The 230,686-nt window shown below is 72.3% G+C and carries 184 protein-coding genes, 7 tRNA genes, 1 other RNA gene, 22 pseudogenes and 1 riboswitch (2 of these 215 only partly in view); of the genes and pseudogenes, 66 read left to right on the plus strand and 148 right to left on the minus strand.

Features of this window, described 5'->3' with window-relative positions:
- Positions 1–1,164, minus strand: the 5' portion of a protein-coding gene (locus tag QUE38_RS00300) for an alpha/beta hydrolase (RefSeq protein WP_286309582.1). The gene continues 93 nt to the left of window position 1, outside the view; 1,164 of the gene's 1,257 nt are visible here — the first part of the coding sequence; it begins with the start codon at positions 1,162–1,164; its stop codon lies beyond the left edge, outside the window.
- A 79-nt stretch (positions 1,165–1,243) separates the two neighbouring features.
- Between QUE38_RS00300 and QUE38_RS00305 the strand changes: the two genes are divergently transcribed.
- From QUE38_RS00305 to QUE38_RS00320, 4 genes are all read left to right on the plus strand, one after another.
- Positions 1,244–1,834, plus strand: coding sequence for a DUF3000 domain-containing protein (locus tag QUE38_RS00305; RefSeq protein ID WP_286309583.1), 591 nt, complete (start codon positions 1,244–1,246; stop codon positions 1,832–1,834).
- Positions 1,827–3,023, plus strand: coding sequence for a ribonuclease D (locus QUE38_RS00310; protein ID WP_286309585.1), 1,197 nt, complete (start codon positions 1,827–1,829; stop codon positions 3,021–3,023). Before QUE38_RS00305 ends, QUE38_RS00310 begins: the two co-directional genes overlap by 8 nt.
- A gap of 75 nt (positions 3,024–3,098) precedes the next feature.
- On the plus strand, positions 3,099–4,316 hold the full coding sequence (locus QUE38_RS00315; RefSeq protein ID WP_286309586.1) for a thiolase family protein: 1,218 nt from the start codon (positions 3,099–3,101) through the stop codon (positions 4,314–4,316).
- Between the two features lie 8 nt (positions 4,317–4,324).
- Positions 4,325–6,463: a 3-hydroxyacyl-CoA dehydrogenase NAD-binding domain-containing protein gene (locus QUE38_RS00320; RefSeq protein WP_286309587.1), complete on the plus strand. Its 2,139-nt coding sequence runs from the start codon at positions 4,325–4,327 to the stop codon at positions 6,461–6,463.
- A 75-nt stretch (positions 6,464–6,538) separates the two neighbouring features.
- On the opposite strand, the pseudogene dxs reads toward QUE38_RS00320, so the two are convergent.
- The 5 genes and pseudogenes from dxs to dut form a co-directional block, all read right to left on the minus strand.
- Positions 6,539–8,466 (minus strand): annotated as a pseudogene (gene dxs / locus QUE38_RS00325) (1-deoxy-D-xylulose-5-phosphate synthase).
- Positions 8,467–8,598: 132 nt separating this feature from the next.
- A complete protein-coding gene (gene acnA, locus QUE38_RS00330) occupies positions 8,599–11,409 on the minus strand; it encodes an aconitate hydratase AcnA (protein WP_286309589.1) in 2,811 nt (936 codons plus the stop codon).
- A gap of 159 nt (positions 11,410–11,568) precedes the next feature.
- Positions 11,569–12,336, minus strand: a complete 768-nt coding sequence (locus QUE38_RS00335; protein ID WP_286309590.1) for a DUF3159 domain-containing protein — start codon at positions 12,334–12,336, stop codon at positions 11,569–11,571.
- 5 nt (positions 12,337–12,341) lie between these two features.
- Positions 12,342–12,974, minus strand: coding sequence for a DUF3710 domain-containing protein (locus tag QUE38_RS00340; RefSeq protein ID WP_286309591.1), 633 nt, complete (start codon positions 12,972–12,974; stop codon positions 12,342–12,344).
- Positions 12,971–13,446, minus strand: a pseudogene (gene dut / locus QUE38_RS00345) (dUTP diphosphatase). Before dut ends, QUE38_RS00340 begins: the two are co-directional and overlap by 4 nt.
- A 78-nt stretch (positions 13,447–13,524) precedes the next feature.
- Between dut and QUE38_RS00350 the strand changes: the two are divergent.
- Positions 13,525–13,941 carry a DUF3093 domain-containing protein gene (locus tag QUE38_RS00350; protein WP_286311891.1) on the plus strand — a complete coding sequence of 139 codons (417 nt, stop codon included), beginning with the start codon at positions 13,525–13,527 and terminating at the stop codon, positions 13,939–13,941.
- Between the two features lie 9 nt (positions 13,942–13,950).
- Here the strand turns inward: QUE38_RS00350 and QUE38_RS00355 are convergent, their stop codons facing one another.
- Positions 13,951–14,244, minus strand: a complete 294-nt coding sequence (locus tag QUE38_RS00355) for a DUF4193 domain-containing protein (protein WP_281886402.1) — start codon at positions 14,242–14,244, stop codon at positions 13,951–13,953.
- Between the two features lie 195 nt (positions 14,245–14,439).
- Here QUE38_RS00355 and sepH point away from each other — a divergent pair, with 195 nt between their 5' ends.
- The 3 genes from sepH (at position 14,440) to QUE38_RS00370 (ending at position 16,998) form a co-directional block, all read left to right on the plus strand.
- The gene (gene sepH, locus QUE38_RS00360; protein WP_286309593.1) at positions 14,440–15,630 is read left to right on the plus strand and encodes a septation protein SepH; all 1,191 of its coding nucleotides are present in this window, start codon (positions 14,440–14,442) and stop codon (positions 15,628–15,630) included.
- 73 nt (positions 15,631–15,703) lie between these two features.
- Positions 15,704–16,009 carry a hypothetical protein gene (locus QUE38_RS00365; RefSeq protein WP_286309594.1) on the plus strand — a complete coding sequence of 102 codons (306 nt, stop codon included), beginning with the start codon at positions 15,704–15,706 and terminating at the stop codon, positions 16,007–16,009.
- Between the two features lie 20 nt (positions 16,010–16,029).
- Complete coding sequence (locus QUE38_RS00370) at positions 16,030–16,998, plus strand: hypothetical protein (protein ID WP_286309595.1); 969 nt, start codon at positions 16,030–16,032, stop codon at positions 16,996–16,998.
- On the opposite strand, the gene clpX is transcribed toward QUE38_RS00370, so the two are convergent.
- From clpX to QUE38_RS17290, 5 genes and pseudogenes are all read right to left on the minus strand, one after another.
- The gene (gene clpX, locus QUE38_RS00375; protein ID WP_286309597.1) at positions 16,995–18,272 is read right to left on the minus strand and encodes an ATP-dependent Clp protease ATP-binding subunit ClpX; all 1,278 of its coding nucleotides are present in this window, start codon (positions 18,270–18,272) and stop codon (positions 16,995–16,997) included. The two genes, QUE38_RS00370 and clpX, sit on opposite strands and share 4 nt — an antisense overlap.
- Before the next feature lie 140 nt (positions 18,273–18,412).
- Positions 18,413–19,084 carry an ATP-dependent Clp protease proteolytic subunit gene (locus tag QUE38_RS00380; protein WP_286309599.1) on the minus strand — a complete coding sequence of 224 codons (672 nt, stop codon included), beginning with the start codon at positions 19,082–19,084 and terminating at the stop codon, positions 18,413–18,415.
- A gap of 30 nt (positions 19,085–19,114) precedes the next feature.
- Entirely contained in the window at positions 19,115–19,711 is a 597-nt protein-coding gene (locus tag QUE38_RS00385; protein WP_281886396.1) for an ATP-dependent Clp protease proteolytic subunit, read from the minus strand.
- A gap of 90 nt (positions 19,712–19,801) precedes the next feature.
- Positions 19,802–20,479, minus strand: a complete 678-nt coding sequence (locus tag QUE38_RS00390) for a response regulator (RefSeq protein WP_286309601.1) — start codon at positions 20,477–20,479, stop codon at positions 19,802–19,804.
- A gap of 88 nt (positions 20,480–20,567) precedes the next feature.
- Positions 20,568–21,629: pseudogene (locus QUE38_RS17290) on the minus strand (sensor histidine kinase); the annotation flags it as partial.
- A gap of 171 nt (positions 21,630–21,800) precedes the next feature.
- On the opposite strand from QUE38_RS17290, the gene QUE38_RS00395 reads away from it, so the two are divergent.
- Positions 21,801–22,526, plus strand: a complete 726-nt coding sequence (locus QUE38_RS00395) for a hypothetical protein (RefSeq protein ID WP_286309603.1) — start codon at positions 21,801–21,803, stop codon at positions 22,524–22,526.
- A 70-nt stretch (positions 22,527–22,596) separates the two neighbouring features.
- Here QUE38_RS00395 and tig read toward each other — a convergent pair whose 3' ends face one another.
- Positions 22,597–24,027 (minus strand): trigger factor, encoded by a 1,431-nt coding sequence (gene tig / locus QUE38_RS00400; protein ID WP_286309604.1) that lies wholly within the window; start codon positions 24,025–24,027, stop codon positions 22,597–22,599.
- Positions 24,028–24,076: 49 nt separating this feature from the next.
- Positions 24,077–24,151 (minus strand) — tRNA-Pro (locus tag QUE38_RS00405).
- A gap of 205 nt (positions 24,152–24,356) precedes the next feature.
- On the opposite strand from QUE38_RS00405, the gene QUE38_RS00410 reads away from it, so the two are divergent.
- The 3 genes and pseudogenes from QUE38_RS00410 to QUE38_RS00420 all read left to right on the plus strand — a co-directional run.
- Entirely contained in the window at positions 24,357–28,004 is a 3,648-nt protein-coding gene (locus QUE38_RS00410) for an SCO7613 C-terminal domain-containing membrane protein (RefSeq protein ID WP_286309605.1), read from the plus strand.
- An 80-nt stretch (positions 28,005–28,084) separates the two neighbouring features.
- Positions 28,085–28,158: transfer RNA gene (locus tag QUE38_RS00415), tRNA-Gly, on the plus strand.
- Positions 28,159–28,273: 115 nt separating this feature from the next.
- Positions 28,274–28,612, plus strand: a pseudogene (locus QUE38_RS00420) (DUF2637 domain-containing protein); the annotation flags it as partial.
- Positions 28,613–28,935: 323 nt separating this feature from the next.
- On the opposite strand, the gene QUE38_RS00425 reads toward QUE38_RS00420, so the two are convergent.
- On the minus strand, positions 28,936–29,331 hold the full coding sequence (locus QUE38_RS00425) for a rhodanese-like domain-containing protein (protein ID WP_286309606.1): 396 nt from the start codon (positions 29,329–29,331) through the stop codon (positions 28,936–28,938).
- A 263-nt stretch (positions 29,332–29,594) separates the two neighbouring features.
- Between QUE38_RS00425 and QUE38_RS00430 the strand changes: the two genes are divergently transcribed.
- From QUE38_RS00430 to pflA, 3 genes are all read left to right on the plus strand, one after another.
- The gene (locus QUE38_RS00430) at positions 29,595–30,353 is read left to right on the plus strand and encodes an alpha/beta fold hydrolase (protein ID WP_286309608.1); all 759 of its coding nucleotides are present in this window, start codon (positions 29,595–29,597) and stop codon (positions 30,351–30,353) included.
- Positions 30,354–30,514: 161 nt separating this feature from the next.
- On the plus strand, positions 30,515–32,800 hold the full coding sequence (gene pflB / locus QUE38_RS00435; RefSeq protein WP_286309609.1) for a formate C-acetyltransferase: 2,286 nt from the start codon (positions 30,515–30,517) through the stop codon (positions 32,798–32,800).
- 11 nt (positions 32,801–32,811) lie between these two features.
- Complete coding sequence (gene pflA / locus QUE38_RS00440) at positions 32,812–33,618, plus strand: pyruvate formate-lyase-activating protein (protein ID WP_286309610.1); 807 nt, start codon at positions 32,812–32,814, stop codon at positions 33,616–33,618.
- Between the two features lie 47 nt (positions 33,619–33,665).
- Here pflA and QUE38_RS00445 read toward each other — a convergent pair whose 3' ends face one another.
- Entirely contained in the window at positions 33,666–34,622 is a 957-nt protein-coding gene (locus tag QUE38_RS00445) for an L-lactate dehydrogenase (RefSeq protein ID WP_286309611.1), read from the minus strand.
- Positions 34,623–34,760: 138 nt separating this feature from the next.
- Here QUE38_RS00445 and QUE38_RS00450 point away from each other — a divergent pair, with 138 nt between their 5' ends.
- Positions 34,761–35,249 (plus strand): Dps family protein, encoded by a 489-nt coding sequence (locus tag QUE38_RS00450; protein WP_286309613.1) that lies wholly within the window; start codon positions 34,761–34,763, stop codon positions 35,247–35,249.
- 103 nt (positions 35,250–35,352) lie between these two features.
- Here the strand turns inward: QUE38_RS00450 and QUE38_RS00455 are convergent, their stop codons facing one another.
- From QUE38_RS00455 to QUE38_RS00480, 6 genes are all read right to left on the minus strand, one after another.
- Entirely contained in the window at positions 35,353–36,006 is a 654-nt protein-coding gene (locus tag QUE38_RS00455; protein ID WP_286309614.1) for a response regulator transcription factor, read from the minus strand.
- Between the two features lie 4 nt (positions 36,007–36,010).
- Positions 36,011–37,405 (minus strand): sensor histidine kinase, encoded by a 1,395-nt coding sequence (locus QUE38_RS00460; RefSeq protein ID WP_286309616.1) that lies wholly within the window; start codon positions 37,403–37,405, stop codon positions 36,011–36,013.
- Between the two features lie 139 nt (positions 37,406–37,544).
- Positions 37,545–39,020 carry an amidohydrolase gene (locus tag QUE38_RS00465; RefSeq protein WP_286309617.1) on the minus strand — a complete coding sequence of 492 codons (1,476 nt, stop codon included), beginning with the start codon at positions 39,018–39,020 and terminating at the stop codon, positions 37,545–37,547.
- Positions 39,017–39,667, minus strand: a complete 651-nt coding sequence (locus QUE38_RS00470; protein ID WP_286309618.1) for an FMN-binding negative transcriptional regulator — start codon at positions 39,665–39,667, stop codon at positions 39,017–39,019. Before QUE38_RS00470 ends, QUE38_RS00465 begins: the two co-directional genes overlap by 4 nt.
- Before the next feature lie 53 nt (positions 39,668–39,720).
- Positions 39,721–40,725, minus strand: coding sequence for an Fpg/Nei family DNA glycosylase (locus tag QUE38_RS00475; RefSeq protein WP_286309620.1), 1,005 nt, complete (start codon positions 40,723–40,725; stop codon positions 39,721–39,723).
- 3 nt (positions 40,726–40,728) lie between these two features.
- On the minus strand, positions 40,729–41,226 hold the full coding sequence (locus tag QUE38_RS00480) for a ribose-5-phosphate isomerase (RefSeq protein ID WP_286309621.1): 498 nt from the start codon (positions 41,224–41,226) through the stop codon (positions 40,729–40,731).
- A gap of 142 nt (positions 41,227–41,368) precedes the next feature.
- Here QUE38_RS00480 and pepN (QUE38_RS00485) point away from each other — a divergent pair, with 142 nt between their 5' ends.
- From pepN (QUE38_RS00485) to QUE38_RS00500, 4 genes and pseudogenes are all read left to right on the plus strand, one after another.
- On the plus strand, positions 41,369–43,912 hold the full coding sequence (gene pepN / locus QUE38_RS00485; protein ID WP_286309622.1) for an aminopeptidase N: 2,544 nt from the start codon (positions 41,369–41,371) through the stop codon (positions 43,910–43,912).
- A 12-nt stretch (positions 43,913–43,924) separates the two neighbouring features.
- Positions 43,925–46,492, plus strand: coding sequence for an aminopeptidase N (pepN, locus tag QUE38_RS00490; RefSeq protein WP_286309624.1), 2,568 nt, complete (start codon positions 43,925–43,927; stop codon positions 46,490–46,492).
- The gene (locus QUE38_RS00495) at positions 46,489–46,893 is read left to right on the plus strand and encodes a globin (protein ID WP_286309625.1); all 405 of its coding nucleotides are present in this window, start codon (positions 46,489–46,491) and stop codon (positions 46,891–46,893) included. Before pepN (QUE38_RS00490) ends, QUE38_RS00495 begins: the two co-directional genes overlap by 4 nt.
- A 26-nt stretch (positions 46,894–46,919) precedes the next feature.
- A pseudogene (locus QUE38_RS00500) lies at positions 46,920–48,582 on the plus strand (FAD-binding dehydrogenase).
- A gap of 53 nt (positions 48,583–48,635) precedes the next feature.
- Here the strand turns inward: QUE38_RS00500 and QUE38_RS00505 are convergent.
- Positions 48,636–49,313, minus strand: coding sequence for a hypothetical protein (locus QUE38_RS00505; protein ID WP_286309626.1), 678 nt, complete (start codon positions 49,311–49,313; stop codon positions 48,636–48,638).
- A gap of 99 nt (positions 49,314–49,412) precedes the next feature.
- Between QUE38_RS00505 and QUE38_RS00510 the strand changes: the two are divergent.
- The 3 genes and pseudogenes from QUE38_RS00510 (at position 49,413) to QUE38_RS00520 (ending at position 51,369) form a co-directional block, all read left to right on the plus strand.
- A pseudogene (locus QUE38_RS00510) lies at positions 49,413–50,278 on the plus strand (acyl-CoA thioesterase).
- A gap of 114 nt (positions 50,279–50,392) precedes the next feature.
- Positions 50,393–50,860, plus strand: a complete 468-nt coding sequence (locus QUE38_RS00515) for a QcrA and Rieske domain-containing protein (protein WP_286309627.1) — start codon at positions 50,393–50,395, stop codon at positions 50,858–50,860.
- A 2-nt stretch (positions 50,861–50,862) separates the two neighbouring features.
- Positions 50,863–51,369 (plus strand): hypothetical protein, encoded by a 507-nt coding sequence (locus tag QUE38_RS00520; protein ID WP_286309628.1) that lies wholly within the window; start codon positions 50,863–50,865, stop codon positions 51,367–51,369.
- A gap of 87 nt (positions 51,370–51,456) precedes the next feature.
- Here QUE38_RS00520 and QUE38_RS00525 read toward each other — a convergent pair whose 3' ends face one another.
- From QUE38_RS00525 to QUE38_RS00535, 3 genes are all read right to left on the minus strand, one after another.
- Positions 51,457–51,936 (minus strand): acyl-CoA thioesterase, encoded by a 480-nt coding sequence (locus tag QUE38_RS00525; RefSeq protein ID WP_286309629.1) that lies wholly within the window; start codon positions 51,934–51,936, stop codon positions 51,457–51,459.
- Positions 51,937–51,939: 3 nt separating this feature from the next.
- Complete coding sequence (gene ettA, locus QUE38_RS00530) at positions 51,940–53,622, minus strand: energy-dependent translational throttle protein EttA (RefSeq protein WP_286309630.1); 1,683 nt, start codon at positions 53,620–53,622, stop codon at positions 51,940–51,942.
- A gap of 172 nt (positions 53,623–53,794) precedes the next feature.
- Positions 53,795–54,307: a single-stranded DNA-binding protein gene (locus tag QUE38_RS00535; RefSeq protein ID WP_286309631.1), complete on the minus strand. Its 513-nt coding sequence runs from the start codon at positions 54,305–54,307 to the stop codon at positions 53,795–53,797.
- Between the two features lie 224 nt (positions 54,308–54,531).
- Here QUE38_RS00535 and QUE38_RS00540 point away from each other — a divergent pair, with 224 nt between their 5' ends.
- Positions 54,532–55,536 (plus strand): aldo/keto reductase, encoded by a 1,005-nt coding sequence (locus QUE38_RS00540; RefSeq protein ID WP_286309633.1) that lies wholly within the window; start codon positions 54,532–54,534, stop codon positions 55,534–55,536.
- Positions 55,537–55,651: 115 nt separating this feature from the next.
- Positions 55,652–56,365: a hypothetical protein gene (locus tag QUE38_RS00545; protein WP_286309634.1), complete on the plus strand. Its 714-nt coding sequence runs from the start codon at positions 55,652–55,654 to the stop codon at positions 56,363–56,365.
- 21 nt (positions 56,366–56,386) lie between these two features.
- Here QUE38_RS00545 and nadE read toward each other — a convergent pair whose 3' ends face one another.
- Positions 56,387–57,208, minus strand: coding sequence for an ammonia-dependent NAD(+) synthetase (gene nadE / locus QUE38_RS00550; protein WP_286309635.1), 822 nt, complete (start codon positions 57,206–57,208; stop codon positions 56,387–56,389).
- A 121-nt stretch (positions 57,209–57,329) separates the two neighbouring features.
- On the opposite strand from nadE, the gene QUE38_RS00555 reads away from it, so the two are divergent.
- The 6 genes from QUE38_RS00555 (at position 57,330) to QUE38_RS00580 (ending at position 62,077) form a co-directional block, all read left to right on the plus strand.
- Positions 57,330–58,547, plus strand: coding sequence for a cation:proton antiporter (locus tag QUE38_RS00555; protein WP_286309636.1), 1,218 nt, complete (start codon positions 57,330–57,332; stop codon positions 58,545–58,547).
- Positions 58,548–58,610: 63 nt separating this feature from the next.
- A tRNA-Arg gene (locus QUE38_RS00560) sits at positions 58,611–58,683 on the plus strand.
- Positions 58,684–58,793: 110 nt separating this feature from the next.
- Complete coding sequence (gene orn, locus QUE38_RS00565; protein ID WP_286309637.1) at positions 58,794–60,296, plus strand: oligoribonuclease; 1,503 nt, start codon at positions 58,794–58,796, stop codon at positions 60,294–60,296.
- A gap of 49 nt (positions 60,297–60,345) precedes the next feature.
- Positions 60,346–60,421: transfer RNA gene (locus tag QUE38_RS00570), tRNA-His, on the plus strand.
- Positions 60,422–60,449: 28 nt separating this feature from the next.
- On the plus strand, positions 60,450–60,803 hold the full coding sequence (locus QUE38_RS00575; RefSeq protein ID WP_286309638.1) for a metallopeptidase family protein: 354 nt from the start codon (positions 60,450–60,452) through the stop codon (positions 60,801–60,803).
- A gap of 23 nt (positions 60,804–60,826) precedes the next feature.
- Entirely contained in the window at positions 60,827–62,077 is a 1,251-nt protein-coding gene (locus QUE38_RS00580) for a D-alanyl-D-alanine carboxypeptidase family protein (RefSeq protein WP_286311893.1), read from the plus strand.
- A 60-nt stretch (positions 62,078–62,137) separates the two neighbouring features.
- On the opposite strand, the gene QUE38_RS00585 is transcribed toward QUE38_RS00580, so the two are convergent.
- From QUE38_RS00585 to QUE38_RS00655, 15 genes and pseudogenes are all read right to left on the minus strand, one after another.
- Positions 62,138–62,395, minus strand: coding sequence for a hypothetical protein (locus QUE38_RS00585; protein ID WP_286309639.1), 258 nt, complete (start codon positions 62,393–62,395; stop codon positions 62,138–62,140).
- Positions 62,396–62,418: 23 nt separating this feature from the next.
- Positions 62,419–63,051: a nucleoside/nucleotide kinase family protein gene (locus QUE38_RS00590; protein ID WP_286309640.1), complete on the minus strand. Its 633-nt coding sequence runs from the start codon at positions 63,049–63,051 to the stop codon at positions 62,419–62,421.
- A complete protein-coding gene (locus tag QUE38_RS00595; RefSeq protein ID WP_286309641.1) occupies positions 63,044–63,826 on the minus strand; it encodes an energy-coupling factor transporter transmembrane component T family protein in 783 nt (260 codons plus the stop codon). Before QUE38_RS00595 ends, QUE38_RS00590 begins: the two co-directional genes overlap by 8 nt.
- Positions 63,823–65,279, minus strand: a pseudogene (locus QUE38_RS00600) (ABC transporter ATP-binding protein). Before QUE38_RS00600 ends, QUE38_RS00595 begins: the two are co-directional and overlap by 4 nt.
- A 13-nt stretch (positions 65,280–65,292) precedes the next feature.
- Positions 65,293–65,928, minus strand: coding sequence for an ECF transporter S component (locus QUE38_RS00605; protein ID WP_286309642.1), 636 nt, complete (start codon positions 65,926–65,928; stop codon positions 65,293–65,295).
- A 38-nt stretch (positions 65,929–65,966) separates the two neighbouring features.
- Positions 65,967–66,077: riboswitch (TPP riboswitch) on the minus strand.
- 35 nt (positions 66,078–66,112) lie between these two features.
- The gene (locus tag QUE38_RS00610; protein ID WP_286309643.1) at positions 66,113–66,460 is read right to left on the minus strand and encodes a GerW family sporulation protein; all 348 of its coding nucleotides are present in this window, start codon (positions 66,458–66,460) and stop codon (positions 66,113–66,115) included.
- Positions 66,461–66,534: 74 nt separating this feature from the next.
- The gene (locus tag QUE38_RS00615; RefSeq protein WP_286309644.1) at positions 66,535–67,797 is read right to left on the minus strand and encodes a DNA polymerase IV; all 1,263 of its coding nucleotides are present in this window, start codon (positions 67,795–67,797) and stop codon (positions 66,535–66,537) included.
- 55 nt (positions 67,798–67,852) lie between these two features.
- On the minus strand, positions 67,853–68,440 hold the full coding sequence (locus QUE38_RS00620; protein ID WP_286309646.1) for a hypothetical protein: 588 nt from the start codon (positions 68,438–68,440) through the stop codon (positions 67,853–67,855).
- Positions 68,441–68,537: 97 nt separating this feature from the next.
- The gene (gatB, locus tag QUE38_RS00625) at positions 68,538–70,055 is read right to left on the minus strand and encodes an Asp-tRNA(Asn)/Glu-tRNA(Gln) amidotransferase subunit GatB (protein ID WP_286309647.1); all 1,518 of its coding nucleotides are present in this window, start codon (positions 70,053–70,055) and stop codon (positions 68,538–68,540) included.
- Positions 70,055–71,590, minus strand: coding sequence for an Asp-tRNA(Asn)/Glu-tRNA(Gln) amidotransferase subunit GatA (gene gatA / locus QUE38_RS00630; protein ID WP_286309648.1), 1,536 nt, complete (start codon positions 71,588–71,590; stop codon positions 70,055–70,057). Before gatA ends, gatB begins: the two co-directional genes overlap by 1 nt.
- The gene (gatC, locus tag QUE38_RS00635; protein ID WP_286309650.1) at positions 71,587–71,886 is read right to left on the minus strand and encodes an Asp-tRNA(Asn)/Glu-tRNA(Gln) amidotransferase subunit GatC; all 300 of its coding nucleotides are present in this window, start codon (positions 71,884–71,886) and stop codon (positions 71,587–71,589) included. The genes gatA and gatC overlap by 4 nt, the downstream gene beginning before the upstream one ends.
- 55 nt (positions 71,887–71,941) lie before the next feature.
- Entirely contained in the window at positions 71,942–74,284 is a 2,343-nt protein-coding gene (gene ligA, locus QUE38_RS00640) for an NAD-dependent DNA ligase LigA (RefSeq protein WP_286311585.1), read from the minus strand.
- Between the two features lie 140 nt (positions 74,285–74,424).
- Entirely contained in the window at positions 74,425–75,597 is a 1,173-nt protein-coding gene (gene mnmA, locus QUE38_RS00645) for a tRNA 2-thiouridine(34) synthase MnmA (RefSeq protein ID WP_286309652.1), read from the minus strand.
- 58 nt (positions 75,598–75,655) lie between these two features.
- On the minus strand, positions 75,656–75,850 hold the full coding sequence (locus tag QUE38_RS00650; protein WP_286309653.1) for a hypothetical protein: 195 nt from the start codon (positions 75,848–75,850) through the stop codon (positions 75,656–75,658).
- A gap of 68 nt (positions 75,851–75,918) precedes the next feature.
- Positions 75,919–77,157 carry a cysteine desulfurase family protein gene (locus QUE38_RS00655; RefSeq protein ID WP_286309654.1) on the minus strand — a complete coding sequence of 413 codons (1,239 nt, stop codon included), beginning with the start codon at positions 77,155–77,157 and terminating at the stop codon, positions 75,919–75,921.
- Positions 77,158–77,223: 66 nt separating this feature from the next.
- Here QUE38_RS00655 and QUE38_RS00660 point away from each other — a divergent pair, with 66 nt between their 5' ends.
- Genes QUE38_RS00660 through ybaK form a run of 3 tightly spaced genes read left to right on the plus strand, consistent with a single transcriptional unit; the run spans position 77,224 to position 79,779 of the window.
- Complete coding sequence (locus tag QUE38_RS00660) at positions 77,224–78,273, plus strand: alpha-amylase family glycosyl hydrolase (protein ID WP_286309655.1); 1,050 nt, start codon at positions 77,224–77,226, stop codon at positions 78,271–78,273.
- Positions 78,255–79,265, plus strand: coding sequence for an alpha-amylase family protein (locus tag QUE38_RS00665; RefSeq protein ID WP_286309656.1), 1,011 nt, complete (start codon positions 78,255–78,257; stop codon positions 79,263–79,265). The genes QUE38_RS00660 and QUE38_RS00665 overlap by 19 nt, the downstream gene beginning before the upstream one ends.
- A gap of 13 nt (positions 79,266–79,278) precedes the next feature.
- The gene (gene ybaK, locus QUE38_RS00670) at positions 79,279–79,779 is read left to right on the plus strand and encodes a Cys-tRNA(Pro) deacylase (RefSeq protein ID WP_286309658.1); all 501 of its coding nucleotides are present in this window, start codon (positions 79,279–79,281) and stop codon (positions 79,777–79,779) included.
- Here ybaK and glgP read toward each other — a convergent pair.
- A complete protein-coding gene (glgP, locus tag QUE38_RS00675; RefSeq protein WP_350227498.1) occupies positions 79,755–82,307 on the minus strand; it encodes an alpha-glucan family phosphorylase in 2,553 nt (850 codons plus the stop codon). The genes ybaK and glgP overlap by 25 nt on opposite strands.
- An 85-nt stretch (positions 82,308–82,392) precedes the next feature.
- Between glgP and QUE38_RS00680 the strand changes: the two are divergent.
- Positions 82,393–84,431: pseudogene (locus QUE38_RS00680) on the plus strand (alpha-1,4-glucan--maltose-1-phosphate maltosyltransferase).
- Positions 84,424–86,628: a 1,4-alpha-glucan branching protein GlgB gene (gene glgB, locus QUE38_RS00685; RefSeq protein ID WP_286309659.1), complete on the plus strand. Its 2,205-nt coding sequence runs from the start codon at positions 84,424–84,426 to the stop codon at positions 86,626–86,628. The pseudogene QUE38_RS00680 and the gene glgB overlap by 8 nt, the downstream one beginning before the upstream one ends.
- A 59-nt stretch (positions 86,629–86,687) precedes the next feature.
- On the opposite strand, the gene QUE38_RS00690 is transcribed toward glgB, so the two are convergent.
- Together QUE38_RS00690 and QUE38_RS00695 are read right to left on the minus strand one after the other, a co-directional pair.
- Entirely contained in the window at positions 86,688–87,638 is a 951-nt protein-coding gene (locus QUE38_RS00690) for a tetratricopeptide repeat protein (RefSeq protein ID WP_286311586.1), read from the minus strand.
- A gap of 11 nt (positions 87,639–87,649) precedes the next feature.
- Positions 87,650–89,518, minus strand: coding sequence for a hypothetical protein (locus QUE38_RS00695; protein ID WP_286309660.1), 1,869 nt, complete (start codon positions 89,516–89,518; stop codon positions 87,650–87,652).
- Between the two features lie 233 nt (positions 89,519–89,751).
- On the opposite strand from QUE38_RS00695, the gene QUE38_RS00700 reads away from it, so the two are divergent.
- Both QUE38_RS00700 and QUE38_RS00705 read left to right on the plus strand, forming a co-directional pair.
- The gene (locus QUE38_RS00700) at positions 89,752–91,365 is read left to right on the plus strand and encodes a DivIVA domain-containing protein (RefSeq protein WP_286309661.1); all 1,614 of its coding nucleotides are present in this window, start codon (positions 89,752–89,754) and stop codon (positions 91,363–91,365) included.
- Positions 91,366–91,390: 25 nt separating this feature from the next.
- Positions 91,391–92,455 carry an AI-2E family transporter gene (locus QUE38_RS00705; RefSeq protein WP_286309662.1) on the plus strand — a complete coding sequence of 355 codons (1,065 nt, stop codon included), beginning with the start codon at positions 91,391–91,393 and terminating at the stop codon, positions 92,453–92,455.
- A gap of 45 nt (positions 92,456–92,500) precedes the next feature.
- On the opposite strand, the gene QUE38_RS00710 is transcribed toward QUE38_RS00705, so the two are convergent.
- The 10 genes from QUE38_RS00710 to rpsB all read right to left on the minus strand — a co-directional run bounded on the left by QUE38_RS00710 (position 92,501) and on the right by rpsB (position 99,075).
- Positions 92,501–93,235, minus strand: coding sequence for an alpha/beta hydrolase (locus tag QUE38_RS00710; RefSeq protein ID WP_286309663.1), 735 nt, complete (start codon positions 93,233–93,235; stop codon positions 92,501–92,503).
- The gene (locus QUE38_RS00715) at positions 93,232–93,537 is read right to left on the minus strand and encodes a hypothetical protein (protein WP_286309664.1); all 306 of its coding nucleotides are present in this window, start codon (positions 93,535–93,537) and stop codon (positions 93,232–93,234) included. The genes QUE38_RS00710 and QUE38_RS00715 overlap by 4 nt, the downstream gene beginning before the upstream one ends.
- A gap of 8 nt (positions 93,538–93,545) precedes the next feature.
- On the minus strand, positions 93,546–94,142 hold the full coding sequence (locus QUE38_RS00720) for an aggregation-promoting factor C-terminal-like domain-containing protein (protein WP_286309665.1): 597 nt from the start codon (positions 94,140–94,142) through the stop codon (positions 93,546–93,548).
- Between the two features lie 152 nt (positions 94,143–94,294).
- On the minus strand, positions 94,295–94,543 hold the full coding sequence (locus QUE38_RS00725; RefSeq protein WP_286309667.1) for a DivIVA domain-containing protein: 249 nt from the start codon (positions 94,541–94,543) through the stop codon (positions 94,295–94,297).
- Positions 94,540–94,845: a DivIVA domain-containing protein gene (locus tag QUE38_RS00730; protein ID WP_286309668.1), complete on the minus strand. Its 306-nt coding sequence runs from the start codon at positions 94,843–94,845 to the stop codon at positions 94,540–94,542. Before QUE38_RS00730 ends, QUE38_RS00725 begins: the two co-directional genes overlap by 4 nt.
- Positions 94,846–94,859: 14 nt before the next feature.
- Positions 94,860–95,840, minus strand: a complete 981-nt coding sequence (locus QUE38_RS00735; protein WP_286309669.1) for a phosphatidate cytidylyltransferase — start codon at positions 95,838–95,840, stop codon at positions 94,860–94,862.
- An 8-nt stretch (positions 95,841–95,848) separates the two neighbouring features.
- Positions 95,849–96,403 (minus strand): ribosome recycling factor, encoded by a 555-nt coding sequence (gene frr / locus QUE38_RS00740; protein ID WP_286309670.1) that lies wholly within the window; start codon positions 96,401–96,403, stop codon positions 95,849–95,851.
- A 52-nt stretch (positions 96,404–96,455) separates the two neighbouring features.
- On the minus strand, positions 96,456–97,190 hold the full coding sequence (gene pyrH, locus QUE38_RS00745; RefSeq protein ID WP_286309671.1) for a UMP kinase: 735 nt from the start codon (positions 97,188–97,190) through the stop codon (positions 96,456–96,458).
- Between the two features lie 116 nt (positions 97,191–97,306).
- Positions 97,307–98,137, minus strand: coding sequence for a translation elongation factor Ts (gene tsf / locus QUE38_RS00750; RefSeq protein WP_286309672.1), 831 nt, complete (start codon positions 98,135–98,137; stop codon positions 97,307–97,309).
- Positions 98,138–98,175: 38 nt separating this feature from the next.
- Positions 98,176–99,075, minus strand: a complete 900-nt coding sequence (gene rpsB / locus QUE38_RS00755; protein WP_286309674.1) for a 30S ribosomal protein S2 — start codon at positions 99,073–99,075, stop codon at positions 98,176–98,178.
- Between the two features lie 258 nt (positions 99,076–99,333).
- On the opposite strand from rpsB, the gene QUE38_RS00760 reads away from it, so the two are divergent.
- Positions 99,334–99,927, plus strand: coding sequence for a murein hydrolase activator EnvC family protein (locus tag QUE38_RS00760; RefSeq protein WP_286309675.1), 594 nt, complete (start codon positions 99,334–99,336; stop codon positions 99,925–99,927).
- Between the two features lie 21 nt (positions 99,928–99,948).
- Here the strand turns inward: QUE38_RS00760 and QUE38_RS17790 are convergent.
- The 11 genes and pseudogenes from QUE38_RS17790 to QUE38_RS00815 form a co-directional block, all read right to left on the minus strand.
- A pseudogene (locus tag QUE38_RS17790) lies at positions 99,949–100,867 on the minus strand (tyrosine recombinase).
- Between the two features lie 41 nt (positions 100,868–100,908).
- The gene (locus QUE38_RS00770; protein WP_286309676.1) at positions 100,909–101,826 is read right to left on the minus strand and encodes a phosphodiesterase; all 918 of its coding nucleotides are present in this window, start codon (positions 101,824–101,826) and stop codon (positions 100,909–100,911) included.
- A 149-nt stretch (positions 101,827–101,975) separates the two neighbouring features.
- Positions 101,976–102,590, minus strand: coding sequence for a hypothetical protein (locus QUE38_RS00775; protein WP_286309677.1), 615 nt, complete (start codon positions 102,588–102,590; stop codon positions 101,976–101,978).
- Between the two features lie 177 nt (positions 102,591–102,767).
- On the minus strand, positions 102,768–103,982 hold the full coding sequence (gene dprA / locus QUE38_RS00780) for a DNA-processing protein DprA (RefSeq protein ID WP_286309678.1): 1,215 nt from the start codon (positions 103,980–103,982) through the stop codon (positions 102,768–102,770).
- Positions 103,979–105,516, minus strand: a pseudogene (locus QUE38_RS00785) (YifB family Mg chelatase-like AAA ATPase). Before QUE38_RS00785 ends, dprA begins: the two are co-directional and overlap by 4 nt.
- A complete protein-coding gene (locus QUE38_RS00790) occupies positions 105,516–105,875 on the minus strand; it encodes a YraN family protein (RefSeq protein WP_286309679.1) in 360 nt (119 codons plus the stop codon). Before QUE38_RS00790 ends, QUE38_RS00785 begins: the two are co-directional and overlap by 1 nt.
- Positions 105,876–105,987: 112 nt before the next feature.
- Positions 105,988–106,311: a DUF2469 family protein gene (locus tag QUE38_RS00795; RefSeq protein WP_281886232.1), complete on the minus strand. Its 324-nt coding sequence runs from the start codon at positions 106,309–106,311 to the stop codon at positions 105,988–105,990.
- A 6-nt stretch (positions 106,312–106,317) separates the two neighbouring features.
- Positions 106,318–106,980 (minus strand): ribonuclease HII, encoded by a 663-nt coding sequence (locus QUE38_RS00800; RefSeq protein WP_350227501.1) that lies wholly within the window; start codon positions 106,978–106,980, stop codon positions 106,318–106,320.
- Positions 106,981–107,008: 28 nt separating this feature from the next.
- Positions 107,009–107,746 (minus strand): signal peptidase I, encoded by a 738-nt coding sequence (lepB, locus tag QUE38_RS00805; protein ID WP_286309681.1) that lies wholly within the window; start codon positions 107,744–107,746, stop codon positions 107,009–107,011.
- Between the two features lie 73 nt (positions 107,747–107,819).
- The gene (gene rplS, locus QUE38_RS00810) at positions 107,820–108,167 is read right to left on the minus strand and encodes a 50S ribosomal protein L19 (protein ID WP_286309682.1); all 348 of its coding nucleotides are present in this window, start codon (positions 108,165–108,167) and stop codon (positions 107,820–107,822) included.
- A gap of 187 nt (positions 108,168–108,354) precedes the next feature.
- Complete coding sequence (locus QUE38_RS00815) at positions 108,355–108,870, minus strand: MFS transporter (RefSeq protein ID WP_286309683.1); 516 nt, start codon at positions 108,868–108,870, stop codon at positions 108,355–108,357.
- Between the two features lie 86 nt (positions 108,871–108,956).
- Between QUE38_RS00815 and map the strand changes: the two genes are divergently transcribed.
- On the plus strand, positions 108,957–109,724 hold the full coding sequence (map, locus tag QUE38_RS00820; protein ID WP_286309684.1) for a type I methionyl aminopeptidase: 768 nt from the start codon (positions 108,957–108,959) through the stop codon (positions 109,722–109,724).
- Between the two features lie 13 nt (positions 109,725–109,737).
- On the opposite strand, the gene QUE38_RS00825 is transcribed toward map, so the two are convergent.
- The 5 genes from QUE38_RS00825 to rpsP form a co-directional block, all read right to left on the minus strand.
- Entirely contained in the window at positions 109,738–110,595 is an 858-nt protein-coding gene (locus QUE38_RS00825) for a sirohydrochlorin chelatase (protein WP_286309685.1), read from the minus strand.
- A gap of 102 nt (positions 110,596–110,697) precedes the next feature.
- Entirely contained in the window at positions 110,698–111,408 is a 711-nt protein-coding gene (trmD, locus tag QUE38_RS00830) for a tRNA (guanosine(37)-N1)-methyltransferase TrmD (RefSeq protein ID WP_286309686.1), read from the minus strand.
- A gap of 9 nt (positions 111,409–111,417) precedes the next feature.
- A complete protein-coding gene (gene rimM / locus QUE38_RS00835; protein WP_286309687.1) occupies positions 111,418–112,044 on the minus strand; it encodes a ribosome maturation factor RimM in 627 nt (208 codons plus the stop codon).
- 1 nt (position 112,045) lies between these two features.
- Positions 112,046–112,282 carry an RNA-binding protein gene (locus QUE38_RS00840; RefSeq protein WP_281886214.1) on the minus strand — a complete coding sequence of 79 codons (237 nt, stop codon included), beginning with the start codon at positions 112,280–112,282 and terminating at the stop codon, positions 112,046–112,048.
- A gap of 4 nt (positions 112,283–112,286) precedes the next feature.
- The gene (gene rpsP, locus QUE38_RS00845; protein WP_286309688.1) at positions 112,287–112,700 is read right to left on the minus strand and encodes a 30S ribosomal protein S16; all 414 of its coding nucleotides are present in this window, start codon (positions 112,698–112,700) and stop codon (positions 112,287–112,289) included.
- Positions 112,701–112,958: 258 nt separating this feature from the next.
- On the opposite strand from rpsP, the gene QUE38_RS00850 reads away from it, so the two are divergent.
- A complete protein-coding gene (locus QUE38_RS00850) occupies positions 112,959–114,131 on the plus strand; it encodes a glutamate--cysteine ligase (protein WP_286309689.1) in 1,173 nt (390 codons plus the stop codon).
- 13 nt (positions 114,132–114,144) lie between these two features.
- Here QUE38_RS00850 and QUE38_RS00855 read toward each other — a convergent pair.
- From QUE38_RS00855 to smc, 5 genes and pseudogenes are all read right to left on the minus strand, one after another.
- A pseudogene (locus tag QUE38_RS00855) lies at positions 114,145–115,571 on the minus strand (GH1 family beta-glucosidase).
- Positions 115,572–115,661: 90 nt separating this feature from the next.
- Positions 115,662–117,242: a signal recognition particle protein gene (gene ffh, locus QUE38_RS00860; RefSeq protein ID WP_286309690.1), complete on the minus strand. Its 1,581-nt coding sequence runs from the start codon at positions 117,240–117,242 to the stop codon at positions 115,662–115,664.
- A gap of 47 nt (positions 117,243–117,289) precedes the next feature.
- Positions 117,290–117,784, minus strand: a complete 495-nt coding sequence (locus QUE38_RS00865; protein ID WP_286309691.1) for a DUF2004 domain-containing protein — start codon at positions 117,782–117,784, stop codon at positions 117,290–117,292.
- Between the two features lie 20 nt (positions 117,785–117,804).
- Complete coding sequence (ftsY, locus tag QUE38_RS00870) at positions 117,805–118,683, minus strand: signal recognition particle-docking protein FtsY (protein WP_286309692.1); 879 nt, start codon at positions 118,681–118,683, stop codon at positions 117,805–117,807.
- Between the two features lie 55 nt (positions 118,684–118,738).
- Positions 118,739–122,242 carry a chromosome segregation protein SMC gene (gene smc / locus QUE38_RS00875; RefSeq protein ID WP_286309694.1) on the minus strand — a complete coding sequence of 1,168 codons (3,504 nt, stop codon included), beginning with the start codon at positions 122,240–122,242 and terminating at the stop codon, positions 118,739–118,741.
- Between the two features lie 140 nt (positions 122,243–122,382).
- Between smc and QUE38_RS00880 the strand changes: the two genes are divergently transcribed.
- Positions 122,383–123,519, plus strand: a complete 1,137-nt coding sequence (locus QUE38_RS00880) for a GNAT family N-acetyltransferase (RefSeq protein ID WP_286309695.1) — start codon at positions 122,383–122,385, stop codon at positions 123,517–123,519.
- On the opposite strand, the gene mutM is transcribed toward QUE38_RS00880, so the two are convergent.
- The 9 genes from mutM to QUE38_RS00925 form a co-directional block, all read right to left on the minus strand.
- Positions 123,458–124,384 (minus strand): bifunctional DNA-formamidopyrimidine glycosylase/DNA-(apurinic or apyrimidinic site) lyase, encoded by a 927-nt coding sequence (mutM, locus tag QUE38_RS00885; protein ID WP_286309696.1) that lies wholly within the window; start codon positions 124,382–124,384, stop codon positions 123,458–123,460. The two genes, QUE38_RS00880 and mutM, sit on opposite strands and share 62 nt — an antisense overlap.
- A 2-nt stretch (positions 124,385–124,386) precedes the next feature.
- Positions 124,387–125,049, minus strand: a complete 663-nt coding sequence (rnc, locus tag QUE38_RS00890; protein WP_286311588.1) for a ribonuclease III — start codon at positions 125,047–125,049, stop codon at positions 124,387–124,389.
- Positions 125,050–125,125: 76 nt separating this feature from the next.
- Positions 125,126–125,329, minus strand: coding sequence for a 50S ribosomal protein L32 (gene rpmF / locus QUE38_RS00895; RefSeq protein WP_281886190.1), 204 nt, complete (start codon positions 125,327–125,329; stop codon positions 125,126–125,128).
- Between the two features lie 9 nt (positions 125,330–125,338).
- Positions 125,339–125,902: a YceD family protein gene (locus QUE38_RS00900; protein ID WP_286309697.1), complete on the minus strand. Its 564-nt coding sequence runs from the start codon at positions 125,900–125,902 to the stop codon at positions 125,339–125,341.
- An 11-nt stretch (positions 125,903–125,913) separates the two neighbouring features.
- Complete coding sequence (locus QUE38_RS00905) at positions 125,914–128,247, minus strand: DUF3488 and transglutaminase-like domain-containing protein (protein ID WP_286309698.1); 2,334 nt, start codon at positions 128,245–128,247, stop codon at positions 125,914–125,916.
- Positions 128,237–129,589, minus strand: coding sequence for a DUF58 domain-containing protein (locus QUE38_RS00910; RefSeq protein WP_286309699.1), 1,353 nt, complete (start codon positions 129,587–129,589; stop codon positions 128,237–128,239). The genes QUE38_RS00905 and QUE38_RS00910 overlap by 11 nt, the downstream gene beginning before the upstream one ends.
- Positions 129,590–129,593: 4 nt before the next feature.
- Positions 129,594–130,595 carry an AAA family ATPase gene (locus tag QUE38_RS00915; protein ID WP_433996929.1) on the minus strand — a complete coding sequence of 334 codons (1,002 nt, stop codon included), beginning with the start codon at positions 130,593–130,595 and terminating at the stop codon, positions 129,594–129,596.
- An 11-nt stretch (positions 130,596–130,606) separates the two neighbouring features.
- A complete protein-coding gene (coaD, locus tag QUE38_RS00920) occupies positions 130,607–131,098 on the minus strand; it encodes a pantetheine-phosphate adenylyltransferase (RefSeq protein ID WP_286309700.1) in 492 nt (163 codons plus the stop codon).
- 51 nt (positions 131,099–131,149) lie between these two features.
- Positions 131,150–134,257, minus strand: coding sequence for an ATP-dependent DNA helicase RecG (locus tag QUE38_RS00925; RefSeq protein ID WP_286309701.1), 3,108 nt, complete (start codon positions 134,255–134,257; stop codon positions 131,150–131,152).
- A 66-nt stretch (positions 134,258–134,323) separates the two neighbouring features.
- Between QUE38_RS00925 and QUE38_RS00930 the strand changes: the two genes are divergently transcribed.
- Positions 134,324–134,953 (plus strand): RsmD family RNA methyltransferase, encoded by a 630-nt coding sequence (locus QUE38_RS00930; protein WP_286309702.1) that lies wholly within the window; start codon positions 134,324–134,326, stop codon positions 134,951–134,953.
- On the opposite strand, the gene thiL is transcribed toward QUE38_RS00930, so the two are convergent.
- On the minus strand, positions 134,923–135,936 hold the full coding sequence (gene thiL, locus QUE38_RS00935; protein WP_286309703.1) for a thiamine-phosphate kinase: 1,014 nt from the start codon (positions 135,934–135,936) through the stop codon (positions 134,923–134,925). The two genes, QUE38_RS00930 and thiL, sit on opposite strands and share 31 nt — an antisense overlap.
- 24 nt (positions 135,937–135,960) lie before the next feature.
- Here thiL and QUE38_RS00940 point away from each other — a divergent pair, with 24 nt between their 5' ends.
- On the plus strand, positions 135,961–136,455 hold the full coding sequence (locus QUE38_RS00940) for a DUF3515 family protein (protein ID WP_286309705.1): 495 nt from the start codon (positions 135,961–135,963) through the stop codon (positions 136,453–136,455).
- 10 nt (positions 136,456–136,465) lie between these two features.
- Here QUE38_RS00940 and QUE38_RS00945 read toward each other — a convergent pair whose 3' ends face one another.
- The 13 genes and pseudogenes from QUE38_RS00945 to QUE38_RS01010 all read right to left on the minus strand — a co-directional run bounded on the left by QUE38_RS00945 (position 136,466) and on the right by QUE38_RS01010 (position 154,319).
- Positions 136,466–136,897 (minus strand): pyridoxamine 5'-phosphate oxidase family protein, encoded by a 432-nt coding sequence (locus QUE38_RS00945; protein WP_286309706.1) that lies wholly within the window; start codon positions 136,895–136,897, stop codon positions 136,466–136,468.
- 59 nt (positions 136,898–136,956) lie between these two features.
- A complete protein-coding gene (locus QUE38_RS00950; RefSeq protein WP_286309708.1) occupies positions 136,957–138,048 on the minus strand; it encodes a D-alanine--D-alanine ligase family protein in 1,092 nt (363 codons plus the stop codon).
- Positions 137,948–139,089 (minus strand): annotated as a pseudogene (locus QUE38_RS00955) (NAD(P)H-dependent glycerol-3-phosphate dehydrogenase). Before QUE38_RS00955 ends, QUE38_RS00950 begins: the two are co-directional and overlap by 101 nt.
- Positions 139,082–139,855 carry a lysophospholipid acyltransferase family protein gene (locus QUE38_RS00960; RefSeq protein ID WP_286309709.1) on the minus strand — a complete coding sequence of 258 codons (774 nt, stop codon included), beginning with the start codon at positions 139,853–139,855 and terminating at the stop codon, positions 139,082–139,084. The pseudogene QUE38_RS00955 and the gene QUE38_RS00960 overlap by 8 nt, the downstream one beginning before the upstream one ends.
- A gap of 74 nt (positions 139,856–139,929) precedes the next feature.
- Positions 139,930–141,299: pseudogene (gene murA / locus QUE38_RS00965) on the minus strand (UDP-N-acetylglucosamine 1-carboxyvinyltransferase).
- On the minus strand, positions 141,296–141,916 hold the full coding sequence (leuD, locus tag QUE38_RS00970) for a 3-isopropylmalate dehydratase small subunit (RefSeq protein WP_286309711.1): 621 nt from the start codon (positions 141,914–141,916) through the stop codon (positions 141,296–141,298). The pseudogene murA and the gene leuD overlap by 4 nt, the downstream one beginning before the upstream one ends.
- Before the next feature lie 3 nt (positions 141,917–141,919).
- Positions 141,920–143,389 (minus strand): 3-isopropylmalate dehydratase large subunit, encoded by a 1,470-nt coding sequence (leuC, locus tag QUE38_RS00975; protein WP_286311592.1) that lies wholly within the window; start codon positions 143,387–143,389, stop codon positions 141,920–141,922.
- An 83-nt stretch (positions 143,390–143,472) separates the two neighbouring features.
- Positions 143,473–144,141, minus strand: coding sequence for a hypothetical protein (locus tag QUE38_RS00980; protein ID WP_286309713.1), 669 nt, complete (start codon positions 144,139–144,141; stop codon positions 143,473–143,475).
- Positions 144,096–145,886 (minus strand): transglutaminase-like domain-containing protein, encoded by a 1,791-nt coding sequence (locus tag QUE38_RS00985; RefSeq protein ID WP_286309714.1) that lies wholly within the window; start codon positions 145,884–145,886, stop codon positions 144,096–144,098. The genes QUE38_RS00980 and QUE38_RS00985 overlap by 46 nt, the downstream gene beginning before the upstream one ends.
- Positions 145,883–147,172: a DUF58 domain-containing protein gene (locus tag QUE38_RS00990; protein WP_286309716.1), complete on the minus strand. Its 1,290-nt coding sequence runs from the start codon at positions 147,170–147,172 to the stop codon at positions 145,883–145,885. The genes QUE38_RS00985 and QUE38_RS00990 overlap by 4 nt, the downstream gene beginning before the upstream one ends.
- On the minus strand, positions 147,169–151,995 hold the full coding sequence (locus QUE38_RS17310) for an Ig-like domain-containing protein (protein WP_350227502.1): 4,827 nt from the start codon (positions 151,993–151,995) through the stop codon (positions 147,169–147,171). The genes QUE38_RS00990 and QUE38_RS17310 overlap by 4 nt, the downstream gene beginning before the upstream one ends.
- On the minus strand, positions 151,971–153,470 hold the full coding sequence (locus tag QUE38_RS01005; RefSeq protein WP_286309717.1) for an Ig-like domain-containing protein: 1,500 nt from the start codon (positions 153,468–153,470) through the stop codon (positions 151,971–151,973). Before QUE38_RS01005 ends, QUE38_RS17310 begins: the two co-directional genes overlap by 25 nt.
- A gap of 124 nt (positions 153,471–153,594) precedes the next feature.
- Positions 153,595–154,319: pseudogene (locus tag QUE38_RS01010) on the minus strand (hypothetical protein).
- Positions 154,320–154,366: 47 nt separating this feature from the next.
- Between QUE38_RS01010 and QUE38_RS01015 the strand changes: the two are divergent.
- On the plus strand, positions 154,367–154,918 hold the full coding sequence (locus QUE38_RS01015) for a hypothetical protein (protein WP_286309719.1): 552 nt from the start codon (positions 154,367–154,369) through the stop codon (positions 154,916–154,918).
- A 293-nt stretch (positions 154,919–155,211) separates the two neighbouring features.
- On the opposite strand, the pseudogene QUE38_RS01020 reads toward QUE38_RS01015, so the two are convergent.
- From QUE38_RS01020 to QUE38_RS01055, 8 genes and pseudogenes are all read right to left on the minus strand, one after another.
- A pseudogene (locus QUE38_RS01020) lies at positions 155,212–155,901 on the minus strand (serine/threonine-protein kinase); the annotation flags it as partial.
- 76 nt (positions 155,902–155,977) lie between these two features.
- Positions 155,978–157,129: an FHA domain-containing protein gene (locus QUE38_RS01025; protein ID WP_286309720.1), complete on the minus strand. Its 1,152-nt coding sequence runs from the start codon at positions 157,127–157,129 to the stop codon at positions 155,978–155,980.
- Complete coding sequence (locus tag QUE38_RS01030) at positions 157,126–157,353, minus strand: hypothetical protein (RefSeq protein WP_286309721.1); 228 nt, start codon at positions 157,351–157,353, stop codon at positions 157,126–157,128. The genes QUE38_RS01025 and QUE38_RS01030 overlap by 4 nt, the downstream gene beginning before the upstream one ends.
- Positions 157,334–157,939 carry a PP2C family protein-serine/threonine phosphatase gene (locus QUE38_RS01035; protein WP_286309722.1) on the minus strand — a complete coding sequence of 202 codons (606 nt, stop codon included), beginning with the start codon at positions 157,937–157,939 and terminating at the stop codon, positions 157,334–157,336. Before QUE38_RS01035 ends, QUE38_RS01030 begins: the two co-directional genes overlap by 20 nt.
- A 350-nt stretch (positions 157,940–158,289) precedes the next feature.
- Positions 158,290–159,326, minus strand: a pseudogene (locus tag QUE38_RS01040) (TerC family protein).
- Positions 159,327–159,569: 243 nt separating this feature from the next.
- Positions 159,570–159,642 (minus strand) — tRNA-Glu (locus QUE38_RS01045).
- A gap of 71 nt (positions 159,643–159,713) precedes the next feature.
- Positions 159,714–160,616, minus strand: coding sequence for a diacylglycerol/lipid kinase family protein (locus QUE38_RS01050; RefSeq protein ID WP_286309723.1), 903 nt, complete (start codon positions 160,614–160,616; stop codon positions 159,714–159,716).
- A gap of 63 nt (positions 160,617–160,679) precedes the next feature.
- Positions 160,680–162,866 (minus strand): transglycosylase domain-containing protein, encoded by a 2,187-nt coding sequence (locus QUE38_RS01055; protein WP_286309724.1) that lies wholly within the window; start codon positions 162,864–162,866, stop codon positions 160,680–160,682.
- Between the two features lie 323 nt (positions 162,867–163,189).
- On the opposite strand from QUE38_RS01055, the gene QUE38_RS01060 reads away from it, so the two are divergent.
- The 4 genes from QUE38_RS01060 (at position 163,190) to QUE38_RS01075 (ending at position 167,604) form a co-directional block, all read left to right on the plus strand.
- Positions 163,190–163,828, plus strand: a complete 639-nt coding sequence (locus QUE38_RS01060) for an MBL fold metallo-hydrolase (RefSeq protein ID WP_286309725.1) — start codon at positions 163,190–163,192, stop codon at positions 163,826–163,828.
- Positions 163,829–163,947: 119 nt separating this feature from the next.
- A complete protein-coding gene (locus QUE38_RS01065) occupies positions 163,948–164,979 on the plus strand; it encodes an iron ABC transporter substrate-binding protein (RefSeq protein ID WP_286309726.1) in 1,032 nt (343 codons plus the stop codon).
- A gap of 67 nt (positions 164,980–165,046) precedes the next feature.
- Complete coding sequence (locus QUE38_RS01070; protein WP_286309728.1) at positions 165,047–166,534, plus strand: ABC transporter permease; 1,488 nt, start codon at positions 165,047–165,049, stop codon at positions 166,532–166,534.
- A complete protein-coding gene (locus tag QUE38_RS01075; protein WP_286309729.1) occupies positions 166,531–167,604 on the plus strand; it encodes an ABC transporter ATP-binding protein in 1,074 nt (357 codons plus the stop codon). Before QUE38_RS01070 ends, QUE38_RS01075 begins: the two co-directional genes overlap by 4 nt.
- Here the strand turns inward: QUE38_RS01075 and QUE38_RS01080 are convergent.
- From QUE38_RS01080 to QUE38_RS01110, 8 genes and pseudogenes are all read right to left on the minus strand, one after another.
- The gene (locus QUE38_RS01080; RefSeq protein ID WP_286309730.1) at positions 167,559–168,437 is read right to left on the minus strand and encodes an acyltransferase family protein; all 879 of its coding nucleotides are present in this window, start codon (positions 168,435–168,437) and stop codon (positions 167,559–167,561) included. The genes QUE38_RS01075 and QUE38_RS01080 overlap by 46 nt on opposite strands.
- A gap of 282 nt (positions 168,438–168,719) precedes the next feature.
- A pseudogene (locus tag QUE38_RS17315) lies at positions 168,720–169,013 on the minus strand (hypothetical protein); the annotation flags it as partial.
- Between the two features lie 254 nt (positions 169,014–169,267).
- A pseudogene (locus QUE38_RS17320) lies at positions 169,268–170,251 on the minus strand (AMP-binding protein); the annotation flags it as partial.
- 80 nt (positions 170,252–170,331) lie between these two features.
- Positions 170,332–172,473: an alpha-galactosidase gene (locus tag QUE38_RS01090; RefSeq protein ID WP_286309732.1), complete on the minus strand. Its 2,142-nt coding sequence runs from the start codon at positions 172,471–172,473 to the stop codon at positions 170,332–170,334.
- A 10-nt stretch (positions 172,474–172,483) separates the two neighbouring features.
- Entirely contained in the window at positions 172,484–173,818 is a 1,335-nt protein-coding gene (locus QUE38_RS01095) for an ABC transporter substrate-binding protein (RefSeq protein WP_286309733.1), read from the minus strand.
- Positions 173,819–173,867: 49 nt separating this feature from the next.
- Positions 173,868–174,806 (minus strand): carbohydrate ABC transporter permease, encoded by a 939-nt coding sequence (locus QUE38_RS01100; RefSeq protein WP_286309734.1) that lies wholly within the window; start codon positions 174,804–174,806, stop codon positions 173,868–173,870.
- A complete protein-coding gene (locus QUE38_RS01105; protein WP_286309735.1) occupies positions 174,803–175,750 on the minus strand; it encodes a carbohydrate ABC transporter permease in 948 nt (315 codons plus the stop codon). Before QUE38_RS01105 ends, QUE38_RS01100 begins: the two co-directional genes overlap by 4 nt.
- Positions 175,747–177,804: a beta-galactosidase gene (locus QUE38_RS01110; RefSeq protein ID WP_286311595.1), complete on the minus strand. Its 2,058-nt coding sequence runs from the start codon at positions 177,802–177,804 to the stop codon at positions 175,747–175,749. The genes QUE38_RS01105 and QUE38_RS01110 overlap by 4 nt, the downstream gene beginning before the upstream one ends.
- Before the next feature lie 160 nt (positions 177,805–177,964).
- Between QUE38_RS01110 and QUE38_RS01115 the strand changes: the two genes are divergently transcribed.
- Positions 177,965–178,987, plus strand: a complete 1,023-nt coding sequence (locus QUE38_RS01115; protein ID WP_286309736.1) for a LacI family DNA-binding transcriptional regulator — start codon at positions 177,965–177,967, stop codon at positions 178,985–178,987.
- Positions 178,988–178,990: 3 nt separating this feature from the next.
- On the opposite strand, the gene QUE38_RS01120 is transcribed toward QUE38_RS01115, so the two are convergent.
- Together QUE38_RS01120 and QUE38_RS01125 are read right to left on the minus strand one after the other, a co-directional pair.
- The gene (locus tag QUE38_RS01120) at positions 178,991–179,497 is read right to left on the minus strand and encodes a GNAT family N-acetyltransferase (RefSeq protein WP_286309737.1); all 507 of its coding nucleotides are present in this window, start codon (positions 179,495–179,497) and stop codon (positions 178,991–178,993) included.
- A 2-nt stretch (positions 179,498–179,499) separates the two neighbouring features.
- Complete coding sequence (locus tag QUE38_RS01125) at positions 179,500–179,775, minus strand: type II toxin-antitoxin system TacA family antitoxin (protein WP_286309738.1); 276 nt, start codon at positions 179,773–179,775, stop codon at positions 179,500–179,502.
- Between QUE38_RS01125 and QUE38_RS01130 the strand changes: the two genes are divergently transcribed.
- Entirely contained in the window at positions 179,774–180,961 is a 1,188-nt protein-coding gene (locus QUE38_RS01130) for a hypothetical protein (protein WP_286309740.1), read from the plus strand. The genes QUE38_RS01125 and QUE38_RS01130 overlap by 2 nt on opposite strands.
- A gap of 16 nt (positions 180,962–180,977) precedes the next feature.
- On the opposite strand, the gene QUE38_RS01135 is transcribed toward QUE38_RS01130, so the two are convergent.
- The 6 genes and pseudogenes from QUE38_RS01135 to QUE38_RS01160 form a co-directional block, all read right to left on the minus strand.
- Positions 180,978–181,283 carry an antibiotic biosynthesis monooxygenase family protein gene (locus tag QUE38_RS01135; RefSeq protein WP_286309741.1) on the minus strand — a complete coding sequence of 102 codons (306 nt, stop codon included), beginning with the start codon at positions 181,281–181,283 and terminating at the stop codon, positions 180,978–180,980.
- 82 nt (positions 181,284–181,365) lie between these two features.
- Positions 181,366–181,437, minus strand: a tRNA-Gln gene (locus QUE38_RS01140).
- 120 nt (positions 181,438–181,557) lie between these two features.
- The gene (gene gltX, locus QUE38_RS01145) at positions 181,558–183,075 is read right to left on the minus strand and encodes a glutamate--tRNA ligase (protein WP_286309742.1); all 1,518 of its coding nucleotides are present in this window, start codon (positions 183,073–183,075) and stop codon (positions 181,558–181,560) included.
- A 65-nt stretch (positions 183,076–183,140) separates the two neighbouring features.
- Positions 183,141–183,914 carry a fumarylacetoacetate hydrolase family protein gene (locus QUE38_RS01150; protein ID WP_286309743.1) on the minus strand — a complete coding sequence of 258 codons (774 nt, stop codon included), beginning with the start codon at positions 183,912–183,914 and terminating at the stop codon, positions 183,141–183,143.
- A 74-nt stretch (positions 183,915–183,988) separates the two neighbouring features.
- Positions 183,989–185,095, minus strand: a complete 1,107-nt coding sequence (locus tag QUE38_RS01155; RefSeq protein WP_286309745.1) for a branched-chain amino acid aminotransferase — start codon at positions 185,093–185,095, stop codon at positions 183,989–183,991.
- Positions 185,096–185,123: 28 nt separating this feature from the next.
- Positions 185,124–186,373 (minus strand): annotated as a pseudogene (locus QUE38_RS01160) (3-isopropylmalate dehydrogenase).
- On the opposite strand from QUE38_RS01160, the gene QUE38_RS01165 reads away from it, so the two are divergent.
- A complete protein-coding gene (locus QUE38_RS01165; RefSeq protein ID WP_286309746.1) occupies positions 186,330–186,590 on the plus strand; it encodes a DUF6458 family protein in 261 nt (86 codons plus the stop codon). The pseudogene QUE38_RS01160 and the gene QUE38_RS01165 sit on opposite strands and share 44 nt — an antisense overlap.
- 67 nt (positions 186,591–186,657) lie before the next feature.
- Here QUE38_RS01165 and QUE38_RS01170 read toward each other — a convergent pair whose 3' ends face one another.
- Entirely contained in the window at positions 186,658–188,256 is a 1,599-nt protein-coding gene (locus QUE38_RS01170) for an MFS transporter (RefSeq protein WP_286309747.1), read from the minus strand.
- An 81-nt stretch (positions 188,257–188,337) separates the two neighbouring features.
- Between QUE38_RS01170 and QUE38_RS01175 the strand changes: the two genes are divergently transcribed.
- Complete coding sequence (locus QUE38_RS01175) at positions 188,338–188,880, plus strand: TetR/AcrR family transcriptional regulator (RefSeq protein WP_286309748.1); 543 nt, start codon at positions 188,338–188,340, stop codon at positions 188,878–188,880.
- Here QUE38_RS01175 and serA read toward each other — a convergent pair.
- From serA to QUE38_RS01195, 4 genes and pseudogenes are all read right to left on the minus strand, one after another.
- Positions 188,870–190,458, minus strand: a pseudogene (gene serA, locus QUE38_RS01180) (phosphoglycerate dehydrogenase). The gene QUE38_RS01175 and the pseudogene serA overlap by 11 nt on opposite strands.
- A 143-nt stretch (positions 190,459–190,601) precedes the next feature.
- Entirely contained in the window at positions 190,602–191,072 is a 471-nt protein-coding gene (locus tag QUE38_RS01185; RefSeq protein WP_286309749.1) for a hypothetical protein, read from the minus strand.
- Positions 191,069–191,479, minus strand: a complete 411-nt coding sequence (locus QUE38_RS01190; protein ID WP_286309750.1) for a hypothetical protein — start codon at positions 191,477–191,479, stop codon at positions 191,069–191,071. The genes QUE38_RS01185 and QUE38_RS01190 overlap by 4 nt, the downstream gene beginning before the upstream one ends.
- A gap of 126 nt (positions 191,480–191,605) precedes the next feature.
- A complete protein-coding gene (locus tag QUE38_RS01195; protein ID WP_286309751.1) occupies positions 191,606–192,004 on the minus strand; it encodes a hypothetical protein in 399 nt (132 codons plus the stop codon).
- A gap of 171 nt (positions 192,005–192,175) precedes the next feature.
- Between QUE38_RS01195 and QUE38_RS01200 the strand changes: the two are divergent.
- Positions 192,176–192,316, plus strand: a pseudogene (locus QUE38_RS01200) (hypothetical protein); the annotation flags it as partial.
- Positions 192,307–196,395: an nSTAND1 domain-containing NTPase gene (locus QUE38_RS01205; protein ID WP_286309752.1), complete on the plus strand. Its 4,089-nt coding sequence runs from the start codon at positions 192,307–192,309 to the stop codon at positions 196,393–196,395. The pseudogene QUE38_RS01200 and the gene QUE38_RS01205, both read left to right, overlap by 10 nt.
- On the opposite strand, the gene QUE38_RS01210 is transcribed toward QUE38_RS01205, so the two are convergent.
- From QUE38_RS01210 to QUE38_RS01240, 7 genes and pseudogenes are all read right to left on the minus strand, one after another.
- Entirely contained in the window at positions 196,326–199,727 is a 3,402-nt protein-coding gene (locus QUE38_RS01210) for a lamin tail domain-containing protein (protein ID WP_286309754.1), read from the minus strand. The genes QUE38_RS01205 and QUE38_RS01210 overlap by 70 nt on opposite strands.
- Before the next feature lie 82 nt (positions 199,728–199,809).
- Positions 199,810–200,184: a hypothetical protein gene (locus QUE38_RS01215; RefSeq protein ID WP_286309755.1), complete on the minus strand. Its 375-nt coding sequence runs from the start codon at positions 200,182–200,184 to the stop codon at positions 199,810–199,812.
- Positions 200,185–200,337: 153 nt separating this feature from the next.
- Positions 200,338–201,366 carry a ketol-acid reductoisomerase gene (gene ilvC, locus QUE38_RS01220; protein ID WP_286309756.1) on the minus strand — a complete coding sequence of 343 codons (1,029 nt, stop codon included), beginning with the start codon at positions 201,364–201,366 and terminating at the stop codon, positions 200,338–200,340.
- A gap of 55 nt (positions 201,367–201,421) precedes the next feature.
- A pseudogene (ilvN, locus tag QUE38_RS01225) lies at positions 201,422–201,927 on the minus strand (acetolactate synthase small subunit).
- Positions 201,928–201,930: 3 nt separating this feature from the next.
- Positions 201,931–203,727 (minus strand): acetolactate synthase large subunit, encoded by a 1,797-nt coding sequence (locus tag QUE38_RS01230; RefSeq protein WP_286309757.1) that lies wholly within the window; start codon positions 203,725–203,727, stop codon positions 201,931–201,933.
- 45 nt (positions 203,728–203,772) lie between these two features.
- A complete protein-coding gene (gene ilvD, locus QUE38_RS01235; RefSeq protein ID WP_286309758.1) occupies positions 203,773–205,464 on the minus strand; it encodes a dihydroxy-acid dehydratase in 1,692 nt (563 codons plus the stop codon).
- A gap of 51 nt (positions 205,465–205,515) precedes the next feature.
- Positions 205,516–207,681: a bifunctional alpha,alpha-trehalose-phosphate synthase (UDP-forming)/trehalose-phosphatase gene (locus tag QUE38_RS01240; protein ID WP_286311599.1), complete on the minus strand. Its 2,166-nt coding sequence runs from the start codon at positions 207,679–207,681 to the stop codon at positions 205,516–205,518.
- 186 nt (positions 207,682–207,867) lie between these two features.
- Here QUE38_RS01240 and QUE38_RS01245 point away from each other — a divergent pair, with 186 nt between their 5' ends.
- Positions 207,868–208,686, plus strand: coding sequence for a sugar phosphate isomerase/epimerase family protein (locus QUE38_RS01245; protein WP_286309759.1), 819 nt, complete (start codon positions 207,868–207,870; stop codon positions 208,684–208,686).
- Positions 208,687–208,696: 10 nt separating this feature from the next.
- Here the strand turns inward: QUE38_RS01245 and QUE38_RS01250 are convergent, their stop codons facing one another.
- Both QUE38_RS01250 and QUE38_RS01255 read right to left on the minus strand, forming a co-directional pair.
- Positions 208,697–213,817, minus strand: coding sequence for a YhgE/Pip family protein (locus QUE38_RS01250; RefSeq protein ID WP_286309760.1), 5,121 nt, complete (start codon positions 213,815–213,817; stop codon positions 208,697–208,699).
- Between the two features lie 10 nt (positions 213,818–213,827).
- Positions 213,828–214,418 carry a TetR/AcrR family transcriptional regulator gene (locus QUE38_RS01255; RefSeq protein WP_286309761.1) on the minus strand — a complete coding sequence of 197 codons (591 nt, stop codon included), beginning with the start codon at positions 214,416–214,418 and terminating at the stop codon, positions 213,828–213,830.
- 98 nt (positions 214,419–214,516) lie between these two features.
- Here QUE38_RS01255 and QUE38_RS01260 point away from each other — a divergent pair, with 98 nt between their 5' ends.
- From QUE38_RS01260 to QUE38_RS01280, 5 genes are all read left to right on the plus strand, one after another.
- A complete protein-coding gene (locus QUE38_RS01260; RefSeq protein ID WP_286309762.1) occupies positions 214,517–214,705 on the plus strand; it encodes a hypothetical protein in 189 nt (62 codons plus the stop codon).
- Between the two features lie 98 nt (positions 214,706–214,803).
- Complete coding sequence (locus tag QUE38_RS01265) at positions 214,804–215,223, plus strand: hypothetical protein (RefSeq protein WP_286309763.1); 420 nt, start codon at positions 214,804–214,806, stop codon at positions 215,221–215,223.
- A 125-nt stretch (positions 215,224–215,348) separates the two neighbouring features.
- Entirely contained in the window at positions 215,349–216,026 is a 678-nt protein-coding gene (locus tag QUE38_RS01270; RefSeq protein WP_286309764.1) for a biotin transporter BioY, read from the plus strand.
- A gap of 2 nt (positions 216,027–216,028) precedes the next feature.
- A complete protein-coding gene (locus tag QUE38_RS01275) occupies positions 216,029–216,709 on the plus strand; it encodes an energy-coupling factor ABC transporter ATP-binding protein (RefSeq protein ID WP_286309765.1) in 681 nt (226 codons plus the stop codon).
- Positions 216,706–217,296: an energy-coupling factor transporter transmembrane component T family protein gene (locus QUE38_RS01280; RefSeq protein WP_286309766.1), complete on the plus strand. Its 591-nt coding sequence runs from the start codon at positions 216,706–216,708 to the stop codon at positions 217,294–217,296. The genes QUE38_RS01275 and QUE38_RS01280 overlap by 4 nt, the downstream gene beginning before the upstream one ends.
- 31 nt (positions 217,297–217,327) lie before the next feature.
- Here the strand turns inward: QUE38_RS01280 and QUE38_RS01285 are convergent, their stop codons facing one another.
- From QUE38_RS01285 to QUE38_RS01305, 5 genes are all read right to left on the minus strand, one after another.
- On the minus strand, positions 217,328–217,864 hold the full coding sequence (locus QUE38_RS01285) for a hypothetical protein (protein ID WP_286309768.1): 537 nt from the start codon (positions 217,862–217,864) through the stop codon (positions 217,328–217,330).
- Between the two features lie 263 nt (positions 217,865–218,127).
- On the minus strand, positions 218,128–219,939 hold the full coding sequence (locus QUE38_RS01290; RefSeq protein ID WP_286309769.1) for a DEAD/DEAH box helicase: 1,812 nt from the start codon (positions 219,937–219,939) through the stop codon (positions 218,128–218,130).
- A gap of 58 nt (positions 219,940–219,997) precedes the next feature.
- Complete coding sequence (locus QUE38_RS01295; protein WP_286309770.1) at positions 219,998–220,201, minus strand: antitoxin HicB; 204 nt, start codon at positions 220,199–220,201, stop codon at positions 219,998–220,000.
- Between the two features lie 10 nt (positions 220,202–220,211).
- Positions 220,212–220,463: a toxin HicA gene (locus QUE38_RS01300; RefSeq protein WP_286309771.1), complete on the minus strand. Its 252-nt coding sequence runs from the start codon at positions 220,461–220,463 to the stop codon at positions 220,212–220,214.
- Positions 220,464–220,610: 147 nt separating this feature from the next.
- Positions 220,611–220,683, minus strand: a tRNA-Lys gene (locus QUE38_RS01305).
- 139 nt (positions 220,684–220,822) lie between these two features.
- Between QUE38_RS01305 and QUE38_RS01310 the strand changes: the two genes are divergently transcribed.
- Together QUE38_RS01310 and QUE38_RS01315 are read left to right on the plus strand one after the other, a co-directional pair.
- Positions 220,823–221,665: an inositol monophosphatase family protein gene (locus tag QUE38_RS01310; protein WP_286309772.1), complete on the plus strand. Its 843-nt coding sequence runs from the start codon at positions 220,823–220,825 to the stop codon at positions 221,663–221,665.
- A gap of 46 nt (positions 221,666–221,711) precedes the next feature.
- On the plus strand, positions 221,712–222,635 hold the full coding sequence (locus QUE38_RS01315; RefSeq protein ID WP_286309773.1) for an LLM class F420-dependent oxidoreductase: 924 nt from the start codon (positions 221,712–221,714) through the stop codon (positions 222,633–222,635).
- A gap of 51 nt (positions 222,636–222,686) precedes the next feature.
- On the opposite strand, the gene QUE38_RS01320 is transcribed toward QUE38_RS01315, so the two are convergent.
- Positions 222,687–223,364 carry a Type 1 glutamine amidotransferase-like domain-containing protein gene (locus QUE38_RS01320; RefSeq protein ID WP_286309774.1) on the minus strand — a complete coding sequence of 226 codons (678 nt, stop codon included), beginning with the start codon at positions 223,362–223,364 and terminating at the stop codon, positions 222,687–222,689.
- A 131-nt stretch (positions 223,365–223,495) separates the two neighbouring features.
- Here QUE38_RS01320 and QUE38_RS01325 point away from each other — a divergent pair, with 131 nt between their 5' ends.
- On the plus strand, positions 223,496–224,038 hold the full coding sequence (locus QUE38_RS01325) for a hypothetical protein (RefSeq protein ID WP_286309775.1): 543 nt from the start codon (positions 223,496–223,498) through the stop codon (positions 224,036–224,038).
- Positions 224,039–224,089: 51 nt separating this feature from the next.
- Here QUE38_RS01325 and ssrA read toward each other — a convergent pair.
- Positions 224,090–224,458, minus strand: a transfer-messenger RNA (tmRNA) gene (gene ssrA / locus QUE38_RS01330).
- A gap of 269 nt (positions 224,459–224,727) precedes the next feature.
- On the opposite strand from ssrA, the gene QUE38_RS01335 reads away from it, so the two are divergent.
- Together QUE38_RS01335 and QUE38_RS01340 are read left to right on the plus strand one after the other, a co-directional pair.
- Positions 224,728–226,926 carry a glycoside hydrolase domain-containing protein gene (locus tag QUE38_RS01335; protein ID WP_286309776.1) on the plus strand — a complete coding sequence of 733 codons (2,199 nt, stop codon included), beginning with the start codon at positions 224,728–224,730 and terminating at the stop codon, positions 226,924–226,926.
- Positions 226,927–227,026: 100 nt separating this feature from the next.
- Complete coding sequence (locus tag QUE38_RS01340; protein ID WP_286309777.1) at positions 227,027–228,319, plus strand: glycosyltransferase family 4 protein; 1,293 nt, start codon at positions 227,027–227,029, stop codon at positions 228,317–228,319.
- A gap of 55 nt (positions 228,320–228,374) precedes the next feature.
- On the opposite strand, the gene QUE38_RS01345 is transcribed toward QUE38_RS01340, so the two are convergent.
- The 4 genes in view from QUE38_RS01345 to ftsE are tightly spaced (at most 60 nt apart) and all read right to left on the minus strand, a layout consistent with a single transcriptional unit that may run on beyond the window.
- Complete coding sequence (locus QUE38_RS01345; protein ID WP_286309778.1) at positions 228,375–229,112, minus strand: tyrosine-protein phosphatase; 738 nt, start codon at positions 229,110–229,112, stop codon at positions 228,375–228,377.
- Positions 229,113–229,132: 20 nt separating this feature from the next.
- Positions 229,133–229,609 carry an SsrA-binding protein SmpB gene (gene smpB / locus QUE38_RS01350; protein WP_286309779.1) on the minus strand — a complete coding sequence of 159 codons (477 nt, stop codon included), beginning with the start codon at positions 229,607–229,609 and terminating at the stop codon, positions 229,133–229,135.
- Positions 229,610–229,669: 60 nt separating this feature from the next.
- Positions 229,670–230,584, minus strand: coding sequence for a permease-like cell division protein FtsX (gene ftsX, locus QUE38_RS01355; protein WP_286309780.1), 915 nt, complete (start codon positions 230,582–230,584; stop codon positions 229,670–229,672).
- On the minus strand, positions 230,581–230,686 hold the 3' end of the coding sequence (gene ftsE / locus QUE38_RS01360; RefSeq protein ID WP_286309781.1) for a cell division ATP-binding protein FtsE. 947 nt of this gene lie beyond the right edge of the window; 106 of the gene's 1,053 nt are visible here — the last part of the coding sequence; the start codon falls outside the window, past its right edge; it ends in the stop codon at positions 230,581–230,583. The genes ftsX and ftsE overlap by 4 nt, the downstream gene beginning before the upstream one ends.

Consider the following 230,686-nt stretch of genomic DNA (forward strand, 5'->3'; position numbering starts at 1 on the left):
GGGGTCGTCGTTCCACAGCTTCGTGTGGCGGGCGCGCGTGAAGCGCTCGTACGTGATGAGGTCGGGCCGTGCTGCGGCGAGCCGGTCCGACCCGGCGACCGGCACGAACCCGTCGTCCTCGCTGTGGAACAGCAGCATCGGCAGGTCGAACTCGGCGGCCCGTGCGACCACGTCGAGGCGATCGAAGCCGATCGGCGCGCCGAGGCCCGTGAAGAGCCTGCCCCAACGGCTCGAGAGCATGGAGATGACCAGGCGCGTCAGGGGCTGGGGCAGCCGGTACGACGCGCCCTGGTACGACAGGATGTCGTGCCAGTCGATCGCGGGCGACTCCAGCACCACGCCGACGACCGCCTCGCGTGCACGCCGTGAGCGCAGCACGGTCTGCAGCACGATCGCGCCGCCCATCGACCACCCCATGAGCACGATCTCGCGGGCGCCGTTCGCGAGGGCGAACTCGATCGCCGCATCGAGGTCGAGCCACTCGGTGTCGCCCAGCCGGTAGCGTCCGTCGGGACTCTCCGGCGCCTCGCCGTCATTGCGGTAGCTCACCACGAGCGACGTGAAGCCGGCCGCGTGCGCCGCGGGGAGTCCGCGCAGGCACTCCTGGCGACGCACCGCGCGTCCGTGCACGTGGATGATCCAGCGACCCGAGTCCTCCGCGGCGGGCACGAGCCACGCGGGCGCCGGACCCACCGGGGTGTCGATCATGACGTCGCGGTACGGGTGCCCGAGCTCCCACGGTCCGAGGTGGAACCAGCCGCTGAACCGGCCGCGATGCGCCGTGGCGAGCACGCCGAAGTCGACCCCGAGGAGCCGTCGACGCACGACCGTGGGCGTCTCCTCGAGCACGTCGCCGAGGCGCGCGTGGCCCGTGTCCTGGTGGAACCAGAACGAGTACTCGCCGCGCATGCGCGCATCGGGGGTCGCCCCGAGGGTGACCTCGTGGCGGGCGGCGTCGACGGCGACGACGCGCGTGTCCTCGATCTTGTAGCGCGACGGGGTGACCACGGCCCGCGCGACGAACGAGGCGAGCAGGGTGGACGCGGCGCCGACCGCACCCAGCACGGCGGAGAGCGCGATGGCCCCGCCGGCCGCGATGCCGAGCACCGCGCGGGCGCCCTCCGTGGCCGCATCCGTCCTCGCCGACCGCACCCCGTTGCCCACGTGCTCCCCCTCACGTCCGTGACCGCCGGCGACGGCGTGCCGCTGCCGCGCTCCCCTCCCGAGACTCTAGTCTGCACACGTGCCCGAGCAAGCGTCACCTCCGCCCCCGGAGTTCGCGGCCGCACTCGACGCGCTCCGCCGCTCGTCGACGAGACCCGAGCTCGCCGTCACGGAGATCCCCGCGCCGTCTTCGCTCGCGCCCTACGCCGTCGCACTCGCCGCCGACGTGACGCCCGCGCCGCACGGATCGGACTCCGATCTCGGCACCGGCCGGTTCGTGCTGCTCTACGATCCGGAGGAGCCCGAGGAGTGGGGCGGGCGGTTCCGCGTGATCTGCTTCGCGCAGGCCCCGCTCGAGACCGAGATCGGACTCGACCCGTTCCTCGCCGACGTCGCCTGGTCGTGGCTGGTCGACGCCCTCGACGCACGGGGCGCGCACTACGTGGCCGCTTCAGGCACCGCCACCAAGGTGCTCTCCACCGGCTACGGCGAGCTCGCCGAGCAGGGCGACGGCGCGCAGATCGAGTTGCGCGCATCCTGGACCCCGCTCGACCACGAGGTCGCGGCGCATGTGGAAGGCTGGGGAGAACTGCTCTGCATGCTCGCGGGGCTTCCGCCATCGACGGAGGGAGTGACCCTCCTCGCACGAAAGAGGGCCCGGCGTGGCTGACTACCAGGTGATCGACTCCCGCGACGGCCTCGCCGACGCCGTGGACGCGATCGCCTCGGGCACCGGTCCGGTCGCCGTCGACGCCGAGCGCGCGAGCGGGTTCCGCTACTCCCAGCGCGCCTATCTCATCCAGGTCTTCCGCCGGGGCGCTGGCACGTTCCTCTTCGACCCGCCGCCCATCGGCGACTTCGACCCGCTGCAGCGGGCGATCGGCGAGGAGGAGTGGATCCTCCACGCGGCGAGCCAGGACCTGGCGTGCCTGCGCGAGGTCGGCCTCGACCCGGCGCGCATCTTCGACACGGAGCTCGGCGCCCGGCTGCTCGGGCGCCCGAAGGTCGGGCTCGCCGCCGTGGTCGAGGACCTGCTCGGCATCACGCTGGCGAAGGAGCACTCGGCGGCCGACTGGTCGACCCGGCCGATCCCCCAGTCGTGGCTGCGCTATGCCGCGCTCGACGTCGAGCACCTCGTCGACGTCCGCGAGCGAATGGGCGACGCGCTCGACGCGGCAGGCAAGCAGGGCATCGCCGCCGAGGAGTTCCAGGCGGTGCTCGAGCGCGAGGCGAAGCCTGCGCCCGCCGAACCGTGGCGGCGGCTCTCTGGCATCCACGGGGTGCGCGGCCAGCGCGCCCTGGCGGTGGCGCGTGCGCTGTGGACCGCGCGCGACGAGTACGCCCGCGAGACCGACATCGCGCCGGGCCGCCTGGTGCCCGATGCCGCGATCGTCGCCGTCGCGAAGTCGATGCCCGACAGCAAGCGCGCGCTCGCCGAGCTGCGCACCTTCACCGGCCGCGCGAGTCGCACCGAGATCGACCGCTGGTGGGCCGCGATCGAGTCGGGCCGCTCGACGACCGACCTCCCCGCGGTGCGGGTGCCGGCCGACACGCTCCCGCCCGCCCGGGCCTGGTCGACCAGGAATCCCGAGGCGGATGCCCGGCTGAAGCCGGCGCGTCGCGCGCTGCTGGAGGTCGCCGAGGCCATGGAGATGCCGGTGGAGAACCTGCTCACGCCGGAGTACCTGCGGCGCGTCGCGTGGGATCCGCCCGAGCCCGCGACGACGCACGCGATCGCCTCCGCGCTCGTGGATCTGGGAGCGCGCGAGTGGCAGGTTGCCGCAACCGCACAGAGAATCGCCGATGCCTTTGTAGAGGCAGCCCAAGCCGACGACGCGGCCGTCACGGCCGGTTCGTAGGAACCGGCAAACGATTCCGCGGCGTACACCCCCTCCCTAGGATCGGACCGTTCCGAAGCGAAAGGTGGAGGCAGAGTGGCCGAAAGAGCTGATGTCGTATTCGTCGACGGGGTGCGAACCCCGTTCGGCCGCGCCGGTGAGAAGGGGATGTACTGGAACACCCGCGCCGATGACCTCGTGATCAAGGCGATGATCGGGCTGCTGGAGCGCAACCCGAACGTGCCGAAGGACCGCATCGACGACGTCGCCATCGCCGCGACGACGCAGACCGGCGATCAGGGGCTCACCCTCGGCCGCAGCGCGGCGATCCTCGCCGGTCTCCCCAAGTCGGTCCCCGGCTTCTCGATCGACCGCATGTGCGCCGGCGCGATGACCGCCGCCTCCATGATGGGCGCGTCGATCGGCTACGGCGCGTACGACCTCGCCATCGCCGGCGGCGTCGAGCACATGGGTCGCCACCCGATGGGCTCGGGCGTCGACCCGAATCCGCGGTTCGTCGCGGAGAAGCTCGTGTCGGAGGACGCCCTCGTCATGGGCGCGACCGCCGAGCGCATCCACGACCGCTTCCCGCACCTCACGAAGGAGCGCGCCGACCGCTTCGCGCTGGGCAGCCAGCAGAAGGTCGCCGCCGCCTACGAGGCGGGCAAGATCCAGCAGGACCTCGTCCCGGTCGCGATCCGCACCGAGGAGGGCTGGGGACTCGCCACGAAGGACGAGGCGCCCCGCCCCGAGACCACCCTGGAGGGCCTCGCAGGCCTGAAGACCCCGTTCCGGCCGCACGGCCGCGTCACCGCCGGCAACGCGTCGGGCCTGAACGACGGCGCCACGGTCGCGCTGCTCGCCTCGGCCGACGCCGCCGCGGAGCTCGACCTCACCCCGAAGATGAAGCTCGTGAGCTTCGGCTTCGCGGGCGTCGACCCCGAGATCATGGGCATCGGCCCGGTTCCCTCGACCGAGAAGGCGCTGCGCAAGGCGGGCCTGTCGATCGACGACATCGGCCTGTTCGAGCTGAACGAGGCGTTCGCCATCCAGGTGCTGTCGTTCCTCGACCACTTCGGCATCGACGACGACGACCCGCGCGTCAACCAGTGGGGCGGCGCGATCGCCCTGGGGCATCCGCTCGCCTCTTCGGGTGTGCGCCTCATGAACCAGCTCGCGCGTCAGTTCGAGGAGCAGCCGGGCGTGCGCTACGGCGTCACCGCCATGTGCGTGGGCCTCGGACAGGGCGGCACGATGATCTGGGAGAACCCGAACTGGTCGAAGAAGGCCGAGCGCAAGAGCAGGAAGGGCTGAGCACCGCGATGACCGATTACACGAAGATCGACTTCACGGAGCTCGAGGGCCTGTCGGACGACGAGGTCGTCACGCACTCGTACGTGCGCGACGTGGCGCTCTCCGACGGGCGCGTGCTCGCGCTCGTGACGCTCGACAACGGGCGCGACCACACCCGTCCGAACACGCTCGGGCCGAAGTCGCTGCTCGAGTACGCCGACACCCTCGACCGACTGGCCGAGCGGGCGAAGGCCGGCGACATCCATGCGGTCGCGGTGACGGGCAAGCCCTTCATCCTCGCCGCGGGCGCCGACCTGTCGAAGATCGCAGAGATCCCCAACCGCGAGATCGCCCTGCGGATGGCCCAGCTCGGCCACCACGCGCTCGGCAAGCTGCACACCGTCGGCGTACCGTCGTTCGCGTTCATCAACGGCCTCGCGCTCGGCGGCGGCCTCGAGATCGGGCTGCACGCCGACTACCGCACCGTGGACGCGTCCACGCCGGCCGTCGCGCTGCCCGAGGTGTTCCTCGGCATCGTGCCCGCGTGGGGCGGTGCGACGCTGCTGCCCAACCTGATCGGCATCGAGAACGCCCTCAAGGTCGTCATCGAGAACCCGCTCAAGCAGAACCGCACCCTCAAGGGCAAGGACGTGCTCGAGCTCGGCATCGCGGACCGCATCTTCGCGTCGGCCGCGTTCCTCGAGGACTCGATCCGCTGGGCCGACGACGTGGTCGCCGGTCGCGCGAAGGTCAAGCGTCCCAACGAGCCGGGCAAGGTCGAGCGCATGGTGAAGTGGGATGCCGCGATCGGCATCGCCACCAAGATGCTGAAGCGCCGCATCGGCGAGGTGCAGCAGTCGCCGTACGCCGCCCTCGAGCTGCTCAAGGGCGCGAAGGCGAACGACCGCGAGGCCGGATTCGCCGCCGAGGACGACGCGCTCGCCGACCTCATCGTCGGCGACCAGCTCCAGGCCAGCATCTACGCGTTCAACCTCGTGCAGAAGCGCGCGAAGAAGCCGGCCGGCGCGCCCGACAAGGCGCTCGCGAAGCCGGTCACGAAGGTGGGCGTCATCGGCGCGGGGCTCATGGCGAGCCAGTTCGCGCTGCTGTTCGTGCGCCGCCTGCAGGTGCCGGTGGTCATCACCGACCTCGACCAGGCACGCGTCGACAAGGGCCTCGCGTACATCCGCGACGAGATCGGCACGCTCGAGCAGAAGGGCCGCATCTCCCCCGACGAGGCCAACCGCCTGCGTGCGCTCGTCACGGGGACGACCGACAAGGCCGACTTCGCCGACTGCGACTGGGTCATCGAGGCCGTCTTCGAGGAGCTCGGCATCAAGCAGGACGTCTTCGCCGAGATCGAGCAGCACGTCTCCCCCGAGGCCGTGCTCGCCACGAACACGTCGTCGCTGTCGGTCGAGCAGATCGGCGCGAAGCTCGCCAACCCCGAGCGGCTCGTGGGCTTCCACTTCTTCAACCCGGTGGCCGTCATGCCGCTGATCGAGGTCGTGAACGCCCCGAAGACCGACGACGCCACCCTGTCGACCGCCATGGTGATCGCCGCCAAGCTCCGCAAGAACGCCGTCATCACGCGCGACACCCCCGGGTTCGTCGTGAACCGGGTGCTCGCGAAGGTGCTCGGCGAGACGATGCACGCGGTCGACGAGGGCACGCCGTTCGAGGTCGTCGACGAGTCCGTGACGCCCTTCGGGCTCCCCATGGGCCCGTTCGAGCTGCTGGAGCTCGTCGGCCTGAAGGTCGGCGCGCACGTGCTCGACACGCACCACGGCGCCTTCCCGGAGCGCTTCTTCGCGAGCGACAACCTGCACCGCCTCGCGGAGCACGGGAAGCTGCTCGAGCGCGACGGCAAGGGCAACGTCACGGGGTACGACAAGGGCGCGGTGAAGATCGTCGCCGGCGGCACGAACCCGATGACCGCCGAGGAGATCCGCACCCGGCTCGAGGACGGCCTGGCCGACGAGATCCACCGGATGCTCGAGGACGACGTCGTGCACGCGCCCGAGGACATCGACCTGTGCATGATCCTCGGTGCGGGCTGGCCGTTCCAGATGGGCGGCGCGACGCCGTACCTCGACCGGGTGGGCGCCAGCGAGCGCGCATTCGGCGACACGTTCCACCACCCGCCGGTCGCGGGCGTCGGCGCCTGACGCCGACGGCGGACACGGGAGAACGCCCCGGAGCTTCGGCTCCGGGGCGTTCGTCGTTCGTGCGGGAGGCCCGCGTCAGCGGGTCGATGCCTCCTCGTCGGCGGGCACGGCGCGCGCGTGCGGCAGCTTGCTGCCGAGCACCATCGCGGTCACGTCGCGCGCGATGTGCTGCGGCGTGAGGCCGACGCGCTCGAGGATGTCGCCGCGCGAGCCGTGGTCGAGGAACTCGTCGGGGAGCCCGATCTCGGTGACCGCGGTGTCGACGTCGGCCTCGCGGAGGTCCTGGCGGATGCGCGTGCCGATGCCGCCCACGCGCATGCCGTCCTCGATGCTCACGACGATGCGGTAGTCGCGCGCGAGCTCGACCACGCTGCGCGGCACGGGCACGACCCAGCGCGGGTCGACGACGGTCGCGCCGATGCCCTGGTCGGCGAGGCGCTCGGCGACCTCCAGCCCGATGCCCGCCATCGGGCCGACGGTCACGATCAGCACGTCTCGGCGGTCGGTCTCGCGCAGCACGTCGACGCCGTCGGGCGTGCGCCGCTCGGCCGGGTACTCGGTGCCCACGGACCCCTTCGGGAAGCGCAGCACCGTCGGGGCATCCTGCACCTGCACGGCCTCGTGCAGCTCTTCCGCGAGCCGCTCCGCGTCGCGGGGGCGGCGAGCCGGATGCCGGGCACGACCTGCAGGATCGCGAGGTCCCACACGCCGTGGTGGCTGGGGCCGTCGGGGCCGGTCACGCCGGCCCGGTCGAGCACGAACGTGACGCCCGCGCGGTGCAGCGCGACGTCCATCAGCACCTGGTCGAAGGCGCGGTTCATGAACGTCGCGTAGACGGCGACCACCGGGTGCATGCCGCCGAACGAGAGACCCGCGGCACTCGCCACGGCGTGCTGCTCGGCGATGCCGACGTCGAGCACGCGGTCGGGGTAGCGCTCGGCCATGCGGTGCAGGCCGGTCGGCCGCAGCATCGCGGCCGTGATGCCCACGATGCGGTCGTCGGCATCGGCGACGCGGACGAGCTCCTCGGAGAACACGCCGGTCCACGAGGGGGCGGATGCGGCGACGAGCGACTCCCCCGTCTCCGGGTCGATCTGCCCGACGGCGTGGAACTGGTCGGCGACGTCGCGCAGCGCGGGCTCGTACCCGCGGCCCTTCTCGGTGATCACGTGCACGATGACCGGCGTGCCGTAGTCGCGCGCCTGCACGAGTGCGCGCTCGACCGCCGCCTCGTCGTGCCCGTCGACCGGGCCGATGTACTTGATGTCGAGGTTCGAGTAGAGCGCCTCGTTGTTCGAGAAGCGGCTGAGGAACCCGTGCAGGCCGCCGCGCACCCCGCGGTACACCGCGCGAGCGGGGCCGCCGAGGCGGTCGAACGCGCGACGGCTCGACTGGTGCAGCTCGCGGTAGCCGCGCTTGGTGCGCACCGAGTTCAGGAACCGCGCCATGCCGCCGATCGTGGGCGCGTACGAGCGGCCGTTGTCGTTGACGACGACCACCAGGCGGCGGTTGTTGTCGTCGGTGATGTTGTTGAGCGCCTCCCATGTCATGCCGCCGGTGAGGGCGCCGTCGCCCACCACGGCCACCACGTGGCGGTCCTGCTGGCCGGTCATCTCGAAGGCGCGCGAGATGCCGTCCGCCCACGACAGCGAGCTCGACGCGTGCGAGCTCTCGACGATGTCGTGCACCGACTCGGAGCGCTGCGGGTAGCCGGCGAGGCCGCCGGTCGTGCGGATGCTCGAGAGGTCGCGACGACCCGTCAGCATCTTGTGCACGTACGACTGGTGGCCCGTGTCGAACACGATGGCATCCTTCGGCGACTCGAACACGCGGTGGATCGCGAGCGTGAGCTCCACGACGCCGAGGTTCGGGCCGAGGTGGCCGCCGGTCTGCGAGACGCTCGCGACCAGGTACTCCCGGATCTCTCGTGCCAGTCGTTCGAGTTCTTCGGCCGAGAGCCCGTCGAGGTCCCGGGGTCCGTTGATGGTCTCGAGCAGGGTCATGCAGGGTGCCTTTCCGGTGCGCCAGTGAGTGTCCGGTCGCCGTTGCCCGAGTCTACGCCGGGAGTCTGGGGAAGCGACGAGCGACCCGGCAGGACGTCGCCTGCCGGGTCGCTCGGGTGGTGTCGGACAGCGTCAGACGAGGCTGCGCAGCACGTACTGGAGGATGCCGCCGTTGCGGTAGTAGTCGGCCTCACCGGGCGTGTCGATGCGCACGACCGCGTCGAACTCGACCGTCTCCTTGCCCGCCGGCGAGTGCTCGCTCGGCGCGGCGACGACGTGCACCGTCTTCGGCGTGCTGCCCGCGTTCAGCTCCTCGAGGCCCGTGATCGACACGACCTCGGTGCCGTCGAGCCCGAGCGAGTCGGCCGACTCGCCGACCGGGAACTGCAGCGGCACGACGCCCATGCCGATCAGGTTCGAGCGGTGGATGCGCTCGAAGCTCTCGGTGATGACCGCCTTCACGCCGAGCAGGTTCGTGCCCTTGGCCGCCCAGTCGCGGCTCGAGCCCGAGCCGTACTCCTTGCCGCCGAAGATGACGAGCGGGATGCCCTGCGACTGGTAGTTCATCGACGCGTCGTAGATGAACGACTGCGGGCCGTCGGCCTGCGTGAAGTCGCGCGTGTACCCGCCCTCGACGTTGTCGAGGAGCTGGTTGCGGAGGCGGATGTTCGCGAACGTGCCGCGGATCATGACCTCGTGGTTGCCGCGACGCGAGCCGTAGGAGTTGAAGTCCTTGCGCTCGACGCCGTGCTCCACCAGGTACTTGCCGGCCGGGCTGTCGCCCTTGATGGCGCCCGCGGGGCTGATGTGGTCGGTGGTGACCGAGTCGCCGAGCTTCGCGAGCACGCGAGCACCCGCGATGTCGGCGACCGGGGTCGTGTCCATGGTCATGCCGTCGAAGTACGGAGGCTTGCGCACGTACGTCGACTCGGGGTTCCACTCGAAGGTCGCACCGGTCGGCGTCGGCAGCGTGCGCCAGCGCTCGTCGCCCTCGAACACGCTCGCGTACTGCGTCGTGAACATGTCCTTGTTGATCGATGCGTCGATGGTGTCCTGCACCTCCGAGGCATCCGGCCAGATGTCCTTGAGGTAGACCTCGTTGCCCTCGGTGTCGGTACCGAGCGGGTCGGACTCGAAGTCGAAGTTCATCGACCCTGCGAGCGAGTACGCGATCACGAGCGGCGGGCTCGCGAGGTAGTTCATCTTCACGTCGGGGTTGATGCGGCCCTCGAAGTTGCGGTTGCCCGAGAGCACCGCGGTCACGGCGAGGTCGTTCTGCTGCACCGCGGCCGACACCTCCTCGATGAGGGGGCCCGAGTTGCCGATGCAGGTGGTGCAGCCGTAGCCGACGGTGTAGAAGCCGAGGTCCTCGAGGTCCTGCGTGAGGCCGGCCTTCTCGTAGTAGTCGGTGACGACCTTCGAGCCCGGCGCCAGCGTGGTCTTCACCCACGGCTTGGCCTTCAGGCCCTTCTTCACGGCGTTGCGCGCGAGCAGGCCCGCGGCGAGCATGACCGACGGGTTCGACGTGTTCGTGCACGAGGTGATCGCGGCGATCGTGACCGAGCCGTGGTCGAGCGTGTACGAGGTGCCGTCCGCGGCATCCACCTGCGTCGGCTTCGACACCGTCTTCGGCGCGTGGCTCCGGTGGTGGTGCTCGTGGTGGTTGAACTCGTCCTCCGGCGTGTTGCCGGGCGGGTCGGATGCCGGGAAGGACTCGGAGATCTCGAGGTCGACCAGGTCGTGGTCGACGTCGGCGTAGTTGGTGAGGTCGGACTCGAACTGCGTCTTCGCCTCGGAGAGCACGATGCGGTCCTGCGGGCGCTTCGGGCCGGCGATCGACGGCACCACGGTGCCGAGGTCGAGCTCCATGTACTCCGAGAACGACGGCTCGTTCGCCGCGTCGTGCCACAGCGTCTGCGTCTTCGCGTAGTCCTCGACGAGTGCCACCTCGGCCTCGCTGCGGCCGGTGAGGCGCAGGTACTCGAGGGTGACGTCGTCGATCGGGAAGATGGCGGCGGTCGAGCCGAACTCCGGGCTCATGTTGCCGATGGTGGCGCGGTTGGCGAGGGGCACGGATGCCACGCCGGGGCCGTAGAACTCGACGAACTTGCCGACCACGCCGTGCTGGCGCAGCATGTCGGTGATGGTGAGCACGACGTCGGTCGCGGTGACGCCGGCGGGGATCTCGCCGGAGAGCTTGAACCCGACGACCTTGGGGATGAGCATCGACACGGGCTGGCCCAGCATGGCCGCCTCCGCCTCGATGCCGCCGACGCCCCAGCCGAGCACGCCGAGGCCGTTGACCATGGTGGTGTGCGAGTCGGTGCCGACGCAGGTGTCGGGGTAGGCGCGCGTCACGCCGTCGACGCCGCGCGAGTAGATGACCTTGGCCAGGTGCTCGATGTTCACCTGGTGCACGATGCCGGTGCCGGGCGGGACGACCTTGAAGTCGTCGAACGCGGTCTGGCCCCAGCGGAGGAACTGGTACCGCTCGCCGTTGCGCTCGTACTCGATCTCGACGTTGCGCTCGAGGGCGTTCTCGGTGCCGAACAGGTCGGCGATGACCGAGTGGTCGATGACCATCTCGGCCGGCGAGAGCGGGTTGATCTTGTTCGGGTCGCCGCCGAGGGCGACCACGGCCTCGCGCATGGTGGCGAGGTCGACGATGCAGGGCACGCCGGTGAAGTCCTGCATGACCACGCGGGCGGGCGTGAACTGGATCTCGGTGTCGGGGTCGGCCGTCGGCACCCACGAGCCGAGCGCCTCGATCTGCGCCTTGGTGACGTTCGCGCCGTCCTCGGTGCGGAGCAGGTTCTCGAGCAGCACCTTGAGGCTGAAGGGCAGCTTCTCGTACCCCGGAACCGTGTCGATGCGGTAGATCTCGTACGAGTCGTCTCCGACCCGGAGCGTGTCCTTCGCCCCGAAACTGTTCACTGCAGACACGTTGGCCTCTCCTTCGCTCGATGCGACCGGCGCGGACCGGCCCGCCTGACGATTCTCGCGGCCGGACAGGGCCGTCTGCCAGCAAGGGTAACCTAATCGCCGCGCCGCGGACCGGGCCTCTCGACCCGGCTCATTTATCTCGATGTCGAGATAACTGTATCACTCGCTCCGGTCGGCGCCGGACGGATACACGGCGCGCACCACGAGCCACGAGAGCACGAGCAGCACGGCGTACAGCGGCACGCCCATCAGCAATCGCGTGAGCGCGAGGCCCTCGACGTTCGCGGCGAGGTACAGCGGGAGCTGCACGGCCAGCCGGGCGACGAACAGCCCGAGCCAGAGCACGGTGAGCAGCTGCATCGCGCGGTAGCGGCGACGGTCGTGCTTCCAGGCCAGGCCGTCGCCCATCAGGAACCCGACGGCGAGCCCGAGCAGGGGCCAGCCCACGAGCAGCGAGATGAGGATCGCGGTCGCGTACGCGCCGTTGGTCCAGAGGCCGATGACGAAGTTGTCCTCGCCGCGACCGGTCCAGAGGGCGAGGGCGGCGGATGCCCCTGCTGCGACGAGGCCCGCGACGGCCTGCGTCACGGGCGTGCGTGCGATCAGGCGGGCGATCGTGAACACGACGGCGAGGCCGACCGAGCCGGCCAGCGCCGGGACGAGCTCGCCCCAGATCGCGTAGACGGTGAGGAAGACGAGCCCGGGAAGGATCGCCTCGCACAGCCCGCGGATGCCGCCCAGCGCACCGAGCAGCTCGCGTGCGGTGAGCGCCTCGTCGCGCGCCAGGCCGCCGAGGCCCGATCGTTCGGCCGCCTGCGCGAGCCCCGCGCCGATGCCCGCCGCGGCCTCGTGGGCTGCGAGGTCGTCCGCCTGCTCCCCCGGCTCGCGGTCGGGCTCGTCGCGGTCGCCGCGCGCGGGATCGGACACCGTGGTCACGGGGCGGTCGGCGGCTTCGCGCCGCCGCCCGAGCCCTGGGGCATGCGGAGCGGGATGAGGTCGCGCGGCGGCATCGGCGTGTTGCCGCGCACCACGACGATGCTGCGGAACAGGTCCTCCACCAGCGCGGCGGCCGCCGGGTCGACGGCGGCGTCGCCCGCGATCACGCCGCGCAGGAACCAGCGCGGCCCGTCGACGCCCACGAAGCGCGCGAGGCGGGTCTGCGCCGCCTGCTGCTCGGTGGCGGGCACCGGGATCTGCGCGAGCAGCTCGGGACCGAACGTGCCCTCACGGGGAGTGATCGTGCCGCCCTGGCCGGTGATCTGCGTGGAGATCTGCTCGCGGATCTCGTGCCACAGCCCGCTCGAGCGGGGCGCCGCGAACGGCTGCACCTGCAGCGTGGAGTTCGCGTAGTCGAGGCTGATCGCCACCACGCGCTTGGTCGACTCCTCGACCTCGAGGCGCAGGTGCAGCCCCTCGCGAGGCAGCACCTTCACGCCGCCGAGGTCGACGTACGGACGAACCGGGTTGGCCTCCGACTCGTCGAGCGGCCCCGCGGTCTCGCGGTCCTCCGGCGCCGACTTGGGGTGGTCGACCGGACGGTCGTCGACGTTCTCGATGTCGCTCACGCTGATGCTGCTCCTGACTGGGGTGTGGGGTGTGTGTCTGCGGCGAACCCGGTCGAGCCGAATCCGCCCTCCCCCGATGGCTGCCCGGCAGCCGGTCGACCGGCACGAAGCGCGCCCGCGAGACCGGCATGACAACGAGCTGTGCGATGCGGTCGCCGTCGCGGATCTCGTACGGCTCCGAGGCATCCGTGTTCAGCATCGACACCTTGATCTCGCCGCGGTACCCGGCGTCGATCGTGCCGGGGGCGTTGACGATGGTGATGCCGTGCTTGAACGCGAGGCCGCTGCGCGGGACGACGAACCCGACGTACCCGTCGGGCAGCGCCACCGCCACGCCCGTGCCGACCGTGGCGCGCTCCCCCGGCGCGAGCACGAGCGACTCGGCCGCGTGCAGGTCGGCCCCGGCATCGCCCGGATGGGCGTACGCGGGCACGCGGTCAGCGGTGATGAGCACCTCGACGGAATCGGTCACGTGTCGAGGGTAGTCGAAGAAATCTGGTCGAATGGAAGCATGCCCGTGTACCGAGAACGGCTCCTGCCGACCCCGTGGATGGTCCTCGTCAGCCTGCTGCTGATCCCGGCGAGCATCCTGATCCTCGCGCCCGTGTCGCTGCCCGCCGGCATCGCGACGGGCATCGTGCTCTATCTCGGCGTGCAGGCCGCGTTCCTCGTCGCCTCACCGCTGATCGAGGTGACCGAGACGGAACTGCACGCCGGGAAGGCGAGCATCCCGCTCGCGCTCACCGGCGAGGCGACGGCGCATGAGGGGGCGGATGCCACCGCCGAGCGGGGCGTGCGACTGGACGCCCGCGCCTGGCTGCTCATCCGCGGCTGGGTGCCGCACGTGGTGAAGGTGCCGATCGTCGACGACGCCGACCCGACGCCCTACTGGATCGTCTCGACGCGCCGACCGACGGAGATGGCCGCCGCGATCAACGGATCGCGACGGCCATCGGAGACTGCGTAGCGGCGCCGGTCAGGCCGCGCACTCCAGGCAGATCGGCCCGAGCTTCGTCTCGTGGTCGATCTGGGAGCGGTGCTTCACGAGGAAGCAGCTCACGCACGTGAACTCGTCGGCCTGCGGGGGCAGGACCACCACGTCGAGTTCCACGTCGGAGAGATCGGCTCCCGGCAGGTCGAACCCACCGGGGTTGTCGGCGTCATCCGCGTCGACCATTCCCGAGTTCTTGTCGGGTACGCGCTCCTTGAGAGCCTCGATCGACTCCGAGTCGTCGTCGCTCTTCCGCGGTGCGTCGTAATCAGTTGCCATTCCGGTCCATTCTTGGTGAGTCGCCGAAGAAAATCGGCGGCCATAGTCTGCATCAACCGTCGTGGAAGTGCAAACGCCTCGCACGGCAGGTCGATCAGCCGCTGCAACTTCCGGCACGCCCGTGGTATTCCCCAGCGGTCGGCGACCCCCGTGGCATCCTTGCCAGCAACAGTGAGCAGGGAAGGGCCCGGCGACATGCAGGAACTGAAGGTGATCGGCGTCGAGAACGGCGCGCTGCTCGCCGCCTCCGACGAGGGGGCGAGGTTCAGGATCCCGATCGACGACGTGGTGCAGTCCAAGATCCGTCAATCGCACCCGGAGTCGCCCAACGCGCCGAGACTGGCGCCGAGGGAGGTGCAGGCGCACATCCGCGCCGGCCTGTCGGCCGAGGAGGTCGCGACCCTGACGGGCGCGTCGCTCGAGGCGATCCGCCGGTTCGAGGGCCCCGTGCTCGCCGAGCGCGAGCACATCGTGAACTCCGCGCTGGCCGTGCCGGTGCACATCGAGGGCGACTTCGACCCCGACACTCCCCCGACGTTCGGCAACGTGATCCGCGACCGGCTCGACAAGCTCGGCGCCGACCGCGGCCGCTGGGCGAGCTGGAAGGAGGAGGACCGCGGGTGGATGGTCAAGCTCGAATTCCGCGCCGACGACATCGACCACGACGCCCGCTGGGGCTTCGAGCCGCGCAAGCGCGCCCTCCAGCCGCTGAACTCCGAGGCCGTGACGCTCTCGCAGCCCGGTGAGCCGAAGGAGGGGCTGATCCCCAAGCTGCGCGCGGTCGGCGCCCAGGACCCGGACGCCTCGCGGTTCGACAGCGGCGCGTTCGCGTTCGACGACGACCCGGTGGCCCCTGTGGCATCCGACCCGGCGCCGCAGCCCGAGGCGCTCTCGTACTCGCGCACCGTGAAGACCTCGAGCCCCGCGGCCGCGAACGCGGCGATCAAGCGCGCCGCCGAGCCGGAGCAGGCGATCAGCGACACGGCCGACCTGCTCGAGGCGCTGCGCAAGCGCCGCGGCGAGCGGGAGTCGGCCGCCGTCCCCGCGGAGGACGACTCCGAGCCCGCACTCGACATCCCCCTGTCGACCTTCGACGAGGAGTTCGAGGACGCGCAGGAGGAGGAGCCGTCGGCCGCGCCCGCCCGCGCCCCGCGCAGGTCGCCCGCCAAGCGCCAGTCCGCCGCCAAGCGCCCGCCGCAGAAGCAGTCGCAGCCGAAGGAGCCCGCGGGCGACTCCCTGTGGGGCCGCGTGGCCGCATCGGGCGAGACCGACTCGGGTGCACCCGCTCGTTCGTCGGCCGCCGCCGGCGCGAAGAAGGGCCGGGCGTCGATGCCGAGCTGGGACGAGATCGTCTTCGGCGCGCGCAGCGACGACGACCCGGCCTGAGCCGACCCGCCCCGTTGACGCCCGTCCACCGGGCGTTGGCGTGTCGAGCCTCGGGGACGTAGCATTCGAACACATGTTCGAATGGAGGTCCGCGATGCGCACGATGGAGTCGGAGACCGTCGTATGGACGGGCGACGACGGCGAACCGCTGCGCCTCGTCTGGCGGCAGGTGCGCTACCGCGTGACCGATCGCCCGACCGCGCTCGTCGCACCCTGCCCGTGGTGGCGCCCGCTCGCCGGCACGGGCGTGTGCGGGCCGCTCGATGTCACCGGCTGGCGGTTCCAGGGCACGGCCGACGACGGTTCGGGCTCGCTGGTCTTCGACGTGGTGCTCGATCGCAGGACGCTCCGGTGGGAGGTCGTGGACACGTACGAGTGACCACTCCCTAGGCTGTGCGCATGGCGACCCCGTTCAGCGAGCGCGTGAGCTCCCCTGAGTGGCTCGCCGCGACGGAGGGCCGGGTGCTGCGGATGCTGCGCGAGGTCGGCGTGCGCGCCACGGGACCGCTCGAGCGGCGCCGGGTTCGCCCGTGGTCGACCCAGCTCACGATCACCACCGACGCGGGCCTGGTGTGGTGCAAGCAGAACCATCTGCCGATGGCGTTCGAGGCCCACATGCAGGAGGTGCTCGCGCAACACGCGCCGGGGTCCGTGCAGGCTCCGCTGGCCGTCGACGCCGCGCACGGCCTCCTGCTCACGATCGACCACGGACCGTCCGTCGCCGAACGCGGTACGGTCACGACCGACGTCTGGATCGGGCTCGTCAGCGAGGCGGCGCACGTGCAGCATTCGCTCGTGCAACAGCGCGGCGAATTGCTCGGTACGGGCATGCCGGATCGCAGCATCCGTGTGGATGAACGGTTCGACGAACTCGTCGACCTACTAGCGGGGCTTCCGAAGTCGCACGCAGCGCGACTCGATGAGGTCGAGGCATCTCGGCTGCGGGCCGCGCGTCGGGCGGTCGCAGACGCCGTGGACGTGCTCGCCGACTCGCCGTACCCGGCCGCGTGGAACCACGGGGACCTCCACCCCGGCAACGCATACCCTGACGGCGACGGCTACCGGCTGTTCGATCTCGCCGACGGCCAGTGGGCGAATGCCCTCGAAGTGCTGGCAGTGCCCCACGACTGGATCGATCGACGACCGGACCTCTCGTGGGAGCCCGTGCTCGACGCATGGGCTGCGGCGTGGGGACTCCGAAGACCCACCGCCGAGGAGTGGCGGGCGATGCGCATCGTGCACGCCGTGAACCGCACGTGCACCTGGGCCGACGTACTTGGCACGATGACCGACGCGGAGTTGCACCGTTGGGCGCACCACGCGCCCGACGAGCTGCTCGGCGTGCTGCGGCACACCGAGAGGGCCTAGGCCGACTTCTCCTGGCGGCGCGGCTTGTGCGGCACGATCGTGGGAGCGGCGTTGTCCATGACGGCCTCGCGCGTGACGACCACGCGGGCGACCTCCTCGCTCGACGGCACCTCGAACATGATCGGCCCGAGCACCTCCTCGAGGATGGCGCGCAGGCCGCGCGCACCCGTCTGGCGCAGCACCGCCAGGTCGGCGATCGCCTCGATGGCGCCCTGGTCGAACTCGAGCTCGACGCCGTCGAGCTCGAACATGCGCTCGTACTGCTTGACGAGCGCGTTCTTCGGCTCGGTGAGGATCTGCATGAGCGCCGGCCGGTCGAGCTGCGAGACGGTCGTGACGACCGGCAGGCGACCGATGAACTCGGGGATGAGGCCGAACTTGTGGAGGTCTTCGGGGAGCACCTCGCTGAAGATGTCGACCTCGTCGTCCTTGCTGTGCAGTGGGGCGCCGAAGCCGATGCCGCGCTTGCCTGCGCGCGACGAGATGATGTCCTCCAGCCCGGCGAACGCACCGGCCACGATGAACAGCACGTTCGTCGTGTCGATCTGGATGAACTCCTGGTGCGGGTGCTTGCGGCCGCCCTGCGGCGGCACCGAGGCGGTCGTGCCCTCGAGGATCTTCAGCAGCGCCTGCTGCACGCCCTCGCCGGACACGTCGCGGGTGATCGACGGGTTCTCAGCCTTGCGGGCGATCTTGTCGACCTCGTCGATGTAGATGATGCCCGTCTCGGCGCGCTTCACGTCGAAGTCGGCGGCCTGGATGAGCTTCAGCAGGATGTTCTCGACGTCCTCGCCGACGTAGCCCGCCTCGGTGAGGGCGGTGGCGTCGGCCACGGCGAACGGCACGTTCAGCCGGCGTGCGAGGGTCTGCGCGAGGTAGGTCTTGCCGCAACCGGTGGGCCCGATCAGGAGGATGTTCGACTTCGCGATCTCGACCTCGTCGCGCGCGTGGTCGGCCGACGTGAGCGTCGTGCGCGCTCGCACGCGCTTGTAGTGGTTGTAGACGGCGACGGCCAGCGCCCGCTTAGCGGGCTCCTGGCCGATGACGTACTCCTCGAGGAAGGAGAAGATCTCCTTCGGCTTGGGGAGGTCGAACTCGCCCTGCGTCTCCTCGCCCGACTCGGCGAGGCGCTCCTCGATGATCTCGTTGCACAGCTCGACGCACTCGTCGCAGATGTACACGCCGGGACCGGCGATGAGCTGCTGCACCTGCTTCTGGCTCTTTCCGCAGAAGGAGCACTTCAGCAGATCGGCGCTTTCGCCAATGCGGGCCATGTGCGTGCCTCCTTCGATGTGCGACGGTTCGAGCCTAACCCGCCGCACCGACTCTGCGACGGAACTCGCGCGATCATGTCGTGAAACGTCCGAAGGCGGGAGGGGCATGTGCCCTCCCGCCTCCGTGAATCGAGCGGATGCTACGGGGTGATCGACGCCGGGGTCGTCTTGCGGCTCGTGAGCACCTGGTCGATGAGGCCGTACTCGAGCGACTCCTCCGCCGAGAGGATCTTGTCGCGGTCGATGTCCTCGTGCACCTGCTGCTGGTCGCGGTTCGAGTGGCGCGCGAGCGTCTCCTCGAGCCACGTGCGCATGCGCATGATCTCGGCCGCCTGGATCTCGATGTCGGACGCCTGCCCCTGGCCGGCCTGGCCGACCGCCGGCTGGTGGATGAGCACGCGCGCGTTCGGCAGCGCGAGGCGCTTGCCGGGCGTACCGGCCGCCGCGATGACCGCCGCCGCCGACGCGGCCTGGCCGAGCACGACGGTCTGGATCTGCGGGCGGATGTACTGCATCGTGTCGTAGATCGCCGTCATGGCCGTGAACGAGCCGCCGGGCGAGTTGATGTACAGGATGATGTCGCGGTCGGGGTCCATCGACTCGAGCACGAGGAGCTGGGCCATGATGTCGTCGGCCGACGCGTCGTCGACCTGCACGCCGAGGAAGATGATGCGGTCCTCGAAGAGCTTGGCGTACGGGTCCTGGCGCTTGTAGCCGTAGGCCGTGCGCTCCTCGAAGCTCGGGAGGATGTAGCGCGAACCGGGGGCGGCGAGGGCGCCGTGCGCGGTGCCGCCGAAGTCGGGAGTCTTCATGTGGGTGTCGTTCTCTCTTCTCTCGCTGCCCTATGCCGCCGTGCCGCCGCCGCCGGAGACGTCGGTCGCCGACTCGCGGATCGCGTCGACGAACCCGTACTCGAGGGCCTCCTCGGCGTTGAACCAGCGGTCGCGGTCGCCGTCGGCGTTGATCTGCTCGACGGTCTTGCCGGTCGCCGCTGCGGTGATCTCGGCGAGGCGGCGCTTCATGTCGAGGATGAGCTGCGCCTGCGTCTGGATGTCGCTCGCGGTGCCGCCGAAGCCGCCGTGCGGCTGGTGCAGCAGCACGCGCGCGTTCGGGGTGATGTAGCGCTTGCCCTTGGCGCCGGCGGTGAGCAGCAGCTGCCCCATCGACGCGGCCATGCCGATGCCGACCGTGACGATGTCGTTCGGCACGAACTGCATCGTGTCGTAGATCGCCATGCCCGCGGTGATCGAGCCGCCGGGCGAGTTGATGTAGAGGTAGATGTCCTTCTTCGGGTCCTCGGCGGCGAGGAGCAGGAGCTTCGCGGCGATCTCGTTCGCGTTGTCGTCTCGCACCTCGGAACCGAGCCAGATGATGCGGTCCTTCAGCAGTCGATCGAAAACACTGGGCTGCAGTGCCGGTTCGGCCATGTGTCGCTCCATTTCGGTATTCGCGTTCGGCATCGAATCTATCCGCTGCGAATCGGCGGGGTCGTGCTGTTCGCCGTGGGCGGAGGACGTGTCGCGCGAGGCTCAGGCGATCGGCTCGCCCGGGCGCACCAGGCCGCTCTCGTAGGCGAGCACCGCCACCTGCACGCGATCGCGCACCGCGAGCTTCGCGAACAGCCGGGACACGTACGTCTTCACCGTCGACTCGCTGAGGAAGAGCCGCTCGGCGATCTCCGTATTCGACCGGCCGTGCGCGACGAGCCGCACGATCTCCTGCTCGCGCTCCGTGAGCGCCGGCAGCGTCACGGTGGGCCGATCGGCATCGGCCGGGGTCGTGAACCTCCCGAGCAGGCGTGCGGTGACCGCGGGTGCGAGCATGGCGTCTCCCCGGGCGACGACGTGCACCGCGTGCACGAGGTCGGCCGGCGGCGCATCCTTGAGCAGGAACCCGGATGCCCCCGCCTGCACGGTCGCGAACACGTACTCGTCGAGGTCGAACGTCGTGAGCGCAAGCACGCGCGGCGGCGACTCGCCGGCCGTGATCCTGCGAGTCGCCTCGATGCCGTCCATCACCGGCATCCGCACGTCCATGAGCACCACGTCGGGGTGATGGGCGGATGCGGCGGCCACCGCCTGCTCGCCGTCGCCCGCCTCCCCCACGACGACCATGCCGGCCCGCTCGAGGATCAACCGGAACCCGACCCGCACGAGCTCCTGGTCGTCGACGAGCAGCACGCGGAGGGGTGCAGCGGCGTCGTTCACGACGGCCCCAGCACCGGGAGCTCCGCGCGGACGTGCCATCCGCCCCCTGCGGGCCCGCCTCGAGTTCGCCGCCGTAGATCGCGACGCGCTCGCGCATGCCGAGCAGGCCGTGGCCCGCCGCCCCGCTCTCCGCGTGGCCACCGCCGTCGTCCGTCACGGTCACGGTCACCGCGTCCGGCGTCGCGGTCACGACCACGGCCGCCGACCGCGCGTTCGCGTGTCGGCGCACGTTGGTGAGCGCCTCCTGCACGACCCGGTAGACCGCGAGCCCCCGGCCGGCGGAGAGCGCGTCGACGTTGCCGACCACCGAGTACGCGACGTCGAGACCCGCATCCCGGGCCTGCGCGATGAGGTCGGGCAGCCGATCGATGCCCGGCACCGGCGCGAGGCCCGCCTCCTCGTCCTCGCGCAGCAGCGCGACGACCCGGCGCACCTCGGCGAGCGAGTCGCGCCCGATCGAGCGGATCGCCTCGAGCGCACGCCGCGCGGCCGCCGGATCGTCGTCCACCACCTCGGCCGCTGCGCCCGCCTGCACCACCACCACGCTCATCGAGTGCCCGAGGATGTCGTGCAGCTCGCGCGCGATGCGCGCACGCTCCTCCGCCACGGCGAGCATGGCCGCGTGCCGCGCCTCCGCCTCGGAGCGCTCGGCGCGGAGCGCTGCGGCGACCGCACGGGCCTCGGAGCGCCGGACGCCGAACGCGATCAGCGCGATCGCGATCAGGACGCCCCAGTGGAAGAGGAGCTCGCTCGGACCCTGCAGGTACGGGATCGTGAGGTCGGCGAACACGACCGCCGACGCGACGGAGCCGGCCACTGCCCAGGCGACGCGCGGCCGCCCGAACCGCACACCCGAGTAGAGCGCGAAGTACATCGACACGAGCTGCCCGAAGAACAGCACCTGGATGTCGCCGAGCGTGGCGATGCCGGTGAGCACCCAGACCGCGGGCACGCCGATGAGTGCGATCGGGACCCGGCGCCGCAGGGCCAGCAGGCACCCCGCGACGATGATGGCGGCGGTGCTGACCACCGGCGAGCCGGTGCCCTGCACCGAGTCGAAGGGCACCCACACCTCGGCGAGCCCCGCGGCCGTCACGATGCCCGCGAGCACCAGGTCCACCGCGAGGTCGCGGCGTCGGGAACGCTCCATGATCGGAGGCTAGCGCCCGCCGCGTCGCGCGGGAATCCACCCGGGTCGACACCACGGGTCCACCCCGGTGCCGACGGTCGGGACCCGGCGAGGCAGACCGTGACGGACCGTCGCTCGTACGTTCCCCTCAGGCGCCGCGGAACGGCCGCGGCCCGCATCGAGGAGGTCCCCATGTCCCGCACCGCACTGCCCACCCTGCGACGTACTCTCGTCGCCGTCTCGCTCGTCGCCACGCTCGTGCTCGCGTTCGTCGGACTGCTGCTCCAGCCCGAGTTCCCCGACGACAACGCGGAGTACGTTCGCCTGCTCGCGGAGTCGCCGACCGCCGCGCTCGGCCTGCAGCTGTTCGCCTTCGCCCAGCTGTTCTGGGCCATCGGGTTCGTCGGCCTGGCACACGCGACCGTGCATCGCGCGCGCGTCACCGGCACGATCGGCGCCGTGTCGTCCGGCCTCGGCGCGTTCGGCCACGCGGTGTTCGCGGGGGCGTCCCTCGTGGGTCGCGAGATGGCCATGTACGCCACCGAGACGGGCGACGCGGCAGCGGCGGTGGCTGCGGCGGATGCCTCCCAGGGCGGCGCCTTCCTGCCCTACCTCGCGTTCGGCCTGCTCGGCACCGTGCTCGGCGTCGTCTTCACGGGTATCGCGATGCTCCGCTCGCGCATCGCACCCGTCTGGGTGCCGATCGCGCTGCTCGTGTGGGTCGTCGTCGAGTTCGGACTGCCGAACTTCCTCTCGGGCGTGTGGATCACCTACGCCTCGATGATGCTCGGCCTGATCGCGTTCACCGGGGCCGCGATCGCGATCCTCCGGGGCGGCCGCGGCGCCTGGACCACCGCGCTCGAGTCGGACGAGTCGGGCGACCCCACGGTGGCGCGGGTCGACGCAGCACGTGCCTGACCGGGGCCGGAGACGGCGAGAGGGTCGGATGCCCCGTGGCATCCGACCCTCTCGATCGTGCGGGTGTCGCCTACTCGGCGTCCTTCGCGGCGGCCTTCTTGCGGGCCGGCGCCTTCTTCTTGGGAGCCTCCTCGACCGGGGCCTCCTCGGCGGCCGGCTCCTCGGCGACGGTCTCCTCGGCGACGGCGTCGCCCTCAGCGGCATCCGCCTCGTCGTCCTGACCGGGGACCGCGGTGAACTCGCTCAGGTCGACGACGGCACCATTGGAGTCCTTCACGACGGCCTTGCCGAGCACGATCGCGAGCGTCTTGTTGCGCGCGACCTCGCCGACCATGGCCGGGATCTGGCCGTTCGAGCTGAGCGCCTGCACGAACTCGTTCGGGTCCATGCCGTACTGCGCGGCGCCCTGCACGAGGTACTGGCTGAGCTCCTCCTGGCTGACCTGCACCGACTCCTTCTCGGCGATCGCGTCGAGCACGATCTGCGTCTTGAAGGCCTTGGTGCTCGACTCGGTGACCTCGGCGCGGTGCTCGTCGTCCTCGAGACGACCCTCGCCCTCGAGGTGGCGGTGCACCTCGTCCTCGATGACCGACTCGGCGACCGGCACCTCGACGAGCTCGAGGAGCTTGTCGACGAGCAGGTCGCGGGCCTGGGTGCCCTGGCCGAAGACCTTCGACTTCGAGACCTGCTCGACGAGGCTCGCCTTGAGCTCGTCGAGGGTGTCGAACTCGCTTGCGATCTGCGCGAAGTCGTCGTCGGCCTCGGGGAGCTCGCGCTCCTTCACGGCGGTGACGTTCACGGTGATCTCGGCGGTCTCGCCCTGGTGGTCGCCGCCGAGCAGCTTCGACTCGAACGTCGTGGTCTCGCCCGCGGTGAGCGAGTCGAGCGCCTCGTCGATGCCCTCGAGCAGCTCGCCCGAGCCGATCTCGTAGGAGACGCCCGAGGCGGTGTCGACCTCGGCGCCGTCGATGGTGGCGACCAGGTCGAGGGTGACGAAGTCACCGGTGGTGGCGGGGCGGTCGACCGTGATGAGGGTGCCGAAGCGGGTGCGCAGGCGGTCGAGCTCCTCGGCCACCTCGTCGTCGCCGACCTCGACCGCGTCGACGGTCAGCTCGACGCCGGCGTACTCGGGCAGCTCGATCTCGGGGCGCACGTCGACCTCGATTGCGAGCAGCAGGTCGCCCGAGAAGTCCTTGTCGCTGGGCCATTCGACGATGTCGGCCTCGGGGCGGCCGAGCGGGCGGAGCTTGTGCTCCTCGATCGCGGAGCGGTAGAAGCCGTCGAGGCCCTCGTTCACGGCGTGCTCGAGCACGGCGCCCTTGCCGACGCGCTGGTCGATGATGGGCGGCGGAACCTTGCCCTTGCGGAAGCCGGGGATGTTGACCTGCTCGGCGATGTGGCCGTAGGCGTGCGTGATGCTGGGCTTGAGCTCCTCCGGCGTCACCGTGATGGTGAGCTTGGCACGGGTGGGGCTCAGCTTCTCAACCGAAGTGGTCGGCATGGAACGGTTCTCCTGAATTCGTGGAAGTTCGAGACGGTCGAGCGACTCGTCGGGGCGACAGGATTCGAACCTGCGACCTCCCGCTCCCAAAGCGGGCGCTCTAGCCAAGCTGAGCTACGCCCCGAGTCGGCACTCAACTCGTGCGTCTCCCGTGCGGGCGCGCCGAAACGCATCCATGCACGGAGACAACCCGAACGAGTCTACTGCACGCGTCCGCGGGCGCGCGGGGCGGGCGGGCGCGGGCTCCTGCACAGCTCGGCCGCATGGGCGGTCGTCCAGATGAGCGAGGCATCCGCCCTCGGGCATCCGTGCTCTGGCAGCATTCAGCCATGAGCGACGCGCGTGCGCCACGACCCGGTCTCCGCCGATGGCCCGAGAGCCCCGAGCACCTGGTCGACACGACCCGGTGCCCTGCCTGCTTCACGCCACTGGCGTCGTCGACGTGCGCCGCCTGCGGGCTCGAGCTCGGGGTGCCGCGGTCCGGCGAGCTGCTCGAGGCGTCGCGTGCGGTGTACTCGGCCGAGCAGGGGCGGCAGGGACTCATCGCCGAGTTGCGTGCCGAGCAGGCGGAGCGCGCGCGTGTCGCGGTTGGTGTGGCGTCCACTGCTCCGCCGGCGGTGCACGCGCCGGTCGATGCTCCCCCGGCGACAGGGCGAGCGGATGCCTCCGGCCAACCGCCCGCTGCCGCCGCACCGCCGCCTGCGCCCACGCCCGTCGCCGCCCCCGCGGTGCCGCGCCGCACGCGGTCGGGCGTGCAGGTGCTGCTGCTCTCGATCGGCGTCATCCTGACGTCGGTCGCCGCCGTGGTGTTCCTGTTCGTCGCCTACCTCGTCGCGTCGCTCGAGGTGCGCTCGGTGATCATCGCGCTCGCGAGCGTGCTCGTGCTCGGCGTCGCGTGGCTGCTGCGCCGGCGCGAGCTCGCGGGCACCGCCGAGGGCGTCGCGGTCGTCGCGGTCGTGCTGCTGCTGCTCGACGTCTGGATCGTGCGCGCGAACGCGCTGTTCGGCACCGACCTGATGGATGCGCGCGCCTACAGCGGCGTGGCGCTGCTCGTGCTCGCGGGCGTGCTGCTCGCCGCGCACCGGGTGACGGGCGTGCGGGTGCCTGGCTGGACCGCCGCGGGCCTCGTGCCCGCCGCGGCGTTCCTGCTCGCGTCGACCGTGTCGGACGATGGGGCGATTTCCACGTGGGCAGGCGGCGTTGCGGCGCTCGGCGTCGGTGCGGCCGCATGGTTCCTGCCGGCATCCGTCTCCCGTGCGGTCGCGGTGGGCGCCGGCACGCTCGGCGGTCTGCTCGGGCTCGCCGCCGCGCCGTGGACGGACGAGGTGCCCGTGCTCTGGTCGCTCTGGGCGGTCGCGGGCCTGTGGGCCGCCTGGGCGCTCATCGCCGGTGCGCGACCCGATGAACGTCTGCGCGCGGAGGCTGCGAAGGCGGGCGCGCTGCTGGCCGGTATCGCGGCGGCGCTCGGCCCGGCGCTCGAGGTCGCCGATCGGGTGGCCGAGCCCACCGCCGTCTGGCTCGCACCCGCTGCGGCCGGGGCGGTCGCGGTCGGCGCAGCAGCCGTGCGATTGCTGCCGCTCCCCCGGGTGTCGGGGCTGGCGCCGTGGGCCGCGGTGCCCGCGCTCGTCGTGGCCGCGGGCGCGGGGGTGTTCGCGCTGCCGTTCGCCGTGCTGACGGTGGTCGATCGCGTCACCGCGTCGGAGTTCCTCTCGGCATCGGAAACGGGTCGGGAGGTTGCGCTGGCCAGCGCGGCCGCGGCGATCGCCCTGGGAGCGGCCACGCTGGCCGTCACCTTCCTGCTCCGGGCGGGGCGCCGCTTCCTCGCCGTTCCCGTGGCGCTGCTCGCGGCCGCGGTGTTCCCGTTCGCGGCGAGCCTCGACCGTGCCGCGTGCGTCGGCGTGCTGCTGCTCGCGGCTGCCGCCGCGCTCGCCGTATGCGCTGCGCTCGGCGTCTCGACGACCGTGCGCGTCGTCCTCGCCACGGGCGGCGGGCTCGCGGTGGTCGTGGCGCTGCTGACGGTGGCATCCGACCCCGTGCTCTTCTCGGCGACGGTCGCCGCGGTGGTCGTGCTCGCGGTGGCCGGCCGCGTGCTCTCGCGAGTCGTCTGGCCGTCGGGAGCGGTCGCGACGGCCGACGCGGTGCACGTCGTGGTCGCCGCGCTGGGCGCCGTGGCGATCTTCTCGGGTGCCCCGGCCGTGCTCGATGAACTCGGCGCGGCGATTCCGGCGGAGTGGGACGCCGCCGCTGCGTGGGGTGCGGCGGGGTCCGCCCTGTGCCTGCTGGTGGCCGGCGTGACCTGGCGTGCGTGGCGGGAGGCCGATCTGCTGGCGGCCTCGGTGCCGCTCGCCTCGGCGGCGATCCTCGCCGCGACGACGACGGTGTTCGCCGGGGACGACCTCACGCGCGGCCCGGTGGCGCTGCTCGTCACGGTGGCGGCGTTCGCGTGGCAGTGGACGGGCCGCGCGATCCCCGTGCGGGTGGCGCTCGCGCTGGCCGCCCCGATCGGCGCGCTCCTCACGGCGATCGCGTTCTTCGGCGACGGACTGCGCCGCGACGACCTCGCCGGCACCGCTGCGGCGATCGCCGTGACGATCTCCGCGGGCGTGCTGCTCCTGCTGCCGGAGGCGCCGCGCACCCCGCGCCTGTTCTGGGCCGGCGGCGTCGCGCTCGCTGCGGCGGCGACGATCGGGATGGTGGTGCTCGGCGACGCGCCCGCGTGGCTGCCGCTGCTGCTGCTCGCGCCGACCCCGGTACTCGTGGCGGCCTCGGCCGGCGACGTCGTGACCGGTCCGTGGCGCCACCTGTCGTGGGTGTCGGTGGTCGTGGCGATCGCGGCGGCGTGGTCGGGCTCGGCGACCCTCGGCGCGGATGCGGTCGAGGCGTACTCGCTGCCGCCCGCGATCGCGCTCGCCGCCGTCTGGCTGCTGCTCACCGCACGGCACCACCCGGATGCCCCGCCCGAGCGTTCGGCCACCGCGCTCGCGACCGGGGCCGTGGCGACCGCGCTGCTGCCGTCCGCAGCGGTGGCGGACGACGCGGTGCGGGCATTCGCGGTCGTGGGTGCCGGCATCGCGCTCATCGTCGCGGGCTTCGTGCTGCCGATGCGTGTCGCCGGAGCCCGCGTCGTCGCCATCGCGTTCAGCACGGGGTGGGCCGGCACGGCCGTCGCGAGCGCCGTTGCAGGCATCGCCGCCGCGCGCTCCGACAGCACCTTCCTGCCGCCCGAGTTGTGGGGCACGGCCGCGCTCGTCGCCGGCATCGTCGCCGCGACCGGTTGGGTGCGGCGCGAACCGGGACCTGCGGCAGCGGCCGAGTGGCTGATCGCCGCATCCGTCGCAGTCTCCGCCGTGCCGGTGCTCGCGGCACTCGCCGGCTCCGTGGACGAGTGGCGCGCGATCCTCGTGCTCGCGGTGCTGGCGCTGCTGCACGTCGGCGCCGCGTGGGCGACCGGGCGTCCGTTCGCCGGCCCGGTCGTGCGCTGGTCGACGCTCGCGGTGCTCGTCGTGGTCGCGGTCGCCGTACTCGCGGCCGACCTCGTGCGCCCCGCGGACCCCGTGACGGCGAGCGTCGCGGTCGCGCTGCTCGGGGCGGGCGTGATCGACCTGGTGCGCACGCCCGCGCGCTCCTCGTGGAGCACCCTCGCGCCGGGCCTCGTCGTGCTGCTGCTGCCGGCACTCGCGGCCGATCTCTTCGGATCGGAGCTCTGGCGGGTCGTAGCGCTCGGCGTGGTCTCGCTGGCGGTGCTGCTCGTCGGCGCGTTCCGGCGCCTGCAGGCACCGTTCCTCATCGGCGGCACGGTGCTGGTGGTGCATGCGCTGGCGCAGCTGTGGCCGTGGATCGCCGCGCTCTACGAGGCCGTCTGGTGGTGGGTGTGGCTCGGCATCGCGGGCGTGCTGCTCATCGTGATCGCGGCGACCTACGAGCGTCAGCTGCGCACCGCACGGCGGGTGATCGCGACCATCGGATCATTCCGCTGACGGCTCTGCGGCGGGCCCTGCGCATGCACGGCCGGGGCCCCTCCGTGTACTACCATGTTCCAGTGCCCGAACGGGCTCACGGGGATGTAGCTCAATGGTAGAGCCTCAGTCTTCCAAACTGATTACGCGGGTTCGATTCCCGTCATCCCCTCCATCACACGCCCGGCCGAACGCGATTCGGCCGGGCGTTCGTCGTTGGCGGCGCGGCTGTCGGCGGCCGACCCTATGGTCGGCACGACCCCCAGACCCGTCACCCGAACGGAGAGCCCGTGCCCGACTCCCCCTCGTCGCGCCTGCTGCGCGGCGGACTCGTCCTGCTCGTCATCGCCGCAGCGGTCGGCGCGTTCTACCTCTCGTACGGCGCGCTCTACGAGCTCGCTGTCGCCGCCGGCGGCATCCCGCCCGAGCGCGCGTGGGTGTTCCCGCTCATCGTCGACCTGCCGGTCGTCGCCGCGACGCTCATCGCCGTGCTCCTGCCGGACACCTCGCGTGCGCTCACGTGGGTGACGTTCTGGGTGTTCATCGTCGCGACCGTCGCGGGCAACGCGGTGCACGTACTCGCGCTGCCCGCCTCGTCGCTCGCGCTGGGCGTCTGGCCCGCCGTCGTGATCTCGGCCGTACCGCCGATCGCACTCGCCTTCACGGCGCACCTCGCCGTACACACCGTGTTCACGCGGCACCGCTCGCCGGTCGCGGCGGGGCTCCTGAGGTCGGTCGCGCACCGCGAGGACCTCGACGCCGAACTCGATGCCCTCGAAGCCCGCGAGCCGGTCGTGGTCGACGAGGAGCAGGTCGTCGCCGAGGCCCGCGCCCTCCTCGAAGCCAACGTGCCGATGGACCGCGTCACCGAGAAGGTCGGCGTGCCGAGGAGCAGCTCGTCGAGTGGATCCGACGCCACGAGCAGCTGGTCGCCTGACGGGAGATGGCCCGGCTACGGGCCGGTGACGATTTCGATGCCGGTCGCGTCGGCCGCCTCCTGCAGGCCGCCCGCGTTCACGAGGTCGGTGAAGCCGGCTGCCTCCATGCGGTCGATGGCGGCCGCGGAGCGGTTGCCCGAGCGGCAGTAGACGACGTAGGACACCGTCGGGTCGAGCTCGGCGATCGCGGCGTCGAACGTCGCCGACTGCACGTCGATGTTCAACGCTCCGTCGAGGTGCCCGTCCGCGTACTCGCCGGGCGTGCGCACGTCCACGATGACCGTGTCGGTTCCGACCTCGATCGGCTCGGCCGGCGTGCAGGCCGCGAGTGCGAATACGGTCGCGAACGCTGCAGCGAGCCGAGCGATGACGCGGGCGAACGGACGGACGGCAGCGGATGGGGTGCTCATAGTCGTCAATAATACCCCATGGGTATTTCGCCACCGCGCCCGACGCTTGTGACGCCCGTCGGCGAGGGAGTAGCTTCGGCCTCGTGAGCGAGCGCTCGGAACCGTCCGCCACGGCGACCGGCGACGGCCGTCGGAAGCCACGGCGCGGTCGTGGACGGCGGAGCCCCCGCCGGCCTGCGTCCGGACTCGCCGAACGCTGGACGACGATCGATGAGATCGACTACTTCTACCGCGAGTCCCCCTCGCCGCCCGACGCGCGAGTCATGATGCACCTGCACGGCTTCGGCATGTCGGGCCGGTACCTCCTGCCGACCGCCGAGGTGCTCGCGGACGAGTTCCACACCTACGTGCCCGACCTGCCCGGCTTCGGCCGAAGCGGCCAACCCTCGAGACCCCTCGAGGTGCCCGAACTCGCCGACGCGGCGGCCCGCTTCCTCGACGACCGCGGTGTCGAGCGTGTGAGCCTGGTGGGCAACTCGATGGGATGCCCCGTGATCTGCGAGTTCGCGTTCCGCCACCCCGACCGGGTCGACCGCGCCGTGCTCGTCTCCCCCGCAGGCGGTGTCTTCAACCAGCCGCTCCGGCGCGCCATCGGCCAGCTCGCCCGCGACGGCGGCCGCGAGCCCGTGCGGCTCGCCGCGGTCGCCACGCCCGACTACGTGCGCTTCGGCGTGCCGAGCACCCTCCGCATGTTCCGCGCGCTCACCGAGTACCCGGCGCTCGAGCGCCTGCTCGCGCTCGACCTGCCCACGCTCGTGGTGCTCGGCGACCGCGACCCGCTGCTCCCCGGATCCGAGCGGGTGCGTGAAGTCGCCGGGCAGACCGAGAACTCGGTACTCGTGGTCACCATCGAGGGCGCCGCGCACGCGATCAACTTCAGCCACCCGGGCGAGCTCGCCCATGTGATCCGCTGCTTCATGGACGACCGACCGATCACCGATGACCCCGACTCACCGGGACACGCGCGGGTGCACGAGATCCACCGCGGCCCGAGGCATCCGGTGCCGCTGGAGCGCGACTGAACCCCAGCACACCGCGGAATCCCGGAGGGTCACTGGCGATTCCCAGCGCGTGGGAGTACGCTCAAGGTGTGGTCAGACCACAATGGTCGGACCACGGTAGCGATGGGGCACCGCGGGTGACCCCCGGCGGTGCGCAGGGAGAGTCCCACGAGGAGGACGCCATGAGCACACTCGACCAGACCCGCAGCACGACCGGCACGACGAACGAGGCCGCGGAGCACCCGAAGGCCTGGGAGGGCTTCGCCCCCGGGCCCTGGCAGGACGGCATCGACGTCCGCGACTTCATCCAGCGCAACTACCTGCCCTACGAGGGCGACGCCACCTTCCTCGCCGGCCCGACCGAGCGCACACTGGCCGTCTGGCACACGCTCACCGCCATGTTCCCCGCCGAGCGCGAGGAGGGCGTGTACGACGTCGACCCGCACACGCCCTCGACGATCACCTCGCACGCCCCCGGCTACATCGACCGCGACCGCGAGCTCATCGTCGGCCTGCAGACGGATGCCCCGCTGAAGCGCGCGATCATGCCCAACGGCGGGTGGCGGATGGTCGCCGGCGCCCTGAAGACGTACGGCTACGACGTCGACGAGCGCGTCGAGGAGACCTTCACCAAGTACCGCAAGACGCACAACCAGGGCGTGTTCGACGCCTACTCCCCCGGCGTGAAGCGCGCCCGCCACAGCCACATCATCACCGGGCTGCCCGACGCGTACGGCCGCGGGCGCATCATCGGCGACTACCGCCGCGTCGCCCTCTACGGCGTCGACGCGCTGATCGCCGCCAAGCGCACCGAACGCGCCGAGCTCGACATGCGGTTCTCGACCGAGGAGGTCATCCGCGACCGCGAGGAGAACGCCGAGCAGATCCGCGCCCTGCAGGAGCTCGTCGCGATGGCAGAGTCGTACGGCTGCGACATCCGCCGCCCCGCCACGACCGCGCAGGAGGCCGTGCAGTGGCTGTACTTCGCCTACCTCGGCGCGGTGAAGGAGCAGAACGGCGCCGCGATGTCGTTCGGCCGCAACACCGGGTTCCTCGACGTGTACCTCGAGCGCGACCTCGCCGCCGGCCGCATCGACGAGACCCTCGCCCAGGAACTGGTCGACGACCTCGTGATCAAGCTGCGCATCGTGCGGTTCCTCCGCACCCCCGAATACGACGCGCTGTTCAGCGGCGACCCGACCTGGGTGACCGAGTCGCTCGGCGGCCTCGGCGACGACGGCCGGCCGCTCGTCACCAAGACGGCGTTCCGCATGCTGCAGACGCTCTACAACCTCGGACCGGCACCCGAGCCGAACCTCACCGTGTTCTGGAGCGCGGACCTGCCCGAGGGCTTCAAGCGGTTCTGCGCGCAGGTGTCGATCGACACGAGCGCGATCCAGTACGAGTCGGATGCCCTGATCCGAGGCGCGTGCGGTGACGACAGCGCGATCGCGTGCTGCGTGTCGCCGATGGCGGTCGGCAAGCAGATGCAGTTCTTCGGCGCACGCGTGAACCTGGCCAAGACCCTGCTCTACGCCATCAACGGCGGACGCGACGAGATCTCCGGTCACCAGGTCGCCCCGGTCGCGGCCGCCGCGACCGGCGACGTGCTCGACTACGACGAGGTGCGCGAGGCGTTCCGCGGCACCATGGAGTGGCTCGCCGAGACCTACGTCGACGCGCTCAACACGATCCACTTCATGCACGACAAGTACGCGTACGAGCGGCTCGAGATGGCGCTGCACGACCGCGACGTGGTGCGCACCATGGCCTGCGGCATCGCCGGGCTCTCCGTGGCCGCAGACTCGCTGTCGGCCATCCGGTACGCGACCGTGCGGCCCGTGCGCGACGACACCGGCCTGGTCGTCGACTACGTGGTCGAGGGCGAGTACCCCGCCTACGGCAACGACGACGACCGCGCCGACGAGATCGCGGCCGAGCTGGTGCACGAGTTCATGGCGATGGTGCGGAAGCACCCGACCTACCGGAACGCGATCCACACGCAGTCGGTGCTCACGATCACCTCGAACGTGGTCTACGGCAAGGCGACCGGCGGCACCCCCGACGGCCGTCCCGCCGGCGCACCGTTCGCCCCCGGCGCGAACCCGATGAACGGCCGCGACACGCACGGCATGCTCGCCAGCGCCCTCTCGGTGGCGAAGCTCCCGTTCGAGGACGCGCAGGACGGCATCTCGCTCACCACGACGGTCGCGCCCCAGGGCCTCGGCCGCACCGAGGACGAGCGTGTGTCGAACCTCGTGGGCCTGCTCGACGCGTACACCGCGCGCGGCGGCTACCACATGAACGTCAACGTGCTGCGGCGCGAGACGCTCGCCGACGCCATGGAGCACCCGGAGGACTACCCGCAGCTGACCATCCGCGTCTCGGGCTATGCGGTGAACTTCGTGCGCCTCACGCGCGAGCAGCAGCAGGACGTGCTCGACCGCACCTTCCACGCCGGAGTGTGACGGAGACCGCCATGGTCGCACTCACCCTCCACCCCAGCCGCGAGGCGCTCGCGGACGCGCACCACGAGCGCCTCCGCGCCCAGCGCGCCGGCGAGGTCGGCAACGTGCACTCGTGGGAGCTCGTGACCGCGGTCGACGGGCCCGGCACGCGCCTCACGGTGTTCCTGAACGGATGCCCCCTGCGATGCCGGTACTGCCACAACCCCGACACGTGGCGGCTGCGCGACGGCACCGCGACGACGGTCGACGAGCTCGTCACGCGCATCGCCCGCTACCGGGACATCTTCGCCGCGACGGGCGGCGGACTCACGCTGTCGGGCGGCGAGCCCCTGATGCAGGCGCCGTTCGTGCGGCGCGTGCTGCACGAGGCATCCGCACTGGGCGTGCGCACCGCGCTCGACACGAGCGGCTTCCTCGGCCAGAAGGCCGACGACGCGATGCTCGACGACGTCGACCTCGTGCTGCTCGACGTGAAGTCGGGGCTGCCCGAGACCTACCGCGATGTCACGGGCGTCGACCTCGAGCCGACGATCGCGTTCGGCGACCGCCTCGCAGCTCGCGGCGCCCGCGTGTGGGTGCGCTTCGTGCTCGTGCCCGGCCTCACCGACGCCGACGAGAACGTCGACGCGGTCGCCCGCATCGTGTCGCGCTGGCCGAACGTCGAGCGCCTCGAGGTGCTGCCGTTCCACCAGATGGGCGCCGACAAGTGGGAGCGCATCGGCGCGACCTACTCGCTCGCCGACACGCGCCTACCAGAGCCGGCGCAGGTCGACGCGGTGCGCGACCGCTTCCGCCGGGCGGGCGTGCCGGTGGCCTGAGACGCCGGCCCGACCGGCCTGTCGTGGTGGTCGGCCGGGCGGGCCGGTCAGAGCCCGAGCGTCTGCAGCGAGTCGCGGATGACCTTGGCCGAGGCGGCGAACTTCGCCGCCTCATCGTCGTCGAACGGGATGCGGAGCACGTCGGCGACACCGGAGGAGTCGACGATCGACGGCACCGAGAGGGCCACGCCCGACTCGCCCAGGTAGTCGTCGAGCACGCTCGACACGGGCAGCACGGCGCGCTGGTCCTTCAGCACGGCCTCGGCGATGCGGGCCGCGGAGAGGCCGATGGCGTGGTTGGTCGCGCCCTTGCCCTCGATGATCTGGTAGGCGGCCGTGCGCACCTCGTCGGCGATCGCGTCGAAGTCGCCGAGCTCGGGCTTCACGGCCGACTGCGCGTCCGCCCACTCGCGGATCGGCACGGGGCCGATGGTCGCGTGCGACCAGAGCGGGAACTCGGAGTCGCCGTGCTCGCCGACGATCATGGCGTGCACGCTCGAGCTGGCGACGTCCGCCCGCTGCGCGATCAGCCAGCGCAGGCGCGACGAGTCGAGCACCGTGCCGGACGAGAACACGCGAGAGCTCGGCAGACCGGTGATCTTCTGCGCGGCGACGGTGAGCACGTCGCAGGGGTTCGTCACGAGCATGTAGACCGCGTCGGGCGCCCGATCGAGCAGCTGCGGCATGAGGCTCTTCATGATGTTGATGTTCGCCCCGGCGAGGTCGAGGCGCGTCTGCCCCGGCTTCTGCTTCGCGCCCGCGGTGATGATCACCATGTTCGACCCGGTCACGACGTCGAGGTCGTCGCCGCCCTGGATGCTCGACGAGCCGGCGAACAGCGTGCCGTGCGCGAGGTCGAGCACCTCGGCCTCGGCCTTCTTGCGGTCGATGTCGTAGAGGGCGACCTCGCGGGCGCTGCCGCGGACGAGGGCGGAGAGTGCGACGGAGGCGCCGACCGCGCCTGCGCCGATGACGGTGAGCTTGGAGTTCTCGATGACGGCCATGCCTCCATCATGGTCGCCGATGCGCTCGCGCAACAGGCCCGCGCCGATGCCCGGTGAGGCCAGCCGAACCTTCCTTGAATTCGCGGTCGATCGGCGTACCGTGGCGACAGACGACGTATCCAGGGAAGGTGGACACGAATGACCGACACGCACGTTCCTCCGCAGGCGAGCTCGAACCCCGATGTCGCCGCCGGAGTCGCACAGTTCCTCACCCCGGTCGTGCACCAGCTGGTCGCCCTCGCCGTCAACGGCAAGCAGGCGCACTGGCACGTGCGCGGGCCGAACTTCATCGCCGTGCACGAGCTGCTCGACGACGTGGTCGCCCACGCCCAAGCCTGGTCGGACCTCGCCGCCGAGCGGGTGGTGGCCCTCGGGCTGCCGATCGACGCCCGCCTCGCGACGGTCGCCGAGAAGTCGGGCGCGGTGAACCCCAAGGCGGGCTTCCAGCAGGCGGAACCCACCATCGAGCAGGTCGTCGCACAGATCGACCTCGCGATCGAGAAGGTGAACGCCGCGGTCGACGGCCTCGACGACCTCGACCTGGCGAGCCAGGACATCGCCATCGAGATCCGTCAGGGGCTCGACAAGGACCGCTGGTTCCTGTTCTCGCACATCAGCGTCGACTGAACGGCTGTCGACTGAGACCGACACGGATGCCGCGGGCGCACGCCCGCTCGCACGGCCCGGCCCGCACCCGCGGTGCCGGGCCGTCGCGCGTCAGCGGCCGACGTCAGCGCTGCAGCCAGGCGAGCACCGCGAGCACGCGGCGGTGGTCGGAACCGGAGTCCTCGAGGCCGAGCTTGGCGAAGATCGAGGTGACGTTCTTCTCGACCGCGCCGACGCCGATGTAGAGCTGCTGGGCGATGCCGCCGTTCGTGCGCCCCTCGGCCATGAGCGCGAGCACCTCGCGCTCACGCGGCGTGAGCGTGGCGAGCGGGTCGGCCCGACGCCCGATCAGCTCCTTCACGACCTGCGGGTCGAGCACCGTGCCGCCCTGGCTGACCCGCGTGACCGCATCCTCGAGCTCGTCGAGCGAGGCGACACGGTCCTTCAGCAGGTAGCCCATGCCGCCCTCCCCCGACGACAGCAGCTCCTGCGCGTACGTGCCCTCGATGTACTGGCTGAGCAGCAGCACGCCGAGGCGGGGCATCCGCTTCCGCAGCTCGAGCGCGGCGCGCACGCCCTCGTCGCGGAACGTCGGCGGCATGCGCACGTCGAGCACGGCGATGTCGGGCGCGAGCGTCTCGATCTCGGCGAGCAGCTCGTCGGCGTCGCCGTACGAGCCGACGGTCTCGAACCCGGCCTCGTCGAAGAGGCGCACGAGCCCCTCGCGCAGGAGCACGGAGTCCTCGGCGAGCACGACCCTCAGCGCAGCATCCGTCACGCTCTCAGGATACGGCCGCGGCGTCCTCCGGCTCGGGCGGCACCGCGGGCGCCGCCTGCTGCACGAACGGGATGTGCGCGCCGGCGGTCGTCGGGCCGCCCGCGGGGCTGTCGATGCGCAGGATGCCCCGGAGCCCGCGCACGCGCTCCTCGAGACCGCTCAGGCCATGACCGGGCAGCGTCATGGCGCCGCCGGCGCCGTCGTCGATCACCCACAGGTCGAGCCACGACTCGCCGCCGACCGGTGCACGGCGCACCGAGCAGTGCAGGCCGATCGCCCGCGCGCTCGCGTGCTTGGCCGCGTTGGTGAGCAGCTCGGCGGCGATGAAGTACGCGTTGCGTTCGATCTCGGCGGGGATCTGCGCGTCCTCGGGAAGGGCGAGGTGCTCCTCCACCGGCACCGGGCTGCGCGCCGCGAGCGAGGCGAGGCCGGCGGCGAGGCCGCGGTCCTGCAGGATCGGCGGGGCGAACCCCCGCGAGAGGGCGCGCAGTTCGTCGAGCGCCTCGCGCGCCTGCTCGCGGGCCTCGCCGAGCACCTGCGGGGCGACCTCGGGGTCGCGGGCGATCGCGCGCTCGGCGGCGGCGAGGTCCATCTGGAGCCGCACGAGCCGCTGCTGCGGACCGTCGTGGATGTCGCGCTCGAGCCGGCGCAGCGACCGGTCCTCGGCCTGCACCGCGGCGCCGCGCGAGGCGGAGAGCTGCTGCACCTCGCGCTCCAGCGCCTGCGAGCGCCACGGGCCGAGCATGCCGAGGGCGACGCCCTGGTGGATGAGCGTGAGTCCGCGCGTGATGAGCGGCAGCGTGACGAGGAAGATGAGGCCCAGGACGAGGAAGAACACCGCCTCGGCCTGACGCGGGTCGGCGGTCAGCGGTACGGCGAAGACGAACTCCCAGACGTACTCGATGGTCCAGACGTTCTGCCCGTCGAGCGGCAGCCAGCGCTCCCAGAACCAGTACGTCGCCCCGCCCAGGCCGATCGAGACCCAGACCACGGTGACGATGAAGGTGAACAGGCTCACGATCGGCGCGACCACGAGCACGTGCAGCACGTACAGCCAGTAGTGCCCGTCGATGAACGGGCCGAACGCGCCGCGCCAGAACGTCGGGGTCGAGCTCGCGGGCGGCCAGGGCGAGCGGATCTCGGGTCGCCCGGTCCAGTGCAGCAGGCGCAGCTCGGTCCAGCCGAACCCGCGCGCGACGTAGAAGGTCGCCGTGAGGAACAGCACGCCGACGACCAGCACGAGCAGGCCGAAGCCAGTGGAGATGAGGCCGACCACGACGCTGAAGCCGACCCAGGCGATGGGCATCGCGATCAGCAGGAAGACGAGCTCGCGCGGCATCCCGGCCCAGAGGCCGAAGTACCCGCGCCGCTGGCGGGGTGCGGTGTCGTGGTCGCTCATTGCAGGTCCTCCGGGTTCATTCTGGCGCTGCGTGTGCGTGGCATGCATCCAGACTCGTGCGCGCCGCAGGCCTGCGGCACCCGGTGGCCGCCCGGATCGGTGCGGGGGTTCTCCCCGTCCGTCGCGCCCGCCGGCGACGTCAGAGCGCGAGGTGCGTGGGCCGACCGCCGAGGAGGGTCGCGGCGACCGGCATGGTGCGGAGCTGCTGCGCGTTCGCGGCGACGGGGTCGACGTCGACGAGCACGAGATCCGCCCGCTCGCCGGGAGCGACCGTGCTGCGAGTGGACGCGTCGATCGCGTTGCGCACGTCGATGGCCTGCTCCGGATGCCACGGGGCACGCCCGTCGCGGGTCCGGCCGACGGCCGCGGCGATAGTGATCCACGGGTCGAGCGGCGCGACCGGCGCGTCGGAGCCGAGCGCGAGCGTCGCGCCCGCCTCGACGAGGCTGCGCAGCGGGAACGCGCGGTCGGTGCGCCCCGCCCAGTGGTGCTCGGCGACGTCCCGGTCGTCCATCGCGTGCTCCGGCTGCACGCTCGCGACCACGCCGAGCTCGGCGAAGCGCGCGAGGTCCTCCCGGCGCAGCAGCTGTGCGTGCTCGATGGACCCGCGGCGCGGCCCGTCGGGCGTGAGCACGGGGTCGACCTGCGCGAGCACGTCGAGCGCGGCGCAGTTGGCGCGGTCGCCGATCGCGTGCACGGCGGGCACGAGGCCCGCGGCGGTCGCGCGCTGCAGCAGCGGCAGCAGGTGCTCGGGGGCGACGGTCGCGAGGCCGAACGCGTCGTCGCCGTCGGCGTCGGGATACGGGTCGACGCACCACGCGGTGCGCGTGTTCAGCGCACCGTCGGTGAGCACCTTGTACGGCCCCACCGCGACGAGTCCGCCCGTTCCGGGCAGCACCTCGCCGGTGCGCAGCTCCTCCTCGATCGCCCGATCGAGGTGCTGGGTGTACACCCCGAACTCGACGCGGACGGAGTCGACCCCGCCCTGCACCCGGCGCACCCAGTCGGTCGCGTTCCAGCGCATCTCGAGGTCGACGACGCCTACCACTCCCCGCGCGGCGGCGGCGCGCATCGCATCGCCGACCCACGCGTCGAGCTGGTCGTCGCCCACGTCGTCGAGCACGCGCACGACGTCGAATGCCTCCTCCTCGCGCAGCACCCCGGTCGGGTGCCCGGGGCGGCCATGCCGCGCGAGCGCGGCCGAGTTCAGCCAGCACGCGTGCAGGTCGTGCGAGACGAGCGCGACGGGCACGTCGCCGGTCGCGGCGTCGAGCAGCGTGCGGTCCGGTGCATCCGGCCACAACGCGTCCTGGTAGCCCATGCCGACCACCTCGTCGCGGCCGACGACGGATGCCCCCGCGAGCGCGGCCGCCTCGGCCGCCGAACCCGCGGCGGACACGTCGACCCGCCGGGACCGCTGCGCCCACTGCGAGGCGTGCACGTGCCGGTCCCAGAGTCCAGGCAGCAGCGTGCGACCGTCCGCCTCGATGCGACGGGCACCACGGTCGCCGTCGCCCGCCGGCACGACCGCGGCGATGCGACCGTCGGCGATCTCGACGTCGACCGGCGCGTCCGACCCGAGCGGCCGGGCGCCCGCGACGACGAGGTCGGTCACCGACCGCGCTCCGCGGCCGCACGCGCGTCGCGCGCCCGCCGCATCTCCCGCGCCAGCGCGGCATCCGCATACGGCCCCTCGCCCTCGAGCTCGGCGATGATGCGCTCGACCGTCTCGGGCGGCTTGTTCTGGCTCATCTTGTCCTTGGCCTCGAACCGCGTGATCGGGATGCGCAGGCCCACGGTGCCCGCGGCGATGCGCTCGGCGTACGCGGCGTTGTCGTCGGTGCCGCGCATCAGCCTCGGCTCGGGCATCCGCCGCTCGAAGTGCGCCACGAGTGCGTCGAGCACCTCGAGGTTCTCCGCGTCCGACAGGATCTCGGGCGTGCCGTGCAGGTGCGCGGTCGTGAAGTTCCACGTCGGCACCGCGGGGCGCGCGTCGTACCAGCCGGGCGAGATGTACCCGTGCGGGCCCTGCACGACCACGAGCACCTCGTGCTCGCCGAGTTCGTGCAACTGCTCGTCGGGCCGGCCCACGTGGGTGAGCAGCACGATGCCGTCAGCCGTCTCGTCGAGGAGCACGGGGTAGTGGGATGCCACGAGCCCGCGCTCGCGCGTGTGCGACACGATCGTCGCCCACGGGTGCGCACGCACGAGGCGCTTCACGCCCTCGTCGCTCGCGAGGGTGAAGCTGGGGTTCTGCCGCATGCGCTGCTCCTCTCAGGTCGGTCGGGTCGGGCGGGCCGGGCGGGGTCGGTGGCTCAGTTCTGGCAGGTCGGGCACCAGTAGAGCTTCCGGGCGCCCATCTCCTCGAGCACGATGTTCGTGCCGCAGGTGCGGCACGGCAGGCCCTCGCGCTTGTACACCCAGTGCCGGTCGGCGCGGTCGGCCATCGCCGCACGCCAGGCCTCGGGGTCGAGCCCGTCCATGGTCATCATCTGCCCGGTCTCGACGCCGATCTTCAGCAGGTGCGTCCAGTCGCGCCAGAGGGCGCGCACGGTCTCCTCGGGCACGAGCCTGCCGGGCGTGTGCGGGTCGAGGCGCGCGCGGTAGAGCAGCTCGGCGCGGTAGACGTTGCCGATGCCGCTGACGACGGACTGGTCCATGAGCAGCAGGCCGATCGGCGTGGGCTTGCGGCGCACCACCTCGGTGAAGCGCTGCTCCGCGGCATCCGTGTCGTCGACCAGCGGGTCGGGGCCGAGCTTCGCGACCGTCTGCTCGATCTCGGCGGAATCGCGCACCTCGCACGCCGTGGGGCCGCGGAGGTCCGCGCAGACGGTGTCGGTCAGCAGCCGCACCCGCACCTGCCCCACCGGTTCGGGCGGGAACTCCTCCGGGGCATCCGACTCCTTCTCGGCCTCCGACATGCGCAGGCGGGCCTTGCGGGGCGCACCGATCGAGGTCAGCGAGTTCTCCCCTGCCGCATCGAGCACGACGGCATCGGGGTTCGGGGCGTCTAGGAAGGTGCCGCGCTGGTTCGTCTGCCCCATGCGGCCGTTCGCCGAGGCGATCGTCGCGTCCATGCGGATGTCGCCCGCGAAGTCCCACGCGCCGTACATGCCGAGGTGCACGCGCAGCCAGACGCCGCCCTCGAACTCGAGGAACATCTGCTTGCCGACCGCGCGCGCATCGACCATGCGGCGGCCGTCGATGACCGCCGCGCCCTCGGCGAAGCGCCCCTGCGGGCTCGACGCGCGCACGACGTGCCCGACGAAGTTGCGCGCGAACTGCCGGGTGATGCGGTGGACGGAGTGGCCCTCGGGCATCCGCTACGCCTCGACGCGGTCGACGCCCTTGCCCGCGATGTCGCCCGTCTGCTCGTACTCCGCGAGCTGTGCGATGCGGCGTGCGTGCCGCTCCTCACCCGAGAACGGCTCGGCGATGAAGGCGTCGATGAGCGCGGTGGCCTCCTCGACGGTGTGCTGGCGGGCGCCGATCGAGATGACGTTGGCGTCGTTGTGCTGGCGCGCGAGCAGGGCCGTGTCCAGGCTCCAGACGAGGGCGGCGCGGATGCCGGTGACCTTGTTCGCCGCGATCTGCTCGCCGTTGCCCGAGCCGCCGAAGACGACGCCCAGCGCCTCGACGCCCGCGCGCTGGTCGCGCACGACGCCGAGCGCCGCGTTGATGCAGAACGCCGGGTAGTCGTCGAGCGCGTCGTACTCGACCGGACCGTGGTCGACGACCTCATGGCCCGCCGCCGCGAGGTGCTCCTGCAGGTGGCGGCTGAAGTCGAGGCCGGCGTGGTCGGTCGCGATGTGGATGCGCATGGGGCCAAGTCTAGGCAGCGCGGAACCCTGTCGGTGGCAGCCGATGACCCGCTTCCCGGCCGCGGGAATTAGGCTGGTGGATCGTGCGGCGCCGCCACGAACGGCGCCCGCACGTCACACCCTCGACCCGCAGGAGACGCACGTGCCCGGAGAGAACCTCACCCGCATCGAAGCCGAGGAGCGCGCCGCGCTCGTGACGGTGCACGACTACGACGTCGTGCTCGACCTCACGACCGGCCCGGAGACGTTCCGCTCGACGACGACGGTCCGCTTCGCGGCATCCGCCGGCGCCTCGACCTTCATCGACGCGATCACCCGCACCGTGCACTCGGTCACCCTGAACGGCCGCGACCTCGACCCCGCGACCGTCGCCGACGGCGTGCGCATCGCGCTCGACGACCTGGCCGACGAGAACGTGCTCGTCGTCGACGCCGACGCCGAGTACACGAACACCGGCGAGGGCCTGCACCGGTTCGTCGACCCGGTCGACGACGAGGTCTACCTCTACACGCAGTTCGAGGTGCCCGACTCGCGCCGCATGTTCGCCGTGTTCGAGCAGCCCGACCTGAAGGCCGCCTTCACGTTCACGGTGACGGCCCCCGACCACTGGCAGGTCGTGTCGAACCAGACCACGCCCGAGCCGACCCCGGCCGCCGAGGGCACCGCGACCTGGGCGTTCGCGCCCACCCCGCGCATCTCGAGCTACATCACCGCACTCATCGCGGGCCCGTACTCGGTGACGCGCTCCGAGCTCACGTCGAGCGACGGCCGCACGATTCCGCTCGGCGTGTTCAGCCGCGCGAGCCTGGCCGAGTACCTCGACGCCGACTACGTGTTCGAGAAGACCCGCCAGGGCTTCGCGTACTTCGAGGAGCAGTTCGGCGTCGCCTACCCGTTCGAGAAGTACGACCAGCTCTTCGTGCCCGAGTTCAACGCGGGCGCCATGGAGAACGCCGGCGCGGTGACCTTCACCGAGACCTACGTGTTCCGCTCGAAGGTGACCGACGCGATCCGCGAGCGCCGGGTCGTGACGATCCTGCACGAGCTCGCGCACATGTGGTTCGGCGACCTCGTGACCATGAAGTGGTGGAACGACCTCTGGCTGAACGAATCGTTCGCCGAGTGGGCCTCGACCATCGCCACCGCCGAGGCCACCGAGTGGACCGAGGCCTGGACCACCTTCGCCGCCATGGAGAAGAGCTGGGCGTACAAGCAGGACCAGCTGCCGTCGACGCACCCGATCGTCGCCGAGATCCGCGACCTCGAGGACGTGCAGGTCAACTTCGACGGCATCACCTACGCCAAGGGCGGGTCGGTGCTGAAGCAGCTCGTCGCCTGGGTCGGCCGCGAGGCGTTCTTCGCCGGCGTCGGCGCGTACTTCCGGAAGCACGCGTGGGGCAACACGACCCTCGCCGACCTGCTCGCCGAGCTCGAGACCGCCAGCGGCCGCGACCTCTCGGCCTGGGCGGCGCTCTGGCTCGAGACCGCGGGCGTGAACACCCTGCGCCCCGAGATCGAGACGGATGCCTCGGGCGCGATCACCTCCTTCGCCGTGCTGCAGTCCGCGGCCGACGACTACCCGACCATCCGGCCGCATCGCCTCGCCATCGGCTTCTACGACCTCGCCGACGGCGCCCTCGTGCGCACGCACCGCGTCGAGCTCGACGTCGACGGCGAGCGCACCGAGGTCGCCGAGCTGGTCGGGCGTGCACGCCCCGACCTCGTGCTGCTGAACGACGACGACCTCGCCTACGCGAAGGTGCGGCTCGACGAGGCGTCGCTCGGCGTCGCGATCGCGCACCTCTCGTCGATCGAGAACCCGCTGGCGCGCTCGCTCGTCTGGGGTTCGGCATGGGATGCCACGCGGGACGCGGAGACGCCCGCGCGCGACTGGATCGCGCTCGTGCTCGGCAACATCGCCACCGAGACCGAGTCGACCACGCTCCGCACGACGCTCGCGCAGCTCGCGCTCGCCGCGACCGCGTACACCGCGCCCGAGGGCCGCGACGCGGTCGTGCGCGAGGTCGCCGACGCGCTCTGGGCGCTCGCGCAGGGCGCCGAAGCCGGCAGCGACGCACAGTTCCAGTTCGTGAAGGCGTTCGCCGCGCTGGCGGAGTCGTCGTCGCACCTGGACGCCGTCGCCGCGCTGCTGGCCGGCGACACCACCCTGCCGGGGCTCGACATCGACACCGACCTCGGCTGGGAGCTGCTCATCGCGCTCGTCGCGGGCGGCCTCGCGGGTGACGCCGAGATCGACGCGCGCCTCGCCGAGGACGACACGGCGACCGGTCGCCAGTCGGCCGCGCACGCGCGCGCCGCGCTCCCCACGGTCGACGGGAAGCAGCGCGCGTGGGACTCGCTCGTCGTGGCATCCGACGCCCCGAACACCATCGTGCGCACGACCGCGCTGGGCTTCCAGCGCGCCGCCGACGCGTCGCTGCTCGAGCCGTTCGTCGCGCAGTACTTCGAGATGCTCGAGCGCGTCTGGAACGACCGCAGCTACGCCATCGCCGAGAAGCTGATCGTGGGCCTGTACCCGGCGCCGCTGGCGAACGAGGCGCTCGCCGACGCGACCCGCGGCTGGCTCGACACGCACCCCGACATCCCGGCGCTGCGCCGCCTCGTCGCCGAGAACCTCGCCGGCGTCGAGCGCGCGCTCGCGGCCCAGGCGCGCGACGCGCGGTAGGAGGGGAACCGGATGCCCGCGAACCTGACCCGCGCCGAGGCGGAGGCCCGTGCGGCCCTCGTCTCGGTCGAGCGCTACGACGTGGCGATCGACCTCACCCGGGGCGACACCCGCTTCGGCAGCGAGACCGTGGTGACCTTCACAGCGACCGAGGGCGCTTCGACCTTCATCGAGGCGACCGCCGAGACCGTGCGCGAGGTCGTGCTGAACGGTCGCGCGCTCGACGTCGCCGACGTGTTCGCGGGCGACCGCATCCGCCTCGACGGCCTCGCCGACGAGAACGAACTGCGGGTCGTGTTCGACGGCGCCTACACGAACACCGGCGAGGGGCTGCACCGCTTCGTCGACCCGGTCGACGATGCCGTGTACCTCTACACCGAGTTCGCGGTGGCGCAGGCGAACCGCGTGTTCGCGGTGTTCGACCAGCCCGACCTGAAGGCCCGGTTCCGGTTCACGATCACCGCGCCCGAGGACTGGCAGGTGCTCGGCAACGCCTCGACGCCGCTCGCGACCGAGGCCGTGGCCGACGGTGCGGCGGTGTGGGAGTTCGAGGACACGCCGGTGATGTCGAGCTACATCGTCGCGCTCGTCGCGGGCCCGTACGCGGTCTGGCGCGACACGGCCGAGCTCGACGACGGACGCGTGGTGCCGCTCGGCGTGTTCACGCGCGCCTCGCTCGCGCAGTATGCGGACCCCGAGTTCATGTTCGAGACGGTGCGGCGGGGCATCCGCTTCTATGCCGGCAACTACGGCGTGCCGTTCCCGTACGACAAGTACGACCAGATCTTCGTGCCCGAGTACAACTGGGGCGCGATGGAGAACATCGGCGCGGTCACGTTCAACGAGGGGTACCTGTTCCGCTCGCGCGTGCCCGAGAGCCGCAAGGAGCGCCGCACCCTCGTCGTGCTGCACGAGCTCGCGCACATGTGGTTCGGCAACCTCGTGACCATGAAGTGGTGGAACGACCTCTGGCTGAACGAGTCGTTCGCCACCTGGGCGTCGACCCTCGCGACCGCCGAGCTCAGCGAGTTCACCGACGCGTGGGCGACCTTCGCGACCACCGACAAGTCGAACGCCGCCCGACAGGACCAACTGCCGTCGACCCACCCGATCGTCGCCGAGATCACCGACCTCGCCGATGTCGAGGTGAACTTCGACGCCATCACGTACGACAAGGGCGCCTCGACTCTCAAGCAGCTCGTCGCCTGGGTCGGGCTCGACGCGTTCCATGCGGGCGTGGGCGCGTACCTGCGCGCGCACGCCGAGGGAAACGCGACGCTCGCCGACCTGCTGGCCGAGCTCGAGACGGCGAGCGGTCGCGACCTGGCCGCGTGGTCGCGCGCGTGGCTCGAGACCGCGGGCGTGAACACGCTGCGCACCGAGATCGAGACGGATGCCTCGGGGACGATCACCTCCTTCGCCATCGTGCAGGAGGCGGCCGCGTCGCACCCCGTGCTGCGCCCGCACCGCATCGCGGTCGGCGCCTACTCCCGCGGCGACGAGGGCGTGGTGCGCGAGCAGCGCATCGAGCTCGACGTCGACGGCGCGCGCACCGAGGTGCCCGAGCTGGTGGGCACGCACCGGCCCGACCTGGTGCTGCTGAACGACGACGACCTCACCTACGCCAAGGTGCGGCTCGACCAGGCGTCGACGGCGTTCGCGCTCGAGCACCTCGGCGAGATCGCCGACCCCGTTGCGCGCGCCGTCGTCTGGGGTGCCGCGTGGGACGCCACGCGCGACGCCGAGCTGCCGGCGAGCGACTTCGTGCGCCTCGTGATCGGCAACCTCGGCCACGAGACCACATCCTCGGCCCGCACGTCGGCCCTCGCGCGCCTCCAGGCCGCGCTCGAGCGCTACGTCGCCGTCGAGCAGCGCGAGCGTCTCCAGGCCGAGGCGGGCGACGCGCTCTGGGGCCTGGTGCAACTGGCCCCCGAGGCATCCGACGCCCAGCTGCAGTACGCGCTCGGCTTCGCGCGCATCGCGTCGACGCCGGCGCACGCCGACGTGCTCGCGAGCCTCGTCGAGGGCACCACGGTGGTCGACGGGCTCGAGGTCGACACTGAGCTGCGCTGGGAGCTCGTGATCGCGCTCGCCGCCCTCGGGGCGGCCGACGACGCGCTGATCGACCGCACCCTCGCGGGCGACGACACGGCGAAGGGCCGCCAGCAGGCCGCGACCGCACGCGCCGCGCGCCCCGACTCCGGGTCGAAGGATGCCGCGTGGCTGGCCGTCGCGACCGACACAAGCCTGTCGAACGACGTGGCCCGGGCGATCGCCGCCGGCTACCGGCGCGCGCACCCCGAGACGCTGCTGGAATCGCGAGTCGGCGACTACTTCGCCATGCTCCGCGACGTGTGGGCCGGCCGGAGCTTCACCATGGCCGACCTCATCGTGACCGGGCTCTTCCCGGCGCCCGTCGTGACCGACGAGACCGCGGCCGCCGCCGCCGAGTGGCTGGCCGCCAACGCGGACGCCCCCGCGCCGCTCCGCCGCCTCGTGGCCGAGGGGCACGCCGAGCTCGTGCGGGCGCTCGCGGCCCGTGCACGCGATCGCGCCGCCGCCGACGGGGGTCGCGCGTGAGCGAGCCGACGAGCTTCTACGAGGAGGTCGGCGGGGCGCCGGTGTTCGAGCGGCTCGTCGCGGAGTTCTACCGCGGCGTCGCCGACGACGAGGTGCTGCGACCCATGTACCCCGAGGAGGACCTCGGCCCTGCCGAGGAACGCCTGCGCATGTTCCTCGAGCAGTACTGGGGCGGGCCGACCACCTACAGCGAGCAGCGCGGGCACCCGCGGCTGCGCATGCGGCACATGGGCTTCCACGTGAACCCCGATGCCCGCGACCGCTGGCTCGCCCATATGCGGCGCGCGGTGGACAGCCTCGAGCTGTCGCCACTGCACGAAGGTATGCTCTGGGACTACTTGCAGCGCGCCGCGTTCGCCATGGTGAACACGTTCGAGGAGACGCCCGACACCTCCTCCTAGGCGCCCGACGCGACGAAGGAGTCAGCGTGGCCCGAGCCGACCTCGATCATCCCGATGCGATCGTGGTGGGGGCCGGTCTCGCCGGTCTCGTCGCCGCCGCCGAGCTCGCCGAGGAGGGGCGCAGCGTCGTCATCGTCGAACAGGAGCCCCAGGCGTCGCTCGGCGGTCAGGCCTGGTGGTCGTTCGGCGGGCTCTTCCTCGTCGACACGCCCGAACAGCGCGCGATGGGCGTGCACGACTCGCTCGCACTGGCCCGTGAGGACTGGTACGGGTCGGCCGGATTCGACCGCGACGACGACCTCTGGGCTCGTCGGTGGGCCGACGCCTACCTCGAGTTCGCCGCCGGCGAGAAGCGCTCGTGGCTGCGCGAGCGCGGGGTCGGCTTCTTCCCGGTCGTCGGCTGGGCCGAGCGCGGCGGCGGCCTCGCCTCCGGGCACGGCAACTCCGTGCCCCGGTTCCACATCACCTGGGGCACCGGGCCCGGCGTGCTGGAGCCGTTCATCGAGCGGGTGCGCCAGGCGGTGCACGAGGGCACGGCGGCCGCACGACACCGCCACCGGGTCGACGCCCTGATCGTCGAGGACGGCCGCGTCGTGGGCGTCCGTGGCGCCGTGCTGGCGGCGAGCGACGCCGATCGGGGAGACGTCGAACCGCACCGAGACCGGCGAGTTCGAACTGCGCGCCCCGGCCGTGATCGTCACCAGCGGCGGGATCGGCGGCAACCACGACCTGGTGCGCGCGAACTGGCCGGAGCGGCTCGGGGCGGCGCCGGAGTCGATGCTGTCGGGCGTGCCCGCGCACGTCGACGGCCGCATGCTCGGCATCACCGAGGCCGCCGGCGGTCGTCTCGTGAACGGCGACCGCATGTGGCACTACACCGAGGGCATCCAGAACCACTCCCCGGTCTGGCCCGCGCACGGCATCCGCATCCTGCCCGGCCCGTCGTCGATGTGGTTCGACGCCACCGGCGCGCGCATGCCCGCCCCCTGCTTCCCCGGATTCGACACCCTCGGCACGCTCGAGCACATCCTCGCCACCGGGCACGACCACAGCTGGTTCGTGCTCACCCAGCGCATCATCGAGAAGGAGTTCGCGCTCTCCGGCAGCGAGCAGAACCCCGACCTCACCGGCAAGGACGTGAAGCTGCTCGCGCAGCGCGTGCGTCCCGGCGCGCCGGGCCCGGTCGAGGCGTTCAAGGAGCGCGGGGCCGACTTCGTGGTCGCAGACAGGCTCGACGACCTGCTCGCGCGCATGCAGGGCCTCTCCCCCGGCGGCATCCTCGACACCGACCGCATCCGCCGCGAGATCATCGCGCGCGACCTGCAGATCGACCACCCGTTCGGCAAGGACCTGCAGGTGCAGGCGATCCGCGGAGCCCGCCACTACCGCGGCGACAAGCTGATCCGCGTCGCGCCGCCGCACCGCATCCTCGACCCGAAGGCCGGACCGCTCATCGCGGTGAAGCTGCACGTGCTCACGCGCAAGTCGCTCGGCGGCATCCAGACCGACCTCGACTCGCGCGTGCTCGGCGCCGACGGCGCGCCCGTGCCGGGGCTCTACGCCGCGGGCGAGGCGGCCGGGTTCGGCGGCGGCGGCATGCACGGGTACCGAGCGCTCGAGGGCACGTTCCTCGGCGGATGCCTGTTCAGCGGACGCGCCGCGGGACTCGCCGCCGCGCGTGAGGCGTGACACCGCGAGGCATGCCGTTCAGCGACGCGTGAGCGTCAGCGGGGCATCCGCCTTCAGCCCTTGAGCGACCAGGCGCGCCGGCGCACGAGCACGTGCCCGCGGCGGGTCGACAGCCGGGTCCACGGGCCGGTCTCGAACACGCCGACCTCCTCGTCGCCGCCGAGGAAGCCCAGGCTGAGCGCCGCGAACCCGGCACCCGCGGGCACGAACTCGAGCCCCTCCATGGGACGGCCCCACACCTCGGAGCGCACTTTCTCGACGAGCTGCTCCCCCGTGCCCTCGGGCACGGCCGCGGCGACCTCGGCGATGCCGATGCGCGCCGCGTCCTCGAGCACCGACTGCGCCACCGGCGAGTGGGCGAGCCAGCCGCCGCGCGGCGGGGAGATGCCCGCCCAGGTGACCGTGCTCACGCCGTGTGGCCGCGTGAACGCCGACGGCACCGCGCCGTCGGCGGTGCGGGCCAGCGTGTCGTCGACGCGGGTCGCGAGCGAGCGCATCGGCACGACCTCGTCGAACTCGGTGCGATCGGCGAGCGAGAACGTGCGCAGCCCGAGCACGGTGGGGGTCTCGTCGAGGATGCCGCGGGGGTAGAGGATCGCCGTGTACACCGCGAGGATGCCCGAGCCGGCGATGATGCGCACCGAGCCGTCGTCGACCCGGGCAGCCCGGCCGATGTAGGTCTGGAGGTCACCGAGCGACAGGCGGTCGGCGAGCTGGATCGATTCGCTCATCTGCTCTCTAAACTACCAAGAGCGCTGCTGCGACTTTCGCTGGGAGCCGCCCGCGCGAACCGCCCGACAGCGACACCCGGAGGACGCGTGAACGGACCGATCGAAGGGCTGCTGCGCGCGCTCGACCTCACCGACACCGGAGCGAGGACGGACGAGGACATCTTCACGGGCCCGTCCCAGTGGATGCCCCGGGGGCGCGTCTTCGGCGGGCAGGTGCTCGCCCAGTCGCTCGTGGCCGCGATGCACACCGTGCCCGACGATCGTCCGGTGCACTCGATGCACGGCTACTTCCTGCGGCCGGGCGACGTGAACGAGCACATCACGTTCGCGGTCGACCGCATCCACGACGGCCGCTCGTTCTCCACGCGGCGCACCCAGGCGTACCAGTCGAGCCAGCCGATCCTCTCGATGATCGCCTCGTTCCAGCACTCCGACGAGGGCGTCGCCCATCAGGTCGACATGCCGGACGACATCCCCGATCCGGAGTCGCTGCCGACGACCGCCGACGTGCTCGCCGGACTCGACCACGAGATCGCACGGCACTGGGCCACCGAACGCCCCTTCGACATGCGGCACGTGCCATCGCCCATCTACCTGGCGGTCGACGGTGAACGCGCACCGCACCAGGCGGTGTGGCTGCGCGCGATCGGCACCATCGGCGACGACCAGAACCTGCACCGGGCAGCGCTCGCCTACGCGAGCGACTACTCCATCCTCGAGCCGGTGCTGCGTCGGCACGGCGTGCCGTGGGCGACCCCGGGCTCAAGGTCGCGAGCCTCGACCACGCGATGTGGTGGCACCGCGACGTGCGGGTCGACGACTGGCTGCTGTACGTGCAGGAGTCGCCGAGCTCGGGCGGTGGCCGGGGCCTCTCCACCGGCCGCATCTACGATCGCTCCGGGGTGCTCGTGGCGTCGGTCGCGCAGGAGGGCATGGTGCGCGTGCCCGACTCGGCGCGCTCCTGAGCCCGGCGATCACCCTCGCGCCTATGGGATTGCTGGACACTCGCCGAGTATCGCTGCGCTGCCGCGTGCGCGCACGGCAGAATGGCGCCCACGACCGCTGATCGAGGAGGCACGATGGGTGACGAGGCACGACTGACACGGAGGACCGCGCTCACGTTCGGCGCAGGCGGTCTCGCGGGCGGGGCGGCGCTGCTCGCCGGCTGCGCGCCGTCCGATGCGAGTTCGGGGTCGGATGCCTCGGACGAGACGTCGGGCTCGGGCGACGCCGGCACCGACTCGGGCGCCGCCGCCGGCACCGTGATCGCGTCGGTCTCCGACATCCCGGTCGGCGGGGCGATCTCCGCGTCGATCGGCAGCGACCCGGTGCTGCTCGCGCAGCCGACCGCGGGCGAGGTCGTGGCGTTCAGCGCGATCTGCACGCACCAGCAGTGCGTGGTCGCCGTCGAGGCATCCGAGTTCAACTGCCCCTGCCACGGGTCGCGCTTCGACGTCGCCACCGGCGACGTGCTCAATGGCCCCGCGCTCCAGCCGCTCGCGTCGATCGCCGTGACGGTCGACGGCGACGACGTGGTCGCGGGCTGACCGTGGACCCGTTCGTCATCGCGGGCCTGCCCGCGCACGTGCTGCTCGTGCACGCGGTCGTCATCGCGGTGCCCGTGCTCGCGCTCGGGCTCATCGTCGCGGCCGCGTGGCCCGCAGCGCGTCGCGTGCTGTGGATTCCGCTGCTCGTCGTCGCGCTCGGAACCGTCGGACTCGTCGCGTACGCGGTCTCGGCCGGCCAGTGGCTCGAGGAGCGCGTGCCCGAGGCGCCGCTCATCCAGGAGCACACCGCCATCGGCGGCGCGCTGCTCGCGTGGGCGTGGGGCCTGCTCGGGGTCGCGGTGCTGCTCGCCGCGTGGCAGCTCGTGGCGCGTGCGCGCGAGCGCGGGGGCTCGGCGCCGTCCCGCGGCATCCGCCTGACCGTCGGCATCGTCGGTACCGTGCTCGCGGTCGCCGTCGGTGCGGGCGCGACCGTCGCCACCGTGCTGATCGGCGAGTCGGGCTCGCGCGCCGTCTGGGTGGGCTCCTTCAGCGAGGACCCGCTCGAGTAGAGCCGCGCGACCGAGTACGCAAAGTGCGGAGACCCGCTTCGAGATATCGGTTTCTGCGTACTCCGTCGAGGGCCGAGGGCGGACAGGTCAGGTGCGGCGGGTGAAGCGCAGCGGCTCGTCCTGGTACGGTGCCCACGCGGCGTGCTCGTGGTCACTGATGCGGCGCGGGCGACCGCTCGCGGCGTCGACGAGCACGATCGTCGTCGCGGCGCGCGCGAACAGCGTGCGCGGCTCGCTCTCGGGCGGCGCGAACACCTCGTAGCAGACGTCGAGCCGGGCGCCCGACATGTTCGCGATCCAGAGCTCCACGTCGAGCGGTGCGCGCAGGTACGGCACCGGTGCGAGGTACTCGACCTCCTGCCGCGCGATCAGCGTGATCGTGTCGGCGCCCGGCCGACCGTCGATCACCGCAGTCGACGCGCCCACCGCGGCATCGCGTGCATCGTGGCTGACCCAGAACGCCTCGATGCGCGCCTCCTCGAGGAGGCGCAGCATCTCGGCGTTGTTGACGTGGCCGTACGCGTCGAGGTCCGACCAGCGCAGTCGGATGGGCACGTGCAGCCGCACGGGTCAGTCCCGGGTGAGCTTGCGGTAGGTCGACCGGTGGGGCTTGGCCGCGTCGGGCCCGAGGCGCTCGATCTTGTTCTCCTCGTACGCCTCGAAGTTGCCCTCGAACCAGTGCCAGTACGACGGGTTCTCCTCGGTGCCCTCGTAGGCGAGGATGTGCGTCGCGATGCGGTCGAGGAACCACCGGTCGTGCGTGATGACCACGGCGCATCCGGGGAATTCGAGCAGCGCGTTCTCGAGGCTTCCGAGGGTCTCGACGTCGAGGTCGTTGGTCGGCTCGTCGAGCAGCAGCAGGTTGCCGCCCTGCTTGAGCGTGAGCGCCAGGTTCAGGCGGTTGCGCTCACCACCCGAGAGCACGCCGGCCGGCTTCTGCTGGTCGGGGCCCTTGAAACCGAAGGTCGAGACGTACGCGCGGCTCGGCACCTCGGTCTTGCCGACCTGGATGTAGTCGAGCCCGTCGGACACGACCTCCCACAGCGTCTTCTTCGGGTCGATGCCGCCGCGCGACTGGTCGACGTAGGAGATGTCGACCGTCTCGCCGACCTTCAGGTCGCCGCCGTCGAGCGGCTCCATGCCGACGATGGTCTTGAACAGCGTGGTCTTGCCGACGCCGTTCGGGCCGATGATGCCGACGATGCCGTTGCGCGGCAGGGTGAAGCTCAGGCCGTCGATGAGCGTGCGGTCGCCGAAGCCCTTCTTCAGGTTCTTCGCCTCGAGCACGACCTGGCCGAGTCGCGGCCCCGGCGGGATCTGGATCTCCTCGAAGTCGAGCTTCCGCGTGCGCTCGGCCTCGGCGGCCATCTCCTCGTAACGCGCCAGGCGCGCCTTCGACTTCGCCTGCCGGCCCTTGGCGTTCGAGCGCACCCACTCGAGCTCGTCCTTCAGTCGCTTGGCGAGCTTCTGGTCCTTCTTGCCCTGGACCTGGAGGCGCTCCTCCTTCTTCTCGAGGTAGGTCGAGTAGTTGCCCTCGTACGGATAGAGGCGGCCGCGGTCGACCTCGCAGATCCACTCCGCGACGTGGTCGAGGAAGTACCGGTCGTGCGTGACGGCGAGCACGGCGCCGGGGTACTTGGCGAGGTGCTGCTCGAGCCAGAGCACGCTCTCGGCGTCGAGGTGGTTGGTGGGCTCGTCGAGCAGCAGGAGGTCGGGCTTGCTGAGCAGCAGCTTGCAGAGCGCGACGCGACGCTTCTCACCACCGGAGAGGTGCTTGACCGACGCGTCCGACGGCGGGCAGCGCAGCGCGTCCATCGCCTGGTCGAGCTGCGAGTCGAGGTCCCACGCGTCGGCCGCATCGATCTCCTCCTGCAGCGTGCCCATCTCGGCGAGGAGCGCATCGAAGTCGGCGTCGGGGTCGGCCATCGCGGCCGAGATCTCGTTGAACCGGTCGATCTTGCCCTTGATCGGGCCGACGCCCTCCTGCACGTTCTCGAGCACGGTCTTCGACTCGTCGAGCTCGGGCTCCTGCATGAGGATGCCGACGCTGTAGCCGGGCGAGAGCCGGGCGTCGCCGTTCGACGGCTGGTCGAGGCCGGCCATGATCTTCAGGATCGTGGACTTGCCGGCGCCGTTCGGGCCGACGACGCCGATCTTGGCGCCGGGCAGGAACGCCATCGTCACGTCGTCGAGGATGACCTTGTCGCCGACCGCCTTGCGGGCGCGCACCATGGAGTAGATGTATTCCGCCACCGGGGTGATTCTCCTCTTGGGTCGTGGGCCGGGTCCGCGAGCGCGGACCCCTGCGGTCTCGAACGACCGCCACGTCTCGGATGCCGTGCGCGCGGGCGGTGCCCGCGCGTCACGGTGCTCCCCAAGCCTACCCACGCCGACGCGACCGGCGATGCTCCCGCCGGCGATCGGGCTAGCCGACGACCGACGACTCCGACGCGGCCGTCGTGAGCGGCCCGGCCCAGTCGCCGGCAGGGACGAAGCCGTCGCCGCCGGAGACCGCGCCGGCGGCCACGTTCGACGTCTCCGAGGTGCCGCCGGGCGCCGAGGAGTCGGACTCCTCGGCCAGCCGCGACGGCCGCTCGGCGACCGTGCGCACCCAGCGCAGGTCGTGGCCGATCGAGTCGGCCTCGACGTCGACCGCGATGCCCTTGCGGTCGCCGGCCTCCCACGAGCGCACCTTGAGCTTTCCGGCGACGACGACGTGGTCGCCGCGCGAGAGCGACTGCGCGGCGTGCACGGCGAGCCGGCGGAAGGCGCTGACCGTGTACCAGTTCGCCTCGGCGTCGACCCACTGCTGCGTCTGGCGGTCGAACCGGCGGCCGCCGGTCGCGAGCCGGAACGTGGTGAGCTCCACGCCACCCGCGATGACGCGGTGCTCGGGCTCGGTGCCGATGGTGCCGGTGAGGGTGATGCTGTCGTGCATGGTCGTTCCTCCACTGGGTCTGGGTTGACGGATGCGACGGGCGGGCGCCCGCCCGCGACGCCGGGGCACGGGGCTCGTGCCGGATGGACCCGCGCCCCGGCGTCGCGATCACGAGTCTGGGCGCGGCGCCGCCGTGTGCGGGCGCGAGCCGGAGGCATCCGCTCGGCTCGTCGACCACTCGCTGTGGAGGAGCGACGTCGGCGCACGCCCGTAGAGTGACGAGCATGAACTACGTCGCCGACGACACCCGATACGACTCGATGGACTACCGGCGCGTGGGCCGCAGCGGGCTGCGCCTGCCCGGGCTCTCGCTTGGCCTCTGGCACAACTTCGGCGACGAGCGGGGGCTCGACACCCAGCGGGCGATCGTGCGCCGCGCGTTCGACCTCGGCGTGACGCACTTCGACCTCGCGAACAACTACGGGCCGCCGCCCGGCAGCGCCGAGTCGAACTTCGGCCGCCTGCTCGCCACCGACCTGCGGCCGTACCGCGACGAGCTCATCGTCTCGAGCAAGGCCGGCTACGACATGTGGCCCGGGCCCTACGGCGAGTGGGGGTCGCGCAAGTACCTGCTCGCCTCGCTCGACCAGAGCCTCGCCCGACTCGGCCTCGACTACGTCGACATCTTCTACTCGCACCGGCCCGACCCCGACACGCCCATCGAGGAGACGATGGGCGCGCTCGCGTCGGCCGTCGCGCAGGGCAAGGCGCTCTACGTCGGCATCTCGAACTACGACCCCGAGCAGACCCGCGCCGCGCAGGCCGCGCTCACCGACCTGGGCGTGCCGCTGCTGATCCACCAGCCGCGCTACTCGATGTTCGACCGCACGCCCGAGGAGGGCCTGTTCGACGCGCTCGACGAGCTCGGCACCGGTGCCATCGTGTTCTCGCCGCTCGCGCAGGGCATGCTGACCGACCGGTACCTCGACGGCATCCCGAGCGATTCGCGCGCGGCGACCAGCCGATTCCTGTCGGAGGAGCAGATCAGCTCCGAGTACCTCGAGCGCGTGCGCGGCCTCCGCGACATCGCCGACGCGCGCGGCCAGTCGATCGCGCAGCTCGCGCTGAGCTGGGTGCTGCGCGTGCCGACCGTGACGAGCGCGCTCATCGGCGCGTCGAGCGTGGCGCAGCTCGAGCAGAACCTCGCGGCCCTCGACGCACCGGCGCTCACCGACGACGAGATCGCCGCGATCGAGCCGTTCGCGGCGCACGGCACGCGGCTCGGCTGAGCCTCCGACGGGCGGCCGCCCGGGGCATCCGACCGCTCTTTCCGGAGCTGAGCGGTCCTCGCTCCCCCGGGCGCGCCTCCCGCGCGCCGGACGGCGGCCGTCGTAGCCTGCGGCCATGCAGTGGTGGAACGCATTCACGGAATGGCTCTTCGACCCCGAGACGCTGCCGGTGCTCTTCACGGCCGGCGTGCTCGTCCTCGCGGTGCTCGCCTCCGGGCTGCTCGCGGCCTGGATCGCCCGGTCGGCGGTGCGCGGCCTCGTCACCCGCCAGGAGCGCGAGCTGCGCTCGTCGGCGGTCGCCGCATTGGTGGACGCCGCCACCGAGGCATCCGTCTGGAACTCCCTGACCCCGCAGGAGCAGGTGCTCTCCGACCGCGCCGTGGGCCTCGCCGACGTGCGGCTGCGCCTGCTGCCCGTGAAGGGCGCCGACGTCGCCGCGAACTGGGCATCGCACCAGCTGCACGAGCTGAAGCGCGCCTCGGCGACGTTCGGCTACCAGCTCGACCCGGCCGTGGGCGAGTTCCGCGACCGCATGGTGGCGTGGCAGCGTCACCCGGGCCGCATGCGCCGGCAGTTCCAGGCCGACCTCGAGCGCTGGCGCACGCAGGACACGACGCCCGAGCAGGCCATGGTCGACCAGCAGGACGAGTGGGTCGCCCGCCAGCACCACGAGCGGTACGCCGACACGCAGGCCGGTCAGGCGACGGATGCCACCGAGCCGGCGCCGCCCGCAGCCGACACGCCCGCCGAGGAGCGCCCCTTCAGCGTCGGCGCGCCCCAGCCGCGTCAGGACGCGACGCCGACCGACACGACGCCCGTCTCGCGCTGACGCGCGGACCAGCGGCGTCGGTCAGCGCCACCACTCGTCGAACATCGACACCGGCACCTGCCGCTTGTGCTCGGTCGCGAGGTAGCGCGCCTCGATGAGCTCCGCCGTGCCCGCGTCGATCTCCTCGCCCTCGAGGAACGCGTCGAGGTCGGCGTACGTGAGGCCGAGGTTCGCCTCGTCGGCCTGGCCCGGATCGTGGTCGAGCAGGTCGGCCGTCGGGGTCTTCAGGTAGATGCGCTCGGGCGCTCCGAGGTGGGCCAGCACCGCTCGGCCCTGGCGCTTGGTGAGGCCCGTGAGCGGGAGGATGTCGGCGCCGCCGTCGCCGTACTTCGTGAAGAAGCCCGTGACCGCCTCTGCGGCGTGGTCTGTGCCGACCACGAGCATCGCGTCCTCACCTGCGATCGCGTACTGGGCGACCATGCGCGCACGGGCCTTGACGTTGCCCTTGCCGTGGTCGCTGAGCGGCGTGCCGGCCGCGTCGGCGTACTCGGCGGTGACGCCGTCGACGCCGCGCTGGATGTTGAACGTGACCTGCTCCTGCGGCTGGATCCACTCGAGCGCGAACGCCGCGTCGTCCTCGTCGTGCTGCACCGCGTACGGCAGGCGCACCGCCACGAAGCGGGCCGGATGCCCCTCGTCGGCCAGTTCCGCGACCGCGAGGCGGCAGAGGCGCCCGGCCAGCGCCGAGTCCTGCCCGCCGCTGATGCCGAGCACGAAGCCGTGCGCACCCGTGGCGCGCAGGTACTCCTTGAGGAAGCCGACCCGGGCGCGCACCTCCGCGGCGGGCTCGATGGTCGGCTTCACGTTCAGCTCTGCGATGATCCTCGCCTGCAGTTCGCGCATGGCACGAGGCTAGCGCCGACGTGTTACCGGCAGGAAACGGCGCGGGGCGACGGGGGCGCTCCGGTAGCATCGCGATCGACGCCGACGCGGTCGGCGCAGGCGTGATCGGGAGGGACGTGCCGTGGAGGCCACGATCGGCAACCTGGTGATCATCGTCGCCGTAGGCGTGCTCGCGCCGCTGCTCGCCCGGCTCATCGGCACCTGGCTCGCGATTCCCGTCGTGGTGTTCGAGATCGTGCTCGGCATCGTCGTCGGGCCCGACGCGCTCGGCTGGGTCACCTCCGACGAGCACACCGAGTTGATCGCGAACTTCGGGCTCGCGATGCTGTTCTTCCTCGCCGGCGCGGAGATCGACTTCCGCGAACTGCGCGGGCGGCCGCTCACCACGGCGTTGGCCGGCTGGCTCGTGTCGCTCGGCGCGGCGCTCGGCCTCAGCTTCCTGCTCGCGCCGCACGTCGGCGCCGCCGTCTTCATCGCCATCGCACTCACGTCGACGGCGCTCGGCACGATCATGCCGATGCTGCGCGACGCCGGCGACCTGCGCTCGCCGTTCGGCATCGCGGTGACGGCGGTCGGCGCCGTCGGCGAGTTCGCGCCGCTCATCGCGATCTCGCTGTTCCTGAGCGGGCGCTCGCCCGTCCAGGCCTCGCTCGTGCTGCTCGGCTTCGCCGTGATCGCCGGCCTCGCGATCTGGGGCGCCGCGCGCGGCGTGGGCGCGGAGTTCGAGCGACTCGTCACCGCGACCCTGCACACGAGCGGCCAGTTCGCGGTGCGCCTGTTCATGATCGTCACGATCACGCTCGTCGGCATCAGCGTGGTGCTGGGGCTCGACATGCTCCTCGGCGCGTTCACGGCGGGCGTGCTCTACCGCCTCCTCATGAACGGCTCCGACGAGGCGCAGTCGAAGGTGATCGGGTCGAAGATCGACGCAGTGGCGTTCGGCGTGTTCGTGCCCGTCTTCTTCATCTACACCGGCGTCACGTTCGACCTCGACGCGCTGCTCGCGTCGCCCACAGCACTCGCGCTGGTGCCGATCTTCCTCGTCGCCCTGCTCCTGCTGCGCGGACTGCCGAGCCTGCTCTCGCTGCCGCGCGGCGCGAACCGGCTCGACCGCGGCGCGATGGTGCTCTACGGCGCCACCGGCCTGCCGATCATCGTCGCCGTCACCGCGATCGGCGTCGACCAGGGCGACCTCGGCACCGAGGTGGCGGCCGCCCTCGTCGGCGCGGGCATGCTGTCGGTGCTGATCTTCCCGCTGCTCGCGCTGTGGCTGCGGCGGAGGTCGTCGGACGCGCCGACCACGGGGCCCGACGACGACTACGTGCCGACGGTCGCGTGAGGCATCCGTCGCCGACCGGTCGCACCGGACGCACCGGAGGCTCCCGGTAGGCTTGACGGGCCGGCCCCCGTAGCTCAGCGGATAGAGCAGCAGCCTTCTAATCTGTCGGTCGCAGGTTCGAGTCCTGCCGGGGGCACCGCCGCGGACCCGACGCTCCGGTGTACGTCGGGCGAACGGTCCGCGAACCTTGGGAAGCGGGTGTCGACGCGTCACCCGCAGGTCACCCGCCCGCGCGAGCATGGCGACGTGGAGACGCACAGCTGGCACCGCTACGTGGCGATCGGAGATTCCCTCACCGAGGGACTCGGCGATCCGGCGGGGGCCCGCGGCGAGGACGAATGGCTGGGGTGGGCCGACCGCCTGGCCATCATCCTCGACGGGCACGCCCGCCTCGCCGGTGAACGGTTCGAGTTCGCCAACCTCGCCCTGCGCGGCAGCCGCATCGGCGACGCCGCCCGCAGCCAGGTCCCGCGGGCGATCGAGGTCGAGGCCGACCTGGTCTCGGTGATGATCGGCGGCAACGACCTGATGAGCCCCACCGCCGACCCCGACACGGTCGCCGGCGAGTTGGAGGACGTCGTGATGCGGCTCCGGCGGAGCGGCGCGAGCGTGCTGCTCGCGAACTGCTTCGACCCGCAGTTCGCGTTCTTCCTGCGGCCGTTCCGCGGGCGCGCGGCCGTGTTCAACGCCCACGTCTGGACGATCGCACGGCGCCACGGCGCCGCCGTGCTCGACGTCTGGGGCACGTCCGAGTTCCAGCAGCCGTCGATGTGGGCCGAGGACCGCGTGCACCTCAGCACCGCCGGCCACCGGGTGCTGGCGCGCCGCGCGTCCCACTCGCTGGGCGTGCCGTACGCCGAGGCGTCCGAGCCGTCCGAGCGGATGCCCGGGCCGGGGCCGTCGCCGATCACCGAACCAGTGCCGCTCCCCCGCAGGCGCCGATGTCGCTCCCGCGCTGGTTCGTCGTGCACGCGCTGCCGTGGATCGGCCGGCGCATGCGTCGCATCTCGAGCGGCGACGGGCGCGCCCCCAAGCGTCCCTACCCGGCGCCCGTGCTGCCCGCCGGGACCGCCCGTGCCGCGGGGCCCGCAGGGTTCGCCGACGGCGGGCCGCACTAGACTCGATCGCATGGGAACCTCGGGTGATCGCCTCGTCTGGATCGACTGCGAGATGACGGGCCTCGACCTCGAGGTCGACGAACTCGTCGAGATCGCCGTGGTGATCACCGACTACGACCTCGAGCCGGTCGACGCCGGCCTCAGCATCGTCATCAAGCCCGATGCATCCGCCCTCGAGCACATGGGCGACTTCGTGCGGAAGATGCACACCGAGTCGGGCCTCATCGAGGAGATCCCGGGCGGCAAGAGCGTCGCCGAGGCCGAGTACGAGGTGCTCGAGTACGTGCTCGCGCACGTGCCCGAGGAGCAGAAGGCGCCCCTCGCGGGCAACACGATCGGCACCGACCGCATGTTCCTCGCGAAGTCCATGCCGCGCCTCGACGCGCACCTGCACTACCGCAACGTCGACGTGTCGTCGATCAAGGAGCTCGCCCGCCGCTGGTTCCCGCGCGTGTACTTCAACGCGCCGGCCAAGAACGGCGGCCACCGGGCCCTCGCCGACATCCTCGAGTCGATCCGCGAGCTGCGCTACTACCGGCGCGCGGTCTTCGTCGCCGACCCCGGGCCGACCAGCGACGAGCTCGCGAAGATCTCGGAGGCCGTCGTGAACGAGTTCACAGCAAAGGTGTAGTAAAGTCGTCGAGTTGCCTCGTTCGGCGTGCGTCGAGCGGGTCCGCATGGTGGGTATAGCTCAGTTGGTAGAGCGCCTGGTTGTGGTCCAGGAGGTCGCGGGTTCAAGCCCCGTTACTCACCCCACTTCTCCCCCTCCCCGCGAGGAGCGCTGATGGCCGTCGAACTCGACGAGGACGCCTTCGAGCAGCTGGTCGTGGACGAGCTCGACGCCCTGCCCGACGACATGGTCGACGGGCTCGAGAACGTCGTGTTCGTGGTCGAGGAGACGCCGGAGGACGGCTCCCTCGACCTGCTCGGCCTGTACGAGGGCGTCGCGGTCACCGAGCGCGACCGCTACGGCTTCGGCGAGATGCCCGACCGCATCGTGCTGTACCGTCTCGGGCTGCTCGCGGCGTGCGACGACCTCGACCAGCTGCGCGACGAGATCCACGTCACGCTCGTGCACGAGATCGCGCACTACTACGGAATCGACGACGAGCGGCTGCACGAACTGGGTTGGGCCTGATCCGCGGGTACGATCATCGGGTGATGCCCGGTCCCCTGCGTGCAGTGCTCATCGCCCTCGGCGCGCTCGCGATCATCGCGCTCGGTCTCTACGGGCCGGCCACGCTCCTCGGGCCGCTGCCGAGGGTGTCGGTGCAGGCCGTCGACCCCGGCGCCCAGGCGGCCGGATCGGTGTCGGTCGAGCTCCCCGAGGCAGGCGCGTCCGCGGTGGTCGTGGTCGACCCCGACTCCCCCGAGACGGCCGCCGAGTCGGTCACGCTCGCCGAGGCGGGCCTCGAGGAGGCCGTTCCCTTCGCGGGCGTCGCGAAGCTCGTGCTCGCCCTCACGGTGCTGGAGGCGCAGCCCCTCGCGGCCGGCGAGCCCGGCCCCGACGTGCCGATCACCCCCGCGGACTACGAGGCCTACCTCGACTACCGCGACGCCGGCGCCCGCACGGTGCCGACCTCGCCCGGCGACACCTGGACCATGCGCGACATGCTCCGTGCCGTCCTGCTCGGATCGAGCAACAACCACGCCGACGGGCTCGCCCGGTGGGCGTTCGGCTCGGTCGACGGCTACACGATCGCCGGCAACGCATGGCTCGCCGAGCACGGCCTCGCCGACTCGGTCGTGGTCGACGCGACCGGGTTGAGCGACGAGAACATGGGCACGGCGGCGGATGCCGCTCGCCTGGGCGCGTACGTCGCGGTCGAGCCCGCGCTCGTCGACATCCTCGCCACCGCGGATGAGCGCACGTTCGGCGAGCGGACCATCCCCGACGTGTCGGCGCACCTCGAGTCCGACGGCGTGCGCGGTCTGTCGCGATCGTTCACGAACCAGGCGGGCCTCTGCTTCGTGTTCCTGACCACGTTCGGGCAGGGCGACGACGTGCGGATGCTGTCGGGCGCATTCCTGCGCATGCCCGACTACGAAACGCTCGACCCGGCCGTCACGACCGCGATCGAGGAGCTGCGCGTCGTCGACGAGGAGGTCACCGTGATCGCCGAGGGCGACACCTACGCGATCCTCACCGCGCCCTGGGGCGATCGCGCCGAGGGGGTCGCGGCGAGCGACCGCACGCAGCCCGCGTGGAACGACGCGAGCGGCGAGCCCGAGGTGGTCGTGGAGCCGTTCAGCACCGGCTCGCCCGGCGACCAGGTGGGCAGCGTCACCGTGCCGACGGCCGACGGCGATGTGACGACCGCGCTCGAGCTCGACGCGGCGATCACCGACCCGGGCCCGATCTGGCGGCTCACCCACCCGTCGCTCATGCTCGACGCGTTCTTCGCGGGCTGAGTCGCGCGGGCGTCGTCACGACGGGCGGCGTCGCTCCGAGCTCGACCGCGCGATCGCCGGTCAGTCGTTCTCGTCGTCGGACTCGACCGGGTCGGAGTCGTCCGCGTCGAAGCGGTACCGCACGTGCACCATCCCGGCGACGTCCCGCTCGTCGATGGCGTCGTACCAGAAGAGCGACTCCAGCCCGTCGACCGCGGCCATCATGCCGACGCGCCGCTCGTACTCGCCGCCCACCAGGATCCGCTGCTCCGACTGTCCCTCGAGCGGACCGTCGACGAACTCCGCGGTGTAGCGCACGGCTTCATTGCTCGCGTTCATGAGCCCACCGTAGTCCCAGGCGCTCAGCGAGGGAACGGCCAGGCGCCGTCGACGACGAGGTCCGCGTGGTGCTCCGGCGCGGCGGCCGACACGTAGGCGCGCCACTGGCGCTCCCAGGTGTCCCAGAACGGATCGAACCCGCCCCGGTCGCGTTCGAGCGCGCGCCGCCTCCGGGCATCCTCCCCCGCGACCATCCACACCCGCACCACCCGCGGTGCTGAGACCCGTCGATTCCCTGCGTTCTCAGGCCCCGGAACGCAGGTATTCGACGGGTCTGGAAGGCATATCGGGCGGGCGAAGGCGCCGCAGCCCTCGACGACGAGGCGGCCGCCGGGGCGCACGAGGTGGGACTCGGCGGGGCGGTCGCGCTGCCAGTCCCAGCGGCGCCAGGAGCCCGCGGCACCGCGGGCGCGCGGAATGAGCACGCCGTCGCGCACCGCGCGCGATCCCGCGGCGAGCCCGTCCCACCCCGGGTAGATCGCGTCGAGGCGCAGCAGGTCCACCGGCAGCGACCCGGCCGCCGCCACGATCGCGTCGGCGAGGCTCGACTTGCCGGCACCGCTCGGGCCGTCGACGACGACAGTCGCCGACGGCCGCGAACGAAGGAACGCCGCGAGCCGTCGCGCCGCCACCGCGGGGGCAAGTCGCTCAGCCAAGGATGAAGTTCCAGCTGCCGGATGCCACGGCCACGACCACGCACGCCGCCGCCACGACCGCGCCGATGGCGATGAGCACCACCTCGGCGCCGCCGAAGTGCACCTCGCGCGCGTGCGACCGCGCGATGTCGGCGCCGAACCCGCGCGCCTCCATCGCGGTGGCGAGCTTCGACCCGCGCCGGATGGAGAGCACGAGCAGCCCGAAGGCCTGGCCGACGAGCCGCGGCACGATCCAGCGGTCGCCCACGCCGCGCGCCCGGCGCGCCAGCGCGAGCGCGCGCCAATCGTCCATGAACAGGCCCACCAGGCGCAGCGCCCCGAGCGCGCCGAGCACGAATCGCTCGGGCAGCCGCAGCGTCTGCGAGAGCCCGTCGGCGAAGTCGGTCGGGTCGATGGTGAGGAACAGCACCACCGCGGGCAACGCGATGGCGATCACGCGGGCGGCCGTCGAGAGGCCGATCTCGATCGACCCCTGCGAGACCTGGATCAGGCCCCACTCGAAGTAGACCGTGCCGCCGGTGCGACCGTAGAGCACCATGCTGAGCCCCGCGAGCGGACCCGCGATCCACACCACGGCGGTGCGCCGCGACCAGACCAGCGCACCGAGCCCCGCCGCCCAGAACAGCAGCAGCTCGAGCACGATCGCCGTGCCCGCCGAAACCGGGTCGAGCGTGAGCAGCAGCGCCAGGCTGAGCGGCACGGTCGCCGCGACCTTCGCGACCGGGTTGCGCCGGCCGACCCAGGTCGTGCCGCCGCGGGCGTCGAGCAGGCTCATGCGGGCACCTCCAGCGGGGCGAGGTCGAGCCGCTCGTCGGCGAGGGCGTCGACCACCTGCTCGTCGTGCGTGACCGCGACGATCGCGTGCCCCTCGTCGCGCAGCGCCCCGAGCAGCCCGACGAGTTCCGCCCAGGTCGTCGCGTCCTGCCCGAACGTCGGCTCGTCGAGCACGAGCACGTCTGGGCGCGAGGCGAGCACCGTCGCGACCGACAGCCGCCGCTTCTGCCCGCCCGAGAGCGTGTACGGGTTCGCCTCGGCGAGCCGGTCGAGCCGGAGGCGCACCAAGAGGTCGTCGACCCGCTGCCGGATCTCGGCGTCGGGCACCTTCTGCGCGCGCGGCCCGACGGCGAGCTCGTCGCGCACGCGACCGGTGAGGAACTGGTGCTCCGGGTCCTGGAAGACGGTGCCGATGCGCGAGAGCAGCTGCTTCGAGCGCCATCGGTGCGGTGCCGGGTCGGCTCCGCGGGCGAGGGGGCGGATGCCCCGAGCCGGCCGCCGACCGGCGGGATGAGGCCCGCGACCGTGAGCGCGAGGGTCGACTTGCCGACGCCGTTCGGACCGGTGACGCAGAGCGCGTTGCCGGCGCGCACCGCGAGGTCGAGCCCGCCCATCACGACCACGGACGGATCGCGGCCCACGGCGAGCCCCGCGGCATCGAGCAGCACGGCACCGGCCGGACGGGGCTCGTGGTCGGGCAGCAGCCGGCGGCCCGGCAGCCAGACGCCGTCGCGTGCGAGCTCCGTCGCTCGATCGGCGAGCACGGCATCGGGCGGCCCGTCGGCCACGACGCCGCCCGAGGCGCCGAGCACGACGACCCGGTCGATCACGGGCAGCCAGGCGTCGACGCGGTGCTCGACCACGACGAGGGTTGCCCCGGTCTCGCGGGTGACGCGGTCGACGGCGTCGCGCACCTCACGCACCCCGACCGGGTCGAGGTTCGCGGTCGGTTCGTCGAGCAGCAGCAGGCCGGGTCGCATGGCGAGCGCACCGGCCAGCGCGAGGCGCTGCTTCTGCCCGCCCGAGAGGTGCGAGGTCGGGTGGTCGAGCGGCAGGTCGAGGCCGACTGCGTCGAGCGCCTCGCGCACACGGGGCCAGATCTCGTCGCGGGGCACGCCGATGTTCTCGCATCCGAATGCCACGTCGTCGCCGACCCGGGCCAGCACGACCTGCGCGTCGGGGTCCTGCAGCACGAGCGCCGCCGAGCCGGCCGCAGCGGGCGCGCCTCCGACGAGCAGCGACCCGTGCGCGTCGCCCTCCTCCTCGCCGCCCAGCACCCCGGCGAGGCCGTGCAGCAGGGTGGACTTGCCCGAGCCCGAGGCGCCGAGCAGCAGCACGCGCTCCCCCGAGTCGATGTCGAGGTCGAGGTCGTCGATCGCCCAGGAGCGGCGGCCGGCGTGCCGCCACCCCCAGCCGGCGGCTCGCACCGCGGCCGGGGTGGCGGCACGTGACACGTCTCGGGTCACTTCAGTCGGCGATCCGCGCCTCGCGACCTGCCGCGAAGCGGCTGAGCGCTCCCGTGGACGCGAGTCCGCGCACCGCGAGCCAGGACAGCAGACCGGCGATCAGCGCGCCGCCGACGACCGCGGAGACCGTGTAGATCGCGGCGAACGCCGGCGCGGCGCCCGCGTACCAGAGCACGAGGTCGTTGATCGCCATGGCGAGGCCCGCGCCGGCACCGGCGAGGAGGGCGACGGGCAGGTTCCACTTGCGGTAGAGGAACAGCAGGAAGATGAGCTCCGCGCCGAGGCCCTGCACGAGGCCGGCCTCGATCGTCAGGAACCCGCCCCACTGGCTGCCGATGAGCGCGGAGACGACGGCGGCGACGGTCTCGGTGTAGATCGCGGCGCCCGGCTTGCGGATGATGAGCGCGCCGAGCACGCCGGCGATCAGCCAGACCGCGGCGGGGGCGGCCTGCAGGCCGGGCAGGAGCGCCTCGATCGGCGCGCTGACGCCGTTCCAGGCGAGGCCCCAGGCCCAGAAGACGACGCCGACGGCGACGCCCACGACGCTGGCGACGACGATGTCGACGACGCGCCAGCGGAGCGAGCGGGCGGGTCGCCCGGTGCCGGTGGAGGGGGTGGTGGACGTGGTTGCGTGCACTGTTCGTGCCCTTTCTGTCAGTGAAAGCGGCACGGGAAATGAGATGGTGTCTGCCTCCCTGCGCTGGCATGATCCAGATCAGGTTCGACGGTCGAAGGTTGGAGAACCTTCCTCTCAGCCCGGCTCACCGGACTCCCGTGTTCGACACGAGTATAGACCCGCGCTCGGGCGGGCCCGCCGGATGCTACTTCTTGAGCACCTTGATGAGCTTGGCGAGCGCGTTGCCCGCGACCCACACGAACGGGATGCCGACGGCGAGGAGCGAGATCACGTTCGGCTCGAAGTGCGTCTCGCCGTCCTTGCCCACGTATGCGCCGACCGGAATGGAGAGCCCGCCGCCACCGCCGCCGCTGCCCTTGCCGCCGCCGCCCGAGCCGGTCGCCTCGCCCTCGGCGGTGCCCGCGCCGAAGCCGTAGTACGCGAGCGCGACCGGGATGAGCGTGGTGCCCTCGATCGTGACGGGGTCGCCGTAGACGGTCTTGATGCCGGCGTCGCCGGCTGCCTTCGAGAGTTCGAGCGCGAGATCAGCCATGGCGGCCACGCTACTCCGCCGCTGCCGGGTCGGGCTAGGGTGCAGGGGCGATCGGATGCCGCCGAAGCGGCCGTTCAGCCGAGAAACGGGTCGACCTGCCCGCGCTGCGGCTCCACGCGGTCGTGCTCGCCTCGGCGCACGAGCGCCGCCGGGCGCACCGCTCCTCGGCCGAACCGCTCGGTGAGCCGGTCGACCGTGCGCTCCGCCTGCCGCCAGTCCTCGTCCGGGTCCCACAGGCTCGCCGCGGCGCCCGACGGGCGCAGCTGCTCGGCGCGGACGCCGACCAGCCGCACGCGATCGCCGTCGAGGTCGAGCCCGTCGAGCGCGAGGCACACCTCGTCGTAGATGCGCTTCGCGACATCCGTCGGCTCCCCCAGCGTGCGCGAGCGCGTCACGGTGCGGAAGTCGGTGTATCGCAGCTTGAGCACGACCGTGCGGCCGAGCAGGCCCGCGCGGCGCAGGCGCACCGCCACGTCCTCCGCCTGGCGCAGCAGCACCCGGCGGATCTCCTCGGGGTCGGTCAGGTCGTGCCGGAACGTCTGCTCGTGGCCGATGCTCTTCTCGACGTGGTGCGTCGACACGTCGCGCGGATCGACGCCGTTCGCGAGCGCGTGGAGCTTGCGGCCGACCGCCGGGCCGACCGCGCGCTCGAGCGCGTCGAGCGGCGTCTGGGCGACGTCGGCGACCGTGCGCAGGCCGAGGCGGCCGAGCGACTCCTCGGTGACCCTGCCGACGCCCCAGAGCGCCGAGACGGGCAGCGGGTGCAGGAACTCGAGGGTGCGGTCGGCGGGCACGACGAGCAGGCCGTCGGGCTTGGCTCGGCCGGATGCCACCTTCGCGACGAACTTCGTGGCGGCCACGCCGACCGAGCACGGCAGCCCGAGCTCCTCGCGCACCCGCGTGCGGATCGTCCATGCGATCTCGGCGGGCGAGCCGTGCAGGCGCCGGGCACCGCCGACGTCGAGGAACGCCTCGTCGATCGAGAGCTTCTCGACGTACGGGGTGACCTCCTCGAAGATGGCCATGACCTGCTTCGAGATGGCCGCGTACCGGGGCATGTCGACCGGCACGATGACGGCGTTCGGGCACTTGCGCAGCGCGAGGGCCATCGACATCGCCGAGTAGACGCCGTACCTGCGCGCCTCGTAGCTGGCCGCCGACACGACGCCGCGCTGGCCGCCGCCACCCACGATCACCGGCTTGCCGCGCAGCTCCGGTCGGCGCAGCAGCTCGACCGACGCGAAGAACGCGTCCATGTCGACGTGCAGGATCGGCGTGCCGGAGTCGTCGACCGGACCGGTCGTGACCTGCCGGCCGCTGCCGTCCTGCCTGCTCATGGTGCGAGGGTATCGCCGACCGCCGTCGCGAGGCGCGACGTCGCCCGGCCCGGGATCAGAACCCGAAGTCCCCGCCGAAGTCGCCCCCGAAGTCGCCGAATCCGCCGGCGTCGCCGCCCCAGTCGCCGCCGGATGCGTCGGCCGACGCGTCGGTCGCCCCGGCGTCGGTCGCCCCGGCGTCGAACGAGGACGCATCGGGCAGGAACGCGTTGGCGATCGCCGAGCCGATCACGAAACCGGCGATGGTGCCGAGCATCGAGCTGCCGAACATGGCGCCGAACGACGGCCCGCCATTCGACCCGCGGTCGGAGAAGGCGCGCTCCATCGAACCCGGCTCGCGCAGCTCCGAGCGCGTGGCCGCACGGGCGAGGTCGGCGGGCTGGTCGCTCGTCGGTGCATCGCCCGCGGCGGCCTCGTCGCGGAGCCGCTGGTACACGAGTCGGCGCTGCTCGGGCGTCAGCTTCGCGAATGCCTCGTTGTGCGCCTCCTCCACGGCCTGGGGCGGCGCGGTGCGCAGGAGGTAGCGGTAGCGCTCGACCGCGAGCTCATCCTCCGACATGGGCTGTCGCCCCGGCGCGCGCGGCGGGGTGGATGCGGCGTACTGCGGCTCGTCGCGGCCGAGCAGTCGGTCGAGGAATCCCATGGTCGTCTCGCTTCCGTGCGGGGTCGATGGAAGAGCCACCCTAGGCAGGGCAGCCTTGAGCCGGCTGGGAGTCGCCCCTCAGCCGGCCACGAGTGGACTACTCGGCGGCGGCGCGCTCGAGGACGAGCTCGCGCACGCGCGCGGCATCCGCCTGGCCCCGCATGGCCTTCATGACCGCGCCGATGACGGCACCGGCCGCCTGCACCTTGCCGTCGCGGATCTTCGCGAGCACGTCGGGCTGGGCCGCGAGCGCCTCGTCGATCGCCGCGATGAGCGCACCGTCGTCGGAGACGACCGCGAGCCCGCGGGCGTCGACGACCTCCTGCGGCGAGCCCTCGCCCGCGATGACGCCCTCGAGCACCTGACGGGCCAGCCGGTCGGTCAGCGTGCCGGCCTCGACCAGCGCGGCGAGCTCGGCCACCTGTGCGGGGGTCGCGAGGCTCGCGGCGTCGGTGTCGGCCGCGTTGGCGAGGCGGGTCAGCTCGCCCGTCCACCACTTGCGGGCGGCCGCGGGCGTGGCGCCCGCGGCGATGGTCTCGGCCACCTCGTTCAGCAGGCCGCCGTTCGCGACATCCTGGAACTCGAGGTCGGTGAAGCCCCACTCCGCCTTCAACCGCCGACGGCGGGCGGCGGGCGGCTCGGGCAGCGCGGCGCGCAGCTCCTCGATCAGCTCGGCCGACGGCACGACCGGAAGCAGGTCGGGCTCGGGGAAATACCGGTAGTCGTCGGCGTCGGACTTCGGGCGGCCCGGGCTCGTGGTGCCGGTGTCCTCGTGCCAGTGGCGGGTCTCCTGCGTGATGGAGCCGCCCTTGGCGAGGATCGCCGCCTGGCGCTGGATCTCGTAGCGCACGGCGCGCTCGATCGAGCGGAACGAGTTCACGTTCTTCGTCTCGGTGCGGATGCCGAGCGCCTCCTGCCCGCGCGGGCGGAGCGAGACGTTGGCGTCGCAGCGGAGGTTGCCGCGCTCCATGCGCGCCTCCGAGATGCCGAGCGAGAGGGCGATGTCACGGATGGTGGACACGTAGGCCTTCGCCACCTCGGGGGCATCCGCCTCGGCACCGAAGATGGGCCGCGTCACGATCTCGACGAGCGGCACCCCGGCGCGGTTGTAGTCGACGAGCGAGTACTCGGCGCCCTGGATGCGACCGGTGGCGCCACCGATGTGGGTGAGCTTGCCGGCGTCCTCCTCCATGTGGGCGCGCTCGATGGGCACGCGGAACACACGGCCGTCGGAGATCTCGACCTCGACCTCGCCGTCGTGCGCGATCGGCTCGTCGTACTGCGAGATCTGGTAGTCCTTCGCGAGGTCGGGGTAGAAGTAGTTCTTCCGGGCGAAGCGGCTCGACCGGGCGATGTCGCAGCCGAGCGCGAGGCCCAGGCTGATCGACTTGCGCACCGCGTCGCCGTTCACGACCGGCAGCGACCCGGGCAGGCCCAGGCAGACCGGCGAGACGAGCGTGTTGGGCTCGGCGTCGTGGTACGCGGCGTTCGCCGGGTTGGGTGCCGGCGAGAACATCTTCGTGACGGTGTTCAGCTCGACGTGCACCTCGAGGCCGATGACCGGCTCGAACAGCTCGAGGGCCTTGTCGAAGTCCATCAGTTCTGCGCGGGCCATCAGACGGCACCCTCCTCGGCGGCGGTCATCTCATTGGGTGCGAGCGACGGCGCGCGGTCGAGCAGCGGACCGCCCCACTCCGCCTCGAGCAGGCGCTCGAGGGCACCGCCCACGCCGTACAGGCGTGCGTCCTGACGCGCGGGGGCGAGGAACTGGATGCCCACGGGCAGGCCGTCCTCGTCGGCGAGGCCCGACGGCAGCGAGATGCCGGGCACTCCTGCGAGGTTCGCCGGGATGGTCGCGACGTCGTTGAGGTACATCGCCAGCGGGTCGTCGAGCTTCTCGCCGAGCTTGAACGCGGTGGTCGGCGCGGTGGGCGACGCGAGCACGTCGACCGACGCGAACGCCTGGTCGAAGTCGCGCTGCACGAGCGTGCGCACCTTCTGGGCGCTGCCGTAGTAGGCGTCGTAGTAGCCGGCCGATAGCGCGTAGGTGCCGAGGATGATGCGGCGCTTGACCTCGGGGCCGAAGCCGGCCTCGCGGGTCGCGGCCATGACCTCCTCGACGGTGCCGCCGCCGGGCGGCGTGACCCGCAGGCCGAAGCGCACGGAGTCGAACTTCGCGAGGTTGCTGGAGGCCTCGGCGGGGAGGATCAGGTAGTACGCGGCGATCGCGTACTCGAAGTGCGGGGTGTTCACCTCGACGATCTCGGCGCCGTTGCGCTCGAGCAGTGCGAGCGCCTCGTGGAAGCGCGCGAGCACGCCGGGCTGGAAGCCCTTGCCGTCGAGCTCGCGGATGACGCCGACCTTCAGGCCCTGCACGTCGGCGTTGCGCACCGCGTCGGCCATCGACGGCCACGGGTCGGGGATCGACGTGGAGTCGTGCGGGTCGTACCCGCCGATCACGTCGTGCAGCAGCGCGGCGTCGAGCACCGTGCGCGTGACCGGGCCGACCTGGTCGAGCGAGGAGGCCAGCGCGATCGAGCCGTAGCGGCTCACGCCGCCGTAGGTGGGCTTCACGCCGACCGTGCCGGTCACGTGCGCGGGCTGGCGGATGGAGCCGCCGGTGTCGGAGCCCAGGGCGAGCGGCGCCTCGAACGCCGCGACGGCCGCGGCCGAGCCGCCGCCGGAGCCGCCGGGGATGCGCTCGAGGTCCCACGGGTTGTAGGTGGGCCCGTAGGCCGAGTGCTCGGTCGACGAGCCCATGGCGAACTCGTCCATGTTCGTCTTGCCGAGCGGCACCATGCCCGCCTCGCGCACGCGTGCCACGGGCGTCGCGTCGTACGGGGGCATCCAGCCCTCGAGGATGCGGGAGCCGGCGGTCGACGGCATGTCCTTGGTGACGAGCACGTCCTTGATCGCGATGGGCACGCCCGCGAGCGGCCCGAGGGGCTCGCCGGCGGCGCGCGCACGGTCGATGCGCTCGGCGTCGGCCAGCGCGGCATCCGTCGCCACGTACAGGAACGCGTGCACCGACGAATCGACCGCCTCGATGCGGTCGAGGTGGGCGCGGGTCGCCTCGACGGCGCTCACCTCGCCCGAGGAGAGGGCGTCGGCGAGGGCGGATGCCCCGAGCCGGGTCAGGTCCCGGCTCACTGCTCCTCCCCCAGGATCGCCGAGACCTTGAACCGCGAGCCGTCGTGCTCGGGCGCGCCCGCCACGGCCTCGGCCGGGGTCAGCGTCGCGCCGACGACGTCGTCGCGGAAGACGTTCTGCATCGGGATGGGGTGGCTGGTCGCCGGCACGTCGGGCGTCGCCACCTCGCTCACCTGCTCGACCGCGTGCATGATCTGGCCGAGCTCCTTCGTGAGGCTCGTCACCTCGTCGTCGGTGAGCGCGATGCGGGCGAGGTTCGCGAGGTGCGCGACCTGCTCCGCCGTGATGTCGGACATACTGCTCCGTCGTGTCGGGGAGGGGGATGCGTCAGCGATTCTATCGGGGCGCGGATCAGTCCGCCGGGGCCTGCTCCAGCGGCGGCAGCGCGTCGGGCCCGTCGGTGACCAGCACGGCGAACTGCGCGGCGTCGAGCACGCGCACGCCGAGCTCCTCGGCCTTGGCGAGCTTGGAGCCCGCGCCCGGGCCTGCGGCGACGAAGTCGGTCTTCTTCGACACGCTCGACGCGGCTTTGCCGCCGGCGGCGATGATGGCCTCCTTCGCGCCCTCGCGGCTGAACCCGTCGAGGGTGCCGGTCGCGACCACCGTGAGCCCCGCGAGCACGCCACCGGCCTCCGCGGCGGCCCCCGGCCCCGGATGCCCCGGGGTGGCGAACTGCACGCCCGCGGCCGTCCACCGGTCGACGATCTCGCGATGCCAGTCGACCTCGAACCAGTCGAGCAGCGAGTCGGCGATGGTCGGCCCGACGCCGTCGACCTCGGCCAGCTGCTCGCGCGATGACCCGCGGATCGCGTCGAGCGAGCCGAAGTGGTCGGTCAGCGCGCGCGCCGCCACCGGCCCCACGTGGCGGATGTTCAGCGACACGAGCAGCCGCCAGAGCGGCTTCGTGCGCGCCCGGTCGAGCTCGTCGACGAGTCGGGTTGCCGCCTCGGAGGGCAGCAGTTCGCGGTGGTTCTTGCGGATGCCCGCGGCCCGGCGCTCCGCGGGGGTCAGGTCCTCCGTGCCCGGCGGGTACGTCGCCGCGCTCCATTTCTGGAACGGTGCCCGACGCACGGGCTCGCCGGTCGACTCGTCGAGCCTCGGCTCGCCGGTCTCGGCGTCGCGCACGATCACCTCGATGGGCACGAGCTCATCGACGGTGAGGTCGAACAGCCTGGCCTCGGTGACGAGCGGCGGCACCTCGGGCACCTCGGGCTGCGTGAGCGCGGCCGCGGTGACCTCGCCGAGCGCCTCGATGTCGAGCGCACCGCGCGAACCGATGTGCTCGACGCGGCCGCGCACCTGCGCCGGGCAGGCGCGCGCGTTGGGGCAGCGGAGGTCGATGTCGCCCTCCTTCATCGCCCGCAGCGTGGTGTCGCACTCGGGGCAGGCCTCGGGCATCTGCCACTCGACCTCGGTGCCGTCGCGCAGCTGCTCGACCGCGCCCAGGATCTCGGGGATCACGTCGCCGGCCTTCCGAAGCACCACGGTGTCGCCGATCAGCACGCCCTTGGCCTTCACGACGTCCTGGTTGTGCAGCGTCGCCTGCCGCACGGTCGAACCCGCGACCTTCACGGGCGCCATGACCGCGTACGGCGTGGCGCGTCCGGTGCGGCCGACGCCGACGACGATGTCGAGCAGCTTCGTGTGCACCTCCTCGGGCGGGTACTTGTACGCGATGGCCCAGCGCGGGGCGCGGCTCGTCGCGCCCAGCTCGGCGTGCAGCGCCAGGTCGTCGACCTTCACGACGATGCCGTCGATCTCGTGCTCGACGTCGTGCCGGTGCTCGCCCCAGTGCTCGATGAACCCGGCCACGCCGTCGATCGCGTCGAACACGCGCGCGTACGGCGACACCGGAAGCCCCCACGACGCCAGCAGGTCGTAGATCTCGGATTGCGCGGCCACCGGCGGCTCGCTCCAGGCCCCGATGCCGTGCAGGTACAGCGCCAGGCGGCCGAGCCGGTCGCGCATCAGCTCGCGCTCGAATGCGTTCTTGTTCTCACGGCGCTGGCGGAGGCTGCCGGCCGCCGTGTTGCGGGCGTTGGCGAATTCGGCGAATCGGGTGGGGATGCTCTCGGCCGGCCGCCCCTTCGCGAGCTCGGCCGCCTCGTACTCGGCCTGCAGCTCACGCTGGCGGGCGTTCAGCGCCTCGAAGTCGGCCGTGCTGAGGAACACCTCGCCGCGCACCTCGAAGAACGCCGGGAACCCGCTGCCGCTGAGCCGCCTGGGGATCGCGGGGATGAGCTCGACGTTCTCGGTGATGTCCTCGCCGACCCTGCCGTCGCCGCGAGTCGTCGCGGTCTCGAGCACGCCGTCGCGGTAGGCGAGGCTGATCGCGAGCCCGTCGATCTTCAGCTCGGTCAGCCAGCGCACCGCGGTGCCCGCGGCCGCCTCGGCCTTCCCCGCCCACTCGCGGAACTCCTCGACCGAGAACACGTTGTCGAGGCTGAGCATGCGCTCGGCGTGCTCGTGCTCGGGGAACCCGGCTGCGACGACCGCGGCACCCACCTGCTGCGTCGGGCTGTCCTGCCCGGCGAGCTCGGGAAACGCCCGCTCGAGCGCCTCCAGGCGGTGGTACGACTCGTCGTACGCGGCATCCGACAGCGGGGAGTCGCCGTCGGCGTAGTACGCCCGCCGAGCGGCGTCGATGCGCTCCGACAGACGCTCGGCCTCGGCCCGCGCCGCCTCGAAGTCCATCGCCTCGATGTCACCGGGAACACTGCTCGATGCCGTCTCGCTCACGTGGCAATCCTAGGGAAGGCGGCCGACACCGCGACCCCGCGCGTGCGGCCGCCGCGAGCCGACGCGAGCCGGCGTCGCGGTCGGATCGGCAGCGCCTACACGCCGACCGGCACGGCGCTCACCGTGCGGTCGATGGTGCACTGGCCGAGCACGCGCGTGCCGACGTAGACGACCGCGGTCTGTCCGGGCGCGACGCCGTCGAGCGGCGAGTCGGGCGTGATCACGAGCTCGATGACGGATGCCGCTGAGTCGGCCGATGCCGTCGCGTCCGACGCGTCGTCCGAGGCATCCGTCGCCCGCAGCGCGACCCGGGCGATGGCCGGCACCGGGTCGGCGTGCGCACGGATCTGCACCTCGCAGGTGAACGTCTCGGTCGGGTCGGCGGGCGGTTGGCCCGCCCAGGTGAAGCGGGAGCCGGCGATCTCGGCGATCGCGAGCGCCTCGCGGGGGCCGACGACGACCGTGCGCTCCTTGGGGCGCACGTCGAGCACGAAGCGCGGCTTGCCGTCGGGCGCGGGCGTGCCGAGGCGGAGGCCCCGGCGCTGCCCCACGGTGAACGCGTGCGCGCCGTCGTGGCTGCCGACCACGGCGCCGGTGCGGTCGACGATGTCGCCGGGCGCCGTGCCGACCCGCTCGGCGAGCCACGCGCTGGTGTCGCCGTCGGGGATGAAGCAGATGTCGTACGAGTCGGGCTTCTGCGCCACCGCGAGACCGCGGCGGGCGGCCTCGGCGCGTACGAGGTCCTTCGAGGGGGTGTCGCCGAGCGGGAACATCGCGTGCGCGAGCTGGTCGGCCGTCAGCACGCCGAGCACGTAGGACTGGTCCTTCGCCTCGGCGCTCGCGCGGTGGAGCTCGCGGTGCCCCGCGGCATCCGTCTCGATGGTGGCGTAGTGGCCCGTGCAGACCGCGTCGAAGCCGAGCGCCAGCGCCTTCTCGAGCAGCGCGGCGAACTTGATGCGCTCGTTGCAGCGCATGCACGGGTTCGGCGTGCGGCCGGCGGCGTACTCGGCGATGAAGTCGTCGACGACGTCGTCCTTGAAGCGCTCGGAGAAGTCCCAGACGTAGAACGGGATGCCGAGGAGGTCGGCCGCGCGGCGGGCGTCCATCGAGTCCTCGATGGTGCAGCAGCCGCGGCTGCCGGTGCGCAGGGTTCCGGGCATGCGGCTCAGCGCGAGGTGCACGCCCACCACCTCGTGGCCGGCCTCCACCGCGCGCGCCGCAGCGACGGCGCTGTCGACGCCGCCCGACATCGCCGCGAGAACCTTCATGCGCCCCAGTGTACGAGCGGCCCCTGAACGGCCGCCCGACGAGCGCCCGGCGCGCGCGTCAGGCGCGGGGTCGGCCGGCCTCGAGCGACTCGACCCGGCGCTGCAGCGCCTCGACGTCGGCGGCGAGCTGTCGCTGGCGCTCGTCCGCCTCACGACCCGAGGCGCGGTTCTTGGAGACGATGCCGATGCTCGCGTAGGTGAAGACCGCGATGATCGCCACGATCGCGATCCAGGCGAACCAGGGGATGTCCATGATGGTGCTCCCTTCGTGGGGTTCCTCCCGCCGAACGTAGTGCGCCCGCCGAAGCGCACGCAACCAGGTCAGCGGTCGAAGGAGGTGGCGCGCGCGGCGAGGCCGGCGCGGGCGGCCGCCTCGTGGGCGGCGGGCAGCGCGGCGAGGAACGCGTCGACGTCGGCGTCGGTCGTGGTGCGGCCGAGCGTGACGCGCAGCGCCCCGCGCGAGTCGGCCTCGCTGCGCCCCACCGCCCGCAGCACGTGCGAGGGCTCGGCGACGCCCGCCTGGCAGGCCGATCCGGTCGAGACGGCGACGCCCGCCATGTCGAGCAGGAACAGCAGCGAGTCGCCCTCGCAGCCAGGGAAGGCGAAGTGCGCGTTGCCGGGCAGCCGGTCGACCGGGTCGCCGCTCGGCACCGCGTCGGGCACGGCCTCGCGCACGCCCGCCACGAGGCGGTCGCGCAGCGCCGACACGCGAGCGGCTTCGGCGTCGAGGGAGTCGGCGGCGATGGATGCCGCTGCGGCGAACGACACCGCGGCCGCCACGTCCTGCGTGCCCGAGCGGATGCGCCGCTGCTGTCCGCCGCCGTGCAGCAGCGGCTCGACCCGCGCCGACCGCGCCAGCACGAGCGCGCCCGCCCCCACCGGACCGCCGATCTTGTGCGCCGACACGCTCAGCGCGACGAGTCCCGCCTCGCTCGACCCGCTCGCCGCACGCGTCGCCGCGAACCGCACCGGCACGTGCCCGTAGGCGGCGATCGCGTCGACGTGCAGCGGCACCCCGGCGCCCGCGGCGAGCGCCGCGACCTCGGCCACCGGCTGGAGCGTGCCGACCTCGTTGTTGGCCCACAGCATCGTGGCGAGGGCGATCGTCTCGGGCGAGCGCGCGAGCGCGCGGGCGAACGCATCGACGTCGACCCGGCCGAGCGCGTCGAGCGGGATCTCCTCGACCACGGCGCCCTCGTGCGCCTCGAGCCACTCGACCGTGTCGATCGTGGCGTGGTGCTCCCCCGCCGGCATCAGCACGCGCGGGCGCGCAGGGCCGGGGCCGACCGGCTCAGGGGCATCCGACTGCCTGGCCCACCACAGGCCCTTGATCGCGAGGTTCACGGCCTCGGTGCCGCCGCCCGTGAGCACGACCTCGATGGGGTCGCAGTCGAGCGTCGCGGCGATGGTCTCGCGCGCACCCTCGAGCAGGCGCTTCGCCTCCTGCCCGGCGGCGTGGATGGACGAGGGGTTGCCCACGCGCCCGAGCGCGTCGGTCAGCGCGGCGATCGCCTCGGGCAGCATCGGGGTCGTCGCGGCATGGTCGAGGTAGACGGTCATGACGCCCACCTCCCCTGCGGCTCGGGTGCGCCGGGGCACCCGGTCTCGCGAACTACTGTAGATCGCATGACGTCGGGCGATGCGCTGCACGACCTCGGCGTTCGCGCGACCGCCGAGGGCGGACGCCTGCGCGTCTGGTCGCACTCGGCCACCTCGATGCGGTGCGAGGTCTACGACGCGGCGGATGCCGCGTGGTCGATCGCGTCCATCGAGATGACGCGCGACGCGCACGACGTGTGGACCGCCGAGTCGCCCGAGCTGCGGACCGGTCGGCTGTACGCGCTGCGCGTCGACGGCCCGACGGGCCCCAACCACGCCTTCGACCGTCGACGGCGCCTGCTCGACCCGTACGCCCGCGGCCTGGTGCGCGTGCCCGGCGACGGCTGGCGCTCGGCGATCGTCGACGGCGGCTTCGACTGGGGCTCGTCGTCGAAGCCCCGCATCCCCATGGACCGCACCGTGCTCTACGAGACGCACGTGCGCGGCTTCAGCCGGCGCAACCCCGACGTGCCGCCCGAGCTGCGCGGCACCTACGCGGGCCTCGCGCACGAGTCGTCGATCGCCTACCTGCGCGACCTGGGGGTCACGACCGTCGAGCTGCTGCCCGTGCACGCGTTCGTGCCCGAGCAGCGGCTGCTCGCCCAGGGCCTCACGAACTACTGGGGGTACAACACGCTCGGCTTCTTCGCCCCGCACGCGGCCTACGCGAGCCCGGCGGCGCAGGCGGCCGGCCCCGACGCGGTGCTCCGCGAATGCAAGGGCATGGTGAAGCTGCTGCACGAGGCGGGGCTCGAGGTCGTGCTCGACGTCGTCTACAACCACACGGCCGAGGAGGGCCCGAACGGCCCCGTGTACCACCTGCGCGGCATCGACAACGCGGGCTACTACCGGCAGGACGCGCACGGCGCGTACGTCGACAGCACCGGATGCGGCAACACCGTGTACTACGGCGGACGGGCGCCGGTGCGCATGGCGCTCGACTCGATGCGGTACTGGGCCGACGAGGTGGGCGTGGACGGGTTCCGGCTCGACCTGGCCACGTCGCTCGGCCGCGGCGACCACGGCGGGTACTCCCCGACCACCCGCTGCTGCGCGGCATGCTCGACGACCCGGTGATCGGCGCGTCGAAGCTCATCGCCGAGCCGTGGGACGTGGGCTGGGGCGGATGGCAGACCGGCAACTTCCCCGCGGGCTTCAGCGAGTGGAACGACGGCTACCGCGACCGCATCCGCGACTTCTGGCTCGGCGACCTGCGCCGGCAGCGGCGGCGCGAGCAGGTCTCGGGCATCGGTCCGCTCGCGACGAGCGTCGCCGGCTCGGCGCAGACCTTCGCGGCGGATCGCGGCCCGCTCGCGAGCCTCAACTTCGTCACGGCGCACGACGGCTTCACGCTCGCCGACCTGACCGCCTACGACGTCAAGCACAACCTCGGCAACGGCGAGGACAACCGCGACGGGTCGAACGACAACCGCTCGTTCAACCACGGCGTCGAGGGGCCGACCGACGACGAGGCGGTGCTCGCCGACCGACGTCGCAGCATGCGCAACCTGCTCGGCACGCTGCTGCTGTCGGCGGGCGTGCCGATGCTCACGGCCGGCGACGAGTGGGGGCGCTCGCAGCGCGGCAACAACAACGCGTACTGCCAGGACGGCGAACTGACCTGGTTCGACTGGGAGCGTGAGCCGTGGGAGGACGACCTGCTGCGGGTCGCGCGCCACCTCATCCGGCTGCGACGCGAGAATCCGGCGCTGCGGCCGGTACGGTACGGCCGCCCGGGCGAGACCACGCCGAGCGCGACCCAGATGGACTGGTACAACGTGCACGGCGAGCCGATGTCGGCCCACGACTGGGAGGATCCGAAGCGGCGCACCCTGCAGTACCTGGCGGCGTCGACCCCCGAGACCGAGCCGTTCAACCGCGTGCTGCTCGTGCTGCACGGTCGCGATCGCGGGACCCGCGTCACCCTGCCCGCGCACGAGGGCGTCGAGGGCTACACGCGGCTCTGGGACTCGAGCCGCGACACGCCGTCGCGCCAGGTCAGCGAGCGTCGGCCGGGCGACCCGGTGCGGGTGCGGCCCGCGTCGATCCAGGTCTTCCGGGCGCACTGAGGGGGTCGGCACGATGGCGAAGCGAGCGGATGCCACGGGGCGCGGCGGCACGCCCGCGACCGTGGCGCTCGACGCGGCCGGCGTCGCCTACGAACTGCGCCCGTACGCCCACGACCCGCGCGCACAGGCCTACGGCCTCGAGGCCGCCGAGGCGCTCGGCGTCGAGCCCGAGCGGGTCTTCAAGACGCTGCTCGCCGACGTCGACGGCGAGCTGGTCGTCGGCATCGTGCCCGTGTCGGGACAGCTCGACCTGAAGGCGCTCGCGGCCGCGACCGGCGGCAAGAAGGCGCGCATGGCCGACCCGGCGGTCGCCGAGCGACGCACCGGCTACGTGGTCGGCGGTATCAGCCCGATCGGGCAGCGTACGCCCGCCCCGACGGTGCTCGACGAGAGCGCCATCCTGTTCGAGGCCATCCTCGTCTCGGGCGGCCGCCGCGGCCTCGACCTGGAGCTCGCGCCCGACGACCTGCTCGCCGTGACCGGCGGGCGCTACGCGGCGATCGCGCGCGACTGACCGGGCGCCCTACGGCAGCGCGACGAGCCCCATCTCGGCGGCGCTGAACAGCAGCGGATGCTTCGGCACGACGCGCACCGTGTACCCGAAGTTGCCCGCGCGCTCGAGCGCGACGGCGCCGGTGTACACGCGCGCGCCGCCCCGTCGCTCGACGGATCCGGGTCGAGTTCGCACGTGCGCAGGTCGGACAGGTCGTCGCCGTCGCGCACGCGGCCGTAGACCACCTGCACCGCGACGTCCTCGTCGGAGAGCCCGTCGAGGTCGACGTGCGCGCGCAACCGCAGCTCCTCGCCCACGTGCGGCACCGACGCGAGGCCGCCCGACTCGACGTGCCGCACGCGCACCGACGGCCACGCGGCGCGCACGCGCGCCTTCCACGCCGCCAGCTCGCGGGCCGGGCGATGGTCGTCGGCGTTCGCCGTCGCGGCGAGCTCGGCCGCGGGCCGGTACAGGCGCTGCACGTACTCGCGCACCATGCGGTCGGCCGACAGCTCGGGCGACAGGGTGGCCAGCGTGTGCCGCATCATGTCGACCCACGCGGTCGGCACGCCGTCGGCGTCGCGGTCGTAGAACCGGGGCGCGATGCGGTGCTCGATGAGGTCGTAGAGGGCGGATGCCTCGAGCCGGTCGCGCTCCGCGGCATCCCCCGCGGCGTCGGCCGACGGGATCGCCCAGCCGTTCTCGTCGTCGGCGTACTCGGCCCACCAGCCGTCGAGGATGGAGCAGTTGAGCGCGCCGTTCAGGGCGGCCTTCATGCCCGACGTGCCGCACGCCTCGAGCGGGCGCAGCGGGTTGTTCAGCCACACGTCGCAGCCCGGGTAGAGCGTGCGGGCCATGCCGATGTCGTAGTCCGGCAGGAACACGATGCGCTGGCGCACCGCCGGGTCGGACGCGAAGCGCACGAGCTGCTGGATGAGCTGCTTGCCCTCGTCGTCGGCCGGGTGCGACTTGCCCGCGACGACGATCTGCACCGGCCGCTCGGGGTGGGTGAGGATGGCGGCGAGCCGCTCCGGGTCCTGCAGCATGAGCGTCAGGCGCTTGTACGTGGGCACCCGGCGGGCGAACCCGATCGTGAGCACGTGCGGGTCGAGCACGCCCGACGTCCACGGCGGCGACACCGCGCCCGGGTGGCTCGCCGACCACGCCTCCGACACGCGGCGGCGGGCGTCGACCATGAGCTGCTCGCGCATGGCCTGCTTGACCTCCCACAGCTCGGCGTCGGAGACCACGTCGGACGCCCAGTCGACCGCGGTCGTGTCCGGCGAGCCGAACCGCGCCTCGGCGAGCGACTTCAGCAGCGGATCGGTCCAGGTCGGCGCGTGCACCCCGTTCGTGACCGAGTCGATCGGCACCTCGCTCGGGTCGAAGCCCGCCCACAGCTCGGAGAACATGCGCCGGCTGACCTCGCCGTGCAGCTTCGACACGCCGTTCGCGCGCTGGCCGAGCCGGAGGCCCATGATCGCCATGTTGAAGGCGTGCGAGCCGGGGTCGGCCTCGGTGCCGAGTGCGAGCACGTCGGCCGACCGCACGCCGGGCAGCAGCTCGGGCGTGAGGTAGCGCTCGACGAGCCCGCGGTCGAACCGGTCGATTCCCGCGGGCACCGGGGTGTGGGTCGTGAACACGGTGCCGGCGCGCACGGCCTGCAGCGCCTCCTGGAACGAGAGCCCCTCGCCGATCAGGTCGGAGATGCGCTCGAGGCCGAGGAAGCCGGCGTGGCCCTCGTTGGTGTGGAACACGTCGGCGGCGGCGTGCCCGCCGAGCTCCTCCCAGCTGCGCAGCGCGCGCACGCCGCCGATGCCGAGCAGCAGTTCCTGCAGCAGGCGGTGCTCGCCGCCGCCGCCGTACAGGCGGTCGGTGACGCCGCGGAGGTCGTCGTCGTTCGCGGGGATGTCGGTGTCGAGCAGCAGCAGCGTGACCCGGCCCACCGCGGCCTGCCAGACCCGGGCGTGCAGCGCACGCCCGCCCGGCATTGCGAGGCTCACCTGCTCGGGCGTGCCGTCGTGCCGGCGCAGCACGGTGAGCGGCAGCCCGTCCGGGTCGAGCACCGGGTAGCGCTCCTGCTGCCAGCCGTCGGGCGAGATCGACTGCGAGAAGTAGCCCGCGCGGTAGAACAGCCCCACGGCGGTCAGCGGAACGCCCAGGTCGCTCGCGCTCTTCAGGTGGTCGCCGGCGAGGATGCCGAGGCCGCCGGAGTACTGCGGCAGCGCCGCAGCGATGCCGAACTCGGGCGAGAAGTACGCGATCCGCGCCGGCGCCGGGCCCTCGAGGCCCTGGTACCACCGCGGCTCGCCGAGGTACGCGTGCAGGTCGGCGCGCAGCGACTCGGCCCACGCGACGAATCCGTCGTCGGCCGCGAGTTCCGCCAGACGTTCCGGCTCCACCTCGCCGAGGAGCGCGACCGGATCGTGCCCGGTCGCCGCCCACGCGTGCGGCGAGACGTGCTCGAACAGCCGGCGGGTCGGCAGGTGCCAGGACCAGCGCAGGTTCGCGGCGAGCTCCTCCAGCGCCGACAGGCGCTCCGGAACCACGGGACGGACGGTGAATCGACGGATCGCTCGCACGGCATCAGCGTACGTGTGCAACATGTCGGACGCGTGAACGCAATCCCCCGACATGGTCGTGTCGACGCGATACGGTCGGAGCGTGACCTCCCCCACGACGACGGTCGGCCGGATCCCGGTGGGCCGCCTCACTCCCGCATCACTCGAGCCGGAACTGCGCCCGAAGGCGTTCGACGGCGAGGTGGTGCCGTTCCGGGCCACCGTCTTCCGCGAGGGGCACGACGCCGTCGGCGCCATGCTGCACCTCACCTCGCCCTCCGGCGCGTCGAGCGAGCATCGGATGCACCTGATGGGACCGGGCCTCGACCGCTGGGAGGCGCTCGCGCTGGTCGACGAGGTCGGCGAGTGGCGCTGGAGCGTGACCGGGTTCGGCGACGAGTTCGAGACGTGGGTGCACGATGCGGGCATCAAGGTCCCCGCGGGCATCGACGTCGAGCTCATGTTCGAGATCGGCGCACGGATGCTGCAGAAGGCGTCGCTGCAGATGAAGCGCCCGCAGCGCGCGAGGCGCCGGCTCGCGGCATCCGCCCGACTGCTCCGCAACCGCGCGAAGCCCGTGGACGAGCGCGCCGCCGTGATCGACGACGCGGCGCTGCACGCCGAGTTCCACCTGCGCCCGTTCGCGACGCTCACGACGACGTCGCCCGAGCACGTGATCCGGGTCGAGCGGCGCGCCGCCGGCGTGGGTTCCTGGTACGAGTTCTTCCCGCGCTCGGAGGGCGCGCACCGGTACAAGAACGGGCGTTGGCGGAGCGGCAACTTCCGCACCGCCCAGCAGCGACTGGCCGAGGTCGCCGCGATGGGCTTCGACGTGGTCTACCTGCCGCCGATCCACCCGATCGGCCGCGCGTTCCGCAAGGGCCCGAACAACACCCTCGACGCCGGCCCCGACGACCCCGGCTCGCCGTGGGCCATCGGCTCGCCCGAGGGCGGGCACGACGCGATCCACCCCGACCTCGGACGGCTGCGCGACTTCCGCGCGTTCGTGCGGCGGGCGAACGAGCTCGGCCTCGAGATCGCCATGGACTTCGCGCTGCAGGCCTCGCCCGACCACCCGTGGGTCACCGAGCACCCGGAGTGGTTCACGACGCTGCCGGACGGCACGATCGCGTACGCGGAGAACCCGCCGAAGAAGTACCAGGACATCTACCCGATCAACTTCGACAACGATCCGGAGGGCATCCGGCAGGAGGCGCTGCGGGTGCTGCGGCACTGGATCGCGCAGGGCGTGCGCATCTTCCGCGTCGACAACCCGCACACCAAGCCGCTCGCGTTCTGGCAGTGGATCATCGGCGAGGTGAACGCCGAGCACCCCGACGTCGTGTTCCTCGCCGAGGCGTTCACCCGCCCGGCGATGATGCGCTCGCTCGCGGCGGTCGGCTTCCAGCAGTCGTACTCGTACTTCACCTGGCGCAACACCAAGGAGGAGCTCGAGGAGTTCCTCACGAGCGTCTCACAGGAGACGGCCGACTACATGCGCCCGAACCTGTTCGTCAACACGCCCGACATCCTCACCGAGTACCTCCAGTTCGGCGGCCCGGCAGCGTTCACCGTGCGTGCCTCGATCGCGGCCACCGCCGGCCCGCTGTGGGGCGTGTACTCGGGCTTCGAGCTGTTCGAGTCGGTCGCGCGCCCCGGCGCCGAGGAGGCCATCGACAACGAGAAGTACGAGTACAAGCCGCGCGACTTCGCACGCGCCGAGGCGGAGGGGCGCTCGCTCGGGCTCTACCTCGGCATCCTGAACCGCATACGCGCGCAGCATCCGGCCCTCGGGCAGCTTCGGAACATCCGCTTCCACGCCACCGACGACCCCGCCATCCTCGCGTACAGCAAGCACCTCGACGGCGCGTTCACGGCGTCCGGCGAGCCCGACACGATCGTCGTCATCGCCAACGTCGACCCGCACTCCGTGCGGGAGACGACGGTGCACCTCGACGTCACCGCCTTCGGGCTGCCCGAGGGCACCCGCTACCGGGTCGACGAGCTCGTGAGCGGCGAGAGCTGGGAGTGGGGGCGTCGAACTACGTGCGACTCGACGCCTTCACCATGCCGGTGCACATCCTGCACGTGAGAGGGGCGATCGATGCCTGACACCAACCCGCAGCCGGCGATGCCCGCGCGCCCCGCCGACCACATCCTCGCCGCGGTCGGCGAGGGCCGGTACCACGACCCGCACGGCGTGCTCGGCCAGCACCCGATCGAGCGGCCGGGCGAGCCCGCGCGCACGGTGATCCGCGCCCGCCGACCGCTCGCCCGGGACGTCGACGCCGTGCTCGAGGACGGCCGGCTGCCGCTCGAGCACCTCGGCTGGGGCATCTGGCAGGGCGTCGGCGACTTCTCGCCGCAGGACTACCGCATCGAGGCGCGCTACGAGGACGGCGCGGAGTGGACCGCCGACGACCCGTACCGGTTCGCCCCGTCGATCGGCGAGCTCGACCTGCACCTCATCGGCGAGGGCCGCCACGAGGAGCTGTGGCGCGTGCTCGGCGCGCACCACCGCGACCACTGGGGCATCGGCTCCCCCGTCTCGGGCACGTCGTTCTCGGTCTGGGCGCCGCACGCCCAGGCGGTGCGCGTGCAGGGCAGCTTCAACGACTGGGACGGCTCCGCGCACGCCATGCGCAACATGGGCGGCAACGGGGTGTGGGAGCTGTTCGTGCCCGACGTCGCCCCCGGCGCGCTGTACAAGTTCGAGATCCGCACCCGGTCGGGCGACTGGGTCACCCACGCCGACCCGATGGCCCGCGCCGCGGAGGCTCCGCCGTCGACCGCGTCCGCGGTGACCGCCACCTCGTACGAGTGGGGCGACCACGAGTGGATGGACCGCCGCCGCGCCCACGACCCGCACGACGGCCCGATGAGCGTCTACGAGGTGCACCTCGGCTCGTGGCGCAAGGGCCTCGGGTACCGCGACGCCGCGGACGAGCTCATCGGCTACGTGACCGAGCTCGGCTACACCCACGTGGAGTTCCTGCCCCTGGCGGAGCATCCGTTCGGCGGCTCCTGGGGCTACCAGGTCACCGGTTACTTCGCACCGACCGCCCGCTTCGGGTTCCCCGACGACCTGCGGTACCTCATCGACCGCCTGCACCGGGCGGGCATCGGCGTGATCATGGACTGGGTGCCCGGCCACTTCCCGAAGGACGGCTGGGCGCTCGCCCGGTTCGACGGCGAGCCGCTCTACGAGCACCCCGACCCGCGGCGCGGCGAGCACAAGGACTGGGGCACGCTGATCTTCGACTACGGCAACCCCCGGGTGAAGAACTTCCTCGTCGCGAACGCGCTGTACTGGCTGGAGGAGTTCCACGTCGACGGCCTGCGCGTCGACGCCGTGGCATCCATGCTCTACCTCGACTACTCGCGCGAGGAGGGCGAGTGGGCGCCGAACATCCACGGCGGGCGCGAGAACCTCGAGGCGATCTCGTTCCTCCAGGAGGTCACCGCGACGTCGTACAAGCGCAACCCCGGTACGGTCATCATCGCCGAGGAGTCGACGAACTGGCCGGGCGTCACGCGCCCCACCTCGGGCGGCGGGCTCGGGTTCGGCTTCAAGTGGAACATGGGGTGGATGCACGACACGCTCGGCTACATCGGCGAGAATCCGATGTACCGGTCGTACCACCACGACGAGATCACCTTCTCGTTCATGTACGCGTTCAGCGAGAACTTCATGCTGCCGATCAGCCACGACGAGGTCGTGCACGGCAAGGGGTCGCTGCTGAACAAGATGCCGGGCGACCACTGGCAGCAGCTCGCGAACCTGCGCGCGTACCTCGCGTACATGTGGGCGCACCCCGGCAAGCAGTTGCTCTTCATGGGGCAGGAGTTCGGGCAGCTCTCCGAGTGGAGCGAGGAGCGCAGCCTCGACTGGTGGATGCTCGACCAGCCGAGCCACCGTGCGCTGTTCGACCTCGTTGGCCGCCTCAATCGCATCTACCGCGAGTCGCCCGAGCTCTGGGAGCTCGACAACGACTCCGCGGGCTTCGAGTGGGTCGACGGCGGCTCGGCAGAGACCAACGTGGTCGCGTTCCTGCGCTACGACCGCGAGCGACGGCCGCTGCTGTGCGTGGCGAACTTCGCCGGGGTTCCGCACACGGGCCAGCGGTTCGGCCTGCCGTTCGCCGGGCGCTGGGTCGAGGTGCTGAACACGGATGCCTCGGAGTTCGGCGGATCCGGCGTCGGCAACCTCGGCGGGGCCGACGCGCAGGAGGTGCCGTTCCAGGGCCGCCCGGCGTCGATCGACCTCACGCTGCCGCCGCTCGGAGTGCTCTGGCTGCGGCCGGAGTGACGACGGCGCACGGCTCGCGGGTGCACTCGCCCGCAGCTCAGTAGCGCAGCCCAGGCGGCTCAGTAGAGCAGCGAGGCGAGACGGCGACGGGCCGCGCCCACGCGCGGGTCGTCGATGCCGACGACCTCGAACAGCTCGAGCAGGCGCGCGCGCACGGGGTCGCGATCGGCGGGAGCCAGCTTCGCGAAGAGGGTGAGCAGGCGGTCGAAGGCGTCGTCGACGTGGCCGCCCGAGCAGTCGAGGTCGGCGACCGCGAGCTGCGCGTCGACGTCGTCGGGGGCGGATGCCGCGGCCTGGCGGATCTCGTCGATGCCGCGCCCCTGCAGGCGGGCCAGCAGGCTGACCTGCGCGAGCCCGGCCTTCGCCTCGGCGTCGGACGGCTGCTTCGCGAGCGCCGTGCGGTACGCGGCCGCGGCGGCCTCGTAGTCACCGCGCTCGATCGCGTCGTACGCCTCCTGCACGTGCTCGGGCAGCGGCTCCTCGACCGGCTCCTCCGCCTCGGCGGGCGCGTCGCCCATGTCGACCCGGCCGTTCACGCCGTGCTGCGAGGCGAGCTGCAGCAGCTGCTCGAACACCTCGCGCACGACCTGCTCGGGCTGTGCACCGGTGAACAGCGGCACCGGCTGGCCGGCGACGACCGCCGCGACCGTCGGGATCGACTGCGCCTGGAACGCCTGCGCGAGCTGCGGGTTGGCGTCGACGTCGACCTTCGCGAGCACGATACGACCGGCGTACTCGGCGACGAGCTGCTCGAGCACCGGGGTGAGCTGCTTGCACGGGGCGCACCACTCGGCCCAGAGGTCGACGACCACGGGCACGCGCTTGGAGAGCTCGACGACCTGGCCGAAGCTCTGGTCGGTCGCGTCGACCACGAGTGCGGAGGCGGGCACCGGCCCGCCCTCGCCCGCGGCAGGGCCGGACCCGTTCGCGGCGGGCGGCTGCGGTGCCGAACGGCGGGACGCCAGGGACGAGAGGTCCACGGCGCCGCGCATCGACGACGGGTCGGGCATGGGCGGGTTCGTCACTGGACCTCCGAGGCGTTGATCAGGCTCTCGGACCAGCCGAGCAGCGTGATGGTGCCGTCGGAACCGACACCGGGTACGTAGAACAGCAGCTGGAGCGAGACCTGGCGCTGCACGCCCTTCGCGCTCTTCTCGTCGAAGCCCGACAGGGCGGCGCCCGGCGAGCCCTCCTCGAAGCCGATGGTGCCGCCGTCGTTCGGCGTCACCTCCTCCTGCTGCTCGATCTCGACCGCGACGAGCGCGCCCGAGTCGTTGGTCGCGAGCGCCACCGTGGGCCCGTCGCCGACCTCGTTCGTGAAGTCGATGTCGGCGGTGTCGGGCAGGCTCCCGGCGATCTCCCGCTGGCCGGCCACGCCGAGCTGCTCCCGCAGCACGTCGCCCTCGAGCGTGAAGAGGTCGTTGTACTCGCTGTCGGAGCCCTTCAGCAGCACGTCGGCGTACGCGGTCGCGACCTCGCCGGGCGGCAGGAGCAGGCCCTTGAACTCGGGCGAGATGATCGGCGCGCCGATGCTCGCCGGTGCGACCGGCGGCACCTGCGCGTCGGGCGCCAGCGCCATCTCGTAGACGATGCGATAGTTCTCGCGCGGCTCGTCCTGCTCGAGCACGAGCGCGATCGGCGCCTCGGTCGGGTCGTCCTCGTTCTGGGTGACGACCATCACGGTGCGCGGCCAGAGGTTCGCCTGCTGCGGCAGGATGAGCGTGAGCGGCGACGCGCGGATCGCGGCGGGCGCGGCGTAGTCGTCGAGCGACGAGCGGATGGCGTAGTTCGCCTCGCGCGCGTCGAACGCGGGCCCGGTGAAGCGGTCTGAGAGCAGCGACTCGTCGCGCTCGGCGTCGGCGTCGCCCGCGAGCACGGCGATGCGGCGCATGATGCGCTCCATCTGCGGGACCGTGACGGCCGGCGGCGTCACCTCCTGCACGACCGGCTCCTCCTCGCCCTCGGCCGTGGGTGTCGGCTCCGCGGTGGGCGACGACGTGGCCATGGCCTCGAAGTCGGGCCAGTAGTCGGCCGAGCAGCCGGTGAGCGCGAACGCCGAGATCGCCACGACGGGCACGACCGCGATCCGCGAGCGGCCGATCGCGCGTCGACCCGAGCCGCGCCCGACCTGCTTGGCGCTGGGCTTCGGTGCGCTCGGGAGACGGCGGGGACCCTTCGGGACGTTTCGGCGCGGGCCGCGCGAACGGCGGTGGCGACGGATGCCGGTGAGGAGGAAGAACAGCCCGACCAGGAACAGCAGCGAGCCGCCCGCGATCAGCGGGCCGGCCCACGGGGTCGAGTTGTCGAGCGGCCACGAGATGCCGATGCGCGACGGTGCGCGCTCGGTGCCGTCCGCGGCCAGCAGCACGGTGATGCCCTCCGGGAGGTCGACGGTCGTGCGCAGCAGGTTCTCGGCGGCGAACTGGTCGAGCCACAGGTCGGAGCCGGACGGGTCTCCAGTGGCATCCGGGTTCTCCTCGGGCTCGTCGGAGTCCGCGTCCTCGTCCTCGCTCGCGGGCGCGTCGGGGTCGGTCTCGGGCGCGGGCGCCGCACCAGGGTCGGCGGCCGGCGTGACGAGCGACGAGGTGAGCACGCCCTCCTCCTCGTCGAAGCCGATGCTCGTGTACGAGGTGTCGCCGATCCAGGCGAGCACGTCGTTCGTGCGGCCGTACGCGAGGAACACCTGCGGCGAGCCGCTGACGGTGAACGACTGCTGGCCGGCGTGGGCGGCGAGCGCCTCGGGCTCGACGACCATGTAGTTCGACGGGTTCTCGACGGTGACGTCGAGCACGACGCTGTCGGGCTCGAGGAGCACCGTGCGCTGCGCGATGCCGGCGCCGATCATCAGCGCGGCGCCGATGAACGCAACCAGCGCGAGTACGAAGCGCAACGAGTCTCCTTCAGGTCGGGGAGTCGGTCGCCCGGGGATCCGGCACCGGTTCGGGCTCCGGTGCATCCGCCTGTCGCGAGCGACACAACGTTCCACGATATCGGCCGAGGCTGGGAGTTGGCCAACCGATGGCTGTGCACACGAGTGCCCTCCTGCCGAGGCGGCTCCCGTACAATCGGACGGGCCCGCCCCACCCCTGTTCGCGGGCCAGCCACCCCACCCCCGGAGGAGACATGGTCGAGGAGACCGAATTCACGCAGGTGTTCCGCGGATACGACAAGGACGAGGTCGACAAGGCACTCGTCGACCTGCGACGGGAGCTCCTCAACGCGAACACCCAGCTCGCCGAGCAGGGCAAGGAGGTCAAGCGCCTCGTCGCCCGCATCGACGACCTGAATGCCGAGCTCGAGGAGGTCGGCAACCCGACGTTCTCCGGCCTCGGCACGAAGCTCGAGAACACGCTGCGCGTGGCCGAGGAGCAGTCGACGCGCCTCATCGCGCAGGCCGACATCGACGCCGAGAAGCTGCGCCGCGCAGCCGACGACGAGGTGGCGCTGCTGCGCTCCGACGCCCAGGAGTTCGCAGAGCGCACCGTCTCCGAGGCGCGCGCCCAGGCGACGCGCACGCTCGAGAACGCACGCGCCGAGGCCGACGACATGGTCGCCCGCGCCCACGACCACAGCGAGCAGCTGCGGCAGGACGCCGCGCGCGACGCGGCCGCGATCCGTGGGGCGATCGCGACCGAGGCCGCCGAGCTGCGCACGACCGCCAAGCGCGAGTCCGACGCGATGCGCTCGGAGGCCGAGCGCGAGGCCGCGAAGGTCCTGCAGGAGGCGAACACCGAGGCCGAGGAGGCCCGCAGCACCGCCGAGGGCCTGGCCGAGGAGACCGAGCAGACCCGCGCCGAGGTGGCCATCGAGCTCGACCGCGCACGCGCGGAGCTCGGCAAGGAGACCGAGCAGGCCCGCCTCGACCTCGCCCGGGAGACCGAGCAGGCCCGCCTCGACCTCGAGCGCGAGGGCGCCGAGTCGCGCGCCGGCATCGAGGCGGAGGCCGCCGAGGGCCGCGTCGCCCTCGCGCACGAGATCGAGCAGGCGCGCGCCGACCTGCAGCGCGAGATCGACGCCGCACGCGAGGGCATCGAGCAGGAGCGCGAGCAGGTGAAGGTCGACCTCGAGCGCGAGGCCGAGACCGCCAAGCTCAAGCTCGAGCACGAGCTCGAGCGCGTGCGCGCCCGCCACGAGGCCGGACTCGACCAGGCCCGCGCCGACCTGGCGCTCGACCAGGACCAGGCCCGCGCCGACTTCGAGGCGGAGGCCGAGGGCGCCCGCATCGAGCTCGACAACCAGCTCGCCGCGATGCGCAAGAAGACCACGCACGAGGTCACCCGCATGCGCCGCGAGATCGAGCAGGCCCGCACCGACCTCGACGCCGAGCTCACCGCGAAGCGCGACGACGCCGAGCAGGAGCTGCTCACCGCGCACCGCCAGGCCGTGGCCGAGACGCAGAAGTTCCTCGACGACGCGAACGCCGAGCTCGCCGAGGCGATCGCCCGCACCGAGGAGAGCCGCGCCGAGAACGAGCGCCTCGAGGCGGAGCTGCGCTCCGACATCCTCAAGTCGCGCGAGCGCGCCGACGAGGAGGCCCGCGAGCGCATCGCCGCCGCCAACGAGCAGGCCCGCAAGATGATCGCCGAGGCCGACGAGCGCACGCGCGCCCTCGTGGCCGACGCCGAGGACCGCCTGTCGCAGATTAGGATCGAGCGTGACGCGGTCGCCGGCTACTTCGAGAGCCTCCGCGGCGTCTTGACCCAGGCAGAGCAGGTGGCCGCCAACTCCTCCAAGTAGGCGGCGGAGAGGCGGTCCGCGGCTCGTGAAGATCCAGAACGCGTTCCGCCTCGGCCTGGTCGGCACCCTCGGTGTCGGCCTGGGCCTGCTCATCATCCTGTCGGTCGTCAGCCTCTCGACGATCATCACGTACATCGGGGCCGCGCTGTTCCTCGCCCTCGGTCTCGACCCCGTCGTGACCTGGCTGGAACGGCGCGGCTTCCCGCGTTGGGCCGCCATCATCACGGTGATGGCGGCCGTGGTCGCGCTCGTCACGGGCCTGGTGCTCGCGGTCGTGCCGATCATCGTCGACGAGGTCGGCCAGCTGATCGACCAGATCCCCGTGATCTTCCGGCGCATCGAGTCGGGCGAGCTCGTCGACGTGCTCAGCCAGCAGTTCCCGATGCTCCGGGTGGAGGACATCCTCCAGGGCATCTCCGACGCGGCCGTCGACCTCGTGAACGATCCGGCGAGCGTCGCGGAACTCGCCGGCGGCGTCCTCGCGGTCGCGTTCAGCATCGGCGCGGCCGTGTTCGGCGGCATCGTCGTGCTGATCCTCACGCTCTACTTCACGGCGTCGCTCAACTCGATGAAGCGCGCGACCTACCAGCTGGTGCCCGCCTCGCGCCGCGCGCGGTTCGCCGACCTCACCGAGCAGATCACCCAGTCGGTCGGCCGCTTCGTGGTCGGCCAGGTCTCGCTCGCCTCGATCAACGGCGTCGCGAGCTTCATCTTCCTCTCCATCATCCAGGCGCCGTTCCCGGCGGTGCTCGCGTTCGTCGCCTTCACGCTCTCGCTGATCCCCCTCGTCGGCACGCTGACCGGCTCGGTGATCATCGTGCTGGTCTCGCTCATCCCGGGAATCGGCTCACCGCTCACCGCGCTCGTCGCGGCGATCTACTACGTGATCTACATGCAGGTCGAGGCGTACGTGCTGAGCCCGCACATCATGAACCGTGCGGTGCAGGTGCCCGGCGCCGTGGTCGTCGTCGCCGCGCTCGCGGGCGGCTCGCTGCTCGGCGTGCTCGGCGCCCTCATCGCGATCCCCGTGGCCGCGTCGATCCTGCTCATCATCAAGCAGGTCATCATCCCCCGGCAGAACGAGCGCTGAGCGAGCGGATGCCCCGGGGCATCCGCTCCCCTCGCCCCGCGACGCTCAGGCTGGCCAGCGCGTCGGCAGCGGCACCGGCACCGACGGGGCCACGACCCGCACGATCTCGTCGAGCACGCGGCGCGTCTGCGTCTCCCCCACCCACAGGTGCCGGCCGTCCTCGACCGCGATGAGCTCGAGGTGCGGCACGAGCGAGAACCGCACGCGCGCCTCGTCGGGCTGCAGGAAGTCGTCGTGCTCGGGGATGAGCGCGACGATGCGGCGCTCGTCGCCCGCCCACGCCTGCAGCTCCTCGTCGTCGGTGCGGTGCAGGGGCGGCGAGAGCAGGATGAGCCCCTCGACGTCGTGCGGCCGCCCGTACTTCAGCGCCAGCTCGGTGCCGAACGACCAGCCGACGAGCCACGGGCGGGGCAGTCCGCGCTCGGCGACGAACGCCATCGCCGCGTCGACGTCGTGGCGCTCCGCCTCGCCGTGGTCGAACGCGCCCTCGCTGCGCCCGCGCGGCGACTCGGTGCCGCGCGTGTTGAACCGCAGCACGGCGACGTTCGCGAGCGCGGGCAGCCGGGCGGCGGCCTTGCGGAGGATGTGCGAGTCCATGAACCCGCCGGCGGTGGGCAGCGGATGCAGCGTCACGAGCGTCGCCGTGGGCGCGCCGCCCTCGGGCAGCGCCAGCTCGCCCACCAGGGTGAGGCCGTCGCTCGTCTCGAGCTCGACCTCCTCGCGCCGCGCGGGCAGCTCAGCGCCCGCGCGGATCTCGGTTCCACTCGTCTCGCTCGTCATGGCTTCACCTTCCAGCAGTGCGCGTGCCAGTGCCGCCGCGCGGCGAGGTCGGCCGCGTCGCCGAGCACGCCGTCGGCACGCCAGGCCACCACGTGCGCGGTGCCCGGGTCGACCTGCAGGCCGCACCCCGGGCAGGTGTACGGCTTGTTCGCCTGCGCCTCGGAGACGGGCTGCACGAACCACTCGCCGTCGCGGCGATGCTCGGTGCGCTTCCAGCCGGCGCGGAGGCGATCGACGTCGAGCGGCTCGGCGTCCTGCTCACGTGCGCGACGGCTGCCGCGGCGGCGATTGCTGCGAGGCATCCGCCCGCCTAGTACCAACCGACCGACTGCGAGTGCGACCACGCGCCGCACGGCGTGCCGTACCGGCCGGCGATGTAGCCCAGGCCCCACTCGATCTGCGTCGCGGCGTTCGTCTGCCAGTCGGCGCCGGCGGTGGCCATCTTCGAGCCCGGCAGCGCCTGGGGGATGCCGTACGCGCCGCTGTACGGGTTCATTGCGTTGACCCGCCAGCCCGACTCCTTGTTCCAGAGCGCGACGAGGCAGTCGAACTCGCCGGAGCCCCAGCCCCGGGACGCGACCGCGGTGGCCGCGTAGGCCTGCGCCGACCCCGGATCGGGGACGACCGCGGGCGGCGCGGCGAGGGTGAGCGGCGTCTCCGCCACGGCCGCCGGCTCGGGCTTCGCCTCGACGACGTACTCATTGCGCGTCGCCGTGAAGTCGTAGTCGCCCGTCACCTCGACCGCCTGGGTCGCCTCGCCGCCGAAGCGGTCGCCGCTCGCGCGGTACTCCCCCGACGCGGTCGCGCCGGCGTACGGGTCGACCAGCTGCACGAGCACGAACGAGACGGATGCCGCGAAGGCGAACACGACCGTCACGGCCTGCTTCGCGGAGCGGCGGGCGGGCACGGGACGCTCCGGAGCGGGAGCGGTCGTACGACGACGCACCGGCGGACGCGCCGCCGGTGCATTGGCTGAGTTCGGCGGATGCCCTGAGTGCCTGCCCACGATAGGGCGAGTCTAGCGGAGCCCGGAGGCGTGGTCGCGACGCGCGCGGCGGGTCATCGCACGGCCAGCATGACGTCGACGACGGCGTCGAGCACGAGGTCGACCTGCACCTCGCGATAGCCCCCTCGCTGGGGGCGGAACACCACGGTGCGCACGTCGTCGACGCTGATCGGCGCACCGTCGCGGAAGTAGCGCATGAGCTTCTGCGTGAATCGGTCGACCTCGCGGGTGCTGTAGCCGACCGCGAGGAAGGAAACCCGGTCGAACCGGTGGCCCTCGGGGCGCGCGAGACGGTTGATCACGACCTGCGCGGTCGCGCGTGCCTCGTTGATCCACTCCCCTCGCCCTGGTCGGCGGCGGCGCGCTGACGCTCGCGTGCGGCGAAGGCGTCCTCGAGGCGTTCCAGCGCGCCGTCGACGTGCGCGGTCGAGTAGCCGCCCTTCTGCATCGAGAACGCCGTCAGGCGGATGTCCTCGGCCGCGAGCGCGTCGGCCTCGCCGCCGACGCCGTCGTAGGCGCGTCGCGCCCGCGCGAGGAACGCATCGACCTGCTCGACGTGGTAGCCGAGCCGTGGACGCCTGACGCGCGGGAAGGTCGAGTGCACCGGACTATTCTGCCTCAGACGCCGGAGAAGAGCAGGAAGGCTGTGAAGGCGACCGCCGCCGACGGCAGGATCGAGTCGAGCCGGTCGAGGAACCCGCCGTGGCCCGGGAGCCTGGAACTCATGTCCTTGATGCCGATGTCGCGCTTGATGAGCGACTCGGCCAGGTCGCCGAGCGTCGCGGAGAGGAAGATCGCGGCGCCGAACAGCAGGCCGAACCACCACGTGGTGCCGAGCATGAACAGGCCGACGAGCACGCCCGCGACGAGGCACGTGATGGCGCCGCCCGCGAAGCCCTCCCAGGTCTTCTTCGGGCTGATCACGGGCGCCATGGGGTGCTTGCCGAGCGTGAGTCCGGCGGCGTAGGCGCCGGTGTCGGCGAGCACCACGATCACGATGAAGCCGAGTGCCCACCACTGGCCGCCGTCCTGCGCGGTCAGCACGACGACGAACGCCGCGAGGAACGTGACGTACACCTGCACGAACACGCCCGCCGACAGGTCGGGCAGGAGCTTCGAGTCGCGCCGCGTCGCGGGGATGATCTGCTCCACCACGCGCCAGACGCTGACCAGGAGGATCGCGCCGAGGACGCCGATGAGCTGGCCCGCGACCCCGCCGTAGTACGCGGCGGGCACGACCGCGACGGCACCGACCACGGTGGGGATCCGCGGCACGGCGTAGCCGGCGCGGCGGAGCGCGGTGGCGAGCTCGGCCGTCGTGAAGCCGACCAGGAGGCCGGCGAACACCATGAACAGTTCCTTGACGATGAGCAGGCTCACCAGCAGACCGCCGCCGAGCACGAGCCCGATGGCGATCGCGAGCAGCAGGTTGCGCCCCGTGCGCGCCTGGATGCGCTCCTGCGTCGCGTCGAACTGCGCGCGCGTCGCCTCGAACTGTCGCTCGAGCTCGACCCGTCGCGCCTGCATGTGCGCCCGCAGCTCGGAGGGCGCGCCCGGCGGACCCGGATCGATGTCGTTGGTGTCGTCGGGCTCTGTCATCCTCGCCCTCAGACCTCGAGGAGTTCGGCTTCCTTGCGCTTGAGCGCCTCGTCGATCGCGTCGACGTGCGTCTTGGTGACCTGCTCGAGCTCCTTCTCGCCGCGCACGACCTCGTCGTCGCCGACCTCGCCCTTGAGCGCCTCGAGGTCGCTCTTGGCGGTGCGGCGGATGTTGCGCACCGACACCCGGGCGTCCTCCGCCTTCGACCGCACGAGCTTCACGTACTCCTTGCGGCGCTCCTCGGTGAGCTCCGGCAGGGTGACGCGGATGATGTTGCCGTCGTTGTTCGGGTTCGCGCCGAGGTTCGGCGTGTCGCGGATCGCCTGCTCGATGTCGCGCAGGGCGCTCTTGTCGTACGGGGTGACGACCAGCGTGCGCGCTTCGGGGTTCTGCAGGGACGCGAGCTGGTTCAGCGGGGTCGGCGTGCCGTAGTAGCTGACCATGATCTTCTGGAACAGCTGGGGGTTGGCGCGCCCCGTGCGCACGGTCGCGAAGTCGTCCTTGGCGACTTCGACGGCCTTGTTCATGCGGGTGGAGGCATCGGACAGTACATCCGCGATCACGTGGACTCCTTCGGTTTCGCTGCTCGGGACAGTCTAGTCGTGGGGCGCCGGGCTACCCCGCCGCGGCCGCGCCGTTGCCGACGAGCGTGCCCAGGTCGCTGCCCAGGATGGCGGCGGTGACGTTGCCGCTCGGCTGCATGCCGAACACCTGCATCGGCATGCCGTTGTCCATGCAGAGGCTGAACGCGGTCGAGTCGACCACCTTGAGGCCGCGCTGGAGCGCGTCCTGGTAGCTGATCGAGTCGATCTTGACCGCGTCCGGGTTGGTGCGCGGGTCGTCGGTGTAGACGCCGTCCACGCCGTTCTTGGCGACGAGGACGACGTCGGCGCCGATCTCGAGCGCGCGCTGCGCCGCGACCGTGTCGGTCGAGAAGTACGGCAGGCCGGCGCCGGCGCCGAAGATGACGACGCGCCCCTTCTCGAGGTGGCGCTCCGCGCGGCGCGGGATGTAGGGCTCCGCGACCTGGGTCATCTCGATCGCCGACTGCACGCGGGTCTCGGCGCCCGCCTGCTCGAGGAAGTCCTGCAGGGCGAGCGCGTTCATGACCGTGCCGAGCATGCCCATGTAGTCGGCTCGACCGCGGTCCATGCCGCGCTGCGAGAGCTCGGCGCCGCGGAAGAAGTTGCCACCACCGACCACCACCGCGATCTCGACCTGAGCGGCCGCCTCGGCGATCTCGCGCGCGAGCGCGCTCACCACGTCGGGGTTCACGCCGAGCGACCCACCGCCGAACGCCTCCCCCGAGAGCTTCAACAGGACGCGCCTGCGCGTGTTCGTACCAGCCATCCCCCGTGTCCTTCCTGTCAGCACCACGTTACCCATGCGCATGCCGGCCGCCCACTGCGGCGGGCATGAAAAAGGAGCCCGGATCGCGATGCGCGATCCGGACTCCTCTCATTCGATCAGGCGCCGACCTTGAAGCGGGCGAAGCCGCTCACGGTGAGCCCGGCGTCGGCGAGCACGTTGCTCACCTTCAGCTTGTTGTCCTTGGCGTAGTCCTGCTCGAGCAGTGCGACCTGCTTGAAGTATGCGCCCAGGCGACCCTCGACGATCTTGGGCAGTGCCGCCTCCGGCTTGCCCTCCTCGCGCGTGATCTGCTCGACGAGCGCGCGCTCCTTCTCGACGGCCTCGGCCGGGACGTCCTCACGGGTGAGGTACTCCGGCGCGGCGAACGAGATGTGCTGCGCGACCGAGCGGGCGGTCTCCGCGTCGTCGCCGGCGAAGCCGAGCACGACGCCGACCTGCGGGGGCAGGTCCTTCGACGTCTTGTGCAGGTAGATCGAGAACTGCTCGCCCTGCACGAGCGCGACGCGGCGGAGCTCGACCTTCTCACCGAGGATGGCCGCCTCCTCGCTGATCACGTCGGCGACCGTCTTGCCCTCGGCGGGAGCGGCGAGCGCCGCCTCGACCGAGTCGGCACCGGCTGCCGCGACGGCGGCGAGCACGCGGTCGGCGAGGCCGACGAACTTGTCGCCCTTGGCGACGAAGTCGGTCTCGCAGGCCAGCTCGATGAGCGTCGCGGTGCCGTTGCCGTTCTCGGTCGCGGCCACGAGGCCCTCCGAGGTCGAGCGGTCGGCGCGCTTCGCGTTGCCCTTGGCGCCCTTGAGGCGCAGGATCTCGGTCGCCTTCTCGAGGTCACCGTCCGCCTCGACGAGGGCGGCCTTGGTGTCGCTCATGCCGGTGCCGAGCTGCTCGCGCAGCGCCTTGATGTCGGCGATGCTGACGTTTGCCATTCGCTCTGCTTCTCCTTGCTCGATGTGTCTCGGGTGGACTACTTGGCGGCGGCCTCGTCGGCGGCCGGGGCCTCGGTCGCGGCCTCTGCGGCGACGACCTCGGGCACCTCGGCGACCTCCTGGGCCTCAGCGGTGGGGCCGTCGACCTTGTCGGTCTCGGCCGACGACTGCTCCGGCGTCTGCGCCTGGAGGAGCTCCTGCTCCCACTCGGCGAGCGGCTCGGCGGCCTCGGCGCCCTCCTCGGGCTTCTGGTGACGCTGGATGAGACCCTCGGCCGCGGCGTCGGCGACGATGCGGGTGAGCAGGCTCACCGAGCGGATCGCGTCGTCGTTGCCCGGGATGGGGTACTGGACCTCGTCGGGGTCGCAGTTGGTGTCGAGGATGGCGATCACGGGGATGCCGAGCTTCTTGGCCTCGTCGATCGCGAGGTGCTCCTTCTTGGTGTCGACCACCCAGAGGGCCGACGGGGTCTTCGCGAGGTTGCGGATGCCGCCGAGCGACTTGTGCAGCTTGTCGAGCTCGCGCTTCTTGAGCAGCAGCTCCTTCTTGGTGAAGCCCGAGGTCGTGCCCTCGTAGTCGAGCTCCTCGAGCTCCTTCATGCGGGCGAGGCGCTTCGACACCGTCTGGAAGTTGGTGAGGAGGCCGCCGAGCCAGCGCTGGTTGACGTAGGGCTGGCCCACGCGCGTCGCCTGCTCGGCGATCGACTCCTGCGCCTGCTTCTTGGTGCCGACGAAGAGGATGGTGCCGCCGTGGGCGACCGTCTCCTTGACGAAGTCGTAGGCCTTGTCGATGTAGGCGAGCGACTGCTGCAGGTCGATGATGTAGATGCCGGAACGCTCGGTGAAGATGAATCGCTTCATCTTGGGGTTCCAGCGACGGGTCTGGTGCCCGAAGTGCACGCCGCTGTCGAGCAGCTGGCGAATGGTGACGACGGCCATGGCCGTACTCCTTCTGTTCTCAGTTGTCGTTCGCGCCGGCGGCGCGGACCCTGGTGCCCGGCGCACGACTCCACCCGTTCTTCCGAACGGGACTGATGGAGGGTGTCGCCTCACGGGCACGCGAAGTCACCCCGGAGACCGGGGTGCTCCCGCCACGATATCACAGCGAGGCTCCTCCCCAGCCGACGGACCGGTGCCGGTCGGGCGGCCGAGCCGATGCCTCGGAGCCGGCGCCCGCACGCGCGCGAGGGTGTCCGCATGACCGCTTCCCTCCCCCGCCCGGGCCGTCCGGGCCGACCGCTCCGCCTCGCGCTTCCCGCCGCTGCCGTGGCGCTGCTCGCCTGCATGCTCGCGCCCGGGGTCGCCACGGCGAGCCCCGCGTCGTCGGTGCGCGACCCGCTCGCCACGACCGTCTCCGTCCAGATCGCCTCGGTCGTCTCCCCGGGCGCCGCGTGGCGGTGGCCGGTCGCCGCGCCGATCTCGGTCGTCGCGGGCTACCGCGCCGGCGACACCGTGTACTCGGCAGGGCACCGCGGCGTCGACCTCGCCGCGCGGGAGGGTGACCCGGTGTTCGCACCCGACGACGGCGTGGTCGCGTTCGCGGGCTGGGTCGGCGACCGCACGCTCGTCACGGTCGACCACGGCGACGGGGTGGTCTCGACGCTCGAGCCGGTCGTCCCCTCCGTCGCGGTGGGCGAACTCGTGCGGGCCGGCGACGCGCTCGGCACCCGATCGACGGGCGGACACTGCGCCGACTGCCTTCATCTCGGTGCACGCGTCGACATGCGGTACGTCTCGCCGCTGGTGTTCCTCGGCGGCGTGCCGCGAGCGGTGCTGCTGCCGCTCGACTGACCACCACCGGGGCCGGATGCGTCAGGCGCGCGGGTGCGCGAGCCGGTAGCTCTCCTTCAGGCGCTCGGCCGAGACGTGCGTGTAGATCTGCGTGGTGCCGAGGCTCGCATGGCCGAGCATCTCCTGCACCGTGCGGAGGTCGGCGCCGCCGTCGAGCAGGTGCGTCGCGGCCGCGTGCCGCAGGGTGTGCGGGCCCGCGGGGCCACCGCCCGGGAAGGCGTCGAGCACCTCCGACACGAGGCGGTGCACGATCCGCGGCGAGACACGCGCGCCCTTCGCGCCGAGGAACGCCGCGGCGACCGCATCCGACCCGCCGGCCCCCGGGCGAGCAGCGCGGGACGCCCGGCGCGCAGCCAGCGCTCGAGCGCATCGGCGGCGGGGCCGCCGTAGGGCACCACCCGCTCCTTCCCGCCCTTGCCGAGCACGCGGACGGTGCGGCGCCAGCGGTCGATGTCGTCGACGTCGAGGCCGGTGAGCTCCGAGACCCGGATGCCGGAGGCGTAGAGCAGTTCGAGCATCGCGACGTCGCGCAGCGCGACCGGGTCGCCGTCCGCGGCACGCGCGGCGGCGTCCGCGAGCAGCTCCGCCGCCTGGGTCGCCGAGACGACCCGCGGGAGCGAGCGCCGGGTCTTCGGCGCGCGGAGGCGCGCGCCCGGGTCCTCGTCGCGCACTCCCCTGCGGGTCAGCCACGCCGTGTAGCCGCGCGCGGCGGCCGCGCGACGCGCGATCGTCGTGCGGGCGAGGCCGCGCTCGGTGGCCTCGTAGAGCCAGTCCCGCAGCAGGTCGAGGTCGAGCCCGGCGGCATCCGTCACCCCCGATCACCGGCGAACCGGCTCAGGTCGGCCAGGTCGGACGCGTACGAGTCGACCGTGCGGGGGCTCAGTCCGCGCACGGCGCCCAGTTCGTCGAGGTAGCGTTCGACGGCCGCAGCCTGTCGCATGCCCCCAGCATCTCGCCCGGCCCGCGTGGGGGCCCGGTGACTCACCGCTTGCGGGAGAACAGCTCGATGCGCTCCGCCGGGGCGAGCGCCTCCAGCCGGTCGAGGAACTCGCCGTCGAAGCCCGACACCCGCGTCGGCCGGCCGATCGGCACCGTCGCCGAGATGAGGCCCGTGGGCCGCACCTCGACCAGCGCGAACGCCTGACCGGCATCGACGCCGACGAGTTCGCGCGCCGGCGCGGAGAGATCCATCGTGTACGCGGTGGCCGCGGCGACCGAGACCGGTGCCCCGGCGAAGACGCCCGACGACCCGTAGTGCATGTGCCCGGCGAGGATGCCGCGGACGCGGTCGCCGGCACCGGCGATCACGCGCGCGAACGCGTCGCGGTGCTGGAGCTCGAGCACCTCCATGACCGGGAGCGGCGTGGCCAGCGGCGGGTGATGCAGCGCGATGACCGCGCCGTGCTCGGGGGCGTCGTCGAGCACGCCGGCCAGCCAGTCGAGTTGCGTCTCGTCGAGCCGCCCGTGGTGGTACCCGCCATCGGTGGAGTCGAGCGCGACGATGCGGAGGCCGGCGACGTCGACGGCGTAGTCGACGGGGTCCTCCCCGCTGCCCGGCGCTCGGCCCGCCTGCAGCAGACCGGCGCGGAACGGGGTGCGCTCGTCGTGGTTGCCCATGACCCAGACGACCTCGGCGCCGATGCGCTCGGCCACCGGCTCGACCATGCCCCGGATGCGCGCGTACGCCTCGGGCTCGCCGAGGTCGGCGATGTCGCCCGTCAGCACGATCGCGTCGATGGGGCGGCCGGATGCCTCGACCTGCTCGAGCGCGCGGGCGAACGTGCGATCCGTGTCGATCGCCCCGTGCAGCGGCGCGCCGCCGGCGAGGAAGTGCGAGTCGCTCAGGTGCGCGATGACGTGGGTGGGGGCCTCGTCCTGCCCGAGCGGGATCCTCGACACGTGCGCTCCTCCCGGGCGGCGCTGCCGACGGCTGACGCGGCGCCCGTCGCCAGCCTATGCAGGAAGCGCACCGAGGTCGACCGCGGCGCGGGCTCCCGCGGCGTCGGAGCGATGTCGTCGCCCGGGCACGGCCCGACCGACTGCGCGCCTCAATTCTGGTAGAAGGGCGGCGTGCACGTCGGCGCCCCCTCCGGGAACGGGGTGTTCGATGAGCACGGCGGGAACGCCGGCGCGTAGACGTCCGGGATGAAGATCGGCAGGTGCTCGTTGTCGGTGCAGTCGTGCCCCCAGTAGATGGTGAGGTCGGCGTAGACGTCGTCGTTCTGGCTGTTGTCGGAGTTGGCGTAGACGAGGACGTCCGCGGTCTCGCCGGGCGCGATCGGCGTGCAGTAGTCGGGGTAGATGCCCTGCACGACGAACGGGAGGCCGGGGTTGCCGGCTCCGTCACGGACGTTGGTCACGGTGATGCTCGGCTTGATCACGAGGTCATCGGACGTCGTGTTCGTGATCTGGAGCGGGAGCGCGAACGCCTTCGTGAAGTCGCCGGCGAAGATGCCCTGGCTGATCTCGGGGTCGCACCGGGACTGGCTGGCGCCCGGGATCTTGCAGGCCACGCCGACCAGCACGGTCGGCGGCGGCCCGGACGCGGCGAACGCCGGCACGGATGCGGCCACGGCGACCGCCGGAACGGACCAGGCCAGGGCCCGGTTGACGGAACGCCGGCTCAGTCCGCCGGTCTCGGGGGTGCGGGGTGCTTCGTCCACGATGCTCGCTCTCGGGTCGCGCTGCTCGGATCGGAATCCACCGCGCCGGCTCCCCCGGGCGACCCGATGGCCTCGACATGGATCGAGGTGCTTCCCGATGCTAGCGACGGCACGACGCAGGCGTCCACGCCCCACGCCGAGCCGCTGCCCGACGCGATGCCGACGCGACTCGCGCGTTCACGTCGGCATCGTGCGCGTCCGCACCCAGAGGGCGTCCCGCGTGGCCGCCGCACCCAGCGCCTCGAGCCCGGCGAGGGCCGCCCGCGCGCGGGTGGGCTCGAGGCCCGCACGGCGGGCGATGTCGTCGACGCTGCACGCAGCGCGCGGTGCGAGTGCGTCGAGGGCGCGGAGCTCGTCGGGCGCCAGCTCGCCGAGCAGCGGCTGGGCGGATGAGCCGGGCGGAGTGTCGCCGGCGAGCTCGGCCATCTCGGAGGCATCCGTCACGCAGACCGCGTCGTACTCGCGCAGCAGGCGGTGGCAGCCGGCCGAGGCGGGGCTGGTGACCGGCCCCGGTACCGCACCGAGCGGGCGGCCGAGCGTGGCCGCATGACCGGCGGTGTTGAGCGAGCCCGAGCGGCGGCCCGCCTCGAGCACGATCGTCGCGTTCGCGGCGGCGGCGATGAGCCGGTTGCGCTGCAGGAAGCGCCACTTGGTGGGCGCGGCGCCGCACGGCACCTCCGAGACCACGGCACCGCGAGCGGCGATGTCGGCCAGGAGCGAGTCGTGCGCCGCCGGGTACGGGCGGTCCACCCCGCCCGCGAGGAACGCGACGGTGGTGCCGTCGGAGGCGAGGGTCGCGCGATGCGCCCGCGCGTCGATGCCGTACGCCGCGCCGGAGACGATGGCGAATCCGCGGTCGGCGAGGCCCGCGGCCGCCTGCGTCGTGACGTGCTCGCCGTAGCCGGTCGCCGCGCGGGCGCCGACGAGCGCGATCGAGCGGCCCAGTGCGTCGAGCGCGTGCGGCGCCCCGCGCACCCACAGCCCGGGCGGCGCGTGCGGACCGAGATCGTCGAGGCCCGACGGCCAGTCGTGGTCCCCGGGCAGCACCAGACGGGCGCCGCTCCGCGCGGCCTGCGCGACCGATCGCGTCGCAGCGGTCAGGTCGAGTCGCGGCAGCCACCGCCCGAGGCCACGGGCCACGAGTGCCGGCTCGAGCTCGACCCCGGCGTGCGCGGCGGCGTACGCGAGCGCGTCGGCCGACTCGCCGGCGAGGAGCGACTCGACGATGCGACGCGGGCCGAGTGCCGCGGCGAGCGCTCCGGCCGTGCCGTCGCCGGGCTCGGCGAGGTGCATGAGCATCGCGACCGCCAGCACGGCGGCCGGGTCGTCGACGGACCCCCGCACGATCGGCATGCGCCCGGCGGCGGCCACGAGGTCTCCCGCGCGGCTCATGCGGCCGCCGCCTCGCGCATGGCGAGCGCGCGGCCCACGTGCTCGCGGGTCGGACTCGTCGCCCCGTCGAGATCTGCGAGGGTCCACGACATCCGCACCACCCGGTCGTAGCCGCGCATCGTGATGCCACCGCGTTCGAGCGACTGGTCGAGCCGCCGGGTCGCGGCGGGCGCGAGCCGCATGCCGCCCGCCGTGCGCAGCCACGGTCCGGGCACGCGCGCGTTGGTGCGCCACGGCGTCGCGGAGAGGCGCTCGGCGGCGGCGCCGCGCGCCTCCGCCACCCGCCGGCGCCCCTCCGCGGTGCTGAGCCCCGCTCCTGCTCGCGCAGGTCGGCGGCCGACACCCGCCGCACCACCAGGCGGATGTCGACCCGGTCGAGCAACGGCCCCGAGAGACGGCCCAGATAACGGCGGCGCGTCAGCGGCGGACAGGTGCAGGAGTCGCCCGGAGCGCCGTACTGCCCGCACGGGCAGGGGTTGGACGCGAGCACGAGCTGGAACGACGCCGGGAAGCGCGCGACCGCGTTCGCACGGTGGATCTCGATGACGCCCGACTCGAGCGGCTGCCGAAGCACGTCGAGCACGCGGGCGGGGAACTCGGGCGCCTCGTCGAGGAACAGCACGCCGTGGGCAGCGCGCGTGACCGCGCCGGGCCGGATGACCCGCGAGCCGCCGCCCGCCATCGCGGTCGAGCTCGCCGTGTGGTGCGGGCTCTCCAGCGGCGGACGCGACGGCAGCGCCGAGCCGACGCCCCGCCCGCCGAGTGAGCGGATCGAGGCCACCTCGAGCGCCTGCTCGGGCACGAGGTCGGGCAGCAGCGCGGGCAGCCGCGCCGCGAGCATGGTCTTGCCCGCACCCGGCGGCCCGATCATCGAGAGGTGGTGGCCGCCCGCGGCCGCGGCCACCAGCGCCTCGATCGCCTCCGGGTTGCCGGCCACGTCGGCGAGGTCGCCGGCGTCCTCGACCGGTTCGGCCGCGGGCTCGCGCACAATCGGCTCGAGGACGCCCGCCCCGCCGTCGAGGGTGCCGCCGTGCCACTCGACCGCCTCGCGCAGCCCCGCGACGGCGATGACCCGCACCCCGGCGACGAGCTCGGCCTCCTCGCGGTTGCCCACCGGCACCATGACCGTGTCGCACCCGGCGTTCCGAGCCGCGAGCACCGCGGGCAGCACGCCGTCGACCGGTCGCAGCCGCCCGTCGAGGGCGAGCTCGCCCAGGTGCACGACGCGCTCGATCGAGCCGCGGTCCACGCCATCGGCCGCGCCGAGGCACGCGAGCGCGATGGCCAGGTCGAACGATGAGCCGTGCTTCGGCAGCGTCGCGGGCGAGAGGTTCACGGTGAGCCGGCGTGCCGGCAGGGGGCATCCGGCATTGATCGCCGCCGAGCGCACGCGTTCGCGGGCCTCGGAGAGCGCCGTGTCGGCCAGCCCGATGATCACGAGCGCGGGCAGCTGCGCCGACAGGTCGGCCTCGACGTCTACGGGCGAGCCCGACAGCCCGAGCAGCGCCATCGCGCGGGTGCGTGCGACGGGCATCAGCCGACGCCCCGGACGTGCTCGATGTCGACCGCGCGGCCCGGCGGCAGCAGCACCGAGACCGCGTCGATGCGGATCGACGACGAGACCACGCGCGCCGACCGGCACCACGCCCCCGCAAGCATGCGCAGCCGCGCGAGCTTCTCGGCCGTCACCGCCTCGAGCGGGTGCCCGAACGCGGTTCCCGACCGCGTCTTCACCTCGACGAACACCGTCTCGTCACCGTCGCGGGCGACCAGGTCGATCTCCCCGCGCCGGCCGTGCCGCCAGTTGCGGTCGACCACCTCGTAGCCGAGCTCCTCCAGGTACGCCGCCGCGATCGTCTCGCCGCGCGCGCCCACCTCGTCCTTGCGTGCCATGCGCCACCTCCGAGGAGAGGCTGGCAGCGGGCATCCGCTCGATCAGTGCCTCAGCGGGCGCGAACACGATCGACGACTCGCGCGAGCCTGTGCAGGAGGCAGCGGCGACCCGCTACTCGTCGAGCGCGAGCTCCTTGGGCAGCTCGAAGTCGCGGCTCGCGAGCTCCTCGATGTTGACGTCCTTGAACGTGAGCACGCGCACCGATTTCACGAAGCGGTCGGCGCGGTAGACGTCCCAGACCCAGACGTCCTTCATCGTGAGCTCGAAGTAGAAGTCGTGCTCGGTGTCGCGACGCACCAGCTCGACCTCGTTCGCGAGGTAGAAGCGGCGCTCGGTCTCGACCACGTACTGGAACTGCGACACGATGTCGCGATACTCGCGGTAGAGGGCAAGCTCGACCTCGCGGTCGTAGTCCTCGAACTCGTCTTCATCCATCGCGGTTCATCCTACGCCGAGGTCGAACAGCGGCGGCGCCTCCTGGGCACGTTCGGGATGCAGCCAGGTGCGTCGGTGGAGCGCGTGCGGCCCGTGCTCGGCGATCGCCGCGAAGTGCGCGCGCGTCGAGTACCCCTTGTTCTCGTCCCACCCGTAGTGCGGCGTCTCGTCGTGCGCGCGCCGCATGCCCGTGTCGCGGTGCACCTTGGCGATGACGGATGCCGCCGAGACCGACGCGCAGTCGCGGTCGGCCTTGATGCGCGTGATGACCCGTGCCCGGCGCGCGATGTGCGCGCTCAGCCAGTCGTGGTTGCCGTCGAGCAGCAGCGGCGCCCCGTGGGGCAGGTCGACGGATGCCTCGAGCGCGGCGTACGCGCGCGATCCGGCGAGCCCCAGGCAGGCCATGATGCCGAGCTCGTCGATCTCGTCCGCGCTCGCCTCGCCCACCGCGAAGGCGCGCACCCACCTCGCCGCGCGCGGCGCGAGCAGGTCGCGTCGGGGCTCGGGGAGCAGCTTCGAGTCGCGCAGGCCCGCGGGCATCCGCTTCGTCTCGATGCCGACGACCACGAGCCCGACCGTCACCGGCCCGGCGAGCGCCCCGCGGCCGACCTCGTCGCACGCGAGCACGAGGGATGCGCCGTCGGCCAGCAGCCCGCGCTCCAGCGTCATCGTGGGCGCCTTGCCTGCTGCCATCTGGTCACTCCGGGTCGGGGATGCCTGCGAAGACCTCAGGATAGTCGCCGAGCCACGACCAGCGCGGGACCGGCCAGCTGATGACGAACGCGCGGCCGACCAGGTTCTCGACCGGCACGAAGCCCTCGAGCGGCGTGTCCTGGTTGTACCGCGAGTCCTTCGAGTTGTAGCGGTTGTCGCCCATGACCCAGAGGGCGTCGTCGGGCACCGTGACGTCGAAGTCGTCGCCCGACGCCTCGGTCTCGCCCTGCGGCAGGGTGATGTACGGCTCGTCGATCGGCACGCCGTTGATGCTCACCTGGCCGAGCGCGTTGCAGCACACGACGTGGTCGCCGGGCAGCCCGATGACGCGCTTGATGAGGTGGTCGTTGCTGTCGGACGCGGAGAGCCCGACGAGCGAGAGGAACCAGTCGGCCGCAGCGACGAGCGGGGGCTGATCCGGCTCCGGACGTGCCGTGAGCCAGCCGCCCGGGTCCTGGAAGACGACGACGTCGCCGCGCGAGAGCGGCATGACGTCGGGCACCAGTTCGTTGACGATGATGCGGTCGTCGACGAGCAGCGTCTGCTCCATCGACTGCGACGGGATGTAGAACGACCGGATCAGGTAGGTCTTGATGAGGAACGACACCAGGACCGCGACGACGAAGATGATGAGGAGGTCTCGGAGGAACAGCAGCACCCCGCGACGACGACGCCCCCGTGCCTCGTCCGCGCGCGGCGGCGAGTCGATGTCTTCAGTCATTCACCCCTCGAGCTCCCCGTGCAAGTCTATGCGCGGGGAGCTCGGCCGATCGTGTACCCGGAAGGGGTGCGGTTCAGGACTCGCGCTTCTCGCGGATCTTCGCCTTCTTGCCGCGGAGGTTGCGGAGGTAGTACAGCTTCGCACGGCGCACGTCGCCGCGGGTGACGACCTCGATGTGGTCGATGACCGGCGAGTGCACCGGGAAGGTGCGCTCGACGCCGACCTGGAAGCTCACCTTGCGCACGGTGAAGGTCTCGCGCACGCCCTCGCCCGAGCGGCCGATGACGACGCCCTGGAAGACCTGGATGCGCGAGCGGGTGCCCTCGACGATGTTGACGTGCACCTTGACGGTGTCGCCCGGGCGGAACTCGGGGATGTCGGAACGGATGCTGGCCGCGTCGACGGAATCGAGGATGTGCATGATGAGTCGCTCTCTGTGCCCGCCACCGGTCGAACACGGTTGATGAAATGGAAGTGAATGGTGCCGCCTCGCAGGGCGCAATCGCGCCCTGCGCACTCCCCGGAGGCAGAGTCGTGCGGCAGCACAATCGACCATTCTGCCATGTGCTGCCCGGTTCGGCAAAGCGGATGCCCCGGGCGGGAGGCGCCTACGAGGGGTCGCGCACCTCGTGCACGATGATGACGTCGCCATCGTCGGGCCCGCGCCGCGGACCGGCGCTCGCCTGCTGCGGACGCGTGCCCGCCTGCGGCGGCATCTGCGCCTGGCGCTCGAACTCCGCGAAGGTCGCCTGGGCGCGCCGGGCGCTGTCGCGCAGCAGCTGCCAGACGGCCGACCAGAACGCCACGAGCGCGAGCAGCACGGCGAACACCGCGAAGACGCCTGCGGTCGGGCCCGAGAAGCCGACCCCGATGAGGGCGAGGTGCCAGGCGGTCATGACGCCCACGTCGATCCACGACACCGCACGCTCCTGTCGTGCGGTCGCGCGCGCGGCGGTGAGCCCGGCGACGACGATCAGCGACAGGAAGGAGGCGGGAGCCGCGATGAGCAGCCCGAGGATGCCCCAGGCGCTCTCGCCCCAGATGCCCCAGCCGACGAACAGCCAGGCCGGCAGCGCGAAGGCCGCGATGAACTGCCAACGGTAGAAGACCTTCCGGAGGAGCATGGATCCAGCGTAATCGCCGGTGCTGGGCGTGCGCTCGGCGTTCGCCCAGCGCGCACCCGACAGAATGGAGGCGGGAAGGGAGAGCCGTGATCGAACTGAGGACACCGGCCGAGATCGAGCAGATGCGACCGGCGGGCCGCTTCGTGGCATCCGTCATCGAGGCGATGCTGGCGAAGGCCGCGGTGGGCGTGAACCTGCTGGAGCTGGACGCGCTCGCGCACGAGATGATCCGGAAGGCCGGCGCCGAGTCGTGCTACATCGACTACCACCCGTCGTTCGGGGCCAGCCCGTTCGGCAAGGTGCTCTGCACCTCGGTCAACGACGCGGTGCTGCACGGACTCCCCCGCGACTACCGGCTGCGCGACGGCGACCTGCTGAGCGTCGACTTCGCGGCATCCGTCGACGGCTGGGTCTCCGACTCGGCCGCGTCGATCGTGGTCGGCACGCCCCGCGAGGAGGACCTCCGCCTCATCGACACGACGCGCCGGGCGCTCGACGCGGGCATCGCCGCCGCGACCGTCGGCAACCGCATCGGCGACATCTCGGCCGCGATCGCCGAGATCGCACGCGCCGAGGGCTACTCGATCAACACCGACTTCGGCGGGCACGGCGTCGGCCGCACCATGCACGGCGACCCGCACGTGCCGAACGACGGCCGTGCGCGCCGCGGCCTGCCGCTGAAGCCCGGCCTCGTGGTCGCGATCGAGCCGTGGTTCCTCGAGACCACCGACCGTATCTTCACCGACCCCGACGGCTGGACGCTGCGCAGCGCCGACGGCTCGCGCGGCGCGCACTCGGAGCACACCATCGCGGTGACCGAGGACGGTCCGATCGTGCTGACCGCGCGCGACTGACCGGAAGGCGGGCTCAGCCCGCCGCGCCGCCGTCGCCCACGAGCACGGTGGCGTCGTCGTAGCGGTCGAGCACCAGCTCGACCAGTTCGGATGCCACGGGCTCACCGGGCACGATGAGCGGCGGCGCGACCACGTCGGCGCCCGCGGTCGCCACGGCGTCGTTGAAGTGCCCGGGAGCGAGCAGGTAGGTCGCCACCACCACGCGCGAGCCCGCGTGCACCTCGCGCACCATCTCGATGGCGTCGTGCAGGCGCGGCATCGCGGCCGCGATGAAGCCGACCGTGACCGGTCGGCCGAGCCGGGCGGCGAGTCGCCGGCCGGTGTCGAAGCACTCGCGCACGGCCTTGGGGTCGTTCGACCCGGCCGCGGCGAGCACCACGGAGTCGGCCGGCCGCAGGCCCACGGACTCGAGTCGGGTCGCGAGCACGTCGACGATGCGTGCGTCGGGACCGAGCGCCGCGGCCATCGCGACCTCGCGCGACTCGACCTGGTCGAGGCCGGCGGCGAGGCCCGTGCGCACGTGGTACCCGGCCGACAGCACGAGCGGCACGATCACCGCGTCGGGTGCGTGCACGCTGCGCGCGACCGCCGAGGCGACGTCGGTGTGCTGCGCGTCGACGAAGCCGATGCCGACGTCGAGGTCGTCGCGCCGGCTCGCGACCGCGTCGACCAGGCCGATGATCGCGGCCCGGTTGTCGGGCGACGGCGAACCGTGGGTGACCGCGAGGAGGGTGAGCGGCGGGCTGTCGCCGTCGGAGTCGAACGCCTGCGCCGACTCCTCCCCGACCATTCCCGGCCCCGCCTTCCCGTCGCCCTCGCGCGTGCTCTCGCGCGTCTCGAAACTATGAAAGGCGTGTTTCGGGCTGAGCACCCGGATGTTTCGGGCGCGTGAATCCTCCCCCGGTCGGGGGGTGCAGGATGGCGGCGCTCGCACCGACGTCGTCGCGGCCGGGCCGTCGCGGCGGCCGGCTGCTCAGGCGTCGGTGTCGCCGAGAAGGTCGGGCCGGACGCGCCGCGTGCGCTCGAGCCGCTGCTCGTGGCGCCACGCTGCGACGGCGCCGTGGTTGCCGCTGCGCAGCACGTCGGGCACCTCGAGCCCGCGCCAGACCTGCGGCTTGGTGTAGCTCGGGTACTCGAGCAGGCCGTCCTCGTGCGACTCCTCGACGAGGCTCTCGGGATTGCCCACGACACCGGGAACGAGCCGGCCGATCGCCTCGACCATGGCCATCGCGGCGACCTCGCCCCCGTTCAGCACGTAGTCGCCGAGGCTCAGCAGGCGCACCGGCATCCGCTCCTCGTAGTGGTCGACGACGCGCTGGTCGATGCCCTCGTAGCGGCCGCAGGCGAACACGAGGTGGTCGAGCTGCGCCAGCTCGGCGGCGATGGGCTGGCGGAACGGCTCACCCGCCGGCGACGGCACGATCAGGGTCGGCACCGGCCCACCCGCATCCGCAGCCTCGTCGAGGATGCCGTCGAGCGCCTCGCCCCACGGCTCGGGCTTCATGACCATGCCCGCGCCCCCGCCGTACGGGGTGTCGTCGACCGTGCGGTGTCGATCGTGGGTGTGGTCGCGCAGGTCGTGCGCGCGCACGTCGAGCAGGCCCGAGGTGCGCGCCTTCCCGAGCAGCGACACGTCGAGCACCCGGAAGAACTCGGGGAAGATCGTGACGATGTCGATGCGCATCGGCCGCTCCTAGTCGGTGGCGTCGGGCTGCGCGTCGGGCGTCGCGTCCGTCGTCGCCTCGGGCGTCGCGTCCGTCGTCGCCTCGGGCGTCGCGTCGGGCAGCTCCTCGAGGAGGCCCGGCGGGGGCGTGACCGTGACGGTGCCCGCCGCGACGTCGACCTCGGGCACGATCGCCGACACGAACGGCACCATGACCTCGCGGCCGTCCATCGAGATGACGAGGAGGTCCTGCGCGGGCAGGTGGTCGACGTGCTTGACCGTGCCGATGCGCTCGCCGTCGCGCACGACCGCGAGGCCGACCAGCTGGTGGTCGTACCAGGCGTCGTCCTCGGGCTCGTCGTCGGCGTCGTCCTGGTCGACCCAGAGGATGGCCTTGATGAGCGTCTCGGCGGCCGTGCGATCGGCGACGCCCTCGAAGAACCCGACCGGATGCCCGTTGTACCAGCGGAGCTCGGTGAGCGTGATGCGCTTGCCGTGCCACGGGCTCGACGTGGGCACCTGCAGCGAGAACTCTGCGCCCGGGGTGAACCGCCGCTCGGGGTCGTCGGTGTAGAGCTCGAGCTTGATGGCGCCCTTGAGACCGTGCGCCTTGGTCAGCCGACCGACGCGCAGCTGCGTGCGCGGCGTGGAGGCCACGTCAGCGGTCGGTGTCGACGACGTCGACGCGCACGCGTCGACCGTCGGCGAGGGCGGTCACGAGCGTGCGCAGGGCCTTGGCCGTGCGGCCCGCACGGCCGATGACCCGGCCGAGGTCCTCGGGGTTCACGTGGACCTCGAGGACCTCCCCGCGCGTCGACGAGGCGGTCACGACGCGAACGTCGTCCGGGTGATCGACGATCCCCTTGACCAGGTGTTCGAGCGCGGGTGCCAGCATCGGACTACGCCTCGTCCGCAGCGGCCTCGTCGGCCTCGGCAGCGGGCTCGGCCGGCTCGGCCGGCTTCTCGGTCTTCGGCTTCAGGACCGTCTTCTTCGACTCGTCGGCCACGAACGCGGCCTTCGGCTCGGCGGTCTTGACGGTGCTCACGGCCTTCTTGTCACCCTTGAAGGTGCCCCAGTCGCCGGTGAGCTTGAGGATGGCGAGGACCTGCGGGGTCGGCTGCGCGCCGACGCCCAGCCAGTACTGCGCGCGCTCGGAGTCGACCTCGATGAACGAGGGCTCCTCGGTGGGGTGGTACTTGCCGATCTCCTCGATCACGCGACCGTCGCGCTTGGTGCGCGAGTCGGCGACGACGATGCGGTAGTACGGCGCCCGGATCTTCCCCAGGCGCTTCAGACGGATCTTGACAGCCACGATTCTCCCGTGTGTGTTGTAGTGAGACGAACTGACAGCCGTGAGCGTGGGGTGCACACTCGGCGGAAGCTCTGATTCGTTCCGCGCGCCGGATAGAGGGTCGGGCGCAACGGAACTCGACGGACCATTCTTGCAGATTTCCGGCCGATCCGTGAATCGACGACGGATGCCCCGGGGGCGTGACCGACGGCCGCCGGCGTGCGACGATGGCTCCAGCGCGGTCGCCGAGCGGCGACCCGGGAGGAGCGCCTCGCGCACATGGAGAGCCGCAGCGACACACCGCCCCGGATCCCGTTCGCGGACTCGGCCCGTTCGACCGTGGGCATCGAGTGGGAGGTCGCGATCGTCGACCGCCTGTCGGGCGAGCTCGCACCCGTCGGCGACCGGGTGCTCGCGGTGCTCGCCGAGCAGGGCGACGACCCCGTGGCATCCCGCATCACCGCAGAACTGCTGCGCAACACCGTCGAGCTCGTCACGGGCGTGCACGACCGGGTGGCCGACGCCGTCGCCGACCTCGAGCAGCAGCTCGCGATCGTGCGCCGCGTGATCGACGAGCTCGGCGAGTACGAGGTGATCTGCGCCGGTTCGCACCCGTTCGGCCGCTGGTTCCAGCAGGCCGTCACCGACAAGCCGAGGTACCACAAGCTCATCGAGCGCACCCAGTGGTGGGGCCGCAACATGATGATCTGGGGCATCCACGTGCACGTCGGCATCGAGGACCGCGACAAGGCGCTGCCCATCATGGACGGCCTCATGCGGTACATCCCGCACCTCCAGGCGCTCTCGGCGTCGAGCCCGTACTGGGCGGGCGTGGAAACCGGGTACGCGTCGAACCGCGCGCTCATGTTCCAGCAGCTCCCGACCGCGGGCCTGCCGTACCCCCTGCCCGACTGGGAGGCGTACGAGCGGCACGTCGACGACCTCATCCGCACGGGCATCGTCGAGGAGCAGACCGAGGTGCGCTGGGACATCCGCCCATCCGCACGCTGGGGCACGATCGAGGTGCGGGTCTGCGACGGGGTCTCCACCTCCGCGGAGATCGCGTCGATCGCCGCGCTCGTGCAGTGCCTGGTCGAGTGGATGAGCACCCGGCTCGACGAGGGCGAGTCGCTGCCCGTGCTGCAGCCGTGGTTCATCCGCGAGAACAAGTGGCGGGCGGCCCGGTACGGCATGGACGCGCGGGCGATCGTCGACATCACGGGCACGCAGCGACCGGTCGCCGAGGACATCGCCGAGCTGGTCACGGTGCTCGAGCCGATCTCGCGGCGCCTCGGCTGCGCCGAGGAGCTGCGGGGCGTGCGCACGATGCTCGAGCACGGCGCGAGCTACCAGCGGCAGCTGCGCGCGGCGGCGGAGGCCGACGACGACCTGACCGCGGTCGTGCGGCACCTCGCCCGCGAGCTGCGTGAGGGCGTCGCCGGGCAGCAGTGAGCCGCGGCGCCGGTCAGCCGGGGATGCGACGCGTGCGGATGAGCTCCGCGTACCACCGCGCGCTGTCCTTCGGGATGCGCTCGAGCGTGTCGTAGTCGACGCGCACGATGCCGAACCGCTTCGAGTAGCCGTAGCCCCACTCGAAGTTGTCCATGAGCGACCACACCTGGTAGCCGCGCAGGTCGACGCCGCGCGCCATCGCCCGGTGGGCCGCGGTGAAGTGGCGGCGCAGGTAGTCGATGCGGTCGTCGTCGTGCACGCGCGGACCGTCGTCGCCGTCGACGACCTCGTCGTCGAACGCCGCGCCGTTCTCGGTGACCATGAGCGGCGTGCCGGGGAACTGCTCGTGCAGCGAGAACAGCAGGTCCTCGAGCCCCGACGGGTCGATGTTCCAGCCCATCGCGGTGTACGGTCCCGGCTGCACGAGGAACTCGACGTCGTCGGCGCCCGGCCACGCGGTGCCGCCCATGTCCTTGTGGCCGTCGGCCACGACCTTCTCCCCGTGCCGTCCCACATGCGCACGGTCACGGTCGAGTAGTAGTTCACGCCGATGAGGTCGACCGGCTGGTGGATCTGCTCGAGGTCGCCGTCGTGCACGAACGACCAGTCGGTGACGCCGGCCGTGTCCTCCATGACGTCGGCGGGATACGTGCCGCGCAGCATCGGGTCGAGGAACACGCGGTTGGCGAGCCCGTCGATGCGCCGCGCCGCCTCGGCGCCGGTCGGGCCGTCGGGGCGCACGACGTGGAGGTTGAGCGTGATCGAGAACTCGGGGTCGTTGGTGACGACCTCGCGCAGCGCCTGCACCGCGAGCCCGTGCGCGAGGTTCAGGTGGTGCACGGCCGCGAGCGCCTCGGCGCCGTCGGTGTGACCGGGCGCGTGCGCGCCCGAGCCGTAGCCCAGGTACGCCGAGCACCACGGCTCGTTGAGCGTGGTCCACATCTGCACGCGGTCGCCCAGGCGCTCGCCGACGATGCGGGCGTACTCGGCGAAGGCGAACGAGGTCTCGCGGCTGGTCCAGCCGCCGGCGTCCTCGAGCGGCTGCGGCAGGTCCCAGTGGTACAGGGTCGCGATCGGGCGGATGCCCCGGGCCAGCAGTCCGTCCACGAGCTTGTCGTAGAACGCGAGACCCGCCTCGTTCGCGGGCCCGGTGCCGGTCGGCTGGATGCGCGGCCACGCGATCGAGAAGCGGTACGACTCGAGCCCCAGCTGCTGCATGAGGTCGAGGTCCTCCTCGACCCGGTGGTAGTGGTCGCAGGCGACGTCGCCGGTGTCGCCGTTCCAGACCTTGCCCGGCGTGTGGCTGAACGTGTCCCAGATCGACGGGCCGCGGCCGTCCTCCCGCGCCGCACCCTCGATCTGGTACGACGCCGTCGCCGAGCCGAACACGAAGTCGCGGCCGAAGTCGAGCCCGCTCTCGCGGTAGTCGGCACTATGCATGGTCATCTGCTGCCCCCTCCTTCGGGACCGGCTCCCCCGGAGCACACCCTGGGCCGTGGTCCGGCCCCGTCATCGTCTGCTCGGCGCGCCTCAGCCGCGACCGAGGAACTTCTGCAGCGCCTGCAGCTCCTCCTCCGACGGCGCGCCCTGTGCGCCTCCGCCACCGCCGAGGCCGAAGCCGGAGCCGGTCGGCGCGGCCGACGGGGCGGCCGAGCGGCCCTCCGCGATCGCGGCGTTCTCGGCGGCGCGCTTGGCCGGGTTGCCCGAGCGCGAACCCTGCGGCTTCTTCCCGCCCTTCTTGCGCTTGCCCTGGCCGTGGCCGCCGCCGCCCGGCATGGGACCCATGCCCGGGATCTGCGGCGTGCCGCCGCGCGCGACGGTCTTCATCATCTTCGCGGCCTGCTCGAAGCGCTGCACGAGCTGGTTCACGTCGGTCACGGTCATGCCCGAGCCCTTCGCGATGCGCAGGCGACGCGAGCCGTTGAGCAGCTTCGGGTTGGTCCGCTCGGCCGGGGTCATCGACTGGATGATCGCCTCGGTGTGCACGATCTCGCGCTCGTCGAAGTCGTCGAGCTGCTGCTTCATCGACCCCATGCCGGGCAGCATGCCCATCATCTTCTTGATGTTGCCGGCGCCGCGCAGCTGCTGCATCTGCTTGAGGAAGTCGTCGAGCGTGAACTGCTCGCTCGCGATCTTCTCGGCGACCTTCGCGGCCTCCTCCTCGTCGAAGGCCTGCTGGGCCTGCTCGATGAGGGTGAGGATGTCGCCGAGGTCGAGGATGCGGCTCGCCATGCGGTCGGGGTGGAACGGCTCGAAGTCGTCGAGGCCCTCGCCGGTGGACGCGAAGATGATGGGGCGGCCGGTGACGGATGCCACGGAGAGCGCGGCGCCTCCGCGCGCGTCGCCGTCGAGCTTCGAGAGCACGACGCCCGTGAAGTCCACGCCCTCCTGGAACGCCTTCGCGGTCGCGACCGCGTCCTGGCCGATCATCGCGTCGATGACGAACAGCACCTCGTCGGGGTTCGTCGCCTTGCGGATGTTCGCGGCCTGCTTCATGAGCTCCGCGTCGACGCCCAGGCGACCCGCGGTGTCGATGATGACGGTGTCGTGCTGGGCGCGCGTGGCCTGCGCGACGGCGTCCTTCGCGACCTTCACCGGGTCGCCGACGCCGTTGCCGGGCTCGGGGGCGTACACGGTGACGCCGGCCTGCTCGCCGACCACCTGGAGCTGGTTGACGGCGTTCGGGCGCTGGAGGTCGGCGGCCACGAGCATCGGCGTGTGGCCGTCCTTCTTGAGCCACTTCGCGAGCTTGCCCGCGAGCGTGGTCTTGCCGGCGCCCTGGAGGCCCGCGAGCATGATCACGGTCGGCGGGGTCTTCGCGAACTGCAGGCGGCGCTGCTGGCCGCCGAGGATGCCGACGAGCTCCTCGTTGACGATCTGCACGACCTGCTGGGCGGGGTTCAGCGCGCGGCTGACCTCGTCGCCGAGCGCGCGCTCGCGCACCGTCGCGGTGAACTCCTTGACGACGGGCAGCGCCACGTCGGCCTCGAGCAGCGCGCGGCGGATCTCGCGGACGGTGCCGTCGACGTCGGACGCGGACAGCTTGCCCTTGGTGCGGAGGTTCTTGAACGTCTCGGCAAGACGGTCGGACAGGGTTCCGAAGGTAGCCATGGTGGCTGCAAGTCTACGCGAGGCATCCGCCCGCCCTCGCCCCGGGCTCAGTCCTCGAGCAGCACCTCGACGACGTCGGAGTCGCGGTCCACCGACGCGAGCAGCCGTGCGTCGGACTCGTCGGCGGCGAACGAGTACTCGAAGACCGCGAACGCCTCGTCCTCACCGACGTTCGCGGGCCGGAACTCGACCCGCTCGAGCACCAGGGAGCGCAGGATGTCGATCTCGCGGTCGCCCGACTCGCGCGCGATCGCATCCTCGATCTCCTCGGGCTCGAGTGTCTCCTGCACGAGCGCGAGGAACTGCGCGGTCGGCGTCGACGCACGCGCGAGCTCGGCCACGAACGCCTCGCGCACGTCGGCGTCGAGGTCCTCGATGCCGCTGATCATGCCCGCCGCCACGTCCAGCGCGTCGGCGGCCAGCTCGTCGCCGTCGGCCTGCAGCACGACCTCGACCGACTGGTCGCCGCACTCGACGACCTCCGACCAGTAGGACCCGCCGTCGCCGCCGACGATCCCGAAGTACTCGTGCTCGATCGACATCTCCACCCCCTGCTCCGACGCTACTCCCCGATGAGGTTCTGGGCGAAGACGTGCGGGGTGAAGCCGGTGAGGTCGCCGATGCCCTCGCCCTGGCCGATGAGCTTGATCGGCAGGCCCGTGCGGTCCTGCACGTTGAGCACGAACCCGCCCTTGGCCGACCCGTCGAGCTTGGTGATGACGAGGCCGGTCACGCCGGCGTGCTCGATGAACGCCTGCGCCTGCGCGAGGCCGTTCTGGCCCGTGGTCGCGTCGAGCACGAGCAGCACCTCCGCCACCGGCGCCTGCTTCTCGACGACCCGGCGCACCTTCGCGAGCTCGTCCATGAGGCCGCCCTTGGTCTGCAGGCGACCCGCAGTGTCGATCAGCACGATCTCGATGCCGTCGCGCTTGGCGCGCTCGACGGTCTGGAACGCGACCGCCGCCGGGTCCTGCCCCTCGCGCTCGGGGCGCACCACCTCGGCGCCCGCCCGCTCGGCCCAGGTCGCGAGCTGGTCGACCGCCGCCGCGCGGAACGTGTCGGCCGCGCCGACGACGACGCTGCGCCCATAGGTGCCGAGGAAGCGGGCGAACTTGCCGATGGTCGTGGTCTTGCCGACGCCGTTGACCCCGACGACGAGCACCACCGCGGGCCGCTCGCTGAGGCGCAGCGTGGGGTCGTACTTCGACAGCCGCTCCTCGATGGTCTCGCGGAGCATCCGCTGCACGTCGCGCGGGTCGGTCGTGCGGTACCGCTCGACCTGCGCCTGCAGGTGCTCGACGATCTCCTCGGTGAGGTCGGGCCCGAAATCGGCGGTGATCAGTGCGGTCTCGAGGTCGTCCCAGGTGTCCTCGTCGATGACCCTCGCCTGGAAGACGTTCCGGAGCCGTGCGCCGAGCGACCACGATGCGCGTTCTGCCATGGCGTCCAGCCTACGGTCTCGCGGGGTCCGGCTCGGGCGGCCCGTCCGCGCCGGATCAGGCGCTCGCGCGCTCCTCGCGCACGCGCTGGCCGACGACGGCGGACACGCCGTCCTGCCGCATCGAGACGCCGTAGAGCGCGTCGGCGATCTCCATCGTGCGCTTCTGGTGCGTGATGACGATGAGCTGGCTGTCGTCGCGCAGTTCCTCGATGACCGTGAGCAGGCGCCCGAGGTTCGCGTCGTCGAGCGCCGCCTCGACCTCGTCGAGGATGTAGAACGGGCTCGGCCGTGCCTTGAAGATCGCGATCAGCAGCGCGACCGCCGCGAGCGAGCGCTCGCCGCCCGAGAGCAGGGAGAGCCGCTCGATCTTCTTGCCCGCGGGCTTCACGGAGACCTCGATGCCGCTCGACAGCAGGTCGTCGGGATCGGTCAGCGAGATGCTGCCCGTGCCGCCCGGGAAGAGCACCGGGAAGACCTCGCCGAACGCGGCCCTGGTGTCCTCGAACGCGGCCTCGAAGATCGAGACCATCTTGCGGTCGATCTCCTCGATGATCGTGATGAGGTCGGCCCGGGTCTTCGTGAGGTCGGCGAGCTGCTCGGTGAGGAACGCGTGCCGCTGCTCGAGCGCCGCGAACTCCTCGAGTGCGAGCGGATTGACCCGGCCGAGCTGGGCGAGCATGCGCTCGGCGCCCTTCAGCCGGCGCTGCTGCACCGCGCGGTCGAACGGGGCGTCCTCGCCGTCCTCCTCGTCGCTCGGCACGGGCTGGTCGGGGCCGTACTCGTCGACCAGCACGCTCTCGGCGAGCCCGAGCTCCGACTGCGCGCGCTCGAGCAGGGACGACACGTGCAGCTTCTTCTCGTAGATCTGCAGCTCGAGGCCGTGCACGTCCTCGGTGATCGACTGCAGTCGCTCGCGCACGCTCGCCTCGTCGCGGCGCAGCGCGTTGAGCTCCTCGTTCTGGCCGCGTCGCTCGTCTTCGGCGCGGGCCAGGCGGATGCGCGCCTCGGACACGGACGCGTCGACTGCCGCGAGCACGGCCGGGAGCGCGTCGGCCACCCCGCGGGCGGCCTCGTACTGGCGGCGGCGGATGACGGCCCGGCGCGCGGCCTCCTCGGCCTGGCGCCGCTCGGCCTCGCGCCGGCGCTCGAGCGACGCGATGCGCGCCTGCTCGCTGCGCACGCGCTCGCGCGCGGTCTCGAGCGCGAGGCGGGCCTCGACCTCGCCCTCGCGCGCGGCCTCGAGGGCCGCGGCACCCGAGTCGCGAGCCGTGAGGTCGAGCACGGGGCGCGGGGTCGCGCGCGCCTGCTCGAGGGCGGCCTTCGCCTCGGTCGACGCCTGCTCGGCCTCGGCGACGCGCTCGGCCGCGGTGCGGGCCGACTCGGCGAGCCGCTCGGTCTCGGCGGCGGCCGCGTCGGCGGTGACGCGGGCCTTGTTCAGGCGCTCGGTCTGGGCGGCGAGCTGCGCGTCGTACTCGCGCAGCGCCGTGAGCGCCTGCGCCGACTGCTGCTTCGCCGTCTCGTGCGCCGAGCGCTGCTCGGCGAGCTCGAACCGGCGGCGCTCGAGCTCGGAACGCACCTCCTCGAGCCGGGCGCCGGCGGCGTCGCGCTCGGCGATCAGCTCGATGCGGCTCTGCCCCTCACCCGATCCGCCGCGGATGACGTAGAGACCGATCACGTCGCCGGCGCGGGTCACGACCGTGACGTCGTCGGCGTCGAGCGCTCCGGAGGCGGCGCGCGCGGCCTCCACGTCGTCGGCGACGACCGTCCGCGCGAGCAGCGCGGCGACCCCGGGCGGGGCGGTGACGACGGATGCCGCGGGCGTGAGTCCCTCGACCGCGACCGGTGCGGCGACCGACGCGGCCTCCGCGATCGCGAGCTCGACGCGACCGAGGTCGTGCGCACGCGCGTGCGCGAGCGCATCGAGTGCGGCGTCGCGGTCGTCGGCCAGCACCGCGTCGGTGAGGGTGCCCAGCGCGGCGGCGATCGCGGCCTCGTAGCCGGGCTGCACGTGGACGTGCTCGGCGAGGAGACCGCGCACGCCGTCGCGGCCCGCCTCGACCAGCGCTGCGGACCCATCCCGCTGGTCGAGCGCGAGGGAGAGCGCACCGACCTTGGCCGTCAGCGCGTCGCGCTCGCGCTCGCGCTCGTGGAGGCCCTCGCGGATGCGCTCGATCTCGCCCTCGGCCTCGAACACCGCGGCCTGGGCGAGCTCGTACGCCTCGTCGAGGTCGGTCTCGCCGTCCTGGCTCAGCGATGCGGTCGACTCCAGCTCCTCCAGCGCGTTCGCCGCGACGGTCGCGCGGTCGGATGCCGCCGCCAGCGCGTTCTCCTGCCGGAGCACCTCGCCGCGCACGGTCGCGAGCCGCGACGCGGCGGTGTCGGCGCGGCCCGACAGGGCGGCGAGCTCGAGGTCGTACCGCGAGACCGCGGCGCTCTGGGCGGCGACGTCCTCGTCGGTGGCGTCGAGCGCGCGGCGTGCGGCGACCGTGGCCTGCTGCGCCTGCTCGAGCCCCGATGCGGCGGCCGCGACGGCCTCCTGGACCCGCTCGAGCTCGGCTCGTGCCTCGTCGATGGCCGCCTGCGAGACGGTGGGGGCGGCATCCGGTTCGTCGCCGTCCCGGCCGAGCAGCGCGAGCCGCTGGTTCGCGAGCGTGTGCAGTCCGCGCAGGCGCTCCTGCGCCTGCTCGAGCCCGAACTCGACCCGGCGGGCGTCGTCGACCGCGACCGACTGCTGCGCCTGCTCGAGGCGGGTCACGCGCGCCTGCCGCTGCTCGAGCTGGTCCTGCAGCACCAGCCGCTCGGAGTGGCGCTCCGCCTCGGTGCGCGAATGCGCGTCGAGCGTGCGGCGCAGGCCCACGACCTCGTCGGCGAGCAGGCGCGCACGGGCATCGCGCACGATCGCGGCGATCGACTGCGCCTGGCGCGCGACCTCGGCCTGGCGCCCGAGCGGCTTCAGCTGGCGACGGATCTCGCCCGCGAGGTCGGACAGGCGGGTGAGGTTGGTCTCCATGGCGTCGAGCTTGCGGAGCGTCTTCTCCTTGCGCCGCCGGTGCTTCAGGATGCCCGCAGCCTCCTCGATGAAGCCGCGACGGTCGTCGGCGCTCGCGTGCAGCACGTTGTCGAGCTGGCCCTGGCCGACGATGACGTGCATCTCGCGGCCGAGGCCCGAGTCGCTGAGCAGCTCCTGCACGTCGAGCAGGCGGCACGCCTCGCCGTTGATGGCGTACTCGCTCGTGCCGTTGCGAAACAGCGTGCGGCTGATCTGCACCTCGGTGTACTCGATCGGCAGGGCGCCGTCGCTGTTGTCGATCGTCAGGGCGACCTCGGCCCGGCCGAGCGGCCCGCGACTCGAGGTGCCGGCGAAGATGACGTCCTCCATCTTGCCGCCGCGGAGCGTCTTGGCCCCCTGCTCGCCCATCACCCAGGCGAGGGCGTCGACCACGTTGGACTTGCCGGAGCCGTTCGGTCCGACGACGCACGTGACTCCCGGCTCGAACGCGAAGACGGTGGGCTGTGCGAAGGACTTGAACCCCTTGAGGGTCAGGCTCTTCAGGTACACGCCCGTCCTCCCCCGATGCCGATCGGCGACCCGACCGGCCCGGATCGCCCGCGACTACGGTACCGGACTCTTCCCCGCGAACCGCGCAGGCGGTAGGCTCGTCGGCTGCGCACTCGCGCGGCGGATTCGGAGCAGGATCGATGCGGATCGAACGGGCGCACGTGCCCGAACGCCTCGGCACCCGCGGTGCCGCGCACTTCGAGCGGTACGTCGAGCTCATGCGCGAGGTCGAGGCGGACCTCTGGGGCAACGACGACCTCACGCAGGACGCGCGCACCGTGCTGCCGCGGTACCGCTCGGAGTACGTCCGCCGTACGCCGCTGCTCGCACTCGACGGGGACGACGCCGTGGGCGCCGCGGTCGTGGAGTGGGAGGCGGGCGACGACGCCGAGACCGCGATCGTGTACGGCGTCGTGCCGACGGCGCATCGCCGCGAGGGCATCGGTTCGTGGCTGCTCGCCGAGTGCGAGCGGATCGCGCTGGACGCCGGTCGGCGGGTGCTCATCAGCTGGAGCGACCACCCCGCGGCGACGCTCGAGCTCGGCGGGCCCCGCCTCGCGGCATCCGTCGGCGACGCCGTCGTGCCCGCGGCCGACCCGCGGGCCGCCTTCTTCACCGCGCACGGGTACGTGCTCGGGCAGATCGAGCGGATGAGCGTGCTCGACCTCGCCGACGTCACGGTGCCCGAGCCGGAGTCGGTGCCCGGCTACCGGCTCGTCACGTGGGTCGGCCATGCACCCGACGAGCTCGTCGACGCGTACGCGGCGGCGAAGACCCGCATGGCGCTCGACGTGCCGGCTGCGGACCTCACGATCGACCCCGAGCACTGGGACGCCGCGCGCGTGCGCACCTTCGAGGAGCAGCGTCGCGAGTCGGGCGACGTGCTGCTCGTCGCCGCGGCGGTCGCCGACGACGGCGACGTGGCCGGCTACACGGAGCTCGAGCTGCCCCACGACAAGGCGTGCGCCTACCAGGGCGACACCCTGGTGGTCGCCGCGCACCGCGGCCATGGCCTCGGCCTACGGGTCAAGCAGGCGAACCACCGGGCCCTCGCCGAGTCCGCCCCGGAGCGCACGCGCATCTACACCTGGAACGCCGACGAGAACGACCACATGCTCGCGATCAACATCGCGCTCGGGTTCCGCACCGCGGCGTACTCCGCCGCCTGGCAGCGCCGCGTCGAGTCGGGCGGCGGACACGAGCACGCCGACGCGGTCAGCGCGCCGCGCGCGGACGTCGCTGGCAGCGCGGGCAGCGGTGCGACGAGCGGTTCATGAACTGCTCGCGCACGATCGGCGTGCCGCAGCGCGGGCACGGACGGCCCTGCTGCCCGTAGGCGTTGAGGGAGTGGGCGAAGTAGCCGGATGCCCCGTTGACGTTGACGTACTGGGCATCGAAGCTCGTGCCGCCCTCTGCCAGGGCGCGCTCGAACACCTCGCGCACCGCCGCCAGCACGCGCTTCGACCGGCGCGGGCCGACCACGTTCGACGGCTCGTCGTAGTGCACGCGCGCCGACCAGAGCGCCTCGTCGGCGTAGATGTTGCCGATGCCGCTGACGAGGTTCTGGTCGAGCAGCGCGCGCTTGACACCGGTGCGCCGGGTCGCGAGCGCGGCGAGGAACCTGCGGTCGTCGAAGGCCGGATCGAGCGGGTCGCGCGCGATGTGGGCGACGGGCACCGGGAGGCGCGTGCGCCACGGGGCATCCGCTTCGCCCGCCTCGCCCGAGAAGCCCGCGGGCGCGCCGTCGCCCGTCTCGACCATGCGCTCGACCGCGAGCGAGCCGAAGATGCGCTGGTCGACGAAGTCGACCGCGAGGTCGCCGTGCGCCGGCGATGACACGTGGATGCGCGCGCGCAGCAGCGGCACGAGTGGTGCGTCGGGGGTGCGCAGCAGCAGCTGCCCGCTCATGCCGAGATGCGCGAGCAGCGCGCGGCCCGTGTCGAGGGGCATCCAGAGGAACTTGCCGCGCCGCACGGCGGCCTCGATGCGCGCGCCCGTGAGGAGTTCGTCGAACGGACCCGACGTCGGGTCGTGTCGTCGCAGCGAGCGCGGCTCGAACACCTCGACGCCGAGCACGCGGGAGCCGGTGACGGCCGGTGCGAGGCCGGTCCGGACGACCTCGACCTCGGGCAGTTCGGGCATGCTCAGTCGGCGCTGATGCGCGTCCAGGCGTCGAGCGCGGCGGCCATCTCGGCCTGCTTCTTGCTCGTGCCCGAGCCGGTGCCGGTCACGAGGTCGCCCACGGCGACCGACGCGGCGAACACCTTGTTGTGGTCGGGGCCCGACTCGGTGACCGTGTACGCGGGCGCCGGCGCACCGCGGCGGGCCGCGATCTCCTGCAGGCTCGTCTTCGGGTCCATGGCCGCGCCGAACCGATCGGGGTCGGCCATGAGCGGGCCGATCAGCCGCAGCACCAGGTCGGTCGCCGCATCCGCCCCCGCATCGAGGAAGGTCGCGCCGATGATCGCCTCGACCGTGTCGGCGAGGATCGACGCCTTGTCGTGCCCGCCCGTCATGGTCTCGCCACGACCGAGGCGGATGTACGGGCCGAGGCCGATCGTGCGCGCGACCTCGGCCAGCGCGACGCTCGAGACGAGGCTCGCGCGTCGCTTCGCGAGGTCGCCCTCGTCGAGGTCGGGGTGGTCGCGGTAGAGCGACACCGTGACGGCCTGCCCGAGGATCGAGTCGCCGAGGAACTCGAGGCGCTCGTTGGTGGGGATGCCGCCGTTCTCGTACGCGAACGACCGGTGCGTGAGGGCGAGCAGCAGGAGGTCGTGGTCGAGCTCGACCTGCAGCGTGCGCTGCAGTGCGTCGAGGCCCGCCGACTCCTGGGTGCTCCGCTCCGTCACCACCGGTCGTTCGTCGTCAGCGTCGGGGTGCCGATCAGACGTCGGCGACCTTGCGGCCCTTGTACTCCAGGAACAGCGGCGTACCGGCCGAGTCCTCCACGACCTTCGCGCGGTGCGGGAGGCTGTAGGTGACCTTGCCGTTCTCGACGGTCTTCACGAGCGCAGGGGCCTGCGCCTTCCACTGCGAGCGGCGTGCGTGGGTGTTGGCGCGCGACTTCTTCCGCTTGGGAACAGCCATGACTCTCTCTCAATCTCTCTGCTGGTCGGCATCGGAGGACGTGTCCGAGCCAGGGTCCGTGGAAGCCTCGAAGTCCGCGAGCGCGTCCCACCGCGGGTCGCGTTGTTCTCTCGCGGCGAGTTCCGGGTGTTCCTCCAACCGGAGCCCGGTCTCTGGGTCGAGACCCGGGCAATCCGGCCGGCACACCGGCTGGAACGGCAGTGCCAGGACCACCGCATCGCGGATGAGCGGTTCAAGATCCACGTGGTCGTCTTGAACCTCATACTCGAAAGCTTCACCGGAATGATACGCGAAAAGCTCCTGGAACTCGACTTCGACCGGCAGGGCGATGTCGCGGAGGCACCGCCCGCACTGCCCGTTGGCGGTCGCGTCGACCTCCGCGGAGGCCAGGATGCCCTCGTGCACCGACTCCAGCCGGACGTCGATCTCGATGGGATCGCCCTCGCCGACCGAGACGAGCCCCTCCCCCAGCGCCTCGGGAACCGACGCCTCGATGCGCTGCTCGCGCATCTGGCCCGGGCGCCCGATGAGGTCGCGGATGTCGATGCGGTAGGGACTGCTCGTGGATGCCACGAGGCACGATTCTACGCGCCCGCGGTGCTCGGGCGGCGGTGCGCGAGCGATTCGCGCGGGCTCGCGAGCGACATCGGCACGACGAGCGCGCGGAAGCGCTCGGCCGGCTGGAGGCCGCGCTCGAGTGCGTGCACCACCAGGTCGAGGTCGTGGGTGAGCGGATGGTCCGGCACGGGTGCCGGCCGCGGGCCGTACCGATGACGCTCGACGCCGGCGAGGAGGCGCTCGAGCGCGGCGCGCGCGTCCGCGTCGTCCGCCACGCCGTCGCGCGCGAGCAGACGGTCGGCGAAGCCGCGCGCGGACTCGAACGGGGTCGGCGGGTCGCCGATGTCGACCGCGGTCGCCTCCACCTCGGTCCACGCCGCCGCAGCGGCATCCGCTCCGTCCCATGCCCGCCGCCGGCGCCAGGCGCGCACCAGCCTGCGGATCACGGCCGGCAGCGCCAACACGAGCGCCACCCCGAGCGCGACGAGCGCCAGCCGGGCCAGCGGCGCGCCCGAGTCGGACACCGGGGCGGCGGTGGATCCGTCGACCGGCTCGTCGGGCAGCACCGGGGCGCCCTCCGTCGCGGGGGCGCCGGGGGTCGGCAGCGGCGCCCTCGTGGCGCCGGGATCGGCGAGCACCGAGACCCGCGAGTACTCGGGCACCGACCCGCGACCGGGCGTCGGCTCGAACGGCATCCAGCCGATGCCCTCGAAGTACAGCTCGGGCCAGGCGTGCAGGTCGTGCGTGTCGACGTCGTAGCGGGCCTCGCCGGCGAGCGTGCCGACGCCGCGCGAGCCCGCCGTGTAGCCCAGCGAGATGCGCGCCGGGATGCCCGCCTCGCGCGCCATCACCGCCATCGCCGAGGCGAAGTGCACGCAGTAGCCCTCGCCGACCTCGAGGAACTCGGCGATCACGTCGAAGCCCCCGCCCTCGTAGCCCTCCTCGACGGGCGCCTCGGTCGAGTACGAGAAGTCCGACCCGCGCAGGTAGCGCTGGATGAGCACGGCGGCGTCGTACGGCGACCCTGCCGACGCCGTCACCTCCTCGGTCGTGGTCGTGATGATCTCCGGCACGCCGCCGGGCAGCTCGAGGTACGGCTCGAGCTCCGCCGGCAACGCGCGGCTCGCGGTGCGGAGCTGCTCGGGCGTCGGGTCGAGGTCGAGGTGGGTCACCACGTAGCGCTGGCCCAGCGTGTCGTCGTCGGCGCTCGCGACCGCGAAGGACTCGGCCTCCCAGAACCACGAGCCGCGCAGGCCCTGGATCGAGCGGGCCGGGTACGGCACGGGCAGCCACGTGGTCGCGACCTCGTCGACCACGATCGTCGTGCGCACCAGGCTGCGGGCGACGCCCAGGTCGAGCCCCGGCGGCGACGGGAACGCGTCGACCGTCTGCTCCTCGACGAGCGGCTCCTCGGAGGCCGACCACACGTCGCCCTCGAAGCGGTCGAGCGTGAGCAGCGTGAAGTAGGGCCGTTCGCGGCCGGTGCCCGAGTAGTGGAACGCCGGCAGCGGCTCGGGGCGCCGGAGGTCCTCCCCGAGGTCGATGAACGGGTTCACGCCGCGCGAGAAGAGCGGGCCGCGGTCGCCCGTGCCGAACAGGTACGGGTTGCTGATGCTCGGGGTCGCCTGCGCGAGCACCGCGGCGGTCAGCAGGCCGACGCCGGCGAGCCCCAGCGTCGCCCCCACCGTCGAGCCCGCCGACGCGCGACGCGGTTGCGTGATCCGCGGCGCGGTCTCGCCCTCGGGCTCGCGGTCGAGCTCGCCGCGACGTCGCACGGCGACGTCGACGCGCAGCAGCAGGAGGTAGGCCGCGCCCGTCAGGAGCACGGTCCAGAAGTCCGTGCCGCCCTCGACGATGAAGCCCGGCACCGCCACGGGGAGCAGCGCGGGCACGGCGGCGAGCGCCACGACACGGAGGGAGACGACCACGATGTCGACCACGACCGCCACGAGCCCCGTCGCGAGCGCGAGCACGAAGAGGATGCCCGGCACGGCGATCGCCGGGGTCGACTGCTGCACGATCGAGGTCTGGCCCGCCGCGGCGAGCTCGCCGAAGTGCGCGAACGTCGCGCCCGTGGGCAGCACGCCCGCGATCGCCGTGCCGGCGCCGAAGAACAGCGTGAGCACGAGCACGAGCACGACGAGCTCGAGCACCGGCACGAGCGACGCCGGCACCCGGAGCAGCCGCAGCCCGAGGCCGGAAGCGAACACGACCGCGGCGACCACGGCGCAGAGCCACCACCATGCGGCGCCCGCGAGCAGCGGCCCGAGCGAGGTGAGGGCCACGGCCACGAGCAGGAAGGCGGCCGACACGAGCGCCGCCGACTGCGGCAGCGTGAGCGGCGGGGTCTCAGCGCGCATCGGCGACCCCCTGGTCGTGGGCGAGCGCGTGCCAGGCCTCGGGGATGTCATGCGCCGTGCGCACGGGGATGCACCGCCAGCCCGCCTCCTCGAGGTCGGCCACGAGGGCGCGACGCACGCCCTCCTGCACGAAGGCGACCGCGGGTTCGAACGCCGGGCGCATGGCGGCGAGCGCCACCGCCTCCTCGGGCGCGATGTCGACGAGCACCGCGAAGGCGGGACGCCGGGCGCGACCGGTTGCGCGCCGCACGTCGTCATGCGGTGCGCCGGAGCGGTCGGTCGCGGACCCGCCGCGGCCGCCCGGGGTGTCGAGGTGGGCGAGCCCCTCGAGGAAGGCCCGCTCGCCGACGCCGCCCTGGTACTCGACGGGCGCGTCGCCGAAGAGGCCGCCGGCCCGCCGCCGGGGGCCGGGCTCGAGCTGGCTCGGACCGGTCTCGCTGACGGTCAGGCGGAAGCCGCCGCGCAGCAGGTGGACCCCGATCGACGCCGCGAGCTCGATGCCCAGCTCGAACGGATGGTGGTAGCGGTCGTCGCCCGAGGCGAACGACGTGCGGCCCCTGCCGTGCAGGGCCGTGTCGACGATCAGGCGCGCGTCCGGATCGCTGCGCTGCTCCTCCTGGCGCACCATGATCTCGCCGGCGCGCGCGGTCGCCGGCCAGTTCACGCGCCGCATCGGGTCGCCGTGCCGGTACTCGCGGGCGATCAGCTCGTCGGCGTTCGGGTGCGACTGCCGCTGCAACTCGAGCAGCACGCCGTCGAGGCTGGCCGGGCCGCCCGCGGACGCGCCGAGCGCCGTCGTGCGTGGCGTCGCGACCAGGTCGTGCGTGCGCCCGTAGCCGCGTTCGATGCGGGCGAGCCCGAACGGGTCGGTGAGCGAGACCCGGAGCGGGCCGGCGGTGAACACGCCTCGGCGCGGCAGCCGGAGCGTGTACTCGAGGCGCACCGTGTCGCTGCCGCCCGGCGGGCCTCCCTCCCAGCGGCCGAGGGGCGGGAGCACCGACTCCACCGGCGACTCCAGTCGCGGCGCCGTGTCGCGCCAGCGCGCGCCGTCGAGCGTGCGCCGCCCGCGGTTGCGCACGACGGCCGACGCCGTGACGGTGCCGCCCGCGGACACGATGCCGGGCACGAAGCTGCGCCCGACGTCGAGGCGGGGCACCCGCCAGGCGGTGTACGCGAGCGCGACCAGCGGCACGGCGACGCCGATGAGCCCGAACAGGATGAAGTCGCGACGGTCGAGCACGAGCGCGTTGACGAACACGATCGCGCCCACGGCGATCAGCGCGCCGCCACGGCGGGTCGGCCTGGGCCACTCGGCCAGGCGCGCTCCGACACCGCCCGTCATCGGGTCACCGCCCCGCGGCCGCCCCGAGGGGAACGGGCGTCGCCCGGACGATGCGGTCGACGATCTCGGCGATGAGCAGGTCGCCGTCGTTGTGGTGCTGTCCGAGCGCGCGGCTCGTCGGGACGAGCCGGTGGCCGAGCACCGGGGCCGCGAGCGCGTCGACGTCGTCGGGCAGCGCGAACTCGCGCCCCTGCATGGCCGCGCGGGCCTTCGCGGCGCGCACGAGCTGGAGCGTCGCGCGCGGGCTCGCGCCCAGGCGGAGCTCCCGGTCGTCGCGCGTCGCCCGGACGATCGCCACGGCGTACTCCTTGACGGGCATCGACACGAACACGTTGCGGACCGCGACGATCATCGCGCGCAGCTCGGCATCCGACACCACCGCCTCGATCGCGTCGAGCGGGCTCGACGTCTCGCGCGTGCCGAGCATCTCCAGCTCGCTCGCCGAGTCGGGGTACCCCATCGAGATGCGCGCCATGAAGCGGTCGCGCTGCGCCTCGGGCAGGGCGTAGGTGCCCTCCATCTCGATCGGGTTCTGCGTCGCCACGACGGTGAACGGCTCGGGCAGCGGATAGGTCGTGCCGTCGACCGTGACCTGGTGCTCCTCCATGCACTCGAGCAGCGCCGACTGCGTCTTCGGGCTCGCACGGTTGATCTCGTCGCCGATCACGATGTTCGCGAACACGGGACCCGGCTTGAAGGCGAACTGCCGGGTCGACTGGTCGAACACCGACACGCCCGTGACGTCGGAGGGCAGCAGGTCGGGGGTGAACTGGATGCGGCTGACGCTGCAGTCCACCGAGCGCGCGAGCGCCTTCGCGAGCACCGTCTTGCCGACGCCCGGAACGTCCTCGATGAGCAGGTGGCCCTCGGCGAGCAGCACCGTGAGCGCGTGCGTGACGGCGTCGTGCTTGCCGTCGATGACCGACTCGACGTTCGCCACGATGCGCTGCGCGGACGTGCCGACCGTGTCGCCCGGCATCGGGGTGCCGGTGACCGTGGTGTGCATGCCGTCGCTGCTCACTGCGCCGTCGCCCCCTGCAGGTACTCGGCCACGACCGGGGGCACGTACGGGGCGACGTCGCCCCCGAGCGCCGACACCTGGCGCACGAGCGAGCTCGACACGTGCGCGTTCGCGGGGTCGGGCAGCAGGAAGACGGTCTCGACCGCGGCGAGGTCGCGGTTCACGATGGCCATGGGCGTCTCGTACGCCACGTCGACCTGCGAGCGGATGCCCTTGACGAGCACGGACGCACCCACGTCGGTGCAGTAGTCGACGAGGAGGCCCACGCTCCAGGACGCGACGACCACCTCACCGTCGATGCGGGCGTCGGCGATCGCCCGTTCGAGCAGCGAGACGCGCTGCGCGATGGGCAGCAGGGCGGACTTGTCGGGGTTGTGCACGACGACGACGTGCACCTCGTCCCACAGTCCGGCCGCTCGCGAGATCACGTCGAGGTGCCCGAGCGTGATGGGATCGAACGACCCGGGGACGACGGCGATCCTGCGCATGTCCTCCACACTAATGCGCGCGGGGTGGCCGTGACGGGCAGGTGGAGAGTCTCAGGCCTTGTTCAGGAACTGCGACTCGGTCTCGTCGAGACGGCGCCGCACCGCGGCCACGAGCGCCGGGTGCGACGCGAGCACCGGGTCGTCGTCGAGCACGCCCTGCGCGAGCTCGCGCGCGGCCACGATCAGGTCGCCGTCGCGCGCGACCCGGAGCAGGCGCAGCGACGACCGTCCGCCCGACTGGTTGCTGCCCAGCACGTCGCCCTCCTGCCGCAGGTCGAGGTCGACGCGCGCGAGCTCGAACCCGTCGGTCGTCGCCGCGACCGCGTCGACGCGCTCGCGCGCCACGGTGCCCTCGGGCGCATTGGTCACGAGCAGGCAGAGGCCGGGCACGTTCCCCCGGCCGACGCGGCCGCGCAGCTGGTGCAGCTGCGACACGCCGAAGCGCTCGGCGTCCAGCACGACCATCGCCGACGCGTCGGGCACGTCGACGCCCACCTCGATCACCGTCGTCGCGACCAGCACGTCGAGCTCGCCGGCCGCGAACGCGCGCATCGCCTGCTCCTTCTCGTCGCTCGACATGCGACCGTGCAGCGGTGCGATGGCGAGGCCACGCATCTCCGGCGCCTCGGCCAGCCGCGCGATCACGTCGAGCACCGAGGCGAGCGGCACCGGCGGTGCGCCGGTGACCTCGGGCTCGCCGTCGGCGGGCCCCGGGTCGACCTCGTCGGCGTCCTCGACCTGCTTCGCCTCGATGGCCGGGCACACCACGAACGCCCGGTGCCCCTTCGCGACCTCCTCGGCGACGCGCGCCCAGACCCGGCCGAACCAGCCCGGGCGCTCGGCGAGGGGCACCACGAACGACTCGATTCCCGGCCGCCCGCCCGGCAGCTCCCGGATGGTGCTGACGTCGAGGTCGCCGAACACGGTCATCGCCACCGTGCGCGGAATCGGCGTCGCCGTGAGCACCAGCACGTGCGGCGGCTCCGACCCCTTGACCCGCAGCGCCTCGCGCTGGTCGACGCCGAAGCGGTGCTGCTCGTCGACGACGACGAGGCCCAGGTCGGCGAACGTCACGGTGTCGCCGAGCAGGGCGTGCGTGCCGACGACGATGCGCGCCTGGCCCGAGGCGGCGCGCAGCAGCGCGCGCTTGCGCTCGGCGGCCGGCAGCTGCCCGGTCACGAGGGTCGGCATGAGCTCGGCCGAGAGGTCGGGCCCGAGCACGCGCGAGATCGAGCGCAGGTGCTGTGCGGCGAGCACCTCGGTCGGTGCGAGCAACGCGGTCTGGCCGCCCGACTCGGCGACCGCGAGCATCGCACGCAGCGCGACGAGCGTCTTGCCCGAGCCCACCTCGCCCTGCACGAGCCGGTTCATCGGCATGCCCGAGGCCAGGTCCTCGGCGATCTCGGTGCCGACGGCGCGCTGGTCGCCGGTCAGCTCGAACGGCAGCACGTCGTCGAAGCGCGCGAGCAGGCCGTCGGGCGAGGCCTCGCGCCGCACGGTCTGGCGCGCCTTCCGCTCGGCGCGCCGCCCGAGCAGCGCCGCCTGCAGCACGAAGGCCTCCTGGAACCGCAGCGCGGCGCGGGCACGCGACCAGTCGCGCTCGTGCTCGGGCCGGTGCACGCCCTCGAGCGCCTCGCGGAAGCCGACCAGGCCGCGCGCGGCGCGCACCGACTCCGGGATCGGGTCGTCGACGTCGCCCAGCGCGTCGAGCACGAGCCCCACGGCCTTCGCGACCTGCCAGCTCGCGATCGTCGACGTCGCCGGGTAGATGGGGATGGGCGTCTCTGCCCAGCGCTTGGCGTCGGGGTCGTCGCCCGATCGCTCGAACAGCTCGTAGTCGGGGTGGGCGAGCTGCCGCGCGCCGCGGTACGAGGTCACCTTGCCCGCGAAGATCCCGCGCGCGCCGGGCACGAGCTCCGCCTGGCGCCACTTCTGGTTGAAGAACGTGAGCGTCAGCACGCCCGTGCCGTCGGAGATCGTGGCCTCGACGATGCTGCCGCGCCGCTGGCGCATGCTGCGCTCGCGCACCTCGAGCACCTCGGCGACGATCGTCACGTTCTCGTCGAGCGGCAGCTCCGCGAGCGCCGTCAGCTCGCCCCGGCGCGCGTAGCGACGCGGGTAGTGGCCGAGCAGGTCGCCCGCCGTGACGTGGCCGAACGCCCGCTTCAGGGCGCCCGAGGTGCGGCCCCCAGCAGTCCGTCGAGCTTGGTGTCGAGACCGGCCCGCCCCGGGGCATCCGCTGCGCTCATGCCCCGGCCTGCGGCTCCGTCCCCGTGAGCGCCGCGATCTCGTCCTGCACGAACTCGTCGTCGGGGCGCTGCTCGGCGAGCTCGCGCTGGATCGCCAGTGCCTCGTCGTCGCGGCCGAGCGTGCGGAGGCACCGGCCGACGGCCCAGCGCGCGACGTGCCGCTGCTCGGCCGACCCGTGCTCGTTCGCGAACGCGAGGGCCGACTCGAACTGCTCGAGCGCGGCGTCGGCGTCGCCGGACTCGTGCAGGGTCCAGCCGAGGTTGTTGTGCAGCGCGACCCCCAGCGCTTCAGCCGCCGGTCGCCGCTGCGGTCGACGAGCGCGAGGCCCTCCTCGGCCCACTCGCGCTCGTGCCCCGTGTCGGCGAGGGCGAGCATGTGCAGGGCGTCGAGCACCAGGAACGGCACGTCGGCGCCGGCCGCCTCGCGCACCGCGCGGGTGAAGTGCGCGACCGCGTCGGCGGGCGCGCCGCGGGTGACGAGCAGTCGGCCGCGCTCGAGCTCGATGCGCGCGCGGATCTCGCCGGCCTCGCGGGCGAGGGCCGCGGCGTCGTCGCCCTCGGACGCGTCCTCGGCGGGCGCGCCGGGCTCGTCGGTGCGTTCCGGGGCGTCGGTGCGTTCGGTGGCGTCGTCGGATGCCTCCGCGGGCGACGCCGCGTGCGCACCCGCCGCGGGCTCCGCCCCGGTCTCGGCGAGGGCGTCGAGCACGGCGTCGGCCTCGTCGAACTTCGACTGGAGGCCGAGGGCGCGGGCGAGCTGGGTCGCCATGATCGCGCGATGGTGCGCGTCGTACGAGTCGTCGTCGGAGGCGTCGCGGAACCGCTCCTCCGACACCTCGGGGGATCCGAAGTCCCACATCGCATCGAGGAGCTGCTGGTCTGCGGCACGGCTGCGCGCGGTCTCGACGTCCACGCCTCCATCATGGCAGCGCGCGGCGACGTTGGCGGCGCGCACGGGCCGATCGGTATGCTCGCCGCGATGACGCGCATCGTCGCCGGGTTCGCCGGCTCCCTCACGCTCCAGGTGCCCCGCTCGGGCACGCGCCCGACGAGCGACCGCGTGCGCGAGGCGATCTTCTCGGCGCTCGAGGCGCGCGACGCGCTCGCGGGGGCGCGCGTGCTCGACCTCTACGCCGGCTCGGGCGCGCTCGGGCTCGAGGCGGCCAGTCGCGGCGCGGCATCCGTCGTGCTCGTCGAGCGCGCCAAGCCGGCGGCCGCCGTGTGCCGGCGCAACGCCGACGCGCTGCTCCGCGCCGCGCGCGGCGCCCGGCCGCCGCGGATCGACGTGGTCGCGCGCGCCGTGCGCAGCCACCTCGAGCACGACTCGGCCGGCGGCTACGACGTGGTCTTCTCCGATCCGCCGTACGAGCTGGGCGACGACGAGCTCGCGGCCGACCTCGAGGCCCTAGTGCCGCTGCTCGCGCCCGACGCGATCGTGGTCGTCGAGCGCAGCGCCCGCAGCCCCGAGCCGGAGTGGCCGGCGGGCATCGAACCCGACCGCCGGCGCGACTACGGCGAGACGACGGTGTGGTGGGCGGATGCCGCGCCCGGGCCCGGCCCGGACACCGACGCCGACCGTCAGCCCGTTCCGCCGTTCCAGTCCTCGTAGGGGTCCCAGCCCACGGGCTCGATCGGGGCGCCGTCGACCGACACCGTTCCGGCGTCGTCGGTGACCCGCCCGATCGGGTCGAACCCGTCCGGCACGGCCGCGTCGGCGGGGAACGTGGCGAGCAGCCCGTGGTCCTCGGCGCCGAACACCGTCGGCCCGTCGGCGGCGCCGAGCGCCGCCGAGTCGAAGTCGATGCCCACGCCGCTCGCCGCGGCGATGCGCGCCGCATCGCGCGCCAGCCCGTCGGAGACGTCGAGCATCGCGGTCGCGCCCGCGAGGGCCGCGTCGACGCCCGCCGACACGGGCGGCCGCGGCCGCAGCTGCGCCTCGACGAGGTCGGGGTGCGCGGCGCGCAGGGCCTCGGCGCGCCCGCGGTCGGGCTCGTCGTCGCCGTCGACGGCGCGTGCGAACAGCAGGGCGAGCCCGCGTGCCGCGTCGCCGCGCCGGCCGGCGTGCGCGACCACGTCGCCGGGCCGGGCCCCGGAGCGCCGCACGGGCGCCCGCGAGCCGAGGTCGCCGAACGCGGTCACCGCGATCGTGAGGGTGCGCGAGACGGACAGGTCGCCGCCCACCACGCCGCACCCCGGCGCGAGCGCCGCGCACGCCTCGCGCAGCCCGTCGGCGATGCCCTCGAGCACGGCGACGTCGGTCTCGGCCGGCGCGGCCAGCGCGACCACGAGCGCCGTGGGGCGCGCACCCATCGCGGCGACGTCGGAGAGGTTGGTCGCGGCGGCCTTCCAGCCCAGGTCGTCGGGCCGCGACCACGCCAGGCGGAAGTCGGGCCCGTGCACCATCAGGTCGGTCGTCACCACGAACCTGCCGTCGGGGCTCGCGACGACCGCGGCGTCGTCCCCGGGCCCGACCTCGGCGGCGGCGACCGCGGGGAGCCGGGACACGATCCGCCCCAGGACGGCCGACTCCGCGAGGCTGCCGATGGAGTCCGGGCCGCCCGCGTCGGAGCCGGGCTCGGGGCTGGAGGGCATGCACTCACGGTAGCCTGATCCGTGATGCATCACTCCCCCGCCGGGCCCGCTCGAGCCGTCGTCGCCGCGCTGGCCTGCGTGCCCCTCGCCCTCTCGCTCGCCGGCTGCACGCGCACGGTCGCGCTCGAACCCGCGGCCGACGCGATCGAGGTCGGCTGCGCCGACATCGTGGTGCGCCTGCCCGACGAGGTCTCGGGGCACGAGCAGCGCCCCACGGACGCGCAGGGCACGGGCGCCTGGGGCGACCCCGCCGCGGTGCTGCTGCGCTGCGGCGTCGAGCCGCCCGGGCCGACCACGCTCGAGTGCGTGGACGTGAACGGCGTGGACTGGATCATCGACGAGACCGACGCGCCGAACTACGTGTTCACGACCTACGGGCGCGTGCCCGCCACCGAGGTCATCGTCGACTCCGACCTCGCCTCGGGAACGACCGCGCTGGCGGACCTGGCGCTGGCCGTGTCATCCGTGCCGGCAGACGGCGGATGCCTCGGGGCCGAGGAGCTGCTCGACGAGGAGTGACGCGCACGCGTCAGATCGTGTAGTCGGGCTCCGGCTCGGTGCCGAAGCGCACCCGACGCCCCGTGATCTCGTCGATCTCGATGCGCACGAAGTTGCGCTTCACGGTCTGGATCCACGGCGTGAGGGGCTCGCGCTCGGCGGCGGCGATCTCGTCCTCGTGCTCGAGCGTGCGGGCGTGGCCCTTGACGACGACGCTCCAGCCCTCGTGCTCGCTGCGGTCGTCGATCTCGAACGCGACCTTGTGGTTCACCGTCACGCCGAAGAGCTTCGTGCCCTCGGCGGTGCGGATGAGGATGCCGCCGTCGGACGCCGCGTAGTTGACCGGGAAGATCTCGGGCTGGTCGGCGATGGACACCGCCAATCGCCCCAGCTCGTTCTCGACCAGGAGCGCCCAGCACTCCTCGCTGCTCAGTTCGACGATCGGTGCACCGTTGTCGGCCATACCCTCATCTTGGCACGCGGGTGCGGGCCGGTCGAGGGCGATCGGGCGTGTCGGGCGGGCTATCGCGGCCCGCGCTCGGCACCCGTCTCGACCAGCTCGGTGATGAGCTCGGGGTAGGTCAGCCCGGAGTGCTGCCAACAGGTCGGGAACATCGAGATCGGGGTGAACCCGGGCATCGTGTTCACCTCGTTGACGACGAAGCCCTCGCCGGTGAGGAACACGTCGACGCGCGCGAGCCCCTCGCCGCCGATGGCGTCGAACGCGCGCTGCGCGACCCGCCGCAGCTCGTCGAGCTCGCCCTCGCCGAGGTCGGCCGGGCAGACCAGGTCGATGCCCGGCGCGTCGAGGTACTTCGCCTCGAAGTCGTAGAACTCGCGGCCCGTGACGACGATCTCCCCGGCCACGCTCACGCGCGCCGGCTCCCCCGCACGGCCCTCGAGCACGCCGCACTCGATCTCGCGACCGGTCATCGCCTGCTCGACCAGCACGCTGCGGTCCTCGGCGAACGCCGTCTCGAGCGCCGCATCGAGCTCCGACCAGTCGGCGACCTTCGTCACGCCGACCGACGAGCCGGCCCGCGCGGGCTTGACGAACACGGGCAGGCCGAGCGCCCGGATGCGCCGCTCCCACAGGTCGCGGTTCGCGGCGAGCGCAGGTCGCGTGACCGTGACCCAGGGAGCGACCGGGATGCCGGCGCCCTCGAGCACGGTCTTGGCGACGTGCTTGTCCATGGCGATGGCAGACGCGAGCACGCCGTTGCCCACGTACGGCAGCCCGGCGAGCTCGAGGAGGCCCTGCACGGTGCCGTCCTCGCCGAACCGCCCATGCAGGATCGGGAATACGACGTCGACGTCGCCGAGCGAGCGCGTGCCCGAGGCATCCGTCACCCGCAGCTCGCGCGACGCCGTGCTCTCGGGCCACTGCACCCGGGTGCCGTTGTCGACCACTTCGGGCAGGTGGGCGGGATCGAGCGCGAACCGCTCCGGATCGTCGGCCTCGAGCACGAACGCTCCCTCGCGCGTGATGCCGACCGGGATCACGTCGTAGCGGTCACGATCGATCGCCCGGAGCACCCCTCCCGCCGTCGCGCAGCTGATCGAGTGCTCGCTGGAACGTCCTCCGAAGAGCACCGCCACCCTGCGCCTGTCCATGCGTGTTCCTTTCGCCCTTCGGGTCGTCGTCGGGGTCGGTCGTGAGGTGCGGCGCGATGTCCTTCGGCTCGAGCTCGCCCGCCAGCACCTGGCGGACCTGCTCGACGATGGGCATCTCCACGCCGCGTGCGGCGGCGAGTTCGAGCACCGGCCCGACCGAGGCGAGACCCTCCGTGGTCTGCTGCATCTGCTTGACCACGTCGGCGAGCCGATACCCCTGCCCGAGGAGCCTACCGGCCGTGTTGTTCCGGGAGAGCGGCGACTGACAGGTCGCGATGAGGTCGCCGAGGCCCGCGAGGCCCGAGAGGGTCTCGGCCTGGGCGCCGGATGCCACGGCGAAGTCGGTCATCTCGACGAGCCCGCGGGTGATGATCGACGCCTTCGTGTTCTCGCCGTAGCCGACGCCGTCGACGATGCCGATCGCCACGGCGATGAGGTTCTTCAGCACGCCGCCGAACTCGGTGCCGATGACGTCGGTGTTCACGAACGAGCGGAAGTACGGGTTGGTCGCGATGCGCGCGACCGCCTGCGCGGTCTCGAGGCTCGACGACGAGACGACCGCGGCGGTCGGCTGCTCCTTGGCGATCTCGAGCGCGAGGTTCGGGCCCGAGATGACCGCGATCTGCTCGGGGGCAGCCGCAGCACCTCGCTGATGACCTCGCTCATGCGCAGGCCGGTCGACTTCTCGACGCCCTTCATGAGCGACACGACCGTGGCGCGCGAGCCCAGGTGCGGCTGCGCGGCGACGAGGTTCTCGCGCAGCGCCTGGCTCGGCACCGAGACGAACACGTGCTCGGCGCCCGCGAGCGCGAGGTCGAGGCGCGAGGTCGCGCGCAGCGAGTGCGGCAGGTCGACGCCCGGCAGGTACGCGGAGTTGCGGTGCTCGTGCTGGATCTCGGCGGCGAGCTCGGAGCGGCGCGCCCAGAGCATGACGTCGGCACCCCCGTCGGCGAGGATCTTCGCGAACGTCGTGCCCCAGTTCCCGGCGCCGAGCACGGCCACGCGCGTGCGGTGGCGGAAGACGCGTCGTTCCCTAGCCATCGAACCGCCCCGTCTCGGCCTGCCCGCGCTTCGTCGGGTCCCAGCGATCGACCGGCGCGGGCTCGCCGCGCAGTCCCGCGAGCAGCTCGGCGATCTCGTCCATGACGACGGTCGTCGCGCGCGAGAGCGTGGCCTGGTCGAGCGGGCCGTCGGCGAAGGCGGACAGGTCGACGGGCTTCCCGACCGCGACGTCGATGGTCTTGCGGGGAAACGGATGCAGCTTCTTGCCGTAGCGCGGCATGAGCTCCTGCGTGCCCCAGTGGGCGACCGGGATGAGCGGGATGCCCTGCTCGAGCGCGATGCGCACGGCGCCCGTCTTGCCGCGCATCGGCCAGAGCTCGGGGTCGCGCGTGAGCGAGCCCTCGGGGTAGACGACGACCATGCGGCCCTTCTCGACGAGCTCCTCGGCGGCGCGGAGCGCCGCGTGGCTGCGCGAGCCCGCCCGCTCGACCGGGATCTGCCCCGACGTGCGGAGGAACCAGCCGACGATCGGGACCTTGAACAACGACGCCTTGGCGAGGAACCGCGGCAGGCGACCGAGATGCCAGGTGGCGACGCCCATCACGACCGGGTCGATCTCGCTGTAGTGGTTCGGCGCGAGCACGAACGCGCCCTGCTTCGGCAGCTGCTCGCCGTGGAGTCGCATCCGCATCATCGCCGTCATCGGCGGCAGCAGGAGCACCGCGAGCAACCAGAAGAACGAGGGCCTGCTGCGCTCCGAACGCTGCTTCGCGCGGGGCGCGGGGGTCGACGCTTGCTGTTGCACCGACCCATTATGGCTGACGGCGCATGCCGCCCCGGCATCGGCCCGCGAGCGCGAGCCGGGGCGGACTGGGAACGCTACGCGAGCAGGCGGAAGTCCGCGCCGAGCGCGCGCAGCTTGCCGATGAAGTCCTCGTAGCCGCGGGCGATGATGCCCACGTTGCTCACGGTCGACCGGCCCTCGGCGCTCAGCGCCGCGATGAGGTGGCTGAACCCGCCGCGCAGGTCGGGCACCTCGATGTCGGCGCCGTGCAGGTGCGAGGGTCCGGAGATGACCGCGGAGTGGCGGAAGTTGCGCTGGCCGAACCGGCAGCGCAGGCCGCCCAGGCACTCGCGGTGCACCTCGATCGACGCGCCCATCTCGACCAGCGCGTCGACGAAGCCGAATCGCTGCTCGTAGACCGTCTCGTGCACGATCGAGACGCCGTTCGCCTTGGTCAGCGCGACCACGAGCGGCTGCTGCCAGTCGGTCATGAAGCCGGGGTGCACGTCGGTCTCGATGATCGCGGGCTTCAGCTCGCCGCCCGGGTGGTAGAACCGGATGCCGTCGTCCTGGATCTCGAACGCGCCGCCCACCTTGCGAAAGACGTTGAGGAAGGTGAGCATCTCCGACTGGCGCGCACCGCCGACCACGATGTCGCCGTCGGTCGCGAGCGCGGCCGCGGCCCAGCTCGCGGCCTCGTTGCGGTCGAACAGCGCCCGGTGCGTGTAGCCGGTGAGCTGCTCGACGCCCTCGATGCGGATGACCCGGTCGGTGTCGACCGAGATGATGGCGCCCATCTTCTGCAGGATGTTGATGAGGTCCATGATCTCGGGCTCGATGGCGGCGCCCGCGAGCTCGGTGATGCCGTCGGCGCGCACGGCGGTGAGCAGCACCTGCTCGGTCGCCCCCACGCTCGGGTACGGCAGCGAGACCTTCGCGCCGCGGAGCCCGTCGGGCGCGGACATCCGGATGCCGCTCGGGAGCTTCTCGACGACGGCGCCGAAGTTGCGCAGCACCTCGAGGTGGTAGTCGATCGGGCGGTCGCCGATGCGGCAGCCGCCGAGGTCGGGGATGAACGCCTCGCCGAGGCGGTGCAGCAGCGGCCCGCAGAACAGGATCGGGATGCGGCTGGAGCCCGCGTGGGCGTCGATGTCGGCGAAGTGTGCGGACTCGACGTCGGCCGGGTCCAGCAGCAGGCCGTCGCCGTCCTCCGCCTCGCGCACCCGGACGCCGTGCACCTCGAGCAGCCCCCGCACGATGCGCACGTCGGAGATGTCGGGGACGTTCCGCAGCAGGCTCGGGGTGTCGCCGAGGATGGCGGCGACCATCGCCTTGGTCACGAGGTTCTTCGCACCCTTGAGCTCGATGCGGCCGCGGAGCGGCTTGCCCCCTCGATCTCGATCCGGTCGCCGGTCAGCCCGACGGCCGATCCATGCTGCTTCGCGTCGTCCACGAGTGTGTTCACGGTGTTCCTGATCCTGCCGGCTCCCTTGCGGGAAGCGTCTTCGGCTTCCATGCCGGTCGAGTCTCCTCGAACCGGGCGATGGCCCCCTCGTCCCGGAGGGTCAACGAGATGTCGTCGAGCCCTTCGAGCAACCGCCACCGAGTGTAGTCGTCGATGTCGAAGGGGACGGTGAGGTCGGCGACGCTCACCGTACGGGCAACCAGATCGACGGTCACCGCTATTCCCGGCTCGGCCTCCAGCGCCTCCCAGATGCGCTCGACGTCCTCGTACGCGACCTGCGCGGCGAGCAGGCCCTGCTTGCCCGAGTTGCCGCGGAAGATGTCGCCGAACCGCGACGAGATCACGACCTTGAAGCCGTAGTCGCGGAGCGCCCACACGGCGTGCTCGCGGCTGGACCCGGTGCCGAAGTCGGGGCCCGCGACGAGCACGTTCCCCTCCTTGTAGTGCGGGTGGTGCAGCACGAACTCGGGGTCCTTGCGCCACTCGGCGAAGAGTGCGTCGTCGAAGCCGGTCTTGGTGACCCGCTTCAGGTAGACGGCCGGGATGATCTGGTCGGTGTCGACGTTGGAGCGTCGCAGCGGCACGCCCACGCCGACCACGGTGTCGAACTTCTCCATGGCTCAGGCCCCTTCCTGCTCGAGGTCCCACGGGCTCGAGAGCGTGCCGCGCACGGCGGTGGCGGCGGCGACGAGCGGCGAGACCAGGTGGGTGCGCCCGCCCTTGCCCTGCCGTCCCTCGAAGTTGCGGTTGGAAGTCGACGCGCAGCGCTCCCCCGGTGCGAGCTGGTCGGGGTTCATGCCGAGGCACATCGAGCAGCCGGCGAAGCGCCACTCGGCGCCGAAGTCGGTGAAGACCTTGTCGAGGCCCTCGGCCTCGGCCTCGAGTCGCACACGCGCGGATCCCGGCACGACCATGACGCGGACGCCGTCGGCCTTCTTCCGACCCTCGATGACCGACGCGAACGCCCGGAGGTCCTCGATGCGGCTGTTCGTGCACGAGCCCATGAACACCGCGTCGACCGCGATGTCCTTCAGCGGGGTGCCCGCCTCGAGGTCCATGTACGCCAGCGCGCGCTCGGCGGCGGCGCGGTCGTGCTGGTCGGGGATCGACGCCGGATCGGGCACGCGGTCGCTGAGCGACACGCCCTGGCCGGGGTTGGTGCCCCACGTGACGAACGGCTCGAGCGCATCGGCGTCGATGAACACCTCGGCGTCGAACTCGGCGCCCTCGTCGGTCGGCAGCGTCTTCCAGTACTCGACCGCGGCGTCCCAGTCCTCGCCCTCGGGTGCGTGCGCACGACCCTTCAGGTAGGCGAACGTGGTCTCGTCGGGCGCGACCATGCCGGCGCGCGCACCGGCCTCGATCGACATATTGCAGATCGTCATGCGGCCGTCCATCGACAGCGCGCGGATCGCGCTGCCGCGGTACTCGAGCACGTAGCCCTGGCCACCGCCGGTGCCGATCTTCGCGATGACGGCGAGGATGATGTCCTTCGCCGTGACACCCGGGCGGAGCGTGCCCTCGACGTTGATGGCCATGGTCTTGAACGGCTTGAGCGGCAGGGTCTGCGTGGCGAGCACGTGCTCGACCTCGCTCGTGCCGATGCCGAACGCCATGGCGCCGAACGCGCCGTGCGTGGAGGTGTGCGAGTCGCCGCACACCACGGTGATGCCGGGCATGGTGAGGCCGAGCTGCGGGCCGACGACGTGCACGATGCCCTGCTCGACGTCGCCGAGCGAGTGCAGGCGGATGCCGAACTCCTTCGCGTTGGTGCGCAGGGTCTCGATCTGGGTACGGCTGGTGAGGTCGGCGATCGGCTTGTCGATGCCGATCGTCGGGGTGTTGTGGTCCTCGGTCGCGATCGTGAGGTCGGGGCGGCGCACGGGCCGACCGGCCATGCGCAGGCCGTCGAACGCCTGCGGGCTGGTGACCTCGTGCACGAGGTGCAGGTCGATGTAGATCAGGTCGGGCGAATCGCCCTCGCCCTCTTGGACGAGGTGCGAGGCCCAGACCTTCTCGGCGAGGGTGCGCGGGCGCGCTTCGGTGGGGGTGCTGCGGTCATGACAGGTCTTCCTCGATGGGGTGTTCAGCCGACGTTGGACTCCGCGACGGGGAAGGCCTTAGGACGAGGACCCGTCGCGGCAACGAAGGAGGAGCCGAACGTGCTGCACCACTACAGGCTAGCACCGCCCTCGGGGGCGTCCGCCGGGCCCCGTTCGCCCGCGGCGACGCGGCTCCAGTCGCGCCGGGACCGGATGCGGTAGCGGCTCAGCAGTCGTCTCGACGCGCCGGACGCGTGGCGCGCCTCGTCCAGGTGGCCGTCGGCCCGTGCCCAGAGCCCGCGTACGCGCGCGTCGTCGATCTCCGCGTCCGAGAACACCGCGGCGTCGACGTCGGCGGCGATCGGCGAGAGGGCGACGGCGACGGATGCCCCCGAGCCGGCGCCCGCCGCGGGCCCGGCGCCCGGCGCAGCCGACGCGTCGGACGCCTGCTCGCGCAGCTGCCGCTCGAGGTCGGCCGCGACCTGGCGGCGCGTGGCGTGGCGGCGCACGTCGTAACCGAGCTCGGCGTACCCGTCGGCCAGTTCCTCCCAGGCACCGGCCGCGCGCCGGTCGCCGAGCGGGTGCCGGCGGCGACGCCTCCGGCGGCGGGCCTTCAGCAGCGCGACCACGACGAGCGGGCCCGACAGGAGCAGCAGCGGGATGCCGACGACGCCCGCGACGATCCACACCCACGCGGGCACGACGAACGGGTCATCGCGCTCCTCGTCCTCGGAGTCGTCGATCTCGACGGTGCTCAGCAGGTCCTCGTCCCGCTCCTCGGCGCGCGGGGGCTGCCGCACCTGCGGCTGCGGCTCAGCGGCGGGCCGGGGGTCTGCTCCTGCGGCACGTCGGTGTCGTCGGGCGTGGGGAAGAACGGCACCCAGCCGATGCCGTCGAACGGCACCTCGACCCACGCGGTCACGTCGGCGCCCGTGACCTCGATCGACGCGGCATCCGACCCCACCTCGGGGGCGAAGCCCATCACGACGCGCGCCGGGTAGCCGAGCTGCCGGGCCATGAGCGCCATGGCGGAGGCGTACTGCTCCTCGTCGCCGACCATCTGCGACCTCGTGAACAGGTCGACCATGCGGTCGGCCCCGTGGCCCGCGCGCGACGCGACCGCGTCGGAGGCGAGGCCGTGGCTCAGGAAGCCCTCGGTGCGCAGGCCGGTCTCGATGGCCCGCAACTGGTCGATCGGCGAGACCTCGTCGCCCACGTACTGGTCGGCGCGCGCGACGAGCACGTCGGGCACCGACTCCACGGGCGGCAGCGGCACCGACGCAACCGGCACGTCGACCAGTTCCTCGTCGTCGGGAAGCACGGGCGACCGCACGGTGAGCCGGTAGCGGTCGCCCTCGTCGACGCCGCCGATGAGCACCGCCGTCGCCGATGCCGGGTCGTAGCGCAGATCCTCGGTGCGGTCGGCGATCGCGCCCTCGAGCACGACCAGCCCGGGTGCGGCGACCGCGGGCAGCCAGGAGTCGTCGTAGGCGCCGATCTCGACCTGCACCTCGTGGGCGTCGGCTGCGAACGTGCCGAGCGCGGGCTCGGGCAGCTCCGAGCCGACGAGCGCGAACCCGCCGACCCCGGCGGTGTCCTCGGGGCCGGCCGCGTTCCACAGCCGGCCGTCGTACGAGTCGAGCGAGGCCAGTCGCACGGACTCGCCCTCGCGCAGCCCGTCCACGGTGAACAGCGGCGTCTCGGCGAGGTCCTTCGTGTACGCCCGGAATCCGGCCAGGGGGCTCGCGAACTCGAGCGGATCGAACGGCGGCACGACCTCGTCGCGCACCACGACGCGGTCGGGCTGGGCCGGCACGAGGGCCGTGGCCGCGAGCGCCCCGGCGACGATCGCCCCCGTGACGAGCACGACGCCGCCGGTAAGGCGCGAGCGCGCCAGGCGGCGCGACCCCGCGGCATCCGTCGCCGCATCGGGTGCCGACGGGTCGCGCCGGCGCCAGCCGAGCCAGACCAGCGCGACGGCGGCGAACAGGGTGCCGCGCAGCGCGCCGTGCACCGAATCCTGCGTGCCGACGAGCACCGCAGCGAGCAGCAGCAGCACGGGGCCGACGAGGAGCAGCGCGCGGCGCGGTGCGGTGCTGCGGCCGGGCAGCCAGCGCGTGGCGAGCAGCGCGGTCACGAGCCCCACGAGCCAGCCGGCGACGTACGGCACGACGGTCAGGTAGGCGGGCGCCTCGACCGGCGCGCGCAGCGTGACGAGATCGGCCCAGCCCCACACCGCGCCCAGCACGAGCCCCGCGAGCGTCTCGGGCGTCGGCACCACGAGCCAGAGCGCGGCATCGGGCATCGCGAGGGCGCTGCCGAACGCGAAGTACGCGAGCACGCCCACGAGCACGGCGGGCAGCAGCGGGAGACGGCGTCCGAGGAGCCCCGCACCGGCGCCCACCGCGAGGCCGCCGAGCCCCGCGAGCAGGTACCCCCAGCCGCCGAACGCGGTCGCGAACCCGAGCACGCCGAGCGCGGCGAGCACGAGCGGCACGACGACATCGGCCGCCGACGCGGCGGTGAGGCGGCGCCCGGCGCTCATCCGCGCACGCTCCGCACGATCGCGGCCAGCTCGTCGAGGCGGCCCACCGTGGCGACCGGCAGGCCCACCGAGCGGATGCCCGAGGGCGCACCGTGCTCGGCCCGGAACGCGAGCACGGTCGTGTCGGCCCCGAAGAGCCGCTGCACGCTGCGGAACTCGGCGACCGGCAGCTGCGAGCCCGCCACCAGCAGCACGACGCTCGGCGCCGCGAGCCGCGACGTCTGGGCCCGGGCGAGGTCGCGGAGGCTCGCGTGCACGCCGGAGACGGGCTCGATGCGCGCGGTGTCGTCGAGCAGCGCCGTGGGCGTCGCCGTGCGCAGCCGCAGGTCGTCGGTCACGACGTGCATGGTCGTGCCGTCGCGCAGCACCTGCACGGCGAGGGAGGCCATCACCGACACGGCGAGCTCGAACTCGTCGTCGGAGGCGTAGTGCGCGGCATCCGTCGACTGCACCAGGACCAGCTCGCTGCGACGGGTCTCCTCGAACTGGCGCACCATGAGCGTGCCGGTGCGCGCGGTCGTGCGCCAGTGCACGTTCCGCAGCGGGTCGCCCGGCTCGTACGCGCGGAGCGCGTGGAACGAGATGTCGTTGTCGGTCACGACGGGCGTGACCTCGCCCTCGAGGTCGCGCACCAGGCCGGCCGCGGACGGCTGGAGGCGCGCAGTGACCGGGTGCACGAACAGCTCGATCACGTCGGTCCAGCGCACGGTGCGGCGGACCAGCCCGAGCTGGTCGCCCCGCACCGAGAGCGCGGGACCCGCGGGGATCACGGCGCGACGCGCGGTCGGCGCGGCGAACAGCTCCTCCTGCGCGGCGCCGGGCGCCAGGGACGGCACGCGGAACTCGGCGACGCCCGCGCCGACCGGCAGCTCCATGCGCGTGGGCGGCGCCTGCCGCTGGGCGGCGTTGGCGACGAGCATCCGCCCCATCGCCCGCTCCCCCGCGACCACGCGCACCGGCTCGAGGGCGATCTCGACGCGGTACTGCGCACGACCGAAGAGGGTCGCCGTCGCGAGCAGCACGGCAGCGACGAGCGTCGCGCCGAGGAACAGGAACTCGACCCAGCCGAACACGCCCGCGAGCACGAACGCACCCGCGGCGGCCGCGAGCACGATCCAGCCCGTGGGCGTGACCACGCCCGTCACCGGTGCGATCGACCGACCGGCGCGCGCGAACCCGGCCCCGGCGATGCGCGTGGCGTTGCCGAGGCCGCTGCGCAGCGCCCGGCCGGCGCTCGCCCAGCCGGACTCGCGGCGCCGCGGCGCCGGTGGAGCGGTCGGGGTCATGCCGCTCGGTACGCGGGCGGGTCGACCTCGGCGACGCAGCCGCCCACCACCTGGGCGGCGGTGACCCCGCGGAACGACGACTCGGGGTCGACGATGACGCGATGGGCGAGCACGGGCTCGGCGAGCTCGCGCACGTCGTCGGGGGTCGCGTAGGTGCGGCCCTGAGAGATCGCCCAGGTCTTCACGGCCCGCGCGAGTGCGAGCGCCCCGCGCATCGAGACGCCGAGCGTCGTGTCGGGGTGCTCGCGCGTGGCGGCGACGATGCGGTTCAGGTAGTCGAGCACCGCGGGGTCGACGTGCACGTCGGCCGCGAGCTGCGCCATCGCGGTGATCGACGCGGGGGCGATGATGGGCGACACGCCCTGGGAGCGCGAGCGGTTCGACGAGTCGACGAGCAGCGCGAGCGCGGTGTCGTGGTCGGGGTAGCCGAGCGAGGTCTTGATGAGGAAGCGGTCGAGCTGCGCCTCGGGCAGGGTGTACGTGCCCGCCTGCTCGACCGGGTTCTGCGTGGCGATGACCATGAACGGGCTGCCCACGTCGTGCGCGACGCCGTCGACCGTGACCCGGCCCTCCTCCATGACCTCGAGCAGTGCCGACTGGGTCTTCGGGCTCGCGCGGTTGATCTCGTCGGCGAGCACGACCGACGCGAAGATCGGTCCGCGGTGGAACTCGAACGCGCCCTTGTGCTGGTCGTAGATCGTCACGCCCGTGACATCGGACGGCAGCAGGTCGGGCGTGAACTGGATGCGCGAGTTCGAGCCGTCGAGCGTGTTCGCGAGCGCCTTCGCGAGCTGCGTCTTGCCCGTGCCCGGCACGTCCTCGAGCAGCACGTGCCCGTCGGTGAGCATCGCCGCCACGACCAGGCGGATCACGTCGCGCTTGCCGAGGATCGCGCGGTCCACGTTGCCGACGAGGCGGGTGAAGGCGTCGTGGAACCAGTCGGCCTGTTCCTGCGTGACGGTCATGGAGTCTCCTCGCGTTCGGTCGTCATGGCGTCCCCCGCGGGCGGGGAGCGAATCCCAGTTCGTGATGGCGTCGGACCAGTACACCGCGCCGTTGCTCGTTCGGACGAATCGCACCTGGATGCGGTCGTTGTTGCGGATGCCGAGGCTGTTCCAGATGACGACCGAGCCGTTCGTGCCGATCGAGTACGTGTTCTCGGTGAGGCCCGCATTGCTGCCGTTGATGAACGTCGTGATGCGGTAGGAGCCGGCCGGGAAGTCGTGGTAGTCGATGCCCACGTAGCGGCAGCCCGAGCACGAGGTCGGCGAGATGCTCCCCTTGAAGATCGTGCCGCCCGGCTCCGGCGGCGGCGGGGCCGTCGGCGTGTCGCGGTTCGACGCCGCCCACGGACCGCACCCACGCGCGTTGCACGCTCGCACCTCGTAGCGGTACCGGGTGCCGTTGCTGCCGGTGATCGCGTCGCTGCGGCTCGTCGTCGTGCCCGAGGCGCTCGAGCCCTCGGTGAACCGCCACCGGTACTCGGTGACGGCGCGGCCGCCGTTGTCGGCGGGAGCGGTCCACGACATGTTGAGCCGCGCATTGCCGGTCTGCGACGCCGAGAGGGTGACGCTGCGCGGTGCCGTCGGCACGCCGTAGGGCACGATCGCGGTGCTGCGCGACGACGCCGTGGAGGTGCCGATGGCGTTCGTGGCGGTGACCCAGAACTGGTACGACGAGCCGTTCGACAGCCCCGTGATGGTCTGGTTCGTACCGGCGGCGCCGGCCCCGAAGCTGCGCGACCCGCCGCCCGACCAGTGGACCGTGTACCCCGTGATCGGCGAGTTGTTGGTCGCCGGGGCGTTCCAGCGTACGGTGGCGCTGCCGTCGCCCGGCGACGTCGTCGGCGTGTTCGGCGCGTCCGGCGCGTCGCGCACGACGACCGTGAGCCGCCCCTGGGTCTCGCGTGCGGGGTCGCGCGTGGCGTCCTGGATGCGGTAGACGACGCTGAGGGTGCCCGTGAAGGCCGCACCCGTGGTCACGCTCACGTTCTGCCCGGTGAACGACACCGACGCATTGCTGCCGACGCTCGCCTGGTCGATCTGCGCATCGACGATGCGCAGCGGGTCGGGCGCGAACGGGTTGAAGTCGTTCGCGAGCACGTTCACCTGCCGCGTCTGCGCGCGGGTCATCTCGAGCTGGTCGTCGACCGCCTCGGGCTTGGGCCGCGACGACGACACGACGCTCACCTCGACCGAGCCGGGCACGCTGAACTCGTCGAAGCCGACGGTGAAGGTCAGGGTCGCCGTCGTGCCCGGCTGCACGCCGAGCGGGGCCTCGAGGGTGAGGATGCTGCCCTCGAGCGTCGGCACGATGTCGGCGGTGCCGCCCGCGAGGCCGCCGTAGGCGAGACGGGCGAGCACGTCGGGGTTCGGGTGGGCGCTCGAGTCGCGCAGGTCGACCTGCACCGGCTCCTCGCCCGCCTCGATCTGCACCGTGCGCGGCGTGAAGGTCGGCGGCACGTCGGTGAAGTCGGCGGAGCCGACCGTGACCGGGATGGTCAGGAACGCGGTGCGCTCGGCCTGCTCGGCCGTGCCCGGGGCATCCGTCACCTCGAAGGTGACCGACGCCTGCCCGCGGTAGTCGGTCGCCGGCGTGTAGGCGAGCGTCGCGGCGTCGGCGAGCACGGGGCTGCCGTCGGCGTTCGTCGCACCGGCCGAGAGCACCTCGATCGGCCGGCCGCTCGGCACGACGACGATGTCGGCGAGGTTCCAGGAGAGCTGGCCGTTCATGCGCACGAACTGCTCGCCGATGTCGGCGAGGTACGGCAGCGGGAACTGCTCCTCCTCGGGCTGCTCCTCGTCCTCCTCCTCCGCGGCGAGGGCCTCCGGATCGAGCACGGGCGGCACGATCACGAACGCCATCGCCGAGAGGTCGTCGATCTCGTTGGCGAGCCGGTACGCCACGGCCTGTCGCTCGTCGCTCGGCGCGACCTCGATCGCGCCGTTCGGCAGCACCGTGCCGGCGCCCGCGTTCGGGCCCTCGAGCGTGACGACGAGGTCGTCGACGAGGCCGCCGGGATTCTGCGCGTCGTCGAGCGGGTGCACGGTGACGGTGTCGACGTCGAGCACCTCCTCGGGCTCGATCACCTGGTCCTCCGCGGACGGCGGGTCGATGCGGGCGTCCTCGGTGACCTTCACCTGCACGTACGCCGCGTCGGCGCCGCCGTGCCCGTTGGTGATCTCGTAGCGCAGCGAGAAGCCGCCCTCCTGCTCGGGCGCCGTGACGACCACCCGGTTCGCGCGCACCTCCGCCTCGAGCGCCATGTCGACGTTCGCGAGCTGCTCGTCGACGCGGATCGCGTAGCCGCTCGGGTCGGAGTCGTTGGCGAGCACGTCGATCGAGCCGGTGCGGCCCGGCCGCAACTCGACCACGTCGTCGACCGCGTTCGGCGGCGGCGTGACCGCGGGGCGCGGGATCACGCCGATGCGCACGGTGCCCGTCGCGACCGCACCCGACGTGTCGACGACCTCGTACTCGAACGCGTCGGTGCCCGTCGACCCGTCGAACGCCTCGTACGTGAAGCTCGTGCTGGTCGACTCGACGACGCGGCCGAGCGACGGCGGCGAGGTGACGCCGCGCAGCGTCACCGAGTCGCCGTCGGGGTCGATGCCGTCGAGCGGCACGTCGACCTCGACGGTCGAACCGGCGAAGGTGCGCGCCGTGAGCGGTGCGGGCAACGGCGCGTCGTTGTCGCCCGAGGGCGTGACGAGGAACGTCACCGAGGTGGTCGCGGTCTCCTCGAACTCGTCGGCGATCGTGTAGGAGACGCGGTAGGTGCCGGGCTCGTCGGGCGCCTGGAAGCGCACCGTGTCGCCGGTGACGAAGGCGAGCCCCTCCTCGGGTCCCTCCGCGAGCTCGGCCTCCACGTGGAAGGGCGCGGAGTCGGGGTGCACGTCGTTGGCGGTGACGGCGACGGTCGCGATGTCGCCCGCCCGCACGGTCGCGCTGTCGGCCACGGCGATGGGCGGCTGGTGCTTCACGAGCGGCGGCACGGGCACGACGGCGACGGACGCCTCGGCCGTCGACGCCCCGTCGGAGACGGTGTACCCGAACTGCAGCGGCTCGGTGAGCGCCTCGGACGCCGTCACGCGGGCGACCGCGTTGCCGAGCAGCTCGACCGTGACGAGGTCGCCCACGCCGTCGAGGTCGACCGACTGCACCGCGAGCACCCGACCGTTCGGCGACGTGTCGTTCGCGAGCAGCGGCACGCTGGTCGGCTCCCCGGCGCGCAGGTACGCGGTGTCGGTCACGGCGATCGGCGGCAGCGCACCCTCGGGCGGCTCGAGCACGTCGACCCGGATCAGCCCGACGCTCACCGCGTCGCCCGCCGCGAGGTCGTAGGTGAAGAGGTGGCTGCCGACCTCGTTGGCACGGAAGGCGACGGTGCCGAGCTCGGTGTTGGCCGTGACATCCGCCCCCTCGACCTCGGCGACGCCGAGCAGCGAGAGCGGCGCCCCCGACGGGCTGAGGTCGTTCTCGAGCGGATCGAGCAGCACCTGCTCGCCCGCGAACACCTGCGCGTGGTCGGGCGTGCCGACCGGGTTGAGGCTGCCCGTCGGCTTGACGTCGACCGTGAGCGTGCCGGTCGCCGTGGCTACCCCGTCGGAGACGACGAACTGCACCTCCTTCAGGCCGATCTCGCCCGTGCGGTGCTCGAACGTGACGTACCCGTCGGGGCCGAAGCGCACCGAGTCGCCGCTCGTCGGCGACGCGTTCACGAGGTACAGGTCGTCGCCGTCGGGGTCGTTCCAGTCGGCGAGCACGTTGTAGCCGATCGAACGGCCCTGCTCGACGCTCACGGCCGCCTCGCGGTGCGGCACGGGCGGCAGGTTCTCCCCGGCGGGCGCACGGTCACGTCGACCTGCGCCTCCGCGACGCCGAGGCGCCCGTCGTCGACGGTGTACCGGAACGAGAGGGTGCCGGATGCCCCGGGCGCCGGCGTGAACTGCAGCGCGCGCGACCCGTCGATGAACTCGAGCCGCCCGGCCGATTCGGGGATCTCGCTCGTGCCCGCGATCGTCAGCACGTCGCCGTCTGGGTCGGTGTCGTTCTCGAGCACCTCGAGGATCGTGGCGCGGCCGGGCCGCACGCCCAGCTCGTCGTCGCGCGCGGTCGGCGGGCGGTTCACGTCGGTGCGCTCGGCGAGCGTGTCCTCGAACGACTGGGTCGAGCTCTTCTCGTCGCCCTCCTCGTCGTCGTACTCGACGGGCGGCGTGACCTCCTCCCAGTTGTCGACCAGGCGCATGTCGGAGTCGACCAGCCAGGTGTCGCCGTTGGAGAGGTTGTTCAGCGCGATCACGTTGCGGTTGCGGCGGAACTCCAGTTCGGCACCCGCGGTCGGCTGGTCGATGCGGTATCGCTCCGCGCCGTCGTCGCAGGCGAACAGGTAGGCCTGGGCGATCGCCCACGCCCCGTGGGCGCACCCGTCGAGGCGAACGGGGGCGGATGCCTCGGAGGGCGTCGTCGCCGGCACGTCGAGTCCCGCGTCGACGTTCGTCGCGTCCCCGCCGTCGAGCGGCACTTCGACGAGGCCCGTGCCGGTCGCGAGCAGCACGTCGTCGTCGGCGTCGCCGGGCTGCTGGAGGCGCAGCGCGACCTCGTCGAGCGGGCGCGCCTCGCCGTCGACCACGAGCGCGTTCGCGTCGCGGTCGAGCACGACCGGTTCGTCGCCGACCGTCGAGAGCTCGTGGTCGCCGATCGCGGGCAGTTGCGTCACCGACGCGACGGCGTCGCCCTGCGCGACGCGCGCGAGCACGCGCTGCTCGGGCGAGGTCGCGAAGGTCGTGCCCTCACGGGAGACGACCAGCCGGGACCCCTCGCCGAGCATCGCCACGGGCTCGGCGTCGATCGTCGAGAGGACGAGTTCGCCGGCGGCATCCGTGACCCAGAGCTCGCCCGCGGGCGACAGCACCGCCAGGGTGTGGCCGCCGAACGCGACCTGCGAACCGGGCGGCACGTCCACGCGCTGGCCGAGCGTCGTGAACGCGGGATCGACGCGCTCCACCGAGCCCACCGACTCGTCGTGGAGGAAGACGTCGTCGCCGTCCTGCAGCACGTCGAAGGCGTTCGAGGCCGCGTTCACGGCGCCGTCGAGCTCCTCGATCTGGCGGTTCAGGCGACCCGCGAGGAGCTGCTCGCCGTTCGTGACCCAGACCTCGCGGGCTGTCAGGTCGACATCGGCGACGGGGAACCCGCGATGCAGCACGGCCGCGCCGATCGTGCCGCTGGCGAGCACGGAGAGGATCACCGTGGTGGCCGTGCTGCGACGCGCACGGAGCCAGGAGGTGATCGTCATGCGCGTGCCCTCGGTCCTCTCCCCGGTCGTGCCGTCGGGCACCGTCGCTCACGCACGCCGAACGCGAGCGGCTCCGGCGCCGACTGGAAACCTAACACGACCCCGGAGTCCGCTCCGATGGGCATCAGTCCCCATCCACAGCAGTGGCGACCTCGGCCGGCTGGTCGAGCAGCGGCAGGTCGTCCCGGCTCACCAGCCGGGTCGCGACGGCGTACTCCACGAGCCTCGCCCGCCGGTTGGTCGCCAGCTTGCCCCGCCCCCGCGCAGCCCGCTCACGCCGATGCGGTCGAGCTTGTCGCAGACGTTGTCGAGCTTGCGGTTGAAGGTCGTCATGCTCCAGCCGAGTCGTGCCGCCGCGTCGGCCGACGACGGCACCTCGCCGCGGCCCGGCACCTGCTGGGTGAGCACACCCTCGCTGAGCGCCACGATCAGCTGCCGCTGGCTCGTCGTGAGCGTGACCGGCAGCACCGTCGTTCCACCCACCTCCGACTGCGCGGACACCGACGTGCGGAAGAAGTCGCCCCCGGCCTCGATCGTGAGGTCGTAGGTCGTCGAGCCCGCGCTGAACATCACGTGCAGCGTCTCGAAGACGACGGGGATGCGGGCGCCGGGCGCGAGCCAGGCCTGCACGGCTCCCGTGGCATCCGTCACCGTCGCAGTCAGCAGATGGCCGACGTTCGCCAGCCACCACAGCCCGAACTCCTCCGACAGGGTGAGGAAGGTGCGGTGCAGGTACGGATTCTCGTCGACGACGAGGTCGCCCTCGCGGCCGATGCGGAACTCGGTGCCCGGCTCGACCACGTACTGCTCGCCGCAGAAGTCCACCTGCAGCGGCCTCACGGGGTGCACCCCGGGTCGGGTCGGAGAGCTTGCTGCCGCGCTGCACCTGCACGTCGATGCAGACCGTCGTGCCCGCGGGTGCGTCGACCACGACCGTGTCCTGCCCCGGGTCGAGCACCGAGGGCGAGCCGCTGCCGTCGGCGGGCTCCCAGCGGAACCGGTCGCCGTCGACCGCGTCGGGGTTCGCGAGGGTGAAGGTCGCGCTGCCGCCCTCGACCTCGGCGGTCACCTCCGGCGCGGGCACGGCGACGCCCGCGACCGCGCTGCCGGACTCGCCGTCGGCGTCGTCCGCGCCGGGGGCGTTCGGGCCGAGTCCGCCGCCGAGCAGCACGGCCGCGGCGATGGCGGCGCCGACGACCGCGACGGATGCCACGGAGATCCAGACGGCCGCGCCCGACCGCCGCCGTGCGGGCGCCTGTTCGCGCTGCGGGAGCTCGTCGGTGGTGCGGTCGTGCGCCTCGGTGCCCGCGCGCACCTCGCCGCGCAGCACGGTGCCCTCCTCGACCGCGGACTCGGCGGAGCGGCCGTCGGCCGACGGGGCGAAGCGCCGGGTCTGCGCCGCGACCGCGGGCATCTCGCGCATGCGGGTCGCGTCCACCTGGGCCTGAGCCGGGGTGTCGCGCGGCTGAAGCGCGCGCGGCGGCGCGCCGATCGCCGTCTGCGCGACGACCGGGGTGACCGAGCGCGCACGGGTGGCGTCGTCGTCGTGCGGGGCGTCTCCCCGCGGCTGCGGCGGGGCCGGGGCGTCGGCGAGCTTCGGCACGTCGAGCGGCGTCGGTGCGTAGCCGAGCTCGAGCTCCACGCGCTGCAGTGCGCGGGCGAACTCGACGACGCCCTGGTAGCGCTGCGAGCGTCGGCCGGCCATGCCCTTCGCGAGCACCGCCGCGAGCGAGGCCGGCACGTCGTCGCGCGCGATGGGGGTGATCGCGCCGCGCTCGATGCGCCCGATCAGGTCGAGCGTGCCGTTCGAGCGCCCGACGATCTCGAACGGGGTGCGGCCCGCGAGCAGCGTGTGCACCGTCGCCGCCAGCGAGAACACGTCGCTGCGGGCGTCGGGGCGCGGGTCGTCCTCGAACATCTCCGGCGGCGACCAGGGCACCGACATGCCGACCGCCGAGCGACTGCCCGACGTGCCGTCGCTCGTCGCCGGAACGCTCGTCGACGTGTGCACGGGCAGCTCGTCGTCGAGCGCCGAGGCGATGCCGAAGTCGGTGAGCGCGGGCCAGCCGTAGTCGTTGGTGAGCACGTTGGCGGGCTTGATGTCGCGGTGCAGGATGCCGGCGGCGTGCGCGGTCGCGACGGCGCCGGCGAGTCGGATGCCCGTGCGCAGCGCGTCGTCGACCGCGAACCGCTCGCGCTTGTACCGCTCCGCGAGGCTCGGGCCGGCGCAGTACTCCATGACGAAGTACGGCCGCCCGTCGGGGGCGACGTCGGCGTGGTGGATCGCGACGATGTACGGGTGCGACGACAGCTGTGCCATCACGTTCGCCTCGGCGACGAAGCCCGCACGCACCTCGTCGTCGAGCGTCTCCGTGTGCAGCACCTTCACCGCGACCTGGCGGCGCGGCAGCTGCTGCTCGTAGAGGTACACGTCGGCGAAGCCCCCGACCCGAGCACGCGGGCGAAGGTGAGGCCGGGCAGCTCCGGCGCCGCGGCGGGTGCGCGCCTCACGGCCGCTCCACCAGGGTCAGCTCGTGGCCGCCGCCGAGGTCGATCAGCGTGCCGGGGATCACGGGCGTGGGGTCGCCGCCACGGAGTCGCTGCGGCGCACGACCGGGCAGCGTGACGACGGTGCCGTTGCGCGAGTCGAGGTCGGTGACGACGACGGTGCCGCCCTCGACCGCGACGCGGAAGTGGCTGCGCGAGATGTCGGGGTCGCCGCGGCCGACCTGCACCGGTCGGGGCTCGCGCGGTCCGGGGAAGCGATCGACCGCGGGGGCGCGACCGACCAGCAGGTCGACGTCGATCTCCTCGGTGGTGCCGTCGGCCAGGCGGAGCGCGAACGCGGGCCCGCGCGGCGCGTCGGGTGCGGGAGCCGCCGCCTCGCCCGGCGCGCGGTCTCCCGCGGCGCGGCGCGCGGCCCGGAGGTCGTCGCCGAGCACGGTGAGGCCGTCGTGGTCGGTGTCGGGGGCGTCCTCCGGTTGCGGCGCGGAGGACGGCCGAGGGGGCCGATCGCCGCTGACGAACGAGGGCACCTCGATGGTGCCCGCGGCGGGCGCCGAGCGCTCGTCGGGCGCCGGAGCCGGCGGCGCGGACGGGACGACCGCTGACGGCACCACCGCGGACGGCAGGCCGATCGCGGCGGGGGCGGGGAACGGGCGAGGGGCGTGCTCCGCCGGCGCCGAGGGGTCCGGGGCGGCGGCACGTGCCCCGCTCGGGCGCATCGCGGTCGCGGCGTCGACGTCGTCGTCTGCAGGCTCGCCGTGCTCGGACTCGGGATCCGGCTCGGGGACCGCCGTGCGCTCAGGGACTGCCGTGCGCTCGGGGATCGCCGTGCGCTCCGGGATGGCCGTCTGCTCGGACGCGGCCGGGGCGTCCACCGCCGAGACGTCGGCGGGCGCGACGTCGGGCTCAGCGGCATCCGTGTCCGCGGCATCCGGAACCCCCGGCGCAGCCCACTCGATCGCCGCGGCGGGCACGACCCCTGCCACGACCGGGAGTCCCGCCTCGCCAGCTGCGTCCCGCGTGCCGGCGAACGCAGCGCGCACGCGAGTACCCCGCGGCACCACGGCCTCCGCCCAGGTCGACACGCCCGTGCCGTCGCAGGCGACCTCGCCGTCGGGCCCGTCGACCACCGCGCGCACGCCGCGTGCGATCACGCGGATGGCCGGGGCATCCGCCCCCGCTCCGCGGAGACGAGCAGGAACGACGGCGTCGCGCCGAGGCCCTGCGCGGTGAGCGCCTCGAGCACGTCACCCGCGGCGTGCCCGCCGTCGGGTCGGCCGAGCAGCAGCGCTCGCGCGCGCTCGCCGCGCACCGCGAGCACGTGCCGTTCGCCGACGTCGACGAGCCAGTCGCCCGCATCAGGCAGGTAGCGATGCATCCCGCCCCCTCACGCGCGTGGTGGTGTCCTCGTCGACCGAGGTGTCGACCCGGTCGCGAGTGGCCTCGGGGTCGTCGTCCAGGACGTCGGCCGCGACCGACTCGACGATCAGGGCGGTGACGTTGTCGCGACCGCCGTGCTCGAGCGCCGCCTCGACCAGGCGGCGCGCCGCCTCGGCCGGATCGGGCGCCGTCGCGAGCACATCGGCGATGGCGTCGTGCGGCACCTCCTTGCTGAGGCCGTCGCTGCAGATCAGGTACGACTGGGCGGCCGCGAGCGGAATGAGCCACGCGTCGATCTCGACCGTGTCGTGTGCGCCGATCGCGCGCGTGATCACGTTGCGGTCGGGGTGCACCTCGGCCTCGTCGGGGAGGATCAGCCCGGAGTCGACCAGCTCCTGCACGGCGGAGTGGTCGACCGTGACCTGCTCGAGCGTGCGCCCGTTCCAGCTGTAGACCCGCGAATCGCCGACGTTGAACGCCATCCAGTTGACGCCGGAGCCCTCACCCGCGTCGACCAGCGCCACGCCCGAGACGGTCGTGCCCGCCATCGCGGTGCCGTCGTCACCCGGCGTGAGCTCGCGCACGGCTCGGTTCGCGGAGTGGATCGCGTCGAGGATGCGCTCGGGCGTCGAGGGTCGCCGCTGGCGATGTGCGCGGCGAAGGTCGTGACGACGGACCGGCTCGCGGCGTCGCCGCGCGCGTGGCCGCCCATGCCGTCGGCCACTAGGAACACCGGCGGGCGCGCGAACAGGTCATCCTCGTTGACCTTGCGGACCGCGCCGACGTCGGTCGCGGAACCGAAGCGCACGCGCACCGGGCCGCGAGCCGTCGCCAGCTCGCACTCGCCGTTCACCGCCACGTCGACTCCGGGGTTCGATCTCCTCGTGCGCCCAGGGCGTGGCGCCGGCTCACCACGCTATCAATTCACGGGGGCCTACTCGTCCCCGGGGCGTCCCTCGGTGAAGTGCGGCACCTCTTCCATGAGCGAGTGGCCGCGCTTGCGGGCATCCACCCGCGCCTTGACCAGGCTCGCGACCGTCGCGACGACCATCGCGACCACGATCACCGCGAGCGACGTCCAGGTCGAGATCTCCGGCGCCCACTCGATCGGCTCGCCGCCGTTGATGAACGGCAGCTCGTTGACGTGGGCGGCGTGCAGGAACAGCTTCACGCCGATGAACGCGAGGATGAACGCGATGCCGTACTTGAGGTACTCGAGGCGCTCGAGCAGGCCGCCGAGCAGGAAGTACAGCTGGCGCAGGCCCATGAGCGCGAAGACGTTGGCCGTGAACACGATGAATGGGCTCTGCGTGATGCCGAAGATCGCCGGGATCGAGTCGAGCGCGAAGATCAGGTCGGTGGTGCCGATCGCGATGAACACGATGAGCATCGGCGTGAAGACCTTGGTGCCGTCGATGCGCGTGCGCAGCTTCACGCCGTCGTACTCGCTCGTGATCGCCAGCCGGCGGCGGAGCATCTTGATGAGGCGGTTGTCCTCCCCTCGCCCTCGTGGTCGCCGAACGCCTGGCCCCACGCCGTGTAGAGCAGGAACGCGCCGAAGATGTAGAAGATCCAGCTGAAGTTCTCGATGAGCTGCGCGCCGAGCAGGATGAAGATGCCGCGCAGGATGAGCGCCAGGATGATGCCCACCATCAGCACCTCCTGTTGGTACTTCCGCGGCACCGCGAAGCGGCTCATGATGATGACGAACACGAACAGGTTGTCGATCGACAGGCTGTACTCGGTCAGCCAGCCGGCGAGGAACTGCCCGCCGTGCTCGGCGTCGCCGAGCAGGAACATGAGGCCGGCGAAGATCAGCGCGAGCACCACGTAGAAGACGACCCAGGCGGTGGCCTCGCGGAACGAGGGCACGTGGGGGCGCTTCAGCACGAGCAGGAGGTCTGCGACGAGGATCAGCGTCAGGACGACGAGTGATCCCACCTCGAACCAGACAGGGAGGGCGAGTTCCACGTAGTGGCCTTTCGGGGAGTGGGGACGGCTGAGCGTCGAACGTCTCTCCCCCACCCGTGGTGGTCCGCGCCCGGAACGCCTGCGGCGGCGTTCGTACTGACGATGCGCGACTCGGAGCGAATCTGGCCCCGCGGGATACTCCCCTTCGTGCTGGCGAGTCTAGACCACGGCACGGCCGTTCTCGGCGCCGGAATGACGAACGCCCCCGGCTCGCATGGCGAACCGAGGGCGTTCCTCGTGTTGTGACCCCAGCGGGATTTGAACCCGCGCTACCGCCGTGAGAGGGCGGCGTCCTAGGCCGCTAAACGATGGGGCCGAAATCGACAACTTGAAGAGTATGGCACATCCCGCGGCGCTCGACAAATCGAGCCGGGTCCGTCGCTCGGGTCACGTGAACACCCGCAGCGCACCGGGTCTCGCGGTCACTTCGACGGGCAGCGGACCGAGGCGCTCGCCGTCGGCGTAGGTGACCACGTCGGCCGCCTCGATGCGCACCGAGCGGGCCCGGAGCAGCTCGACCGCCGGGTGGTCGACGTGGGTGCCCGAGTACACGCGCGGGAACACGCGCACGAGCCCGACGCGGCCGATCGGGTGCACGATGAAGACGTCGAGCAGCCCGTCGTCCACCTCGGCCGCGGGCGCGATGCGCATGCCCCCGCCGAGCGACGGGGTGTTCGCCACCGAGACGAGCATCGCGCGCTGCGTGCGGACCTCCCCGTCGATGGTCAGCACGTACTCGCGGGGCGTGAACGTCGCCAGTTCGCGGGCGAGGGCGAGGGTGTAACGGCTCGGCCCGCGTGGCCGGGTCATGCGGTTGGCGCGGTCGTTCACGATGGCGTCGAAGCCGGCCGAGAGCACGCACGCGTACCAGGTGGTCAGGTCGCCGTGGCGCACGGTCGCCGCGTCGATGGTGCGCGGGGGTCGACCGATCGCGTCGAGGAGTGCGTCGATCGCGGCATCCGGGTCGTCGTAGGGCAGGCCGAGCGCGCGTGCGAGGTCGTTGCCGGTGCCTGCGCCCACGACGCCGAGCGGCACCTCGGTCTCGGCGACGAGGTTCACGCCGAGCGAGACCATGCCGTCGCCACCGACGACGACCAGCGCGTCGGTGCCCGCGCGCACCGCCGCCTCGGTCTCGCGTCGCAGCAGCTCGAAGTTCGGCTCGCGGAGCATGGCGACGTCGTATCCGGCCGCCTCGAGGCGTTCCGCCGTGCGCGGGCCGACGGCGCGGTTGCGGCCGAAGGAGGCGTTCGGGTTCGTCGCCACCACGATTCGCCCGCGCGCCGGTGTCATGTGGCGATTATGGCGGGTGTCGGCGACCCGTGCGCGGAGGACGCGTCGGGGTGTGGAGCGGGGTCAGCCGCCCCCGCCGCCGCCGCGGCCTCCGCCGCCCCGGCCGTTGCCGTTGCCGGGCCCGACGCCGCCGGTCGCGCCGCCCGTCGGCTGCGCGTCGTCGCCGTCGTCGCCGCCGTCGCCCTCGTCGCCCTCGTCGTCGTCGGAGCCGCCACCCCCGTCGTAGTCGGGCACGATGCTGCCGTCGGGCGACGAGCCCGGGCCGGTCACCGGCCCGAGGCCGGCCATCGTGAACGCGTCGCCGCCGTACTTCGCCGCGGCGACCGACATCACCATGGGCCACATGCGATGACGCGCCTCGGCCGCGCGCCCGGTGGCGAAGTAGAGTCCGCGCTGGTTGGCGTCGCCGTTGACGCTCACGACCGCGGCGGCCGTCGCGACCTTCGAGCTCGCGCCCACCATCCAGGTGTCCTTCGCGCCGTCGGTCGTTCCCGTCTTGCCGATGAGCGGCACCGCCGGCACGGTCGCGGCGCGCGAGGCGACGCCCGTGCCGCCGGACATCACCGCGCTCATCGCGGTGTGCATCGCGGCGGCGACCTCCGGCGACACCGACCGCGTGCACTCCGCCTTCGGCGGCTCGATCTCCTCGCCGTCACGACCAACGATGCGCTCGATCGCGATCGGGGTGCACGTCACGCCGTCGTTCGCGACGCCGGCGAACGCGACGGCCATGCTGAGCGGCGCGACCTCGTTGGTGCCGATCACGGACGACGGTCCCTGCGCGAGGGGGTCGCCGTCGGCGCGGTGCACGCCGAACGACTCGGCGCGCAGCCGGATGTCGCAGAGGTCGAGCTCCTTGGCCATGCCGATGAATCCCGAGTTGATCGACCCGATGGTCGACTCGAGCGCGGAGTAGTTCGCTCCCGACTCCCCCGCGTCGTTCTTGGGGTTCCAGTTGCCCGCGGACACCGCGCCGTTGCAGTGGTCCTGGAAGATGCCCCAGTTGCTCTTCACCCGGCTGTCGACGCGCTGGGCGAGCCCGTGGCCGGTGCTCAGCCACTCGGCGAGCGTGAAGATCTTGTACGACGATCCGGGCTGGAACCCGCGCGAGCCGCCGTAATCGAAGTCGGTGTTGTAGTTGATGCTCGTGTACTGCGGGCCCTTCTTGAGCACCGCCGGGTCCTGGCTGTAGGTGCGGTTCTGCGCCATGGCGAGCACCCGCCCGGTGCCGACCTCGACCGACGAGATGACGCCGCCGACGTCCCACCCGGGGAACGTCGCGGGCACGTGCGCGGCGATGGCCTCATTCGCGGCGCGCTGGAGGTCGAGGTCCAGGGTCGTGTAGACGTCGTAGCCGCCCCGGCGGAAGTTCTGCAGCCGGGTCTCGGCGTCCTCGCCGAAGGTCGGGTCGTTGCGCAGGATGTGGGTGACGTAGTCGCAGAAGTACGCGCTGCCCTTGGCGGTCTGGCAGCCGGTGCTCGGCTCGTGGATGTCGGGCGCGACCGGCTCCTCGATCGCGGCGTCGTACTCGGCCTGCGTGATCTTGCCCTCGGTGAGCATGCTGTTCAGGATGTAGTTGCGTCGCCCGAAGTTCTCGGCGTACCCGTTGTCCTTGCCGTTGGTGAAGCTGTCGGGCTGGTCGAGCCGGAACTTGCCCGGGTTGTTGACGATGGCGACGAGGGATGCCGCCTGCGCCAGCGTCAGCTTCGCGGCGGTCGTGCCGTAGTAGTAGTTCGCCGCCGCCTCGATGCCGTAGACCCGACCGCCGAACCCGGCGATGTTCAGGTACCCGAGGAGGATCTCGCTCTTCGTGTACCGCTTCTCGACGCCGATCGCGAGCCGCATCTCCTTGAGCTTGCGGTCGATGGTGGTCTCGGTGACCGCCCCGTAGCACGCGTCGCGCTCCTCGGTGGTGGTCGCCTCGCCCTCGCACACCTGCACGCGGATGTTCTTGACGTACTGCTGCGCGATCGACGAACCGCCCTGGGTGTCACGGCCGGTCGCGGTCGTGGCGGCCGCGCGGATCGTGCCCTGCAGGTCGATGCCGCCGTGCTCGTAGAACCGCGGGTCCTCGCCGGCCACCGCGGCATCCTTCACGTACTGGTTGATCTGCTCCCAGCCGACCTCGACGCGATTCTGGTCGTAGAACGACGCGAGCAGCACGTGCGAGCCGTCGTCGCGGGTGGCGTAGATGTCGCTCTTCTCCGAGAGCTCGCCGATCTCGAGGTAGCCGGGCAGGTTCTCGAACATCGAGATCGTGCTCGTGGCGGCGACGCCGACGGCACCGAGCGCGGGCGTGACGGAGACGGTGACGAGCGCGCCGACCGCGGCGCTCGCGGCGATGAAGCCGACGAACCCCCGATGCCGCCGACGACGCGCTTCACGCCGCCGCCGCGCGCCTCGTCCTGCTCCATGACGCCTCCTGCTCGCGGACCCCCGGTCTCGCGTATTCCCCCTGCTCCATGCAACCCCTTCCGGGCCCGTCTTGTAAAGACGTCGCGGGTATCGTTCGGGTCTCGGCGGGCGGCAGGCACCACGTTGCGCGGCCGCCGCGATGGGTGTTGGCTCGGAGCATGCGACTGACGAAGCTGGAACACGCCGCGCTCGTGATCGAGGACTCCGGGGACGTGCTCTTCGTCGACCCGGGCAACTTCACGACGCCCATCACCGACGCGAACGGTGCGGTCGCGGTCGTGCTCACCCACGAGCATCCGGATCACTGGACGCCCGAGCAGCTGCGTCGCATCGTCTCGGCCGAGCCCGACGTGCGCATCTTCGGGCCGGCCGGCGTCGCGGCGGCGGCATCCGACTTCGACGTCGAGGTCGTCGCGCCGGGCGATGAGGTCGAGGTCGGACCGTTCCGGCTGCGGTTCTTCGGCGGCACGCACGCGGTGATCCACGAGTCGATCCCCGTGATCGACAACGTCGGCGTGCTCGTGAACGACGCCCTCTACTACGGCGGCGACTCGTTCACGGTGCCCGAGGGCGTCGAGGTCGACGTGCAGGCCGTGCCGGCGGGAGCGCCGTGGCTGAAGATCGGCGAGGTGATGGACTTCGTCATGGCCGTCGGCGCCGCGCACACGTTCCCGACCCACGAGATGGGCCTCTCCCGCGCCGGCAAGGAGCTCTCGAACGGCCGCATCGCCTGGGCGACCGAGCAGGGCGGCGGCACCTTCCACGCGCTGGAGCCGGGCGACACGCTCGACTTCTGACGGGCGAGGGGCGAGCGGATGCCACTGAGCCGCGTCATGGGGCGACCCGAGCGTGCTGCGGAGCCGAGCGAGTGCGATTAGGCTAGCCTTACCTCCCCTCCCCTCCGAGAAGGACCTCCATGCGCAAGAACGCGATTCGTGCTGCCCTCGTACCCGGGCTGCTGGCCTCCCTCCTCTTGACCGGGTGCGCCGCGGGCGGCGGCGCGGGCGAGGCCGTGCCCGAGGACGCGCTCGTCATCTACAACGCGCAGCACGAACAGCTCACCGAGGAGTGGACCGCCGCGTTCACCGAGGAGACCGGCATCGAGGTCGTGCTGCGCCACGGCGGCGACAGCGAGCTGTCGAACCAGCTCGTCGCCGAGGGCGACGCATCGAGCGCCGACGTCTTCCTCACCGAGAACTCGCCCGCCATGTCGCTGGTCGAGGAGGCCGGGCTCTTCGCGCCCGTCGAACCGGGGACGCTCGAGCTCGTGCCGGAGGAGTACCGGCCGGAGTCGGGCGCGTGGACGGGCATCGCGGCTCGCTCGACCGTGCTGGTGTACAACCCGTCCCTCATCGCCGAGGACGAGCTGCCGCAGTCGCTGATGGACCTGGAGGACCCGGAGTGGGAAGGCCTCTGGGGTGCCGGACCGAGCGGTGCGGACTTCCACGCCATCGTGGCGGCGATCCTCGCGACCCAGGGAGAGGACGCCACGCGCGACTGGCTCGCGGGCATGGAGCGCAACGCGATCGTGTACGCCAACAACGTCGCCACGATGAAGGCGGTGAACGCCGGCGAGGTGCCGATGGGCGTCATCTACCACTACTACTGGTACCGCGACCAGGCGAAGACGGCCGAGAACAGCGGCAACACCGAGCTGCACTACTTCGGCGGCGAGGACCCGGGCGCGTTCGTCAGCATCTCCGGCGGCGGGGTGCTCGCCGCGGGCTCGCACCCGGAGGAGGCGCAGGTCTTCCTCGCGTGGCTCGCGGGCGAGGCGGGCCAGACGATCCTCGGCGAGGGGTACAGCTACGAGTACCCGGTCGCCTCGGGCATCCCCGCCCGATCCCCGCTGCCGGCGCTCGACTCCCTCGACGCCCCCGCCGTCGACCCGTCCGTGCTGAGCGCACAGGACGTCGTCGACCTGATGACCGAGGCCGGCCTGCTCTGACCCTGCACGACGCGAGACCGAGGACGGCCGCGGGGCGCGAGCGGAAACGCCCCCGGCCGGGCTCGTCGTGCTCGCGATCGCCTTCGCCGCGGCCGCGATGATCCCGGTCGCGTACGTCCTCCAGGCCGCCGTCGCCATGGGCTGGGACGAGCTCGCGACCCTCGTGTTCCGCCCACGGGTGGCGGACCTGCTGGCGAACACCGTCCTGCTGCTGGTCATCGGCGTTCCCTGTACGGTCGCACTCGGCGTCGCGGGCGCGTGGCTGGTCGAGCGGACCACCCTCCCGGCACGACGCCCCGTCACCGTCCTGCTCGTCGTGCCGCTGACCATCCCCGCGTTCGTCGCGAGCTACGGCTGGGCGAGCGCCGTGCCGTCCATCCACGGACTGGGCGGCGGCCTCCTCGTCGCCGTGCTCGCCTACTACCCGCTCGTCTACCTGCCGGTGCTGGCGAGCCTGCGGGGGCTCGACCCCGCCCTGGAGGAGTCGGCCAGGTCGCTCGGCATGAACGGCTGGCGCGTCTTCGTGCGCGTCGTACTGCCCCAGCTGCGCCTCGCGATCCTGGGCGGGGGCCTCGTGGTCGCCCTGCACCTGCTCGCCGAGTACGGCGCGTTCGCGTTCCTGCGGTTCGAGACGTTCACGACCGCGATCGTCGTGGCCTACCAGACGAGCTTCGCCGGGCCCAACGCCGCCGCCCTCGGGGTGGTCCTGGCGACCCTGTGCCTGGTGCTGCTCGTCGTCGAGGCATCGGCCCGCGGCCGGCTGCGCTACGCGCGCGTGGGGAGCGGCAGCCAGCTGCCGGCGCCGCGGCTCGAGCTCGGGCGCGCCACGCCTTTGGTCATGGCCGGGCTCGTCGTGCTCGTCGGCGCTGCGGTCGTGGTGCCGCTCGCGAACATCGTGCGGTGGGCTGCAGCGGGCACCGCGGCGGACTGGACGCCGCTCACGTCGGCGGCGTGGCAGACGGTCGGGCTCGCGACGGGCGGCGCGCTCGCCGCGCTCGCGGTCGCAATCCCGGTCGGGTGGCTGTCGGTGCGCTACGGCGGGCGGCTGTCGCGCACGATCGAGGGTGCGCTCTACGTCGCGAGCAGCCTGCCGGCGATCATCGTGGCCCTCGCGCTCGTGACCTTCACGCTCTGGGCGATCCCGGCGGCGTACCAGTCGGTTGCCACGGTGATCGCGGCGTACGTCCTCATCTTCCTGCCACGCGCGCTCGTGTCGGTGCGAGCGGGCATCGCGCAGGTGCCCGAGTCTCTCGAGGAATCGGCGAGGTCGCTCGGCGTCTCGCCGGTGCGCGCAAGGCTGCGGGTGACGGCGCCGCTGCTGCTGCCCGCGCTCGGGTCCGGTGCGGCGCTCGTCGCGCTCGGCGCCGCGAACGAGCTCACGGCGACGCTCCTGCTCGCCCCGACCGGCACCCGCACCCTCGCGACGGGGTTCTGGTCGGCCGCGTCGGCGATCGACTACGTCGCGGCGGCACCGTACGCGGTCGTGCTGGTCGCACTGTCGATCCCCGCGGTGGCGCTCATGCTCGCCCAGGTGCGGGCGCGGAGGTCGCGATGACCCTGGAACTCATCGGCGTCTCGAAGGCCTTCGGCACGGCCCCCGTGCTCCGCGACGTGAGCTTCACCCTCGCGCGCGGCGAGCGCATGGCCATCGTCGGCGCATCCGGCAGCGGGAAGAGCACCTTGCTGCGCATCATCGCGGGGTTCGTGCGACCCGATGACGGCGAAGTGCGACTCGACGGCGGATCGCTCGTCGGCCGTGCGGGGATGATCGCCCCGCACCGGCGGGGCATCGGATACGTCGCGCAGGACGGCGCGCTGTTCCCACACCTCACCGTGCGCCAGAACATCGCGTTCGGCCTCCCGCGGCGAGCCGCCCGGAACGGTCGGGTGCACGAGCTCGCCGAGCTGACGTCGCTCGCTCCTCCGCTGCTCGACCGCTATCCGCACCAGCTCTCCGGCGGCCAGCAGCAGCGCGTCGCGCTCGCCCGGGCGCTCGCGCCGAGCCCGCGCGTCATCCTGCTGGACGAGCCGTTCTCGGCACTCGACACCGGGCTTCGTGCGGCGACGCGCGAGGCAATGGTCCGCGCGCTCGACCGGAGCGACGTGACGACGATCCTCGTGACGCACGATCAGGAGGAGTCGTTGCAGTTCGGTCATCAGCTCGCAGTGCTCGCGGCCGGTCGGCTCGAGCAGGCGGGGCATCCGTCCGCCGTCTTCGACGCGCCGCGCACCGCGGCCGTCGCCGAGTTCCTCGGAGCCGCGCTCCTGCTGCCCGCGACCGCCGACTCCGGGTGCGCGCGCTGCGCACTCGGCGCGCTCGCCGTGCGCCACGACCTGAGCGGCGGCGCCTCCCGGGTGCGCGCCATGATCCGGCCGTCGCAGGTGCGCGTCGAGGTCGGCGAGGGGCCCGCGACCGGAGTCGTCGAGTCGGTGGAGCGCCGCGGCGGCGATGTCGACCTGCGGGTGCGGATCGACGGCGCGACTCCCGTCGTCCTGCACCACCGACTCCCCTTCTACGAGGCCGGCCGCTTCCCGGTCGGCGGCACCGTGCAGGTGCGCGTCGACGGCGGCGTCGTGCTCTACCCCGACGACGATCGGGCGCCGACGGGCACGTCCGGGTCCTGAGTCGCTCGGCGACCCCGCACCAGCCCGCGTGCCGCGCGATACGCGTACCACGCGGCGACCCCCACGGCGACGGAGAGCACCGTGCCGACGATGGGAGCCGACTGCTCCCATGCCGGGTAGACCACCCAGTGGGTCAGGTAGATGAAGAGCGATGCCGCAGCGAGCAGCCGCACGGCCGGCACGAGCGCGCGCGGGATCCGCAGGTGCGGCACCCACACGAGCAGCAGCACGCCGGCGATCACGACCGCCTCGCGCTCGGGCTGCCCGAAGAACCCGACGGTCGCCACGATCGCAGCGATCGACACGGCGACCCGCTTCCCCACGGAGTCGGCGCGGGCGATCACCCAGCCGAGGGCGATGCACCAGAACACCACTGCGACGGAGTAGCGGTCGACGCCCTCGGCCTCGATGCCGGTGAGCGCGAGCCGCGCGGTGAGCGCGATCGCGAGCACGCAGGTCGCGAACGCCCACGGGTGGCGTCGCTCGAGGCGATCGATCGGCCGCACGGCCAGCAGGGCGGCGATACCGACCGTCGACCACACCATCGCCTCCAGGAACCAGAACTGCCATTGCTCGTTCCAGCGCCCGTCGCCGGGCACGGCGTTGTTCACGAGGAGCGCGGTCGACCACGAGTACTTGCCGCTCACGAGTGCGACGACCGCGATCCAGACCACCGCCGGCACGATCACCTGGCCGACGCCGCCGAGCAGTCGCCGCACGCGGGTCCGGCCGGGGACGTCGGCCAGCTGGAACCGGGCCAGGTTGTAGCCGGCCACGGCCAGCAGCAGGTGCGCCCCGCCCTGGAGGGAGATCAGGTCGGCGTGCGTCGCCACGATCAGCAGGATCGCGGCGGCACGGAGCAGTGCGGGCGTCTCGACGCGCGCGAGTCGTCGTCGGGTGCGAGACCCCGGGTCGTCGGCTTCGCGCGGCGGCGCGGAAGAACGGGCCGCCGCGTCCCCGTCCGGACGGCTGGGCGAATCGGACGTGGACGTCGGGCGAGACCGGAGCGCCAGCTCCCGCGCCGACAGCGAGGGCCAGTCTCGCGGGAGGTCGTCGAGGAGGTCCTCCAGGCGCACGGCGACCTCGACGTAGCTGAGCGAGTCGCCGTCGAGGCTGGCGAAGCTGTCGTCGAGCGACGCGTCGGGGCGGCCGAGCAGCTCCGCGAGGAGGTCGCGCACGCGGTGCGCCGCGGCGTCGCCGGGGCGCACCGCGCCGACTCCTCCCGAGGTCGTGTCCGCGCCACCGAGCGCGGTCGCCGCGGTGGCGTCGACGAGGTCGGCGTACCGCACGAGCGCGGCGAAGTCGGGCTTGCCGGTCGCCGTGCGCGGGAACTCGTCGACCGCGTACGCGCGCACCACGCGCGCCGGGATGCCGAGCAGGACGGCCGCCCGGGACGCTGCGGCGGCCACCTCGCGCTCCGAGCGCGCGAAGACGAGCAGCCGCTCCCCGAACTCGCGGTGCGCACGTCGATGCCGTCCTCCGCGAGGAGGCGCTGCACGGCGTCGAGGTCGAGTCGCAGGCCGAACACCTTCACGAACCGGTTCAGGCGGCCGACGACCTCGAACAGCCCGTCCGGTCGGCGACGGGCGAGGTCCCCGGTGCGCAGCTCGTGCACGGTGCGTCCGAGGCGGAAGTCGGCGGGCGACTCCGCGTAGCCGAGCATCACGTTCGGGCCCTCGTAGACCAGCTCACCGACATCGGAACCGGGGTCGGCATCGATGCGGAGGCGCCCGCCGGGAATCGGCCGGCCGATGGCGCCCGCGGACGCCTCGGCCAGGTGCGACGGCACGTAGGCCATGCGTGCGGTCGCCTCCGTCTGCCCGTACATGACCACGAAGCCGAACCCGCGACGCTCCCCGAGTCGCGCGAACCGCCGCACGGCGTCGGGCGCGAGCCTGCCGCCCGCCTGGGTGAGAGTGCGGATGCTCCGGGGCATCCGCTCGGTGAGCCCACCGGCCTCGAGGAGTTCGTAGGTGTAGGGCACTCCGGCGAACGAGGTGATGCGGTGCTGCTCGGCGGCAGCCCAGAACGCGTCGTCGGTGACCGAGCGGTCGGTGAGCAGCAGGCTCGCTCCGGCGAGGAGGTGGCTGTTGACGACCGAGAGGCCGTAGCAGTAGTGCATGGGCAGCGTCGTCGCCGCGCGGTCTGCCGGGGTCAGTTCGAGGTAGTCGGCGATCGCGCGCGCGTTCGACGCGATGTTCTCGCGGGACAGCCGCACCAGCTTCGGCGAACCGGTCGAGCCCGATGTGCTCACGAGCAGCGCGAGCTCGTCGGCGAACTCGTGCGCACTGCCGGGCCGCAGCTCGTGGAGCACGTGCCCGCGCGCGTCGCCGGAGGCGATGACATCGGGCGCGAACGCCTCGACGAGTCGCTCCCGATGACGCTGCGACGACTCGTCGTCGCCCGCCGCGACAAGCAGCACCGGATGCCCGCCCTCGAGCGCGGCGAGGTAGGTCACGATCGATTCGACGTCGTTGCGCGCCTGCAGCATCACGAGGCGGCGGGTGGTGCCCAGCTCGAGGCGGCGGCGTTCGACGCGCTCGGCGAGCCCGGCGTAGTCGAGGGTCTCGTCGCCGGCGATGAGCGCGATGTCGCCCGGCGCGCCGCCCCGCAGGCGCACGGCGGGGGCGACGGAGGTCGTGAGCACGGCGTGGGCCTCCGGGCGCGAGTCGAACGGGGAACTGAGGTAAGCCTACCCTCATTTCCGAACGAACCCTCGAGCCCTCCTCAGATCGCGACGGCCTCCAGCACGACCGCGTTCTCGGGCCCGAGCAGCGGCATCGGCAGGCCGACCTCGCCGAGCAGGCGGCCGGGCAGCCGCACCTCGCCGGCCGTGACCCACGGGGGCGGGGCATCCTCGATCGTGCGCACCGGGCCGAGGTCGACCAGACGCACGACGTACTCCGCCTCCGAGTCGAGCCCGGGCAGCCGCACCGCCGGCGGCAGCGCCGCGACCGGCGTGCCGAGCACGGCGACCGAGTAGACCGCGTGGCGTCGGTCGCCCGAGACGACGCCGTGCGCGAGCTGCGCCGGGTCGGCGGCATCCGCCCGCACCACCCGACCCGTGTGCAGCAGCCCCCGGAGTCGCCGGTAGGTCGCGGTCCACGAGGCGACCGCGTCGAGCTCCTCCTCGGTCGCCGCGGCCAGGTTCCACTCGATGCCCGCGCTGCCGAAGAGCGCGGTCGCGAGCCGGAACGACAGCTCCGACGTGCGGCCCGTCGTGTGGGCGCGCGCAGCGCCGAGGTGCGACCCGAGGTACTCGGGCGGAACGACGAGCCCGGTGAAGCGCTGGATCGACTGCCGTTCGAGCGGATCGTTGGTGTCGCTCGTCCAGACCCGGTCGGTGCGCTCGAGGATTCCGAGGTCGATGCGCGCCCCACCCGACGCGCAGGACTCGATCTCGACGCCGGGGTGCGCGGCGCGCAGGCGGTCGAGCAGCCCGTAGAGGGCGGCGGTCTGCGCGTGCGCGGATCCGCCGAGCAGGTCGCGGTTGTGGTCCCACTTCAGGTAGCGGATGTCGTGTACCGCGAGCAGCTCGTCGAGCCGGTCGAACACGTGGTCGGCCGCACCGGGCGCGGTGAGGTCGAGCACGCGCTGCCAGCGCCACTCCGGATCCTCGGGGCGGCCGAGCACCCACTCCGGGTGCGCACGCGCGAGCTCGGAGTCGGCGCTGACCATCTCGGGCTCCACCCACAGGCCGAACTCCATGCCCGCCGCCGTCACCCGCTCGATGAGCGGGCCGAGGCCGTCGGGCCACACGGACGGGTCGACCGACCAGTCGCCGAGCGCGCGCCGGTCGTCGCGGCGGCCGAGGAACCAGCCGTCGTCGAGCACGAACCGCTCGACGCCCACGCGCCGGGCGGCATCGATGAGCGGTTCGAACCGCTCGAGCGAGTGGTCGAAGTAGACCGCCTCCCACGTGTTCAACGTCACGGGGCGCGGTCGTCCCGCGACCGTCGACCACGAGCGCACCCAGGGGTGCAGCCGATCGGAGACCCCGTCGAGCCCGCGGGCGGAGTGCACCGCGACGACCCATGGGGTCTCGAGCGACTCCCCCGGCGCGAGCACGACCTCGCCAGGCGCGAGCAGCTCCCCACCGCCGAGCGTCGACGGGCCCAGCGCGCTGCGCTCGGCCCACGCCTCGGTGTCGCCCGACCAGGCGACGTGCACGGCCCACAGCTCGCCGTGGCCGAACCCGAACCCCGGCGTGCCCGCCGCGAGCAGGAACGCGTCGTCGTGCCCGCCGCGGCCGTGGCGCGACTCCCGAGCGTGCACGCCGTGGTCGAGCGCGCGGCGCATCGACCGTCGCTCGCGGGCCCACAGCCCGCTGAAGTCGAGCAGCTCGCTCGCGCGCGCGGGCAACGGCAGCACCGCCGCCAGACGTCCGACTCCGAGCGAGCCGCGCCCGCGGTTGGTCACGCGGTGGCGGAGCCGCAGCACGCCCTCGGGCGTGAGCTCGAGCTTCGTGGCGATCGCGACGCCGGCCCCGTCGTCGGCCACCTCGACGTCGAGCGTGCCACCTGTGGCATCCGTCGCCTGATCGACCCGGATGCCACCGGGCACCAGCGCGAACCGGGGCGCGCGCAGTGCCGACGCGGCGTCGGGCCCGTCCGCCCCACCCGGATCGCGGGAGAGCTGGACCCCGGGCCGACCCGACCAGCCCTCGCCGAGCGCGGGTACGAGGCTGAGGCGCAACGGGGTGTCGATCGAGGAGGGCGGCACGGCCGGCACGGATGCCGCCGCGAGGGCGTCGAGGGCGTCCGGCCGCACGGCACCGAGGTCGCTCCCCCAGTGCAGCACGGCGGGCACGCCCGTGCCGCGGGCGTCGACGAGCACGCTGACGCCCGCGGCACGGAGGTGGATGATCACGGAGCCGAAACTACTCCGCGACCGGGATGGACTGCGCCTGCATCGTCGCGATGGTCGACGCCTGCCCCTCGGCGAGCGCCTCCGACAGCGTGCTGCTGCCCGACGCCGCGGCCTTGAAGCCGTCGGACACGTCCGAGTAGGTCTGCGTCATGGTCGGACCCCAGACGAAGTCGGGGCTGACCTGCGACGCGGCCTCGGCGAAGACGTCGTAGATGGCCTGGCCGCCGTAGAACTCCACGCCCTCCTTCAGCACGGGCAGCTCGAGGCCGGCGGTGGTGGCCGGGTAGATCTGCGCCTGCTCGTTGAGGATCGTGAGCGACTCGTCGGAGGTGTTCAGCCAGAGCGCGAACTTCGCCGCCTCGTAGAGGTGGTCGGTGCCCTTGAAGACGGCGATCGACGAACCGCCCCAGTTGCCGGCGAGCGCATCGCCCGCGTTCCACTGCGGTGCGAGCGCGACCGACCAGTTGCCCGACGTGTCCGGCGCGCCCGACAGGATCGAGTTCGCACCCCACACGGCCGAGTTCCAGGTCCAGACCTCGCCCGAGTTGTAGGCGTTGTTCCACTCGTCGGTCCACGCCGGGTAGGTCGACACGAGGTCGTTCTCGATCAGGTCCTGCCAGTACGCGGCGACCTGCTCGGATGCGTCGCTCGTGAGCTCGACGGTCCACTCGTCACCGTCGTTGGCGAACCACTGGCCGCCCGCCTGCCAGACGAAGCCGGCGAACTGGTTGATGTCGGTCTGCGAGAAGTTGGTGATGTAGCCGCCCTGCTCGCGCACCTGCACCGCGGCGTCGCGGTACTCGTCCCAAGTGGTCGGCACGTCGATACCGGCCTCCTCGAACAGGTCGCTGCGGTAGAACAGCGCCATCGGGCCCTGGTCCTGCGGGATGCCGTAGGCCTGGTCGTCCGTGCCGAGCGAGACCTGCCCCCAGGTCCAGTCGAGGAACTGGTCCTGTGCGGCGACGACGTCGGCGCAGACCGCCAGGTCCTCCAAGCCGTCCTGCACGCGGAAGTTCGGCAGCGCGTCGTACTCGATCTGGCCGAGGTCGGGGGCGTTGCCCGCCTGCAGCTGGTTGAAGAAGTTCTGGTACGTGCCGGAGTTGCCGTTCGGGCCGGTCTGCACCTCGACCTGGATGTCGGGATTCTCGGCGTTCCAGGCCGCGACCGCGTCCTCGATGCCGGGGATCCAGCTGGTGAAGGTGAGCGTGACGTCCTCGCCGGCCGGCTCGCACGCGCCGGAGGCGGTGCTGTCGCTGCCCGTGTCGTCGCCGGCCGCACAGGCGGTCAGCACGAGTGCCGCGGACGTGAGCAGGGCTGCGGTGACCGCTCGTTTCGTGTGTCGCATGGTTTCCTCTTCTCGGTGGTGGGTGCCCGGATGCCCCCGGGCGGGTGCACTACTTCAGCGAGCCGGCGCCGAGTCCGGTACGCCAGTACCGCTGAAGCAGCAGGAAGGTGATGATCAGGGGGATGATCGACAGCAGCGACCCGACGAGCACGAAGGTGCGCAGCTCGGGGAACTGGTTGATCGTGGAGTTCCAGGCGTAGAGCCCGAAGGTCACCGGGAACAGCTCCTCGCTGCGCAGCATGATCAGCGGCAGGAAGAAGTTGTTCCAGATGGTCACGAACTGGAACAGGAACACGGTGATGAGCGCGGGGAACATCAGCCGGATCGAGACGGTGAAGAACGTGCGCACCTCACCGGCGCCGTCGAGGCGGCTCGCCTCGAGCAGTTCGTCGGGCACGGATGCCTCGGCGAAGACGCGCGCCAGGTAGACCCCGAACGGGCTGACCACGCTCGGCAGGAACACGGCCCAGAACGTGTCGGTGAGCTGCACGCGGCTGAACATGAGGAACAGCGGCAGCGCCAGCGCGGTCGCCGGCACGAGCACGCCGCCCAGCACGACGTTGAAGATCGTCTCCCGCCCGGGGAACACGTACTTCGCCAGCGCGTAGCCGCACATCGACGCGAGCACCGTCGCGACGACCGCGCCGAGTCCCGCGTAGAGCAGGCTGTTCAGGATCCAGCGCAGGTATACCCCGTCGCGGTACGCGAAGAGCGCACCGATGTTCTCGAACAGCTGGAAGTCGGCGAACCACAGCGGGTTGGTGCTGAACAGCTGGCCGCGGTCCTTGGTGGATGCCACGAGCAGCCACCAGATCGGCACCAGGAAGTACAGCGTGAAGACCGCCATGACGAGCATCGCGCCGGTGCGCGAGAGGATGCTCTCGCGGGGGCCGCGGCGGTTCGCGGGCGCTCCCCTGCCACGTGACGCGCCGCGCGGGTTGACCGCGCGCGAGGCGGAGGTGACGTCGGGTCCGATCGCGGCGCTCATGCGTCCGCTCCCTTCCGGCGGGTGAACCTGAGGAATGCGAACGAGAGCACGAAGGTCGCGAGCGCGAGCACGACCGAGAAGGCCGCCGCCAGCGAGACGTTCGGGATGGAACTCGTCGCGTAGATCGTCATGTTCGGCGTGTACGTGCTGGTGACCGCGGAGCTGAACGACCGGAAGGTCTGCGGCTCGGCGAGCAACTGGAGCGTGCCGATGATCGACAGCACAGCGGTCAGCACGAGCGCCGGCCGCACGAGCGGCACCTTGATCGACCACGCGATGCGGGCCTGGCCGGCGCCGTCGATGCGGGCCGCCTCGTAGATCTCCTGCGGGATGGCGAGCAGGGTCGAGTAGATGATCAGCATGTTGTAGCCGACGAACACCCAGGTGACGACGTTCGCGATCGCCCACAGCACGAAGTCGGCCGAGAGCAGGTCGACCCGGCTCGTGATCGCCTCGAACGGCGAGAGGTTGGGCGAGTACAGGAAGCCCCACATGATGGCCGCAATCACGCCGGGCACCGCGTACGGCGCGAAGAACGCGAGGCGGAAGAACTTCTTGCCGCGGACGAGCGGCGAGTCGAGCAGCAGCGCGAACAGCAGCGCCAGCCCGAGCATGACCGGCACCTGCACGACGCCGAAGAGCAGCATCCGCAGCACCGAGCCCCAGAACGCCTCGTTCTGGAACACCAGCGCGTACTGCTGGAAGCCGCCGAAGACTTCGCGCGCCTCGCCGAAGGTGCCGTCGCGCTCGACGACGAGCAGCGACTGCCAGACGGCGACGCCGATCGGGATCAGGTAGAAGAGGATGAACAGCACGGCGAACGGGGCGACGAACGCGACGATCGCCCACGGGTGCTGCACCCTCCGCCGTCGGGGCGGCGACGACGCGGTGCTCGCGCCGCGCGCGACGTCGCGTGCGGTCTCTGTGGTTCCGGGTGCGGTCATGCCGCGCCCTCCTCTCTCACTACGCGGACGGCTCCGGCGGGCACCTCGATGCGCCCGTCGACGACCGTTCCGGTCACGAGTTCGGCGCCGCGGGCGTCGATCGTGACGCCGTCGGTGCCGTGGTTGACGATGAATCGGTAGCTGCGGCCGTCGCCCACGCGGCGCGTGATCTCGACGTCGGCGGATGCCCCGGGCTCGCGCCGCACGCCTGCGGCGTCGACGATGCGCGCGGCGAACGCGCGCAGGTCGGCCGGGTCGAGCAGCGTGCCGAGGTACCAGGCGTCGCCCGAGCCGGGGCCGGCGGCCTCGGTGCGACGCGTGATCGCGGGCAGGCCGGCGGCGGGGCCGTCGGCGAACCGGTCGACGACGGTGGTGGCGTCGGTCACCCGCATCCGCTCGGCCCAGAGCGACGCACCGGCGCCGGAGTCGAGGGCGAGCGCGGTTCCGGGCAGCACCGGGGCGAACTCCTCGACGCGGATGCCGAGCAGGTCGCGCCATGCGCCGGGGTAGCCGCCCGGGCGCACGCGGTCGTGCTCGTCGACCACACCGCTGCCGAACGTGATGAGCGCGTGGGCGCCCGCGGCGACGGCGTCGTCGACCGTGCGCGCATCGGCGTCGCGCACGAGGTGCAGGCCCGGCACGACGACCAGCCGGTAGTCGGAGAGGTCGCTGCCCGGCCGAACCACGTCGGTGGCGACGCCGAGGTCGTGGAGCGCGCCGTACACGGCGTGCACGTGGTCGAGGTAGTCGAGCGCGTGGGTCGGCCGGTTCTCGGCGTCGTTCGCCCACCACGCCTCCCAGGCGAAGAGCACGGCGACATCGGATGCGACGCGGGTGCCCTGCACCTCGTCGAGGCGTGCGACCGCCGCACCGAGTTCGGTGACCTCGCGCCAGAGCGCGGAGTCGGGCCCGGCGTGCGGCACGAGCGCGGAGTGGAACTTCTCGGAGCCCTGCAACGAGGCGCGCCACTGGAAGAAGCACACGGCGTCGGCGCCGCGGGCCACGTGCGCGAGGGAGTTGCGCAGCATCTGGCCGGGCTCCTTCGCGAGGTTGACCGGCTGCCAGTTGACCGCTCCCGTCGAGTGCTCCATGAGCAGCCACGGCTCACCGCTCGCGAGCCCGCGGGTGAGGTCGGCCGCGAAGGCCAGCTCGGTGCGCGGTGCGCCGAGCCGGTGGTCGAGGTAGTGGTCGTTGGCGACGACGTCCATCTCGGGCGCCCACGACCAGTAGTCGAGGTCGCGGATGTGCGCGGTGACCATGAAGTTCGTGGTGACGGGCAGCGCGCTGTGGCGGCGGATCACCTCGGCCTCGGCGCGGTGGTGCTCGAGCAGTGCGTCGGAGGCGAAGCGGTGGAAGTCGAGCACCTGGCCGGGGTTGCGGCTCGAGACGGTGAGGCGCGGGGTGAGGACCTCGTCCCAGTCGGTGTAGCGCTGGCTCCAGAAGCTGGTGCCCCAGGCGCGGTTGAGCTCGTCGATCGTGCCGTGCTGCTCGCGCAGCCAGCGGCGGAAGGCGCGTGTGCTCTCGTCGCAGTGGCAGCGCGCGTTGTGGCAGCCCAGCTCGTTCGAGACGTGCCAGAGGGCGACGGCGGGGTGGTCGCCGTAGCGCCGGGCGACGGCGTCGACGAGGGCGAGCGCGTAGCGGCGGAACACGGGCGAGCTCGGGCACCACGCCTGGCGGCCGCCCGGGTAGCGGGTCGTGCCGTCGGCCATCACGGGGAGGATCTCGGGGTGTCGCGCGGTGAGCCACGGGGGCGGAGACGAGGTGCCGGTGCCGAGGTTGACGCGGATGCCCGCTGCATGGAGCAGCTCGATCACCTCGTCGAGCGCGCGGAAGTCGACGTCGCCGTCGGGGCCCTGGAGCCACGCCCAGCCGAAGATGTTCACGGCGACCAGGTCGACGCCCGCCTCGCGCATGAGCGCGACGTCCTCGCGCCAGACCGACGGATCCCACTGCTCGGGGTTGTAGTCGCAGCCGAAGGCGATGCCCTGGTGCACGAACCGCGGGCGTTCTGTGGCAGGCGCGGCATCGGCCAGCGGCGGGGTTAGCGCCGGCATCGTCGCGAGGTGCTCCACGGTGCTCCCGGTGATCGTCGTTGATTCTGTGAACGTGCACACATTCGGTCGATCTTCATCGGGGCGGAGAAATGTGTGAACGTGCACAGACTGCCAGCCCGCCTCCCCCGTGTCAAGCCGCTGCGCCGCTACAGTGGGTCGCATGACGACGAAGCCGGGGCGTTCGAAGCGGGCCACCGTGCACGACGTCGCGCTCGAGGCGGGCGTCTCGCGCGGCACCGTGAGCCGCTACGTCAACGGCGAGCGCTACGTCTCCGCGGCCGCGCGCGAGGCGATCGAGGCCGCGATCGCGAAGGTCGGCTACGCGCCGAACACGGCCGCCCGCAACCTCGTCATGCAGCGCACGCAGGCCGTCGGCCTCATCGTGCACGAGCCGCACTCGCTGTTCGTCGAGGACCCGAACATCGGCGAGATCCTCCTCGGCGCCAACACGCGGCTCTCCGAGGCCGACCACCAGATGGCCGTGCTCATCGTCGACACCGAGCGCGACACCGACCGCGTCGCACGGTACCTCTCGGGCGGCCTCGTCGACGGCGTCATCATCGTCTCGGCGCGGGCCGACGACCCCGTCACCCGGGTGGTCGAGCGCCTGCAGCTCCCCGCCGCGTACGTCGGGCACCCGCCCGGCGCGGCCGGCTCCGCGTCGTTCGTCGTGATCGACAACCGCGGCGCGGCCGCCACGATCACCGGCCGGCTCGCCGACACCGGCCGGACGCGCATCGGCATGATCGCCGCCGCGCTCGACCGCGACTCGGGCGCCGACCGGCTCGCCGGGTTCCGCGAGGCCCTCGGCGACGCGTTCGACGAGACGCTCGTCGAACCCGTGCCCCTGTACTCGTACTCGGCGGGACGCGACGGCATGCGTCGCCTGCTCGAGCGCGCGCCCGACCTCGACGGGCTCTTCGCGGCATCCGACGCCGTCGCCGCCGGGGCCATCGAGGCGATCAAGGAGTCGGGCCGCCAGGTGCCCGGCGACATCGGCGTCGTCGGGTTCGACGACAGCGCCTGGGCGCTGCGCACCACCCCCGCGCTCTCGACCGTGCGCCAGCCGGCCGCCGTCCTCGGCGCCGAAGCCGCGCGCCTCGTGCTCGCGCAGCTCCAAGGGGACGCACCACCTGCCGAGACCCAGATCGACTGCGACATCGTCTGGCGCGAGTCGGCCTGAGCGTCAGCGCAGCTCGGCTACGGTCGCCCTGATGTCCTTCATGAGCACGTACAGGCATCGGCGGGAGTCGGGCATCAGCACGAACCCCCAGCGTTCAGTGAACGAGACGGCGGCGTCGTCGATCGCGTCGACGACGATCGCACGCGCACCGACCGAATCGGCCGCCGCCACGCATCGCAGCATGGCGTCCTGCAGCAGCGATGCCCCGAGCCCTCGCCCCTGATCACGGGAGTCGACCGCGAGGCGGCCGAGGAGGATCACCGGGATCGGGTCGGGTGTGTTGCGCCGGAGCCTCGACGGCGTGCGGTGGTGCACGAGTGCATGCGTCGAGACGGCGTAGTAGCCCGCGATACGTTGCTCGCCGGCGACGCAGCTCACGAACGTGCGCGACGACCCATTGCGCTCGTTGCGCCGGGCGACTCGTGCGAGCCAGTCGTCGAGACTCGGCTCGCCGCAGTCGAAGCCGTCGAGCGCGTCGTCGTCCCCGATGGGGCGCGGACGAAGGTACACGCTCAGTCGACGAACACCGATGGCCGCTGCAGCAGCTCTGCGAGCTGCTGTACCGGCTGAGCCGGCCGCTCGAGCAGGGTGCTGAACTCCGACCAGGCGAGGTCGGACATGCGGAGTTCATGCTCGGCACGGATCACCTCGCGCGCCTGCTCGACCAGGAAGCTGACCGAGAAGTCGGTGACTGTGCGCCCGGAGAGCTGCGCGGCCTGCTCGATCGCAGCCTTCTGCTCCTGGGTGAGGCGAAGCTCGAGTCGTTGGTTCTTCGCTGCGGCGGGCATGGCAGCGAGTGTACGGCAATCTGCCGTACAGATCGAGACTTCGCCACATCAGGGTGCGACTGGCCCACTGTGGACAACCCGATTCCGGCCTGCGGTCGGCGCGAGGATGCATGACATGCCCCCGGAGCCGAGTTCGTCGCCCCTCGCACGTCTCACCGGACGACTCGGTCTGCCGAAGCGGACGCGCATCGCAACCGTCGCCGGAGCGACGGCGATCGTCCTCACGGCGGTGGCGCTCCCGATCACCGCAGTCGCGATCGACCGGCATGAGCGGCAGGTCGCGATCGAGCTCGAGCAGCGCGAGGCGGCCGCCGAGCGACGCACCGCTGCCGAGGTCGCCGTGGCGGTCACCGCGGTGAAGCAGGAGGCTCGCGCGTTCGATGCGGGATTCGAGGGCCTCAGCGACGAGTACTCCGCGGTTCTGGGCGAGGAGGAGGCCGCGGCGTTCGAAGCGGCCCGCGCCGCGCTGGCCGAGGCGATCGCCGACGGCGGCGAAGCGGAGGTGTCGGCTGCGGTCGGGGCACTCACCGGGGCGTTCGAGGCCCTTCTGGCGAGTGTGGAGCACCGGGTGGCAGCGATCATCGAAGCGAATCCGCTCGCAGGTGACGACGCCACGGCGGCACTGACGGCCTCGGTACAGGGACTCGGCGAGGCCGTCGACGCCTGGGCCGCCCTCGAGCCGGTCGGTGCCGCTGCGGACGCCGTCCGCGCGTCGCAGGACGCCGCGGCGAAGGCAGCAGCAGAGGCCGCAGCGGAAGCCGAGCGGCGACTCGCCGCCGGGGCGCCCAGCGGCGACGTGCCCATCGCCGGCGACGGGGTCCCGCCCAGCTACGTCCCGATGGGGTGGGGAGGCTCGGAGCCCGCCGTGATGGAGCTCGAGCCGGTGGGCGGACTCGACGGGCTCAACCACTGCGGCCCCGGCGATGCCGGGACGACCCGGTACGTCGAGATGACGTGGGAGGCGCGCCCGGGCAATACGGTCGACATCCACTACGCCGTCACGAACGCCGACGTGCGCGCGACCTCCGGGTTCGTCCAGCTCGTGTCGAACGGCCCCGAGCGGGGAACGGTCATGGTCCCCCGGCCCTGCTCCGAGGACGAAGCCGAGGCGACCCTCCTCACCGTCGACGCGTACGCGTCGAACGAGTGGGGAACGTCGTACGCGTTGTCGTGGTCGGGCATCTGAGCCTCGCCGGCGTCGCCTACACCCGGTGCACGTCAACGAAATGCTCGACCGCCGGGAACGGGCTGTAGAACCCATGCAGCAGGTCGCGCCATCGCGTGTACTCGGGCGACCCGCGGAACCCGACCTCATGCGCCTCGACCGACTCCCAGTGCACGAGCAGCAGGTACGCGTTCGGCGTCTCGATCGAACGCGACAGGCGCAGGTCGACGAACCCGGGCATCGACGAGATGATTGAGATGATTCCGGATGCCTCGGCGAACGCCGCCTCGAATGCGGCCTCCCGGCCCGGCACGACGGACAGGACGGCGTGCTCCAGGATCATCGCAACAGCGTATCGATCGAGTCGCAGTCCGGGCTCCTCGCAGAAACACGAAAACCCCCGCCTGAGCGGGGGTTCTTCACTGCTGGGGTACCTGGACTCGAACCAAGAACAACTGAACCAGAATCAGCCGTGTTGCCAATTACACCATACCCCAATGGCCCAGACCGCAGCCCGAGCCCGGCTCGAACCGAAGCCCGAACCGACATGCAACTCTAGCCCAGACTCGCGCCCCGGGCAAAACCGAGCGAGCGCGCCGGGCGCGCCGCGCGCCCGGTCACCCTGCGAGGTGCGCGCGCAAGCGCTCGATGCGCGCGAGCGACTCGTCGCGACCGAGGATCTGCATCGACTCGAACAGCGGCGGCGACACCCGCCGGCCCGAGATCGCGGTGCGCACCGCGCCGAACGCGAGGCGTGGCTTCAGGCCCAGCCCCTCGACCAGAGCACCGCGCAGCGCCTGCTCGATCTGGTCGTGCGTCCACTCGGCCGCGGGGATGCGCACGAGCGCCTCCCCCGCCGCTGCCAACGTCGCGGGCGCGTCCTCCTTCAGCGCGGCGAGCGCGTCGTCGGCGAACGGCAGCCCGGCGGCATCCGTGAACAGGAAGCCCAGCATGCCCGGCGCCTCCCCCAGAAGCCCGATGCGCTCCTGCACCAGCGGGGCGGCCTCGGCGAGCACCGCCTCCTGCGCGGGCGAGATGGGCGTCTCGACGAGCCCGGCGGCCTGGAGGTAGGGCACGGTTCGGCCCGCGAAGTCGGCGACGTCGAGCGCGCGCAGGTGGTCGCCGTTGATCGCCTCGGCCTTCTTCAGGTCGAAGCGCGCGGGGCTCGGGTTCACGTCGTGCACGTCGAACGCCTCGACGAGCTCGGCGCGGCTGAACACGTCGCGGTCGGCCGAGAAGCCCCAGCCGAGCAGCGCCAGGTAGTTCACGAGGCCCTCGGGAATGAACCCGCGGTCGCGGTGGTGGAACAGGTTCGACTCGGGGTCGCGCTTCGAGAGCTTCTTGTTGCCCTCGCCCATGACGTACGGCAGGTGCCCGAACTGCGGCACGAACGAGGTCACGCCGATGTCGATGAGCGCGTGGTACAGCGCGATCTGGCGGGGCGTCGACGACAGCAGGTCCTCGCCGCGCAGCACGTGGGTGATGCCCATGAGCGCGTCGTCGATCGGGTTCACGAGCGTGTACAGCGGGGCGCCGTTCGGGCGCACCACGACGAAGTCGATCGTCGAACCAGCGGGGAACGCGATGTCGCCGCGCACGAGGTCGGTGAACGACAGGTCGGCGTCGGGCACGCGCAGGCGCAGCGCGGGCGAGCGGCCCTCGGCGCGGAACGCGGCCCGCTGCTCCTCGGTCAGGTCGCGGTCGAAGTTGTCGTAGCCGAGCTGCTTCGGGCGGCCGTTGGCCTCGTTGCGGGCGTCGATCTCCTCGGCGTTCGAGTAGCTCTCGTAGAGGTGGCCGGCGGCGAGCAGGCGCTCGATGATCTCGCGGTAGATCTCGCCGCGCTGCGACTGGCGGTACGGGCCGTGCGGGCCGCCGGTCTCGACGCCCTCGTCCCAGTCGAGGCCGAGCCAGGTCAGCGCGTCGATGAGCTGGCCGTAGCTCTCCTCGCTGTCGCGGGCCGCGTCGGTGTCCTCGATGCGGAACACGAAGGTGCCGCCGGTGTGGCGCGCGTACGCCCAGTTGAACAGGGCCGTGCGCACGAGGCCCACGTGGGGCGTGCCGGTCGGCGAGGGGCAGAACCGCACGCGGACGTCAGCGCCGGTGGCGGTCGAGAAGGGGTGGGAGGTGTCGCTCATCGCCCTCCATGTTAGGGCGCGCGAGACCTCGCCGAGAACGGCCAGCGGATGCCCCCGCGAGCGGATCAGCCCGCGCTGCGGACCGGGTTGCCGAGCGTGCCGATGCCCGGCACCTTCACCTCGACGCGATCGCCGTCGACGATCGGGCCCACGCCCGCGGGCGTGCCCGTGAGCACGAGGTCGCCGGGCAGCAGCGTGAACGCGGCCGACGCGTACGCGATCACGTCGGCGATGGAGTGCACCATCAGGTCGAACGTGCCGTGCTGCTTGCGCTCGCCGTTGACGAGCGTCTCGATCTCGCCCGCCGACACGTCGAACTCGGTCTCGATGACCGGCCCGACGGGGCAGAACGTGTCGAAGCCCTTCGCGCGGGCCCACTGCCCGTCGGTCTTCTGCAGGTCGCGCGCGGTCACGTCGTTCGCGACCGTGTAGCCGAAGATCACGTCATCGGCGTCCTCGGCCGCCACGTTCCGGGCCACCCGGCCGATCACCACTGCGAGCTCGCCCTCGAAGTCGATGCGCTCGCTCTGCGGGGGCAGCACGATCGCGTCGCCCGGGCCGATCACCGACGTGTTCGGCTTGAAGAACAGCAGCGGCTCGGTCGGCGCCTCGTTGCCGAACTCCGCGGCGTGCTCGTGGTAGTTGCGGCCGACGGCGACGACCTTCGACCGCGGGATCACGGGCGCCAGCAGCGCCACCTCGCCGAGCGGCACGCGCTCTCCGGTCGGGTCGTACCCTGCGAACATCGGATCGCCCTTGAGGACGACCAGCTCGCGCTCCTCCTCGTCGACGATCCCGAACGTGATGGCTCCACCGTGGCTGAAACGCGCGATCTTCACGCGTTCAGCCTACAAGCGGGCATGACGAGGGCGAGCGGATGCCCCGGGGCATCCGCTCGCCCTGCATCGAACCGTCAGGCGTCGAGGCGCAGCATCCAGCCGTGGCGGTCCTCGCGGCGCCCGTACTGGATGTCGGTGAGCTCCTCGCGAAGCGACATGGTGAGCTCGCCCGCGGCCGCCGACGGCGAGCCGATGGTGAAGTCCTCGGCGACGATCTGGCCGATCGGCGTGATCACCGCGGCGGTGCCGCACGCGAACGACTCGACGATGTCGCCCGATGCCGCGCCCTCGCGCCACTCGTCGATCGTGACCTTGCGGCGCTCGACCGTGTGCCCGCGGTCGGCCGCGAGCTGCAGCACCGAGTCGCGCGTGATGCCCTCGAGGATGGAGTCCGACTCGGGCGTGACCAGCGTGCCGTCGCGGTACACGAGGACCACGTTCATGCCGCCGAGCTCCTCGACGTACTCGCCGTCGCGCAGGAACAGCACCTGCTGGCAACCCTTCTCGGCGGCCTCGGCCTGCGGCAGCAGGCTCGAGGCGTAGTTGCCGCCCGTCTTGGCCGCGCCCGTACCGCCCTTGCCCGCGCGGGCGTAATTCGTCGACAGCCAGATCGACACCGGCGCGATGCCGCCGTGGAAGTAGGCACCGGCGGGGCTCGCGATGAGGTAGTACGCCACCTTCTGCGCGGGTCGCACGCCGAGGAACGCCTCCTTGGCGAACATGAACGGCCGCAGGTAGAGGCTCGTCTCGGGGGCGCTCGGCACCCAGGCACCGTCGACCGCGATCATCTGGCGGATCGACTCGATGAAGTACTCCGTCGGCAACTCCGGCAGCGCCAGCCGGCGAGCCGAGCGCTGCATGCGCGCGGCGTTCTCGGCCGGGCGGAAGCTGTGGATCGACCCGTCGGCGTGGCGGTACGCCTTCAGCCCCTCGAAGATCTCCTGCCCGTAGTGCAGCACCGCGGCGGCCGGGTCGAGCTGGATCGGCCCATACGGCTGCACCCGCGGACGGTGCCAGCCGCCATTCGCCGACCAGCAGATGTCGACCATGTGGTCGGTGAACTGCTGGCCGAAGCCCGGCGCGGCGAGGATCGCGTCGCGTTCGGCATCGGTCTTGGCGTGCTCGTTCGGCGTCACCTGGAACTGGAGTCCCTGGTCGGCCATGGGGAGGTGGATCGTCATCGCGGTTCCTTCGTCGAGGGGTGCGTGTCTAGTCTGCGCTGATTCGCCCGAGGATGGCATCCCCCACCTCGGAGGTGGAGCGCTGCGCCCCGGCGCGTTCGGCGATGTCGGCGGCGACCGCGCGCTGCACGCGCCCCGCGGCATCCGGCAGACCGAGGTGGTCGAGCAGGAGCGCCACTGACAGGATTGCGGCGGTCGGGTCGGCGATGCCCTTCCCGGCGATGTCCGGAGCCGAACCGTGCACCGGCTCGAACATGCTGGGGTACCGACCGTCGGGGTTGATGTTGCCCGAGGCGGCGAGGCCGATGCCGCCGCTGATCGCGGCGGCGAGATCCGTGAGGATGTCGCCGAAGAGGTTGTCCGTGACGATGACGTCGAATCTAGCAGGATCGGTGACGAGGAAGATCGTCGCCGCGTCGACGTGCAGGTAGTCCACCGAGACCTCGGGGAACTCCTCCGCGATGCGGTCGACCGTGCGCTTCCAGAGCGAGCCGGCGAAGACGAGCACGTTGGTCTTGTGCACGAGCGTGAGCTTCTTGCGGTCGCGAGCGGATGCCACGCGGAACGCGTGTCGCACGACCCGCTCGACGCCGTACGCGGTGTTCACCGACACCTCGTTGGCGACCTCCGCCGGGGTGCCGACGCGGATGGCGCCGCCGTTGCCGACGTACGGACCCTCGGTGCCCTCCCGCACGACGACGAAGTCGACGTCGCCCGGGTCGGCGAGGGGCTCTGCACGCCCGGGTAGAGCACCGACGGGCGGAGGTTCACGTAGTGGTCGAGCGAGAACCGGAGGCGCAACAACAGGCCGCGCTCGATGTTCGCGCCCGCGAGACGCGGGTCGCCCGGCTTCCCGCCGACGGCGCCGAGCAGGATGGCGTCGTGGCCGGCGATCGAGGTGAGGTCGGCATCGGTCAGCACGTCGCCCGTCTCGAGGTAGCGGGCGGCGCCGAGCGAGAACTCGGTGCGCTCCAATGCGACGTCCTCGCCCGCGATCGCGGAGTCCAGCGCGCGCAGCGCCTGCTCGACGACTTCGGGTCCGATTCCATCGCCCGGGATGACGGCGAGCCTGACGGTGCGGGGCATGGTACTCCTTCTCCTTCGATGATTTCCAGCGTACTGTCCGAATCCGTTCGGCTCGCTAGAGTGACGTCGTCTCAGCGATCCTCCCCGGATCGCGAGCCGGTCACGGCCGAAATGCGGCCGCGGCCACGAAGAGAGGAGCACGCTGCACATGAGCATCGGACTCGGAATCGTCCTGTTCGCGATCGGGGCCATCCTGGCCTTCGCGCTGAACGTCGCCGTCGACTGGATCAACCTCGCGATGGTCGGCTACATCCTCATGGCCGCCGGCGCGGTCGTGATCATCATCGGCATCGTGCTGATGGCACGCCGCCGCACCGCGTCGTCGACCTCGAGCACCACGGTCGACCCCGCCACGGGCAACAAGGTGACGCGGACGGAGCAGTCGGCTCCCGGACCCGACGAGGTCTGACCGCCTTCTCGACGACGGGCCGGGCGTTCGCGCCCGGCCCGTCGTGATTCCCCCGGTCTTCGGTTCGTCAGTCGGCGCCGTCGGTCTCGCGCAGCGTCGTCGCGGCGACCACGAGCGCGGCCAGCATGAGCCCGACCCCGATGAATGCGGTCACCGCGATGCCCGACTCGAAGGCATGGGCGGCGGATGCCGCGAGCTCGGCGCCGACCGCACCGCCGGCCTGGTCGGCTGCGCCCATCGCCCCCGCGAGCGTCTCCCCCGCGGCATCCGCTGCACCCGCCTCGAGCCCGTCGGGCACAACGAGCACCTGGCGGTAGTGCGCGGTGAGGATGCTGCCGAGCACCGCAGTGCCGAGCACCGCGCCCAGCTCGTAGGCGGTCTCGGACACCGCCGAGGCGGCACCGGCGCGGTTCGCCGGCGCGGTCGTCAGCACGAGCTCGTTCGAGACCGTCTCGGCCGCGCCGATGCCCACGCCGAGCAGCACGAACGCGAGCGTGATCGCGGGCACCGAACGCGCGTCGGCGGTGAGCGCGACGATCAGGTACCCCGTCGCCGAGAGGGCGAGCCCGGCGGGCACGACGATGCGCGGGTGCACGCGCCGCGCGACCGGCACCACCAGGAGGCCGCTCGCGATCATCGCGGCGAGCCCCGGCACGAGCACGAACGCGGCCGAGACCGGGTCGAGGCCCATCACGAGCTGCAACTGCTGCGACACGAAGTAGAGGAAGCCGACGAGCGCGATGACGCTCAGCAGGTTGACGAGCACCGCGCCGCCGAACGCGCCGCGGCGGAACAGTCGCACGTCGAGCATGGGCGTGCGGGCCCGCAGCTGGCGGCGCACGAACCAGACGCCCGCGACGACGCCGATCGCGATGAGCGCGAACGGCAACGGGGCGAGCCCGTCGGTGGCGAGCAGCTTGATGCCGGCGACGACCGGCAGCATCGCAGCGAGCGAGAGCACGATCGCGAGCGCATCGACGGGGCCGGGTGCGGGGTCGCGGCTCTCGTCGATCAGGATCGGCGCGAGCACGAGCAGCGGCACGAGCACGGGCACGGCGAGGAGGAACACCGAGCCCCACCAGAAGTGCTCGACGAGCAGCCCGCCGACGATGGGGCCGAGTGCGGCGCCGGCGGCGAAGCCCGACGCCCAGATCGCGATCGCGAGGCGGCGCTCCTCGCGCACCGTGAAGGTCGAGCGGAGCAGGCTGAGCGTCGACGGCATGAGCATGGCGCCGAAGAACCCGAGGGTCGCCCGCGCCGCGATGAGCGCCTCGGCGGTCGGCGCGAACGCCGCCGCGATCGAGACGAGCGCGAACCCGGTCGAGCCGATCAGCAGCAGGCGACGGCGGCCGAACCGGTCGCCGATGCCGCCCATGGCGACGAGCAGGCCCGCGAGCACGAGCGGGTAGGCGTCGATGATCCAGAGTTGGCCGGCCGCAGTGGGGGCGAGCGCCGCGGAGATCTGCGGCAGCGCGAAGCCGAGCACGGTGTTGTCGACCGAGACGAGCAGCACGGGCAGCATGAGCACAACCAGCGCGGCCCAGCGTCGCGACCGGCCGCGCGTCGGCTGCGAGGCATCCGCCCCGCCCCGACCCGTCGCCGTCGCGTCCTGTTCACCGCGTCCCGTGCGCACCACGGCGACCGCTCCGGTCGTCACCCCGGTCATTTCCCGCTCCTCGTTCGTTTACCGTCCAGCCGGTATAGTAACAGATCCGACGACGAATGCTCCCCCGCTACGATCGACCACATGGCCCGACCGCCCAGCGCCCGCGAAGCCGTGCTCGACGCGTTCGAGCGCATCCTCATCGACGACGGCGAGCGGGCGGCCACGCTCGAGGCGACCGCGCGCGAGGCCGGCGTCTCGAAGGGCGGCCTGCTCTACCACTTCGGCACCAAGGAGGCGCTCGTCGACGGGCTCGTCGCGCGCCTCGACGCGCTCGTCGACGACGACGTGGCCGCCATCGCCGATGCGCCCGAGGGCGCGATCGCGCACTACCTCCGCTCATCGGTCGCGACCGGCTCGCCGCTCGATCGGGTCATCGTCGCCACCGCGCGCCTCGCGCAGGGCGGCCACCCGACCGCGCAGGCCGCGCTGCGCACCGTGCGCCTGCGCTGGCTCGCGACCCTCGACCCGCACGTGACCGACCCGACGCTCGCGCTCGCGATCTCGCTCATCGGCGACGGGCTGTACTTCAACTCCGCGCTCGGCGGCGAGGCCGACGACTCGATCGGGCGCGACGAGGTCGACGCGATCGTGGCGCTCGTGGAGCGGCTCGCGACTACTCGGTGATCTCGATCGCCACGATCGTGTCGGCGTCGATCGCGGTGCCGACGTGCTCGATGACCTCGGCCGGCACCGGCGAGTCGACCGTCAGAACGCTGAGCGCCTGGCCCCCGCCTCGTGGCGCGCGATCTGCATGCCCGCGATGTTGATGCCCGACTCGCCGAACTCGCGACCGTAGACCGCGACGATGCCGGGGCGGTCGGTGTAGAGCATGACGATCAGGTTCTCCGCCAGCGGCACCTCGATCTCGTAGCCGTTGATGCCGACGAGCTTCTCGGTCTGCTTCGTACCGGTGAGCGTGCCCGACACCGACACCTGCGTGCCGTCGGCGAGCGCACCGCGGATCGAGATGACGTTGCGGTACTCCGGGCTCTCGGACTCGGTGATGAGGCGCACGGCGATGCCGCGCTGCTCGGCGAGCACCGGCGCGTTCACGTACGACACGGTCTCGCTGACCACGTTCGTGAAGATGCCCTTGAGCGCCGCGAGCTTCAGCACGCTCACGTCGTAGTCGACGAGCTCGCCGCGCACCTCGATGTCGACGGCGGTGAGCGAGCCGGTCGCGAGGCCGGAGAAGATCTGGCCGAGCTTCTCGACCAGCGGGATGCCGGGGCGCACGTACGGGTCGATGACGCCGCCCGCGACGTTCACCGCGTCGGGCACGAGCTCGCCCGCGAGCGCCAGGCGCACCGACTTCGCGACCGACACGCCGGCCTTCTCCTGCGCCTCGCCGGTCGACGCGCCGAGGTGCGGGGTGACGACCACGTTCGGCAGGGCCAGCAGCGGCGACTCGCGCGGCGGCTCGCTCACGAACACGTCGAGGCCCGCGCCGGCGATGGTGCCGGCGACGAGCGCGTCGTGCAGCGCCTGCTCGTCGATCAGCCCGCCGCGTGCGACGTTCACGATGTACGAGGTCGGCTTCATGAGCGCCAGCTGCTCGGTGCCGATCATGCCCGTGGTCTCGGGGGTCTTCGGCATGTGGATCGTGATGAAGTCGCTGCGCTCGAGCAGTTCCTCGAGCGAGACCGTCTGCACGCCGAGCTGCTGGGCGCGCGCCGACGTGATGTACGGGTCGTACGCGATGACCTCGACGCCGAACGCCTGCAGGCGAGCGGTGATGAGCGCGCCGATGCGGCCGAGGCCGATGATGCCGACGGTCTTCTCGTAGAGCTCGGTGCCGCTGTACGCCGAGCGCTTCCACTCGCCGACCGCGAGCGCCGCGTGGGCGGCGGGGATGTTACGGGCGAGGCTCAGGATGTGGCCGACCGTGAGTTCGGCCGCCGAGATGATGTTCGACGTCGGGGCGTTCACGACCATGACGCCGGCCTGCGTCGCCGCCTTGATGTCGACGTTGTCGAGCCCCACGCCGGCGCGCGCGATGACCTTCAGGTTCGGAGCGGCGGCGATCGCCTCGGCGTCGACCTTCGTCGCGGAGCGCACGAGGAGGGCGTTCGCGTCGGCGAGCGCGGACAGCAGCGCCGGACGGTCGGTGCCGTCGACCGAGCGGATCTCGAAGTCGGGCCCGAGGGCGTCGACGGTGGCGGGCGAGAGTTCTTCGGCGATCAGGACGACCGGTCGTGACACGGATGGATCCTTCGTGGTGATGAGCGAGACGCGAGGAGACGGCTCGGCGTCGCGCGGCGGCGGCCGGCCAGCATCACTCTAGCGGAGCGTGCGGAAGCGCCCGAAACGCATGACGCCGGGCTTCGCCGGACGGGTTCTACGGGCTACTCGCCGAGGTCGAGTCCGCCGAAACCGAGGAGCACCTCGAGGTCGAGCTGCACCACCTGCACGAGGGCCCACCCGGTGAGGAACAGCAGCAGCACGCCGAGCGGACCGCGCCGGCGCGCCAGCCAGAACGCGCCGGCGTAGGCCGCGAGCGGCACCAGCAGCCCGATCACGAGCACGGTGAGGCCCCACGTGCTGATCGAGACGCCGAGCGCGGCAGCCAGCTGCCCGACGCCGACGAAATTGCCGACCCCCTCCCAGAGGTCGTACGCGTAGAGGAGGCCGAACACGCCGGCGACGACGGCGAACACCCAGCGGGACGCGGCGCGCGAGGCGGGTGCGGGGGCGTCGTGCTCCGGGGCAGTCGACGTTTCGGGGGCATCCGTCGCTTCGGGGGCATCCGTCGCTTCGGGGGCATCCGTCGCCCTCGTGGCCTCCGACCCCAACTCGTTGCCGTTCGCCGCGCTCATGCGAGCCCTCCCTCGAACACGAACGGCAACGGTGCCAGCACCAGCACGCCCGCCAGGAGCCACCACAGCCGCGCGCGGCCGCGCGCCAGCAGCAGCACGCAGGCGAACCACAGCGGCGCCGAGACCACGGCCAGCCACCGGCCGACGTCGTACATGACCTGGGCGACCGGGTCGGCGAAGGCCGGCCCCGGCTGCAGGGCGGAGAGCGCCCAGCCCGCCGAGTACAGCAGGAAGACGCCCGCGAACACGCCGAACAGCACGAGCGTCGTGGCGCTCATGGCCGGTTCGTCGGGCTCATCGGGCGCCTGCTGCACGAGGGCGGGCTCGCCGACGGGCTTCCACCCGGGTGCGAGCTCGGCGTCCTCGTCGCCCGCCCAGTGCAGGGCGTCGTCGTCGGATCGGGTCATGCCCACGACGATAGCGGTCGCGGGCTGCCGAGTACTGACTGAGGGCGGTCCCTCCGTCCGAGTGCTGGAGGAATCGCCCTCACCCGAAGGAACCGCCCTCGGAGGACGTACCGCGGGCGTGGTCGATCAGCACGAGACCCCGATCAGGCGCTCTGCCGTGTCGGCGGTCACGAGCGGCCGCTGCGCGAGCGCGAGTGCCGCGCACTCCTTCAGGCTGCGCGCCGTGCGGCCGGTCTCGGCGGCGAGGCGCTGCTCGATGCGGTCGGCCGGCAGCCCCGAGTACTCCTCGGCGAGCGCCCGGCGGTGCTCGACCTCCTGGAGGATGGCCTGCTCGAGGCGGTCTGCGGGGGCGAGGTGCGAGACGTAGGCGGGTCGAGCCGCCTGCCCGCCGCCCGACCCCGGCGCCTGCGGACCGGTCGCGCCGGCGCCGCAGGCGGTGACCGCGAGCGCGACGCTCGCTGCAAGTGCGATCCCGGCCGAGGCGCGAACGGTGCGAGCCCGGCGGATCCCGTTTCGAGTGTTCATGATGCTCCCTTCGGCCGGAACCGTTCCGGCGAATGGTTCCACGCTCGCAATCGCGGATATCGGTGGACGATCGGCCGATATCCATGCGATATCCGCGCGAACCGGGCAGCATTGACGAACACCTGAAGATTTCTCGACACTGCTGGCATGAGCATGCGAATCCTGGGACCTATGGACACCGGCGGCCCCTCGCTGAGCCCGAGGGAACGCACCATCCTGACCGCGCTCATCGTGCGGCGCGAGGCCGCCGTCTCCCCCGACGAGCTCGCAGCGGCGTGCTGGGGCGACGAGCCGCCCGCCACGTGGGCGCAGCAGGTGCGGAACGCCGTGGCGAAGATCCGGTCGAAGCTCGGCGCCGAGGCGGTGCGCACCGTCGGGGTCGACTACCGGCTCGGGCTCGACGCCGACGCGATCGACGCGGTGCAGTTCGAGCAGGGGGTCGCGCAGGCGCGCCGACACGCGCTCCAGGGCGCGCACGACCGCGCCGCAGCCGGCTTCGAGAAGGCGCTCTCGCTCTGGCGCGGTGCTCCGCTGCCGGATGCCGCGGACTGGCCCCCGCCGCGATCGAGGCCGCACGCCTGGTCGAAGTGCGTCGGAGCGCCGAGGAGGAGCTGCTCGACGCGCGGCTGGCCGCCGGCGAGCGCGGCACCGTGATCGCCGACGCGGAACGGTTGGTGCGCGAGGAGCCGCTGCGCGAGCACCGCTGGGCGATCCTCGCGCTGGCGAACTACCGCGCCGACCGGCAGGCCGAGGCCATGGCCGTCATCCGCGGCGCGCGCGAACGGCTGTCGAACGACCTCGGCATCGACCCGAGCCGCAGCCTCGTGGACCTCGAGACGGCGATGCTGCGTCAGGACCCCGACCTCGAGGCGCCCGCGGTCGCACTCGCCGAGCGGGAGGTCTCGGAGGCGTGCCCGTACCGCGGCCTCGCCGCGTACGGCGACGACGACCGCGCCTGGTTCTTCGGTCGCGACCCCGACATCGAGGAGGTGCTCGCGCGCTGCGGGCGGCAGTCGGTGGTCACGGTGATCGGGCCGAGCGGTTCGGGCAAGTCGTCGCTCGTGCGCGCCGGCGTGGTGCCGCGCCTCCGCGACCAGGGCCGCGAGGTCGTGATCGTGACGCCGGGCACCACCGGCGCCGAGCAGTTGCGGGCGGCGTTCGCGGGCGGTGCGGCGGTGGTCTGCATCGACCAGGCCGAGGAGTTCCGGATGCTGCCGGAGGACGAGCTCCGCGACATCGGCACGCGCTCGGCCGAGTGGGTCGAGCACGGCGGATGCCTCGTGCTCGCGCTCCGCTCCGACTTCCTCGACGGCGCGACCGCGATTGCGTCGCTCGGGCCGCTGGTCGGGCGCGGACTGTACGCGCTGCCCCCGCTCGGTCCCGACGGGCTGCGCGAGGCGATCGTCCGGCCCGCGGAGGCCGCGGGGCTCGAGCTCGAGTCCGGCCTCGTCGAGGTGATCCTGCGCGACGCCGGCGACCGCCCCGGCATCCTCCCGCCGCTCTCGCACGCACTGGTCGCGACCTGGACGAGACGCGAGGGCGCGACGCTCACGGTCGACGGCTACGAGACGTCGGGCGGCATCGCCGGCGCGATCGCGCAGTCGGCGGAGCAGGTGTTCCAGGGCCTCTCCCCCGTTCGCCAGGAGGTCTGCCGGTCGCTCATGATGCGCCTGGTCGAGCGCACGCCCGAGGGGATGACCGTGCGCAGGCGGGTGCCGCTCGCCACCCTCAGCACGAATCCGCAGCGCCGCGCCGTCGTCGAGGGTCTCGTGCACGCGCGCCTGGTCACGATCGACGGCGACGCCGCGATCATCGCCCACGAGGCGGTGGGCACGACGTGGCCCCGCCTCGACGGCTGGCTCACCGAGGACGCCGCGAACGCCCGCGTCCTCCGCCAGGTCGAGGTCGCCGCCGCCGCGTGGGACGCCGCGGGCAGGCCCGACGACGACCTGCTGCGCGGTGCTCGCCTGCACGGTGCCAGCGAGTGGCGCGAGAGCGCCCAGCCCGACCTCACGCCGGTCGAGTCCGCGTACCTCGACGCGTCGATCGAGCGGAACGAGGCGGAGCTCCGCGAGCTCGAGGCCCGGTCGGTGCGGGACCGCACGCGCAACCGGTGGCTTCGCAGCGCGCTGATCGCCGCCGCGGTGCTGCTACTGGTCGCCGTGGTCTCGGGCGGCATCGCGGTCGTGCGCGGCTCCGAGGCATCCGCCGCCGCCGAGGACGCGACCATCGAGGCGCTCGCTGCCACGTCGCTCGCCATCCGCGACAGCGATCGCGACGTCGCCGCGCTGCTCGCCGCCGAGCTCCAGCGACGCTGGCCCGAAGACGCGCGCGCACGCTCGGCCCTGCTCGGCAACCTGACCGGCGGCGACGGCCTGGTCGCACGGCACTGGATCGGCGAGGGAACGCGCGCGTTCAGCGCGGCGGTTCCGGGCACCCGCACCGCCCTCATCGTGGAAGACGAGCTGACCGACGCGGAGACGGCGGAAGGCCCGACCGAGCCCGCGTCGATACGCGTGATCGACCTCGATACCGGCGAGACGCTGCGCGAGTTCGACGTGGAGCTGCCACCCGTGAACTTCTACTTCGAGCGGGACGTGTTCGTGAGCGGCGACGGGTCCACGGCACTCATCCAGACCGGCGAGATGCGGCGGCCGAACGAGGAGAGCTGCTGCAAGAACCACTTCGTCGTCATCGACCTCGCGACCGGTACGCAGCCATTCCCGACCGTCACCTACGACGACCGCACCGGGCAGATCCCGGTGCTCACCGAGGACGGGTCGCGCGCGTACTTCGGCCACTCGATCACGGGAGATCCGGGCTGGATCGACCTGCGGACCGGCGAGATCACCCAGCTGGTCGAGCACGACCTCGAGGAGTTCGAGGCGGCCGTGATCCGCACGAACGGTGTGGCCCTGGTCGACGATCTGCTCTACACCACGGGCGACGACGGCATCGGCATCTACGACGCGGAGACGCTGGAACCGGTCGGCATGCTCGGCGACGTACCGTACGGGTACGCGCATCTCACCCTCGTTCCCGACGGCGAGGGCGGGCTCATCGCGAGCGGGGATGAGGGCGTCGTGAAGGTGGACCTCGACACCGGCGAGGAGCTCTGGCGACGCCAGGCGAGCGAGATGCGCTGCGTGAACGCCGCGGTCGTCCCGCCCGACATGCTCGTCTGCATCAACGGCGTGGGACTCGTCCGCGCCTTCGACCTCGAGACCGGCGTGCCGACCGGCGCGGGCCTGGACACGCTCTCCGACTGGAACCGCGGGGTCGACGTCGTGGGCGACGGCGGCGAGATCGTGACGTTCACCTCCCGGTCCCCGGCCGCCGCCCTCGTCTGGCGGGTCGACGGCTGGCCGTCGATCACGCGCGCGATCGCGGAGGACCAGATCGCGATCGGCGGGTTCGGCATGGACGACACGATGCTGATCACGGCGCCGGCTCCCCTCCTCGTGGAGACCGTGGACGACATGCAGCTCTGGGACATCGCCGCGGACGAGGGCGTCGGCGCACCCGCGTACGAGCTGGTCTGGGTCACCGACGAGACGGTCGCCGTGTCCGAGACCGGCATCGGCGACCGCTACCTGCAGGATGTCGGCTCCGATGAGACTCGCGTGATCGACATGCCCGGTTCGGTCGGCGGCGGCTGGTGGATCCCTGCGGAACGCGGCGGACCGCACGTCTTCGCGGTCACGCAGGGCGGCATGATGCTGATCGACCCGGAGACGGGTGCGACGGGCCCGCTCATCGAGACCGAGGTCGATCCGCTCATCGACGCCATGGACCACGCCGAACTCGGCGACAGCGGTCGCATGACGCTCACCTGGTGGGACGAATCACTCGGTCGTTCGTTCACCTCGGTCTACGACATCGAGACCGGCGAGGAACTCGCGCGAGGCCTCGAGGACGACGTCGACGTGGTCGGGCTGCCGAACGGCGACGCGCTGAGCGCCAGCGCATCCAGACTGAACCGCAGCACGGGCGACCTCGAGCCGCTGCACTCGCTTCCGAAATCGGGCGTGGCACCACTCCACATGGAGGTCAGCGCGGACGGCAGCACGCTGCTCACGTCGGGATGGGATCAGTCGATCACCCTCTACGACCTCGACGACGCCCGCCGGCTCGGCGATGAGATCCAGATGCCGGGCGGCCCAAACGTGTGGTGGCCGTCGGGCTTCATCAGCCGTGACGGCACGATGCTCGCCACCAACGCCGCGGAGGGCGTGCTCCTCTGGGACATCGGCACCGAGCACATGCGCGACGCCGCGTGCCGCATGGTCGGCCGCGACCTCACCGAGCTCGAGTGGTCGACCTACTTCGGCGACCAGCCGTACGTCGCGACGTGCGCCGACGTCACGGGGTCCGTCACCGCAGCGGACTGAGCCTCGGCCACGAGCACCCGGTCGGTGGAGATCGTGCGGGCGACCTGGAACTCCAGCCCCTCGACGACGAACGCGTCGTCCTCCGCCGCATAGCGATCGACCGCGCCGGGCGCCACGATGTTCCACGGCCGGTCGTTCGCGAGCGTCGCCGGGTCGCCGTCGTCGACCACGAAGTGGGGGTAGTCGAACGGATGCGACGAGCCGGCGCCGAGCGTCGCCGAGAACGTGTCGACGGCGATCGCACCCGACGCGAGGTCGAACTGCAGCAGGCGCTGGAACCCCGTCGCGCGGCTGCCCGTGTGCGTGCGGAACTCCTGGTAGTCGGCGATCATCTCCACCACCGTGTGCCCGGGCTCCCCGACGTCGTGAGTGACCTGCGTGCCGATGCCATGGAAATGCCCGCTCAGCACGAGCACCACATTGCGGTGCGGCTCGACGAGTCGTTGCCAGAGGTCGTCGGCCTGCGAGAGCCAGCGCGAGTCGGTCGAGCGTCGCGGCGAGGCATCCGCCTCCTTCGGCCGCAGGTGCTCGTGCGTCGCGAGGATCACGTTGTGGCGCGGGTGGTCGCCGATCACCGTCTCCGCCCACGCGACGTCGGCCTCGCCGTAGCCGTACGGCAGGTTCAGCACCAGGAAGCGGGCGCCCGACGCGGTGAACGCGGCGAAGTTGGCGCTGTTGTCGTCGGGCGCGATCGTGCCGCGCCGGACCCCATCGCCGTCGTATCGCTCGGGGCCGAAGTACTCGTTGAAGAGCGCGTCGGTCGTGGCGCGCTTGTTGTCGTGGTTGCCGGGCAGCACGCTCGTCGGCACGCCCGCCGCTTCGAGCACGGCCTGCGCCGCCGACGCGCGCTCGTACTCGCGCCGCGCGCGCGTCTCGGCCTGCCCGGGGTCGATCCAGTTCTGCACGAGGTCGCCGGTGTGCAGCGCGAACGCGATGCCGAGCGCGTCGGCGCTGTCGGCGATCCACTCGGTCGCTTCGACGTATACGTCGGGGTACGCCTCGCTGAGGTACTGGGTGTCGGTGAGGTGGCTGATGGCCAGGTCGTACTCGTCGCGTTCCGCGAGGCCCTCGCCGGAAGTGCGGGCGAGGCGCGTGCCGTCGCGCGGCACCGACCCCACGAGCAGTTCGACGGCATCGTCGCGCACGTGTACCGGCTCGACGCGCCCGGCCAGCCGCACGTCGGTGCCGTCGCCGTCCACGTCGACCCGGTCGAGTTCCTCCCAGCGTTCGGCGTCGTGCCGCCAGGCGGAGAGCGCGAGCACGTCGCCGGGTGTGCCCGACCCGACCCAGCGGAGGTCTCGGCCCTCGGCCGCGGCCTGCGCATCGACCTCCACGGTCAGCCGGGCGTACGGCCGGTCGTAGCCGTCGGCGGATGCCACGAGCCCGCCGCGCTCGCCGGCGCTCCCGCGTACGGTCAGCGGGTCCTGACCGGCACCCACGCGTGCGTCGACCAGCCCCACCTCGACGAAGCCGTCGTCACCGTCGTCGGCCGCGGCCGCCGGTTCCGCCGATCGGCCGGCGACCGGCGTCGAGGGTGAGGCCACAGCCGCCGACTCCGTCGTCTCGGGGGCAGGCAGGTCGATGCGCCCCGGCGTCGCGGCGCCGGTCGCGAAGTCGTCGGCGTCGACGCCCGTGAAGGCCACCCTCCGGTACGTCTCGCCGCGCAGGCGGTCGGGCGCGAACGTCGTCAGCGACTCGCCGTCGGTACACGCGCTCGGCCGCTCGTCGGGGTGGTCCATCTCGTTGGCGAGCCACACGCCCACGCGGTCGACGCGGTTGCCCGCGGCATCCTCGACCCACGCCCCGGTGCCCTGGAAGTCGAACCCGGTGCGATACACGGCATCGGACCGCGTGGCGGCCTCCGTGCCGACCAGCGCCGCGAGCCACGTACCGCCCGGTTCGAGCACCGTGCCCGGCGCCGCGAGCGCGAGCGTGCGTCGCTCGCGGAAGCCGTCCGCGCCGCACCGCACGACCCGCCACCCCGACAGGTCGACGGGCGCGTCGCCGTAGTTCGCGAGCTCGATCCAGTTGCGCTGCGTCGCGCCGTCGGGCAACTGCGCGGGGTCGGTCGCCAGCTCGCTGATCACGACGGTGCTCTCGGCGGCTGCCGCGCGCACGACGCTGCGCTCCTCGGTCGCGTTCGCGTGGCCCGGCGTGCGCGGCGCGAGCACGAACGACGCCTCGCTTCCGCCGTCGGCCGCAACGCGCTGCCACGACTCCCCGCTGCGCGCGTCGAGGTCGGCCGCCGGCAGCTTCTCGCCACCGGTCTGGCACCCTGTGTCGGCGCGGCCGGAGACCGTCACCCCGTCGACCCGCGCGCCGGTCGGGTCGACCAGCAGCGCGCCGGTCACCGCCTGCCCGAGCGCGCCCGCGGCGACAACGTCGGGCACTGCCTCGCCCGCCCGCGAGCGATACCCGGACCCGGCGACCAGCAGCCGCTCCCCGGGCGCCAGCTCGCGCTCTGCCCCGAACCGCGCCTCGAGCGTGTCCTCGCCGACGCGCCCCCACGCGGTGCAGCGGTAGAGCGTCCACCCGTCGAGCGACACCGGCGTCTCGCCGAGGTTCGCCAACTCGACGAACTCGTCGCCGTCGGACGCGGGGCCCGAGGGTGCGATCTCGGTGATTCGGATGCCGGTGGGCGAGGCATCCGGCTCGCGCACCTCGCCCGTGGCCGGTCCGCCCGGCGTGGCGCGCACCCGCGCGAAGTCGACGCGCACGTCGCCCGTGGTGCCGACGCGCTGCCAGCTCTCGCCGAGCGCGAAGGCGAGCGTGTCGGGCAGGTTCGCGCCGCGCGTGCACTCGCTGTGCGTCGCCCACGGCGTATCGGGGTAGACGCCGACCGCGTCGACCACGACGCCTGCGTCATCTTGCACCAGCACGCCGAACCCGCCCTCGCGGAAGTCGTCGGCGAGGCGCAGGTCGAAGCGCCCGCCGTCGACGACGGTCACCTCGGCGGTCGCGATCGTGAGCCGCTCCCCGGGTGCGAGCGAGACGCCGTCGAGCACCGCGTCGACGTCGTCGAGCCGAGGGCGGAGCCCCTCGGGGTCGCAGCGGTACACGCGCCAGCCGCGCAGATCGACGACCGCGCCGGAGATGTTGCGCAGCTCGACGAAGCTCGCCCGGTGCGAGCCCGGGCCGCCGTCGGCGAGCTCATCGATCACGATCGGGCCGACGCCGGTCACCTCGGCCACGGCACCGGCGAGCCGTTCGACGCCGGGCGTCGCCTGCGAGGCATCCGATCGCGAACCCGGCAGCACCGCGCCGATCGCCAGGATCGCGACGACCGCCGCGACGAATGCAGTTGCGGGGGCGAGCCTCGGCCTGCGATCCACGTTCGCAGGCTCGCGAGCGCGCCTGAACTGCGACCGACACGCACCGGAGGCTCAGGTGAACTCCGCGCGACGACTGCCGTCGTCACTCGATCGGCGGGTCCTCTTCGACCGGCACGCACTCGAGGGTGCGGGTCGCCGACGTGACCTCGTAGTACTCGCTGCAGCGCATGAGGTACTCGTCCACGACCACCTTCGATCCGTCGACGTGGGGCGAATCCGACTCTCGCAGCGTCACCGAGGTTCGCACCTCGGGGTGCGGCTCCTCGACGGGCGGCGCAGGTGCGCCCGACCCCGCGCCGGCCAGCGTCGGCCCCAGCACCAGGGCACCTCCGCACAGCAATGCCGCTCCACCGAGCACCGCCCAGCCGACGCGCCGATCGGCGTCGCCGCGCGCCTCGCGGGTGACCCACCCCCGCAGGCGCTCGAGCCCGCGGCGTTCGTCTCCGTCGCGCTCCATGCCCCCTCCCCGCTCGTGGTTCGAGCGTGGCGCGCGCCGGCATGCGCCCGTCGTCCGGTCGGTATGCGATCGGCATGCGCCGGGAACGACGAGGGCGCCCCGCACGCGATGTGCGGGGCGCCCTCGGGAGCGGATGCTACTGAGACGCGAGCGTCAGCGCGCGACCTCGCCATCAACATAGTCGTCCTCGTCGACCTGCGCCCAGGCGAACAGCTTGCGCAGCTCGCGTCCGGTGGTCTCGATGGGGTGACCCTCGCCCTTGGCGCGGAGCTCCTGGAACTCCTTGCCACCGTTGTCCTGGTCGTCGATGAAGCGCTTGGCGAACGCGCCCGACTGGATGTCGGCGAGCACGGCCTGCATGTTCTCCTTGACGTGCGGGTCGATGACGCGCGGGCCCGAGACGTAGTCGCCGTACTCGGCGGTGTCGGAGACGCTCCAGCGCTGCTTCGAGATGCCGCCCTCCCACATGAGGTCGACGATGAGCTTCAGCTCGTGGAGCACCTCGAAGTAGGCGATCTCGGGCTGGTAGCCGGCCTCGGTGAGGGTCTCGAAGCCGTACTGCACGAGCTGCGAGACGCCGCCGCAGAGCACCGACTGCTCGCCGAACAGGTCGGTCTCGGTCTCCTCGGTGAAGGTCGTCTTGATGACGCCCGCGCGGGTGCCGCCGATGGCCTTGGCGTACGACTTGGCGAGGTCCCAGGCAGTGCCGGTGGCGTCCTGCTCGACGGCGATGATGTCGGGAATGCCGCGGCCGGCGACGAACTCGCGGCGCACGGTGTGGCCCGGCGCCTTCGGCGCGACGAGGATCACGTCGACGCCCTCGGGCGCCTCGATGTAGCCGAAGCGCACGTTGAAGCCGTGGCCGAAGACGAGGGTGTCGCCTTCCTTGAGGTTGTCCTTGACGGACTCGGCGTAGATGTGGCGCTGGAACTGGTCGGGCGCGAGGATGACGATGACGTCGGCGCTCGCGGCGGCATCCGCCACGCTCAGCACCTCGAAGCCCGCCTCCTGGGCCTTCGGGGCCGACTTCGAGCCCTCCTTGAGCCCGATGACGACCTCGACACCGGAGTCGCGGAGGTTCTGCGCGTGCGCGTGGCCCTGCGAGCCGTAGCCGATGACCGCGACCTTCTTCGCCTGGATGAGCGAGAGGTCGGCGTCCTTGTCGTAGTAGATCTCAGCCATGATGCTGTTTCTTTCTCCTTGATCGGGGTCTGGGGTGTGCGGCGACGGTCGCCGGTCAGTTCTTGAACACGCGGTCGGTGATCGACTTCGAGCCGCGCCCGATGGCGAGCAGGCCCGACTGGGCGATCTCCTTGATGCCGTAGGGCTCGAGCACCTTGAGGAACGCGGTGGTCTTGCCCGAGTCGCCCGTCACCTCGATGACGAGCGCGTCGGTCGCCACGTCGACGACGCGGGCGCGGAACAGGTTCACGGCCTCGAGCACTTGGGAGCGCGTCGTGTTGTCGACGCGCACCTTGATCAGCAGGTGCTCGCGGTGCACCGACTGCGCGGGGTCGAGCTCGACGATCTTGATGACGTTGACGAGCTTGTTGAGCTGCTTCGTCACCTGCTCGAGCGGGAGATCCTCCACGTCGACCACGACGGTGATGCGGCTGAGCCCCTCGATCTCCGAGTGGCCGACGGCGAGCGACTCGATATTGAAGCCGCGGCGGGCGAAGAGGCCCGCGACGCGGGTGAGCAGGCCGGGCTTGTCCTCGACGAGGAGGAGAGCACGTGTGACATTTCCTAGATCTCCTGGTCGAACGCCGGGCTGTGGTCGCGTGCGTACTGCACGAAGGAGTTCGAGACGCCCTGCGGCACCATCGGCCACACCATCGCGTCGGCGCTCACGACGAAGTCGATCACGACCGGGCGGTCGTTCGTCTCGAGCGCGAGCTTGATCGCGGCGTCGACCTCCTCTTCCTTCTCGACGCGGATGCCGAGGGCGCCGTACGCCTCAGCCAGCTTCACGAAGTCGGGCACGCGGCGGGTGGCGTGGCCCGTGTTCAGGTCGGTGTTCGAGTACCGGCCGTCGTAGAACAGCGTCTGCCACTGCCGCACCATGCCGAGCGACGAGTTGTTGATCACCGCGACCTTGATCGGGATGTCGTTCAGGGCGCAGGTCGCGAGCTCCTGGTTCGTCATCTGGAAGCATCCGTCGCCGTCGATCGCCCAGACGACGCGCTCGGGCTCGGCCACCTTGGCGCCCATGGCTGCGGGCACCGAGTAGCCCATGGTGCCGGCACCGCCGGAGTTCAGCCAGGCGTTCGGGCGCTCGTACTTGATGAACTGCGCCGCCCACATCTGGTGCTGGCCGACGCCGGCCGCGTACACGGCCTCGGGGCCGCTCAGCGCGCCGATGCGCTCGATCACGTACTGCGGTGCGAGCAGTCCGTCGCTCGTTGGGGTGTAGCCCAGCGGGAACTCGTCGCGGAGGCCGTCGAGGTAGGTCCACCACTCGGTCAGGTCGACATCGGATGCCACGGACTTGTACGCCGCGGACAGCTCGCCGATGACGTCCTTGACGTCGCCCACGATGGGCACGTCCGCGGTGCGGATCTTGGAGATCTCGGCCGGGTCGATGTCGACGTGCACGACCTTCGCGTTCTGCGCGAACAGCGCCGCCTTGCCGGTGACGCGGTCGTCGAACCGCGCGCCGAGCGCGACCAGCAGGTCGGCCTCCTGCAGCGCGAGCACCGCGGGCACCGTGCCGTGCATGCCGGGCATGCCGAGCTGCTGCCGGTGCGAGTCGGGGAACGCGCCGCGGGCCATGAGGGTGGTCACGACGGCGGCGTTCGTGGTCTCGGCGAGCTCGAGCAGCTCCTCGGAGGCGCGGCCGCGGATCACGCCGCCGCCGACGTAGAGCACGGGCTTCTTCGCCTCGGCGAGCAGCTGCGCGGCGGCCTGCACCTGCTTGCCGTGGGCGCGCGTGATCGGGCGGTAGCCGGGCAGGTCGACCTTGGGCGGCCAGCTGAACTCGAGCGTGTCCTGCTGGGCGTCCTTGGTGATGTCCACGAGCACCGGGCCGGGGCGGCCGGTCGAGGCGATGTGGTAGGCCGCCGCGATCGTCGCCGGGATCTCCTCGGCGCGCTTGACGAGGAACGAGTGCTTCGTCACGGGCATGGTGATGCCGACGATGTCGGCTTCCTGGAAGGCATCCGTGCCCATGAGGTTCGAGAACACCTGGCCGGTGATCGCGAGCAGCGGCACCGAGTCCATGTGCGCGTCGGCGATGGCCGTGACGAGGTTCGTCGCACCGGGGCCGGAGGTCGCGATGGCGACGCCGACCTTGCCGGTGGCTGACGCGTAGCCCTCGGCCGCGTGGCCCGCGCCCTGCTCGTGGCGCACGAGGATGTGGTTGATGTCGGGCGCATCGAGCAGCGGGTCGTAGACGGGGAGGATCGCGCCGCCGGGCAGGCCGAAGACGTCGCGGATGCCGAGCATCTCGAGCGAGCGGACGACCGCCTGGGCGCCGGTCATCGTCTCCGGCGCCGCTGGTCGTGCGGCGGCTGGCGTGGGCACGGTGGTCGAGTCCGTGGACATGCGAGTTCCTGTTCTGATGCGAGAGCGTGCGGATGCGAGCGAGACTCAGCCCGTGGTCGCGCCTTCGGAGGCCGACCGCACGAGCTTGGAGTACTTCGCGAGTACGCCACGGGTATAGCGCGGGGGAAGCGGTGCCCAGCCGTCGCGGCGGGCTGCCAGCTCTGCGTCGTCGACAAGTAGGTCGATGCTGCGAGCTGCGATATCGACCCGTATCAGATCACCATCGCGCACGAAGGCGATCGGACCTGCGTCGACCGCTTCGGGTGCTACGTGGCCGATGCACAGGCCGGTTGTGCCGCCTGAGAATCTGCCGTCCGTCAAGAGTAGTACATCTTTTCCGAGCCCAGCGCCCTTGATGGCCGCGGTGATGGCGAGCATCTCGCGCATGCCCGGTCCGCCCTTCGGACCCTCGTAGCGGATGACCACGACGTCGCCGGCCGAGATCTCCCCGTTCGTGAGCGCGTCCATCGCGGCGCGCTCGCGCTCGAACACCCGGGCGGGGCCCTCGAACGTCGCCGCGTCGAAGCCGGCCGTCTTCACCACGGCGCCGTCGGGCGCCATCGAGCCGTGCAGGATGGTGAGGCCGCCGGTCTCGTGGATCGGGTCGTCGAGCGAGCGCAGCACCTCGCCGTCGAGCGGCTCGATGTCCATCTCGGCGAGGTTCTCGGCCAGGGTCTTGCCCGTGACGGTGAGCGCGTCGCCGTGCATGAGCCCGGCGTCGAGCAGCGCCTTCATGAGCACCGGCAGGCCGCCGCGACGGTCGACGTCGTTCATGACGTACCGGCCGAACGGCTTGAGGTCGCCGATGTGCGGCACCTTCGAGCCGATGCGGTTGAAGTCGGCGAGCGTGAGCTCGACGTCGGCCTCGCGGGCGATCGCGAGCAGGTGCAGCACGATGTTGGTCGAGCCGCCGAGCGCCATGCCCACGGCGATGGCGTTCTCGAACGCCTCCTTGGTGAGGATCTGGCGGGCGGTGATGCCCTGCTTCAGCATCTCCACGACCGCCTCGCCCGAACGGTGGGCGAAGTAGTCGCGGCGGCGGTCGGCCGAGGGCGGCGACGCCGAGCCGGGGAGGCTGAGGCCCAGCGCCTCGGCCACCGACGCCATGGTGTTGGCGGTGTACATGCCGCCGCAGGCGCCCTCGCCGGGTGCGAACGCGCACTCGATGCGCTTGGCGTCGGCCTCGCTCATCTTGCCCGCCTTGACCGCGCCGACGGCTTCGAACGAGTCGATGATCGTGATGTCCTTCTCGGTGCCGTCCGACAGGCGCACCCAGCCGGGCGCGATCGAGCCGGCGTAGAGGAAGACCGACGCGAGGTCGAGGCGCGCGGCCGCCATGAGCATGCCGGGGATCGACTTGTCGCAGCCGGCTAGCAGCACCGAGCCGTCGAGGCGCTCGGCCTGCATGACGACCTCGACCGAGTCGGCGATGACCTCGCGCGAGACGAGCGAGAAGTGCATGCCCTCGTGGCCCATCGAGATGCCGTCGGAGACCGAGACGGTGCCGAACTGCAGCGGGTACCCGCCACCGGCGTGCACGCCCTCCTTCGCGGCCTGCGCGAGGCGGCCGAGCGAGAGGTTGCAGGGCGTGATCTCGTTCCACGAGCTGGCGATGCCGACCTGCGGCTTGTCCCAGTCCGCATCCCCCATGCCGACCGCCCGGAGCATGCCCCGGGAGGTCGTTGCTTCGATTCCGTCGGTGACGACGCGACTACGCGGCTTCGGATCGTGAGGCATGCAGGCAGTCTATTGCCCAGCGGATGCCTCGGATTCGCGCCCGTTCGGGCGTCAGCGCGCGGCGCGGAGCTCGGCGAGCATCTCGAGCAGGCGGTCGACGTCGTCGGTGCCGCGCACGCGGTACCGGGCGAACGTGCGGCCCTGGCCGACCTTCACGCCGACGTCACCCGGCTCGAGCGCGGCGAAGCCGTCTTCATCGGTCACGTCGTCGCCGACGTAGAGCACCGCGGTCGCGCCGGTGTGCTGGCGCAGGCGCGCGATCGCGTCGCCCTTGGTGCTCGAGCGCACGGCGAACTCGAGCACGTTCTTGCCGTCGCGCAGCGTCAGCTCGGGCAGCTCCTGCTTCACGCGGGTGCGGGCGGCGCGCTGCGCCTTCTCGCCCGCCGACGCGCTGAGCTTGCGCGTGTGCAGCGCGAGGCCGGCGGGCTTGCGCTCGACCCAGGCGCCCGGTGCGGATGCCACGACCTCGTCGAGGATCGTCGCGAGCGCGTGCAGGTCGGCGATCTCCGACTCGTGCAGGTCGAGTGCGCCCTCGCCGCCCGCGAACTGCAGTTCAACGCCGTGCGAGCCGGCCAGCAGCACGTCGTCGTGCGGGTCGGACACGTGGCGGAGGCTGTCGATGGCGCGGCCGGAGACGAACGCCACGGCCGTGTCCTTCGACTCCAGCAGGCGGTCGATCGATCGCTTCGCGCCGTCCGACGCGCGGGCGTCGTCGGGCACGTCGACGTGCGGCGCGAGCGTGCCGTCGAAGTCGAGCGCGACGAGCAGGCGCTCGGTGGCGGCGAGGCGCGCGAGCGCGCGCCCGAGGTCGTCGCGAACGCCGGGACGGATCGTCGCGTTGCCCGTGAGCGTCTCGAGGAAGTCGGCCGACCAGCGTGCCACGTCGTAGTCGCGCACGCGGCGACGCAGCGCCCGCATCCGCTTCGCCCGATCCTTACGCGGCATCTCGGCCGCCTTGACCATCGCGTCCTTCAGCCCCTCGATGTCGTGCGGGTTGACGAGTACCGACTGGCGCAGCTCGTCGGCCGCGCCCGCGAACTCGCTCAGCACGAGCACGCCGTCCTCGTCGAAGCGCGACGCCACGTACTCCTTCGCGACGAGGTTCATGCCGTCGCGGAGCGCCGTCACGAGCATCACGTCGGCGGCGAGGTACAGCGCCGCCATCTCCTCGCGCGGGTAGCCGTGGTGCAGGTAGGCGATCGCCTGGTGGCTGATCGTCGAGTAGTCGCCGTTCAGGCGGCCGACGGTCAGCTCGATCTCGTCGCGGAGCTGGCGGTAGGTCTCGACGCGTTCGCGGGACGGGCTCGCGACCTGCACCAGCGAGGCATCCGACACGCTCAGCCGCCCGTCGCGCAGCAGCTCGCCGAAGGCCTTGAGCCGGTGCCGGATGCCCTTCGTGTAGTCGAGCCGGTCGACGCCGAGCATCACGGTCTTGGGGTTGCCGAGGCCCTCGCGGATCTCCTTCGCGCGCGCCTGCACGTCGGGACGGCGCGCGAGCTGCTCGAAGCCGTCGGCGTCGATCGAGATCGGGAAGTGGCGGGCGATGACGCGGCGCACGTCGTCGCCCTCGGGCACCTCGACGACTGCGCCACGGGTCGTGTAGCCGTAGAGGCGTCGCACCGCGCGCTGGAAGTTGCCCGCGTCGGCCTGGCGCTGGAAGCCGATGACGTCGGCGCCGAGCAGCCCCTCGATGACCTGCCGCCGCCACGGCAGCTGCGAGTAGATGCCGTATGCGGGGAACGGAATGTGGTTGAAGAAGCCGATCACCAGGTCGGGGCGCGCCTCGCGGAGCATCTTCGGCACGAGCTGCAGCTGGTAGTCCTGCACCCACACCGTCGCGCCCTCGTCGGCGGCGCGAGCGGCCGCCTCGGCGAAGCGGCGGTTGACGCGCACGTAGGCGTCCCACCATTCGCGGTGGTACGTGGGGGGCGCGATCACGTCGTGGTACAGCGGCCAGAGCGTGTCGTTCGAGAAGCCCTCGTAGTACTCCTGGATCTCGTCTTCGCCGAGCGGCACGGGGATGATCGAGATGCCGTCGTTCTCGAACGGCGCGAACTCGCGGTCGGCGACGCCGGCCCAGCCGACCCAGGCGCCGTCGGCGGCCCGCATGATGGGTTCGAGGGCGGTGACGAGGCCGCCCGGGGAGGTCTTCCAGCCCGCCGACCCGTCGGGTTGCTCGTCGTAGTCCACCGGCAGCCGGTTCGACACGATCACCATCGAGTACACGTCGTCGGAATGGGTCTGGTCGGGCTGGCCGTTCACGCAGGTGTTCCTTCCGCGCGGCTCGAGGAACCGCATCGTGACATCGCCCTCAGGCTAACAGTCGCGTCGTTCGCAGGGCTTCGCCGCACGTGCGCACGGTCGTCACACGCCGTTCACACGGACGTGCATACACTGCGGCTGATGATCCCGATCGGCATGAGCACGACGTGCGTGTACCCCCTCCCGCCCGCGGACGCGTTCCGGGAGGCCGCCGAGGTCGGATTCGACGGCGTCGAGGTCATGGTCACGCAGGAGGAGACGACACAGGACGCCTCCGCGCTCCTCTCGCTCGCCGACGCGCACGGGCTGCCCGTGCTGTCGATCCACGCGCCCGTGCTGCTGCTCACGCACTTCGTGTGGGGCCGAGACCCGCGCGTGAAGCTCGAGCGCACGGCCGCGCTCGCGCGCGACACCGGGGCGGACACCGTGGTGGTGCATCCGCCGTTCCGCTGGCAGGCCGGCTACGCCGAGCAGTTCCTGCCGATCGTGCGCGAGACCGCCGAGGAGTACGGCGTGCACATCGCGGTCGAGAACATGTTCCCGTGGCGGGTGGCCAAGCGGAACCTCAAGGCCTACGCGCCCGGTCCCGACCCGCGCGAGATGGACTGCGACGACATCACGCTCGACTTCTCGCACGCCGCCCTCGCCGGCATCGACTCGCGCGAGTTCGCCCGCGAGGTCGGCGGGCGCCTTCGCCACATCCACCTGTGCGACGGCTCCGGCAGCAGCGACGACGGGCGCATCTTCGACGAGCACCTGCTGCCGGGCCGCGGCACGCAGCCGGTCGCCGAGACGCTGCGCGACCTCGCCGATGCGGGGTGGCACGGCCAGATCGCCGCCGAGGTCAACACCCGCAAGGCGCGCAGCGAAGACGAGCGGATGCAGCTGCTGCGCGAGACCCTCGACTTCGCGCGCGAGCACACGGCAGTGGCATCGGAGCCCGTCGCCGAGCCCGCCTGACGCGGGACCGTCAGCGGTCGGCGAGCCGCGCCGAGGCGAACCCGAACGAGCGGGCCCCGCGCCGCCGCGCCACGAGCGCGAGCGAGCCGACAACCGCGAACAGGCCGAACGCGGCGAGGATCAGCGCCGGCATCGCGACCGCCGACCCGCCGACGCCCGACACGATCGCCTGCATGCCCGCGACCGCCCAGGTGAGCGGCAGGAACGGACTGATCGCCTGGAACGGCGCGCTCAGGATCTCGACCGGGAACAACCCGCCCGACGCGAGCAGCTGCACCGCGAGCAGCACGAGCGAGACCACCATGCCGAGCCGGCCGAGCCAGGTCGAGAGGAACGCGTGCAGCGCCGTGAAGACGAGCGCGACGAGCCCCGCGAACGCGAGCGTCTGCGGCAGCATCGCCCAGCCGACGCCGAGCGAGGCGTGCAACAGCACGGTCGCGACGACGGCCTGGGCGAGGCCGACGAGGCAGGCGCGCGCGAGTCCGCGGAAGACGATGCGGCTGGTCGGCGCGGTGCTGCGCAGCTCGGCCGCCGTCACGGGCCGGAAGATCAGGAACATCGCGAGCGCGCCGACCCAGAGGCCGACGGGCACGAAGAACATGCCGACGGCCTCGCCGACCGATGCGATCGGGTTCGCGCGCTCGGCGGTCGTGACGACCGGCTGTGCGACCACGGCGGCGGCCTGCTCGGCGTCGATGCCGGCGACGGCGGCCGCCTCATCCGCACCCTCGGTGAGTCCGTCGGCGAGCGCGCCTGCGCCGGTGGAGAGCTCCGAGGCACCGGATGCCGCGCCGCTCGTGCCGTCCGCGAGCTGGCGTGCGCCGTCGGCGAGCTGCGATGCGCCGCCCGCGAGCTGACCGGCGCCGTCGGCGAGTGCGAACGCGCCCCCGGCGAGCTGGTTCGCGCCGCCTGCGGCGTCGGTCGATGCGGTCGACAGCTGGCCGAGTCCGGCCGCGAGGCCGTCGACGCCCGCGGCGAGCTCGTCCGCTCCGCCGGTGATCTCGGCCGAGCCGGCCGAGACCTGCGCGGCGCCGTCGGCGAGGTCGGCGGCGCCCGCCTGGGTCGCGCCGACCGCCGCTGCGGTGCTCGGGATGAGGCCGGGCTGCGTGGGCGTCCCTGTCTCCCCCGCCGCGACGAGGGCGTCGAGGCCCTGCGCGGTCGCGGTGGGAGCGCCCATGAGCTGCGCCGCGCCGGGCACGCCGGCGGCGTCGGCCGCGGCGAGCACGGCCTCGAGCTGGGGCGCGAGCATGCCGAACCCGTCGGCCGCGTCGCTCACGCCGCCCACGTAGGAGGTCACGCCCGCGGTCAGCGCGTCAAGTCCCTGCGCGGGGTCGGAGATGCCGGCCGAGAACGCGGCCGCGCCATCGGCCACCCCGTCGACGCCCGACGCGTACAGCGCGACGCCGTCGGCGTAGGCATGTGCACCGGATGCCGCCTCCGCGGCGCCCGTCGCCGCCGAACCCACGCCCCCGGCGAGCTGGTCGAGCCCGGTCGCGAGGCCGCCGACCCCGCCCGCGATCTCGCCCGCTCCCGACGCGGTCGCCGCGGCGCCGTCGGCCGTGGCGGACACGCCGTCTGCCGTGGCATCCGCCCCGCCCGCGAGCCCGTCGAGGCCGCCGGCGAGCTCGTCCACGCCGTCGGCGAGCTGCGTCGCACCGTCGGCCGCGTCGCCCAGCGCATCGGCGGTGGTCTCCAGCCCGCCGTAGAGCCCAGCGAGGTACTGCTCGGTGATCTCGCGCCCGAACGCGCTCGACATCGCGTCGCCGACCGACTGCGCGACCGAACCGGTGAGGTAGGCGTGCGCGTCGTCGGTCACGATCGTGAGCTCGGCCTGCTCCGGCGCATCGCCCGAGATCGTCGCGACCGACGCCGAGAAGTCCTCGGGGATCGTGAGCACCGCGTACGCGGCGCCGTCGGCGAGCGCCTCGGCCGCCTCTTCGTCGTTCGAGATGGTCCAGTCGAACCCGACCATGTCGGGCCCGGTCAGCTCGGTCACGAGCAGGCGCCCGGCGAGCAGCACCTGCTCCTCGCCGTCGGCGTCGGTCGTGGTGACGAACTCGTCGTTGTTCACCACGATGGCGGGAATCGCCTCGAGCTGGTCGTCGCCCCCGGAGATCGCGGCGGTGACGAGCCCCGCCACGGCGAGCGGCACGGCGACGACGGTCGCGAGGGCGATGGCGAGGCGAGTGCGGCGCTGGCCGGGCGTGCGACCCAGGGCGGCTTCGAGTCGGGTGGTCATCGGAGGCTTGCCTTCCGGTCGTGCGCGAACGCGTCGGGCGTGTCGTTCGCCTGGGAGGTGAGGTCGAGGTCGCGACGCTCGCGTCGCGGAGGCACCGTGTCGGCGGTGTCCGCCGGGCCGGTGAGCACGAGGGTGACGTCGGCCGGCAGCATCCGGTCGAGCAGCTCGGCCCAGTCGCCGTGGCGTGCCGCGGGCACCGCGTCGTCTAGCTCGACGACGAGCACCGCGGGGCGCTCGGCGAGCGCGGCGACGACGAGCGCTGCGGCGCGGCCGACCGGGTCCAGGGTCGCCAGCGGGGCATCCGGGTGCACCTCGACGCCGGCACCGCGCAGTCGGTCGAGCGCGCGGTCGGTCGCCCGGGTCGAACCGGTCAGGCGCCACCACGGTGCAGCCGCGTCGACGCGCTCGGCGACGATCTCGCGCACGGTGCGATCGCCGTCGGCGGATGCTCCGGGGAGGTCGACGAGGGCCACGCGACGCATCGCGCGCGACGCGTCCGACGGCAGCGGAGCACCGAGCACGTGCACCCGGCCGGAGACCGGTTCGAGGCGCCCGGCGAGCGTCGCGCCGACGATGCGGCGCGACGCGGCCGTACCGGTCACGTGCAGCACCCCCGGCGGGTACGCGCAGGTCGACCGGGCCGATCGGCTCGTCGTCGAGGCCGAACACGGCCTCCGACGCCCCGATCGCGTCGCCGTCGCGCGCCGCCCAGCTCGCGTCGTCGAGGTGCGTGCGCAGGCCCTCGCCCTCGATGTCGACGTCGGGCAGCAGCTTCGCGAGCCACGCCGGCAGCCACCACGCTGCGCGCCCGGCGAGCGCCATGGCTGCCGGCACGAGCGTCATGCGCACGAGGAACGCGTCGAACGCGACGCCCACTGCGAGCGCGAAGGCGATGCCCTTGATGACGCCCGAGCCCTCGGGCACGAACGCGAAGAAGACGAAGAACATGATGAGCGCGGCCGCCGTGACCACGCGCGCGGCGTGCTGGAAACCGTGCACGACCGACGCGCGCGGGCGCCCGGTGCGCACGTACTCCTCGCGCATGCCGGAGACGAGGAACACCTGGTAGTCCATCGCGAGGCCGAACAGCACGGCCATGAGGATGATCGGCAGGAAGCTGAGGATCGGGCCGGGTTCGATGTGCAGCAGGTCGGCGAACCAGCCCCACTGGAAGATCGCGACGGTCGCGCCGATCGCGGCGAACGCCGAGAGCAGGAAGCCGAGCGCGGCGGTGAGCGGCACATAGAGCGAGCGGAACACCACCATGAGCAGCAGCACCGACAACCCGACGACGATGAGCGCGAACGGGATGAGTGCGTCGGAGAGCCGGTTGGAGATGTCGATCGAGACGGCCGTGTAGCCGGTGACGGCGATGGGCGTGCCGTAGTCGGCCTCGATCTCGGGCGCGAGCTCGCGGATCGACTCGACGAGTTCCTTGGTCGCCGGGTCGTCGGGAGCGGTCTCGGGGATGACGCGGATGATCGCCGTGTCGACGGTCTCGTTGGGGATGCCGTCGGCGACGTACTCGACGCCGTCGAGCTGGCCGAGGCGCGTCCCGATCGCGTCGAGATCGTCGAAGATGTCCGTGGTCTGCGTGATGTCGACGGTGACGACGAGCGGGCCGTTGTAGCCCGGCCCGAAGCCGTCGGCCATGAGGTCGTACGCCTCGCGCACGGGCGCACCCTCGGGCTCGGAGCCGCTCGTCGGGAGGTTCAGGTCGAGGCTCAGTGCCGGCACCGCCGCGACGCCGAGCACGCCCACGACGGCGAGCGCCGCAACGACCGGCGCCTTCAGCACCGCGTCGACCCAGCGGCGGCCCATCGGCCGCGAGCCGCCCTCATCGGCGGCGACCGCCCGGCGGGCGGTGCGCCCGCCCGGCTTCGGCGCCAGGCGCCCCTTGGCGAGGCCCATGACCGCCGGCAGTAGCGTGACCGCGCAGAGCACCGCGACGAGCACCGCGAGGGCGGCCGAGAGGCCCATGACCGACAGGAAGGGGATGCCCACGACGAGCAGGCCGAGCAGCGCGATGATCACCGTGAGCCCGGCGAACACGACGGCGCCGCCTGCGGTGGCGACGGCTTCGGCCGCGGAGTCCTCGGGGTCGGCACCGCGCGCCAGTTGGGTCCGGTGGCGCGACAGGATGAACAGCGCGTAGTCGATGCCGACCGCGAGCCCGATCATGACGGCGAGCATCGGCGCGGTGCTCGAGACCGTGGTGAACGCGGCGGCGATCGAGATGCCGCCGAACGACACGCCCACGCCGATGAGCGCGCTGAGCAGCGGCATCCCTGCCGCGAGCAGCGAGCCGAACGTGACGACGAGCACGACCGCGGCGAACAGCACGCCGAACGCCTCGGTGATGGTGAGGCCGAACTCGGTCTCCTGGAACACGTCACCGCCGAACGCCACCAGCAGCCCCGCATCCTCGCCGATCTCGGCGGTGTCGGTGACGGCCTCGATCTGCGCGTCGGTCACGTCGGTGACCTGCCCGTCGAACTGCACCTGGATGTACGCGGTGCGCCCGTCGCCCGAGACCGCATTGCCGGCGTACTCGTCGAACGGGCTGGTCGCCGAGGCGACCCCGTCGAGCGCCTCGAGCTCGTCGGCCATGTCCTCGATCGCCGTGCGATACGGCTCGGATTCGACGATGCCGCCCTCGGGCGCCTGCACGATGGCGTTCGCCGACGCGCCCGCGGTCTGCGGGAACACCGCCTCGAGCGTGTCGAGCGCGTCCTGCGACTCGGTGCCGGGAATCGCGTACGACTCCTGCAGCTGGCCGCCGAGGGCGACGCCGCCGCCGACGAGCGCGCCGAGCACGACGACCCAGCCGACCAGCACGAGCCAGGCGCGCCGGTACGAGAACCGGCCGAGACGGTGGAGGAGCAGTGCCACGGGGATGTCCTTATCGCTGTGCGGTGACGGGTTCGAGCAGTTCGCCGACGATGCGGTTGAGCGCCCGGCGGACCACGTCGTCCTCGGCGAAGTCGGCCTCGTCGCGGTAGGTCATGCCGGCGACGAGGGCGTAGGCGGCCCCGCCGAGCGCGATGCCGAAGCGCAGGCGCTCCTCGGTGCTCGGCTGCTGGGCGAAGATGAGGTCGGTGAGGCGCCGGATCACGTCGTCGGTGCGCGTGCAGACGGGCACGCCGGCGAACGACGACCGGTGGTTGATGAAGGTGAACACCTCGAGTCGGTGCGCGAGCAGCATCTCGATGAACCGCTCGCGGAACCGCACCCAGTCGTCGGCGGCGAGGTCGGATGCCACGAGCTCGTCGATCACGTGCTCGAGCGCCTCCAGCGCGGGCGAGATCGCCGCCTCGAGCAGCGCCTCCTTGGAGCCGAAGTGGTACAGCACGCTCGACTTGGCGTATCCGGCGTCATCGGCGATCTGCTGCAGCGAGGCGCCCGCGAAGCCGCTGGCGGCGAAGTGCCGCAGGGCCGTGTCGCGCAGCGCGTCGCTCGGCGCCGTGCGCGCCTCGGGCGTCGTGGTGGTCACCCCAGCAGCGTAGGCTGACCGATCGGTCAGGACGGAATCGAGCGGCTGGATTCCAAGGTTGCTCTCAGGCTCGCGACACATCGCGGTAGCGTGGGCGCATGCGCAAGTACCTCTTCAGCGGTGCAGTGATCAGTTCGCTCATCAGCGGCATCGGCGTGGTCCGCGCGACGGCCAGCGGGCCGCGCGACTGGAGGCTGCTGCTGATGTGGGTCGCCTGGGGCGCGAGCCTCGCGATCGCGATCGGCACGGTCGCCGACGAGCGCGCGCTCGAGGAACTCGAGGACTGACGCCGCCCATCCACAGGGGCGGCGTGTCGAGCGGGTGATACCGCCGCGGGCATACGACACTGGGTGGAGCAGTCGTTCCACTCCCGGAAGGGGCCCGCATGTTCCGCCGCCGTCGGCGCCGCAAGGCGCAAGCCGCAGCCGCCGAGGCGCCGAAGCAGATCACCCTCACCGGTGAGCAGGTCTTCGACCTCCTGAACGCCCGCCTCGCGCAGTTCATCGGCGCCTCCGGCGACTGGACCCTCGTCCGCCGCACCGACGACGACACCGACGGCATCTTCCGCGCGATGGTCACGCACCAGATCGCCGCCGAGCTCACCCGCGAGATCCTCGCGACGCAGGCGGACGCGCACGCCACTGGCGATGCCGAGCACGCGGCGGCCACGAGCGAGATGGCCCTCAGCTGGACGCCCGAGCCACTCGTCGTCTGGGCCGACCCGACGGATGCCCCGAAGGCCGACGCCGTGGCCGACATCTCGCCCGTCGCTGCCGACGAGCTCGAGACCGCCGACGCCGCGTAGCGAACGGCCGCCCGCCCGCGGGTGAAAATTCCGGGCCCCGTTTTTGTACGGGCATCCGCGCGCAGCCCTGTCGCCGCTGCATAACGTGAGAACCGCCGATCCACTCGACCGACGGGAACCCGCCCATGTCCTCACGTTCCACCGTCCGCGATCTCGCCCAGATCGCGGTCTTCGCCGCCCTCATCGCCGGGCTCAGCCTGCCCGGCGCCATCCCGATCGGGTCGCTGGGCGTGCCGATCACGCTGCAGACGCTCGGCGTCATGCTCGCCGGCGCCATCCTCGGCCCGCGCAAGGGCACCCTCGCGGTCACGACCTACGTGGTGCTCGCGCTCATCGGCCTGCCGATCCTGCCCGGCGGCCGTGGCGGCCTCGGCGTCTTCGTCGGCCCGACCGGCGGCTACCTGCTCGGGTTCATCCTCGGCGCGTTCGTGATCGGCTGGTGCACCGCGCGCCTGCTCCCCCGTTACAGCATCCTGCCCGCGCTGCTCGTCACGGCGATCGGCGGCATCCTCGCGATCTACCTCGTCGGCGTCCCGTGGACCGCCGTCACGGTCGGCATCCCGCTCGACGCCGCCGCGCTCGGCGCGCTCGCGTTCATCCCGGGCGACCTCATCAAGGTGGTCGTGACCGTGCTCGTCGCCTCCGCGGTGCACCGCGCCTGGCCGGGCATCATCGAGCCGAAGCCGTGGCCGTGGGCGTCTGCGACGGGCGAGACGGATGCCTCCGGCGCGACCGTCGGCCCCGAGGCATCCGACCGCCCTGCCGTCGCCGACCCGTCGGTGCAGCAGGACGACCGCTCCTGAGCATGACCGAGATCGTCTTCGAGCACGTGGCGCATCGCTTCGGCGACGTGCCCGTGCTCGAGGACGTCTCGCTGCGCCTCGACGAGCGCCGCATCGGCATCGTCGGCGCCAACGGGTCGGGCAAGTCGACGCTCGCGCGCATGGTCAACGGGCTCGTGCAGCCGACCTCCGGGCGCGTGCTCGTCGACGGCCTCGACGTGGCCCGCCGGGGCCGCGAGGTGCGGCGCCTGGTCGGGTTCGTCTTCACCGACCCCGACAACCAGATCGTCATGCCGACGGTGCGCGAGGACGTCGCGTTCACCCTGCGTCGGCACAAGCTGCCGGCCGACGAGGCGGCCGCGCGCGTCGACGAGGCGCTCGAGACGTTCGGTCTCTCCGACCTCGCCGATCGGCCCGCGCACAAGCTCTCGGGCGGCCAGAAGCAGCTGCTCGCCCTCGCGGCGGTGCTCGTCGCGCGCCCCGCGGTGCTCGTCGCCGACGAGCCGACCACCCTGCTCGACGCCCGCAACGCGCGGATCGTGGGCGAGCACCTCGCCGCGCTCCCCCAGCAGCTCGTGATGGTCACCCACCACCTCGACGCCCTCGCCGACTTCGACCGCGTGCTCGTGGTCGACGCCGGCCGGATCGTCGCCGACGACGTGCCCGCCGCAGCACTGGCCGCCTATCGCGAGGTCGTCGCGTGATCGGCTTCGCGGTGCCGGGCACCTCGGTGCTGCATCGGATGCGGCCGGGAGTGAAGCTCGCGCTCCTGGCCGCGGCCGTCACCGTGCTCGCGGTGCTGCGCGACCCGGTCCCGCTCGCCGCCGCCTTCGTGCTGGCGTGCGCGCTGGTGCCGCTCGCGCACCTGCCGCTGCGACAGACCGCCCGGCAGGTGACGCCCGTGCTGTGGCTGCTCGCGGTCGCGGTACCGGTGCACGCCTGGTTCGGCACCTGGGCGGATGCCGCGGCGATGGCGCTGCGCATCCTCACGGCCGTGACCCTGGCCGCCGTTTTCACCATGACCACGCGGGTCGAGGCCCTGCTCGACACCGTGCAGGCGGCGCTGCGCCGCGTGCCGTGGATCGACTCGGAGCGCGTCGGCCTGGTGCTCGCCCTCACGATCCGCTGCGTGCCCCTGCTCGCCGCGATCGTGCGCGAGGTGCTCGACGCACGCCGTGCGCGCGGGGCCGGCGGGCCGCTGCGGGCGATCGCCGTGCCGGTGATCGTCCGCTCGCTGCGCACGGCCGACGCCTTCGGCGAGGCGCTCGTGGCCCGCGGCTACGACGACTGAGCGGATGCGCGCGGGGCGGGAGTCGCTCGAGTCAGCTGGGCTGCGTGCCGCAGTTGGGCGGCAGCGTGATGCTGCAGTCCGGATTCTGGATCGGCGGCGTGCCCGGCGCCGTGAATCCGGCCACGACCGGTGGGTTCGCAGGATCGGGCGGAGTCGGCATGTTCCCCCAGGGGACGCTGATCGTTCCGTTGATGTCGGCGATGTTCCCACTGTCGCCGTTGCTCCCCGCGTTGAGGATCACGGTGACCGACTCGCCCGGAGCGAGTTCTGCGGGGAACGAGACGACCACGCCGGTCGTCGCGTTCACCGCCGCCTGGAAGAACAGGTCGATGTCGGGGCTGTCGTCGGTCACGACGATGGCAGCACCCGGCTCGTTGTAGAGCCAGATCGTCTGGTTCGTCGTGTTCGTCACCGACACCTCGAACACGTAGCCCTTCGTGAAGGCATCCGAGCACGAGGCCCCGGGTAGCTTGCACGCGCCACCGATGATGATCGTCGGTGGTCCGACCGACGCCGCGTAGGCGGGGACGCTCGCAGCGAGCAGGATCGCGGGGGCGCTCCACGCCAATCCCGCATTCACAGGTCTTCGCGACGGTCCACGAGAGGGTCCATCGGCTGATGGTGCGCGCACGCCCGACCTTTCGTCGGCCGCGCAGTGGTTCGGGTGCGCGGATGTTCGTAGGCGGGGGCTACGGATTGAAGGGATGCTACGCCGGGGATGATGCGTTGTCGACCCCCTGGCGCACACGGGGGAACTCTGGTCTCCTCCGCTGGCTCGAGCGCATGCCGCTGCCGATCGACGTCCGGCAACGGAGCCCCGGCCTCGGGCGGCTACCCCTTGTGGCGGGGCTTGCGCAGCGGTCGGTCGTCGCGGTCGTCGCGCGACTTCCGGGATCCACGGTCGTCCCAGTCGCGGCGCGGGCCGCGGTCGTCGCGGTCGCGGCGCTTCGGGGCGCCCGTGTCGGGACGCAGCTCGATGAGCTTGCCCGAGATGCGCGTGCCGGAGAGCCGGTCGAGCACGTCGCCGGGCAGGTCGGCGGGCAGCTCGACGAGCGAGAACGCCGGGCGGATCTGGATCGCGCCGAAGTCGTCGCGCTGCAGCCCGCCCTCGTTGGCGAGCGCGCCGACGATCTGGCGGGGCTCGACGCGGTGGCGCTTGCCGACCGCGATGCGGTAGGTCTCCATGGGCTTGCCGCTGCCGCGACGCGGGCGCGCACCCCGTTCGCCGCCGTCGCGGTCGCGCGCGGGACGGTCGTCGCGCTCGCGGCGCGGGCGCTCGGGCTCGGGCTCCATGAGCAGGGGCGAGTCGCCCTGCGCGACCACGGCGAGCGCCGCGGCCACGTCGGCCTCGGGCACGTCATGGTGGCGCACGTAGTGGGCGATGATGTCGCGGAACCCGTCGATGCGCTCGTTCTGCGCGAGGGCAGCGGTGATGCGGTCGTCGAACCGCGCGAGACGGGTAACGTTCACGTCGTCGACGCTCGGCAGCTGCATCTGCTCGATCGGCTGGCGGGTCGCCTTCTCGATGCGGTTGAGCAGGCCGCGCTCGCGCGGGGTCACGAAGCTGATCGCGTCACCGGAGCGACCGGCGCGGCCGGTGCGGCCGATGCGGTGCACGTACGGCTCGCTGTCGGTCGGGATGTCGAAGTTCACCACGTGGCTGATGCGCTCGACGTCGAGGCCTCTCGCCGCGACATCCGTCGCCACCAGGATGTCGAGCTTGCCCGACTTCAGCTGGTTGACCGTGCGCTCGCGCTGCGCCTGCGGCACGTCGCCGTTGATCGCCTGCGCCGAGTAGCCGCGCGCCCGGAGCTTCTCGGCGAGCTCCTCGGTGACGTTCTTGGTGCGGACGAAGATGATCATGCCCTCGAAGTTCTCGACCTCGAGGATGCGGGTGAGCGCATCGACCTTCTGGGCGTACGAGACGACCAGGTAGCGCTGCGTGATGTTCGCGCTGGTCTGGGTCTTCGCCTTGACCGTGATCTCCTCGGGGAGGTTCAGGTACTGCTGCGAGATGCGGCGGATCGCGGCCGGCATGGTCGCCGAGAACAGTGCGACCTGCTTGTCGTCCGGCGTCTCGGCGAGGATCGTCTCGACGTCCTCCGCGAAGCCCATCTTCAGCATCTCGTCGGCCTCGTCGAGCACGAGGTACTTGAGCTCCGACAGGTCGAGCGTGCCCTTGTCGAGGTGGTCCATGATGCGGCCCGGGGTGCCGACGACGATGTGCACGCCGCGGCGCAGCGCGGACAGCTGCACGCCGTAGCCCTGGCCGCCGTAGACGGGCAGGATGTGCACGCCGCGCATGCGAGCGGCGTACTTCTCGAACGCCTCGCAGACCTGCAGGGCGAGCTCGCGCGTCGGCGCGAGCACGAGCGCCTGCGGCTGCTTCTGCGACACGTCGAGCCGCGCGAGGATCGGCAGCGCGAACGCCGCCGTCTTGCCGGTGCCGGTCTGGGCGAGGCCGACGACGTCGCGCCCGCTCAGGAGGGTCGGGATGGTCGCCGCCTGGATCGCGGAGGGGGTCTCGTAGCCGACGTCGTCGAGTGCCTTCAGCACCTCGCCGTCGAGTCCGAGGTCGGAGAAGGTGGTCGCGGCCGGCTCTTCGGGAGCCGCTGCCTCGACGTGGGCGTCGCTTGAAGTCACGCTTCAGGCTACTCCCCGCGCCTGTGACGACGCCGGACGCGCCGCGGTGACGCGGTGGCTATGCCGAGATCAGCGGAGTCGGTACGTGCTCGTTCGAGTCGACGAGGTCGCGCAGCACGTCGGCGAGCAGGGCGCGCATGCCGGCTTCGGCTTCGGCCCGCGTGTCGGCGACGTTCGAGAGGGATGGAAACTCGGACACGAGGCCGACGTACTCGCCGTAGTGGTGCTCGACCCGAACCACGTAGTCGTCTGCGGTGTACATGCGTCCCTCCTCAACTCTCATTCTGCACCCGTTCCACGGCCTCGAGCATCTGCTTCACCTGGTACGTCATCGCCCTGCCGTTCCTCCCGGGCTGGATGTTGACTCGGGGGTCGCCCTGCCACGGGGTCGAGAACACGCGATGGCTCCCGCTTCTTCGTTCCCGCCCGAACAGCTCCCGGCAGATCCAGAGCAGGTCCTCGAAGGGAACGTTGCGCGGCGCATCACGCATCTGCTGAAGGATTTTCGCCCGCTTCCGCCCCACGAGCTGCACGCTAGGCCGCCGCTGGGCTGGAGACATGAGCGGAGGAGACACCCGACGAATAGGCCTCCGCAGCACACACTGTGCAGGAGGCGAGACCGACCCCGGAACGACGGAAGCCCGGTCACTCGCGTGACCGGGCTCCTGCGGTGCACCCCCAGGGACTTGAACCCTGAACCCACTGATTAAGAGTCAGTTGCTCTGCCGATTGAGCTAGAGGTGCGTTCCGATTCGATGCTGGCGCAAGTCGAACCGAGGGTCAACGGTAGCATCACGAACCCCCTTCGCGCCAATCGAGGCCGACGGCGCGTCGCGAGCCGCTCGGGCGTGCGACCCGGCCACCCGCTCGATAGCCTGAACGGGTGACCGCACCGCACGCCGACGACCTCGCACTGGCCCTCGAACTCGCCGAGATCGCCGACCGCGTCTCGCTGCAGCGGTTCCGCGCCGTCGACCTCGACGTGCAGACCAAGCCCGACCGCTCCCCCGTCACCGAGGCCGACCTCGCGGTCGAGCGCGCCATCCGCGAGCACCTCGCGGCCGAGCGCCCCGACGACGGCGTGATCGGCGAGGAGTACGGCACCGAGGGGTCGAGCACGCGTCGCTGGATCATCGACCCGATCGACGGCACCGCCAACTTCCTGCGCGGCGTGCCGGTGTGGGCGACGCTCATCGCGCTCGCGATCGACGACGTGCCCGTGGTCGGCGTCGTCTCGTCGCCCGCGATGGGCCGCCGCTGGTGGGCGGCCACCGGGTCGGGCGCGTGGACGTTCTCGTCGGACGCCGAGCGCGGCCATGCGGTCGACGGCGACCCCGAGGCATCCGCGTCGGGAGCCCCTCGACGCATGCGCGTGTCGCAGGTGGCCGACCTGGCCGACGCGTCGCTCAGCTTCCAGAGCCTCGGGCAGTGGCGGGACGCCGGCTACCTCGAGCGGCTGCTCGACCTGCAGAGCCGCGTCTGGCGCGACCGCGCGTACGGCGACATGTGGTCGTACATGCTGCTCGCCGACGGGCTCATCGACATCACGGGCGAGTTCGACGTGAAGGTCTACGACCTCGCCGCGCTGATCCCCATCGTCGAGGAAGCAGGCGGCCGGTTCACGAGCATCGACGGCACGCCCGGTCCGTGGAGCGACTCGTCGCTCGCGACCAACGGCGTGCTGCACGACGAGGTGCTCGGCGTGCTCGGCCACGGCCCGCGCTGAGCAGACGAGGACTGGCCCCGACGGGGCATCCGATCGAGAGGAACCCATGGAATTCTGCGTCTTCACCGAGCCCCAGCAGGGCGCCAGCTACGACACGATCCTCGCCCACGCGCAGGCGGCCGAGCGGCTCGGCTTCGACGGCTGGTTCCGCTCCGACCACTACCTCGCGATGGGCCCCGGCGAGGGGCTTCCCGGCCCCACCGACGCGTGGACGACGCTCGCCGGACTCGCCCGTGAGACCCAGCGGGTGCGGCTCGGCACGCTCGTGTCGTCGGTGACCTATCGTCACCCGGGCGTGCTCGCGATCCAGGTGGCGCAGGTCGACCAGATGTCGGGCGGTCGTGTCGAACTGGGGCTCGGCACCGGATGGTTCGAGGCCGAGCACGCCGCCTACGGCATGCCGTTCCCCGAGCGCCGCTTCCAGCTGCTCGAGGAGCAGCTCCAGATCGTCACCGGGCTCTGGCGCACTCCCGTGGGCGACCGCTTCCACTTCGACGGCGAGCACCACACCCTGAGCGACTCCCCGGCCCTGCCGAAGCCGGCGCAGCACCGCGTGCCGGTCATCGTCGGCGGTGGCGGTCCGCGCCGCACGCCCCAGCTCGCCGCCCGCTACGCGACCGAGTTCAACCGCGGGTTCGTGAGCGAGGCCGAGCTCGCCGAGAACTTCGCGCGCGTGCGCGCCGCCTGCGAGGCCGAGGGCCGCGACCCCGCCGACCTGAAGTACTCGGCCGCGCTGCCGACCGTCGTCGCAACGACCGACGACGAGTACCGCCGCCGCGTGCTCGCCGCGGGCGGGAATCCTGACACGTTCGCCGAGGTGAACGTCGCCGGCACCCCGCAGCAGGCCGTCGACAAGATCGGCCGCCTGCGCGAGCTCGGCGCCGAGCGGGTCTACCTGCAGACGGTCGACATGACCGACCTCGACCACCTCGAGCTCATCGCCGCCGAGGTGCTGCCGCACGTGCGCTGAATCGGTCGGCGAGCGTCGGCCCCGGGCGCGGCACCACCCGCGGCCCGGGCCTCAACCGGTCGCCGGGAAGTACCGCCACGTGCCCTCCGAGACCACGTCCACTTCGCCGTCGACGACGCGAATCGCGGTCGCGTCGTCGATCGCGTAGGCATGGCCGCCGAGGCGCTCCGCCCACGTCTCGGCAGCCGCCATGGTGTTCTCGGTCAGCTCGGGGTGCTCGAGATGCGGGAAGATCGAGAAGTCGACGACACCGAGCGTCTCGTCGGTGCCGGTGATCGGCTCGCCGGCCAGGAACTCGGGACCGACGCGGGGCGTCAGCACCATGCTGCCGGCGCTCAGCCCCACCCAGACCTTCTCGTCGAAGGTCGGAAGCAGGTCGGCCAAGCCCGACTCCCGCATCCAGTACGCCAGGTACACGGCGTCGCCCCCACCGACCAGGAACACGTCGGTCTCGTCGACCCAACGTGTCCATCGGCCTCGGTCGATCGTGGGCAGTGCCGTGAGCTCCAGCACGCCGATCGACTTCCAGCCCAGCTCGGTCATCGGCGTGCGCGGCTCGCGCCCGCTGATGAACTCGTACGGGCGCGCCGGCTCGACCCATGGGTGCCCCCAGCTCGCCGTCGGGACGGCGAGGGCGGATGCCTCGGAGATCGGCTTTCCGAGCATCTCGACGAGTGCGTCCCGGATGGTCGGGTTGGTGACGCCTGCAGAGGCGAGGAGCAGCTTCATCGTCTCGAGCGTAGGTGCGCGCGCCGACAATGGGCAGGGGGTTGCGCGCGACCGTAGATCCGTTGTGGACAGGCGCAGCGGGGCGGTCGCGGACGGCTACGCTGCAGACCCACCCCGAGATCGGAGCAACGGTGCGCGCACACTCCCCCGTCAGGCGCGCGACGTGTGCGCTTGCGCTCGTAGCGGCCACCGCATCGATCCTCACCGGCTGCTCGATCGTCGCCGACGCCTTCCGGCCCGGCGGCGTCATCGAGCTCCCCTCGACGCCCGAGCCGATCACCGAAGCGGGCGTGCGACTGCCGAGCGAATTGCGCATCGGCGACTGCGTCGGCGACACCGGCCCCGCGGGCCTCATTGACGTGGTGCCCGTGATGCCCTGCTCCGACCCGCACGTCGCGGAGGCGTTCCACGAGTTCGAGCTCCAGGCCTCGTCGCTCCCGCCGGACGACGAACTCTGGCCGCTCGTTGCCGTGGAGTGCGACCCGGCGTTCGAAGACTTCGTGGGCGTCGAGTGGTCGCTCACGCCGCTCGACTGGTACTACTTCGCGCCCACCGAGGAGAGCTGGGACCTCGACGACGACCGGCGCGTGCTGTGCCTGGCGTACGACCCCGAGGGCCTCACCACGGGCACGTTCGAGGGTGCCGGAGCGGCGAGCGCCGACACGAGCGACTGAGGCCGGTCCGGCCGGCGGAGGGAGCACCCCGCAGCGTGCGACGACGACCGGTGGTGGAGATGGGGGAATTGAACCCCCGTCCATCGCTGAGATTCCACGCATTCTCCGGGCGCAGCCTGTGATGGCGTTCTGCTCGGCCCCGACCTTTGCCACAGGCATCCAAGTCGACAGGCCCAGCCTGAGGAAAGTCCCGCACGACGCTCAGGCGACGTCGCGCAGCGAGTTCCCTAGATGACGCCAGTACCCGGGGCGGGAACACACCCGGGCTGACGGACTATCGGGCTCGCTTAAGCAGCGAGGGCGAAGTCGGACTGCTTCTTATTGGCAGTTATTGGTGTGCAGAGGGCGTTTACGAGATAACTCTGCATCCTCGGCCCGCTTCTCGTGGGCACACAGGCAATGTCGAAACCGATCATCCCCATGAGCCGCCGAATGGCGGGTCGTCGTCGCACGCTGTGGAGTTGTCAAGCCCGCGACCCTCGGGGGTGCGCGGCCTTTCAGGATACACCTTCTCAGGGGCATCCGTCACCCGATGCGCACGTGTCGCACGGGCCCGAGCGCAGCGGATGCCTCGTCGCCAGCCCGACACACGCACGTAATGCGATCAACACATTGCGCCCATACCGTCCATGCATGGGCACCACCGGAACCACCCGGCCGCAGCCGCCGACGACGACGGGACAGGCGGCATGATCGACCGCGTCGACCCGTTCATCGGCACCGAGGTCACGTCACTGCCGAAGCAGACCGGGCTCGCGGCGACGTGGTGGTGGGCCAAGCCCCAGGTGGGCAACACGCACCCCGGCGCGACCTACCCGCTCGGCATGGTGTCGGCGTGTGCCTACTCGGGCGCCTACCCCACGGGGTACGGGCGGTACGACCTCAACACCGAGGGCATTCCGCGCACCATCCACGACGAGCCCGTGGCATCCGGCTTCACGCACTTCCAGCAGTCGGGCACCGGGGCGATCCGCAAGTACTACAACTACTTCCGCGTGACGCCCATGCTCGAGCCGCTCGACGTGCTCGGGCGCACCTGGGGCATCGAGGACGAGGAGGCGACGCCCGGCTACTACGCCGCGACGCTCGACTCGGGCGTGCGCTCCGAGATCACCGTCGGGCCGAAGAGCGCCGTGCACCGCTACACGTTCCCCCGGCACGAGAACGCGCGCATCGTCATCGACTTCTCGCTCGGCGGCCTGTCGATCCCGTACGGCTCGACGATTCCGCTGCGCGCCCACCTCGAGCAGGTCGCGCCGGGCATCGCACAGGGCGAGATCGTGGTCGAGGGCACGCCGCTGTCGGTCTACATCGAGTGCGACGAGCACCACTGGCGGCAGATGCTCTGGTACGACCGGCGACTCATGCCCGGCGGCACGCGGCTCGACTTCGACCACATCCGCCCCACGACCCTGCGCCCGTTCGGGCTCATGTGGGCCGGGCCGAGCGAGCCGGGGCACACCATCGAGATCCGCATCGGGTTCTCGCTGCGCGGCGTCGAGCAGGCGCGCGAGAACCTTCGGCGCGACTGCGGGTCGGGCGCGAACCGGTTCGGGTACCGCCGCGAGCGCACGCAGAAGGCCTGGCGCAAGCAGCTGCGCTCGATCGCGATCGACACCCCGTCGGCCGACCGCGAGACGATCTTCGGCACCGCGCTCTACCACTCGCTCATCAAGCCGTGCCTCGCCCCGCAGGAGAGCCCGTTCTGGCCCACCGACGGACCGTTCGTGTTCGACCTCTCGACCATGTGGGACATCTACCGCACGCAGCTGCCGCTGCTCACCACGCTCATGCCCGAGCGCGCGGTCGAGCTCGGCAACGCGCTGCTCACCATCTGCGAGGAGGAGGGCAACTTCCCGATCGGGTACCGCATGGCGCGCGGCAGCGACCGCTTCTCCCGGCAGGGCAGCGCGCTCGCGCAGACGTTCCTCGCCGACCTCTGCCAGCTCGGCCTGCCCGGCATCGACTGGGACTGGGCGCTCGTGCACATGCACAACGACCTGCGCCGCACCTACGGCGAGGACTTCCTGCTGCGCGGCCACGCGCACCCGATCAGCCACACCCTCGACCTCGCGTTCGGCTACTGGTGCACGTCGAAGGTCGCCCTGCGCATGGGCGACCGGGCGCTCGTGAAGGAGTTCGAGCCGCTCGCGGCCCAGTGGGTCAACGCGTTCGACTCGGCATCCGGCCTGCTTCGCGACTCGACCTTCTACGAGGGCAGCAAGTACAACTACTCGTTCCGGCTGCTGCACGACATGGCCGGGCGCATCGACCTGGCGGGTGGCGACGACGCGTTCGTGCAGCTGCTCGACGACTTCTTCGGCTACGGCGCCGACCCCGTCACGCAGCCGGGCATCGACCCGGGCCCCGACGAGCTCGCCGCAGGGTACGCGCTCGGGCGGTTCGAGGGCCTCAACAACGAGCCCGACATGGAGGCGCCCTGGTCGTACCACTACGCCGGCCGCCCCGACCGCACGGCCGAGGTGGTGCACGCGATCGTGCACCAGCAGTTCGGCACCGGCCGCGGCGGGCTGCCCGGCAACGACGACTCCGGCGGGCTGAGCTCCTGGTACATCTGGGCGTCGCTCGGCATCTTCCCCATCGCCGGCCAGAACCGCTTCCTCGTCAACGCGCCGTCGTTCGCCGAGTCGGAGATCCGCGTCGGCGGCGAGGAGACCTTCTTCGTGCGCACCCGCGGGTTCCGCGAGCCCGAGCACGACAGCCCCGCGCAGTACGTGCAGTCGGCGACGCTCAACGGCGCACCGCTCGACCGCACCTGGCTGCGCGGCGACGAGCTGCACCGCGGCGGCGAGCTCGTGCTCGAGCTCGGCGACGAGCCATCCGCGTGGGGCACCGCACGAAGACCGCCCTCGACCCCCGTCCGCTGACCGCACGACCTGCACCACGCGCACCACCCGCACCATCCGTTCCACCGTCCATCGCAACGCAAGGCACGCACCACCGCACCATCGAACACCGGAGGAAGCCATGGAGACCAAGCCCCGGAACCGTCTCGTCATCGTCAACCGCGCCGACCCCGTGATCTGCGGGCACTCGGTCGAGGGGCGCAATCTCGCCGAGACGGCGCGAGAACGCGGCTTCGACGAGGTGCGCATCGTCACCTGGCCGATCGAGCGGCTCGAAGCGACGGGCCTGCCCCTCAAGCCGCTCGAGGGCGTGCTGCCGTACAGCGACGGCATCTTCGTCGAGCGACCCGAGCCGGTCGGCGACTACAAGGTGCCCGACGGCCGGTACCTGGCCGGCATCACCGGCCGGCTGATCGAGCTGTTCACCGACGGAGTGCCGACGGTGTGCCTCTCGCTCTACCTGAGCCCGCACACCGTCGCCGTGTCCGACGCGGTACGAGCGGCGTGGAGCACCGGCCTGCCGGTGAACGTCACGACGATCGCCGAGGCGGTGGGGTCGGATGTCACGAACGTCGTGCGCTCGTGCGTCGACAGCGGCCAGTTCGGCGCGGCGGCGCACATCCTGTCGAGCTACCTGAGCCAGGACCACTGCGTGGCCGTCTCGGAGTACACGCGCGACCTGATCGTGTCGTCGGCCGCGGAGATCGACGCGTTCCACGGCACGAAGTTCGCCGACCAGTGCCGCGAGCGCATCGAGATCTCCTACCCGGCGATCGACACCGACCAGTACCTCGACCTCGACGAGTCCGAGCTCGAGGCACGCCTCGCGTCGCGCGGCCTCACGCGCGACGGATACATCCTGTTCCTCTCGCGCCTCACCAAGGCGAAGGGCGTCGACGACCTCATCGCCGGCTTCGAGAAGAGCGCGGCGAGCACGAGCCAGCAGCTCGTCATCGCCGGCCGCGGCCCGGAGGCCGAGGCGCTGCGCGCGCTCGCGGCCGCGTCGCCGCTGGCCGACCGCATCCGATTCCTCGACGACGTCGACGACTCGGAGAAGCCGTTCCTCATGGCCGGCTGCTCGACGTACGTGCTGCCGAGCAAGCCGCGGCCGGAGTTCGTCGAGACGTTCGGCATCGCGCTCGCGGAGAAGATGCTCGCCGGCGGCGGGCCGGTCATCACGGCCGACACCGGCGGCATCCTCGAGGCGGTCGGCGACCACGCCACGATCATCCCGGTGGAGGACGCCGACGCGATCGCCCGCGCGATCGACGACGCCGTGGTGGGCCTCAGCCCCGAGGACCGCCTCGCCCGATCGCACGCCGCGCGCGAGTACGCACTGCAGTTCGACCGGCGCAACGTGTTCGACCGCCTGTTCACGGGCGCCGGGGCGCTGCCGGAGGTGCTCCCGGTCTGACACGAGCTCGCGATCCGGCCGGCGATCCTCGGGTCGCCGGCCGGACGCGCGTGGATCAGTCGGCGCGTACCAGCACCTGCTCGAGCGCGCCGAGCTCGTCGAGCGACAGTCCGCCCGCGAGCAGGTAGTCGCGCGCCGAGCCGTGCCGACGGTCGATGAGGTCGAGCGCCGAGGCGAGCGCCTCACGCGGGCTGCCGCCCATGAGCATGCGCAGCCCGGGCGAGTCGGGTACGCCGTACTCGCCGACGAGCGTGATCATGCCCTCGAGCCACGGGCCCGCGAGGTACTGCTCGGTGCTCGCGTAGTCGTCGAGCACGAGGTCGCGATCGACGCCCACCGACAGCAGCGCGAGCGCCGTGATGACGCCGGTGCGGTCCTTGCCCGCGGTGCAGTGCACGACGACGCCGCGGCCGTCGGCGCGCGAGATCTCGCGCAGCGCCTCGATGACGACGCCGGTGTGCTGGGTGACGATGCGCGCGTAGAGCGCGTCGAGGGTGATGCCGGGCTGGCCGGCGGATGCCCCGGAGCCCTCGAACACCGGCAGGCGCAGCAGTTCCACGTCGAGGCCGTCGAGGTCGTCGGGCCGGTTCGCGACCTCGTACTCGTCCCGCAGGTCGATCACGATGCCGACGCCCAGCTCGCGCAGCGCCCGGCGGCCCGGCTCGCCGAGCTCGTGCAGCGCGTCGGAACGGAACAGCACGCCCTCGCGCACCGTGCCGGCGGCAGCGGGCACCGGCCCGACCGAGCGGAAGTTGACGGTGCCGGGGATGTCGAGTCGGGTCGAGGCGTTCATCTGGTCGAGCCTAACCCCGCTCACTCCCCCAGGTGCCGCCTGCTGGAGATCGCGCGGTCGGCCTCGCGCTTGTCCTGCTTCTCGCGCAGCGCCTGGCGCTTGTCGTACTCGCGCTTGCCCTTCGCGACCGCGATCTCGACCTTCGCGCGGCCGTCGGAGAAGTACAGCTTCAGGGGGACGAGCGTGTACCCGCCCTCCTTGGTCTTGTGGCTGATCTTCACGATCTCCTGCTTGTGCAGCAGCAGCTTGCGCTTGCGCCGGGGCGAGTGGTTGTTCCAGGTGCCCTGCGTGTACTCGGGGATGTGCACGGCGTCGAGCCACGCCTCCCCGCCGTCGATGTACGCGTAGCCGTCGACGAGCGACGCGCGGCCCTGCCGCAGCGACTTCACCTCGGTGCCGCTCAGCACGATGCCGGCCTCGTACGTGTCCTCGATGAGGTAGTCGTGACGGGCCCGCCGGTTGGTGGCGATGACCTGCTCGCCGCGTTCCTTGGGCACGGTGTACTCCCGTCTCGATCGCCCCGCCGGGTGCGGGGCAGCCTCACAGTCTAGCCGCTGCTAGACCCGGAGGTAGCGCGCGATCGCGATGTAGGCCGACAGGGCGGCGAGCAGCACGCCCGAGACGATCAGCAGCGGAACGACCACGAGCGCGTCGCCGAGGCCCACGAGGGCGGTGAACGTGAGCCGGGTCGACAGGTAGCCCTGCACGAAGAACTGCACGATGCCGACCACGGCGGCGCCGGCGAGCAACGACCCGATGAGCGCGGCGAAGACGCCCTCGAGCACGAACGGCGTCTGGATGAACCGGTTCGACGCCCCGACGAGGCGCATGATGCCGAGCTCGCGCCGTCGCGAGTACGCCGACAGGCGGATGGTCGTGGCGATGAGCAGCGTCGCCGCGACGAGCATGACGAGGGCGATGCCGATCGCCGTGTAGCTCGCGGCGTTCAGCACGGAGAAGATCTGGTCGAGGTAGCGCCGCTGGTCGACCACCTGCTCGACGCCCGCGACGCCCGAGAAGCTCTCGGCGATCACGGCCGACTGCGACGGGTCGACGAGGTTGATCCAGTAGGTCTCGTTCAGCACCTCGGGCGTGACGTAGTCGGCCGCGGGCGTGCCCTCGAACTGCGCCTGGAAGTTCTCGTACGCCTGGTCGTGGTCTTCGAAGTAGAACTCGTCGATGAACGGCGCGAGCGTGTCCGACTCGAGCTGCGCCTCGATCGCCGCCCGCTGCTCGTCGGTCGCCTCCCCGTCGGTGCAGGTCGTGCCGGGCGACACCGAGGTGCAGAGGTACACCGCGACCTGCGCGCGGTCGTACCAGTAGTTCTTCATCTGCGCGATCTGCAGCTGCAGCAGCGCGGCGGTGCCCACGAACGTGAGCGACACGAAGGTGACGAGCACGACCGACACGACCATCGAGGCGTTGCGCCGCAGCCCGCTCGCCGCCTCGGCGAGCACGAGTCCGGCTCTCATCGGGTGGGCCCCACTTCCTGCTCGTCGTCGCCCTGCTTCGTCTCGCCCGCACGCAGCCCGAGCCGTTCGGCGAGGGTCAGCTGCTGCGCGACCTCGGGCGTC

Source organism: Agromyces mangrovi (genome assembly GCF_030296695.1).
In the GTDB taxonomy this organism is placed as follows: Bacteria; Actinomycetota; Actinomycetes; order Actinomycetales; family Microbacteriaceae; genus Agromyces; species Agromyces mangrovi.

Coding starts and splice junctions, on each gene's coding strand:
- QUE38_RS00320 (WP_286309587.1), top strand. CDS start 4,325: ATGACCGATTACACGAAGATCGACTTCACGGAGCTCGAGGGCCTGTCG.
- QUE38_RS00350 (WP_286311891.1), top strand. CDS start 13,525: ATGGTCCTCGTCAGCCTGCTGCTGATCCCGGCGAGCATCCTGATCCTC.
- QUE38_RS00355 (WP_281886402.1), bottom strand. CDS start 14,244: ATGGCAACTGATTACGACGCACCGCGGAAGAGCGACGACGACTCGGAG.
- sepH (WP_286309593.1), top strand. CDS start 14,440: ATGCAGGAACTGAAGGTGATCGGCGTCGAGAACGGCGCGCTGCTCGCC.
- QUE38_RS00365 (WP_286309594.1), top strand. CDS start 15,704: ATGTTCGAATGGAGGTCCGCGATGCGCACGATGGAGTCGGAGACCGTC.
- QUE38_RS00370 (WP_286309595.1), top strand. CDS start 16,030: ATGGCGACCCCGTTCAGCGAGCGCGTGAGCTCCCCTGAGTGGCTCGCC.
- clpX (WP_286309597.1), bottom strand. CDS start 18,272: ATGGCCCGCATTGGCGAAAGCGCCGATCTGCTGAAGTGCTCCTTCTGC.
- QUE38_RS00380 (WP_286309599.1), bottom strand. CDS start 19,084: ATGAAGACTCCCGACTTCGGCGGCACCGCGCACGGCGCCCTCGCCGCC.
- QUE38_RS00385 (WP_281886396.1), bottom strand. CDS start 19,711: ATGGAGCGACACATGGCCGAACCGGCACTGCAGCCCAGTGTTTTCGAT.
- QUE38_RS00395 (WP_286309603.1), top strand. CDS start 21,801: ATGTCCCGCACCGCACTGCCCACCCTGCGACGTACTCTCGTCGCCGTC.
- tig (WP_286309604.1), bottom strand. CDS start 24,027: ATGCCGACCACTTCGGTTGAGAAGCTGAGCCCCACCCGTGCCAAGCTC.
- QUE38_RS00410 (WP_286309605.1), top strand. CDS start 24,357: ATGAGCGACGCGCGTGCGCCACGACCCGGTCTCCGCCGATGGCCCGAG.
- QUE38_RS00425 (WP_286309606.1), bottom strand. CDS start 29,331: ATGAGCACCCCATCCGCTGCCGTCCGTCCGTTCGCCCGCGTCATCGCT.
- QUE38_RS00430 (WP_286309608.1), top strand. CDS start 29,595: ATGATGCACCTGCACGGCTTCGGCATGTCGGGCCGGTACCTCCTGCCG.
- pflB (WP_286309609.1), top strand. CDS start 30,515: ATGAGCACACTCGACCAGACCCGCAGCACGACCGGCACGACGAACGAG.
- pflA (WP_286309610.1), top strand. CDS start 32,812: ATGGTCGCACTCACCCTCCACCCCAGCCGCGAGGCGCTCGCGGACGCG.
- QUE38_RS00445 (WP_286309611.1), bottom strand. CDS start 34,622: ATGGCCGTCATCGAGAACTCCAAGCTCACCGTCATCGGCGCAGGCGCG.
- QUE38_RS00450 (WP_286309613.1), top strand. CDS start 34,761: ATGACCGACACGCACGTTCCTCCGCAGGCGAGCTCGAACCCCGATGTC.
- QUE38_RS00460 (WP_286309616.1), bottom strand. CDS start 37,405: ATGAGCGACCACGACACCGCACCCCGCCAGCGGCGCGGGTACTTCGGC.
- QUE38_RS00470 (WP_286309618.1), bottom strand. CDS start 39,667: ATGCGGCAGAACCCCAGCTTCACCCTCGCGAGCGACGAGGGCGTGAAG.
- QUE38_RS00475 (WP_286309620.1), bottom strand. CDS start 40,725: ATGCCCGAGGGCCACTCCGTCCACCGCATCACCCGGCAGTTCGCGCGC.
- QUE38_RS00480 (WP_286309621.1), bottom strand. CDS start 41,226: ATGCGCATCCACATCGCGACCGACCACGCCGGCCTCGACTTCAGCCGC.
- pepN (WP_286309624.1), top strand. CDS start 43,925: ATGCCCGCGAACCTGACCCGCGCCGAGGCGGAGGCCCGTGCGGCCCTC.
- QUE38_RS00505 (WP_286309626.1), bottom strand. CDS start 49,313: ATGAGCGAATCGATCCAGCTCGCCGACCGCCTGTCGCTCGGTGACCTC.
- QUE38_RS00515 (WP_286309627.1), top strand. CDS start 50,393: ATGGGTGACGAGGCACGACTGACACGGAGGACCGCGCTCACGTTCGGC.
- QUE38_RS00535 (WP_286309631.1), bottom strand. CDS start 54,307: ATGCACGACAGCATCACCCTCACCGGCACCATCGGCACCGAGCCCGAG.
- QUE38_RS00540 (WP_286309633.1), top strand. CDS start 54,532: ATGAACTACGTCGCCGACGACACCCGATACGACTCGATGGACTACCGG.
- QUE38_RS00545 (WP_286309634.1), top strand. CDS start 55,652: ATGCAGTGGTGGAACGCATTCACGGAATGGCTCTTCGACCCCGAGACG.
- nadE (WP_286309635.1), bottom strand. CDS start 57,208: ATGCGCGAACTGCAGGCGAGGATCATCGCAGAGCTGAACGTGAAGCCG.
- QUE38_RS00575 (WP_286309638.1), top strand. CDS start 60,450: ATGGCCGTCGAACTCGACGAGGACGCCTTCGAGCAGCTGGTCGTGGAC.
- QUE38_RS00580 (WP_286311893.1), top strand. CDS start 60,827: ATGCCCGGTCCCCTGCGTGCAGTGCTCATCGCCCTCGGCGCGCTCGCG.
- QUE38_RS00585 (WP_286309639.1), bottom strand. CDS start 62,395: ATGAACGCGAGCAATGAAGCCGTGCGCTACACCGCGGAGTTCGTCGAC.
- QUE38_RS00595 (WP_286309641.1), bottom strand. CDS start 63,826: ATGAGCCTGCTCGACGCCCGCGGCGGCACGACCTGGGTCGGCCGGCGC.
- QUE38_RS00610 (WP_286309643.1), bottom strand. CDS start 66,460: ATGGCTGATCTCGCGCTCGAACTCTCGAAGGCAGCCGGCGACGCCGGC.
- QUE38_RS00615 (WP_286309644.1), bottom strand. CDS start 67,797: ATGAGCAGGCAGGACGGCAGCGGCCGGCAGGTCACGACCGGTCCGGTC.
- QUE38_RS00620 (WP_286309646.1), bottom strand. CDS start 68,440: ATGGGATTCCTCGACCGACTGCTCGGCCGCGACGAGCCGCAGTACGCC.
- gatB (WP_286309647.1), bottom strand. CDS start 70,055: ATGGCCCGCGCAGAACTGATGGACTTCGACAAGGCCCTCGAGCTGTTC.
- gatC (WP_286309650.1), bottom strand. CDS start 71,886: ATGTCCGACATCACGGCGGAGCAGGTCGCGCACCTCGCGAACCTCGCC.
- ligA (WP_286311585.1), bottom strand. CDS start 74,284: ATGGACTTCGAGGCGGCGCGGGCCGAGGCCGAGCGTCTGTCGGAGCGC.
- mnmA (WP_286309652.1), bottom strand. CDS start 75,597: ATGAAGGTTCTCGCGGCGATGTCGGGCGGCGTCGACAGCGCCGTCGCT.
- QUE38_RS00650 (WP_286309653.1), bottom strand. CDS start 75,850: ATGGACATCCCCTGGTTCGCCTGGATCGCGATCGTGGCGATCATCGCG.
- QUE38_RS00655 (WP_286309654.1), bottom strand. CDS start 77,157: ATGACCGTCTACCTCGACCATGCCGCGACGACCCCGATGCTGCCCGAG.
- QUE38_RS00660 (WP_286309655.1), top strand. CDS start 77,224: ATGACGTCGGGCGATGCGCTGCACGACCTCGGCGTTCGCGCGACCGCC.
- QUE38_RS00665 (WP_286309656.1), top strand. CDS start 78,255: ATGCTCGACGACCCGGTGATCGGCGCGTCGAAGCTCATCGCCGAGCCG.
- ybaK (WP_286309658.1), top strand. CDS start 79,279: ATGGCGAAGCGAGCGGATGCCACGGGGCGCGGCGGCACGCCCGCGACC.
- glgB (WP_286309659.1), top strand. CDS start 84,424: ATGCCTGACACCAACCCGCAGCCGGCGATGCCCGCGCGCCCCGCCGAC.
- QUE38_RS00690 (WP_286311586.1), bottom strand. CDS start 87,638: ATGCCCGACCCGTCGTCGATGCGCGGCGCCGTGGACCTCTCGTCCCTG.
- QUE38_RS00700 (WP_286309661.1), top strand. CDS start 89,752: ATGGTCGAGGAGACCGAATTCACGCAGGTGTTCCGCGGATACGACAAG.
- QUE38_RS00710 (WP_286309663.1), bottom strand. CDS start 93,235: ATGACGAGCGAGACGAGTGGAACCGAGATCCGCGCGGGCGCTGAGCTG.
- QUE38_RS00715 (WP_286309664.1), bottom strand. CDS start 93,537: ATGCCTCGCAGCAATCGCCGCCGCGGCAGCCGTCGCGCACGTGAGCAG.
- QUE38_RS00735 (WP_286309669.1), bottom strand. CDS start 95,840: ATGACAGAGCCCGACGACACCAACGACATCGATCCGGGTCCGCCGGGC.
- pyrH (WP_286309671.1), bottom strand. CDS start 97,190: ATGGCTGGTACGAACACGCGCAGGCGCGTCCTGTTGAAGCTCTCGGGG.
- tsf (WP_286309672.1), bottom strand. CDS start 98,137: ATGGCAAACGTCAGCATCGCCGACATCAAGGCGCTGCGCGAGCAGCTC.
- rpsB (WP_286309674.1), bottom strand. CDS start 99,075: ATGGCCGTCGTCACCATTCGCCAGCTGCTCGACAGCGGCGTGCACTTC.
- QUE38_RS00760 (WP_286309675.1), top strand. CDS start 99,334: ATGACCGCTTCCCTCCCCCGCCCGGGCCGTCCGGGCCGACCGCTCCGC.
- dprA (WP_286309678.1), bottom strand. CDS start 103,982: ATGAGCCGCGCGGGAGACCTCGTGGCCGCCGCCGGGCGCATGCCGATC.
- QUE38_RS00790 (WP_286309679.1), bottom strand. CDS start 105,875: ATGGCACGCAAGGACGAGGTGGGCGCGCGCGGCGAGACGATCGCGGCG.
- QUE38_RS00795 (WP_281886232.1), bottom strand. CDS start 106,311: ATGGATGAAGACGAGTTCGAGGACTACGACCGCGAGGTCGAGCTTGCC.
- QUE38_RS00800 (WP_350227501.1), bottom strand. CDS start 106,980: ATGACGCTGGAGCGCGGGCTGCTGGCCGACGGCGCATCCCTCGTGCTC.
- lepB (WP_286309681.1), bottom strand. CDS start 107,746: ATGACTGAAGACATCGACTCGCCGCCGCGCGCGGACGAGGCACGGGGG.
- rplS (WP_286309682.1), bottom strand. CDS start 108,167: ATGCACATCCTCGATTCCGTCGACGCGGCCAGCATCCGTTCCGACATC.
- QUE38_RS00815 (WP_286309683.1), bottom strand. CDS start 108,870: ATGCTCCTCCGGAAGGTCTTCTACCGTTGGCAGTTCATCGCGGCCTTC.
- trmD (WP_286309686.1), bottom strand. CDS start 111,408: ATGCGCATCGACATCGTCACGATCTTCCCCGAGTTCTTCCGGGTGCTC.
- QUE38_RS00840 (WP_281886214.1), bottom strand. CDS start 112,282: ATGCTGGCACCCGCGCTCGAACACCTGGTCAAGGGGATCGTCGATCAC.
- QUE38_RS00850 (WP_286309689.1), top strand. CDS start 112,959: ATGGAGAGCCGCAGCGACACACCGCCCCGGATCCCGTTCGCGGACTCG.
- ffh (WP_286309690.1), bottom strand. CDS start 117,242: ATGGCTACCTTCGGAACCCTGTCCGACCGTCTTGCCGAGACGTTCAAG.
- QUE38_RS00865 (WP_286309691.1), bottom strand. CDS start 117,784: ATGTCGATCGAGCACGAGTACTTCGGGATCGTCGGCGGCGACGGCGGG.
- ftsY (WP_286309692.1), bottom strand. CDS start 118,683: ATGGCAGAACGCGCATCGTGGTCGCTCGGCGCACGGCTCCGGAACGTC.
- QUE38_RS00880 (WP_286309695.1), top strand. CDS start 122,383: ATGCGGATCGAACGGGCGCACGTGCCCGAACGCCTCGGCACCCGCGGT.
- mutM (WP_286309696.1), bottom strand. CDS start 124,384: ATGCCCGAACTGCCCGAGGTCGAGGTCGTCCGGACCGGCCTCGCACCG.
- rpmF (WP_281886190.1), bottom strand. CDS start 125,329: ATGGCTGTTCCCAAGCGGAAGAAGTCGCGCGCCAACACCCACGCACGC.
- QUE38_RS00905 (WP_286309698.1), bottom strand. CDS start 128,247: ATGCGCGCTGAGACCCCGCCGCTCACGCTGCCGCAGTCGGCGGCGCTC.
- QUE38_RS00910 (WP_286309699.1), bottom strand. CDS start 129,589: ATGACGGGCGGTGTCGGAGCGCGCCTGGCCGAGTGGCCCAGGCCGACC.
- QUE38_RS00915 (WP_433996929.1), bottom strand. CDS start 130,595: ATGCACACCACGGTCACCGGCACCCCGATGCCGGGCGACACGGTCGGC.
- coaD (WP_286309700.1), bottom strand. CDS start 131,098: ATGCGCAGGATCGCCGTCGTCCCCGGGTCGTTCGATCCCATCACGCTC.
- QUE38_RS00930 (WP_286309702.1), top strand. CDS start 134,324: ATGACGCGCATCGTCGCCGGGTTCGCCGGCTCCCTCACGCTCCAGGTG.
- thiL (WP_286309703.1), bottom strand. CDS start 135,936: ATGCCCTCCAGCCCCGAGCCCGGCTCCGACGCGGGCGGCCCGGACTCC.
- QUE38_RS00940 (WP_286309705.1), top strand. CDS start 135,961: ATGCATCACTCCCCCGCCGGGCCCGCTCGAGCCGTCGTCGCCGCGCTG.
- QUE38_RS00945 (WP_286309706.1), bottom strand. CDS start 136,897: ATGGCCGACAACGGTGCACCGATCGTCGAACTGAGCAGCGAGGAGTGC.
- QUE38_RS00950 (WP_286309708.1), bottom strand. CDS start 138,048: ATGGACAGGCGCAGGGTGGCGGTGCTCTTCGGAGGACGTTCCAGCGAG.
- leuD (WP_286309711.1), bottom strand. CDS start 141,916: ATGGAGAAGTTCGACACCGTGGTCGGCGTGGGCGTGCCGCTGCGACGC.
- QUE38_RS00985 (WP_286309714.1), bottom strand. CDS start 145,886: ATGAGCGCCGGGCGCCGCCTCACCGCCGCGTCGGCGGCCGATGTCGTC.
- QUE38_RS00990 (WP_286309716.1), bottom strand. CDS start 147,172: ATGACCCCGACCGCTCCACCGGCGCCGCGGCGCCGCGAGTCCGGCTGG.
- QUE38_RS01005 (WP_286309717.1), bottom strand. CDS start 153,470: ATGACGATCACCTCCTGGCTCCGTGCGCGTCGCAGCACGGCCACCACG.
- QUE38_RS01015 (WP_286309719.1), top strand. CDS start 154,367: ATGCAGACCGTCGTGCCCGCGGGTGCGTCGACCACGACCGTGTCCTGC.
- QUE38_RS01030 (WP_286309721.1), bottom strand. CDS start 157,353: ATGCATCGCTACCTGCCTGATGCGGGCGACTGGCTCGTCGACGTCGGC.
- QUE38_RS01050 (WP_286309723.1), bottom strand. CDS start 160,616: ATGACACCGGCGCGCGGGCGAATCGTGGTGGCGACGAACCCGAACGCC.
- QUE38_RS01055 (WP_286309724.1), bottom strand. CDS start 162,866: ATGTTCGAGAACCTGCCCGGCTACCTCGAGATCGGCGAGCTCTCGGAG.
- QUE38_RS01060 (WP_286309725.1), top strand. CDS start 163,190: ATGCGACTGACGAAGCTGGAACACGCCGCGCTCGTGATCGAGGACTCC.
- QUE38_RS01065 (WP_286309726.1), top strand. CDS start 163,948: ATGCGCAAGAACGCGATTCGTGCTGCCCTCGTACCCGGGCTGCTGGCC.
- QUE38_RS01075 (WP_286309729.1), top strand. CDS start 166,531: ATGACCCTGGAACTCATCGGCGTCTCGAAGGCCTTCGGCACGGCCCCC.
- QUE38_RS01095 (WP_286309733.1), bottom strand. CDS start 173,818: ATGCGACACACGAAACGAGCGGTCACCGCAGCCCTGCTCACGTCCGCG.
- QUE38_RS01100 (WP_286309734.1), bottom strand. CDS start 174,806: ATGAGCGCCGCGATCGGACCCGACGTCACCTCCGCCTCGCGCGCGGTC.
- QUE38_RS01105 (WP_286309735.1), bottom strand. CDS start 175,750: ATGACCGCACCCGGAACCACAGAGACCGCACGCGACGTCGCGCGCGGC.
- QUE38_RS01110 (WP_286311595.1), bottom strand. CDS start 177,804: ATGCCGGCGCTAACCCCGCCGCTGGCCGATGCCGCGCCTGCCACAGAA.
- QUE38_RS01115 (WP_286309736.1), top strand. CDS start 177,965: ATGACGACGAAGCCGGGGCGTTCGAAGCGGGCCACCGTGCACGACGTC.
- QUE38_RS01130 (WP_286309740.1), top strand. CDS start 179,774: ATGGCAGCGAGTGTACGGCAATCTGCCGTACAGATCGAGACTTCGCCA.
- QUE38_RS01125 (WP_286309738.1), bottom strand. CDS start 179,775: ATGCCCGCCGCAGCGAAGAACCAACGACTCGAGCTTCGCCTCACCCAG.
- QUE38_RS01135 (WP_286309741.1), bottom strand. CDS start 181,283: ATGATCCTGGAGCACGCCGTCCTGTCCGTCGTGCCGGGCCGGGAGGCC.
- gltX (WP_286309742.1), bottom strand. CDS start 183,075: ATGAGCGACACCTCCCACCCCTTCTCGACCGCCACCGGCGCTGACGTC.
- QUE38_RS01155 (WP_286309745.1), bottom strand. CDS start 185,095: ATGACGATCCACCTCCCCATGGCCGACCAGGGACTCCAGTTCCAGGTG.
- QUE38_RS01165 (WP_286309746.1), top strand. CDS start 186,330: ATGAGCATCGGACTCGGAATCGTCCTGTTCGCGATCGGGGCCATCCTG.
- QUE38_RS01170 (WP_286309747.1), bottom strand. CDS start 188,256: ATGACCGGGGTGACGACCGGAGCGGTCGCCGTGGTGCGCACGGGACGC.
- QUE38_RS01175 (WP_286309748.1), top strand. CDS start 188,338: ATGGCCCGACCGCCCAGCGCCCGCGAAGCCGTGCTCGACGCGTTCGAG.
- QUE38_RS01185 (WP_286309749.1), bottom strand. CDS start 191,072: ATGAGCGCGGCGAACGGCAACGAGTTGGGGTCGGAGGCCACGAGGGCG.
- QUE38_RS01190 (WP_286309750.1), bottom strand. CDS start 191,479: ATGACCCGATCCGACGACGACGCCCTGCACTGGGCGGGCGACGAGGAC.
- QUE38_RS01195 (WP_286309751.1), bottom strand. CDS start 192,004: ATGAACACTCGAAACGGGATCCGCCGGGCTCGCACCGTTCGCGCCTCG.
- QUE38_RS01215 (WP_286309755.1), bottom strand. CDS start 200,184: ATGGAGCGCGACGGAGACGAACGCCGCGGGCTCGAGCGCCTGCGGGGG.
- ilvC (WP_286309756.1), bottom strand. CDS start 201,366: ATGGCTGAGATCTACTACGACAAGGACGCCGACCTCTCGCTCATCCAG.
- QUE38_RS01230 (WP_286309757.1), bottom strand. CDS start 203,727: ATGTCCACGGACTCGACCACCGTGCCCACGCCAGCCGCCGCACGACCA.
- ilvD (WP_286309758.1), bottom strand. CDS start 205,464: ATGCCTCACGATCCGAAGCCGCGTAGTCGCGTCGTCACCGACGGAATC.
- QUE38_RS01240 (WP_286311599.1), bottom strand. CDS start 207,681: ATGGTGATCGTGTCGAACCGGCTGCCGGTGGACTACGACGAGCAACCC.
- QUE38_RS01245 (WP_286309759.1), top strand. CDS start 207,868: ATGATCCCGATCGGCATGAGCACGACGTGCGTGTACCCCCTCCCGCCC.
- QUE38_RS01260 (WP_286309762.1), top strand. CDS start 214,517: ATGCGCAAGTACCTCTTCAGCGGTGCAGTGATCAGTTCGCTCATCAGC.
- QUE38_RS01265 (WP_286309763.1), top strand. CDS start 214,804: ATGTTCCGCCGCCGTCGGCGCCGCAAGGCGCAAGCCGCAGCCGCCGAG.
- QUE38_RS01270 (WP_286309764.1), top strand. CDS start 215,349: ATGTCCTCACGTTCCACCGTCCGCGATCTCGCCCAGATCGCGGTCTTC.
- QUE38_RS01275 (WP_286309765.1), top strand. CDS start 216,029: ATGACCGAGATCGTCTTCGAGCACGTGGCGCATCGCTTCGGCGACGTG.
- QUE38_RS01295 (WP_286309770.1), bottom strand. CDS start 220,201: ATGTACACCGCAGACGACTACGTGGTTCGGGTCGAGCACCACTACGGC.
- QUE38_RS01315 (WP_286309773.1), top strand. CDS start 221,712: ATGGAATTCTGCGTCTTCACCGAGCCCCAGCAGGGCGCCAGCTACGAC.
- QUE38_RS01320 (WP_286309774.1), bottom strand. CDS start 223,364: ATGAAGCTGCTCCTCGCCTCTGCAGGCGTCACCAACCCGACCATCCGG.
- QUE38_RS01335 (WP_286309776.1), top strand. CDS start 224,728: ATGATCGACCGCGTCGACCCGTTCATCGGCACCGAGGTCACGTCACTG.
- QUE38_RS01340 (WP_286309777.1), top strand. CDS start 227,027: ATGGAGACCAAGCCCCGGAACCGTCTCGTCATCGTCAACCGCGCCGAC.
- QUE38_RS01345 (WP_286309778.1), bottom strand. CDS start 229,112: ATGAACGCCTCGACCCGACTCGACATCCCCGGCACCGTCAACTTCCGC.
- ftsX (WP_286309780.1), bottom strand. CDS start 230,584: ATGAGAGCCGGACTCGTGCTCGCCGAGGCGGCGAGCGGGCTGCGGCGC.